Source organism: Isoptericola sp. NPDC056618 (assembly GCF_042792715.1).
In the GTDB taxonomy this organism is placed as follows: domain Bacteria; phylum Actinomycetota; class Actinomycetes; order Actinomycetales; family Cellulomonadaceae; genus Isoptericola; species Isoptericola nanjingensis.
Genome location: NZ_JBHTVZ010000009.1, coordinates 1 through 164,954, shown reverse-complemented (window position 1 = coordinate 164,954; position 164,954 = coordinate 1). Strand labels below are relative to the sequence as shown.

The following is a 164,954-nucleotide window of genomic DNA, read 5'->3' as shown; positions in this document are numbered from 1 at the left end:
CTCCCTCGCTGTGGTTTGTGGGTTTTTGTGGGTGGTGTTTTTTTTTTTTTTTGCGGCGGGGGGGGGGGGGGGGGGGGGGGGGGGGGGGGGGGGGGGGGGCCGCGCCTCGGGGGGCCCCCCCCCCCGCCGCTCGTGCGCCCTGACCAGGGCGTCCGGCCCGTCAGGCCTCGACGACCACCGGCACGATCATCGGCCGGCGGCGGAGGCGCCGGTTGACCCACTGCCCGATGACGCGGCGCATCACCTGCTGCAGCTGGTAGGTGTCGGCGGCGCCGCCCGCGATCGCGTTCTCGAGCGCCGCCACGACGTCGGGCTGGATCTCCTCGAAGACCGCGTTGTCCTCCGCCATGCCGCGGGCGAGGATCTGCGGGCCGGCGATCACCTTGCCGGTCGCGGTGTCGACGACGGCGAAGACGGAGACGAAGCCCTCCTCGGACAGCGTCCGGCGGTCCTTGAGCTCGTTCTCCGTGACCGCGCCCACGGTCGAGCCGTCGACGAAGACGTAGCCGCAGGGCACCGCGCCCACGACGGACGCCTTGCCGTCCACGAGGTCGACGACGACGCCGTCCTCGGCGAGGATCACGCGGTCGGCGGGCACGCCCGTGCGGACGGCGAGCGCGCCGTTCGCCACCAGGTGGCGGACCTCGCCGTGCACCGGCATGACGTTCTTCGGCTTGAGCACGTTGTAGCAGTACAGGAGCTCGCCGGCGCTCGCGTGACCGGACACGTGCACCTTCGCGTTGCCCGAGTGCACGACGCGGGCGCCGAGGCGGGTGAGCCCGTTGATGACCCGGAACACGGAGTTCTCGTTGCCGGGGATGAGCGACGACGCGAGGATCACGGTGTCGCCGTGGCCGACCTGCACCTTGTGGTCGCCGTTGGCCATGCGGCTCAGGGCGGCCATCGGCTCGCCCTGCGACCCGGTCGACATGTAGACGATGCGGTCGTCGGGCAGGCTCGCGGCCTGCTTGAGCTCGACGAGGACGCCCGGGGGGACGTCGAGGTAGCCGAGCTCCGCGGCGATGCCCATGTTGCGCACCATCGAGCGGCCGACGAGCGCGACTTTGCGGCCGTGCGCGTGCGCGGCGTTGAGGACCTGCTGCACGCGGTGCACGTGGGAGGAGAAGGACGCGACGACGATCCGCTTCTCCGCCTGCGCGAAGGCGGCGTCCAGCGCCGGGCCGATCTCGACCTCGTTGGTGACGAAGCCGGGCACCTCGGCGTTGGTGGAGTCGACCATGAACAGGTCGACGCCCTTCTCGCCCAGCCGGGCGAACGCGCGCAGGTCGGTGATGCGGCCGTCGAGCGGCAGCTGGTCCATCTTGAAGTCGCCCGTGTGCAGCACCGTTCCGGCGCCGGTCGTGACGGCGACGGCGAGCGCGTCCGGGATCGAGTGGTTGACGGCGACGAACTCGCAGTCGAAGGGGCCGAACCGCTCGGTCTGGTCCTCCGCGACGACGCGCAGCACCGGCTTGATGCGGTGCTCCTTGAGCTTCGCCTCGACGAACGCGAGGGTGAGCCGCGAGCCGACGAGCGGGATGTCCCGGCGCAGCCGCAGCAGGTAGGGCACGGCGCCGATGTGGTCCTCGTGCCCGTGCGTCAGGACGATCGCCTCGATGTCGTCGAGACGGTCCTTGATGTAGTCGAAGTCCGGCAGGATCAGGTCCACGCCGGGCTGGTGGTCCTCGGGGAAGAGGACGCCGCAGTCGATGATCAGCAGGCGGCCCTCGTACTCGAGGACGGCCATGTTGCGGCCCACCTCGCCCAGGCCGCCGAGGGCCACGATGCGCAGCCCCTTCGACGGCAGGGCGGGGGGCAGGGGAAGTTCGGGGTGAGGGTGGCTCACGGGGCCTCCAGGCCGGTAGGTCTTACGGAAGTGTGGTGGCGCCCGCACGGACGCCGTCGTTCAGGTAGCCCGCCGTCGCGAGGGCGTCGCGCAGGCGCGCGACGTCGTCCTCGGAGGCGGCCACGTTGGGCAGGCGCAGCTCGCGGTTGTCCACGAGGCCGAGCGCCTCGATCGCGGCCTTGGCCATCACGGCCTGCGCTCCGGCGCCGTTGAGCGCCTCGATGACAGGCACGGTGGGCAGGTAGGCCCGCAGGGCGCCGGCGGTGTCCCCGGCGTCCCAGCAACGCACGACCTCGGCGAACGCCCCGCCCACCACGTGCGCGGAGACGGACACGACGCCGGCGCCGCCCATGGACAGGAACGGCAGCAGCAGGCTGTCGTCGCCCGAGTACCAGGCGAGGCCCGTCGCGGCCGCCAGCGGCGCGACGGACGACACGTCACCGGTGGCGTCCTTCGTGGCGACGACCTGCGGGTGCCGCGCGATGCGCTCGTAGGTCGACGCCGCGATCCGCACGCAGGTGCGCCCCGGGACGTCGTACAGCATCACGGGCAGCTCGGTGGCGTCGGCGACGGTCGCGAAGTGCCGGTACAGGCCCTCCTGCGACGGGCGCGAGTAGTAGGGCGAGACGACGAGCAGCCCGTGGGCGCCCGCCTCCGCCGCCTGCTCGGCCATGCGCACGGCGTGCACGGTGTCGTTGGAGCCGGCACCCGCCAGGACGTACGCCCGGTCGCCGACGGCGTCCACGACGGCGCGCACGAGGTCCGCCTTCTCAGGGGCGTGCGTCGTCGGCGACTCGCCGGTGGTCCCCGACAGCACGAGCCCGTCGTTGCCGTCGTCCACCAGGCGCTTCGCCACCTTGACCGCCGCATCCAGGTCCAGGTCGCCCGAGGGCGTCATGGGGGTCACCATCGCGGTGAGGACGGCGCCGAACGGGCGCGCGGCGGCAGGGGCGAGCGTCATGAGGTCAACCGTACCGGGCGCGACCGTCCACGACGGACGGGACTCACTCGTCGAGCAGGCGCCCCAGCCGCGCCGCCAGGCCGGGGACGTCCGCCGCGTCGGCGTCGACCTCGACCGCGGCCGCCGTGCGGACCACCTCGCGCAGGCCCGCCGCGTACGCGCCCCGGGCGGCGTCGTCGAGGTCGGCGCGGTGCGCCGCACGGCCCGCAGCACGGTCGGCCGCCACCCGGCGCGCGAGCGTCGCCGGCGCGACCCGCAGGATCACGTGGACGAACCGCGCGCCGCCGTCCGCGGCGGCGCGCGCGAACCGTGCGACCTGGTCGGGCCGCGCCACGAGCTGCGGGACGACGACGTGGGCGCCGGCCCGGAGGTGCGAGCGCGCCATGTCGAGGGCGAGGCGCCGGGCGGGCTCCGCCGCCAGGGCGGGGTCGCCGGAGATCAGCGCGCGCACCACGTCCACGTCGAGGGCGAGCGTGCCGGGCCGCCCGGCCGCGAGCGCCCCGGCGACGGTCGACTTGCCGGCGCCCGGCAGCCCGTTGAGCAGCAGCAGCGTCACCGCGCCCTCGCCCCGCCCGTCGCCCATCCCCCGATCGTAGGGAACCTCGCGGGGAACCGGCCGCGGGCGAGGTCCGCCGTTCCCCGTGTCGAGCGGACCGCGCGCTGTGCATACTCGGGGCATGAGCTCGCTGTCCCCCGCGCTCGTCGCCCACCTGCCGACCGGCATGCTCGCCGACGGTCACTGGACCGCGGCCTCGGGCGGGAGGACGTTCGAGGTCACCGACCCCGCCACGGGAGAGGTGCTGTTCGACGTCGCCGACGCCTCCCCGGAGGACGGCCGGCGCGCGCTCGCCTCGGCCGCCGACGCCGCGCCCGCGTGGCGCGCCGTCGCACCGCGCGAGCGGTCCGAGCTGCTGCGGGCCGTGTACGAGCGGCTCGTCGCGCGCAGCGACGCCGTCGCGTCCCTCATCACCGCCGAGTGCGGCAAGCCCCTGGCCGAGGCCCGGGCCGAGGTCGCGTACGGCGCCGACTTCCTGCGCTGGTACGCCGAGCAGGCGGTCCGGGCCGAGGGCCTGGTGCGCACCGCCCCCGCCGGCGCGAACCGGCAGCTCGTGCACCGGCGGCCGGTCGGCCCGGCGCTGCTGGTCACGCCGTGGAACTTCCCCATCGCGATGGCGACGCGCAAGATCGGCCCCGCGCTCGCGGCGGGCTGCACGATCGTGATCAAGCCGGCCCACCAGACCCCGCTCACCACGATGCTCGTCGCCGAGGTGATCCGGTCGGAGGCGGCCGAGCGCGGGCTGCCGCGGGGCATCGTGAACGTCGTGCCCACGGCGAGCTCGGGGGACCTCGTGGCGCCGCTGCTGGCCGACGACCGGCTGCGCAAGCTGTCCTTCACCGGATCCACCGCCGTCGGGCGCACCCTGCTGCAACAGTCCGCCGACCAGGTGCTGCGCACGTCGATGGAGCTCGGCGGCAACGCGCCGTTCGTGGTCTTCGCCGACGCCGACCTCGACGCCGCCGTCGACGGCGCGACGGTCGCGAAGCTCCGCAACGCCGGCCAGTCCTGCGTCGCGGCCAACCGGTTCCTCGTGCACGACTCCGTCGCCCGCGAGTTCGCGCGGCGGCTCGCCGACCGGTTCGCCGCCCTGCGCGTCGGGCGCGGCGACGTCGACGGCGTCGACGTCGGCCCGCTCATCGACGCCCCGGCCGTCGAGAAGGTGGCCGCGCTCGTCGACGACGCCGTGGACCGCGGCGCGCAGGTGCTCACGGGCGGCGGTCGCCCCGACGGCCCCGGCACGTTCTTCGAGCCCACCGTGCTCGCCGGCGTCGACCGGGACGCGCGGGCCGTGCGCGAGGAGATCTTCGGCCCGGTGGCGCCCGTCGTCGGGTTCGCCGACGACGACGAGGCCTTCGCCCTCGCGAACGACACGGAGTACGGGCTCGCCGCGTACGCCTACACGACGTCCCTGGAGCGGGCCCTGCGCGTCGGGGCGGAGATCGACGCCGGGATGATCGGGATCAACCGCGGCATGGTCTCCGACGCGAGCGCCCCGTTCGGCGGCATGAAGCAGTCCGGCCTGGGCCGGGAGGGCGGCGAGGCGGGACTCGAGGAGTTCCTCGAGACGGTGTACGTGGCGCTCTGAGCACGGTGTCCGTGGCGCCCTGAGCGCCGCGCCGGGTCAGCCGAGGCGCTCGACGAGGACCTGCCGTCCCGGGCCCGCCAGGTCGTGCGCCGCACCGCGGCGACCGGCGAGCGTCATGAGCACGGCCTCCGCCGGACCCCGCGCCTCCGGCCCCCGGCCGCGCCGCCAGTCCACGTCGGTCGACACGAGACGCACCCCGCGGGCGTGCCAGAACCCCCGCAGGGGCGGCGCGAGGACGGCGAAGTCGAGGGCGACGCGCAGCCTGTCGGCGGGCACCGTCCGGCGCCGGCCCAGCGGGCGGCGGATGTCCTGGTGGTGCACCAGCGCGTCGACCATGCCGACCCGGTAGCCCATCGACGCCGTCGAGCCGCGCGGCTCGAGGTGCGACCTGAGGAACGCGACGAGCTCCGCCGGCGTCAGGTGCCGGTACTCCGCGAGCGCCACGTCGTTGAGGTGGCCGGGGCGCCACCGGGCCCGGGCGAGGCGGCGCAGCAGGTCGCGCCGCGAGTGCTCCTCGAAGCTCACGACGTGCGCGACGACGTCGTGCACGCTCCAGCCCTCGCAGAGCGAGGGGGTCTCCCACAGGTCGTCGTCCAGCGAGTCGAGGAAGTCCGCGAGCTCCGACCGCTCGGCGACGGCCATCGCGCGCACGTCCGCTGTCCCTCCACGCATTTCTCCACGCTACGAGAGTCGTGGTTTCCTGGCGCGCGTGAGTTCTCGACAGCAGTCCCCGGCGGTGCGGTCTGCCGTCCGCCAGGGGGCGAGCGTGGCGGTCGCCACCGGCCTGTACGGCGTCTCGTTCGGGGCGCTGTCGGTCGTGGCCGGCGTGAGCGTGCCCCAGACGATGGCGCTGAGCCTGCTGCTCTTCTCCGGCGGGTCGCAGTTCGCCCTCATCGGGGTCGTCGCCGCGGGCGGCTCCCCCGTCGCCGCGATCGCCACGTCGACGCTGCTGGGCGTGCGCAACACGCTGTACGGCGCCGTCGTCGCGCCGCTGCTCGAGGTGCGCGGCTGGCGACGCCTCGCCGCGGCGCAGCTCACGATCGACGAGTCGACCGCGGTGGCCGTCGGCCAGCGGGAGCGCGCCGCCACCCGGGCCGGGTTCTGGGTCACCGGGATCGGCGTGTTCGTGCTGTGGAACGCGTTCACGCTGCTGGGCGCGCTCGCCGGCGACGCGCTGGGCGACCCGCGCGCCTGGGGGCTCGACGCCGCCGCGGGTGCCGCGTTCCTCGCCCTCGTGTGGCCGCGCCTGGCCGCCCGGCGCGCGCAGGTCGTCGCGGCGCTCGCCGTCGTCGTCACCGCCGCGCTGATCCCCGTCGTCCCCGCGGGCGTGCCCGTCCTCGCCGCCGCGGCGGTCGCGATCGTCGTGGGCGTGGTCGCGACGCCGAGCACGCCGGACGACCGGAAGGAGGACGCGTGACCACCACCGCGCTGTGGGTGGCCGTCCTCGCCGCCTCGCTGCTCAGCTTCGGGCTCAAGCTCGCCGGCCATCTCATCCCGGAGCACTGGCTCGCGACGGAGCGCGTGCAGCGCACGTCGACCCTCGTGACCGTGGCGCTGCTCGTCTCCCTCGTGGTCGTGCAGACCTTCGCGGACGGGCAGGCGCTCGTCGTCGACGCGCGCGTGCCCGCGCTCGCCGTCGCGGCGATCGCCCTCGCCCTGCGCGCCCCGTTCATCCTCGTGGTCGTGCTCGCGGCCGCCACCGCGGCGGGGCTGCGGGCCCTCGGCTGGGGCTGAGCGCGCGGCGAACTCACCAGGCGTACTCACTAGGGTGGCCCGATGGCACTCTTCCGCGAGACGGCCGACGTCTCGGTCCGCCCGGCGGTCCCCGGCGACGAGGACGCGGTCACCCGCGTCCAGGTGTCGGCGTGGCGCGCGACGCACGAGGTGGCGCTGGGCGACGGCGTCGTCGACGCGCTCGACACCGACACCATGCGCGAGCGATGGGCGCGGGCGATCACCGCTCCCCCGGGCCCCGGCTTCGCGGTGCTCGTCGCCCTGGACGGGCCGGAGATCGTCGGCTTCGCGGCCGTGGGCCCCGGCCAGCTCGTGGCGCTCGAGGTGGAGCCGCGGCACCAGCGCGGCGGCCACGGCTCGCGGCTGCTGTCCGCCGCGGTCGACCGGCTCCGCACCGACGGCGCCGAGCAGGTCGTCACCTGGGTGCTCGACGACGACTCGGCGCGCGAGCGCTTCCTCTCCTCGGCCGGCCTGGGGCCGGACGGCACGTCCCGCACCCTCGCGACCGGCGTGCGCGACGTCGTCGAGCGGCGCTGGTCCGCCGCCATCTGAGGCCACCTCCATCTTCCCTACCGCACGGTAGGTTTCTTGCTACGCTGCAGGGGTTGCCCGTCGCCGACCCCAGGAGCGCCCCCGTGACCCTCGACCAGACCGTGCCCGCCCACACACCGTCCACCGCGGCGGACGGCGCGACCGAGCACCCCGCCCACCCGTTCGACGTCGAGCGCGTGCTCGCCGGGCTGACGCTCGAGGAGAAGGCCTCGCTGCTCTCCGGCGTCGACTTCTGGCACACGCAGCCGGTCGAGCGCGACGGCCGCACGCTGGTCCCGTCCGTGATGGTCACCGACGGCCCGCACGGCCTGCGCAAGCAGGACGAGAACGCGGACCACCTCGGCCTCGGCAACAGCGTGCCCGCCACCTGCTTCCCGACGGCCGCCGCGCTCGGGTCGAGCTGGGACGCCGACCTGCTGCACCGGGTCGGCGAGGCCCTCGGCCGGGAGACCCGCGCGAACGACGTCGCGGTCCTCCTCGGCCCGGGCGTGAACATCAAGCGGTCGCCGCTGTGCGGGCGCAACTTCGAGTACTTCTCCGAGGACCCGGTGGTGGCCGGCGAGCTCGCCACGGCCCTCGTCGAGGGCGTCCAGTCGCTCGGCGTCGGCACGTCCCTCAAGCACTTCGCCGCCAACAACCAGGAGGCGGACCGGATGCGGGTGTCCGCCGACGTCGACGAGCGCACGCTGCGGGAGATCTACCTGCCCGCCTTCGAGCGCGTCGTCACCAGGGCGCAGCCCTGGACCGTCATGTGCGCCTACAACAAGGTGAACGACGTCTACGCCTCGCAGCACGACTGGCTGCTCACCACGGTGCTGCGCGACGAGTGGGGCTTCGAGGGCCTCGTCGTGTCCGACTGGGGCGCGGTGCGCGACCGCGTCGCCGGGGTCGCCGCCGGCCTCGACCTGGAGATGCCGTCCTCCGGCGGGCGCACCGACGCCGAGGTCGTCGCCGCGGTGCGCGGCGGCGAGCTCGACGAGGCCCTGGTCGACGCGGCCGCCCGCCGCGTCCTGCACCTCGTCGCCCGGTCGCTGCCGGCGGCCGAGGCGCCCGGGTCGTTCGACGTCGACACCCACCACGCGCTCGCCCGCGAGGCCGCGGCCGCGGGCACCGTGCTGCTCAAGAACGCCCCGGTCGACGGCGCGCCCCTCCTCCCCCTGGCGCCCGACGACCTCGCCGGCGTCGCCGTCGTCGGCGAGCTCGCCCGGACCCCGCGCTACCAGGGCGCCGGGTCCTCGCAGGTCAACCCGACCCGCCTCGACGACGCGCTCACCGCGCTGAGGGCGGCCGCCGGCGCCGACCTCCCGTTCGCCGCGGGGTACACGCTGGCCGAGGGGCCGGCCGACGACCGCTCGCCCGACACCCTGGTCGCCGAGGCCGTCGAGGCGGCGCGCGGCGCACGCACCGTGCTCGTGTTCCTCGGCCTCCCCGCCGCGTACGAGTCGGAGGGCTACGACCGCGACCACCTAGACCTGCCCGCCGACCAGGTCGCGCTGCTGCGCGCCGTCGCGGCGGCGAACCCGCGGGTCGTCGTCGCGCTCGCCGGCGGCTCCGCGATCTCGGTGGCCCCGTGGCAGGACGTCGCCCCCGCGCTGCTCACCGGCTGGCTGGGCGGCCAGGCCGGCGGCTCCGCCGTCGCCGACGTGCTCACGGGCGCCGTCGCGCCCTCGGGCCGGCTCACCGAGACCCTGCCCCTGCGCCTCGAGGACACCCCGGCCTTCGGGAACTTCCCCGGCGAGCTCGGCCACGTCCGCTACGGCGAGGGCGTGCTGGTGGGCTACCGCTGGTACGACGCCCGCCAGGTCGACGTCGCGTACCCGTTCGGGCACGGCCTGTCGTACACGACGTTCGCGTACGACGACGCGGCGGCGGAGGTCACCGGGTCCGGCACCGACACCCAGGTGCGCGTCACCGTGCGCGTGACCAACACCGGCCCAGTCGCCGGCTCCGAGGTCGTCCAGGTGTACGTGGGCGACCCGCAGGCCCAGGTGCAGCGGCCCGAGCGCGAGCTCAAGGCGTTCGCCAAGGTGCGCCTCGAGCCGGGCGCGTCGCAGGTCGTGACGTTCGGCCTCGACGCCCGCGACCTGTCGTACTGGCACCCCGTGCTGCGCCGCTGGGTGCTGGAGGGCGGCGAGTTCCGCGTCGCCGTGGGCGCGTCGTCCCGCGACCTGCGCGCCGAGCTCGTGGTCGACGTCGTCGGCGAGGACGTCACCCTCCCGCTCCACGAGCTGTCGACGCTCGGCGAGGCGCTCGAGCACCCGGTGGCCGGGCCCGTGGTGCGCGGCGCCCTCGACGGCGCACCGGTCGACCCGGGCCTCCTGGCCATGGCGACCGACATGCCGCTCGCGGTCATCGCCGACTTCGGCCTGGCCGGCTTCGACCGGCGCACCCTCGTGCAGCTCGTCGAGGCCGCGAACGCCTGACCACGCCACACCGTTCGACGGTTGGACCTGTCGAGACCCCGTGCGGAGGTTCCGACAGGTCCGACCGTCGAACGGGGCGGAGCCAGGCTCAGCCGGCGGCGGGCTCGACGACGAGGTCGAGGTACGCCCGCAGGCCCGCCGCCATGTCGACGCGCTCCGCGCGCGGCCGCTCGAGCGAGTACAGCCACTGGACCTGCAGCCCGTCCATGAGGGCCACGACCGTGCGCGCGGCGACGGCGGGATCCACGCCGGCGCGGAGCCGCCCGGCGTCGGCGAGACGCTCCAGCTCGCCGCGCATGCGGGACACGGTGTCGCGGTAGCGCGCCGCGAAGAACTCGTGCGCCGGATGGTCGACCGACGTCGCCTCGGCCGCGAGACCGGCGAACACCTCGACCACTGGACGCCGCAGCGCGTTGCGCTCCACGAGCCGCACGATCGCCTCGAACAGCGACCGCCCCTGCGTGAGGTCGGTGTCGACGTCGGCGAAGTCGACGGCGTCCCGGTGCTCGAGCACCGCCTCGAGCAGCGCGGCCTTGGTCGGGAAGTGGTGCAGCAGCCCCGGGTGCGAGATGCCGACGCGCGCGGCGATCTCCCGGAGCGAGGCGCCGTGATACCCGACCTCGGCGAACGCCACGATCGCCGCCTGCAGGATCTCCTCGCGCTTGGCCCGGCCCTTGGCGTAGCCCCGGCGGGGCGCGGCCTGGTCCTCGATCGTCGTGTCGCTCACGGCGCCATTCTCCCCTCTTCCCCGCGGCGTCCGCCGTGGCGGTCACCCGCATGCCCCTGGGCAGGACCCTTGGCATCAATACCTACCATGCGGTAACCTCCATTTCCGACCAGCCGGTAGGCATTGGTCGAGGCGCGGGTCCGACGGTGGGCCCGGCAGAGAATCAGGAGTCGTCCATGGCAGACGTTCAGGCCCCCGCACCGGCCGGCCAGTCCCCCGCGTCCCCGACCCACGTCCCGGAGGCCGGCCGCGCCGCTGCCGGTACCGGGACGGTCGTCGCCTACGTCCTCGCGTTCTTCGCGCTGTACATCGCGGTGCTCACCCCCGTGGTCAGCACGCTGGCGCTCAAGGTCGACGCCCTGTCCACGCCCGAGACCCGCGCCGCCGACCTCGCGCTCGTCACCGGCGTCGGGGCCTTCTTCGCCTTCGTCGCCAACCCGGTCGCCGGCGCCCTGTCCGACCGCACGACGTCGCGGCTCGGCATGCGGCGGCCCTGGCTGCTGTGGGGCGTGCTGCTCGGCGCCGTCGGCCTCCTGCTCATCGCGTTCGCGCCGGCGATCTGGATGGTCGTGATCGGGTGGGCCGTCACGCAGGCCGCGATGAACGGCACCCAGGCCGCGCTCCAGGCGCTGCTGCCCGACCAGGTCGCCGAGACCCAGCGCGCCCGCGTCTCCAGCCTGCTCGGCATGGCCCAGCAGCTCGCCCCGCTGGTCGGCATCGCGCTCGCCTTCGGGTTCACCGCCGCCGGGGCGAACGAGATCTGGATCTTCCTCGTCCCCACGTTCCTGGCCGTCGTCGGCGTGCTCGCGCTCGTGGCCGTCCTCAAGGACCGCCGCCTCGACCGGGCCGACGTCGCCCCGTTCCGCCTCGGCGTGTTCCTCAAGGGCTTCTGGGTCTCCCCGCGACAGCACCCCGACTTCGCGTGGACCTTCCTCGGCCGCTTCCTCATGCTGTTCGGCTTCGCGCTCTACAACACCTACCAGCTGTACTTCCTCATCGACCGGTTCGGCTTCGACAACGCCACGGCGCTGAGCTGGCAGCTGCGGCTCATGGTCGTGCAGGCCGTCGTCATGGTGGTGGCGTCCCTCCTGGGCGGCGTGCTGTCCGACCGCACCGGCCGCCGCAAGGTCTTCGTCGTCGTCGCCACCCTGCTGGCCGGCGCCGGCCTCCTCACGTTCGCGCTCGTGCAGGGTCCGGGCACGCTCTACCTGGGCGCGTCCCTGTTCGGCGCCGGCCTCGGCGCCTACTTCGCCGTCGACCTCGCGCTCGTCACCGACGTGCTGCCGAACGCCGAGACCGAGGCCGCGAAGAACATGGGCGTCTTCAACATCGCCAACGCGCTGCCGCAGTCCGTGGCCCCGGCTCTCGCCCCGGCGTTCCTCGCCATCGGTTCCGGCACCGGCGCCGGCGGCGGCAACTACACCGCCCTGTTCGCCATCTCCGCGGTCATCGTCGCCCTCGGCGCCGTGGCCACCCTGTTCATCCGAGGAGCCCGCTGATGACCGCACCGACCGGCGCCGCCGACGCGCCCGTCCCCGCCGACGCCCCGTACCGCGACGCGTCACGCCCCGTCGCCGAGCGCGTGGCCGACCTGCTCGCCCGCATGACCCTCGAGGAGAAGGCCGGCCAGCTCTTCCAGACCATGATCGAGGTGGGCAAGGGCGGCGCGCTGTCCGAGGGCCCGTCCGCGATGGGCGTGCCCGCCACCACCGACATGGTGGTGAAGCGCCAGATGACGCACTTCAACGTGCTCATGGCGCCGCCCACGGCCCGCGAGTTCGCGCTCTGGCACAACCGGCTCCAGGAGCTCGCGGCGTCCACCCGCCTCGGCATCCCCGTGACGGTGTCCACCGACCCGCGGCACGCGTTCACCGACAACCCCGGCACCGCGCTGCTGTCCGGGCCGTTCTCGCAGTGGCCGGAGACGCTCGGCCTCGCCGCCACCCGAGACGAGCGCCTGGTCGAGGAGCACGCCGACGCAGCGCGCCGCGAGTACCTCGCGGTCGGCATCCGCACGGCCCTGCACCCGCAGGTCGACCTCGCCACCGAGCCCCGCTGGTCCCGCGCGAACGGCACCTTCGGCGAGGACGCCGCGCTCACCGGCCGGATGGGCGCCGCGTACGTGCGCGGGTTCCAGGCCACCGGCGACGTCGCCCGCGCGGCCGGCCTGCCCGGCACGTTCGGCGAGCGCTCCGTCTCGACCATGACCAAGCACTTCCCCGGCGGCGGGCCGCAGCAGGACGGCGAGGACCCGCACTTCGCCTACGGGCGCGAGCAGGTGTACCCCGGCGGGCGCTTCGCCGAGCACCTGGAGCCGTTCAAGGCGCTGCTGGCCGCGGGGACGCGCCAGATGATGCCGTACTACGGCATGCCGGTGGGCCTCGAGGCGGACCTCGGCGACGGGCCCGAGGCCGTCGAGCAGGTCGGGTTCGGCTTCAACCGGCAGATCCTCACGCGCCTGCTGCGCGACGAGCTCGGCTTCGACGGCGTCGTGTGCACCGACTGGGGCCTGGTGTCCGACGCCGAGATCCTCGGCCAGCCGTTCCCGGCCCGCGCCTGGGGCGTCGAGCACCTCGCTCCGGTCGACCGGCTGGAGAGGATCCTCGCGGCCGGCGCCGACCAGCTCGGCGGCGAGGCGTGCCCCGAGCTCGTCGTGGAGCTGGTCCGCGCGGGTCGGGTCACCGAGGCGCGGGTCGACGAGTCCGTCGCCCGCCTGCTGCGGGAGAAGTTCGAGCTGGGCCTGTTCGACGGCGCCCGCGACGTCGACGCCGACGCCGCGGCGTCCGTCGTCGGGCACCCGGACCTCGTGGCCGCGGGGCGGCGCGCCCAGTCGCGGTCCGTGACCCCGCTGGCGTCCGCGGCCGACGGCGCGGCCCGCCTCCCGCTGGCCCGCGGCCTGCGCGTCTTCGTGGAGGGCGCCGCCGACGTCGTCGACGGGCTCGAGGGCGCCACCCTGGTCGCCTCCCCCGCCGAGGCCGACGTCGCGCTGCTGCGCCTCAAGGCGCCGTACGACGACCGCGGGCCCGGCTTCGAGGGCTTCTTCCACGCCGGCTCGCTCGACTTCCCCGCGGAGGTCGTCGCGCACGTGGCCGAGACCGCCGCGCAGGTGCCGACCGTCGTCGACGTCTACCTCGACCGGCCCGCGATCCTCGCCCCCGTGCTCGAGGCGCTGGGCGGCCGCGGGTCGCTGGTCGCGAACTTCGGGGCGTCCACCCCGGCGCTGCTCGACGCCCTCACCGGCATCGTCCCCGCCGAGGGCCGCCTCCCGTTCGACCTGCCCCGGTCGACGGCCGCCGTGGAGGCGTCCCGCGAGGACGTGCCGTTCGACACCGCGGACCCGCTGTTCCGGTTCGGCCACGGCCTGGCGCTCTGACCGGTGGTGGGTGCCCGGCGCGACCGGCGACCACCGATGGGAGGATGAGGCGGTGACGTCCTCCTCCCCGGCCCCCGCCCGTACCGTCCGGGACGCCGCGGCGGGGATCGCCGTCCTCGGCGTCGCCAACTTCGTCGCCATCACCACCGAGGTGCTGCCGGTGGGCCTGCTGCCGCAGGTCGCGCGCGGCGTCGGCGTGAGCGAGTCGACGGCAGGCCTGCTGGTCACGGTCTACGCGTTCGTGGTCGCCGCCTGCGCGGTACCGCTGACGATCGCCACCCGGTCGCTCGCCCGCAAGCCCCTGCTGCTCGCGACGCTCGCCACGTACGCGGCGAGCAACCTGCTGGTGGCCGTCGCGCCGTCGTACGCCGTGGTCGCGGGCGCGCGCGTGCTCGGCGGGCTGGGGCACGCGGTGTTCTTCTCCGTGTCGATCGCGTACGCCGCGCGCCTCGTCAGCCCCCTGTACACCGGCCGCGCCCTCACCCTCGTGACCGCCGGCGGCACCCTCGGCTTCGTGCTCGGCGTGCCGCTGTCGACGTCGCTCGGGGCCGCGGTGGGCTGGCGCTGGTCGTTCGGCGTGCTCGCCGCGGTCTGCACGGTGACCGCCCTGCTCGTGGCGCGCCTGCTGCCGTCCGTCGCCGTCGAGCCCGCCGCCCCGCGCGACGCCGCGGCCGCCCGCCGCGGGCGCGCCCGCCTCGGGCTCGTGGTCGGCACCAACACCGTGCTGTTCGGCGGCCAGTACACCGTGTACACGTACATCTCCGTGCTGCTGCTGGCCGCCGGGCTGTCGGAGGCCGCCGTCGGGCCGGTGCTGCTGGTGTTCGGCGCGCTCGGGCTGGTCGGGCTCTGGGCCGCGGCCCGCTACCTCGACCACAGCCCGCGCGCCCTGACGATCGCGTCCATGGCCTCGATCGCCGTGGCCCTCGTCGCCGTCGCGCTCGCGCTGCCGGGCGCCGTCGGCGTGCTGGTCGCGGCGGGCGTGTGGCTCGCCGCGTTCGGCGCCATCCCTGCCACGTTCCAGGCCGCGGCGCTGCGTACCCAGGGCGCCACGCCCGACATCGCCGGGGCGTTCGTCAACGCGACCTCGAACTTCGGCATCGGGCTCGGCGCGGCCGTGGGCGCGGCGGTGGTCGCCGGTCCCGGGCCGCGCGCCCTGGCGCTGACCGGGGCCGCGATCGTCGCCGTCGCGCTCGTGGCGGTGCTCGTCGCCCGCCAGGCGTTCCCGCGTCACGCGACGTCGTAGGCGCCGGCAGGCCGGGCGAACCGTTCCGACGATCCGTTCCCGGGTCGTCACGACGCCGTGACGCGCCCGTAGCACCCGGGTGCGAGCGTGTCCCCATGAACCTGTCGGGGTCCCTGCCGGGAGCGCGGCGCGGCGGCCGCGCCGCGCCCCTCGTGACCGACTACTTCGCGGCGCCCACCGACGCCGTCGCGGCGACGGTGGTGCACCAGGAGGCGGGGCCGTCGGTCCTGGCGCGAGGCTCGGGCCGACCGCTCTTCGACACCGTGCGGCTGCCGGCGGTGGAGCCGTTCGTGATGCTGGGACGCGTCGCGGAGGCGCTGTGCGCGCGGCCGTACGCGGAGGTCACGGCCCATCCGCGGCACGGCGCCCTCGTGGACGGCGCGGACGAGGGCCCCTGGGTGGTGGCCGTCTCGGACGAGCTCGCGGAGGCGCTGGCCGCCGCGGCCCCGGACCGGCTGCTCGACGTCGCACGCTCGTGGGCGACGGCGGGCGGCGGGAGCCTGCCCGCCGCCGACCGGCTCGCGCCCGCCCTGGTCGCGCTGGGCGGGCTCGCCGACCGCGCACGCCAGGTGCGCCACGGGTTGTACTGCTGGGCGCGGCTCACGCCGCTGGACCCGCCGGCCGTCGGGACCCCGGCCGGCGGCCGGGTCAGGACGTCGCGCCCGGCCTGAACATCGACGACGCCTTGCGGAGCGTCTCGCGGGCCCGGCGGCGGTCGCCGGCCGCGTCGTAGGCGAACGCCAGGTGGTACCAGGCCTTCCAGTCGTCCGGGTCCTGCTCCACCGCGGCCCGGCGCTCCTCGAACGCGGCGTCCGCGGCCGCGCGGTCCACCCGTCCGCCCGGCGAGCGCGGCAGGTCGTCCACCGGCAGCTCGTCCGCGGCCGCGAGCACGTCGGCCATGTGCTGCACCCGTGTCGCGAGGCGGTACTCGCGCGCGATGAGCACGATGACGAGCAGCGGGATGACCAGCACGGCCAGGCCGATGGCGATCAGCACCGGCTCGCCGGTGCCGATCATCGACACGCCGCGCCCGGCGATCTGCCAGACGTACAGCGCGAGCAGCGCGGTGACGGAGACCGCCCCCGCGAGCCCCCGCGGCAGCCGCCGGCGCGGCGCGTCGCTCACGACAGGTCCAGCACGTTCTCGAGTCCCACGGTCAGCCCGGGCCGGGAGACGACCTCGCGCACCGCCAGCAGCACGCCGGGCATGAACGACGCCCGGTCGAACGAGTCCTGCCGGATCACGAGCTGCTCGCCGACGTTCCCGAACAGGATCTCCTCGTGCGCCACGAGGCCCCGCAGCCGGACGGCGTGCACGCGCACCCCGTCGACGTCGGCGCCCCGCGCCTCGACGCCCGTCTCGGTGGCGTCGGGCATCGCGGCCAGGCCGGCCTCGGACCGCGCGCGGGCGATCGCCGCGGCGGTGTGCCGCGCCGTGCCCGACGGGGCGTCGACCTTGTCGGGGTGGTGCAGCTCGACCACCTCGGCCGACTCGAAGTACCGCGCCGCCTTGGCCGCGAACGTCATCGCGAGCACGGCCGACAGGCCGAAGTTCGGCGCGATGAGCACGCCCAGCCCGTCCTGTCCGGCCCGTGCGGCGTTGACGCGCTCCAGGTGCTCCGTGACCCGGCCGCGCGAGGCGTCGTCCCACCCGGTCGTCCCGACGACGGCGTGCGCGCCGGCGTCGAGCACCGCGTGCACGTTCGCCTCGGTGGCGGCCGGCACCGTGAAGTCGATCGCCACGTCGGCGCCGGCCAGGGCGTCGGCGTCGACCGTGTCGCCCGCGTCGAGGCGCGCGACCAGCTCGAGGTCCGCCGCCTCCTCGACCGCCCGGCACACGGTGGCGCCCATCCGCCCGGCTGCGCCGAGCACGGCCACCTTGATGCTCTTGCTCATGGGTGAGTCTCCGATCTCGTTCCTCATGTCGTCGGGACCGGTCTCAGTCGCCGAACGGACCGACGCGCACGACGGACCGCGGCCGCGCGGCCAGGTCGGCGGCGAGCTCGCGGACGTCGTCGACGGTCACGGCGCGGACCCGCTCGAGGGACTCCTCCAGGGTCAGCAGCTCGCCGTACACCAGCTCGGCCTTGCCCAGCCGGCTCATGCGCGACCCGGAGTCCTCCAGGCCGAGCACGAGGCCGCCCGAGAGCTGCCCGATGCTGCGCTCCAGCTCGGCGTCCGTGATGGGCTCGGTCGCCATCCGCTCCAGCTCGGCGACCAGCAGCTCGGTGACCTGGTCGACCTTCGCGGGCGAGCAGCCGGCGTACAACCCGAACGTGCCGATCCCGCCGTGGCCGGAGGCGAACGAGTACGTGGTGTATGCCAGGCCGCGGCGCTCGCGCACCTCCTGGAAGAGGCGCGACGACATGCCGCCGCCCAGGACGGCGTTGAGCACGGACAGCGTGAAGCGGCGGTCGTCGGTGGCCGCGAGACCCGTGGACCCCACGATGACGTTCGCCTGCTCCACCTGGCGCCGCACGGTGAGCTCGACGCCCTCCGTCGGGACGCCGACGGGGTCGGCGGCGGTCGGGCGCCGGTCGCGCGGGGCCGCGCCGGCGGCCAGGTCCCAACCGCCGGTGGCGAGGGCGTCCGTCACCTGCCCGACGAGGGCGTCGTGGTCGACGCCGCCCGCGGCCGAGACCACCAGGGTCTCGGGCCGGTAGTGCCAGCGGTAGTGCTCCCAGACGGCGTCGCGCGGCACGGCCCGGATCGTGTCCGGGGTGCCGCCGATCGGCCGGCCGAGCGGGTGCGTGCCGAGCACAGCGGCGGAGAACTCCTCGTGCACGACGTCGCCCGGGTCGTCGTCGTTCATCGCGAGCTCTTCGAGGATCACGCCGCGCTCGGTCTCGAGCTCGCCCTCGTCGAGGCGCGCGGAGGTGACCATGTCGGCGATGACGTCGACCGCCATCGGCAGGTCGGCGTCGAGCACGCGGGCGTAGTAGCACGTGTGCTCCTTGCCCGTGGCCGCGTTGGCCTCGCCGCCCACGGCGTCGAAGGCCTCGGCGATGTCCATCGCCGAGCGGCGGGGCGTGCCCTTGAACAGCAGGTGCTCGAGGAAGTGCGTGGAGCCGAAGTGGCCGTCGGTCTCGTCGCGGGAGCCGACGCCGACCCAGGCGCCCACCGTGGCCGAGCGCAGGCCCGGCATCGACTCGGTGAGCACACGAACACCGCCGGGCAGGACGGTGCGACGGATCGTCGCACCGTCCTGCCCGGCGGTCAGGTCGGCACCGGGCTCGCCCGCGGGGACGAGCGGAAGGTGCCAGGACATCAGAGCGTCAGGCCTCCACCTGGTCCGTGGTGGCGGCGTCGGCGGCGGGCTCCTCGGCCTTCTCGTCCTCGGTCACCGCGACGAGCGAGAGCTTGCCGCGCGGGTCGATCTCACCGATCTCGACCTGGACCTTCTGGCCCACGGACAGCACGTCGTCGACGTTCTCGACACGCTTGCCGCCCACGAGCTTGCGGATCTGGCTGATGTGCAGCAGACCGTCCTTGCCCGGCGAGAGGGAGATGAACGCGCCGAACGACGTCGTCTTGACGACGGTGCCGACGAAGCGCTCGCCCACCTCGGGGACGTGCGGGTTGGCGATCGCGTTGATCGCCGCGCGGGCGGCCTCGGCCGAGGGGCCGTCGGTGGCGCCGATGTAGACGGTGCCGTCGTCCTCGATGGAGATGTCCGCGCCCGTCTCCTCCTGGATCTGGTTGATCATCTTGCCCTTGGGCCCGATGACCTCGCCGATCTTGTCGACCGGCACCTTCACGGAGATGACGCGCGGGGCGTTCGGGGACATCTCGTCAGGCACGTCGATCGCCTCGGCGAGCACCTCGAGGATGGTCAGGCGCGCGTCGCGGGCCTGGGTCAGCGCGCCGGCCAGGACCGACGCCGGGATGCCGTCGAGCTTGGTGTCGAGCTGGATGGCCGTGACGAACTCGCTGGTGCCGGCGACCTTGAAGTCCATGTCGCCGAACGCGTCCTCCGCGCCCAGGATGTCGGTCAGGGCCGCGTAGCGGGTCTCGCCGTCGACCGTGTCGGAGATGAGGCCCATGGCGATGCCCGCGACCGGCGCCTTCAGCGGCACGCCCGCGTTGAGCAGCGACAGCGTCGAGGCGCAGACGGAGCCCATCGAGGTGGAGCCGTTCGACCCCAGCGCCTCGGACACCTGGCGGATCGCGTAGGGGAACTCCTCGCGCGACGGCAGCACGGGCACGAGGGCCCGCTCGGCCAGCGCGCCGTGGCCGATCTCGCGGCGCTTCGGGCTGCCGACGCGGCCCGTCTCACCCGTGGAGAACGGCGGGAAGTTGTAGTTGTGCATGTAGCGCTTGCGCGTGACCGGCCCGAGCGAGTCGATCTGCTGCTCCATGCGCAGCATGTTCAGCGTGGTGACGCCCAGGATCTGGGTCTCGCCGCGCTCGAACAGGGCGGAGCCGTGCACGCGCGGGATGACCTCGACCTCGGCGGACAGGGTGCGGATGTCCGCGAGCCCACGACCGTCGATGCGCACGCCGTCGGTGAGGACGCGCTGGCGGATGAGCTTCTTCTGCAGGGCGCGGTACGCGGCCGACAGCTCCTTCTCGCGGCCCTCGAAGCGCTCGCCGAGCGCGCCGAGCAGGCCCTCCTTGAGCTCGTCGAGGCGGTTCTCGCGGTCCTGCTTGTCCGCGATCGCGAGCGCGTCGCGCAGCGTCGTGGAGACCTCGTCCTCGACGGCGGCGAACGCGTCGTCCTGGTAGTCGAGGAAGACCGGGTAGTCCTTGACCTCCTTGGCCGCCTGGGCGGCGAGCGAGGCCTGCGCCTCGCAGAGGGCCTTGAGGAACGGCTTCGACGCCTCGATGCCCTGGGCGACGACCTCCTCGGTCGGCGCGGCGACGCCCTCGGTCTTGATGAGCTTCCAGGCGTCGTCGGTCGCCTCGGCCTCGATCATCGCGATGGCGACGTCGTCGCCCACGATGCGGCCGGCCACGACCATGTTGAAGACGGCGCGCTCGAGGTCCGAGTACTTCGGGAACGCGACCCACTGGCCGTCGATCAGCGCGACGCGCACGCCCGCGACCGGGCCGGAGAACGGCAGGCCGGAGATCTGCGTTGACGCCGACGCGGCGTTGATCGCCAGGACGTCGTAGGCGTCGTCGGGGTGGATGGCCAGGACGTCGATGACGACCTGGACCTCGTTGCGCAGGCCCTTGACGAACAGCGGGCGCAGCGGGCGGTCGATGAGGCGGCAGGCCAGGATCGCCTCCGTCGAGGGGCGGCCCTCGCGGCGGAAGAACGAGCCGGGGATCTTGCCGGCGGCGTACTGCCGCTCCTCGACGTCCACCGTCAGCGGGAAGAAGTCGAACTGGTCCTTGGGGTGCTTGCCGGCCGTCGTGGCCGACAGCAGCATCGTCTCGCCGTCCAGGTACGCGGCGACGGAGCCGGCGGCCTGGCGGGCGAGGCGGCCCGTCTCGAAGCGGACGGTGCGGGTGCCGAAGCGGCCGTTGTCGATGACGGCCTCGGCGAACTGGATCTCGGGACCCTCCACGGGTGCCCTCCTTGATCTCGAGGGCGCCGCCGCGGCTCGGCGGTCTTCGATCGAGGCCCACGGAGCCGGGCCCGGCCGCGGGGCCGGACGGTTCGGGGGGCCACTACCGAGGACCGGACGAGGATCCGGCGGCGCGATGGTGGTTATGACAGGGACATCACACCAGACCAGCCCGGCCCCCGCGAGGGTGACCGGGCTGGCGGGCGGAGTCAGCGGCGCAGGCCGAGGCGCTGGATCAGCGCGCGGTAACGCTCGATGTCGATCTTCTGCAGGTAGGCCTGCAGGCGGCGGCGCTGGCCGACGAGGAGCAGCAGGCCACGACGCGAGTGGTGGTCGTGCTTGTGCTCCTTGAGGTGCTCGTTCAGGTCGTTGATGCGCTGCGTGAGGAGCGCGATCTGCACCTCGGGCGAGCCGGTGTCGCCCTCGTGAGTGGCGTACTCGGTGATGATGGACTGCTTGGTGGCAGCGTCGAGCGGCATGGCTCTCCTTCGGTGTCGTTGCGCGGTGCTCCGGGACTCGTTCACCGGGGCGCTCTGGATCCGCGGCCGTTCGTACGGCCCCACCATGCTACCAGCGCGGCGCCCCCCCGGTAACCCCGGGGGGGGGGGCGCGTGGCCCCCCCCCCCCCCCCCGCCCATCCCCGCACTACCTCGGCGCGATCCGCACCCACCTCGGCAGGACCGGTACCACCTCGCGGTCAGCCGCGGCGGCGGAAGGCCACCGGCTCCTCGAGGTAGGCCTCCCAGGCCGCGCGCTCGTCGTCGGCGATGCGCCGCGGGGCGCCGGACGCGGCGTCGACGACGACGATCGTCGTCGCGGCCTTGACGTACGCCTTGCCGCCGGACGCCGGACCGGTGCGGTCGAACCCGCCGGGGACGCCGTCGTGCACCTCGTAGCAGACCTCGAGGCTCGCGCCCCCGATCGCGCCGATCCACATCTCGACCCGGACCGGGGTGCGGGAGAAGGCGAGCGGCCGCAGGTACTCGATCTGCTGCCCGGCCACCAGCGTGTGCGACGTGGCGTGCGGGCCGGTGTCGAGGACCGCGGTGGGCCACTCCTCGCCGTCCGCGGCCTCCGGGTGCCGCCAGAACGCCGTGATGCGCGCGTCCTCCAGGAGGCGCAGCATCGCGACGTTGTTGACGTGCTGGTAGGCGTCGAGGTCCGACCAGCGCAGGGGGACGGGCACGTGCAGACGGGTCATGGTCCGCATCGTCGCACGGCGTCGCCTCCCGGACGGCATCGCCCGGGACCGGCGTCAGCCGGCCGCGATCGCCGCCGCGGCGCGGCAGCGGGCGAGGGCGGCGAGCTCGTCCCCCACCGGCACGCGCACCAGCCGGTCCGCGACGCCCGAGACGGACTCGCGCAGCCGGCGGCGCACGCGCGACGCACGGCGACGCGCGCCCCACGCCGTGAAGGCCCGCGAGACGAGCGCGAGCAGCAGCCCCGCGACGAGCCCCCCGATCGCCAGCAGAGTGGGCCACGGCACCTCGAGCACCCCGCCACCCGAGGCGGTGAGGTCCACGGTGAGCACCGGCAGGATCAGCGACGGCAGCCGGAAGTACTCGACCGCCGCGGCGGCGCCGAGCCACAGCAGGCCCACGACCGCGGCCGCGAGGAGCACCCACTGCACGGCGCCCACCGCCGCCCACCAGCGCGGCGGGCGCGCCGCCTCCAGCCGGGTGCCGACGACCGCCTGGTCGAGGTCCCCGGGCATCCGGTCGATCGCGTCCTGCGCCCGGGCGCGCGCCACCAGCACCCACGGGTCGGGCGCACCCTCGGTCACCTCGTCGACGTACCGGCGCACCGCCGACGCCGACGCCGCGCGCACGGCGGGACGCGTCGTCGGGAGGGAGCTGCGCACCAGGTCGGGTCGCTCGGGTCCCGTCACGGTTCCCGACCTGTCCGTCGACGTACCGTCGGGGCCGCGCCGGAGCCCGAGCCGCCGCAGCGGGTCGCGCTTGAGCCGCGACACCCACCGGGTGACCGGCCAGCCCGTGGCGAGGTGGGCGTCCCGGCGGTGCGCGGCCGCCACCGCGTCGGCGACCGTCGGCACCCCGGCGGCGGCCTCGAGCGCGTCCACCAGCGCGTCGGCCGCCCGCTCCCCCGCGCGCGACGCCGGGCTGGACCCGCACGCGTCCGCGATGCGCTGGGCCGCGGCACGGGCGTCCGCGGCGAGCCGGGCGGTCGCCGCCTCGCGGCGCGCCGCGGCCTCCGCGAGCAGCCCCTTGAGCTGGTCGATCCCCCGCCCCGTCGCGGCCGACACGGCCAGCACCCGCGCACCGTCGAGACCGTCGGCGGCGACCAGCCGGCGCAGGTCGGCGAGCATCGCGTCGGTCTCGGCGTCGGACAGCCGGTCCGCCTGGTTGAGCACCACGACGACGACCTCCGACCGGCCCGCCAGCCGTCGCAGGTACCGCTCGTGCAGCGCCGCGTCGGCGTACTTCTGCGGGTCCACGACCCACACCAGCAGGTCGGCCCGCTCCACCAGCCGCTCGGCCCGCACCCGGTGCTCCACGACGACCGAGTCGTGGTCGGGCAGGTCGAGCAGCACCAGGCCGGTCGAGATCCCCGCCGGGCCGCGCCTCCCCCGCAGCCGGGCCAGCCCTCGCCGCGGGCGCGCCGCACCGGGGTCGTCGCCCGGGTCGTCGTCCGCCGGCGTCGGCATCTCCTGACGCCGACGGACCTCCAGCCAGTCGAGCAGCGGCCCGGCGCCGTCGCCCCAGACCGCCGCGACGGCGTGGGACGTCGTGGGACGGCGCACCCCGACGGTCGCGATCTCCGCGCCCGCGACGGCGTTGAGCACGCTCGACTTGCCGGAGCCGGTGGCGCCCGCGAGCGCCACGACCGTGTGCTCCGCGGAGAGCCCGCCGCGCTCACGGGCCCGCTTCACGACGGCGCGCGCGTCGTCGAGCAGCTCGCGGTCGAGGCGGCCGCTCGACGCGACGACGGCAGTCTCCAGCGCCGCGGTCCGGTCCGCGAGGTCGATCCGGCTCACCGGTCGCCCTCCTCGCGCCGGGACCGGCGGCGCGACCACCAGCCGCCCCGCCGGGCGGGGGGCGTCTCCTCGGCGGCGGGCGGTTCGCCGGGGACCGCCGGGGCCTCCGGCGGTCGGAACGTGCCGGCGCCGCGCAGCAGCCCGCCGCTCCACGGTCGGGTGACGCCCTCGGTCGGGACGGACCGGGCCGCCCGCTCGGCGCGGGCGGCCGCGGCGACCCGGTGGGCGGCGTCCCGGACGCCGCCGGCCCCGGTCGCCTGCGTGCCGAGCGCGTCGAGCTGCGCCGTGTACCGGGCCGCCTGCCCGCGCAGCACCGCGTCGACGCGGCCGTTCAGCCGCTCCTTGGCCTGGGCCGCGAGCCGGCGCACGGCCTCGTCGCCGAACACGGCCTCGAGCAGCTTCTGCGCGACGATCGCCGTGCCGCCGGCGATGCCGATCTCGGCGCCCGTCAGACCGGCGGTCGACGCGAAGACGATGACCATGAGGCTCACGCCGAGCGCGTTCACCCCGAAGGAGACCGCCCGGGCGGTACCGCGCCGCGACTCGCCCTGCTCGCGCACGAGCGCCAGCACGTCCTCCTGCCAGCCGCGGATCTGCTCCGCCACCTCGGTGCGCAGTGCCGCCGGGACGCGCGCCAGGTCGAGGCCCTCCAGGAGCGCCGCGCCCGCGCCGTCGCTGCGCCAGGCCGCGAACGTGCGCTCGGCAGCCTGCTCCGCCGCGTCGAGGATCACCGACTCCAGCCCGTGCGCGATGGCCTGCTCCACCTGCGGCGCCTCCTTCGGCCGGCCGCGGAAGAAGCGCGCGACCGCGTCCCGCACGCGCCCCACGCCCGCCTCGACGGACCGGAAGAACTCACCCGTCCCGACGAAGTCCTGCCAGCGGGCGAGCACCTCGCCGCGCAGGAGCGCGCCGTCGGACGTCGCCGCCTCGACCTGCTCCAACGCCTCCGCGTGGTACCGCCGGGCGGCGTCGCGCAGCCGGGCGTCGGCCACCTCCTGCCCGTCCGCGGTCTCCGCGAGGGCGACCGCGCGGCGCACGAGGTCGTCCACCACGCCGTCGCGGGTGGCGGCGATGACCCGTGCCCGCGCCTCGGGGTCGCCGCCCAGCCCGGACAGCCACGTGGCGACCTCCGCGACGGCGGCCTCCGGCAGCAGCCCGTCCACGAGCGCCCCGGGTCCCTGCTCGGCGGCCTCGCCGAGCACGAAGACGTGGGCGTCGCCCAGCCCGTGCTCCACCGTCATGCGACGCAGGTCGTCGGCCACGACCTCCGCCCCCGGGTCCACGCGGTCGAGGACGATCGCGACCTGCGCCCGCCGGCGGGCGGCCTGGCTCAGCAGGTCCCACGGCACGGCGTCCGCGTACCGTGCCGCGGTCGTGACGAAGAGCCACAGGTCGGCGGCCCCCAGCAGCTGCGCGGACAGCTCGCGGTTGGCCGCCTCCACGGAGTCGATGTCGGGGGCGTCGAGCAGGGCGAGCCCCTGCGGCAGCGCCTCGCTCGCGACCAGCCGCAGCGCAGCGGCCCCCTCCGCCCCGGACCCGTCAGACGCACCCGCCGCCCCGGTGGGCCGGGTCTCTGACAGGCGGCCCGACGACGTCACGCGCGCCAGCCCGGGCAGCACCCGGTCGGTGGTGAACCAGCGCGCGTCGAGGGGGTGGTGCACGAGGACGGGCGCGCGGGTGGTGGGACGCAGCACCCCCGGCGCGGACACCGGCTCCCCGAGCAGCGAGTTGACCAGGGTGGACTTCCCCGCGCCGGTCGATCCGCCGACGACGACGAGCAGCGGCGCGCGTTCCGCCCGCAGCCTCGGCAGCAGGTAGTCGTCGAGCTGGTCGACGGCCTGGTGCAGGTCGGCCCGCGCCGCACCCACCCCGGGCGTCTCCAGCGGCAGGCGCAGGGCACCGAGCCGGGCACGCAACGTCTCGAGCGCGTCGACCAGCCCCCGGGCCGCCGCCTCGTCCCGCGGGTCGGGGGCGGCGGTCGTGTCCGGGTCGGTCATGTGCCCAGTCTGCCCATCAGGGACGATCCGTGCAGAGCCGACTTGTGAGATGGCGCGCCCGGGTCGGGTGCAGCCGCTCGCGCCGTCCTGACACCTTCCGCCCGGAGCGTCAGGCCAGACGACGGCGCAGCCACGCGACGCACGCCTCGCCCTGGGCACGCTGGAACGCCCGCAGGTGCGGGATGCCGGGGACCGGCGGCTGCAGCGACGAGTGCACGAAGTACCCGGTGAGCGCGACGAGGTAGGCCGTCACCGCGTCCTCGTCGGCCCCCGCCGGCAGCGGGCGGAGCCGTAGCGCCTCCTCCGGCGCCGGCCCGCCCTCCACCTGCACGGCCGGCAGCATGCCCACCAGGTCGCAGAACGCCGCACCCCGGCCCGGGTACGCCCAGTCGACGGCGACCGCCCGGACCCGGGCCGCTCCGCGGCCCGATCCTCCGCCGACCAGCAGCGCGTTGTCGCCGCGCAGGTCGCCATGGACGAGCCGGTTCCCGGCGACGGCCGCCGGCGCCTCGAGCTCGAGCGTCGCGAGCCGGTCCAGATGCTGCCCGAGCCACGGGTCGTACGACGCGAGGCCATCCGGCCGCTCCGCCGCGAGCCGCCCGGTGAGACGCGCGGGCAGCTCGGCGGCGAACTCGGGGAGCACCCCCGCGCCGACCTCGTGCGTCCCCACCTCGACCGCGAGGTCGAGCACGGCACGCAGCTCCTCCTCGCGCCAGGGCTGCACCGGCGCGCGCCCGTCGACGGCGTCGAAGGCGAGCACGACCCACTCGGGCCTCTCGGCGACGCCGACCTCGGCGAGCCACCGCAGGCGCGGCGCGGGCACGCCGTCGCCCAGCCGGGCAGCGCGCTCCGCCTCCTGGCGGTACAGGCCCACCGTGAAGGAGTGCTCCGGACCGACCGCCTTGACGAACACGTCGTCGCGGTCGGTGCGCAGCGTGGACGCCAGCCCTTGGGAGTACCCGCCGTCGTGGCTGGTCCACCCCGTCACCGGTGCCCCGAGCCGCGCCTCGATCCCCGCGCGCACGGCGGCGGGCAGGTCGGGCCAGACGGGGCGGGTGCGGGTGGTCGTCGCGGTCATCGCAGGAGTATCGCCGACGAGCGGTCCCGTGCCCACGCATTTCCCCGGACGCAGGACACCCCCGGCACCGCGGGGGGCCGGGGGCGTCGTGCTGCCGTGCTGGCTGTGCGGGCTCGGGGCCCGCGCGCTCAGTCGCGCGTGAGCTTGCGGTACGTCACGCGGTGCGGGCGCGCGGCGTCGGCGCCCAGGCGCTCGACCTTGTTCTCCTCGTACGAGGCGAAGTTGCCCTCGAACCAGTACCAGTTGGCCGGGTCCTCCTCCGTGCCCTCGTACGCGAGGATGTGCGTCGCGACCCGGTCGAGGAACCACCGGTCGTGGGAGACCACGACGGCGCAGCCGGGGAACTCGAGCAGCGCGTTCTCCAGCGAGCCGAGGGTCTCGACGTCGAGGTCGTTGGTGGGCTCGTCGAGGAGCAGCAGGTTGCCGCCCTGCTTGAGGGTCAGCGCCAGGTTGAGGCGGTTGCGCTCACCACCGGACAGCACGCCCGCGGGCTTCTGCTGGTCCGGGCCCTTGAAGCCGAACGACGCCACGTACGCGCGCGAGGGGATCTCGACGTTGCCGACCTTGATGAAGTCGAGCCCGTCGGAGACGACCTCCCACAGCGTCTTCTTCGGGTCGATGCCGCCGCGCGACTGGTCGACGTAGGAGATCTTGACGGTCTCACCGACCTTGAGGTCGCCGCCGTCGAGCGGCTCCAGGCCGACGATCGTCTTGAACAGCGTGGTCTTGCCGACGCCGTTCGGGCCGATGACGCCGACGATGCCGTTGCGCGGCAGCGTGAAGCTCAGGCCGTCGATGAGCTGGCGGCCGTCGAAGCCCTTCTGCAGGTTGCTGGCCTCGAGGACCACGCTGCCCAGGCGCGGGCCCGCGGGGATCTGGATCTCCTCGAAGTCGAGCTTCCGCGTCCGCTCCGCCTCCGCAGCCATCTCCTCGTAGCGGGCCAGGCGCGCCTTCGACTTCGTCTGGCGCCCCTTCGCGTTGGAGCGCACCCACTCGAGCTCGTCCTTGAGGCGCTTGGCGAGCTTGGCGTCCTTCTTGCCCTGCACCTCGAGGCGGGCCTGCTTCTTCTCCAGGTAGGTGGAGTAGTTGCCCTCGTACGGGTAGAGGCGGCCGCGGTCGACCTCGCAGATCCACTCCGCGACGTGGTCGAGGAAGTACCGGTCGTGGGTGACGGCGAGGACGGCGCCCGGGTAGGTGGCCAGGTGCTGCTCGAGCCACAGCACCGACTCGGCGTCGAGGTGGTTGGTGGGCTCGTCGAGCAGCAGCAGGTCGGGCTTCTCCAGCAGCAGCTTGCACAGCGCCACGCGGCGGCGCTCACCACCGGAGAGCACCTTCACGTCGGCGTCCGGCGGCGGGCAGCGCAGGGCGTCCATCGCCTGCTCGAGCTGGGAGTCGAGGTCCCACGCGTCGGCGGCGTCGATGTCCTCCTGCAGCGTGCCCATCTCGGCCAGCAGGCTGTCGAAGTCGGCGTCGGGCTCCGCCATGAGGGCGGAGATCTCGTTGAAGCGGTCGATCTTCGCCTTGAGCGGGCCGACCGCCTCCTCGACGTTGCCGAGCACGGTCTTGTCCTCGTTGAGCGGCGGCTCCTGCAGGAGGATGCCGACCGTGTACCCCGGGGAGAGCCGCGCCTCGCCGTTGGACGGCTGCTCGAGGCCCGCCATGATCTTGAGGATCGTCGACTTCCCGGCACCGTTGGGGCCGACGACGCCGATCTTGGCGCCGGGCAGGAAGTTCAGCGAGACGTCGTCGAGGATGACCTTGTCGCCGTGCGCCTTGCGCGCCTTGTACATGGAGTAGATGAACTCAGCCACTGGCTCTGCTTCCACCGTTCGATCGCGCGGCGAACCCGAGGGATCGGGTCCGAGAGGTTCGAGGCTCCAGCGGGCAGGCTGGAGGACCGGCATGGCGGCCGGTCCACCAGCCTACGCGACCTCGGGCCTCACACGCCGACCGGCACCGGCTCGGGCTCCCGATCGGGCTCCGGCAGGTCCTCGGCGTCCGCCCGGTCGACCACGCGCGTGAACCGCGCCAGCCCGCGGGTGACGTCCGGGCCCACGCCGTGCGCGTCGATCACGAGCTGCCAGCGGTCCTTGCCCTCCTTGTCGGTCCACTCCTCCGTGGACAGCCTGCCGGTGACGACCACGGGGTCGCCCTGCGCCAGCGACTCCGCCACGTGGCGGGCGCCGGTACGGAAGGACTTCACCGTGAACCACAGCGTCTGGCCGTCGGACCACTCGCCGCTGCGGGGGTCGCGCAGCCGCCGCGTGCTCGCCACGCGGAACGTGGTCCACTCGACGCCGCCGTCGGACCGGTGCAGCGTCGGCTTCGTCCCGACGAACCCGTTCACCGTGATGCTGACCTCGTTCATGCGCTCCTCCTGGGTCCGCCGCCGGCAGGCGCCGGCGGGCCCCCAGGATCAGTCGCCCGAGGCCCGGTGCGCCCCCGCCTTCGGCGTGGCTGTGGACGACGGCGTCAGCTCGGAGCCTGTGGGCAGCCTCAGGGACCCGGTGAGCGGCAGCGACGTCGGGAGCTCGGTCGCCGCCTGCGCCAGCTCGCGCACGCGCCGGTGCTCGTGGAGCAACTTCTGCGTCGGCTCGCCGAGCCCCTCGGACAGCACCCGCTCGAGCGCCGCCCGGCCCGCGGACGCCACGGCCTGCTCGCGCCTGCGTGCCAGCGCCCTCCGCGAGGCCGTGCCCGCGAGTGCCACCACCACGGCGGCCACGGCCGCGACGCCGGCCAGCGCCAGCACGACGGCCGGCCAGGGCGAGGCGACGTCGAGCACGCCCGTGAGGGCGAGGACCCCCACGACCGCCGCCACCACCGCGACGGCGCCGAGCACCCATGCCGTGCGGCGCAGCGTCCGGGCCGCCGACGGCCCCCGCGTGTCGAGCGCGATGCCGCGCAGCGCGCCCGCCACCGACGTGCGCAGCTGGTCCGCTCCCGCCACCGACGACGCGAGCGAGCGCTGCCACCCCGGCCGCAACGAGGCGCCCGCGCGGGTCAGCCAGCGGGCCCGCGAGAGCGCGACGGCGTCGCGGTCCGGAGGCGGCACCTCGGGCCGCCCGTAGCCGTTGCGCACCGCGTTGCCCACCTGGCTCGCGACCGCGTCGAGCCCGGTCGCGGTCACCAGGGCGTCCAGCTCACGCTCGACCGCGGGCCCCATCTGCCACGGCACCTCCGCCGGCGTCTGGGCCAGCAGCAGCCGCGCCGCGACGTCCAGCTCGGCGGCCGCGCGGCCCGCCGCGACCGACCGTCGCGCGCACGCCTCCTCCAGCAGCCCGCGGACCCGGTCGATCCCCTCGCCCGTCTTCGCGGACACCCCCTGCACGTACACGCCGGTCAGGCCGTCGTCCTCGAGCAGTCGCGCCAGGTCGGCCAGCAGGTTCTCCCGCTGCGCGTCCGGCACGGTGTCCACCTGGTTGAGCAGCACCACCATCGACGACTCGGAGCCCACGGACTCGCGCAGGTACCCCGAGTGCAGGGCGTCGTCCGCGTACTTCTGCGGGTCCACGACCCAGACCAGCAGGTCCACGAGCGGCAGCACGCGGTCCACGACCTCGCGGTGCGCCGGCTCGACGGAGTCGTGGTCCGGCAGGTCGAGCAGCACCAGCCCGGCGAGCTTCTCCTCGTCCTCGCCGTCGAGCTCGCCGCCCTGGGTGATGCGGCGCTCGCGGTCCACGCCCACCCAGTCGAGCAGCGACTCCGCGTCGTCCGACCACGAGCAGGCCGTCACGCGCGCCGTCGTCGGCCGCTTCACGCCGACGTCGGCGAAGCTCAGCCGCGACACCTTGTTGAACAGGCTGGACTTGCCCGAACCCGTGCCCCCGGCGAACGCCACCACCGTGTGGTCGACGCCGAGCGCGAGCCGCTCCCGCACCCCCTCGACCGCGGCCGACACGCGCTGCGACGTGGCGTCGTCGAGCCGGGGCCCGGCGATCTCGAGCGCCTGCGCGAGGTCCTCGGTGCGGGCGCGCAGCGTCGCGTCGTGGGACGGGCTCTCGGTCATGTCAGCCTCCTGAGCTCGGCGAGCCGGACGCGCAGCCCCGCGGCCGCGTCGTCGGCGGGTTCGGACGGACCGAGGTCGTCCAGCACGGCCTGCACCTCGGCGTCGACGACGGCGGCCGCGCGGTCACCGAGGTCGTCGCGCAGGGTGGCGACGGGCGCCGCGGCCAGGTCCCCCAGGACGCGCTCCAGCAGGCGGTCGGCGTCGCCGCTGCCCGCGGCGGAGGCGAGGAACAGCGTGGCGAGCCCGCGCGCCCCGAAAGCCTTGACGGCGGCCTCGACGCGGGCGCCCGACGCGGCGTCTCCGGTGAGCTCCCCGACGAGGGCGTCGGCCCGGTCGGCCCACTGCGCCACCCGCCCCGGCACGTCGGCCTCGCGCGCCGCGGTGCGGGCCGCGCCGTCGGGCGCGACGGCCTCGCCGCCGGCGGGCGCGCCCGGCCCGGCGAGGACGGCGCGCAGCCGCTCCTCGACCCGGGCCCCCGACGCCGCCAGGGTGCGCGACGCGGCGTCGACGACGTCGGACCGGAGCCCCTCCAGCGCGGCCTCGCGCGCGCGGCCGGCGCGGCGCGTGCTGCGCGCGCGGTCGCCGCGGACCTTGACGCGGTCGACTCCGACGGCGCCGGACAGCTCCCGCCACCGCGCCTCGACCGACGCCCCGGCGACGACCCCGGCCGCGACCGCGTCGCGGGCGAGCTGCTCCGCCGCAGGGATCTCCTCCGTGACCCGGCGGCGCAGCACGTGCACGGCCTCCTGCTGCGCGTCGATCGCGTCCGCGAGCGACGTGACCCAGCCGGGCAGCGCGCCCAGCGCACCCTTGAGGGTGCGCACGACGACGGCCCGCGAGCGGTCCGGCCCGGCCAGCATCGTCAGCCAGCGCCGCACCGGCTGCACGACCGACGGGTCGAGCAGGCCCTCGTGCGGGCCGACGTCGGGGACCACGAACAGCGGGACGTCGGTCATGCCGTGCTCGCGCAGGCGCTGCAGCAGGTCGCCGCGGACCGTCGTCAGCGTCTCCTTCGGCACCCGGTTGAGCACCATCGCCACCGACGCCCCGCGCTCCGTGGCGCGGGCCAGCGCCTGCCACGGCAGCGCGTCGCCGTAGCGTGCGGCCGTGGTGACGAAGAGCCACAGGTCGGCGGCCTCGAGCAGCTGCTGCGCGGTCGAACGGTTCTGCTGCACGAACGAGTCGAGGTCCGGCGCGTCCAGCAGGGCCGTCCCGCGCGGCACGCCCTCGTGCTGCACCACGCGCGACAGCTCCGTGACGGGCCCGGCCGCCATGACGTCGGCGTCGGCCGGGTGGTGGGCGAGGACCGGCTCGCGCGTGGTGGGGCGCAGGACGCCCGCCTCGGAGACGGCCTCCCCCAGCAGCGAGTTGTACAGCGTGGACTTGCCCGCGCCGGTCGAGCCCGCGACGACGACGACGGCCGGCGACGACAGCTCCTTGAGGCGCGGCAGCAGGTGCTCGTCGAGCTGGGCGAGCAACCGGTCGCGGGACGCCGCGGCGTCCTCGGCCCCGTCGATCGGGAGGGGGAGCTCGACCGCCGCGACGTCGCGACGCAGGTCGCGGGCGACGTCGTGGACGGTGACGCCGATCTCCTCGCCCGCCCCGGCGTCCTTCCTGCTCGCGGCGCGGCGCGAGGCACGGGTCTCCAGGGAAGGTGTCACGGGCACATCCTTCCCGTTGGCGCGTTCCGTGCCAAACGCGCGCGCCGGGCGCCCGCGGGTTCAGCGGCGGCGCAGGCTCTCGTAGATGCGCGCGAAGCCGTCCGCCCCGTGCCCGGCGTCCACCTGGCGCCGACGCAGCGCCTCCACCATGGCGATCGGCGCCGGGTCCACGCCCTGCTCCTCGCTCGCGCGCACCAGGTGCCCGAGGTCGGACCAGTCCAGGCTCTGCACCGGGTCGGAGTAGTCGCCGCGGTCGACCGCCTCGGCGTCGAGCACGAAGTACTCGGTCATCGCCGCGAGGAACGGCGCCGGCCGCCGCGCGTAGCTCCCGGCGTCGACACCGTCGGCTCCCACCATCGCGGCGCCGTGCAGGAACGCCGTGAACATCACGTACATCCCCGAGAGCATCGCGAGGTCCAGCAGCGACGCCCGGCCCGGGTCCGCGTCCTCGAACGTGCTGCCGGCCCACCGGTCCAGCACGGCCCGGGTCTCGTCGAACACGCCCTCGTCGCCGCTGTAGAGGATCGTGGCTCCCGGCGCGCCGATCATCGGCGGGGTCGCCATGATCGCGCCGTCGAGGTACCGCACCCCGCGCTCCTCCGCCCAGGCGGCGAGCTCGCGGGCCTCGGACGGCGTGGTGGTGGTGAGGTTGACGACGGCGCGGCCCCGCAGGTCCGCGGCGAGCGGGTCGAGCGCCTCGTGGACCGACGCGTGGTCGTCCAGGCACACGACGACGGTCGGCGCCGCGAGCACGGCGCCCCGGGCGCTCGCGGCCCGTCGGGCGCCGCGCGCCACCAGGTCGACGTCGCGGCCGGGGGTGCGGTTCCAGACCGCGACGTCGTGGCCGACGTCCAGCAGCGCGCCGGCCAGCGCGCGCCCCATCTCGCCCAGCCCGAGCAGGGCGACCTCGGCGCCCCCGGGCGTCCCGGCGCTCATCGCGGGTCCCGGATGCCGTCGACGATGCGCGTCCAGCCGTCGCCGCCGTGGCCGGCGTCGATCGCCCGGCGGTAGTGCTCCCGCACCGCGCGCGGCAGGCCGACGTCGATCCCGGCCGCCGCGCTGGCGGCGACCAGGTGGTCGGCGGTGGCGCCCATCATGGTCGCCGTGCTCAGGTCGCCGGGGTGCCGCCCGGCGTCGATCTGCTCGCCGACGCCCTCCGGCGTGCCGTCCCCGGCCGCGAGCATCGCGGGGATGTCCGCGAGCGTGGTCAGCGCCTCGGGAAGGAAGTCGCGCGCCGGGATACCGGCGCTCCCCACGAGGGCGGTCGCGTGCATCAGGGCGGACAGCCCGGTGAGGAAGACGTCGAGCTGCGCCTGGTACATGAGCTGCGCCAGGCCGGGGTCCGCGCCGACGTAGCGGGGCTCCCCGATCAGCGCGAGGACGTCGCGGTGCCGCTCGAGCAGCTCCTGCGGACCGCTGTAGTAGACGTAGGCGTCCGGCGTGCCGACCGTCGGCGCCGGGCTCATCACCCCGCCGGTGAGGAAGCCGGCGCCGAGCGCGGACGCCCACGCCGCGGCCTCGCGGGTGCGGTCCGGGGTGTCCGAGCTGAGATTGACCAGCGTGCGTCCGTCGAGCGCGTCGGTCGCGCCGTCGAGGATCGCGTCCATGGCGGCGTAGTCGGTGAGGCTGAGGACGACCAGGTCCGCCGCCTCGAGCGCCGCGCGCGGGTTCGCGGCGAGGACGGCGCCGTCCGCCACCACGCCGTCGGCACGCGACGGCGTGCGGTTCCAGACGGTGACGGGGCGGCCTCCGGCCAGCAGGCTGCGGACCATCGCCTGCCCCATCGGGCCGAGGTCGATCACGGTGACCGGTGCGTGCTGTGCAGTCATGCGCGGTGCTCCTCTGGTGCGTCGTGCCTTGTGGTGAAGCCGCTGTGCCTCCATGCTCTGGGGGTACGGAGACGCTGAGAAGTACGCACTCATGACTGCGGTACTTACCTCGAGGGAAGTACCCCGACCGAGGAGCACCATGACCGTCAGCACCCGGCGCGGCCCCTACGTCTGCGGCATCGACGCCGCGCTCGACGTCGTCAGCGGCAAGTGGAAGGGCCTCATCCTCTGGGAGCTCGAGGAGCACGGCGTGCGCCGGTTCGCCGAGCTGCGCCGCGGCCTGCCGGGCGTGAGCGAGAAGATGCTCACCCAGCACCTGCGGGAGATGGAGGCCGACGACCTCGTGGTGCGCACCGTCTACGCCGAGGTGCCGCCCCGCGTCGAGTACGCCCTCACCGAGCACGGCCGCGCGCTCAACGACGCCCTCGCCCCTCTCGGCGTGTGGGGCTCCGAGCGGATCCGTCGCGAGGGCCGCGAGCTGGTCGACCACGCCGACGCGGCGGCGATGCCCCGGCCCTGAAGACGATCGAAGGTGCCCCCAGCAGGACTCGAACCTGCAACCTACGGATTAGAAGGCCGTTGCTCTATCCATTGAGCTATGGAGGCGCGGGGCTCATCGTATCCGCCCGGCCGCACGCACCTCAGATGCCAGCGGCCGCTGCCCAGCACGCTCTCGACCTCGCCACCTGGGAAAAAACCGTGCGCCGGCCGACACCGTCCCGGCAGACTCGTCCATGCACCGCGGTGACGCGCGGCCGGTCCTACACCGGTCGCACGGGTGGTCCCTGGCCCGGACCGACGACCCCACGTCACGAAGGACACCATCACCATGTTTCCCCCGGAGAACCTGCTTCTCGTGCAGGTCATCCAGCGCGAGCGCCTCGAGGAGGCCGAGCGCGAACGTACCGTCCACCGACTGCAGCAGCAGCGCAAGCTGCGCCGGCAGCCGCACGCCCGCCGACAGCGCACCAGCGTCGCCCGCTGGCTGTTCGACTGGCTGACCGCATGACACCCGCCGGGCGAGCGCCCGCCGGGTACCGACCCGGCGACGACACCGCCACGAGGGCCCCGCGGCCCGGACCGTTCCCCGAACGTTCCGGAGCAGCGGGGCCCTCGTCATGTCCCCGCCCGTTCCCCGGGCCGCTCCTGGTCACGCGGACCGTAGGCTGACCCCGTGAGCCCCGCGAACCCGAACGAACGCATCGTGTGGATCGACTGCGAGATGACCGGCCTGGACCTGCGCGCGGACGCGCTGGTCGAGGTCGCCGCCGTGGTCACGGACTCCGAGCTGAACGTGCTCGGTGAGGGGGTGGACGTGGTCATCGCGCCTCCCGCGGAAGCGGTCGAGCAGATGAACGACTTCGTCCGCGACATGCACACCACGTCCGGCCTCATCGAGGAGCTCTCCGGCGGCATGACCCTCGCCGACGCCGAGCACGCCGTGCTCGACTACGTGCGCGAGTGGGTGCCCGACCCGGGCAAGGCACCGCTGGCCGGCAACTCCGTCGGCACGGACAAGATGTTCCTCGACCGCGACATGCCCGAGCTGGTGGGGCACCTGCACTACCGGATCGTCGACGTGTCGTCGATCAAGGAGCTCGCCCGGCGCTGGTACCCGCGCGTGTACTTCGCCTCGCCCAAGAAGGACGGCGGCCACCGCGCGCTCGCGGACATCCTGGAGAGCATCGACGAGCTCCGCTACTACCGCGAGGCGCTGTTCGTGCCCCAGCCGGGGCCCGACACAAAGACGGCGCGCGCGGTCGCCGAGCGCGTCAGCGAGACGTCGGTCACCCGGCACCGCACGGAGGCCTGAACCGCCCCGCGGAGCATGTACACTTTTCGACGGCCCGGTGCTTCGGCATCTGTCGCAGTCACAGGGCCGTGGTGGCTATAGCTCAGTCGGTAGAGCGCCTGGTTGTGGTCCAGGAGGTCGCCGGTTCAAGCCCGGTTAGCCACCCCACCACGAGAGGCCCCGCAGCGTCCGGTCGGACGCGGCGGGGCCTCTCGTCGTCCCGGGCGAGGATCCGGCGTGCGCGGAGCCCGGACGCTAGCGTCGGCGTCATGGGCGAGGACGGGCGGGACGACCAGGGCGACGTCGCCGCCGTGCTCGACGGCCTCGCTCCCCCGGTGCGCGCCGTCACGGAGCGGCTCCGCGCCCTCGTGGCGGAGGTGCTGCCCGACGCCGTCGAGGAGCCGGACCCGTCCGCCCGCCTTCTCGGGTACACCTACCGGCCCGGCACGTACGTGGGGCTGGTCGCGGCGGTGGCGCCCTACCGGCGGCACGTGAACCTCGTGCTCGCCCGCGGCGCCGCGCTCGTCGACGACGACCCGCACGGGCTGCTGGAGGGCGCGGGCCGACGGGCGCGGCACGTCGCGTTCCGCACGGAGGAGGACGTCGACCGGCCCGGCGTCCGCGAGCTCCTGCTCGCCGCGGCGCGGCGCACCCCGCGCCCCTGACCGCGGCGGCGCCATCCCGGTATACCATCGTCGCGGCCGCGGAAGCGGTCCCCCCGCGACCCGAAGGAGACACCGCCGCCGTGGCACGACAGGCCGCCCTCGCCCGACCGGGCGGACCCTCCGGCGCGTTCTCCTCCCTGCGGGGCAACCGCCCCTTCCAGCTCCTGTGGGCGTCGAACCTGTTCTTCTTCGGCGGCGTCTGGACGCAGACCCTGGTGCTCGGCTGGCTCGCCTTCGAGCTCACCGGGTCCGAGCTCCTCGTCGCGGTCTACACGGCGGCACGCCTGGCGCCCATGCTGCTCGGCCCCGTCGCGGGGGCGCTCGCCGACCGCTACGACCGCATCCGGCTCCTGCTCGTCGCCTGCGCCTGGGCCACCGGCGCCGTGGCCGTGGTCGCCGCCCTCGCGACCGCCGACCTGCTGCCGTACTGGGCGCTCGTCGCGGGAGGCTTCGCCATCGGCATCGCGCAGTCCCCCTCCCAGCCGGCCAGGATGTCGCTGGTCCTCGACCTCGTGGGCCGCGAGAACCTCTCGAACGCGAACGCGCTGAACTCGATGGCGATGAACATGACGCAGGTGATCGGGCCGGCGCTGGGGGGCGGCATGATCGCCGCGATCGGCGCGCCCGCGGCCCTGTGGGTCTCGACCGCCTGGTACGTGGCGTCCCTGCTGCTCCTGCTGCCGCTGCGGCGCCTGCGCACGCGCACCGGCCCGGGCGGCCACGCCTCGATCTCGGTGCTCGCCATGGTGGCGGGCGGCTTCCGCGCCCTCGCCGGGAACCGGCTCGCCGTCGCCGTCCTGCTGGTCACCCTGGCCGCGAACATCTTCCTGTGGCCGGTGTTCCAGTCGTTCATGCCGGTCTTCGCCGCCGAGTCGTTCGGGCTGGACGCCGCAGGCCTGGGTGCGCTGCTGACGTGCGCCGGCGTGGGCGGCCTCGTGGGCTCGCTCGTCATCGCCGCGCTGGGCGACTTCCGGTTCAAGGGCGCGCTGTTCGTCCTCGGCACGACCGTGTGGGGGCTGGCCTGGGCGGCGTTCTCGCTGACCGCCTCGCCCGGCCCCGCGTTCGTGCTCATGGGCGTCATCGGGCTGGCCAGCGCGGCGTTCGGCGTGCTGCAGACCACCCTGCTGCTCATGGTCACCGAGCCCGCGGTGCACGGTCGCGCGCTCGGCCTGCAGGAGCTCGTCATCGGCGTCATGCCCGCCGCGACGCTCGTGATCGGCGCCGTCGCCGAGCGCGTCGGCGTGCCGCACACCGCGCTCGGCGCCAGCCTGGCGTTGGTCGCCTGTCTGGTCGTCCTCATGGTCGCCGTCCCCGCCCTGCTGCGTCTCGGCCGGGCGGGGGACGTCGTCGAGACCGCGCCCGAGACGACCGAAAGGCCCCGATCCGCGACATGACCGGCCCGCTCCCTCGCGTCGAGGGCGGGGATGTGGTCGGCTAGGGCGTCGGAGCACGTCGGCCCGCGTCCGTGCTCCTCCGAACCAGGACGGAGGCGCCGCCCATGATCGAGTTCCGGTCGGTCACCAAGACGTACCCCGACGGCACGGTGGCGGTCGCGGACTTCGACCTCGTGGTGCCGCCGCACCGCACGACGGTGCTCGTCGGCTCGTCCGGCAGCGGCAAGACGACTCTGCTGCGTATGATCAACCGGATGGTGGACCCCACCGCGGGGACGGTCGCGATCGACGGCACCTCGGTACTCGACCGCGACCCGGTGAAGCTGCGGCGCAGCATCGGGTACGTGCTGCAGAACGGCGGTCTGCTCCCCCACCACCGGGTGCTCGACAACGTCATGACGGTGCTGCGCCTGGAGGGCACGCCGAAGGCCCGGGCCCGGGACCGGGCCCTGGAGGTGCTCGACGTGGTCGGCCTCGACCGCTCGCTCGCCGAGCGGTACCCGAGCCAGCTCTCGGGCGGTCAGCAGCAGCGCGTGGGCGTGGCGCGCGCCCTCGCGGCCGACCCCAACATCCTGCTCATGGACGAGCCGTTCGGCGCCGTCGACCCCATCGTGCGCGCGGAGCTGCAGACCGAGACCCTGCGCCTGCAGCAGGAGCTGAACAAGACGATCGTCTTCGTCACCCACGACATCGACGAGGCGTTCCTGCTGGGCGACCAGGTCGTCATCCTCGAGACCGGGGCCCAGGTCGCCCAGGCGGGCAGCCCGAGCGAGATCATCGAGGCGCCCGCAAGCGACTTCGTCGCCAGCTTCATCGGCGTCGAGCGCGGGACGCGGGCGCTGCACACGAAGGAGACCGACCGCGGCACGGTGCTCGTCGACACCACCGGCCGCACCCAGGGCGTGCTGGTGGAGGACGCCCCGTGACCTGGGTCGCCGACAACCTCGACCTCATCGGTCGGCTCACCGTCGAGCACCTGCGCCAGAGCGCCCTGCCGATCCTGCTGGGGCTCCTGGTCTCGATCCCGGCGGGCTGGCTCGCGTTCCGCTTCCGCCTCACCCGCGGGCTGGTGCTCACGCTGGTCGGGCTGCTGTACACGATCCCGTCGCTCGCCCTGTTCGCGCTGCTGCCGCCTCTGCTCGGCATCAGCTTCCTGTCCGAGGTCAACCTGATCATCGCCCTGACGATCTACGCGATCGCGATCATGACCCGCTTCGTCGCCGACGCCCTCGCCTCCGTCGAGCCCACCGTGCGACAGGCGGCCGTCGCCGTCGGCTACGGCCCCTGGCGCCGCTTCTGGCAGGTCGACCTGCCGCTGGCCGGGCCCGTCGTGCTCGCCGGGCTGCGGGTCACGGCGGTGTCGACGATCTCCCTGGCCACCGTCGGCATCCTCATCGGCATCGACAACCTCGGCTACCTGTTCACGAACGGGTACCAGCGCCAGATCGTCGCCGAGATCCTCGCGGGCGTCGTCGCGGTGGTGGTCGTGGCCCTGCTCGTCGACTGGCTCCTGGTGCTGCTCGGGCGGGTCCTGCTGCCCTGGACGCGACGGAGGGCGGCCGCATGAACCTGTTCGGGGACGCCATCGCGTGGATCTTCTCCCCCGACCGCGCGTCCGGGGCGCTGCCGCTCTCCGAGGCGATCGGCACGCACCTGGCCTTCACGTTCGTCTCCGTGCTCCTGGCCGCGCTGCTCGCCGTGCCCGCCGGCTGGCTCATCGGCCACACGGGTCGCGGCCGCGAGGTCGCGGTCGCCCTGTCCGGCGCCGCCCGCGCCGTGCCGTCGTTCGGGTTGGTGCTGCTGCTCGTGCTGGTCCTCGGGGTCACGCACAAGGTCGCGGCGTCGACGACGGCGTTCGTGCTGCTGGCGATCCCACCGATCTTGGCCGGCGCCTACGCCGGCATCGAGGCCGTCGACCGGCGCGTCGTCGACGGCGCGCGCGCGGTCGGCATGACCTCCGGGCAGGTGCTCCGCACCGTCGAGGTGCCCCTCGGCCTCCCCCTGCTCATCGGCGGGCTGCGGTCCGCGACGCTGCAGGTGGTCGCCACCGTCACCCTGGCCGGCTACGTCGGGAACTGGGGCCTCGGCTTCTACATCGTCCAGGGCATCCAGCTGCGGGACTTCTCCCAGATCCTCGGTGCCGCCCTCGTGATCGTCGTGCTGGCCGTCGTCCTCGACCTGGCCTTCGCGCTCCTGGAACGCGCCGTCGTCCCCCGCGGCGTCGCGGCCGGCCGGGCGACGCCGGACGCGCCCACCCGTTCCCGCCGGGGCCCCCACCCCGCCCCTGCGCCCGACCCGACCTGACGGACTGACCTGAGAGGCAGCATCATGCGCATCACACGACGCACGACCGCGACCGTCGCCGCCACCGCAACGGCACTCCTCGCGCTCACCGCGTGCGGCGGCGGGTCCGACCCGCTCGAGCCCGACTCCGAGGGGGGCGGCTCGCCGGCGTCCGGGACCATCGTCGTCGGGTCCCAGGCGTACTACTCCAACGAGATCGTCGCCGAGATCTACGCCCAGGCGCTGGAGGCCGGGGGCTTCACCGTCGAGCGGAACTTCAGCATCGGCCAGCGCGACGCCTACATGCCCGCGCTCGAGAGCGGCGAGGTCCAGGTGTTCCCCGAGTACACGGGCAACCTGCTGCAGTTCTTCGACCCGGAGACGACCGCGACGTCGACCGACGACGTCTACGCCGCCCTGCAGGAGGCCCTGCCGGACGGGCTGACCGTGCTCGAGCAGTCCCCCGCGACGGACCAGGACTCCTACACCGTCACGTCCGACTTCGCCGAGCAGCACGGCCTGACCACCATCGCGGACCTGGCGGACGCGGGCGACCTCACGCTCGGCGGCCCGGCCGAGCTGGAGCAGCGCCCCTACGGCCCGAAGGGCCTCAAGGACGTCTACGGCGTGGACGTGAAGTTCGAGGCCACCGGCGACACCACCGTCCAGGACCTCGTGGCCGGCACGGTGGACGTCGCGAACGTCTTCACCGCCGACCCGCGCATCCAGACCGAGGACCTCGTCGTCCTCGAGGACCCCGAGGCACTGTTCCTCGCCTCGCACGTCGTCCCGCTGGTCTCCGAGGACGTCGCCGACCAGGTCGCCGACGTCCTCGACCCGGTGAGCGCCGCCCTCACCCCCGAGGGGCTCGTGGAGCTCAACGTCCAGTCCACCGAGGAGCAGGGCTCCACCGAGGACATCGCCGCCGGCTGGCTCGAGGAGAACGGCCTGAGCTGACCGGGGGCAGCCAGGCCGCCCACGCGGTCGCGGCGCGCCGGCTCAGGCCACGCGCGCCGCGATCGCGTCGGCGAACGCTCCCAGCGATGCCCCGTCCCCGTCGTGCTGCAACCACAGCGACGGCTCGGTGAGCTCCAGCTCGATGACCATCGGCGTGCCGTCGTCCCCGGTCACGAGGTCGACGCGCGCGTACAGCAGCGGCCGGTCGAGGTCGAGCTCCTTCGCCGCCACCGCGAGCGCCCGGCGGGCCACCGCCACCTGCTCCTCCGTCGCCTGCGCGGGCATCATCTGCTCGCGGAGGTACGGCTCGTCCGACTCGCTGCTCGGGCCGGTGAGCAGGGCGTCCTTGCGCACGGCGTGACTCAGCTCGCCGTCGATGAAGACGAGGCCGGTCTCCCCCGCCGTGTCGACCGACGTCACGTAGGGCTGGATCATCACAGCGCGCCCGGCGTCGAGCAGCCCGACCGCGTGGCTGATGGCCAGGGCCCGGGACTGCGCGCTGACCGGCTGGTAGCGGCCGGCGTCCTTGGCCCCCGCGCCCACCACCGGCTTGACGACGAAGTCGCCGAAGGCCGGCATGCGCGTGTGCACCGCGCGCTTCGACAGGTGCCGCGACGGGTCCAGCCAGATCGTCGGAATGACCGGGATCCCGGCCTCCTCGAGGACGCGCAGGTACCCCTTGTCCGTGTTCCAGGCGAGGACGTCCGCGGGGTTGACGAGCCGCGGCACCTGCCGCGTCCAGGCGACGAACTCGTCCCGCCGCGGCGAGTAGTCCCAGGTCGAGCGGACGACGACGAGGTCGAACGCCGACCAGTCGATGTCCGGGTCGTCCCACACGAGGGGCTCCGCGCGGAACCCGCGGTCCGAGAGCTCCTCGAGCAGGGGACGGTCGTCGGCGTCGAGGCCGGGCAGAGCCCGGCAGGTGGCGAGTCCGATGCGCTTCGTCGTGGTCACGCGCCGAGCCTAGTGGGCGGCGCGCCGACGGGCCCCGCCGAGACCGTGGTCTCGGCGGGGCCCGTCGGGCACCAGGTCGGCGTCGTCAGTGCTTGGCGACGGCCTTCTCGGCGCCGGCGCCGGTGAGCGAGCGGACCTCCATCTCGGCGAACTTCTCCGGGTGCGGCTTCTCCTTCGACAGGAAGGTGCCGACGATCCCGAGCAGGAAGCCCAGCGGGATGGACACGAGGCCCGGGTTCGTCAGCGGGAAGACGTCGAAGTCCGCCGACGGGAACATCGCCTTCTCGTTCCCGGACACCGTGGGCGACAGGACGATCAGCACGATGCAGGAGATCAGGCCGCCGTAGATGCTCCACAGCGCGCCCGAGGTGTTGAACCGCTTCCAGAACAGCGAGAACACGATCGTGGGCAGGTTGGCCGACGCCGCCACCGCGAACGCGAGCGCCACGAGGAACGCGACGTTCTGGTTCTGGGCGAAGATGCCGCCCACGATGGCGATGATGCCGATCACGACCACGGTCCACCGGGCGATCCGCACCTCGGAGTCGGGCTTGACCTCCCCCTTCTTGATGACATTCGCGTAGATGTCGTGGGAGAAGCTCGCCGCCGCGGTGATCGTCAGCCCGGCCACCACGGCCAGGATCGTCGCGAAGGCGACCGCGGAGATGAGCCCGAGCAGGATCTCGCCGCCCAGGGCGAAGGCCAGCAGCGGTGCCGCCGAGTTCACTCCCCCGGGGGCGTTGTTGATCGCCTCCGGCCCCACCAGCGCGCCCGCGCCGTAGCCGAGCACCAGCGTGAACAGGTAGAAGATGCCGATCAGCCAGATCGCCCAGACCACCGAGCGCCGCGCCTCCTTGGCCGTCGGCACCGTGTAGAAGCGCATGAGCACGTGGGGCAGGCCCGCGGTGCCGAGCACCAGGGCGAGCGCGAGCGACAGGAAGCTCAGCTTGGACGTGCCGTCCGCGCCGTACTGCTTGCCCGGCTCGAGGAGCGCCTGGCCGCCCGGACCGGCCGCCTCCACGGCGCCCCCGAGCAGGTCGGACAGGTTGAAGCCGAACTTGGCCAGCACCCAGACGGTCATGATGGCGGCGCCCGCGATGAGCAGCACGGCCTTGATGATCTGCACCCAGGTGGTGCCCTTCATCCCGCCGACCAGCACGTAGAGGATCATCAGCGCGCCGACCACGGCGATGACGAGGCTCTGCCCGGCGCGGCTGTCGACGCCCAGCAGCAGCGCGACGAGGCCGCCGGCGCCGGCCATCTGGGCGAGCAGGTAGAAGAAGACCACGAGCAGGGTCGCGAGGGCGGCCGCCATCCGCACCGGACGCTGGCGCAGCCGGAAGGACAGCACGTCGGCCATCGTGAACTTGCCGGTGTTGCGCAGCAGCTCCGCCACCAGCAGGAGGGCCACGAGCCACGCGACGAGGAAGCCGATCGAGTAGAGGAAGCCGTCGTAGCCGTTGAGCGCGATGGCGCCGCAGATGCCGAGGAACGACGCGGCCGACAGGTAGTCGCCCGCGATGGCGGTGCCGTTCTGGGGGCCGGTGAAGTTGCGGCCGCCGGCGTAGAAGTCGGCGGCGGACTTGTTCTGCCGGGAGGCACGGAACACGATCACCAGGGTGACCAGGACGAACGCCCCGAAGATGCCGATGTTCACCCAGGGGTTGCCGATGTCCGTGGCCTCGGCGGCGGAGACGACGGGGGTCCCCGCGAGGGGCTGGGTCACGATGCCGCTCACAGCTCGCCCTCCTCGATCTCACGGCGCAGCGCGTCGGCCCGCGCGTCGAACTTCTTGTTCGCCCAGCGGGCGTAGAGCATGGTGATGACGAAGGTGGAGACGAACTGCCCGAGCCCGAACAGCAGCCCCACCGTGATGTTGCTGTCGCCCAGCCTGATGCTCATGAAGTCGTGGGCGTAGTTGGCGAGCAGGACGTAGACGAAGTACCAGACGAGGAACAGCGCCGTCATCGGGAACACGAAGTTCCGGAAGGCGCGCCGCAGCCCCTGGAACTCGTCCGACCGCTGCACCCGTTGGTACTCGGTCTCTCCCGGTGGCGGCCCCGCGGTGGACAGGTCGCTCATGATGCCTCCGATGGCTCAGGCGTCCGACGGGGCCACGCTGCCCCGTTCGAGAACGTTTCGCGTGGCACACCTTGCTAGAGCCGAGCCGTGTGGCGCAAGTCACTTCCCGGGCGCGTCCCAGGTCGGGCGACGAGGTCGGCGGCGCGTCGGTACGGGAGCCGGGCTCAGCGGCGCACGTACTCCAGGTCGGTCGCGCCCCGGCCCGCGGCGGAGCCCTTCTTCTCGAAGCTCGTGAGCACGCGCCCCTCGAACCGCGGCGCCCGCTCCCCCGGCCCGTGGGCGTTCCGGAAGGCGTCGGAGGCCTCGAGCACCTCGAGCATCTGGTCGGCGTAGTGCGACCAGTCGGTGGCGAGCCGCCACACCCCGCCGGGCCGCAGCACGCGGGCGACGACCTCGGCGAACGCCGGCGTGACGAGCCGCCGCTTCTGGTGCCGGGACTTGTGCCACGGGTCGGGGAAGAAGACCCACAGCTCCTCGACCGACGCCTCCGGCAGCGCCGTGGCCAGCAGCTCCGCGGCGTCCGCCTGGACCAGCCGGAGGTTGTCGAGCTCGTTGCCGGGCGCGCCGCCGTCCCGTCCGGGGTCGGCACCCGCGTGCCCGGCGCGCACGATCGTCTGCGCCAGGCCCGGCGTGTACACCTCGACGGCGAGGTGGTCGCGCTCGGGGTGCGCGGCGGCCGCCGCGACGATCGCCTCGCCCTGCCCGGACCCGATCTCCACGACCAGCGGGGCGGTGCGGCCGAAGACCCGCGCCGGGTCGAACGTCCAGGACGGGTCGACGGACGTCACGGCGGCGCCGCGCGGCACGTCGACGAGGTACCGGTCGCGGCGGGTGTCCCACGCCTTGCCCTGCGCGGTCGTGAGGCGCGCGCTGCGCCGCACGAAGCTCACGGGCTGGCGGCGGTAGCGCGGGTCGACGGGCTCGGACGTCACGGGATCAGGCACGCCCCCAGGGTAAGCGGGGCACGGGGCACCGAGGATCAGGCGCCGGCGCTCAGGCGCTGAGCTCCACGAGCGCGAGCAGCGCGGCGCCGTAGGCCTCGGCGGGGTCGGCCCCCGTGAAGGTCCGCACCTCGCCGAGCAGCTCGACCTCGACGTCGTAGCGCTCGGCCCCGCCCCGCTCCCCCGCGCCCGGGGTGGTGCGGGTCAGCCCCCGGAAGGTGGAGCGCAGCAGCTCGCGCAGCTGGTCCTCGCGCGGCAGCCACAGCGCGTCCTCGATGGCCACCGAGTCGAGCGCCCACTCGGTGGTGCCGTTGAACCCGAGGATGGTGCCGGTCGGGTAGTCGTGCGCCTCGATCGTCATGGTGCTGACGGTGAACACCTCGGCGGACAGGTCGGCGGCGTCGATGCGGAACCGGTCGCCGTCGGCGGGGCGCCACACCAGCCCCGCGTCGCGCAGCCGGGCCGCGAGCTCGGTGGAGATCATCGCCCCATCCTGGCCCCTCACCCGAGACCGAGCACGCGCTGCACGAGCCAGAAGAGCCCCACGACCGCGACGGCGGCGGCGACCACCGCCGTGACCCACCGGCCCGCCCGCGGTGCCCGCCGGCGCAGCAGCACGAGCAGCGGGTAGAGCACGGCGATGATGCCGAGCTGCACCGCCTCGATGCCCACGTTGAAGACGAGCAGCGACCCGAGCAGCCCCCACGACCAGGGCTCGTCCAGGCCCAGCGCGCCCGCGAAGCCCAGCCCGTGCACGAGGCCGAAGGCGAACACGACGGCGATCCGGACGACGTCGGACCTCGACAGGTCGTGCCAGCGCCGCCAGACCTGCTGACGTGGCTCGGTCGCGACGACGCCCGGCGCGTCGAGCCGCGGCGGTGCGCCCGGCCGCACGGCCCAGAGGTGCCCGGCGGCCACGGCGGCGATCGAGAGCGCGATGACCGGCTCGACCACCGCCCCGGGCGCGCTCACGGCGCCGGTCGCCGCGAGGAGGAACGTCACGGAGTGCGCCACGGTGAACGCCGTCGCCACCAGGACGACGTCGCGCAGGCGGCGGGAACCGACGATCAGGGCCAGCAGGAAGAGCAGGTGGTCGGGGCCGAGCAACAGGTGCTCCGCGCCGAACACGAAGAACTCCCCCAGCCGCTGCCACGTGCCCTGCCCGCCCGTCGTGACGGTGGGGTGGGCCGGCGTGAGCACCGCCGAGCCCTCCTCGCCGTCGAGGCCGTAGGTCACCATCGTCTCGGTGGTGTGCACGAACGACTCGGCGTCCGGGAAGAGGGCGCTGAACAGCGTGTGCGTCCCGGGGCGTCCGGCGTCCCCGGCGGGACACGCGTAGTCGAGCACGACCGTGGCGTAGGCCTTCCCGCCCCGGTCGCCGACCGTGGGGTCCGCCGCGAGCGCCGGGGTGCAGAGGTCGTCGCCCGCCCCCACCTGGAACCGCTCGGTGACGTAGGCGGCGACCTCGTCGGCGTGCTCGGCGAGCTGGGCCTCCTGCGCGGCCTGGCCGCGTGCGTCGTAGGCCTCGGCCGTGAGCCACGCGGACTTCATGAGCAGGTCGTACTCCAGGTCGAGCTCGACGCGGACGTCCGCGCCGTCACCTGCCGTGACCTGCGCGTACGCGTCGGTCGTGGCGTCGTGGGCGGCGGCCGGGCCGGCCGCGCCGACCGTGCCGGCAACGGCGATCCCGGCGGCGACGAGCGCGGTCACGACGAGCCGGGGTGCCGCCAGGACGGCGCCGCGACGCGACGCCGTCCTGGCCGGGGTGGGGAAGGTCACCGCGTGCCGCCCCGCGTGGTGAAGAGGGCCGGCTCGGCGGCGGTGACGCCGCCGCCGCGCGTGGTGGCCGTGACGACCCACGCGTACTGCGTGTCCCGCTTGAGGCCGTCCCACCGCACGGACGCGACCGCGCCGGAGGCCACGGCCTTCGTGCCGATCACCCGCGTGGGCGCGTAGACCGCCAGCGAGTCGGTGACCAGCGACGTGGTGCGGGTGGTGAGGTCCACCGGGAGCACCATGTTGTCGGCGGTCGAGTCGTACCGGGCGTCCGGGTCCCACTCGTCGGCCCCGAAGTCGTCGAGGAACGGCGAATAGGTGTCGACGCTCATCTCGGCCCGGTCGACGTCGAACTGCAGGAGCCGGAAGTACGAGGCACCGAAACGCAGCCGCTCGGACGGGTCGTAGCCCCCGATCGTGCCGAGGCCCACCCGCTGCGCGGGCACCGTGAACGCCTGGTAGTCCGCGAGGAGCTCCACGACGCCGTCCGCGATCTCCCCGACTGGCCTCACGTTGGTCGTGACGCCGTGCACGTGCCCGGCGAGCACGAGGAACACGTTGTCGTTGGGCTCGACCACGTACTTGTACAGCGGCGAGCCGTCGGGGGTGGCGAAGCCTGCGTTGCGCCCGTCCTTCTGCGTGCTGGCCGCGAGATACGCGTGGGTCATGAGGATGCCGTTGCGGTCGGGGTAGCGCTCGAAGATCCCGTCGGCCCACTCGGCCTCCTCGCGGGTGACGCCGTACCCCATGCCGACGGCGACGAAGTCCAGCCCGCCCGCGGAGAACAGGACGTAGTGGTTGGAGTTGTCGCCCTCGCGCCACGAGCCGTACTCGGCGTCCTCCCAGGACTCGGCCGCGGCCTCGTACCGGTCGGGGCCGAAGTACCGGTTGTAGGTGTCGGCACCGCCGTCCGCCCCCGACCAGTTGTCGTGGTTGCCCGCGACGGCGGAGTTGGGGATGCCGTCGATCTTCGCCTGCTGGCGGGAGGAGACCTCGAACTCGCCCGTCACCTGGTCCCGCATGGCGTCGTCCTGCGGTTCCCGGATGTTGTTCTCGATGAGGTCACCGGTGTGCGAGACGAACGCGATCTTGCGCTCCTCGGCGTTCGCGGCGATCCACTCGGTCACGCCCGCGTACGCGGACTCCCAGATCGCCCGCTCCTCGGCGGTCTCCTGCTCGACCGCGCCCTCGGAAAGGTACTGGGTGTCCGTCATGTGCGCGACGGAGAAGTCGTAGTCCGCCGGGTCGGCGAAGCCCTCGGGGCCGGCGTCGAGGTCGTCGGCGAACGGGTCGGTGGCCGTCACCATGAGGTGGACGACGCCGCGGTCGCGGTGCTCCGGACCCGCCGGCGCCACGAGGACGGTGTCGCCGTCGGCGGTACCGCGCGACGCCGCGAGGGTGTCCCACGCCTTCGCCGTCGTGTCCCACACCAGCAGCGACACCTCGCGCGCCGGGTCGGCCGTGCCGCTCCAGCGCACCACCGGGTGCTCCTCGCGGGACTTCACCCGGACGTCGAAACGCTGGTAGGCGACGGCGTCGGCCTTCGGGGAGGCGAGGGTCTTCCCGTCGCCCGCGGCCAGGCCCTTCGCGGGGGCCTTCTTCGCCCCGCGTGGGTTCAGCTCCGTCGGGACGACGTCGGCCGTCCCCTGCCGGACCTCGCCCGGCAGCAGCACGTCCGCCTGCGCGAACGTCGCGGTGACGGTGCCGTCGTCCGGGCCTGCGACACGGGCCGACAGCGTCACCGGCGAGTCGACGTCGGTCGTGCCACGGGCGGGGGCGAGGTCGGTCGGGACGTCGGGCACGCCGGCGCTCGTGAAGGTGATCTCGCGCGTCGCCGTGTTGCCGAGCGAGTCCGCGGTCGCCACCTCGAGGGTGTGCTCGCCCGCGGACAGGCCCGGGCCGACCGGGTCGCCGAGCGCGACGGCCTCGCCGTCGAGCGTCACCTGCGCGTCGCCGACGACGCCGTGCGCGTCGTTCAGCTCCACCGCGAGGGGCACGGACGACGTGACCCGCGCGCCCTCGGCCGGGGCCGCGGACGCGACGCGGGGCGCGGAGTTGTCCGTCTCCAGGACCCGGGTGGCGGTCTCGCCCGTCGTGGAGACCGCGGCGAGCTCGTGCTCGCCGTCCTTCAGGTCCGAGGTGTCCACGTCCGCGCGCAGGCCGCGCGCCGGGGCGTCGACGAGGAAGTGCAGGTCGACCTGGCGGAAGGAGTTGAGGTTCGAGCCGCACGTGCCGTCGCCGAGAGCGTACGACGGCGCCGCGTCCTGCTGCTGCGCCGCGCCGCCCGCCGGGGTCAGGACGACGTCGGAGACGGTGAAGTCGTCGAGGTTGCAGTCGTTCGCGAACGCGCCCGTGACCACGTCGATCTCGTTCCAGCCGGGCAGGAGCCACTCGTTCGGGAACGTGATCTCCCCGCGGCCACCGACGATGGTCTGGTCGATGCGGCGCTCGATGCCGTTGATCCGCAGCGCGTTGGTCGCGGAGCCGTCGAGCGAGTTGGACCCGACGACGAACGAGACCGTGGCCTCGCCGTGCCCCAGGGCGGGGAACGCGGTCACGCCGGGCGCGTCGATCGTCCACACCAGCTCGACCTTGGGCAGCGCGGTGCTGGACGAGCCGCAGCTCCCGTCGCCCATGGCGTAGGAGGCCTGCAGGTCGGCCGGCGGGGTGACCGTGCCGTCCGCGAGGCCCAGCGCCAGGCCCGACGCCGTGAAGTCGTCGAGGTTCGCCCCGCACGACGCGGAGACGTCGCCCGCCACCAGCGCGATCGTGTTCTCGCCCGGGTGCAGCAGGCGGTTCGGCACGCCCACCTGGACCCGCTCGGAGACGAGGTCGCGGCCGCCGTCGCCGCGCAGGTCGAGCCGGGTGCCGTTGACGAGCAGGTGGTTCTGGTAGCGCGTCTCGATCGAGTTCGTGCCGACGTCGAACGAGAACACCGACACCCCCTCGCCGAGGGTCGTCGGGCCGGCGGCGGGCTCGCCGTCGACCGTCAGCGCGGCGGTGCCGCCGTCGCCGTCGGCGGGTGCGGACGCCGTGACGGTCTGCACCCCGCGGGTGAGCGTGCCGTCCTCCGGGAAGAGGGCGGGGGCCCCGACCGGGGAGTTGTTCACGCGCAGGGTGTGCGTGGCGGTGGCCCCCGAGCGGGTGGTCGCGACCACCTCGTGCGCGCCGTCGGCGAGCGCCGTCGTGTCGACGTCCGCGGCGAGCCCCGTGGTCGCGCCGGGCACGGACCCGACCTCGAACGAGACCGTCGCCTCCTTGACGTAGGAGGTGTTGCTGCCGCAGGAGCCGTCGCCCATCGAGTACCCGAAGGAGTTCCCGGCGTCGCCGGCGGTCTCGCCGAGCAGCTCGAGCTGGAGCTCCGAGACCACGAAGTCGTCGAAGTTCACGCCGCACGAGGAGTCCTTGCCGCCGGCGTGGATCTCGACCGTGTTGGTGCCCTGGACGAGCCACTCGTTCGGCACGGGCACGGAGACGCGCTCCGACACCCAGGTGCGGTCCTGGTCGACGCGGTGGCCGTTGACGACGAGGTAGTTGGCGAACGCGACGTCGGCGGAGTTGCTCCCGACGTCGAACGTCAGGGCGGACGTGCCCGCCGTCGCCGCGAGGCCGGGCAGGTCCGCGCCGTCCACCGTGATCCGGCCGACCGGGTCGCCCGCGGTGGTCGGGTCGGCCGCGAACCGCACCGTGCCCTCGAGGTGGGCGCCGTCCTCCGGTGCCAGCGTGGGCGCGGTGCCGGGCTTCCCGGGCCTGCCTGGCTTCTTCCCCCGCTCGGCGGGCGCGTCGTCCGGCCAGCCGGGGAACCCGGGGAACCGGTCGCCCACCGCCGTCGCGGCCGGGTCGGGGATCTCGGGAGCCGCAGTGGCGGGCGCGGCGCCGGCGCCGGGGAGCGCCAGCGCCGCGGCCACCAGACCGGCGGCGAGGGTGGACGCCCGCAGGCGTCCTGGGGGGTTCGGCCGCATCAGCGTGCCGTCCTTCCTGTCGTCGATGAGGGAAGGGCGCTCCCGCCAGGCAGCCCGGGCTCACCCGGGACGACAGCGTGGTGGCGGCCGGTGAACTCCCCGGTGCGTGCCGGGGGCGACCGGGAGAACTCTGGACGACCACTGGACGCCACCTGCTCCGGGGACGACGAAGCCCCGCCCGGCACTGCCGGACGGGGCTTGCTGGTGCGCCATCAGGGACTCGAACCCCGAACCCGCTGATTAAGAGTCAGCTGCTCTGCCAATTGAGCTAATGGCGCGTGGCCAGAGGACGCCCGCAGGCTCGCACCAGGAGGTCCTCACGCGACGAGGTCCCCGCGGTACGGGGACCTCGTGCTGGTGCGCCATCAGGGACTCGAACCCCGAACCCGCTGATTAAGAGTCAGCTGCTCTGCCAATTGAGCTAATGGCGCTGGCGGGGTGAAACATTACCAGCCGTGCGGGGCTGCCGGGAAACCGTCGCGGCCGGACAGCGCTGTGACCTGCACGACAGGTCAACGGAACGCCTGGTGGCCGGTCAGGTGCCGGCCCAGGATCAGGGTGTGCACCTCGTCGGTGCCCTCGTACGTGCGCACCGACTCGAGGTTCGCGGCGTGCCGCATCGGCGAGTGCTCCAGCGTGATGCCGTCGCCCCCGAGCACGGTGCGGGCGGTCCGGGCGACCTCGATCGCGGACCGCACGTTCGCCAGCTTTCCGGCCGAGACCTGGTGCGGCTCCAGCCGCCCGTCGTCCTTGAGCCGCCCGAGCCGCAGCGCCAGGAGCTGCGCCCGGGACACCTCCAGGGCCATGTCGACCAGCTTCGCCTGCGTGAGCTGGAACGCCGCCAGCGGCCGGCCGAACTGAACCCGCTCCCCCGCGTGCCGCAGGGCGGCGTCGAGGCTGTCGCGCGCGGCCCCGGCCGCGCCCCACGCGATGCCGTAGCGCGCCTCCGCCAGGCAGGCGAACGGCCCGGCCAGGCCGGGGTGCTCCGGCAGGATGGCGTCGGCGGGCAGCCGGACGTCGTCGAGCACGACGTCGCACTGGACCGACGCGCGCAGCGACAGCTTCGGCTCGATGGGCGTCGCGACGAACCCGGGGGTCGCCGTCGGGACGAGGAAGCCGCGCACCCGCGGCCGCGCCTCCTCGACGCCCTCGGTCGGGTCGGAGGCGCGCGCCCACACCACGGCGACGTCGGCGACCGACGCGAGCCCGATCCAGCGCTTGCGCCCCGACAGCACCCACTCGTCGCCGACGCGCGTCGCCGTCGTCGTCATCGAGGCGGGGTCGGAGCCGGCGCCGGGCTCGGTGAGCGCGAAGCACCCGATCGTCTCGCCCGCCGCCATCCCCGGCAGCCAGCGCTCCCGCTGCGCGGGCGACCCGTGCTTCGCGATCGCGGTCATCGCGAGCGAGCCCTGCACCGAGACGAAGGTGCGGATCCCGGAGTCCCCCGCCTCCAGCTCCGCCATCGCCAGGCCGTACTCGACCGCCGACCGGCCCGCGCAGCCGTGCCCGTGCAGGTGCATGCCGAGCAGCCCCGCCTCGGCGAGGCGGGGCACCAGCTCGAGCGGGAACACGCCGTCCGCGAACCAGCGCGCGACGTGCGGGCGGACGTGCTCGTCGACCAGCGCCCGCACCCGGTCGCGGCTCTCGCGCTCGGTCGGGCTGAGCTCGTCGTCGAGCGCCAGCAGGTCCAGGGGGTCACCCGTCATGACGTCACTGTGGCAGACGCCACCGTGCCGGCGGCGAACGTCAGAGGTACAGGCCGGTCGCGCCGCCCTCGTCCTCGGTCTCCGTGACGCCGTGCACGTCGCGCTCGCGCAGCAGCACGTAGTCCGTGCCGCCGAGGTCCACCTCCGCCCGGTCCTCCGGGTCGTAGAGCACGCGGTCGCCCACGGCGACCTGGCGCACGTGCTCGCCCTTGGCCACCACCTGCGCCCACGCGAGGCGCTTGGCGCCGGCGGCGGTCGCGGGGATCACGAGGCCCGCCGTCGACTGCCGCTCCGCCGAGTCCACCTCCGGCTGCACCAGCAGGCGGTCGTGCAGCATGCGGATGGGCAGCGGCTTGCTGTCGGGCGTGGTGCGGGGCGCGCGGTCGGTCACGGCACGACGCTAGACGACCCGGGCGTCTAGGCTCGACGCCGAGCGCGCGCCCGCGAGCTCCCGCGAACTCGGTCACGGACCCCGTCGCGGACGCTGTCGCCGCGCACCGCACGACCTCGACACCAAGGAGCACCTGTGACCCGTCTCGCCGTCGGCGACACCGCCCCCGCCCTCGAGCTGCCCGCCGTCCTGCCCGACCCCGCCGGCACCGGCCACACCACCGGCACGTTCTCGCTGGCCGACGCTCTGGCGGAGCCGGGCCGCCAGGGCGTCGTCGTGTACTTCTACCCCGCCGCGATGACGCCGGGCTGCACCACCGAGGCCTGCGACTTCCGCGACTCCCTCGCCTCGCTGCAGGGCGCGGGCTACGCCGTCGTCGGCGTCTCCCCCGACGGCGTCGACAAGCTCGCGACGTTCGCCGAGCGCGACGCCCTGACCTTCCCCCTTCTCGCCGACACCGAGCACGAGGCGCTCGAGGCCTGGGGCGCGTGGGGGGAGAAGAAGAACTACGGCAAGACGTACGTGGGCGTCCTCCGCTCCACCGTCGTCGTCGACCCGGAGGGCAAGGTCGCGGTCGCGCAGTACAACGTCAAGGCCACCGGCCACGTCGCCCGGGTGCGCAAGACCCTGGGGCTCGACTGACGGTGACTGCCTAGACTGACCCGGCGCGCGAGTGGTGGAACAGGCAGACACGCTGGTTTTAGGTACCAGTGTCTTCGGACGTGCGGGTTCGAGTCCCGCCTCGCGCACGGCGAACGACGACGGCCGCCCCGGGAGCTCCCGGGGCGGCCGTCGTGCGCGTGCTGGCGGTGCGGCGATCAGGCCTGCGGCGAACCGTTGTTCGCGGCGGCGATCTGGGCGCGGACCTCGTCCATGTCGAGGCCCTTGACGGCGTCCACGACCTGCTTGAGCGCGGGCGCGGGCAGCGCGCCGGCCTGGTTGAAGACGAGCACGCCCTCGCGGAACGCCATGAGCGTCGGGATGGCGCTCACGCCCGCGGCGGCGGCGATGCGCTGGTGCGCCTCGGTGTCGAGCTTCGCGTGCACCACGTCAGTGTTCTCCTCGGACGAGGCCTCGAAGACGGGACCGAACTGCTTGCACGGGCCGCACCACTCGGCCCAGAAGTCGACCAGCACGATGTCGTTGTCGGTGACGGTCTTCTCGAACGTGTCGTCGGTGAGCTCGACGGTGGCCATGGGTGTCCTTCCGATGGGGGTCTCCTCGGCACAGCACCGGCGCCGCCCCCAGTATTCCCGTCGCGGCCTGCCCGCGCGCTGGCGCGCCGTCCGGGCTGGTAGAAACGACGTGTGACGGACACGGCCGAGTTTCCCCCCGACGACGAGTTCTATCCCGACGAGTCGCAGCCCGCGGGCTGGCTCACGCCGGAGGACCTCGCCGCCGTGCGGGCGCAGCTCCCGCTGGTCTACGTCGACGCCGTGCCCGTGCGCGTGGACGACTCGGGCGACGTGGTCGCCGTCGGCCTGCTGCTGCGCGTCACCCCGCTCGGCACCATGACGCGCGCGCTCGTCTCCGGACGCGTGCTGTACCACGAGCGGGTGCGCGACGCCCTGCTGCGGCACATCGAGAAGGACCTCGGACCCGTCGCGCTGCCGCAGGTCCCGGCGTCGCCGCAGCCGTTCACGGTGGCGGAGTACTTCCCCACGCCCGGCATCACGCCGTACCACGACCCCCGCCAGCACGCCGTCTCCCTGGCGTACGTCGTGCCGGTGACCGGCGACTGCCGCCCGCAGCAGGACGCGCTCGACCTCGCGTGGCTCACCCCCGAGGAGGCGTGCAGCGACACCGTGCAGGCGGAGATGATCCACGGGCAGGGCACGATCGTGAAGCAGGCGATGGCCTGGGTGGGTCGCCTGTCGTGAGCCGGCGGGCGGCGGGCCCCACGCACCTGCTCGTCGCCGTCCCCCCGCTCGATGAAGTGCTCATGGAGCTCGTCATCGCGCTGGTCGCGTCGCGCACCTCGACGCCCTGCCGTGCAGCACATCGCGCAGTCGGCCCGCGGGCGGCAGGCGACCGACATGGTCGTGTTCTCGTGCGCTACCGGACGCGACGAGCCGGGCCGGCGACCACCCGACGCTCCGCGGAGCGACGGGTCCGCGCCCGCTCGCGCGCCTGGCAGCGCGACGAGCAGTACGCGCGGTCCTGACGCGGGGAGGTGTCGGCGAACACGTCGGCGCAGTCGCCGGCGCCGCAGACGCCCAGCCGCGGCGCGCGGACCGGGTGCGGGCCTGCGGGTGCGGGCAGCAGCGCGACGGCCAGCGCCGCCGTCAGGCGGTCGTCCCGCCGAGGCACCGACCACCCCAGCGCGAGGTCCTCCGCCCCGTCGCCCGCCCCGATCCGCGGCACGACGCCGAGCGCCCCCACCAGGGCGTCCAGCAGCCGCGCGCGCTCGGCGGCACGGGTCGCGGCGAACACGGGGTGGACGGCGTCCGCGGCCGCGACGACCGCCGCGTCGTCCGGCGCCGGGCCGGCGACCCACGCCTCCGCGAGCGACCGCCGCTCCACCGAGGCGGCGCCGGGATACCCGGCCCACGGCCGGGAGGAGACGCGTCGCGGCTCGGTGCCCCACTCGTTCACCAGCCCGGCCACGCAGGCGAGCGAGAGGGCGGGGACACCGTGCCCGCGGCTCACGACGACGCCCGCCGTGCGGCGTGCTCGCGCGGGAGCTGGGAGGCGTAGATCGCGCGGTGCACGGGGACGTCGACGCCGGCCGCGTCGGCGTGCGCGACGACGGCCCCGCTCTGGTCGGCCAGCTCGGACGGGACCCCGGCCGCGAGGTCGCGCTGCAGCGACGTGGTGGTGCCGGGTGCGAAGCCGGACTCGTAGGTGCGCAGGATGTCGGCGAGGTCCGCGTCGTCGAGGCGGGCGCCCTCGGCGTTGCCCACGGCGAGCGCCTCCCGCATCGCGCTCTCGACCAGGTCCCGGGTCTCGGGGGTGGTGCGCGTCTCGCCGACCGTCGCACCCGCCAGCGCGCCCACGCCCCCGTAGGACGCGACGAGCGCGAGCTTTTTCCACAGCGCGCTGGCGACGTCGTCGGTCCAACGCGCACCGATCCCCGCCCCTTCGAGGGCGGCCAGGACCCGCCGGTCGGCGTCGTCGGGCGCGACACTGCCGGGGCGCCCGACCGTGAGCGTCGCCTCGCCGCCCACGACCTCGACCTGCCCGGGGCTCACGCGCCGGGCGATGACGACGACGGTCCCGGCCAGCACGGCCTCGGGCGGCACGTGCGCGGCCAGGCGGTCGGGGGCGTCGACGCCGTTCTGCGTCGTGAGCACCCGGGTGCCGGGGCCGACCACCGGCGCGATCTCGCGCGCGGCGTCGGCCACCTGCCACGACTTGGTCGCGACGACGACGAGGTCGAACTCCTCGCCCGCGGGGACGCGGTCGGTCGCGCGGACGCCGGGCACGGCGGTGGCGACGCCGTCGCGCAGCACGCTCAGGTCGGCGTCCCGGAGCGCCGCGACGGTGGTGGCGCGGCCCTTGACCGTCACGTCGTGCCCGGCCGCGGCGAGGCGGGCGGCCGCGTAGAGCCCGATCCCGCCCGCGCCGTGCACGAGGACGCGAAGCCGGTCGTCGGTCAGGTCGTCGGTGTACGGCACGTCGTCGTCCCCTCGTCGCTGTCACGGATACGAGGCAGTGTATGCGTGACAACGCGAGGCCGGGTCAGGCCCCCAGGTCCAGCACGGGCCAGTCCGCCAGGTCCGCGCGCATGCGCCGGTCGTGGGTGGCGACGACGACGGCGGCGGGGGTGGCGACCAGGGCCCGGGTCAGCTCGTCCACGAGGTCCACGGACAGGTGGTTGGTCGGCTCGTCGAGCAGCAGCAGGTGCGGCGCGTGCAGCAGCGCCCGCGCGAGCTCGAACCGGCGCCGCTGCCCGGCCGACAGCTCCGCCAGCGGCCGCTCGAGGTCCTCCTCGCTCAGCAGCCCCAGCGCCGCCACCGGCACGACGTGCTCCGGGTCCAGCTCGCCGCGCTCCAGCAGCCCCAGCGCCTCGGCGGCGTAGGCGTCGAAGCCGGTCTGCGGAGCGTCCCCGCCCGGCGTGGCGCCGGAGGGACGCGCGGGCGCCGCCTCCTGGACCACGACGCCCAGCCGGGCGCCGGGCGTGACCGAGCGGGTGCCGCGGGCCAGCGCCACCCGGCCCGCGAGCGCCGTCAGCAGCGTCGACTTGCCCGTGCCGTTGGGCCCGACGACCAGCAGCCGGCCCGACGGCGGCACGGCGACACGGGTGCCGGGCAGGTCCAGGCGTACGCCGCCGTCGTCGGCCAGCACCCGGGGCGAGCGGAGCTCGACCAGGGGATCGCCCGGGTCCCACCCCGGCGACATCGACGGCAGGTCCGGGAACGTGAGGCGCGCGGGCGGCACGGGGACCTCGACGGCCTCGGCCTCGAGCTTCTCGATCAGCCGGTCGGCGGCCTTGACGTGGGTGCGGGCCCGCGTGGCGCGGCGGTGCTTCTGCGACCCCTTGGGCGGCCGCCACTCGTCGGACAGCCCCTCGTACGACGCGTCCAGCCGCTCGGCGAGCACACGGGCGCGCTCCTGCTCCGCGCGGTAGCGCTGCCGCCACCGGTGCAGGGCCTGGTTCTTCGCGAACCGGTACGCGAGGTAGCCCGGCTGCCCGTACAGGACGGGCTTGCCGTCCATCGACGGGTCGAGGTCGAGGATGGCGGTCGCGACGTCGTCGAGCAGCTCGCGGTCGTGCGTCACGACCACCACCCCGCCCTGCCAGGCGACCAGCTCGCCGGTGAGGAACTCGATCGCGGAGTCGTCGAGGTGGTTGGTGGGCTCGTCGAGGAGCAGCAGGTCGGCGCGCTCCGCGAGCCGGCACGCGAGGCGCACCCGGTACCGCTGCCCCACGGACAGGGTGTCGAGGCGCCGGTCGGGGTCGCGTACCGCGCCGAGGCGGGTGAGCGCGACGTCGACCCGCCGGTCCGCGTCCCACGCGGCCAGGTGCTCGGCACGGGCCAGCAGCCCGGACAGCCGGCGGAGGTCCCCGGTCTCGTGGTCGAACGACACGGCCTCCTTCTCGATCTCGGCCGCGAGCGCACGCAGGTCGGCGAGCGTGCGCCGCACGAGGTCGCCCACCGTCTCCCCCGACGTCGTCGCGAGCTCCTGCTCCACCAGCGCGACGCTCCCCTTGCGCCGGAGCTCTCCGCGGCCCGGCGTGAGGTCGCCGACCAGGAGGTGCAGCAGGGTCGACTTGCCGGACCCGTTCTCCCCCACCACGCCGAGGCGGGTGCCGTCGGAGACGCGCAGGCTGACGCCGTCGAGCACCGGGCGGCCGGGGTAGGCGAACGCGAGGTCCGTGGCGGTGAGCTGCACCGGACAACCCTACGTGCGGCTCGCATAGGGTGGCCGCATGACTTCCCCCGCTTCCCAGGCCGCCACGCCCGACGGTGCACCCCGCGCCGACGGCCGCACGCCCTCTCAGCTCCGCCCGGTGACGATCACGCGCGGCTGGACCCAGAACGCCGAGGGCTCCGTGCTGGTGGAGTTCGGCAGCACCCGCGTGCTGTGCACGGCCTCGTTCACCGAGGGCGTGCCGCGCTGGAAGAAGGGGTCCGGCGAGGGCTGGGTCACCGCGGAGTACGCGATGCTCCCCCGCGCGACGAACGAGCGCAGCCAGCGCGAGTCGGTCAAGGGCAGGATCGGCGGCCGCACGCACGAGATCTCCCGCCTCATCGGCCGTGCGCTGCGCGCCGTCGTCGACGTCGCCGCCCTCGGCGAGAACACGATCGTCCTCGACTGCGACGTCCTCCAGGCCGACGGCGGCACCCGCACCGCGGCCATCACGGGCGCGTACGTCGCGCTCGCCGACGCCGTCGCGTGGGGCACCCGCCACGGCCACGTGACCGGCGGCAAGAAGGTCCTCACGGACTCCGTCGCGGCCGTCAGCGTCGGCATCATCGACGGCACCCCGATGCTCGACCTGCCCTACGTCGAGGACGTGCGGGCCGAGACGGACATGAACGTCGTGACGACGGGCTCGGGCACGTTCGTCGAGGTGCAGGGCACCGCGGAGCACGCGCCGTTCGACCGCGCCGAGCTCGACGCCCTCCTCGACCTCGCCGTCGCCGGCACCGCCGAGCTCACCGAGCTCCAGCGCGCCGCGCTGGCGCAGGAGCTGTGACCGTGCCCGACGCGACGCCCGCGACCGTGACCGTCCCCGCCGGCGCCCGCCTCGTGCTGGCCACGCACAACCGCGGCAAGCTCACCGAGCTGCGCGCGATCCTGCGCGACCAGCCCGGCCTGGACGCCCTGCCGGACGAGGCCGTGGTGTCGGCGGCCGACGTCGGCGCCCCCGAGCCGGTCGAGGACGGCGTGTCGTTCGTCGAGAACGCGCTGATCAAGGCCCGCGCGCTGGCCGCGGCGACCGGCCTGCCCGCCGTCGCGGACGACTCCGGCCTCAGCGTCGACGTCATGGGCGGTGCGCCCGGCATCTTCTCCGCCCGCTGGTCGGGCAGGCACGGCGACGACGAGGCGAACCTCCGCCTCCTCCTCGCCCAGCTGGACGACGTGCACGACGAGCACCGCGCGGCGGCGTTCGTGTGCGCGGCCGCGCTCGTGACCCCGGACGGCCGCGAGGAGGTGTGCCTCGGCGAGATGCCCGGCACCCTCGTGCGCGCCCCGCGCGGGAGCAACGGCTTCGGCTACGACCCGATCCACGTGCCGGTCGAGCAGGCCCCGGCCGCCGACGGCACGCCCGGCGCGCGCACGTCGTCCGAGCTCACCCCGGCGGAGAAGAACGCCATCAGCCACCGTGGCAAGGCGTTCCGCGCCCTCGCCCCGGCGGTCGCCGCCGCCCTCTGACGGCTGCGGGTGCGATCGTCAGGAGGTGCGGCGGCGGGCGGCGAGGGACGCGAGCGCCCGCCAGCCCAGCATCGTCACGCCCAGGAAGACGGCGGTGACGATCGCGAAGGACACCTCGACGCCGCCGATGCCGAGCACGGGCCGCAGCACGAGGCCCAGCACCACGGTGGCGAACCACACGGCCACGCCGGTGGGCCACACCTGCGCGGGGGCGCGCCAGGCGCGCGTCGCGAGCCAGCCGACGGCGAGGCCGACGACGAACGGCAGCCCGACCAGCGCGACGTGCCCGACGCCCGCGGTGTCGTGGCTGAGCGTGCCCACCACGGTGAACACGAGCACGCACACGAGGTCGCAGACGGCGGCGGGCCAGGCGGGCCGTGCCGTCGGGGTCGTCGGGGAGGCGGGGGCCGGGGCAGCGTTCACGGGGCCGAGGCTACCGCTCACAGCTCGTGCACCCCGCCGGCCGTCGCCACGGCGACCGGTCCGTCGTAGGCCGACCGGGCCTCCGCGATCGCGACGTCCGGCGCGTTCCACACCGGCAGGTGGGTGAGCAGCAGGCTCCGCACCCCGGCGGCCGCGGCGGCCTCGCCCGCCCGCAGGCCGGTGAGATGGATACCGCGCTCGACGTCGTCGTCGCGCCCCTCGTGGAAGGCCGCCTCGCACAGGAACAGGTCGGCCCCGCGGGCGCCCTCGACGAGGCCCTCGCACGCGTCCGTATCGCCGGAGTAGACGAGCGTCGCCCGCTCCCCCGGGCGCACCGACGACGGCCCCGTCACGCGGATGCCGTACGCCTCGACCGGGTGGTACACCGCGAACGGCTCCAGCTCGAACGGGCCGACCTGCACCGGCGTCCCCGGCTGCCAGGCGCGGACGTCGTACTCGCCGTCCATCGACTCCCCCGCGGTCAGTCCGTACATCGCCGCCGCGCGGTCCGCCGTCGTGCTCGGCCCGAGCACCGACAGCCGGCGCCCGACGCCCGTGCGGGTGCCGCCCCGCTCCGGGTGGTACCGCAGGTACACGTACAGCCCGGACAGGTCCGCGCAGTGGTCGGGGTGCAGGTGGGACAGCGCGACGGCGTCCAGGTCGAGCGGGTCGACGTGCCGCTGCAGGGCGCCGAGCGCCCCGTTGCCGAGGTCGAGCACGACGTTCCAGTCGCGCTCGCCGTCGTGCGCCTGCAGCAGGTACGCGGACGCGGGCGACGCCGGCCCGGGGAAGGACCCCGAGACCCCCACGGTGACGAGCCTCATGCGGCCTCCACCAGGGTCACCTCCGGGCCCAGGAACCGGCGCGCGAGCCGCTCGAACGGCTCGGGCTCCCCGGTGGCCAGGAACCGGTGCACCGGCGGGGGTGCGTCCGTCGAGCGCTCCAGGCCGTGCTGCACGAGGTTGCGGTACACGTCCTTCGCCGTCTCCTCGGCGCTGGACACGAGCGTGACGTCCTCGCCCATCACGTAGGAGACGGCGCCCGCCAGCAGCGGGTAGTGCGTGCACCCCAGGACGAGCGTGTCGACGCCCGCGGCCTTCACCGGGTCGAGGTAGCGGTGGGCGACCTCCATGACCTCGGGGCCGGACGTCAGCCCGCGCTCGACGAGCGGCACGAAGTCCGGGCACGCCTGCGTGGTGATCTCCAGCCCCGGCGTCACGTGGAAGGCGTCGTCGTACGCGCGGGAGTCGACGGTGGTCTTCGTGCCGATGACGCCGATGCGCCCGGTCTTGGACGTGAGCACCGCCCGCCGGGCCGCGGGCCGGATCACCTCGACGACGGGGATGCCGCGCCGCACGGTGTACCGCTCGCGGGCGTCGGGCAGCGCCACCGCGGTCGCGGAGTTGCAGGCGATGACCAGCATCTTCACGCCCTCGTCGACCAGGCGGTCCATCACGTCGAGCGCCATCGCGCGCACGGCGGCGAGCGGCTTCGGCCCGTACGGGCTGTTCGCCGTGTCCCCCAGATAGAGCACCTGCTCGTGGGGAAGCTGGTCGAGGATGGAGCGCGCGACGGTCAGCCCGCCGACGCCGCTGTCGAAGATCCCGATGGGGGCGTCGTTCACGCGAGGAAGCCTAGTCGCGACAGACCGTCACGACCCCGGGGAGTGAGCGGCGACACGGCGTGGCGCCCGCCACAGCGACGCTCCCGCCTGCGCCGATACGTCCGCCACCCACGCTGTCAGGCGTCCGCGCGCCCTGCCCTCAGCTCCGCGAGCATCTCGTCGACCAGCGACTCCTGCGCGAACCCTGCAGCCACGAACACCCCGCCCCAGTAGCGCCGCTCGCGGCCCGACAGCCCGACCCGCTCCCAGCCGGCGTACTCGTCCGGGGCGTCGTCCTCCTCGTCGTCCTCCTCGTCGGCCTCCTCGTCGGCCTCCTCGTCGGCCTCCTCGTCGGCCTCCTCGTCGGCATCGTCGTCGTCGATGCCGGCCAGGACGTCGTCGTGCAGCGTCTCGACGTCCGCGTCGTCGACCAGCCCCAGCCGCTCCGCCAGCACGAGTCGCACGTCGGTGAGCGCGCCCGCGAACTCCTGCGCGGACTCGCGCGGCACGACGAGCTCGGCCCCGTCGCGCGGGTCGTCCGGCAGCTCGTCCGGGGAGTCGAGCGCGTCGGCGAACGCGACGAGCCGGGCCACCTTCCCGGCCGCGAGGTCCGTCTGCGTCAGGTGCCGGAACTCGGAAGCGACGTCGGCGTCCTCGTCGTGCGCGTCGGGCAGCAGGCGCTGCACCGCCGGGTCCTGCGGCACCCGCGCGACGCCCGTGAACGCGACGCCGTCGCCGACCTCGATCCCGGGCTCCAGGCCCGACTCCGCGCGCACCAGCTCCGCGACGTCCCGCGCGACGCGCCCGAGCACCTCGCGCTCGACGTCGTCCCATCGGGCGACGTAGCCCGCCGGCGCGGACCGGAACGGCGTCATGCCGCACCCCCGTCGTGGCCGGAGGCGCCGCCGGGGCCGCCGTCCGAGGCGCCGGACTGCCGCAGCGTGGCCCACAGCCCGAACCCGTGCATCGCCTGCACGTCCACCTCCATGCGCTCGCGCGGCCCGGACGACACCACGGCGCGCCCGTCGTGGTGCACCTGCAGCATCAGCTTCTGCGCCTTCGCCGGCGGGTAGCCGAAATAGCTCTCGAAGACGTAGCTCACGTACGACATGAGGTTCACCGGGTCGTTCCACACGATCGTCACCCAGGGGTCCGCGACGGCGGCCGCCGCGTCCTCCCGGGTGTCGACCTGGGTGTCCCCCGCCGCCTCGGTCGCCGCGGCCGCTGTCGCGAGCCTCGCGCCCGTCGTCGTCTGCCCGTTCACCCGCCCAGCGTAGGCACAGCCGTCCACCGGTCGTCGACCGTCCGCCTGGCGGGCTTCGCCCTGCCGGACCAGCGCAGGAGCCCTACCGTGTCCCCATGATCGACGAGCCCCGGGGCGGCGCCGCCCCGTCGCTGCAGGCCGTCCCGGCCGCCCCGCTCCCGTCCGTCCGTCCGTCGGTCGCCCTCCTCACCGACCGGTACGAGCTGACGATGCTGCAGGCGGCCCTCGCGGACGGCACCGCCCACCGCCACTGCGTGTTCGAGGTGTTCACGCGTCGGCTACCGGCCGGGCGACGGTACGGCGTCCTCGCGGGCACCGGGCGCATCCTCGAGGCGCTCGCGCACTTCCGCTTCGGTGACGCCGAGCTCGCCTACCTCGAACGCGCCGGCGTCGTCGACGACCGGACCCTCGACTTCCTGCGCGGCTACCGCTTCACGGGCAGCGTCCAGGGCTACGCGGAGGGCGAGATCTTCTTCCCCGGCTCGCCGGTGCTGCAGGTCGAGGGCACGTTCGCCGAGGCCGTGCTGCTCGAGACGCTGATCCTGTCGATCCTCAACTACGACTCCGCCATCGCGTCGGCCGCGTCGCGGATGACCAGCGCCGCCGTGGACCGCCCCGTGCTGGAGATGGGCTCGCGCCGCGCGCACGAGCAGGCGGCCGTGGCGGCCGCCCGCGCCGCCGTCGTCGGCGGCTTCACGGGCACGTCGAACCTCGAGGCGGGCATGCGGTACGGCCTCGACACCATCGGCACCGCTGCGCACGCGTTCACGCTCCTGCACGACGACGAGCGCTCGGCGTTCGACTCCCAGATCGCGTCGCTCGGGTCGGGCACCACCCTGCTGGTCGACACCTACGACGTCCGGCGCGGCGTCGAGAACGCGATCGCCGCGGGCGGGACGTCGCTCGGCGCGGTCCGCCTCGACTCGGGCGACCTCGGCGTCCTCGCCGTCGAGGTGCGCCGCCAGCTCGACGAGCTGGGCGCCACCGGCACGAAGATCGTCGTGACGTCCGACCTCGACGAGCACGCGATCGCCGGGCTCGCGGCGATGCCCGTGGACGTGTACGGCGTCGGGACGTCGCTCGTCACGGGCTCCGGCGCGCCCACCTGCGGCATGGTCTACAAGCTCGTCGCGCGCGCCGACCCGTCCGGCGTGCTGCAGCCGGTGGCGAAGGCGTCCACGCACAAGACGAGCCAGGGCGGTCGCAAGGGGGCGGCGCGGCGCTACGGGCCGGACGGGCGCGCGGTCGAGGAGGTCCTCGTCACCGGCCCGGACGACCTCGTCGTGGCCTGGTCCCCCGAGGACGGCGGACAGGTCGGCGAGACCGCCGACGGCGAGCGTCCCGACCTGCGCAGCCTGCTCGTGCCGCTCGTCGTGGACGGCGCCGTCGACTCCCGCTGGGTGGGTGCCTACGGCGTGCAGAACGCGGCCCGCCACCACCTCCAGGCGCGCGCGGAGCTGCCCCGCGGCGGCCGCCGGCTGTCCGCCGGCGACCCGGCCATCCCCACCGTGGACCTCGTCCTCCGCTGAGCCGCGCCGGCGCCCGGGCCTACTTCTTCCCGACGAACCAGCCGCGCACCATCTCGACGCGCGCGGCGAGCTGGTCGGCCGTGGCCAACGGGACCTCGGGCCCGCCGCACCGGCGGCGCAGCTCGTTGTGCACGGAGCCGTGCGGGGTGCTGCTCTTGCGCGCCCACGCGGACACCAGCTTGGACAGCTCCTTGCGCAGGTCGGCTGCCCGCCGGTGCTCGGCCTCCGACTGCTCGAGCGCGGCCTCCGACGCCGTCGCGCCGCCGCGCCCGCGCACCTGCTGCGCCTGCCGCTGCCGCAGCAGCGTGGTGACCTGGTCGGCCTCGAGCAGGCCCGGCAGGCCGAGGAAGTCGAGCTCCTCCGCGGAGCCGACGTCCGCGCCCGTGCCGAACTCGCCGCCGTCGAACAGGACCCGGTCGAACGACGCCTGCGCCTCGAGCGCCTCGAAGGAGCCGAGGAGCTCCCCCGACGCCTTCTCCTCCTTGTTCGCGGCCGCGAGGAGCGCCGCCTCGGGGTCGTACTCGATCCCCTGCTCCTCGGCGGTCTTGGGGCGGTCGAGCGCGTGGTCGCGCTCGAGCTCCATGCCGTTGGCCAGCTCCAGGAGCAGCGGCACGCTCGGCAGGAACACGGACGCCGTCTCGCCGCGCTTGCGGGCGCGCACGAAGCGGCCGACCGCCTGCGCGAAGAACAGGGGCGTCGAGGTGCTGGTCGCGTACACGCCGACAGCGAGGCGCGGCACGTCCACGCCCTCGGACACCATGCGCACGGCGACCATCCATCGCGAGTCGCCCTGCGCGAACTCGTCGATGCGGGCGCTGGCGCCGTCGTCGTCGGACAGGACGACGGTCGGGCTCTGACCGGTCAGCCGGGCCAGGTGGCCCGCGTAGGCGCGCGCGTCCGTCTGGTCGGTCGCGATGACGAGGCCGCCGGCGTCGGGGACGGCGCGGCGCATCTCCGTGAGCCGCTTGTCGGCCCCGGCGAGCACGGACGGGATCCACTCGCCGTTCGGGTCCAGCGCGGTGCGCCACGCCTGGGCGTGCATGTCCTTCGTCATCGCCTCGCCGAGGCGGGCGCTGACCTCGTCGCCGGCCTTGGTGCGCCAGCGCATGTTGCCCGAGTACGTCATGAACAGCACGGGCCGCACGACGTGGTCGCGCAGCGCGTCGCCGTAGCCGTACGTGTAGTCGGCCTTGGACCGGCGGATCCCCTCGCGGTCCTCCTCGTACGTGACGAACGGGATCGGCGCGGTGTCCGAGCGGAACGGCGTGCCGGTCAGCGCCAGACGGCGCGTGGCGTCCTCGAACGCCTCGCGGACGGCCTCGCCCCAGCTCAGGGCGTCGCCGCCGTGGTGCACCTCGTCGAGGATGACGAGCGTGCGCGCCGCCTCGGTCCGGGCGCGGTGCAGCGCGGGCTTGGCCGCGACCTGCGCGTACGTCAGGGCGACGCCGTCGTAGTGCGAGCCGTGCCGGCCCTGGCTGTTCTTGAACGACGGGTCGATCCTGATGCCGACGCGCGCGGCGGCGTCCGCCCACTGGTGCTTGAGGTGCTCGGTCGGCGCGACGACGGTCACGCGGCGCACGATGCCCGCCTCGAGCAGCTCCGTGGCCACGCGGAGGGCGAACGTCGTCTTGCCGGCGCCGGGCGTCGCGACCGCGAGGAAGTCCCGCGGGTCGCGGCGCCGGTACAGGTCGAGCGCCTCGGCCTGCCAGGCACGCAGGTTGGACGCCGTGCCCCAGGGCGCGCGGCGCGGGAACGCCGGGCTGAGGTGCGACGCCGCGGACGACGACGGCGACTGCGGCAGCGGCTTGACCGGTTCCGCAGCGGCGGCGAACAGATCAGGGGTGGACTCGGGCTCGGGAAGCGGCTGTGCGCTCACTTGCCGGAGTCGCCCTCGCCGCCCTCGCCGTCCTGCGGGTCGCGGAGGCCGTCGTAGATCTCCTTGCAGACGGGGCAGACCGGGAACTTCGACGGGTCGCGGCCCGGCACCCACACCTTGCCGCAGAGCGCGATCACGGGCTTGCCCGACAGGGCCGACTCCATGATCTTCTCCTTGCGCACGTAGTGCGCGAAACGCTCGTGGTCGCCCGGCTCCGCGGCCTGCTCGCGGGTGTCGGGGCGCTCCAGCACGCTGGTGCCGGCCCCGGTGTCCTGCGAGGGGTCGGCGGGCGGGGTGGAGAGGGGATCGCTCATGCCGGGCAGTCTACGACGGACCCCCCGACGCTCCCCCGCCTCGCCGGCCCCCGTGCCGCGGATCCGGGCACGGATCACAGGCCCTGCCAGCCGGGCTTGGAGGCGAACGTCTGGCGGTAGTAGTCGCCGAGCTGGAGCCGTGAGGCGGCCGCGTCGTCGACCAGCACCGTGGCGTGCGGGTGCAGCTGCATCACGGTGCCGGGCCACATCGCGGAGATCGGGCCCTCCACCAGCTGGTGCACCGCCTCGGCCTTCTGCCGCCCGGTGGCCAGCAGCACCAGGTGCCGCGCCTGCATGATCGTGCCCAGCCCCTGGGTGAGGCAGTGGGTGGGCACCTGCTCCACGTCGTCGTCGAAGAAGCGCGCGTTGTCCACGCGCGTCTGCGCCGTGAGCGTCTTGATGCGCGTGCGCGACGCCAGCGAGGACCCCGGCTCGTTGAACGCGATGTGGCCGTCCGTGCCGATCCCCAGGATCTGCAGGTCCACCCCGCCGGCGTCCTCGATCGCCCGCTCGTACGCCGCGCAGGCCGCCGGGATGTCCTCCGCGAGGCCGTCCGGCCCCGACACCTGCTCCGCGGGCCACTCGACCCGCGAGGCGATCTCCGTCTCGATCACGTTGCGGTACCGCTGCGGGTGACCCGCGTCCAGGCCCACGTACTCGTCCAGCATGAAGCCCCGGGCCTCGGCGAACGACAGCCCGTCCTCGCGGTGACGACGCGCGAGCTCGTCGTACACCCGCAACGGGCTCGACCCCGTCGCCAGCCCCAGCACCGTGGCCGGGTTGCGGCGCAGCAGCGCCTCGATCGCGTCGGCCGCCAGCACGGCGAGCTCCTGGGCGGGGGCGATCACGACTTCCATGGGGGCTCCAGTCTCTCGGGGGGCGGGATCGGGTCCATCATCCCGTCGTCGTGCCGTCATCGTGCATGGTCCGTGCGTGGTCCGTGCGTGGTCCGTGCGTGGTCCGTGCGTGGTCCGCGCCGGTGCCCGCGACGGGTCAGTCCTCGGCCACCGCCGGCGCGTTGAGCATCGGCGTGAGGCGCGCGTCGAACTCCTGCGCGAGGGTCGCGACGTCACCGCCGTCGGCGATGCGGCCGAACAGGTCCTCGTACACCCCGGCGTCCTCGATCGAGGCCCACCCGGGTGCAGGCGGGGTGAGCTTCGACGCGGCGGCCGTGCGGACCATGAGCCGGCCGTACCTGTCGCCCTTCATGAGCTCCTGGGCGTCCTCTTTCGCGGGCCCGAGCCCGGCGGCGGCGAGCTTCTCCTGGTACTCGTCGGAGAAGACGACGCGCAGCACGTCCTCGGCCAGCCCGGGGCTCGGCGACGTGGCCGAGACCGCGATGTTCGAACCGCCGGCGAAGACGGGGGCCAGGCCGCCGTCCAGACCGGGCAGGGCGAAGATGCCGAACGTGTCGGTGTCCTTCATCCCGTCGCGCACCAGCTCGCCCTCGTCGTTGCGCACGAGGTGGCCGATCGACCACCGCGCCCACGCGGGAGCCATGATCGTGGCGGCGGCGGGCGGCGCCTCCTCGACGCCGTCGTTGAGGAAGTCCCAGTACTCGACGTCCTTCTCCGTGGACGGCAGGTACGACGCGTTCTCGTACACGTCCTGCCACATCTCGAGGCCCTCGACGGTCTTCGGGTCGGACAGGGTCGAGACCCAGCCGTCGCCCTCCTTCACCGCGAGGTCCCCGCCGGCGGCGAACACCCAGGAGATGCCGTTGCGCCAGTCCTGGCCGCCCATCGCGAACCCGGCGTGGTCGTCGTCCGTGAGCGCCTTGACGGACTCGCCGAACTCGGCCAGCGTCGTCGGCTTGTCGAGCCCCGCCGCGCCCCACACGTCCTTGCGGTAGAAGACGTACCGCGAGCCGAAGTAATACGGCAGCGCGTAGTGGCGGCCGTCCACCGACCCCGCGTCGACGAACGACTGCAGCAGCTTGTCGCCGCCCAGCTCGTCGTACAGCTCCGGCGAGATCTCGCGGAACGCGCCCGTGGTGGTGAACGTCGGGGACTGCGTGTTGCCGATCTCGACGACGTCCGGCGTGGTGGCAGGGTCCTCCAGCGCCTCGGTGAGGTCGGCGACGAGGTCGCCCCACTCCTGCTGCTCGATCGTCAGGGTGGCGCCCGGGTGCTCGTCCTCGAACTTCTGCACGAGGAACTCGCGGAGCTCCGGCGTCGTGTCCTCACCGACCAGCCACATCGTGAGGTCCGTGTCCGGCGCCGCGGGCTCCGCCCCCGTGCCGAGCACGGAGCACCCGGTCAGCGCGACCGTGAGCAGGCCCGCGGTCACGCCCGCGGTGATGGCCCCCGCCCGGCGCGCGGTCACGACGCCACCCCGTTCAGCGGGGCGCGACCGGCGACCGACCGCCCCACGACGGCGGCGCCGACGGCGCCCACGGGCACGCGGCCCGGGGCCAGCCGGACGCGGTCGGCCAGGTGCAGCGAGCCGAGGAACCCGGAGTCCCGCGACTCGCGGACCAGCGCGGTGCGCACGGCGTCCAGGAGCGGCTCGCCGAGCTGCGCGACGCCGCCGCCCAGCACGACGTGCTTGACGTCGACCGTGAGGACCAGCATGCGCACGGCCGCGGCCACGGCCGAGGCGTAGGCGTCGCGCGCCTCGAGCGCCGCGGGGACGCCGCGCTCCGCCGCCTCGAACAGCTCCACCGGCGCGGGGCGGCCGGTGCGGACCGGCCAGAGCCGGGCGACGGCCGTCCCGGACGCGTACAGCTCGAGGCAGCCGCGCTGCCCGCACGGGCACACGGGGCCGGACGGGTCCACCGGGACGTGCCCGATCTCGCCGGCCGCGCCGCCGAAGCCGCGCCGCAGCTCGCCGTCGAGCACGAGGCCCGCGGCCAGGCCGGTGCCGAGCGCGAGGAACGCGAGGTCCACCCGCGCCCGCGGCGTGCCCGCCGCGGCGGCCTCCAGGTGCGCGGCGCCGAGCGCCGCCACGTTGAGGTCGTTCTCCAGCCCGACGGGGATCCCGCCGAGCTCGTCGCCCAGCAGCCGGGCGAGAGCCAGCGGCGAGGCGTCCACGCCCACGTTCACGGCGTGCCGCACCGTCCCGGCGGCGGGGTCGACGAGACCGGGCATGCCCACGCCCACGCCGACGACGTCCGCGAGCTCGACGCCGGCCTGCCGTGCGACGCCGCGCACGGCACGGGCCGCGCCCGCGACGACGCCGGCGGGGCCGCGCTCGGTGGCCAGCCGGGCCTGCGCCACGGTGGCGCCGGCCGCGTCCAGCAGGACGGCGAGGGTCTTGGTCCCGCCGATGTCGAGACCGACGGTGGGGCCCGCGGGGCCCGGCGGGTTCAGGGGTGTGGCGTCGTCCACGTCAGCCCTTCACCGCCCCGGCGACCAGGCCGGACGTCATCCGACCCTGCACGAAGAGGAAGAAGACGATCACCGGCACCGCGATGAGCGTCGAGGCCGCCATGACCTCGCCCCAGTCGATGCCGCGGTTCGCCGACGCCGACAGGAAGCTGCGCAGCCAGATCGGCAGCGTCTGCCGGCTCTCGGCCGGGAGGATCACGAGCGCCGTCGTGAACTCGTTCCACGCCTGCAGGAACGCGTACACGCCCGAGGCGACGAGGCCCGGCGCGAGCAGCGGGAACGTGATCCGCAGGAACGCCTTGGTCCGCGAGAGGCCGTCGACCATGGCCGCCTCCTCGAGCTCGGCCGGGATGCCGGCGACGAAGCCCCGCAGCATCCAGATCGTGAACGGCACCAGCATCGCCGTGTACAGGATCGAGATGCCGAGCACCGAGTTGAGGCCGAGCACGGGCGTGCTCTCCCCCACCGTCGAGAGCATCTTGTACTGCGCGATGAACAGGCCCTCGGCGGGCAGCATCTGGATGAACAGCACGGCCAGGACGAAGCTCGTGCGGCCGCGGAAGCGCCAGCGGCTGATGGCCAGCGCGGCGAGGAACGCGAACGCGAGGACGAGCACGATCGTCACACCCGTGATCATCAGGCTCATGCGCAGGGCCCCGCCGAAGCCGGAGCCCGTCAGGACGCTGGTGAAGTTCGCGAGCGTGAAGTGGGTGGGCAGGAAGCTCGGCGTGCTCGCCTTGAGGCGCGCGGCCGGGGTGACGGCCGACAGCAGCATCCAGTAGACGGGGAACGCCCACACGAGGGACAGGACGATGCCCAGGACGCCCAGCAGGATCTTGCCGACCCGCGGTCGGGGGCGGCGCGCCGCCGCGGCGGCGTCGCGCACGACGGGCGTGGCGGCGGGCCGCGCAGTCTCGGTCCCGGTCTCGGTCGCGGCGCTCACGCGGCGTCCTCCTTCATGAGGCTGCGCACGTACGGCGCGGCGAGCAGCACCGTGAGCAGCAGGACGAAGATCGAGACGGCGGCGGCGCCGGAGAAGTCCTGGCTGCCGATGCCGAGCTCGTAGATGAAGTTGCCCAGCAGGTTCGTCTCGGAGATCGGGGCGCCGGCGTCCTGCAGCAGGCGGATCTGCGCGAACACCCGCAGGTCCCAGATGATCTGCAGCAGCAGCACGATGGCGAGCACCGGGCGCACCAGCGGCAGCAGGATGTGGCGCAGGATCTGCGCGGGCCGCGCGCCGTCGAGCCGCGCGGCCTCGAGGACCTCCTCGGAGACCTGCGTGAGGCCGGCGTACAGCGACATCGCCACGAACGGCACCGACATCCACACGATGACCAGGGTCGCGACGACGAAGAACGTCAGCGGCTGCGCGAGCCAGGCGTAGCCCTGGTACTGGTCGAGGCCGATCTGCACGAGCAGCCAGTTGACGACGCCGGAGCGGTAGTCGAAGAGCCACCGGAAGACGGTCACCGCGGCCACGAGCGGGGTCGCCCAGGCCAGCAGGAGCACGATCTGCAGCGTGATGCGCACGGCGGCGTGCACGGCCTTCATCAGCAGCGCCAGCCCGAGGCCGATCGCCACCGTGAGGAACGCGTTCACGAGGCAGAAGAGGATCGAGCGTCCCACGACGGTCCAGAGCCGGTCGTCGGAGAAGATCCGCGCGTAGTTGTCCAGCCCGGCGAAGGTGGGGGGCGCGCCGAACTGCTGCATCATCCCGTATTCCTGCAGCGAGGTCACGACCTGCCAGTACACGGGGTACCCGAGACCGACGAGCAGGATCAGCACCGCGGGGAGCAGCAGGAGGTAGGGGGTGGCCGGCTGGCGCCGACGGCGGATCGCGATGGTGGACGCGGGTGTCGCGGTGGTCATGCGGTCCTCCTTCCCGGTGGTCGTGGATGACGGGCGGAGCGGTGGAGCTGGTGGGGGGACCAGCGACGTGGCACCGCTCCGCCCGTCAGGGGTGGGGGCTGAAGGGGGGTCAGCCCGCCTGGCCGTTGAGCATCGGCGTGAGCTTCTCGTCGTACTGCTTGGCGAGTGCCGTCACGTCACCGCCCTCGGCGATCTTCTGGAAGAGCTCCTCGTAGACCGAGGCGCCCTCCACGGCGGCCCAGCCGGGTGCGGCGGGGGTGAGCTTCGACGCCTCGGCGGTCTCCACGGTGACCTCGCCGAACTTGTCCGGGTTGCCGTCGGCGTCCACGGTCATGAGCTTGTTGAAGTCCGTGTTGGCCGGCCCCAGGCCCGCCTTGGCGAGCATCGTCTGGTACTCGTCCGAGTAGATGATCCGCAGCAGGTTCTCCGCGAGCTCCGGGTGCTGCGACTTCGCGGACACCGCGACGTTCGAGCCGCCGGCGAACACGGGGGCCACGCCGCCGTCGACGCCCGGCAGCGCGAAGATGTCGAACTTCTTGTCGTCCGCCATGCCGTCGCGCACCTCCTTGCCGTCGTCACCCTTCGTGAGGTCGCCGATGGACCAGCGGGCCCAGCCCGGCGCCATGATGGTCGCGCCCTCGGGCGCCTCGCCGTCGGTGCCGTCGTTGATGAAGTCCCAGTACGCCTCGTCCTTGGCCGTCGCCGGCAGGTTCGACGCGTTCTCGAAGACGTCCTGCCACTGCTCGAGGCCCTTGACCGTGTTCGGGTCGGACAGCGTGGAGGCCCACTGGTCGCCGTCCTTGACGGCGAGCTCGCCGCCGTTCGCGAAGACCCAGGAGATGCCGTTGCGCCAGTCCTGCCCGCCCATCGCGAACCCGGACTGCTTCTTGGAGGTGAGCTCCTTGACGGAGTCGCCGAACTCCTCGAGCGTCTTGGGCACCTCGAGGCCGGCCTTCTGCCAGATGTCCTTGCGGTAGAACATGTAGCGCGAGCCGTAGTAGTAGGGCAGCGCGTACTTGGCCTCGTCGATCGAACCGGCATCGACGAACGACTGCAGCAGCTTGTCGCCGCCCAGCTCGTCGTACAGCTCCGGCGAGATCTCGCGGAACGCGCCCGCGTAGGTGAACGTCGGCGCCTGCGTGTTGCCGATCTCGACGACGTCCGGGGTGTTGGCGGCGTCGGGCAGCGCGGTCGTGAGCTTGGTGACCAGGTCGGTCCAGTCCTGCTCCTCGATCGTCAGCGTCGAGCCGGGGTTCTCCTCGGCGAACGTGTCGACCAGGTACTTGCGCAGGTCGTCGTTGGTGTCGGCACCGGCGAGCCACAGGGTGATGTCGCCGGCCTCGGGGGTGCCGCCGGACTCGCCGGTCCCCTCGTCGTCGGCGGGCGCGCACGCGGCGAGCGCGAGCGCCAGGGTCAGGCTCGTCGCCACGCCGGTGGCGACCACACGGGTCCTCTTCACTGGGGATTCCTCTCGATCTTTCTGGGGTCGATCCGAGCACCGCGGCGCCGGGGGCGGCGCGCGCGGTACGGGCAGTTCGTCGGGGTCAGGAGACGCCGAGCTGGGCGGCCAGCACCAGGACGGCCGCACCGGCGAGGACGACGTCCTCGTCGAGCGTGGCCATCCGCAACCGCAGCCCGGCGGCCGTGGCCGGCATCGTGCGGTCCGTCAGGGTCTGCAGGGCGGCGGTGCGCAGCGCGCCGTCGAGCAGGTCGGCGGGGCCGCTGAGCAGCACCTCGCCGAGGTTCAGGGCGCCCACGACGGGCGCGAGCGCGACGCCGAGGGTGCGGCCGACGCCGGCGAGCGCCTCGTCGGCTGCGGCCGGGTCCAGCCCGGCGACGGCGCGCCGCAGCGCGGGGGCGGCGAGCACGGTCTCGAGGCAGCCGCGGCGCCCGCAGGCGCACAGCTCCCCGTCGTCCACGACCGTGACGTGGCCGAGCTCGCCCGCGGCGTCGGCCGAGCCGTGCACCCGGGAGCCGTCCACCATCACGCCGGCGCCCACGCCCTGCCCGACCGTGAGGACGAGCATGGAGTCGGCGGCGCCGCCGTAGGTGTACTCGCCGAGGGCGGCGGAGTTCGCGTCGTTGGCCACGTGGACAGGCAGGGCCAGCCGGTCGGTGAGGATCGCGGCCAGCGGCAGGTCGGTCCACTGCCGGTTGGGCGCCTCGACGACGCGGCCGGAGTCGTCCACGACGCCCGGCGAGCCGACGCCCACCCCGATGACGGGGCGCGTCGCGGCGGAGATCAGCGTGCGCGCGAAGCGGGTGAGCAGGTCCACGAGCTCGTCGCCGACCTGCCCGGCGACCGGCAGCGAGCGGCGTACGACGGCCTCGCCCGTGAGCGTCATGACCGCGCCGCGCATGACGGCGTCGTCCGACAGGTCGACGGCCACGATCTGGTAGGCGTCGGTGCGCATCCCCACGAGGATCGCGGGCTTGCCGACGCGGCGGCCGGGCTGCACGCCCAGCTCCTCGACGAGCCCCTCGGCGAGGAGGACGTTCACCAGGTCGGAGATGGTCACGCGGGTCAGGGAGGTGGCTCGCGCCAGGTCGGCCCGGGAGGTCGGCCCCTCGTGGAACAGGTGCTGGAGCACCAGGGAGCGGTTGTGCGCCCGGGCGTGCTCGGGGAGCACCTTGGAGGTGGCTCGCAGGCCGGCACCCAGACCCCGTCGTGCTGTGCGCGTCGTCGGCGTGGACATGTTTGTTAGTACAGCGTCTTAACTAGCCCTCTGTCAATCCGCGATCCCCCGCGCTCCGACAGGTGTGACCGGATCGTGACGGACGGCCGGTGCCGAGGCCTCGGACGACCACGACAGCCCGACGAGAGGACGACGGCGGGACGACCGGCAGGACGACATCGGCCAAGGTCACGGTCTCGCCACGGTCGGGTCACGATCGCGCGGCCCGCCGCGGACGCGACGCCGCCGCGCCCTACGCTCTGAGCCATGCCCGCCACCCCGCGCCAGGCCCGGACCCGCCGCGCACCGCTCCGCACGGTGCTGGCAGCGACGCTGCTGCTGGTCATGACGGCCTGCTCGTCGGGCGGTGCCGACTCGGGCGGGGCGTCCTCCGGCGTGGAGGCCGGCGGCGCCGTCGCGGACGCCGTCGCCCCCGAAGAGGCGGCGGGGGCGTCCGTCGCGGAGAGCGCCGCGGAGCCCGGCGCCGCCGCGGCCCGCGAGATCGTCACCACCGGCCGCGCGACCGTCGTCGCGGACGACCCGGCGGCGGCGGCGACGCGGCTCGCGCGACTGGTCGAGGAGGCCGGCGGCCGCGTCGAGCGGCGCTCGGAGACGGCCGCCACCGACGACTCCCCGGGATCGGCGTCGCTGACCGTGCGGGTTCCCTCCGACCGGATGACGGGCGCGGTCGAAGCCCTCGACAAGCTCGGCACCGTCGAGAGCGTCGACGTGGACAGCATGGACGTCACCGGCGAGGGGCAGGACCTCGACGCCCGCATCGCCGCGCTGACGACCTCCACGGACCGGCTGCGCGAGCTCATGAAGTCCGCCGGGAGCACGGAGGACCTGCTCCAGGTGGAGCAGGAGCTGTCCGAGCGCCAGGCGGACCTCGACGCGCTCACCGCGCAGCGCCAGCGCCTGTCCGACCAGGTGGCGATGTCGACGCTCGACGTCGAGATCGTGCCCGAGCCGGTCGCCGCGGCCCAGTCGCGCGGCGGGTTCCTCGGCGGCCTCGCCTCGGGCTGGGGCGCCCTCGTCACGACGGTCCAGACGGTCGTGCTGGTGCTGGGCGTGCTGCTCCCGTGGCTCGCCCTCGGCGGGATCGGCTACCTCGGCTACCGCTGGCTGCGCAGGCGCACGCGGCCCGAGGCCGGGGCCGACGGCGGCCCGACGGAGCGCCCGGGCAACGACGGCCCCGGCGACCCGGACGCACCGCACCCGACCTCGCCCGACGAGGCCCCCGAGCCGGTGCCCGCCGGCCGCTGACCGGTCGGCCGCTGCTGCGGCTTGCTGCGGCTCACCCCCGGCCCGGCTGCTCCCCCGGCTCCGCGCCGTCGCGCCCCTCGACCCAGCCGCCCATCCCGGCCCAGCCGGCGGCCGCACGCTCGGCGTCGAGGTCACGCGGCCACCCCGCGACCCCCGGGCGCTGCTGCCAGGGCCGCGGCCCGTCGAGGGGACGGTACTCGACGCCCGCGGCATCGAGCCGGGCGAGGTGACCGTCGCGCAGCCGCTCGTCGAAGCCCGGCGCCGCGGGGTTCCAGACCGCCTCCGCGAACGCGACGAGGCGCGGGAAGGCCGCGTAGTCGACCCGCCGCGCCGAGTCGAGGTGCTCGCTCCAGAGCTGCGCCTGGGCGCCCAGCACCGTGCCCGGCAGGTCGCCGGCCAGCTCGGGGCGCGCCTCCAGCAGCCCGGCCGGCAGCGGCTCGAACGCCCGCACGTCGGCGACCGTACGCACGAAGCCGACGGGGACGGGCTCGTCGTCGCCGTCGGCAGCGCGGTGGTCGAGGTACACCTCCTGCTCGGGGGCCATCACGACGTCGTGCCCGGCGGCGAGGGCGTCGGCGGCCACGGCGTGGCCGCGCCAGCAGGTGACCACGACGTCGCGCGGCAGGTCGGGCCCGAACGCCTCGTCCCACACGACGGCGCGGCGCCCCTTCGCCCGCAGGTGCTCGGCGAGCCGCGCGAGGAACCACCCGTGGAGGCGGGCCACGTCGCCCTCGCCGTCGGGGCCGACGAGGCCGAGCTCGGCGGCGCGCGCCACGATTTCGGGACGCTCGCGCCACGCCGTCGTGGGCACCTCGTCCCCGCCGAGCGCGACGAACGGCGAGTCGAAGACCTCGCACACCTCGTCGAGCACGCCCGCGAAGAAGTCGACCGCGGCGTCGGACGGGTCGATCACGTCCTGACTGATGCCCCAGGTGGTGCGCACCTCGTGCGTGCCGGGGCGCGCGGCCAGCTCGGGGTAGGCCGTGAGCAGCGCCTGCACGTGGCCGGGCGAGCCGATCTCGGGGACCACGGTGACGCCGCGCTCGCGCGCGTAGGCCACGATCTCCCGCAGGTCGTCGCGCGTGTAGTGGCCCCCGTGCGGCCGGCCGTCGTAGCGCTCGGCGCGCCAGGTGCCGACGCCCGACTCACGCCGCCACGACCCGACCTCCGTGAGCCGTGGGTACCGCTCCACCTCGATCCGCCATCCCTGGTCGTCGGTGAGGTGGAGCTGCAGCACGTTGAGGTGGTGGGCGGCGGCGAGGTCGACGAAGCGCAGCACGTCCGCCTTCGGCAGGAAGTGCCGCGCGACGTCGAGCAGCACGCCGCGCCAGCCGAACCGGGGCGCGTCGTCGACGGTCGCGACGGGCAGCGCGAGGGCCGCGCGGCCGGCGCGGCGGAACGCCTGGGGGCCGGCCAGCTGCCGCAGCGTCTGCGCGGCCGCGTGCGCCCCCGCGGCGTCGCCCGCCGCGACCCGCACGACGGCGTGACCGCCACCGTCGGCGACGGTCACGCGGTAGCCGCCGGCCGGGACGGAGGTGTCGACCCCGAAGGTCACGTCCGCGTCCGGTCCGCCGGGGCCCGTCGGCACCAGGTCCAGGCCGAACGCGTCCTCGCTCGCGCGGCGCCACCACCGGGCGGCGGCGCGCAGGTCCGGGTCGGCGGCGACCCGCGCGCCGTCGCGCAGGGACAGCACCTCTCCGTCGGCGCGCACGGACACGGGGGCGGGGACGACGTCGGCGGCGTACGGCATCCGGCCACCCTAGGAAATGTTCGGGCTCCGAAGCAATGGGTCGCTCCGCTCCCGCCCGGATGCACGACAGGCGGGCCACCGAGGGGTGGCCCGCCTGTTCGCAGGGGTGGAGCTGCCGGGAATCGAACCCGGGTCCGGTGGCGCTATTCGAGGACTTCTCCGGGCGCAGTCTGCTGTGATTTTCTCGGCCCCCGCACTCACGCAGACAAGGTGCGGACGGGCCCAGTCACCTTGGAGTCCCCGCCGCCCCGGTGACGAGGGCGACGAGCAGTGGCTCTCTAGATGACGTGAGCTACCGGGTCGAGAGCAATCCCGGGCTCACGGACTTCGGAGCTCGCTCAGGCGGCGAGGGCGAAGTCGGTGCGCTTGTTATCGGCACCTATAGGTTTGCAGGCAAGCGTTCACGAGATGAGCCTGCATCCTCGGCCCGCTTCTCCTCGAAGCACGACCACCGTCGAAACCGATCAGCCCCTATGCATTTTTCAAACCGGGTCTGCCGACCCCCGGCGGCCACGGCGAACCGTGCCGACGTCGTCCAGTCTAGTGGATCAACCACCGCGGGTGCGCCCTTATTTCCGCCGGCCGTGCCGCGAGGAGGACCCGCTCAGCCGAGCAGCTCCTGGTGCCGGATGGCGCGCTGCGCCTCGCGCATGTCCTGCTGCTCGCGCAGCGTCTGCCGCTTGTCGTACTCCTTCTTGCCGCGTGCCAGCGCGATCTCCACCTTGGCGCGGCCGTCCAGGAAGTACAGGCTCAGCGGGACGAGCGTGTGCCCCTTCTCCCGGGACTTCACGCCCAGCCGGTCGATCTCGTCGCGGTGCAGCAGCAGCTTGCGCTTGCGGCGCGGAGCGTGGTTGTTCCAGGTCCCCTGGAAGTACTCGGGGATGTGGACGTTCTCGAGCCACGCCTCGCCGTTGTCGATCGCCGCGTACCCGTCGAGCAGCGACGCACGGCCCATGCGCAGCGCCTTCACCTCGGTGCCGGACAGCACGATCCCGGCCTCGACCACGTCCTCGATCACGTAGTCGTGGCGGGCCTTCTTGTTGTTCGCCACGATCGTGCGCGGGTCGCCCTGCTTCTTCTTGGCGCCCTTGGCCTTGTTGGACACGGTCTCCTCCTCCCGGGTTCGCGGTCTCGCGACGACCCAGGATACGGGAGCCTGGCGTCGCGGCCAGGGCATTTCCTCGCCCCGCGAACGCCCGGCGGGACGTCAGTTCAGCCAGCCGCCCATCGGGTCCGTGGTGCTGCCGTTGACGTAGACCTCGAAGTGCAGGTGGCACGCCGCCGACGTCCCCGTGGACCCGGAGTAGCCGATGATCTCGCCCTTGCCGACCTTCTCGCCCACGCTCACGGTGTCGTAGGTCAGGTGCAGGTACCGGGACATCACGTTGTCACCCTGGTACGAGCCGTGGTTGATGAGCACGTTGTTGCCGCCGCCGGACGTGTAGTGCGCCTGCTCGACGTAGCCGCTCTGGGCCGCGTAGATGGGCGTGCCGCAGTACGTGCGGATGTCGGTCCCGGCGTGCAGCCGCCAGTAGTGCAGCGTCGGGTGGAACCGCATCCCGTACGAGCTGGTCACCACGTGGTAGTTCGTCGGCCAGCCGAGGAACGGTCCGGACGAGGACGACCCCCCGCCACCGCCACCGCCGCCCCCGCCGGAGCCGCCACCGCTGCTGGAGCCGCCGCCCCCACCGCCGCCCCCGTTGCTCCGGCGCTCGGCGGCCGCCTTCTTGCGGGCCGCCTCCTCCGCCTTGCGGCGCTCCTCGGCGAGCCGGGCGTCGCGGGCCTTCTGCTTGGCGATGATGTCCTTGAGCTGCGCCTCGAGGCTCTGCTGCGCCTGCTCGTTCGCCTTGAGCTCCTCGAGAGCGTTCGCCTTCTGCGCCTCGATCGACGCCTTGAGCTTGCGCTGCTTGGAGATGAGGCGCTCGACCTCGGCCTTGCGGTCCGCGGCCTCCCGCTGCGCCTTCTCCGCGGCGACGACGTTGGCGTCGGCCTCCCGCTTGAGGTCCTCGATCGCCGACCGGATGGCGTCGAGGCGCGCCTGCTGGTTGCGGGCCACCGCCTCGGCGTCCTGCAGGTCGGTCAGGGTGCGCGCCTGGCTGCGCGCCGCCGACGACGAGACGGCGAACTCCTCGAGGAAGTCCTCGGTGGACTGGGCCCCGGTGACGATGCCCAGGGTGCTCGTGTCGTCGCCGTTGCGGTACGCCTGGCGCGCCATCTGCACGACGTCGGCGCGCGCCGCGTCGACCTTGCCCTTGCCCGCCTCGATCTGGTCGGAGACGGCGGCCTCCTCGGCCTCCGCGTCGGACAGTCGCTGCGCCAGGATCGCGGCCTTGCGCCGCGCCTCCTCGAGCCGCGCCTCCGCGGCCGCCAGCTCGGCCTGCGCCACCGGGAGGCGGCCCTCGACCTCATTGAGGTCCAGCACCGCCTGGCGGTACTTGGCGTTGGTGTCCTCGAGCTCCTCCTGCAGGCCGTCGCGCTCGCGCTCCTTCGCGCGCTGCTTCGCCTCGGCGGCGGCCCGCTGGTCGTCGATGTCGTCCGCGGCCGCCGAGCGTGCGGACACGCCGGCGGACACCGTCGCCGACGTCGTCGCACCGCCCAGCACCAGGACGGCGGCCACGAGCCCGCCGACCGCGCGCCGGCCGACGCCGGGGGACATCCTCAGGGTCGTCATCTGCGATCTCACACCCTCGTGTACCGGTTGAGCGTCACCACGGACGACACCACCGCAAGGAGCACGGCGATGCCGATGAGCAGCGGCGCGACGAACAGGACGTCTCCCACGTCCACGTACGCGACCCAGTCGACGGAGTCCTGCAGCCAGTCCGTCACCAGGTACTGCACCGCGAGCCAGAGCCCGCCCACGGCGAGCAGCGCGCCCACCAGCGCGGCGATCGCGCCCTCCAGCATGAAGGGCAGCTGCACGAAGAGGTTCGACGCGCCGACCAGGCGCATGATGCCGGTCTCGCGTCGGCGCGAGACGGCGGAGAGCCGGATCGTCGTCGTGATGAGCAGCACCGCCGCGAGCAGCATCACGCCCGCGAGCCCCGCGGCCAGCAGCGACGCCCGCCCGAGCGCGAGGAACAACGGCTCGAACACCTCGCGCTGGTCCTCCACGACCTCGACGCCGGCGCGCCCCTCGAGGACGTCGTCGACCACCTGGTACTGCTCCGGATCGACCAGCTTGAGCCGGAACGACGCCTGCATGTCGTCCTCGGTGAGCTGGGTGCCCTGGTAGCCGTCCGGGTAGAGCTCCGTGAACGCGTCGAACGCGTCCGCCTTGCTCTCGAAGTAGGTGGCGGCGACGACGTCGGACAGCTCGGTGTCGATGACCTTCTCGAGCCCGGCGATCTGGTCCTCGGTGGCCTCGCCGTCCGCGCACGTCGGCGCGGTCGATCCGTCCGGGCAGAGGAAGACGGAGACCTCGACGAGGTCGTACCAGTCGCCCTTGAGCTTGGTGACCTGCGTCTGCAGCAGCGCCGCCGCGCCCACGAAGGTCAGGGACACGAACGTCACGAGGACGACCGAGACCACCATCGACAGGTTGCGCCGCAGGCCCTGGAGGACCTCGGTGAGGACGAACTGGAGCCGCACCCTCAGGCCTCCCGTCCCGCGCGCACGCGCTCGTGCTCGCGCAGCACCTGCTGCACCACCTCGTCCGCGGACGCGCCCGCCGGCTCGGGAACCGAGCGCCTCGGGGCCGGGGTCGGCGCGGCCGGCGCCGCGGGGGCGACGGGACCCTGACCCTGCACGGTCTCCTGCACGGTCTCCTGCTCGGTCTCGTGCGCAGCCTCCTGCGCCGCCGCCCTCGCGGCCGCCGCCTCGGCGGCCCGCTCTGCCTCGAGGTCCGCCGGCTCGGGCGAGACCTGGACGCGCTGCACCGCCCGCGCGCCGCGGCCCGGGGCGTCGAGCACCGGCGTCTGCCCCACCTGCGGCAGGATCGACTCCCGCTCGCCGTAGACCGCGTCGACCTCGTCGCGCACCACCGACCCGGTCGACAGCTCGACGACACGCTTGCGCATCTCGTTGACGATCTCGTCGTCGTGCGTGGCCATGACCACGGTGGTGCCGGTGCGGTTGATCCGGTCGAGCAGCCGCATGATGCCGAGCGACGTGGTGGGGTCGAGGTTGCCCGTCGGCTCGTCGGCCAGCAGGATCTGGGGCCGGTTGACGAACGCCCGCGCGATCGCGACACGCTGCTGCTCGCCGCCGGACAGCTCGTGCGGGAGCCGCTTCTCCTTGCCGTCCAGGCCCACCATCTCCAGCACCTCGGGCACCGTGGTGCGGATCGTGTGCCGCGGCTTGCCGATCACCTGCAGGGCGAAGGCCACGTTCTCGTAGACCGTCTTGCCGGGCAGCAGGCGGAAGTCCTGGAAGACGACGCCGATGCTGCGTCGCAGGGAGGGCACCTTCCAGCTCGACAGCCGGGACAGGTCGCGACCCGCGACGTACACGGTGCCGCCCGTGGGCCGCTCCTCGCGCAGCACGAGCCGCAGGAACGTGCTCTTGCCCGAGCCGGAGGCCCCCACGAGGAAGACGAACTCCCCGCGCGCGACGTCGACGGAGACGTCGTCGAGCGCGGGCCGCGCCCCTCGGGCGTAGACCTTCGAGACGTTCTCGAACCGGATCACGACGTGCCTCTCCCCTGCCAGTCGACCGTGCGGCACCGGGACGGGCACGACGTCACGTCGCGCCTGGGCCGGGGCCGCCCGATTCCCGAGAGTCGCACCCGGCGGGGAGGGTGGCGCGAAGGACACGCCGGTGTGTCGCGGGTCAGGAATGACGCCCGAGGCACCCGTTCAGGGTCTCCCGGCGGCGTCGTCGGCCGGGCGGGGCCCGTCAGGCGGCGTCGGCGCCGCCCGAGCGGCGCCAGCGGATCCCGGCCTCGATGAAGTCGTCGATGGCGCCGTCGAACACGGCCTGCGTGTTCCCGGACTCGTGCTCGGTGCGCAGGTCCTTGACCATCTGGTACGGCTGCAGCACGTAGGAGCGCATCTGGTCGCCCCAGCTCGCCTTGATGTCGCCGGCGAGCTCCTTCTTCTTCGCCGCCTCCTCCTGCTGCCGGATGAGCAGCAGGCGGGACTGCATGACGCGCAGCGCCGCGGCGCGGTTCTGGATCTGCGACTTCTCGTTCTGCATCGACACGACCGTGCCCGTGGGGAGGTGGGTCATGCGCACCGCGGAGTCCGTGGTGTTCACGGACTGCCCGCCGGGGCCCGACGAGCGGAACACGTCGATCTTGAGCTCGGACTCGGGGATCTCGATGGAGTCGGTCTGCTCGATGAGCGGCACCACCTCGACCGCGGCGAACGACGTCTGGCGGCGGCCCTGGTTGTCGAACGGCGAGATGCGCACCAGGCGGTGCGTGCCCGCCTCGACGGACAGGTTGCCGAACGCGTACGGGGCGTTCACCTCGAACGTGGCCGACTTGAGCCCGGCCTCCTCCGCGTAGGAGGTGTCCATCACCTTGGTCGGGTAGCCGTGCCGCTCGGCCCAGCGCAGGTACATCCGCATGAGCATCTCGGCGAAGTCCGCGGCGTCGACGCCGCCGGCGCCCGCGCGGATCGTCACGACGGCCTCGCGGGCGTCGTACTCGCCGGACAGCAGGGTCCGCACCTCGAGCGCGTCGAGGTCCTTGCGGATGACGGCGACCTCGGTCTCGGCCTCCGTCAGCGAGTCCTCGTCCTCCATCTCGAGCCCCAGCTCGACCAGCGTCTCGACGTCGTCGATCCGGCTGCCGAGCTTCTCGACCCGCTGCAGCTCGCCCTGCGCGGTGGACAGCGCGGACGTGACCTGCTGCGCCTTCTCCGGGTCGTCCCACAGGTCGGGGGCGGAGGCCTGCTGCGTGAGGTCGTCGATCTTCGCCTGCAGCGCGGTGGGGTCGCTCACGGCCTCGATGGACTCGAGGGTGGCGCGCAGCGCCTTGATCTCTGCGGGGAAGTCGATGGTGGCCACGATCCTCAAGGTTACCCGCCACGCGAGACTCCCCCGCCCGACGGTGCCCGTCGGCCGCCCGTCGGCTGCCAGCCGGCGGTCCGCGGCCGGCGTCACCCCCGCTCGGGCAGGGTGCGCCCGAACATCTGCGCGGTGTCGCGGGCGCTGGGCGTGCCGGCGTCGGGGTCGGCGCCCGCGGCGACGAGCGCCGCGACCACGTCGTCCGAGCCCTTGAAGACGGCGCCCGCCAGCGGGGACTGGCCGCGCGCGTTGACCCGGTCCACGTCGGCGCCCCGCTCGGCGAGACCGCGCACCAGGGCGGCGTGCCCGTGGTACGCCGCCAGCATGAGCAGGGTGTTCCCCGCCGCGTCGGCGTGGTCGGCCGGGACGCCGGCGTCGACGAACTCCAGGAGCAGGTCGGCGCCCGCGCGGGCGAGGTCGAACATCTGGTCCAGGTCCACCGGCAGCTTGTCGGCGGGCGGCGTCTCGTCGGTCATGCGCGCGAATCTACCGGGCGGAGGTCCCGGTCCGGGTCGATGCTGGGGACGGGAGCCGTGGAGGAGGTCGACCATGACGACGTACCGGTGGCGCGGGCTCGGGACCGGCAGCGTCGAGCACCTCGACCTGCTCGCGCGCGACGACAGGGTCCGCGCCCGCTCCGTCGTCGACCTCGGGCCCGTGCGGCTCGAGTACGCGATGGAGCTCGGCACGGAGCAGGGCGACGCGTGGACGTTCCGGGTGCTGAGGCTGCGGTCGTCGGACGGCCGCCAGCTCGACCTGAGCCGGGAGGACGACGACGACGACTGGCGGGTGGACGGCGCCGCCCGGCCCGACCTCGCCGATGCCGTGGACGTGGACCTGTCGTTCAGCCCGTTCACGAACACGTTGCCGATCCGCCGCCTCGACCTCGCGGTCGGGGCGGCGGCCGACATCGTCACGGCGTACGTCGACGGGGAGTCCTTCGAGGTCTCGCCCGACCCGCAGCGGTACACCCGGGTGGACACCGACCGATACGTCTACGAGTCCCGCGACGGCGACTTCCACCGCGAGATCTCGGTCGACGCGGACGGCCTCGTCGTCGACTATCCCGGGCTGTTCTCCCGCGTCGCCGACGGCGGCTGAGCCGTCAGGCGGCGGCGATCTCCCGGCCCGGCCCGAACACCTCGTGGTGGATGCGGTCGGCGGTGACGCCGCGCCCGAGGAGCGCGGACTGGACGACGGTCATGAAGGGCGCCGGACCGCAGAGGTAGGCGTCGGCGTCGTGGGGGACGTCGACCCCGTCCAGGTCGATGTATCCCGAGCGCAGCCGCTCCTGCACCGGCCGGGTGCCGAGGTCCTCGTACCAGCGGTGCAGCTCGGCCGTCGGGAGGTCGTCGACGAGCGCGCGGAGCTCAGCGCGGTGCGCGTGCCGCGCGGGCGAGCGGTCGGCGTGCAGCACCACGACGCGGCGCGTGGCGCCGACGTCGCGCAGGTGGTGCAGGAAGCCGATCATCGGCGTGATGCCGATGCCGGCCGAGACCAGCACCAGCGGGTTCTCCCCCTCGACCAGGGTGAGCTCGCCGAACGGGGTCGAGACCTCGAGGGCGTCGCCCTCGAAGACGTTGTCGTGCAGGTGGTTGGAGACCTCGCCGGCGGGCGTGACCCCCGCCGGGTCGAGCCCGGGGAGGATCGCCTTCACCGAGACGGCCCAGGCGCCGGGCGACCCGGCGCCCGTGAGGCTGTACTGGCGGATCTGCCGCGCGCCGTCGGGCAGGGTGACGGCCACCGAGACGTACTGCCCGGGGCGTGCGACGGGGAGCGGGGCGCCGTCCGAGGAGACGAGCTCGAGCGAGATCGTGTCGGGCGACTGCTGCACCCGACGGCGGACGTAGACGGTGCGCCAGACGTCGCCGGGCGCCACCCCCGCCTCGGCGTACAGCCCGAGCTCGATCTCGACGAGCGCGTCGGCCATGTCCCAGTAGACCTCGTCCCACGCCGCCGCGACCTCGGGCGTGACGGCGTCGCCGAGCACCTCGACGATGGCGGCGAACAGGTGCTCGTGCACGATCGGGTACTGCTCCGGGAGGATCCCGAGCGAGGCGTGCTTGTGCGCGATCCGGGCCAGGACGGCGCGCGGGTCCGGGCCGTCGTCGACGAGGAGGGTCGCGTAGGCGGCGATGGCCCCGGCGAGGGCCCGCTGCTGGTCGCCGCGGGCCTGGTTGCCCCGGTTGAACAGGTCGCGCTCCAGCTCGGGGTGCGCGGCGAACATGCGCCGGTAGAAGATCGGCGTGATGTCGCCGATCGCTCCGCCGATCGCGGGCAGCGTGGCGCGGACGACGGCGGCGGACTCGGGGGTGAGCATGCGTGACTCTCCTGTCTCTTCCTTCGGGGGTCTCCACGTGCGGGCGGGTGCGCCCGGCGCGGACGTCAGCCGGGCGGGCGCGCACCGATGGTGAGCAGCAGGTCCCGGGTGGGTGCGGCGGAGACGTCGGCGATCGTCACCGGGTCGAGGGCCGCGAAGAAGGCCTCGCGGGCGCGGGCGAGGGCCCCGCGCAGCCGGCAGCCGCCGCGCAGCGGGCACGGGTTCGCGCCCTCGCACTCGACGACCTCGCCGTCGCCCTCGAGGGCGCGCGCGACGAACCCGACGGACAGGTCGCGAGCGCCGTCCGCGAGGCGCAGCCCCCCGGCCCGGCCGCGGCGGGCCTCGACGACGCCGAGGTGGCCCAGCCGCGTGACGACCTTCGCGGCGTGCGTCGCCGGCACGTTCAGCTGCTCGGCGAGCGCGCGCGTCGTCGCCGTCCGCTCGGCGTCGAGCACGGCGAGGCGCATGACGATCCGCAGGCCGAGGTCGGTGAAGGCGGTGAGCTGCACACCCGCAGGCTAGCGAAATCGGAATCTTGGATGCGTCTTTTGTGGTGTGGGAAGTTCCACACTCCGCCGGTGGCCTCTCGCGGAGCCACCGCGAGCCGCCCGTGGGGCTCAGCCCGCGCGGGCGGACGACGTCGCGGCGACGGTGAACCCGCCGCCGAACGCGTCCGTGAACCACCGCAGCAGCGGCGGGCGCGACGTGGCCGCCAGCCCGACCTGCGCCGTCCGCCCGTCCGCCGACGTCGCCTCCACGAGGCGCAGGCCGTCGAGCCCCTGCGCCTCCCCCGGGTGCGCGGCGAGGTAGTCGCGCACCGACTCCTCGACGTCGGCGTCGGTGAGCGTGAGCACGGCCTCCCCCTGCGAGGACGCCGTGCCGTCGTAGAACCGCTCCGGGGGCACGGCGTCGGCCGCGTCGGCCGCGACGGCGTCCGCGAGGTCGTAGAGGTGCTTGCGGTCGAGGTGCACGGCGGTCGCCGACGCCACCGTGCCGACCAGCATCAGCGCCAACGCCACCACGCCGGCCGTGAGCAGCATGATCCGGCCGTCCTCCGGTCCGGGCCCGGCCTGCGTGCCGCCCTGCGGGCGTCGCCGGGTCACGACCGCGCCGTCGCGTACTCGTCGACCGTCGCGACGTGCGTCGCGGTGACAGGGATCTCCAGCGGCAGCCAGCCGCGCAGCGACTCGGGCACGAACGGCAGCGGCACCGCCAGCCGTGCCCGCACCCCCACCGTCGCTCCCGGCGTGAGGCACGGGTCGGCCGAGCACTCCAGGGACACGGAACCGTCGGCGACGGCGAAGCCCTGGTCGCCGAACGCGATCCCGGCCGCCGCCCGGGCCCGCTCCGCGCCCGACGCGGAGGAGTCGGCCGTCACCATCGCCCGGCCCGCCTCCCGCGCCGCGCCCTCGACGGCGAACGCCCCGGCCTGCACCTGCGCGACCGTGAGCACCAGGTACACCAGCGGCACCAGGAGCAGCACCGCCGTGCCGAGGAACTCCACCAGCGCGGCGCCCGCCTCGGGGTCGGGCCCCTCGGGCTCCTGTCCCGGTTGCGCCCGCTGCCCGCGCGACGGCCGCTGCCCCGGCGCGCTCACGCCTCCTCCAGCGCGTGGCCCTGGAGCGTGAGCACCCCGGACGGTCCGATCAGGCCGACCACCGGGAGCGGCACCTGCACCGTCACCTCCACGACGTCGAGGCCGTCCTGCACGGCGCGGCGCACCGAGACGTCGTCGGCGTACCGGGACCCGAGCGCGGCGGTCAGCAGCTCCTGCGTCCGGGCGGCACCGTTCGCCAGGTCGCGGTCGGCGCGCGCGGCCACGCGCGCACCCTCCGCGGCGGCGTCGATCGCGAGCGCGCGCACGTGCATCGCCAGCGCGACCTGCACCACGGCGAGGAACAGCGCGAGCACCAGTGCGGACACCATGACGAACTCCGCGACGGCGGATCCCCGCTCGCCGTCCCGCCCCGTGGCAGGCGCAGACGTGGCAGGCGCCGAGGTGACAGGCGCGGGCACGGCCGGTGCCGTCACGTGCTGCCCTCCTCGACCGGCGGCGCCCAACCGGGACGCGGGATGAGGCAGAACGGGTGACCGGCGGGGTCGGCGTACACGTCGCCCTCCCCCGCGCCCGGCGCGGCGGCGGTGAGCCGGCGGGCACCGAGCGCGAGCACGCGCGCGTGCGCGTCCGCCACGTCGTCGACCATGACGTCCAGGTGCATCTGCTGCGGCCGTGCCGGGTCGCCCCAGTCCGGTGCCTGGTGGTGCGGGGCGCGCTGGAACGCGAGGCCGGAGTGCCGGTCGCTGCGCGCCACCACGACGAAGTCGTCGTCCGCGTACGTCACGTCCTGGCCGAGCACGGCCGACCAGAACTCCGCGAGGCCCCGCGGGTCCGGGCAGTCGATGATCAGGTGGTGCAGCCGGCCGATCGCCACGTCACGGACCCGTGACGCTCGTGATCGCCCGCGTGAACGTGTCCTCGAGCAGCGGGCCCGCGATCGCCCACAGCGCCACGACCAGCCCTGCCGTCATCAGCGTCACGAGCACCCAGCCCGGCACGTCGCCGCGCTCCGGGTCATCGGCATCAGGGCGCCCGGGCGGCAGGGTGTCGTTCTCGTCGTGCGTCTTGTCGTGCATGGTCGGTCCTTTCGGTGGCACCGCGCGGAGGCGGCGAGGTCGGATGTCGGCGCGCACGTTCACAACCCGATCTGCAGGGTGGCGAGGGACGGGAAGACGGCGAAGACGACGGTGATCGGCAGGATGAGGAAGACCACGGGCACGAGCATCGCGACCTCCTTCTTGCCACCTGCTTCCATGAGGGCCCGGCGCCCGGACTCACGCACGTCCTGCGCCTGTGCGCGCAGCACCTCGGCGAGCGGGGTGCCGCGCTCCAGCGCGACGGCGACGCCCTCGGCGAAGCGGGTGAGCGACGGCAGCCCGGTCCGGTCCGCCATGGCCGTGAGGGCGCCCGCGATGGGCGCCCCGGCGCGGACGTCGGCGAGCATCGTGGAGATCTCGCCGGACAGCTCGCCTCGAGCGGTGGCGGCGACCCGTTCGAGAGCGGGCACCGGCCCCTCGCCCGCCGTGACGGCCAGGGCGAGCAGCTCGGCGACGGTCGGGAACTCGGCGAGCATCCGCTCCTCGCGCCGGTGGACGGCGCGGCTCAGCCACTGGTCGCACAGGACGAACCCGCCGGCGCCGCACAGCAGCACGAGCGCCGCCAGCGGGACCGGTGCGGACCCGCGCGTCGCGGCGAGGAGCAGCGCGAGCACGAGCCCGCCCGCGAGCCCCAGCGCCGTCGAGACGACCTGCCGCGCCCGGAACCCCTCGACGCTCTCGCGCCAGCCCGCGCGGTCGAGCCGCCGACGCACGTCCGCGCGGGACGACCCGAGCCGTTCGAACCAGTGCGCGGCGTCCGCGACCCAGGGAGCGAGCAGCCGCTCGACCACTGGGAACGGGGTGTGGACGGGCTGCTCGCGGAGCAGGCCGGACGTGGCGTCACGAGGGCGCAGCGCCGGGGCCAGGCGCTCGTCGAGGGTCGCCCGGCGGGCACGGATCCGCGAGATCACGAGCAGGAGGCCGAGGCCACCGAGCAGCCCCACCACGGCGCCGACGCCGGAGACGCCGAGGACCGTCATCGCAGCACCCTGCCTTCCTCGGGCAGCCGCCCGATCCGACGCATCAGCCAGTACGCGAGCACCGACGTGGCCGCCCCCGCCGCGAGGACCGCGACCCCCGCCGCCGAGTTGTACGCCTGCGCCGTCTCCGGCCGCGTCGCGAGGAACGCCAGGACCACCCAGGGGCCGGCGGCCGCGAGCCGGGCGCCGTTGACCGTCCACGACTGCCGCGCCTCGAGCTCGCCCCGCGTCCGCGCGTCCTCGCGCAGGAACGACGACAGGGTGCGCAGCAGGCGGCCCAGGTCCGTGCCGCCTACCTCGCGCGTCAGCCGGAGCGCCTCCACGATCCGGTCCGCCACCGGGTCGGCGAGCCGCGCCTTGAGCAGGTCGAGGCACTCCCCGAACCGCCCGGTCGCGCGGTAGTCCGCCGCGAACCGCGCGAACGGCTCGCGGAGCTCCACCGGCCCGCGCTCGCTCAGCTGTGCCACCGCCTCCGGCAGCGAGAGCCCGGCCCGCACGCCCGACGCGAGGTGGTCGACCACCTCGGGCCAGACCTCGCGCAGGTCCCGTCGCCGCTTCCTGGCCCGCACCCGCACCAGCAGCTCGGGCGCGGCGGCCGCCATCAGCGCGAAGCAGGCCGCGATGGCGGGCGAGCGGGTCAGCGCCAGCCCGGCGAGCAGCACGACGACGCCCGCCGCCGCGCTGAGCCACCACAGCGCGGCCGGGGTCACCGACGGAGCCCCCGCCTGGACGAGCAGGTCCTGGACGGCCGCGGACCGCCCGGCACGACGCCGCGGGCGTGCGGGCGCCTCCCAGCACGACAGCCACATGCACGCCAGGCCGGCACCGAGCAGCAGCCCCACGACGACGCCCATCAGCGGCCCCCGGCCAGCAGCGCCCGGACGTCGACGCCGGCGCGCGCGAAGCGCTCCTCGCCGGGCGGGAAGCCATCGCCCCGCACCAGGTCGCCGCCCTGCTCGGCGGGCAGGCGGTGGAAGATCCCGGCGGTCTCGACCCGGTCCCCCTCGACGCGTCCCGTGACGGCCACGACCTCCCGGACCTGTCGCGCGCCGTCCGCGGCGACGTCCAGGTGCACCACCAGGTCGATCGCCGACGCCACCGTCGGGACGACGAAGCGGTCGGATACGTTCTCGCCCGCGAGCAGCGGCAGCGTGCACATCTTCGTGACCGCCTCGCGCGCCGAGTTCGCGTGCACCGTGCACATCCCGGGGATGCCGGCGTTGAGGGCCACGAGCATGTCGAAGCTCTCTGCCTCACGCACCTCGCCGATGACGATGCGGTCCGGCCGCATCCGCAGCGCCTCCTTGACCAGCCGGCGCAGCGGGATCTCGCCGGTGCCCTCCAGGCTGGGCTGCCTGCACTGCATGGCCACGTGGTCGCGGGCGGCGAAGCGCACCTCGAAGACCTCCTCGCAGGAGATCACGCGCTGCCCCGCGGGGATCGAGCCGGCGAGGGCGTTGAGCATCGTCGTCTTTCCCGCCTGGGTCGCGCCCGAGACGAGCACGTTCAGCCCGGCGCGCACCGCGGCGTCGAGGAAGGCGGCCGCGTGCGTGGTGAGTGAACCCAGCCGCACCAGGTGGTCGAGGTGGTCCGCGCGCACCAGGTGCTTGCGGATGTTGACGGCCATGTGCTCGCGCGTGACGTCGGGGATGACCACGTGCAGGCGCTCACCGCCCGGGAGCGAGGCGTCGACGAACGGGCTGCTCAGGTCGAGGCGGCGGCCGGACGCCTTGAGCATCCGCTCCACGAGGTCGCGCACCTGGACGGCGGTGAGGATCGTCGTCGTGAGCTCGGGGACGCCGCGCCGGGCGACGAACACCTTGGCGGGAGAGTTGATCCAGGACTCACCATCGAGGCCCATCTACCAACGGTACGCGCAAACAGCGTTGGAATTTCGCCATTCCTACGTTGGTGAGCACCAACAGAACCCGGGCGCGCTCGAACCTCTTGCGGACTGACTGCGGACTGGCTGCGGACTGGCTGCCGGACTGTCCACCTTCATCCTTCCCGTCGGGCAAGCCCCGCGGGCACAGTGGCCCGATGGCACTCATCGAGACCCTCGACAGCATCCGTGACGCGATCCTCGACTCGGGCGGCGAGGAGATTCCGTACCTCGAGGACGGCAGGATGCCGCCCTGGTTCGGCCATGCCGTCTCGGATGTGGCCCTAGCCCTGGACGACGCCGGCATCCGGTTCACGAACGTGGCCATCACCTACTCCGACGGAGGCAACGGATATGCCGTCGTTATCCACCTGTTCACTGACGACCTCCTCGTGACGGTCTCAGCCGGCAGCGATGCGGGCCGCGCTCGGACTACGACCGTCCGGCCGCGGTGCGGCCTCGTGTCAATGGAGGTCCAGGCCGGAGCGAGTGCGCTCGGCCCCGCGGCCGAGCATGGCCAGTGGCCCGGCGCGGTCGCGCTTCTGCTCAGGTACGACGACGGCGCTGAGGTGAAGCTGCCGGGAACGGTCCGTAGTCAGCCGCCAAGCAGGTACCAGGAGATCTACAAGCTCGTCGAGTCTCTTCGGCGGGACCTAGCTCAGTAGCGCACGACCCGGCGGCGGGCGCGGGAGTCAACTGGCCCTTGCAGTGTGCGGCTGCGCTGCGGGAGGCTCCGCACCATGATCGTCGACGAGTTGCCCCGCGCTCTCATGGCCGAGTCGTACTCCTATCAGACGGCCGCGCTCGCCACTGGCGTCTCACGGGACGTCATCATCCGCGCCGTCCGCGCGGGCGACCTCGTCGTCAGCCGACCCGAGGTCGACGGCCGCCCCATCGCGAAGCCGCTGATCCCCCGTGCCGAGCTGCACGCGTGGATCGAGCGAGGACGACGGAACGCATGACCTTCCCGTTCATCTCGGCGGACCTGCAGACGTCCGCCGAGGCCGTCGGTGCCTCGCCCCGGGAGTTGCAGCGCGCGATCTCGCGCGGCGACCACCGTCGCGCACTACGTCGGCTCGCGGGCGTCGAAGCCCGTCATCCTCGCGGCCGACCTGGCCGAGTGGGTCGCGTCGCTTCCCACGGTCTCCGGTCGCGAGAGCCGCCAACGGAAATGACGTCCCTCATGACGACACCGGAGTCAGCGGCCTACCTCGGCGTCAAGGAGTCCTGGCTCCGCGACCACCCCGAGGTGCCGCGCGTGAAGCTCGGCCGGCTCGTCCGGTACCGCGTCTCCGACCTCGAGGCGTGGCTCGACACCAAACGCGCCGGTCCCCCTAGGTCGGGCGTCTCCTCGCGCTCGCGAAGGTCTTCAAGGTCTTCCAGGTAGGTGCGGCGGCGGCTAGCGTGAGGGCATGCCAACGACGACATGGACGAGCCAGGCTTGGTGCAGCGCCTGTCAGAAAAACGTCACGGTGCACTGGACCCGGATCCACCAGGAGAACGCCAACGGCCAGGCGGTGGTCGACCTGACGGAAGGGCGGGACGAGGCGAACCACGAGTTCCGCTAGGGAACGGCGGGAGCGCTGCGACCCCGCTCGAGGCTTCGTCGCGGCCAGCGTTGGCGGCATCCGCGCGCCGTCGCTTCAGACGGAGGCGCGCGAACTCCACGGCAGCCTCGATGACGACGGCCCCCATCGCGCAGGCGAGAATGACCCGCATCGCGGTCCAGCCTGCCGCTGCGCCGGCAACGCCTCCGAGGCGCCAAATTCAGACCAGCGACGTCTGACCTACTCCGCTACGACCGCTTCGTCGTCGGTATTCAGGCTCAGCCGGAAGCTTCCAGCGCGCAGCAGTCCCAGCACAGGTGCGTCTACCCCGAGGCGTGTTGCAGTCGTCTGGATCGCCTCCCGCAGGTATGGGAAGACCGCCATCACACCAGCTCGTTCGACGAACTCTTGGACCACGTCCTCCTCGAGGTGCAGCGGCTCCGAAAACGAGTACGTTGCTCCGATGTCAGCCAAAAGGTCTGCCTCAGTCGTAAGCACCTGAACCCGAGCCCGCGTCTCCAGCTCGCCCAGTTCCTTCCGAACCAGCACGTTGAAGTTACTGGCGCAGTCTTCCTCTGGGCGCGCCTCATCGCTAGGCAGACGACGGCCGTGCACCTCGTAGGTCGTTGTTGATGTCAACTCTGCAAATGGGAGCAAATCAGCCGCGGTGCGGACCTGGCGCAACTGGTCGTTCATGCGCCGAGGGCAAAGTCAGTTCGCATGTTCGTCGGCGCCTCCAGGAGCATCTGATGGACCTGGCTGTCCCACCCGCCAACCACGAAATGGGCGGGGGTTGAAACCGTCTCCCAGCCGTCCGTCTCAACGGTGAGGCCCGGCGTGCACACGCGGTGGTCCACCTGAGCACCCACAGCGAGGGCGTACCGGCGGATGGTCGAGAGCCGCGGATCGTTGTCGTGGCGCTCGAACGAGGCTACCGACGACTGCTTGATGCCGAGCAGCTCGGCTACCTGTCGTTGGCTCAGACCTGCCGAGACTCGCGCGTTGATCAGAGCGCGCCGCATCGTTTCATCGGCAGCAGCCAGGGCGGTGGCGAGTTCGATCAGCTCCTCGCGGGTGCGGGCATGGCCGGCGTTGGCGGGGGCGTCCATAGACTTGACTCTATCAGTCGCCCAGACAGTCCCCGCAACCGCGGGTGTGCCCCCAGCGGTGATCTTCACCCGCTTCGTACCGGGCCGCCGCGAGTTCCATCTCCACGTTCTGCCGCTGGTTGATCTCGGTGGACGACGCGAACCGGTCAGTGTCCTTGCGGTGGAATCTCAGTGCAACGAGGTCAGGACTTCGGCCGGGCTCGGCGTGGTACAGCCGGTACTCCCCCATGCGCTTGAACTTCCACTTCATCTCCCAGAGCTCCGGCTGGCTCCGCACCGGGCAGAACTCATCCGGGTCGTCGGCCAGGTGGCCCAGGCCTGCTGCCCGCATTCGGCCGAAGACGTCGCCTACGAGTCCCGCTGCCTGCATGGGTGTTCGAGCAGCGTCGTACAGCGCGTCCACGATCTCGTTCCGGACCGACGTCGACTCGAACGGCGAGCTGTGGAAATGGAACTCGCGAGCATGTTCGGTTGGCTGGGTGCAGAGGCTGTCACTCGCAGACCGCCCATCCGTGCTCGGCATGACGGGAATCTAGCAACGCCGACCGACACGCGTCCTCGATCTGTCCGAGGTTGGGGATAGTTCACCCGGGCTGCGGTCCACACCTCGTCTCAGTCCTCGTCGCCGGATCCGACCAACCCGTGCCTGATTGCCTCCTGCGTCGCCTCGTACTGCCGCTCGATGTACTCCTCGAGCTTGGCCCGCTCGATCCGCCAGACCTTCTTGGGGCCGACCTGGATCGCCGGGAGCTCCCCGGACCGCACGAGGGTGTAGACCTGCGCCTCGCTGATGGCCAGCTCGTCGGCGACGTTCTTCACGGACAGGAAGCGAGGCTCGGCGGTCACGTAGGCGATCCTCCCAGACGCCTGGCCAGGCGTCGCCGTACCTGGGCCTGCTGCCGGGATTCCCTTCGGACTTGACGCTCGCGGTCCTTCGCTCGCTCAACGGGCTCGTAGCCTCGACGCCTCCACCATCGCCCAGCGGAGTCCCTGAACGTGACCTCGAGTTGGACACTTGGCTCGCCGGACGGAAAGTGCGGGTTGGAACAGAGGAGCTCGACCAACCTGTCGGAATGGGGATCAACTGGGCCTCCCAGCGTCTCGAAGCCCCACGGGACGTCGACGCCCGTGCGGCCGAAGGCGCGGACGTGCGCTGGGCCGATCAACTCATCACTTCCGTTGTGCACGGCCGCAGTCACGACGCCGGCAGCCTCCAGGAGGATTTGTCGTGCTTCGGATGGTTCGCCAGCACGAACCGGTACAGACGGCACATCCCCAAAGCCGCTCACGGCACCGTGAGCGAGCATCGGTATCGTCTCCGCAGGCTCGTGCCATGACAATGCGCTCACCCGCACGTAGACCAGGCGCGCCTGCGCCCAACGTCGGCTGCGCACGTCACGGCCGTACGCAACCGCGGCAACAATGAAGGCCGCGCTCGTCCCGACGGCCGCAACCCAATCCGGCCAACTGCCGACTGTGATCATCACACCGAGACGGTACTGGCACCTAAACCCCCAGCAAGTTCGCTCGTGCGCGGGACCGGCGCTTCCGCATCTCGAGCGCCTGCAGAACCACGTAGGGGTCGTTGGCGTTGATCTCGATGTGGTCGCCGCCGGCAGACCCGGACGCGAGCTCCTTGAGCAGGTCCGTCTCATCCGGCGTCAGCACGGCCTCGGGTCGGTCCAGGAAGTTGAGCCCGACGTCGCCCGGGTTGAGCATCCCGCCGCCGTCGTACAGCTTCGGGACGATGCCGCCGGTCTTCATCGCCCAGTGGACGTGATCCCAGTGGTCGTTCCGCGGCGCACCCTTCTTGCCGAAGCGGGAGAACGCACGACCGGAGAAGAAGAGCTCAGGCGACGCCTTCCCATAGGTCGCGTAGAGCTTGTCCCACAGGGCGCCCATGTTGCTCGCGACCATGTCGATCGCGCGCCCGGCGCCATGCATCGACGGCACCCCCGTGACGGTCATCGCACCCGGACGGTAGCCGGACGTCACGCGGACGGACGGGTCGAACGCCTTGGCCGCCGCCGCCATCGCGGACAGGTTGCCCCGCAGCCCCTTGCCGCCCGAGCCGCCACCGTCCGTGGGCGACCCTGCCGTGAAGTGCTTCTTGACCGTATCGGCGAGGCCGCCGACGATCTTCGCCGGCATGGTCCCGAACGCCGCGGCGATCTCTCCACCCGGCAGCCCGGCGAGCCAGTCCTTGACCTTCGAGCCCAGCCCGCGGGTGATCGAGCCGACCGGGTCCTTGACGAACGCCCAGATGTCACCGCCGAGCTTCTTCGCCTTCTCCCACATGTCCCCCGCGAGGTTCACTCCGCCGCGCCACGCCTTCGACCACTTGTCGCCGACCCAGTTCCACACCCCTCCGTCAGCGAACGCCTGGCCGTGGCGAGCCGCGGCGTTCAGGCGCGCCACGCCGGCAGCGCCACCGACTGCGCGCGTGAACTCGGGCCGCATGATCGCCTCGCCGCCGGAGAGCGACAGGCGGCCGCCGGTCGGCGAGTAGAACTCGTGCACGTCGCGACCGGGCGTGTAGCCCGGCAGGACGCCGCCCTGGGCGAACTTGAGCAGCTTCGCCGCGGGGAGCTTGAGGCCCTGCGGCAGCTTGAGCCCGTTGACGATCGTGTTCCACCAGTGCGCGATCCCGTCGTTGTAGACGGTCCCGAGGATGAAGTTGACCGGCTTCGCGGCGATGGCCTTGAGCTTGTCCCAGATGACCTTGATGCCGTCCTTCACTTTGGTGAAGGCGGTCTTGATCGAGGTGAGCCCGTCCTTGAACTTGCCGAAGACGTTGTCCTTGATCCAGGTCCACCCGGCGCGGAGGATCGTGCCGAGGTTGCCCCAGACGGTCTTGATGACCGTCTTGATCGAGGTGAACTTGTCCTTCACCGCGCCGAGGCCGGCCTTGAGCTTCGCGAACACGTTGTCGCGGATCCAGGTCCACCCGGCGCTGATGCCCGCCTTGATCAGGTTCCACGCGCTGGTGATCTTCGTCTTCGCCGCAGTGAACGCGGTGTGCAGCGCGGTGATGACCTTTTTGATCGCCGGCCACGCGGTCTTCGTCCACCAGTCGGAGACGGCCTTGATCGCCGTCTTGATGCCGGCCCACGCTGCGGCGACGATCGCCTTCCCGGTCTTCGTCTTCGTGAAGAACCAGACCAGCACACCGACCAGAGCCGTCACGGCGGTGATGATGAGGCCGATGGGGTTCGCCTTCATCGCCACGTTGAGCACGCGCTGTGCGACCGCAGCCACCTTGGTCGCCGTTGCCCAGGCCTTCGTGACGGCCGCGTGCACCTTGAGGGCCGTCGAGTGGACGACGACGCCCGTCTTCCAGGCGGCCCACGCGCCGACGAGGGTGAGCACGAGGGTCTTGTGCTCGCCGACCCACGTCGTCACGTTCTTGATGACGCCGCCGACGTTCGACATGACGCCGGCGAACCCCTCGCCGGAGCCCTTGCCGTCCTGGAAGCCCTGGATCAGCGCGAGCAGCCCGTCGGACGCGAACGTCTGGATCGACCGCTTCCAGCCCTCGATCTTCGACCCGAGGTTGTCGTTGAGGGTGTCGCCCATCTCCTTCGCGGCACCCTTGGTGTCCTTGAGCGCCGTCTTGCTGGACGTCAGCGAGTCGAGGAACTTCGGGATGTCCTTCGTGCCCAGGTCCTCGAGCGGCGTGCCGAACAGGGCGAGGGCGGCCTGCGACCGCTCGGTCGGGTCCTTGATCCCCTTGACGCCCTCGACGATCTTCGTGAACGCGCCGTTCGCGCGGTCCCCGCCGGCGAGAAGGTCGTCCGTGGTCTTGCCCGCGTTGAGCCCGATCGCGTCGTACGCAGCGACCGTCGCCTTCGACATGTCGGTGCCACGGATCGTGAACTCCTTGATGGCGTCACCCATCTTGTCGATGCCGTACTGGCCGTTCTCAGACGCCGACACGAGCAGGCCCATGGTCTGCTCACCGGTCAGCCCCAGCGCGGAGAACGAGTCCGAGTACTCCTGCGTGGCATCCATGACCTCGCCGCGCAGCGACTTCGGCACCTGCTGCAGCGATGCCGTGATGAGGTCCATCGCCGCCGTCGCGTTCGGCGCGAGGCCGGTCTTCATGAGGATGCCCGCGTTGGTGGCCGCCTGCTCCACGTCCACGTCGAACGCGGTCGCGATGTTCAGTGCCGCCTCGGTGACCGCCTTGAGCTTCTTCGGGGACGCCGAGCTCATGCCCTCGATCGAGCTCATGACGTTCTCGACGGCGTCCGTGGTGTCGCCCATGGACTCGCCGTACGCGTTCGCGTACAGCTGCCCCGCGACCTTGCCCGCAGTACGCGACTGCTTCTGCGTCAGGCCGAGGGAGGCGGCGGTCTTGTCGCCGAGCTTCTCCTTCTCGAGCGCGTCGCCGAACGCGACCGCCACGCCGGCGCCGATACCCGCGATGCCGAGCGCGGCGACCCCCGCCTTGAGCGCCTTGCCGATGCCGGCCGACATCTTGCCGCCGGCCTTCTCGCCTGCGCCCGCGGCCTGCTTCTGCACTGTCGGCGAGCCCAGCTGCTGCCCGATGAGCTTCTCGTTGCCCCGCAGGCTGGGCAGGAGGGCGATGTACGCGCTCGCGATTTCGGCCATCAGGCCAGCCCCTCGCGGCGGAGGATCTCGTCGAGCATGACGTCGACGCCCACCATCGGGGCATCGGCGTGCTCGATCTCGTCGGCCGCGGCCCGCAGCACACGAGCTGTCTCTGCAGCGTCCCCGGTCGCCTCCACGATCGAACCGTGGAGAAGGCTCACCAGGACCGTGGACAGCCACTGCGCCTGAGCGAGCTCCGTGTCATTGATGAGGCGGAGCGCCGTGGGCTCGTCGCCGTCGGCCAGCGCCCGCAGGATCTGCGCCGCTCGCACCGCCGCCTGCTGCGCGATGTCGCTCATGTCGCCGTCGTTCGTCATCGCCACTTCACCCTCCCGCCCCCTGACCAAGGGCCTCTAGCGCCGAATACGCTCAAGCAACCGAACAGAGGAGCCCAACCATGGGATGGGAACGAGTGAGAGGCGAGTGCCCTGCCTGTGGAGCAGGGATAGAGGAGCACCGAGCTCTCGTGCGGACGCAGGCGAACCTCGTCGGTTCGTGGCATGTCACGACGCGTTGCGTGGCCAACTGCGGCTGGGAGCAGTCGCAGCCCTGACCCTGGGGCGGGTACCCCCTCCTCTGTCTCCTCCTCGCCCCCACTGGCATAGCGATATCCCCCCGCGAGGGGGGAGGGGGGTCGCTCGTGGAAAAAACGCCAGGGAGAGATCCCGCTATGCCAGAGGGGGCGAACAGGCCCAGGGGGGTGGGGGCACCTCCCCTGGGCCCGCATCCCGGTCCTCGTCTTCATCAGAGCCTCGGCGGCTTGAGGGCACTCAGCTGCAGCGTCCAGTCGAAGCTGTTGAAGTCAGCCTTCTGCGCCTTCCAGATCCGCTCGACGACGGGATCGAGCGCTGGCCTGGTGTCGAGGAAGGCGCGCAGGACGTCGCTGTACTCCAGCTCCATCGCCCGCCCAGCTGCCGCTCTGGCCAGCACCTCGTCACCGTTGCGCGTCGACCGTCGGACGAGGTCGAGAAGCTCGTCGCGCTTGTTGATCTGGCCGACCCGATCACGCGCGTCGCGCATCGAGATCGCCAGCGAAGCTGCATCCCCGGGAAGCCCAGCCGTCCCGAAGGCCCTCGCCACGTCGTCGCGGTCGGAGTAGCCGGCCTGGCCCGCCATCGTTCCGAGCTTCTCGTCGACCCCCTTCCGACGCGTGTCGTACGCCCTCGCTGCCATCTCTCGACGCGCTTCCTCGGTGTACTCCGTCTGGCTACGGATGTGGTCGTAGTCGCCCTTGGCAGCCCGCGCAGCCGAGTCGAGGACCTCCCGGACCTCGCTCCCCCTGCCCGCCTGAACGAGCGACTTGATCGCCTCCAACGTGGTCGCCATCGGATCCTCCTGTCACGCCGCCCGCGCGGCTCGGTAGTGCTCGACGTTCGCGCGGCTGATCCGGTACCGACCGGCGACCTGCTCGGCCACCAACCGGCCCTCGCGGATCGCGAGTCGAACGGCCCGGTCCGTGATGCCCAGCAGGTTCGCCGCCTGCCCCGTGCTCAACCACTGACTCGACTCTCGCGGCACTTCCGGTTCGGGGTCGACGGCACTTCCGGTGGCGGAAGTACGCCACGCCAGCGCCGCGACTCGCAGGCCGAGGAGGACGTCGTCGACCTCGGGATCCGCCCCACGGGACTTCATGCGCAAGGCGCTGAGGTTCGCTCGCGCATCCAGCCAGGCAGCTACCCGCGCAGGGACAACGACCGCTGGACCCTCGATGCCGATGACGTACCGCGAGGCGCCCGTCACGCGGCGAGCCCTCGTCGCGCAAGGTTGTCGCACGCACGGCAGCTCGGACGCCGGCCGTCAGACTTGCGTGCGTCCCGACGGAACTCCCCGGGCGCCTTCATCTCGCCGCATCGAGTGCAGGCCTTCGGACCCTCGGGGACGCGCATGAGCGGCGTGGTCCTCCTTCGACGGCGACGCGCCGAGCTCGCAGGCGTTCGGCGCTGCCCTCCACGCCTCCCTGTCTCGGTCAGCCCTCCGTAGACGCCGAGTTCTGCGGGCCACGCGAGCCCATAGGTCCGGCATGCTGCCAGCAGCGGGCATGGACCGCAGCGTTCGGCCGCATTCTGCTGATCGATCGCCTCATCCGACGTCCAGATAGCCCGCGAGACCACCGAGCCTGTGCGGCATGGCACGCGCCCTGTTGCCTCGAGCTCAGCCTCGAGCACGAGCCGCTGACGTTCACGCTCTGGCGAGATCGTGGGGGCATCCATTCAGCGCTCCTCGGCCGGCGGTCGGTAGTCGGGGCAGCCGTCGCAGCCTCGCCACACACCACGGCCGACGACAGCCTTCGTGCCGTGCGTGCGCCGGGCGTGGCCGCAGCGGCAGAGACTGCTCGGTCGCGTGCCGGCGAGGCGATCCATCGCGGTGGGCTGCTCAGTGGTCATGGGGCCTCCTCGATCGGACGTCTTGGGGTTCACACGGGCCCCCGATCCCAGGGAGATGCGGGCTGCTGCTGACGCTTCTTCGCCTCGACGAGTTCGTCGACTTCCTCGTCCAGCCGCCAGTCGTCCAGACGAGCCTCGAGGTGCCCGCGGTTGTGAAGGCTGAACACGACCTTCCGCGCCGAGCCGAGCTTGGGATCGGCCTTGAGGTGAGCCAGGAATCTCTTGCGCTCGTCCGCTTCGAGCCCGTAGGTCTCGAGCAACTCGTGGAGTTCAGATCGGCCGGCGGCGCCGTCAGCGGCCGGCGGCGGGGTTCCTTCCTGGTTCTCTCTCGGTTCGGGTACGTCTGGCGGAACGCTGGCGTCGGGAGACGGAACGCTGGCGTCGGGAGACAGAACGCTGGATTCCTCGGCGTTCCGCGAGGCGGAACGCTGGGCGTCACGCTGGGCGTCACCCGTTTGTCCCTCGGGGACCCGATCGGCACCCGATCCAGCGTTCCGCGAGGCGGAAGGCTGGCCGCCCGGCTGCAGCAGGTACCGCGTCGCCAGGTGCTGCCGTGAAGGCTCGAGGACGAAGAGCCATCCCTTGTCCTCGAGCCCTCGCAGCGCACGGTTCGCCGCGTCCCGCGACAGGCCCGTGATCTCCCGCAGCGTGTCCCCGTTCACCCACACGCCGGCGAGGCTGTCGCCGACGTACTTCCCGTAGGCGAGGGCCACCAGCCGTTCGAGCGGCTTGAGGCTGCTCAACCAGACGGCGTCCACCCACGCGTAGCGAGGAGGCTGGGGATCGTTCAACGGCCCTCCCTGGTATTCGGCCGCAGGACGCCGTCGGCGTCCCGCACGACCTCGTGACGGCCGGGCACGTGGCCCGTGGGCACCGGCAGGAGTCGCACGAGCTCGACGGACGCGGCGACCCCGCGGCGGCGAGCGCGCTCGAGTGCGCGCTCCGCCGCCGCGACGGACAGGACCAGGCGCCGGCGGCCATCGACACGCAGGAGCAGCGCGTGCCCCTCCGTCACCACGTCGGCGCCTGCGTTCACCGGTCGCTCCCCTCCCCGCGGAAGAAGTCGCCCGCGCCGATGCCGAGGACGTCCGCCATCAGCGCAACGTCCTCAGCGGTCCAGCCGTTAGGGCCGTCCAGGCGCCCGAAGAAGTCGTCGGGCTCGAGGCCGATCGCGACTCCGAGCACCCGGCCCATTGCGATGGGGTCGTCGAGGTACCGGTAGACGTTCCGCGAGATGACACCGGCGACGTCGGCGACCGCGCTCACGGCTGCCTGAGCCGCTTTCATCACTCCGACGACCTCGCGCAGCATCTCGATCAGCTGCTCGGCGCCCTCGACCGTGACCTTGTGCTCCGTGTCCAGCTCGAGCATCAGCGGTCCGACCGAGCCGTCGCGCTCCTGCCGCGCGCTCAGGACCGCGGACGCCAGCCCGATGTTCCACTCCCGCTCGATGGAGCGCCCTTCGGGGACGTCCCAGCCGCGGGCCTTGGACTCCGCGCGCTCCCTGGGGCTGGAAAAGTCGTAGACCTTCGTCGCCCAGGCGGGCGGGGCCGGCGGGGTGAAGTTCTCGGTAGCGGTACTCTGGACGGACATGACGCACTCTCCCTTGGGTGCAGGAACTGAGTAGCCGTGGCTGCGGCTCTGGTTCATCGAGGGCCGTCCGGTTGCCGCCGGGCGGCCCTCGCTCGTTGTGGCGACCATCAGGCCGTCACCTTTCGCTCCGCGTCGAACTGGGCCTCGACCCAGGCCTCGACGTCGCTGCGCCGGTAGACCACCCGGCGGCCGAGCTTCGCGCTGCGCGGCCCGGCGCCGATGTGGCGCCAGTACCGCAGGGTCGCGGCCGGGATCCCGGTCTCCTCCGAGACCTCGTCCGTCCGCATCAGCTCCCTCATGGTTGCTCCTCCCGCAACTCCGACTTGCTGTTGTAGTAATCAGGTCTACAGCACCGCCAGCACTGTTCGCAACCCATCACGGCAAGTACGGTGTCCTCATGGAGCAAATAGGCGAGGAGTTCCGGGCCCGCTATGGGCGCCGGGTCAAGGAGATCCGCGAAGCAGCGGGCATGACCCAGGCGCAACTGGCAGCCCGCTTGACCGAGCAGGGCCTGCGGGCGGGTCACACGACGATCGCCAAGATCGAGGCCGGGACACGCACGACGACTTTCGAAGAGGCCCTTGCGATCGCAGACGCCCTCGGGCAACCGGGTGTCGAGCGCTTCCTCCAAGCTGATCCCGTCGAGGATGCGCTCAAGCACCTAACTTCGCAGTTCACCTCGCTTGCGACTGCGGCACGCGAGTTCCTCGACGCGCGCAGGGCTCTTGTGGCGGCACTCGACGAGGCCGTGGCGACACCGGGATGGGTGCCGTCGGACCCGAAGCGAATCACCTGGGCACTGGGGCTCGACATGAGGCACGTGGGCTACGCGGCCGGTCGCCGCCTGGCCTCGAAGCAGGTGACAGAGATCGTCGATGCTGCCCAGTACGGCCCGCGCGACATCGATGACGAGGTCGCCAGCTCGGAGCCCTTCGAGCCCGGCACATGGCTGAGCGTCCGCCAGGAGGAGAGGATCGATGGCGAGCATCAAGAAGCGCCCTGACGGTCGCTGGCGCGCCCGGTACCGGGACGACGCCGGCAAGGAGCACGCAAAGCACTTTGATCGGAAGGTCGACGCGCAGCGCTGGCTCGACGAAGTGACCGCAGCGCTCGTCACGGGAGCCTACGCCGACCCTCGTGCCGGCCGGGTCACCTTCGATGCCTGGTGGCACCAGTGGGCATCTCGCCAGGTTTGGGAGGACACGACGTCACGATCGATGGATCTCACGCGCCGGTCGGTCACGTTCGGCGACGTACCGCTCAGGAGCTTGCGCCCGTCGCACCTCGAGGGCTGGGTGAAGGCGATGACGTCAAAGGGTCTCGCGCCTACGACGATTGCCTCGAGGATGAACGGCGTCAGGTCGGCGTTCAAGGCTGCGATCCGTGACCGACTCATCGTCGTCGATCCGTCGGTTGGTATCACGCTCCCCCGCCAGCGCCGCCGTGAGGCTGCCATGACGATCCCGACGCCTGAGCAGGTCGGCGCGATCCTCGAGGCCTCAGACCCTTACCGGCGCCCTCTGGTGTACCTCTCGGCATTCGCTGGCCTGCGACTTGGCGAAGTAGCCGCGGTCAAGGCGACCGACGTCGACTTCCTGCGCCGTCGCCTCCATGTGGCACGGCAGGTGCAGCGGCAGAAGGGCGGAGGGCTGGTCCAGCGGGCACCCAAGTACGGCTCGGAGCGCGACGTGTATCTGCCGGACTCCATCGTGCAGATGCTCGCCCAGCACCTCGAAGAGTTCGGCATCCCTCTGGGCGGCTGGCTGGTGATGGCCGGCAACTCGAGCGGGCCTCTGCCGCCGACGACGGCGCATGCCTGGTGGACTTCGATCACAAGCACGGCGGGCGTCCAGGGCATCCGGCATCACGATCTGCGGCACTTCTTTGCCTCGGGCCTCATCGCTGCGGGCTGCGACGTCGTGACGGTACAGCGCGCCCTCGGGCACTCGAGCGCGACCGTCACGTTGAACACGTACTCACATCTCTGGCCCACAGCCGAGGATCGAACCCGGGTAGCGACGGCCCACCTGGTCGAGAGCGCGGTCCCGTCGCGGCCTAGTGATGAAGGGCGAGTTCTCTAGCCTCTTCTGAGGTCTGCTCGACGGCTTCACGCACCTCCGACTGCTCCCGGTCGTCCCGTCCCTCAACAGCGAGGCTTGGGACCAGGATCGCGTAGGCAGCCAGTCCATCCCAGGTCTCCTTGACACGACGTGGCGGAGCCTTGACGAACTCCTTCGATTCTCGGAACGCGTCTAGGACATGGTCGAGCGCCTCCATCACCGAAGCGTCGGAACCTACGTCCGCGTGGCACTGGATGATTCCGTCCCAGCTCAGCGCAACTCGCGTTGCGTGCCGAAGCACCTTGGCCTCGGCCCATTCGCGTAGGTCACGAACCTTCCTGAACGGTTCGCCTTCCAGAAAGTCTCCGTCGCTTGTCGAGAACGGCGCGTAGGCCCACACTTCCAGCCGCCCGAGGTCGCCCAGGAGGCAGGTAAACAGGTATCGACGCGGACCGACGTCGAAGACGCCAACCAGAGGGTGGTCGACGTCGAGAAGCACGTCCAGCCCGGTCGCCCGGTCACTCGGGAGCCAGGGGCGCTCGCCCTTACACGGCATTACGGCCATGCGTTGAGACTCCCTCCTCGTCGAAACTCTCGTCAAAGTCATTAGAGACCGTCGGGGGCCAGTTGGCATCCTGGTGCGTGAGCGGCTCAGTGTCCGGGTACACAACCGACAGGTGAAGCGACTCCCGGAAATTTCCGGGGGTGTGAACTACCGCAAGGGCGGCGCAACGGACTTTTGCGGCGGAAGTCTGCCGCGCGCGCAACTTCTCACGCAGGCTCTCGCGCGGGGCCTTGCCTACCGACTCCTCGAAGGCCTCGATTGCGTCATGCGACCCGCGGACCAATGAGACCGCGCAGTCAGTATCGCGCTCCCTCGGTCGACAAGTGTACGTGTCGTCGATTCTCCACTGGGTCACGGTCTCGTCGTCCTTGACGCAGGTGACCGGATCTTCGCCCGGGCACGCGCACGCCCCGCTCGCTACCGTCTTCATCGCCACCCCCACGCGGTCACCGTAGCCTCCTGCCTCGATGCTCCGGAGGCCTGAGACCGGGTGAATTGCACGCGTGCGGACTCCTTGCGGACTGAGTCGTTTCGAAGACCCGCCTACCTGCACCGATACCCGACGAGGTTGAGTTGATCCAGATCTCCTCGACCTCGGGGTCGTCGAGGTAGCGCTGCAGCGGGCCGAGTCCGCCGAGCGCGTCGACGACGGCGCGCGCGGTGCCCTGCGGGTCCGCGAGCGCCGGGACGACGCCGCGCGTGGCGCGCTCGGTGTAGTCGGCGGAGGCCTCCGCGACGAGGCGCTCCAGCCCGGCCCGGTCGCGGACGGGGTCGAGGGCTCGACGGCGCACGAGCTCGCGCACCTCGTGCTCGAGGAGCGCGGCAGCGTCGGCGGGCGCCAGCGTGTCGATCGACACTGATCTGTCCTCTCGTCGGTGCCCTCATCGGCGGCGAAAGCGGCACCAGAGTAGGGGACCCGGGCAATCGCCCGGGTCCGCCCTGTGGACAACCCGGGCGAAGGTCTCGTACCGCTACCCGGGACCGCCTCCGCGGGACGCTGCCAGAAACCCTCTGACCAGCGACGACGTCACGTCGGGCTGGTCGTAGGTGACGATGTGGCCGGCGTCTCGGATGGTGGTCAGGCGGGCGCCCGGGGCCGCCGCGGCGGCCGCGGTCAGCTCCTCGTGCCCGACGAGCGGGTCGCGGTCGCCTCGGACCCACAGCGACGGCACCCGGAGCCCCGGCAGGCGGGGCAGGTGGTCGAGCGCCATGCCGAACGGCCCGTAGGCACGGACCATCCAGTCGTCCAGGGCGGGCTCCCCGTGGGCCGCCTTCGCCCGAGCCTCCTGGACGACGAGCGCGACTATCTCCTCGAAGCCCTCCGTGGACTCGCCTGCCACGAGGTTGTCCGCCATCGACCGGCGCACCACGGCGGGCCGCCGCGCCAGCCAGCGACCGGTGAGGCGCAGCAGGCCGGGCGTGCGCAGCGCGAGCCAGGTGACCAGCTGGGCGCGGCGGCGCCGGCCGATGCCTCCCGGCCCGATCGCCACGAGCGCGTCCACGCGCTCCGGGTGGTCCAGGGCGAACCCCACCGCGATGCCGGCCCCCAGGGACAGCCCCACCAGCGCGACGCGCTCCAGCCCGAGGGCGTCCAGCAGGTCGCCGAGGAAGGCGCGGTAGAACGCGTCGTCGAGCAGCCCCTCCCACGGGCGACTGCCACCGTGCCGCGGCAGGTCGACGAGGTGCACCCGGTGGTCCGCCGCGAGGTCGCCCGCGACATGGCGCCACACCCCTGCCGCCGTGTCGAGCATGCCGCCGTGCAGCAGCAGCACCGGCGGCCCGGTGTCGCCGGCGCGGTAGTGGCGCACGGGCCCGCCGGCGACGGTCAGGTCGGTCCAGGTGGCGAAGACGCCCGCCACGGCACGGTCGGTCACGGTTCCTCCAGGAGGTCGAGCTGGCGGTCGAGGCGGGCGAGGAGGCCGAGCTGCGCGGCGCGGGCGGCCTCCGGGTCGACGGGTCGGTCGGCGGCGAGACCGCGGCCGACGAGGTCGGCGAAGAGCGCGACCGCGGCGCGCAGCGCGTCGTCCGACGTCGCGCCGAGCGTGCCCGGCGCGTGCACCAGTCCGACGCCGAAGATCCCGAGCACGCGCACGACCCCCTCGGTGGGGACGGCGGGGTCCACGACGCCCGCGTCCTGCAGCCGCGCGACGTACTCGGCCAGCCACCCGAACCGCTCCGCGTACCGGTCGCCCCCGGCACCGCCGGCCACGTCGCGCACATGGTCGCCGAGCAGCGACGCGTCGCCGACGTACAGCGCCCGCATGAGGGGGTCGGCCAGCAGCGCCTCCATGCCGAACCGGTACACGGCGGGCAGGTCGACCGGCCCGTCGGCCTCGACGACGCGACGCCGCACCTCGGCGGTGAGGTCCCGGGTGCTGCGCCGCAGGACGGCGTCGAGGATCGCGGCCTTGTCGGGGAGCTCCAGGTAGACGGCGCCCTTGCCGATGCCGGCTCGTGCAGCGACGTCGGCGACGGTCGTACGGGGCCAGCCGTTCTCGAGGATCAGGTCGCGGGCGGCGTCGAGGATGCGCGCGCGACGGTCGGGGACGAGCGGACGGGGCACGAGCACCTCCGTAGTGACCAAGCAGTCGATTCTGGTCACTACCATAGCCGGACACGGGCCGCACCCACGACCGGCCGGGGCTAGGGTCGAGGACCATGCCGACCTCTCCCCCGCCCGGCCGCTGGAACGACGTCGCCCGCGCGGCCGGACTGCTCGAGGCGGACGGCGCCGTCGCGCAGACGATCTTCGCGGAGATGACGGCGCTCGCCGCGCGCACCGGCGCGATCAACCTGGGGCAGGGCTTCCCCGACGTCGACGGCCCCGCGTTCATCCGCGACGCCGCCAAGGACGCGATCGACGCCGGCCGCAACCAGTACCCGCCCGGCGACGGCGTGCCGGAGCTGCGGCACGCGATCGCCGACCACCAGCGGCGCCGCTACGGGCTCGACGTCGACCCGGACGGCGAGGTGCTGGTCACCACCGGCGCCACGGAGGCGCTGGCCGCGTCGATCCTCGCGCTCGCGGGGCCGGGCGACGAGGTGATCACGCTCGAGCCGTTCTACGACTCGCACGCCGCGAGCATCGCCCTCGCCGGCGCGACGCACGTGCCCGTGGCGCTCACCGCCGAGGGCTTCCGGCTCGACGCCGCGGCCCTGCGCGCCGCGGTCACCCCGCGCACCCGGATCATCGTGCTGAACACCCCGCACAACCCCACCGGCACGGTGCTCACGCGGGCCGAGCTCGAGCAGGTCGCGGCCGTCGCGCGCGAGGCCGACGCCGTCGTCCTCACCGACGAGGTCTACGAGCACCTCACCTTCGACGACGCCGTGCACGTGCCGGTCGCGACCCTGCCGGGCATGACGGAGCGCACCCTCACGGTCTCCTCCAGCGGCAAGACGTTCAGCCTCACGGGCTGGAAGGTCGGCTGGGTGCACGGCCCCGCGGAGCTCGTCACGGCCGTGCGCACGGTGAAGCAGTTCCTCACCTACACGTCCGGCGCGCCCTTCCAGCCCGCCATCGCCCGGGCGCTCGCCGACGACGACGCGCCGCGCGCGCTGGCGGCCTCGCTCGCCTCCCGCCGCGACCTGCTGTGCGAGGGGCTCACCGCCGCCGGGTTCGACGTCGTCGTCCCGCAGGGCACCTACTTCGTCGTCGCGGACGGCGCGCACCTGCTGGAGCGGCTCGGCGCCGCCGACGGGCACGGGCTGTGCCGCCGCCTGCCCGAGCTCGCGGGCGTCGTCGGCGTGCCTGTCTCCGCGTTCTGCCGCGCCGGCTCGACGACGGCCGACGCGCTCGCCTCGCGCGTGCGGTTCACGTTCGTCAAGCGGGAGGACGTGCTGCGCGACGCCGTCGACCGCCTGGGCCGCCTCGCCCGCTGATCCCGCCACGCCGGCCCCGATCTGTTCGGCACCGCGTCCATCTGTTCGGCACGAGGCCATGCCGAACAGACGGAGGAGATGCCGAAGTGACCGGCCTCTACGCCGTGAGCGCCGGCAGCACCAGGCTCACGGCGACGACCAGCATGATCGCGGCGACGACGCCGTCGACGACGCGCCACGCGCCGGGGCGGGCGAGCACGGGCGCGAGCAGCCGCGCGCCGTAGCCGAGGCCGACGAACCACAGGACGCTGGAGACGATCGCGCCGGCCGTGAACAGCCAGCGCCCGTCGCCGTGCGACGCGGCGAGCGAGCCCTGCAGCACGATCGTGTCGAGGTACACGTGCGGGTTCAGCCAGGTGAGCGCGAGCGCCGTGAGCAGCACGGGTCGCGCGCGCCGTCCGGCGTCGGCGACCGCGCCGTCCGACGCGGCCGCCAGCCCGGCCTCGTCCCCGCGCCACGCCCGGCGCGCCGCGAGCGCGCCGTACCCGAGCACGACGGCGGCGCCGGCCCACCGCGCCACCTCCACGACGGCGGGGTGGCTCACGACGAGCGCCCCGAGCCCCGCGGTCCCGGCGAGGTACAGCACGACGTCTGACGCGGCGCACACCGCGACGACGAGGCCCACGTGCTCGCGGCGCACGCCCTGGCGCAGCACGAAGGCGTTCTGCGCGCCGATGGCGACGATGAGGGACAGGCCGAAGCCGAGGCCGGCGAGGAGCGTGAGCACCCCTCGACGCTAGGTCGGCCACGACATGAAGTCCATCTACGGTTTCTTCATCCGATCAAGCTTCGCTTCATCTACGGTGGCACCATGCGATGGGACTCCCGCCAGCTCGAGGCGCTCGCCGCCGTCGTCACCGAGGGCTCGTTCGAGGCCGCGGCCCACGCGCTGCACGTCACGCCGTCGGCGGTGAGCCAGCGCGTCCGCGCGCTGGAGAACGCCGCGGGCTCCGTGCTGGTCCGCCGCACCCGCCCCGTCGCGCCCACCGAGCCGGGGCGCACGCTGCTGCGCCTGGCGCGCCAGGTCGAGCTGCTCGGCGCGGAGGCGGTCCGCGAGCTCGGGCCCCGGGACGCCGACGACGACGGCACCGGCGCCCCGCCCCGCCCGGTCACGGTGCCGATCGCCGTCAACGCCGACTCCCTCGCGACCTGGGTGATGCCGGCGCTGGCACGGGTCGAGGGCGTCTGCTTCGACCTCCACCGCGACGACCAGGACCGCACCGTGGACCTGCTACCGGCCGGGGTCGTGATGGCCGCGATCACGTCGCAGCGCGACGCGGTGCAGGGCTGCACCTCGACGTTCCTCGGCGTCACCCGCTACCGCCCGGCCGCCACCCGGGAGGTGATCGACCGCTGGTTCCCGGACGGCCCCACGATCGAGGCGCTGGGCGGCGCCCCGATGCTCGTGTTCAACCGGGCCGACGACCTCCAGGACGCCTGGCTTCGCGAGCGCGCCGCCGCGGCGGGCGCCGCCGTCCCGGACCCGCCGCGGCACCACGTGCCGAGCACCACGGAGTACGTCGACGGCATCCGCCGCGGCCTGGGGTGGGGCATGTGGGGCCCGCTCCCCGGCCCGGGAGCCCGGTTCGGCATGCTCGACGGCGGGCCGGGCCAGGCCGGCGGACAGGTCGCGCTGCTCGAGGACGACGCCGTCGTCGACGTCCCCATCTACCTGCAGCAGTGGAAGCTGCGCTCGACGGTGCTCGACCGGGTCGCCGGGGCCCTGCAGCAGGAGGCCCGCCGCGCCCTGCCCCAGCGCTGACCTTCCGTCACCGCACGGCGGCGGTCAGGCGCAGACGCCCGGCAGCACGGACGGGCTGGGCGACGAGTCGGGCGAGGCGCCCTCGCCGTCCTTGCCGCCACGGGCGCCGCCGTCCTCGCCGTCGACGGCGTCCGGCGACGCGACCTCGTCGTCGACGGCCGTCGCGCCGTCCGGCGAGGCCGACGCCGTGCCGCTCGGCTCCTCCTCCTTGGCCTCCTTGGCCGGGGCGGTGCCGGGCGGCGCCTCGTCGGCGCGGATCCGCTCCCAGATCGCGTCGGCCTCGGACGTCCACACGACACGGTTGGGGTCGCTCGGCGCGGTGGCCACCGGCACCGACGTGAACACGATCTGCGACGGGTCGAGGTCGCGGATGCTCCACGCGAGGCCCGCGAGCGCCGTCGGGCTCGCGAGCTCGGGGTCCGTGGAGATGGAGCCGAGGATCTCGCGCACCATCCGGTACAGGCGCGGCGAGTCGGTGATGATGTTCTGCGACAGGATCTCGCGCATCGCGGCGTCGAAGAACGCCTGCTGCCGTTCGATGCGCTTGAGGTCGCTGCCGATCTCCAGGCCCATGCCCTCGCCCTTGCGGGCGCGCAGGAAGTTGATCGCGGTGTACCCGTCGAGCTTCTGCTTCCCCTCCGGCAGGTCGAGGTCCACGCGCTGGCCCTTCACGGGCTCGGGCAGGCACATCGTGACCCCGCCGATGGCGTCGACGACGCCGATCACGCCGGTCATCTGCACCACCATGTGGTCGGCGATCCGCACCCCGGTGAGCTTCTCGACGGTGCGGATGGTGCACGCGGCCGCGCCGGTGACGTCCTTGTCCGGCCCGCCGCCGAGCGAGAAGGAGGAGTTGAACATGGCGTTCGTCTGCGGCGCGGTCTCGCCGCCGCCGGGGAGCTTGCAGGCCGGGATGTCGACGAGCGAGTCGCGCGGGATCGAGACGGCCTCGATCCGGCTCCGGTCGCCGGAGATGTGGACCAGGAGGGTGGTGTCCGAGTGGAACTCGTCGCCCTCCCCGGCGATCTCGGCGTTGGCCTCGTCGCGGAAGTCCGTACCCATCACCAGGATGTTGAGGTCCTTGCCCGCGAACGGGTCGGTCGGGTCCTGCTCCGCCGGGACCTCGGGCGGGCGGTCGTCGCCGGCGAGGAGGTCGTCGACGTCGGAGACGCCGATCTGGGAGCGCAGGTCGACGAACGACGCCACCGCGGTCGCCGCCACGAACGCCACCACCGCGGTGACGACGAGGGCGATCGTACGGACGACCCGGTGCGAGGCGAGGCTTGACGCGTGCCGTGGCAGGGTCCGCACAAGCGCGATCCTAGGGCCTGAGCAGCACGTTCGCGCGAGGGGTGCCCCGGGCGACCACGGGATCACCCCCCGCGCGACCGGTCATCGCCGGGCGGCGACGGCCTCGACCGCGAGGCCGGGCTGGTCCGAGAAGACGCCGTCGAGACCGGTGTCGAGGAACGTGTCGAGCTCGGCCGCCAGGTCGCCGTGCGCGGCGGGGTCCGCCGACGAGCGGTGCTCGACCGGGAGGAACTGGTTCTCGGCGCGGAACGTCCAGGCGTAGGCCTCCAGCCCCGCGCGGTGCGCGTCGCGGACCACGGAGGTCGGCCGGCCGAGCGTGCCGTCGGCCGCGCGCGGGACGACGACGTTCTTCTCCAGGCTCGCGATGTCGGCGTACCGGGCCAGGTCGCGCAGGCCGCGCGGGGTGACGAGGTCGGCGTAGGTGCGCGGGTCGCCGGCGGCCACCAGGTCGTACGGCGCTCCGGTCGCGGAGACGTTGAGCGCGAGGCGCACGTCGGTGCGCCGGTCGAGCTCGCGCAGGTTGGTGGTCTCGAAGGACTGCACGACGACGGGCGCGCGCCGCGAGTCGAGGCCGTTCGCGGCGAGCTCGGCCACGAGCGGGTCGGTCAGCGGCAGCCCGATGGACGCGAAGTACGTGGGGTGCTTCGTCTCGGGCGCTACGCCGACCGGCCGGCCGTCGCAGGTCTCGGAGTGGCGGGCGAGGTCGAGCACCTCGTCGAGGGTGGGCACCTGGTACAGGCCGTCGTAGGCGGTGTTGTCCGGGCGGAGCTCGGGCAGCCGCTCCGTGGCGCGCAGCGTCCTCAGCTCGGCGAGCGTGAAGTCCTCGGTGAACCAGCCCGTGACCGGCTTGCCGTCGATCGTCCTCGTGGTGCGGCGGTCGGCGAACTCCGGGTGCTCGGCGACGTCTGTCGTGCCGCCGATCTCGTTCTCGTGCCGGGCCACGAGCACGCCGTCCTTGGTCGGCACGACGTCGGGCTCGATGACGTCCGCGCACTGCAGGATCGCCTGCTCGTAGGCGGCGAGCGTGTGCTCGGGCCGGTACCCGGACGCGCCGCGGTGCCCGACGACGGTGACGCCGTCGTCCCGCGTGCGCTGCTTCTCCAGGTCGACGACGACCATCTCGGTGTCGTCGGGAGTGCCCGGGTTCCGCGCCGCGTTGCCCGGGTAGTTGTTGTCGTTCCCGATGAGGATGCGGCCGTCGCGCAGCCGGAGCACCGTCTCGAACGACTGCACGGGCAGCGCGTACGTCTCGCCCAGGCCGTACCCCTCCCCCGCGTCGATGCCGTCAGGGTTCTCCACCCGCAGCGCATCGAGGACGAGCTCCTTGTGCAGGTACCCTCTACCGCCGCCTTCCCGGTCCGTCTCGCTCAGGTCGATCTCGTAGACCCGCTTGGTCACGGAGGCGGGGCCCTCGAAGTCGTCCCGCTCCACGATCCAGAAAGAGTCCTTGCCGACGGCGAACGCGTCGCCGAGAACGTTGGCCTCCTGGTCGGTCTGGTAGTCCCACGTGCGGCCGGTGTACTCGCCGCGGCGGGTGTCGAACTCGTGGATGACGCGGCGACGCTGGTCGGCGTCGGCGACCAGGGCCCCCTCGAGCACCGGGTACAGGTAGCGCCCGCCCTTGACCCCGGCCATCGCCTCGAAGCCGCGGCTGGCGCGCACGGTGGGCTCCTCGCCGTCGGCGAGGTACGGGTTCTGCGGCGACCTCAGGCGGCCAGGCAGCTCGTACGGCTTCTCCAGCAGCGTGCCGTCCGCGTCGAAGTGCAGCAGGAACGGGCCGAACTCCTCGCCCACCCACAGCGTGCCGTCGTCCGCCCGCACCACGGACTCGACGTCGAAGTCCGCGCCGGTGAGCAGGCGCTCGTCCGTGTCCTCGTTGACGATGTCGAAGTCCAGCACGTGGTTCTCGTCGTCGTAGGAGATGTGGTCCAGCACCTCGATCTCGCCCGAGCCGCTGCCCCGACCGCCGCCGGTGTCCCAGTCCGGCTTCACGAGGTAGCTGCGGAGCAGGAAGTCCGCCGAGTTGCCCTGGCTGCCGAAGCCGTTGTCCGGCTGCGCCCAGAACGTGCCGTCGCCGTTGTCGACCATCGCCGAGAAGCCCGGGATCACCTGACCGTCCCACGGCCCCTGCCGGCCGTTGGCGGCGGAGGCCTGGGAGCCGGACGGCGGCCCCTCGGCGAGGAAGTCCGCGGACAGCGTCGCGCGCCCCTCGAGCGTCGGGACGAGGTGGGTCGTGACGGCGCCCGGTCGCCCGTGGCCGGGCGTCGCGCGATTCGTGCCGTGGTCGCCGGGGCGCCCGTCCGCGAGGGCGGCGGTGCCGGCCGCGGTGGTGAGCGCGACCGCCGCGGCGGCGCCGGCCGCGACGAGGCGCAGGGCGCGAGCCTGGTTCGGTGAGCGAGTCATGGCCCGATCCCACCGGCGCTCCGCGACGGCTCGACGAACCCTGGATGAACGCCGGGCGACGATCCGGTGGCGCCTGAGGAGCCCGGAGCCGAACCACCCGGTCACCCCCTCCCGGGCGATGCCTAGATCTGCTAGGTTCAACACCCCTAGCAGATCTAGACATAGGAGCCCGAGTGCGCTTCGACAAGGACCTGGTGGCGGCGTCCGCCACCCCGCTGGTGCTCGGCATCCTCGCGGAGGGCGAGTCCTACGGGTACGCCATCCTCAAGCGGGTCACGGAGCTCTCCGGCGGCCGCATGCAGTGGACCGACGGGATGCTCTACCCCCTGCTGCACCGCCTCGAGCGCCTGGGCCTCGTCGTCGCGACCTGGGGCACCTCCGAGGCCGGCCGGCGCCGCAAGCACTACGCCCTCACCCCGGCCGGGCACGACGCGCTCGCCGAGCGCCAGGAGCAGTGGTCCGTCGTCGCGGACGTGCTGCACCAGGTCTGGCGGTCCGCCCAGCAGGCGGCCCAGGCCCCGGCCCGCCCCGCCGTCGCGGAGGGCTGGGCCTGATGGCCTCCCGCGAGCGCCTCGAGGCGCAGATCGACCAGTGGCGCTCGTACGTGCAGCGCCACCGCGCCATCGCGCCCGCCGACGTGGACGAGATGGAGGACCACCTGCGCGGCCGGGTCGACGACCTCACCGCGACGGGCCTCGACGACGACGAGGCGTTCCTCGTCGCGGTGCGCCGCATGGGCAACCTCGACGCCGTCTCGCACGAGTTCGCGCGCGAGCACTCGGAGCGGCTGTGGAAGCAGCTCGTCCTCGTCCCGGGCGACGACCCCGCGCAGGCGTCCGGCCCGGCGTGGCGCGAGCTCGCCGTCGTCCTCGCGCTCGCCGTCGGCGCGGGGATCGCGGTGAAGGTGGCGCTCGCGGCCTTCGACACGGACTCGGCGCTGCTGCGCAACGTCCCCCTCATGACGGCGCCCTTCCTGGCCGCCTACTTCGTCTGGAAGCGCCGCGTCGCGTGGCGCGTGGTCGCCGCCCTGCTGGTCCCGTACGCGCTGCTCGCCGTCGTGCTCAACGTCTACCCGTACGTCGACACCGGGTCGACCGTCGTCCTCGCGGCGATCCACGCCCCCGTCGTGCTGTGGGCGCTGGTCGGCGTGGTCTACGTGGGCGGCCGCTGGCGGGACCAGGACCCGCGGATGGACTTCGCGCGCTTCACCGGCGAGCTCGTCGTCTACGTGACGCTGCTGGCCATCGGCGGCGGGGTGCTGCTGGGCCTCACGGCCGCGACCCTGAGCCTCGTCGGCGTGGACATCGAGCCCGCGATGGAGAGCTGGATCATGCCGTTCGCGGTGCCGGGCGCCGTCGTCGTCGGGGCGTGGCTCGTCGAGGCGAAGCAGGACGTCGTGGAGAACATCGCCCCCGTCCTCACGCGCGTCTTCACGCCGCTGACCACGGTGATGCTGCTGGTGACGCTCGTCGTCCTGCTCGGCGCCGGCGGGCTCGCCGACGTCGAGCGCGAGCTGCTCATCCTCATGGACGCGATCCTCGTGCTGGTGCTCTGCCTGCTGCTGTACTCCGTCTCGGCCCGCGACTCGCTCGCCCGCCCGGGCTGGTTCGACGGCCTGCAGCTGGTGCTCGTCGCGGCCGCGCTCGCCGTGGACGCCGTCGCCCTCACGGCGATGCTCACCCGTATCGCCGAGTTCGGCTTCAGCCCCAACAAGGTGGCCGCCCTCGGCCTCAACCTGCTGCTCCTGGTGCACCTGGCCCGGTCCGGGCTGCTCCTGCTCGGCTTCTTGCGCGAGCGGCAGCCGTTCGGCGCACTGGTCCGGTGGCAGACGCGCTTCCTGCCCGTCTACGCGGTGTGGGCGGCGCTCGTGGTGGTGGCGTTCGGGCCGGTCTTCGGCTTCGCCTAGGACGCCGTCGGCCGCGGCGAGCGTCAGGGTCCGTCAGGCCAGCTTGACCCAGCCGTCCTTGCGGTAGGCGGGCGTGGCGAACGCGAGCACGGCGATCGCGCAGGCCAGCGCGACGAGCATCACCCAGGACATCGCGACGGCGTCGCCGCCGAGCACGCCCACCAGCGGCGACACGAGGCCGGCGACGCCGGACTGCACGGCGCCGATGACCGCGGCCGCGGTGCCCGCGCGCTCGCCGTGCCGGGACAGCGCGATGGCCGACGCGTTGGCGGGGATCAGCCCCTGGAAGGCGAGCACCACCCACAGCATCGCGAGGAGGCCGATCAGCCCGCCGGCCCCGGTGAGGGCCACCGCCAGCAGCCCCACCGCGACGACGCCCTGGATCGCGAGCGCGGCGCGCAGCAGCCGGATGGGCGCCACCCGCCGCACCAGCGCGGCGTTCACCTGCGCGGACAGCACCAGGCCCAGGCCGTTGACGGCGAACAGCACGGAGAACTGCCCGTGGCTCAGCCCGTAGCCCTCCTGGAAGATGAACGGCGAACCGACCACGTAGCTCATCAGCACGGCCTGCCCGAGCCCCGGGATGACGGCGAGCGCCATGAACTGCTTGTCCTTGACCAGCGTGCGGTAGCCGGCGAACACGCTGCGCGCACCGCCGGTCTGCCGTCGTCCGGCCGGGAGCGTCTCCGGCATGAACCGCCACACGACCAGGCCCATCGCCACGCCCGCGAGCGCCAGGAAGCCGAAGACCCAGCGCCAGCCCGCCGCCGCGGCGACGGCGGAGCCGAAGGTCGGCGCCAGCATGGGCGCGACGCCGATGACGAGCATCAGCCGGGACAGGATGCGCGCGGCCTCGGCGCCGACGAACCGGTCGCGCACGACCGCCATCGCCGCGACGCCGCACGCGGCGTTGAAGAAGCCCTGCAGGAGGCGCAGCCCCACGAGGACGGTCATGTTCGGCGCGAACGCGCACAGGATCGACGTCACGACGTGCAGCGCGAGGCCCCACATGAGGGGCGCCCGGCGCCCGAAGCGGTCGGACAGCGGGCCGATCGTGAGCTGGCCCAGGGCGCCGCCGATGAGCATCACGGAGACGGACAGCTGCGCGAACGAGGCGGAGGAGCCCAGGTCCGCCGCCACCTCGGGCAGCGACGGCAGGTACATGTCGACGGTGAACGCCGGCAGCGCCGCGAGCGACCCGAGCATGATGACCCAACGGTACGGAGAGCGGGCGCGCGGAAGTCTCGCGGAGTCGTCGGGCATGGCCACCATCGTATCGAATCGTTACGACCAGGCCCAGGGAGAATCCCCCGGCCGGCCGCCCGGGTGTCGGTGGGATGCGTCACGATGGACCCATGTGCGGCCGCTACGCGTCCTTCCGTGACGCCCAGGACATCGCCGACGACCTCGCCGTCGCCGAGATCGCGGAGGACGCGCGCCTCCTGCCCCCGTCGTGGAACGTCGCCCCCACCGACCCCGTGCGCATCGTCGTCGAGCGCCCGCGGCGGCTCGAGGGCGGGCAGACCGGGGAGATCACCCGCTCCCTCCGGCTGGCGCGCTGGGGGCTCGTGCCGTCGTGGGCCAAGGACCCGTCGATCGGCGCGCGCATGATCAACGCGCGCACCGAGACCCTGATCGACAAGTCCGCGTTCGCGAAACCCCTCGGCGTCCGGCGCTGCCTGCTGCCGGCCGACGGCTACTACGAGTGGCGCAAGCTCGAGCTGCCGCCCGGCGCCCCCGCGCGGGGCGGGTCGAAGGGCGGGTCGAAGGGCAAGGTGCCGAAGCAGCCGTACTGGATCCACCCGGACGACGGCGGCGTCGCGGCGCTCGCCGGCCTGTACGAGTTCTGGCGGGACCGGACCAAGGCCGACGACGACCCCGACCGCTGGCTCGTCTCCGCGACGGTGATCACCACGGCGGCGTCGCAGGACCTGGAGCGCATCCACGACCGGATGCCCGTGGTGCTGCCGCGGGCGTCGTGGGACGCCTGGCTCGACCCTGCGGTCGGGGCCGAGCAGGCGATGGGCATCGTGACGGGTCCGCAGGTCGGGATGGCGACGCGTCCGGTGGGCGACGCCGTCGGGTCGGTGCAGAACAACCGGCCCTCCCTGCTCGACGTCGACCCCGACCCGCGGGACCCGGACGTGGTCGCCGTCGGCCGCGACTGAGGATCTCGGTCAGGCGCCGGTGTAGGCGCGCTGCAGCCGCACCGGCGTGATCTCGCCGATGCCCTGCACCTCCTGGGGCGGCTGCGCCGTCAGGGCGTAGCGGGACGACGACGCGAGCAGGGACGCCGTGTGCGGGTCCACCAGCACGGTGGCCGGCTCGGCGAGCTCGGTGATGCGGGAGGCGAGGTTGACGTCGGAGCCGAACACGTCGCCGAACCGCGACAGCACCCGCCCCCACACGAACGCGACGCGCACGGGGATCTCGGGGTCGGTGGCGTGCGGCGCGGCCAGGCCGAGCGCCACCTCGGCGCCCGTCGTCACGTCGTCGGCCACGAACAGCACCGCGTCGCCGATGGTCTTGACGACACGACCGCCGGCCTCGGTGATGACGTCGCGGGCGCGGGACTCGAAGAGCTGCACGAACTCCGACAGCTCCTGCGACCCGAGGCCCGCGGTGCGCTTGGTGAACGAGACGATGTCGGCGAACCCGACGGCGCGCGGCAGCGGTAGCTCGTCGTCGTGCGCCTCCTGGGTGCCGCGACGCGCGCCGCCGAACTCGGTGGCCAGTCGCCCCGTGAGCGCGGCGAGCTGGCGCCGCCAGGCGTGCTCGAGCTGGCGCGACAGCTGCGAGGTGAGGTCCGGCATGCGGTCGATGGCGGCGAGCCGCGCGCTCACGTCGTCCAGGCCGTCGCGGCGGCTGAGGTGCTCGACGAACGCCTCCACCTGCCACAGGGCGAGCCGGTCCGTGGTGTGCCCGAGGGAGCGGATGAGCGTCATCTGGGCCTGCTCGTCGAGCCGCTCGGCGTCCACGAGCTCGCCGATCTCGCGCAGCGCCTGCATGTCCGCGTCGGTGAACCCCACCTCGGCGGGGTGGGTGACGGGCAGCCCCAGCCAGCGCCAGTAGTTCTCGATGAACTCCTGCGACAGCCCGGTGCCCTCCACGAGGTCGGACAGCGTGTACCGGCGCGGGCCGCCGAGGATCGCCTCGTCCAGGCGGGCCGCGGTGTCCCCCGCCCGCCGGGCGTCGTCGTCCGTCGGCAGACCGGGTCCCGTCGTGGTGTCGCTCGTCACGCCCCCACTGTAGTCAGCGCGGGCTGTGCCCCGGCTGGGAGCCCCGGGCCGGCGCCCGATGAGTTCGCGTCCCGCCGGCGGTCGATGAGCACGTCCCGACCACGACGCCCGCGCGAGAGGAGCGCGACGATGCCCCACGACCACACGACGAGGCCGGCACGGAGCTTTCGCTTCGGGGTCGTCGCCCCCGTCGGCACCGACCTCCCCGCGTGGCGGGACCAGGCTCGCCGGATCGCCGACCACGGGTACTCGACCCTCCTGATGCCCGACGTCCAGCAGTGGCAGCCGGCACCCGGCCCTACCCTGGCTGTCGCGGCGACGCTCGCCGACGTCCGCGTCGGCACCTGGGTGTACGCCTCGCCGCTGCGCCCGGCCCGCACCGTGGCCTGGGAGGCGCACTCGCTGTCGGTGCTCACCGAAGGCCGGTTCGAGATGGGCCTCGGCGCCGGGCGGCCCGGCATCGAGGACGAGCTGCGGGAGCTGGGCATGCCGGTCCTCTCCGCCGAGCGACGACTGGCGCGCATGGCCGAGGCGGTCACGCTGCTCCGTCGGCTCGACGGCGCGGCGCGGCGCACGCCGGTCGTGATGGCGGTGCGGGGCCCGAAGGCCCGCGCCCTCGCCGCCGGCCTCGCGGACACGGCCGCGGTCGCGATCATGCCGGACGACCCGCGGGCCGTGACGATGGGGATCGCGGCGGACCTCCGGTCACGCGCGGACCTCGAGCTGGCGTTCCACGCGGCCGTGGTCGGCGATGCCGTCTCCCCGTTCATGGCACCGCCCGACACCGACACCGGCGCGCTGCGCGCGGCGGACTCGCTGCTGCAGCTGCCCGCCGACCCCGGGGCGGCCACCGAGGAGATCCTGCGGCGACGCGAGGAGGGCGGCTTCTCGTACGTCGTCGTCGGTGCGAACGCCGCCGACCGGCTCGCTCCCGTGGTCGCCGAGCTCGCCGGCCGCTGACACGACCACGGTCATGCCGTGCGCAGGTGGTGCACGTCCCCGGCCGTGACGGTCCGCTCCCCGCCCGCCGTCGCCAGCACGAGCGCGCCGTCGGCGGCGACACGCACCGCCTCGCCCTCCACCACGTCGCGGCCGCCGGCGAGCTCGGCGCGCACCGCCGTGCCGAGCGTGGCCGACGCCGCCGCATACCGCGCCGCGAGCCCGGCCGCGCCGGCGTCCCCGCCGGCGGCCTCCAGGTCCGCCACGACGCCGACCAGCTCGCGCACGAGCGTGCCGAGCAGCGCGCCGCGGTCGGCCCGCGCCCCCTCGAGCGCCAGCGACGTCGCGGTCGGCACGGGCAGCTCGGCCGCGGACTGGTCCACGTTCAGCCCGACGCCGACGACGACGCCGGCGGGCCCCTGACGGTCGAGGGCCGGCACCACCTCGGCCAGCACGCCCGCCACCTTGCGGAACGACCCCAGCCCGGCCGCGTCGTCGGCGGCCGGCAGCAGCACGTCGTTGGGCCACTTCACCGCGGCCCCGGGCACCCCGGCGGCGTCCACCGCGCGCGCGACGGCGAGGCCGGCGAGCAGCGGCAGCCAGCCCAGCCGGGCGGGCTCGAGCCGCGGGCGCAGCAGCAGCGAGACGGTGAGCGCGGCGCGCGGCGGCGTCTGCCACCCGCGCCCCGCACGCCCCCGCCCCGCCGTCTGGTGCTCGGCGACGAGCGCCGCGGGCGCGGGCCACTCCCCCGGCTCCCGGCGGACGGCGTCGGCGAGGTCGGCGTTCGTGGAACCGGACGCCTCGACGACGTCGAGGCGGGCGAGGGGGCCGGAGGGCGCGAGCAGGTCGCGGCGCAGGGCGGGGAGATCGAGGGGGTCTCGGCGGGGGTCGTGGCTCACGTCCCCGATCGTCCCGCATCTCACCGCCACCGACCCTTTGTGGGGTCCCTCCAAAGAATCCGGGCGGGCCGCAGCCTGTCGCGCATCGATGCGTGGCAACCCACCAACTAGGGTCGGTCGGGTGAACGACGCCACCTCCTCGACCGACATCGAGTCGCCCGCCCTCTCCGGCACCGCCGCCAAGCTCGCCGACCTGGAGCGCCGGCGGGCCGAGGCCGTGACCGACGCCGAGGAGAAGGCGAAGGCGCGGCAGCACCCGCGCGGCAAGAAGACGGCCCGCGAGCGCATCGAGGCGCTGCTGGACGAGGGCAGCTTCGTCGAGCTCGACGCGCTGGCCATGCACCGCAGCCGCAACTTCGGCCTCGACAAGCGGCGCGTCGCGGGCGACGGCGTCGTGACCGGCCACGGCACGGTCGACGGGCGCCAGGTGTGCGTGTTCAGCCAGGACTTCACGGTCTTCGGCGGCTCGCTCGGCGAGGTGCACGGCGAGAAGATCGCCAAGGTGCAGGACCTCGCGCTGCGCACCGGCGTGCCGATCATCGGCATCTCGGACGGCGGCGGGGCGCGCATCCAGGAGGGCGTCGCGGCGCTGACGCAGTTCGCCGAGATGTTCCGGCGCAACGTCGCGGCCTCCGGCGTGATCCCGCAGATCTCGCTCATCCTCGGTCCCAGCGCGGGCGGCGCCGTCTACTCCCCCGCCCTGACCGACTTCATCGTCATGGCGGACGGCACGTCCAACATGTTCATCACCGGCCCGGACGTGATCCGCACGGTGACGGGCGAGGACGTCGACTTCGAGACCCTCGGCGGCGGCCGCACGCACAACGCGACGTCGGGCGTGGCGCACTACCTGGGTGCGGACGAGGACGACGCGATCGACTACGTGCGCCACCTCGTGGGTTACCTGCCGCAGAACAACCTCGGCGACGCGCCGTCGTTCCCGCCCGAGGACGAGACGCCGCTGGAGGTCACCGAGGACGACGAGGCGCTCGACGTCATCGTCCCCGACAGCGACAACCAGCCCTACGACATGCGCGCCGTCGTCGAGACGGTCCTCGACCCCGAGTCGTTCCTCGAGGTGCAGCCGCTCTTCGCGCAGAACGTGCTGATCGGGTTCGGCCACGTCGAGGGCCAGTCGGTGGGCATCATCGCCAACCAGCCGCTGTCCATGGCGGGCACCCTCGACATCGACGCCGCCGAGAAGGCGGCCCGGTTCGTGCGCACCTGCGACGCGTTCAACCTGCCCGTGCTGACCTTCGTCGACGTCCCCGGCTTCCTGCCCGGCGTCGGCCAGGAGCACCAGGGCATCATCCGGCGCGGCGCCAAGCTCATCTACGCGTACGCCGAGGCGACCGTCCCGCTGGTCACCGTCATCACGCGCAAGGCCTACGGCGGGGCGTACATCGTCATGGGTTCCAAGCAGCTCGGGGCGGACGTCAACCTCGCCTGGCCGACGGCGCAGGTCGCGGTGATGGGCGCGTCGGGGGCGGTGAACATCCTGCAGCGCTCGGCGCTCAAGGAGGTCGCGGAGTCCGGCGGTGACGTCGAGGCGGAGCGGCAGCGCCTCACGGACGAGTACACCGAGGCGATCGTCAACCCGTGGGACGCCGCCGAGCGCGGCTACGTGGACGCCGTCATCCGCCCGTCCGAGACGCGCGTGCAGGTGGTGCGCGCGCTGCGGGCGCTGCGCACCAAGCGCGCGAGCCTGCCGCCCAAGAAGCACGGCAACATCCCCCTGTGACACCGTCGGTGGTTGAGCGCCGTCGAAACCGGGAAGAATGAGCAGATGAGCCACGAGGACGCCACGCACGGACCCGCCCCGCTGGGGTCGGTCGACCCCGAGCCGATGCACCGCGCCGTCGACGCGCTGGCGGCCGCCCTGCACGAGTACGTGCAGACCGCGGTCGGCGTGCGCGCCGAGTTCGGCGCCTCCGAGGCGGACGAGGACCCGCGCGTGCTCGCGCTGGAGAACCGGGTGGGCCAGCTCAACGCCTCCGTCTTCGACGCGCTGCACGACGGGCTGGGCATGCACCCCGACCTGACGAGCTCCGTGTGGGAGGGCGACGAGGAGGAGGACGAGCACACCCACGACGCCCCGGAGGGCGCCGTGCCGGCCGAGGTGTTCTACCTCGGCTTCGTCGTGGCCGACCCGACGCCCGGCTCGCCCGGCACCCTGGACGGCGTCGTCGAGCTGCTCGACGAGGCCGGCGGTGACGTCGCGCAGCGCCTGTTCGACGGCGGCTACGAGGTCGCGGAGTGGGCGACGTCGCGTGGGGCGGCGGTGGAGTTCGGCGACGACGACCTCGACGACGAGCTGGACGACCGGCTGGACGACCGGTTGGACGACCGGTTGGACGACGAGGACGGCGACGACCCGCTCGGGGGTGCGCGATGAGCAACGAGGTGCGCGTGGTGCGCGGTCGGCCCGACGACGTCGAGGTCGCCGCGCTGGTGGCCGGGCTCGCGGCGGTCGCGTCGGCGAGCGGGCTGCCCGACGACGAGGCCCCCGTCGAGGAGTGGACCAACCGCGCCCGCACGGTGCGCGGCAACGGCGCGGGCGTGACCGCGAAGAGCTTCGGCGGTCGCTGGGGCCGCCACAACGCCGACGCGTGGCGCTGGAGCCTGCACTCGTGAGCGTCGTCTGGCAGCAGGTCGAGAGCCCCGACGAGGTCGACGCGCCGCTGGAGGAGCTGCCCGCTCCCCCGCGCCCGGGCTGGCTGCGACGGTGGCTGTGGGCGCCCGCCCTCGTGGTCACCGCCGGCCTCTACGTGCTGCGGCGCACGATCGAGGACCCGTCCGGCGAGCTCGAGCTGTGGCTGTTCATGGGCATGCTCGCCGGCCTCATGGTCACCGCCGTCGCCGCCCTGGTCCGCTACCGGGACGACCAGCACCAGGCCACCGAGGGGCGCGACGCCGCGGCGTTCGGCGCGGACAGGCGGTCGGTCACCGGATCGGTCTCCGTGAACGAGCGCCGCACGAGCTCCGGCCTCCTGCTCAGCGGCGTGGTGTCCTACCCGACGGACGACGGCACGGCCGACCGCCCCTACTCGTCCCTGGTGCGGCCGGACGACGAGGAGCGGCTGCCTCCGCCGCGTGACGGCGACCCGGTCGCCGTCTGGTGGGCGCCGGGCACCGAGACCGTCGTGGTGCGATACCACCGCGACTGGGCCGACGCCGTCCGCCGCCGCACCCGCAAGCGCTGACGCGTCAGCGCGACGCGCGCCCGGCCGCGAACAGCCGGCACGCGTGCGCGGCCGTGCGCTCCAGCTCGACCTCGGCGTCGCGGGAGAGCTCGGCGAGCGTGCGTGGCCCCGGCGCGAGGGAGAACGCCCCCGCGATCCCGGCCTCCGCGACCCGGGCGGGCGTGAGCTCCACGCCGCCCGCCACGACGACGACCGCCGCGCGGCCGGCCACGAGCCGCACCACGGTGTCGACGACCTTGCCGTGCAGGGACTGCTCGTCGAGGCGGCCCTCCCCGGTGAGCACGAGGTCGGCGCCCTCGAGCGCGTCCACGAGCCCCACCGCCTCGGCGACGAGCTCGCCGCCGGGCACCAGCTCCGCGCCGAGCGCGGCCGACAGGCCCACCGGCAGCCCGCCCGACGCGCCGGCACCCGGCAGGTCGCGCGCGTCGTGACCGGTCGCGGCGGCGAGGGCGTCGGCGAGGTGCGCGAGCCCGTCGTCGAGCAGCGCGACGTCCTCCGGCGTCGCGCCCTTCTGCGGCCCGAAGACGGCGGCCGCCCCGCGCGACCCGAGCAGCGGGTTGTCGACGTCGCACGCGATGCGCCACCGCAGCGTGCGGGCGCGGGCGTCGAGGCCGGACAGGTCGACGGAGGCCAGGGTGCGCAGGCCGCCACCACCCGGAGGGACGGGGGCGCCGGCCGCGTCGAGGAACCGGGCGCCGAGGTCGGTCAGGAGCCCCGCCCCGCCGTCGGTCGAGGCCGACCCGCCGACGAACAGGACGGCCTCCTCGGCGTCCGGGGCGGCGTCGAGCGCGGCGAGCACCACCGTGCCGACGCCGTGGCTGGTCGCGTCCAGCGGCCGCAGCGCGACGTCCGAGACCTTCGGCAGCCCGTAGGCCTCCGCCGCCTCGACCGCGAGGGTGCGGCCGTCGGGCGAGACGCCGTAGCGCGCGGTGGTCGGGCGCCCGAGGGCGTCAGTCGTGGCGCAGGTCCGGGGCTCCTCGCCCCACGCCCCGAGGATCGCGTCCAGGGTGCCCTCGCCGCCGTCGGCGAACGGCACGGCGCGCACGTCGGCGTCGCCGCCCAGGGCGGCGCGGGCCCCGGCCGCGAGGGCCGCGGCCACCTGCGTCGCCGTGGCGCTGCCCTTGAACGAGTCGGGGGCGACCACGACGCTCAGGGGTCGGGTGCGGGGGGCGGGGGTGTCCTTCACGTCCTCGTGCACGAGGCCCGAGGCTAGCCGAGCCGCCGGGCCGGGGCGTCCTCGTCTCGCGGGAACGTCTCGCGGGCAGGTCCCGCAGGCACCGCGCGCGAGCACAGAGGGACCCCGCGAGGATCGAGGCACGGGCGTCCGAGCCCGGACTCAGCAGAACGGAGGCAGCTCATGGGTATCGGAACGGGCATCTTCCTCATCGTCGTCGGCGCCGTCCTCGCATTCGCCATCGCGCCGGACACCTGGGAGGTCGTCAACCTGAACATCGTGGGCTACATCTGCATCGGCGCCGGGGTGCTCGCGCTGATCCTGGGACTCGTGCAGAACCGGCAGCGGGCACACACCAGCCACACCGTCGAGCGGTACGACGACCGCCGCCAGCCCCCGCCGGCCTGAGCGGACCGGAGCCGGGCGCGCGGCCGAGCGGGGCTAGGCTTCGCGTGTGACTCAGCACACCGTCCCGGCCGCCCCTCGAACCCCCTCGGCGGTCGACGCCGTCGCCGACGCCTACGTCGCCCGGTCCGCCGAGCTCGACCCGCTGCTCGCCACCGCGATCGGGCTGCCGGGTCACGACCACCGCATGACCAACCTGTCCCCCGCCGGGCACGAGGAGCGGGCCGAGGCGGACCGCGCCGTGCTGCGCGAGCTGGACGTGGCCGAGCGCGACGGCGGCCCGCTGGACGCCGTCGACCGGGTCACCCTGGCCGCGATGCGCGAGCGGGTGGGCCTGGCGCTCGAGCTGCACGACGCCGGCGAGCCGCTGGCGAGCCTCAACAACATCGAGTCGCCGGTGCAGCAGCTGCGCGACGTCTTCGACCTCATGCCCACCGGCTCGGTCGAGGCCTGGGAGAACATCGCCGCGCGCCTGGGCGCCGTGCCCGACGCGATCGACGGCTACGTCGCGTCGCTCACCGAGGCCGCGCGGCGCGGCCAGGTCGCCGCGATCCGCCAGGTGCGCGAGGGCGTGTCCCAGTCGCGCGAGCTCGCCGGCCTCGACGGGCACGAGTCGTTCTTCGACGGCCTCGTGCGCAGCGACGACGCCGCCGCCGTCCTGGACGAGTCGAGCGCGTGCAGCCTCGTGCGCGCCGAGCTGGAGCGCGGCGCGACCGCCGCCCGCGGTGCCTATGCCCGCCTCGCCGAGTTCCTCGAGCGCGACCTCGCGCCGCAGGCGCCGGAGCGCGACGCCGTGGGCCGCGAGCGCTACGCGCGCTTCTCCCGCGAGTTCCTCGGCGCCGAGGTGGACCTCGACGAGACGTACGAGTGGGGCCTCGACGAGCTCGCCCGCATCGTGGCCGAGCAGGAGGCCGTGGCCCGCCAGATCGCCGGTGCCGGCGCGAGCGTCGAGGACGCCGTCGCCGCGCTGGACGCCGACCCGGCCCGCACGCTGCACGGCACCGACGCGCTGCGCCGCTGGATGCAGGAGACCGCGGACGCCGCCATCGAGGACCTCGCGGGCACGCACTTCGACATCGAGGGCCCGGTGCGCACCATCGAGTGCCGCATCGCCCCCACCCAGACCGGCGGCATCTACTACACGCCCCCGAGCGACGACTTCTCCCGGCCCGGGCGCATGTGGTGGTCGGTGCCCGCCGACGTCACCGAGTTCAACACCTGGCGCGAGAAGACGACCGTCTACCACGAGGGCGTGCCCGGCCACCACCTGCAGTGCGCGGCCGCCGTCGTCGCGCGCGACACGCTGAACTCGTGGCGCCGCCTCATGTGCTGGGTCTCAGGGCACGGCGAGGGCTGGGCCCTGTACGCCGAGCGGCTCATGGCCGACCTCGGCCACCTCGACGACCCGGGCGACCGCTTCGGCATGCTCGACGCGCAGCGGATGCGCGCGGCCCGGGTGGTGCTCGACATCGGCGTGCACCTCGGCAAGCCCGCCCCCGAGCAGTGGGGCGGCGGGGTGTGGGACGCCGAGAAGGCGTGGCCGTTCCTTAAGGCGAACGTCAACATGCCCGAGTCGTTCGTGCGTTTCGAGCTCAACCGGTACCTCGGCTGGCCCGGCCAGGCGCCGTCGTACAAGGTGGGCCAGCGGCTGTGGGAGCAGGCGCGCGACGACGCCCGGGCGGCGGCGCAGGCGCGCGGCGAGGAGTTCGACCTGCGGGCGTTCCACGCCCGGGCGCTCAGCCTCGGCTCGGTCGGCCTGGACGTGCTGACCGGCGCCCTGCGCGACGCCCGCTGACGCGGCGCGCTCCCCCCGCCCCGCATGGAAGGCATCCTCACCGGCTTCGCGATCATCGGCGTGGTCATCGCCGTCGGGTACGTCGCGGCGCGCCTGCGCCTCGGCGGGCCCGACGCCCGGACCGCGCTGAACCGCATCGGGTTCTTCGTCGCCAGCCCCGCGCTGCTGTTCACGGTCATCGCGGACGCCGACGTCGGCGAGCTCTTCCAGGCGCCGCTGCTGGTGCAGGCGATCGCCGCGGTGGCGGTCGCGGCGGTGTTCGTCGTCGTCAACCTGCTCTGGCTGCGCCGCCCCGCCACGGAGGCGACGATCGGCGCGGTCTCGGCCGGCTACGTGAACGCCAACAACATCGGCCTGCCCGTGGCCGTGTACGTGCTGGGCGACCCCGCCGCCGTCGTGCCGGTGATCCTGCTGCAGCTGCTGATCCTCGCCCCGGTGACGCTGCTGGTGCTGGACGCCCAGACGTCGGGGCGGGTGTCGGTGGGGTTCGTGCTGGCCCAGCCGGTGCGCAACCCGATCATCCTCGGCTCGCTCGCGGGCGCGGTCGTCTCGCTGACGGGCTGGAGCGTCCCGGCGCCGGTGCTCGCGCCGCTGGAGATCCTCGGCGGCGCGGCCGTGCCGATGATCCTCCTCGCCTTCGGGATGTCGCTCCACGGGTCGCGCCCCTTCCAGCAGCCGGGCGGGCGCACGGCCGTCGTGGTCGCGTCGGTGCTCAAGGCGGTCGTCATGCCGGCGCTCGCCTTCGTCCTCGCGCGGTACGCGTTCGGGCTGGACCCCGCGCAGGTGGCGACGGCGGTGACGCTCGCCGCGCTCCCCGTGGCCCAGAACGTGTACAACTACGCGGCGCGCTTCCGTACCGGCGAGCTGCTCGCGCGCGACACCATCCTGGTCACGACCGTCGCGTCGCCCGTCGTCCTGCTGGTGTCGTCGCTGCTGCTGCACACCGGCTGACTGGTTAGGGTGCGCACGTGCCTGCCTCCACCGCGCCCGTGCGCCTCGTCCTCGCCTCGCAGTCCCCCGCCCGCCTGGCCACCCTGGCGGCAGCCGGCGTCACACCGCGGGTCGTCGTCTCGTCCGTCGACGAGCCGGCCGTGCTCGACGCCGCGCGCGCCGGGTTCGGCGGCGACCTCGACCCCGCCGACGCCGTCCTCGTCCTGGCCCAGGCCAAGGCGGAGGAGGTCAGCGCCCGCCTCGAGGACGGCGGCGAGGACGAGGCGTCCGCCCTCGTGCTCGGCTGCGACTCGATGCTCGAGCTGGACGGGGAGATCCTCGGCAAGCCCGCGGACGCCGAGGACGCCCGCCGCCGCTGGCGCGCGATGCGCGGCCGCGCGGCCGTCCTGCACACGGGCCACTGGCTCGTGGACGCCCGCGACCCCGAGGACGGCGGCACGGGCGGCACGCTCGGCGCGTCGTCGTCCACGACCGTGCACTTCGCCGACGTCGACGACGAGGAGATCGACGCCTACGTCGCGACGGGCGAGCCCCTGCACGTGGCCGGCGCGTTCACGATCGACGGCCTCGGCGGCCCGTACGTGGACCGGATCGAGGGCGACCACCACGGCGTCGTCGGGCTGAGCCTGCCGCTGCTGCGAGAGCTGCTGGGCGAGCTGGAGATCCCCTGGCGGTCGCTCCGCGACCCCCGCTGAGCGGCTCGGACCCACTGCCGAAACCACCAACTCCGGGCGCCTCCGGCACTACCTACCGCCCGGGTCCATGTGGGATCCCTCCAAACGGCCCGGATCGTCGTTGGTACCCGGCACAGACTTCTCCGCAGGCGTCGCGCGGGTGCCGGCGGACGACGGCGCACGCGTTACCGTGAGCCGTGCCCACCATCAGCAAGGTCCTCGTCGCGAACCGCGGCGAGATCGCCGTCCGCATCGCCCGTGCCTGCACCGACGCCGGGATCGCCTCCGTCGCCGTCTACGCCGACTCCGACCGAGACGCGCTGCACGTCCGGCTCGCCGACGAGGCGTTCGCGCTGCAGGGCCAGCGCGCCGCCGACACCTACCTCGACGTCGAGAAGCTGCTGGACGTCGCGCGCCGCTCCGGCGCGGACGCGGTGCACCCCGGCTACGGGTTCCTGTCGGAGAACGCCCAGTTCGCCCAGGCCGTGCTCGACGCCGGGCTGGTGTGGATCGGGCCGCCGCCCGCCGCCATCGAGTCCCTCGGCGACAAGGTGAGCGCGCGGCACATCGCGCAGGCCGCGGGCGCGCCCCTGGTGCCCGGCACATCCGACCCGGTCCAGGGCGCGGACGAGGTGCACGCCTTCGCGGCCGAGCACGGGCTGCCGATCGCCATCAAGGCGGCGTTCGGCGGCGGCGGCCGCGGCCTGAAGGTCGCCCGCACCGACGACGAGATCGACGAGCTGTACGAGTCCGCGGTGCGCGAGGCGGTCGCCGCGTTCGGCCGCGGCGAGTGCTTCGTGGAGCGGTACCTCGACCGGCCGCGCCACGTCGAGACGCAGTGCCTCGCCGACGCGCACGGGAACGTCGTGGTGGTCTCCACCCGCGACTGCTCGCTGCAGCGCCGGCACCAGAAGCTCGTCGAGGAGGCGCCCGCGCCGTACCTCACCCCGGAGCAGGAGGCCGAGCTCGACCGGGCGTCGCGGGCCATCCTCGCCGAGGCCGGGTACGTGGGCGCCGGCACGTGCGAGTTCCTCGTCGGGACCGACGGCACCCTGTCGTTCCTCGAGGTCAACACCCGCCTGCAGGTCGAGCACCCGGTCACCGAGGAGGTCACCGGCATCGACCTGGTGCGCGAGCAGCTGCGCATCGCGGCGGGCGAGCCGCTGGGGTACGACTCCACCACCGTGCGGGGCCACTCGTTCGAGTTCCGCATCAACGGCGAGGACCCGGCCGCGGGCTTCCTGCCCTCCCCCGGCACCGTCTCCACGCTGCGCTGGCCGTCCGGCCCGGGCGTGCGCGTCGACACCGGTGTCGTCGAGGGCGACACGATCTCGGGCGCCTTCGACTCGATGATCGCCAAGCTGATCGTCACGGGCGCCACCCGCGAGCAGGCGGCCCAGCGAGCCCGCCGTGCGCTGCGCGAGCTCGAGGTCGCGGGCATCCCCACCGTCGTGCCGTTCCACCGCGCGGTGATGGAGGCCCCGGACTTCGTCCCCACCGACGGTTCCCCCTTCCGCGTGCACACCCGCTGGATCGAGACGGACTTCGCGGACGAGCTGGGCAAGCTCGCGCCGGCTGCCCCGGCACCGGTGCCCGACGCCGAGGAGCCGGCCGAGGAGCTCGCCGAGCGCGTCGTCGTCGAGGTCGGCGGCCGCCGCCTCGAGGTCGTGCTGCCCGCCGGGCTCGGCGTGGCCGCCGGTCGCGCGCGCCGTGCGAACGCCGCCCGCCGCCCCGCCCGCCGCGGCAACGGCCGCGCGTCGTCCGCCGCGAGCGGCGCGACCCTCGCGTCGCCCATGCAGGGCACCATCGTGAAGGTCGCGGTCGCGGACGGCGCCCAGGTGGCCGAGGGCGACCTCGTCGTCGTGCTCGAGGCCATGAAGATGGAGCAGCCGCTGCTCGCGCACAAGGCGGGCACCGTGCGGTCGCTGTCCGCGGCCCCGGGCGACGGGGTCACCGCCGGCGCCGCGATCTGCGAGATCGTCGACTGACCCCGAGGCGGTCTCCTTCCCCTACCTCGGCAGGGCCCCTGCTCCCTCGCGGGCTCTCGTACTACCTCGCGGGGTCGGGAACCCTTTCGGCGGGCTCGGCCGGGCGGGCGATGGCGGCCAGCGACCGCCGCGCGGAGGGCACGGACAGCACGGCGACGACGAAGGCGACGAGCAGCGCGCCGGCGACGACGAGCAGCACCTGCACGGAGTAGCGGTCGGCGAGCGGGCCGAAGACCACCATGCTCAGCGGCATGGCGACGGTCATGACGATGCCGACGAAGCCGAAGACGCGGCCCTGCATCTCGGGCTCCACGGTCTCCTGCAGGATGGCCATGCTGGGGGCGGACATCAGCGTGAACGTGACGCCGATCAGCAGCCCGAGGACGAAGAAGACCCACATGTTCGTGGCCAGCCCGAGCCCCGCGGTGAACACCCCCGCCGCGAGGGTGCTCCCGACGATCAGCACCACCCGGTTCGTGACCCGGGTGCCCACGAACGCCATCGCGAGCCCACCCGCGAGCATCCCCGCCGCCCAGAACACCTCGTTGGTGGTGAGCTTCCAGACCTCGTCGCCGAAGGTGCGGGTCACCATCAGCGGCGTGAGGTAGGAGGGCGCGCCGATGAGCACCATCGTGGTGGCGAAGATCGTCATGAGCCACTTCACGGCGCCGTGGCCACGGATGTAGCGGACGCCCGCGGCCAGGTCGCCGAAGTAGCTCGGCTTCTCCGTGCCGGCGCCCTCGGGCGCGGCGTCGTCGTGCCGGACCAGTCGCGGCACGGTGACCAGCAGCAGCATGCCGATGCCGAGCACCGCGGTGACGACGTCCACGAAGAACACCGCGACGATGTCGAAGCTCGCGTAGATCGCGGCGGCGACCACGGGGGCGAGCAGCATCATGCCGGACTGGATGGACTGGTTGATCCCGTTGATGCGGATGAGCTGGGGCGCCGGCACGATCTGCGGCACCATCGCGTTCACCGCGGGGGTCTGGATACCCGCGAACGTGGAGCGGACGGCGAGCGCCACGTAGATCAGCCACAGGTCGTCGACGCCGGAGAGCATGAGCAGCGCGAGCGCCAGCGTGATCGTCGCGATGGCGCTGTCCGCGCCGATGATCAGCAGCTTGCGGGAGTGCCGGTCCGCCCACACCCCGCCGAAGATCGACATGAAGGCCTGCGGCAGCATGCCGAACACGATGCTGAGCATGAGCACGGACCCCGACTGCGTGACGATCGTCAAGTGCCACATCACGGCGAACTGGACGAGCATCGACCCGAGCAGCGAGATCGTCTGGCCGGTGAGGAAGATCGCCACGTTCCGCTTCCAGCCGGGCATCTCGTCGCGCGGGTCCGCCGCCTCGTCGTCCATGGTGGTGGATGACGGTGCGGGGTCGGGGAACTCATCGGTGCCGTGGGCGCTCACCGTGCCATCGTCGCCTGTAGCCTGACCGCGTGCCCAGCCGATTTCCCCCGCGCGAGACCCTCCACCGGCACCCCGGGGACGGCTGGGTGGCCTGCGGCGACCACCGGCACTGGGGCCTCTACGGCGCGGCGGGGCTGCTGCTCGCGCGCCGCGGGCCGGGCGCCCCGGGCGCGCTCGGCCCGGTGACCGACGTCGTGCTGCAGCACCGCGCGGTCTGGTCGGACCAGGGCGGCACGTGGGGCGTGCCGGGCGGCGCGCTGGCCCCGGACGAGACGCCCGTCGACGGGGCGCTGCGGGAGAGCCTCGAGGAGGCGGCCGTCGAGCCGCGCGCGGTGCACGTGCTGGGCACGCACGTGCTCGACCACGGCCCCTGGGCCTACACCACCGTGCTCGCGGACGTCGCGCCGGGCGCCCGCGTGACGCCCGGCGCGGCCGACCCGGAGAGCCTGGAGGTGCGGTGGGTCGCCGTCGACGAGGTGACGACGCTCCCCCTGCTGCCCGCGTTCGCGACGGCGTGGCCCGCGCTGCGGGCGCGGCTCGACGGCCGGTCCTGACCCGGCCGGTCCCGGCGCGCCCGGCACGGGGCCGTCAGACGGCGGCGTCCTCCCCCGACTGCCCGTGCAGCACGCGGGCGGCCTCGGCGATCGACCCGGAGAGCGACGGGTAGACCGTGAACGAGTCGGCGACGTCGTCCACGGTGAGGCGGTGCGCGACGGCGAGGGTGATCGGGAAGATCAGCTCGCTGGCGCGCGGGGCCACGACGACGCCGCCGAGCACGACGCCGGCGTCCGGGTGGGCGAAGAGCTTCACGAAGCCGTCGCGCATGCCGAGCATCTTGGCGCGCGGGTTGCGCGCCAGCGGCAGCGTCGTCGTGACGTACCGGTAGCCCCGCTCGCGGAGCGTCGACTCGCTGAGGCCGACCGTGGCGATCTCCGGCGCGGTGAAGATGTTGGCGGCGACGCGACCCGGCTTGAGCGGCGCGACGGCGTCGCCCAGGGCGTGCGACATCGCGATGCGGCCCTGCATGGCCGCGACGGACGCGAGCGGCAGCACGCCGGTGCAGTCGCCCGCGGCGTAGACGCCGGGCACGGAGGTGCGCGACACGCGGTCCACCTCGACGTGGCCGCTCGCCGACAGGCGCACGCCCGCCTCCTCGAGGCCGATGCCGGCGGTGGACGGCACCCCGCCGACGGCGATGAGCACGTGCGAGCCCTCGACGACACGGCCGTCGGTCAGCGTGACGGCGACGCCGTCCTCGGTGCGCACGGCGGACGCCGCACGCGACCGCGACATGACGGTCATGCCGCGGGCGCGGAAGACGCCCTCCAGCAGCTCGGCGGCGTCCATGTCCTCCCCGGGCAGCACCCGGTCGCGGGAGGAGACGAGCACGACCTGCGAGCCCAGTGCCTGGTAGGCGCCCGCGAACTCCGCGCCGGTGACGCCGGACCCCACGACGATCAGCTTCTCGGGCAGCTCGGCGAGGCCGTAGAGCTGCGTCCAGGTGAGGATGCGCTCCCCGTCGGGGACGGCGGTGGGCAGCGTGCGCGGCGTGGCGCCGACGGCGAGCAGCACGGTGTCGGCGTCGAGCGTCGTCACGCCCGTCCCCGTGTCGACGACGACCCGCGACGGGCCGTCGAGCCGGCCTGCGCCGGCGACGATCTCGACGCCCTCGCGCTCGAGCCGGGAGTGGATGTCGCGCGACTGCGCGTCGGCGAGCGCGAGCACGCGGGCGTTCACGGCCTCGAGGTCGACCAGGTCGCGACGCTCGCCCGCGGGGGCTTCGCCACGGACGCCGAGCTCGGGGCCCTGCTCGGCCGTGGTGAACCACTCGGCGGTGGCGATGAGGGTCTTGGAGGGCACCACGTCGGTGAGCACGGCGGCGCCGCCGAGCCCGTGGCGCTCGACGACGGTGACGCGGGCGCCGAGCCGGCGGGCCACGAGGGCGGCCTCGTAGCCGCCCGGGCCGCCTCCGACGACGACGACGTGCGGCAGGCGCGGGTCGGTCTCGGGGACGCCGGGGGTGGCGGCGACGGTGGAGGCCGGGCTGTCGGGGGTGGTGGCCGGCGAGGTGTCCGGGGAAGGGGTGTTCACGGAGGGCACGGGGGCCATTGTGTCAGGCCGCCGGGGCCCCGGTGTCGGCGCGGCGACGGGTCGCGGCCCGGACTACCCTCGGGACCATGAGCACCACGAGCCGCAGCGTCGGGGACCTCGACGACCCGACCACCGACCCGTTCGACGTCGCCCGCGCCGCGGCCGACCACATCGCCGAGGCGACCGGGGTGCCCGGTCACGACGTCGCCCTCGTGCTGGGCTCCGGCTGGGGCGGCGCCGCCGAGCTGGTCGGCGACGTCGTCGCGGAGATCCCGACGCACGAGATCCCCGGCTTCGCCCGCCCCGCCGTGGCGGGGCACGCGGCGACCACGCGCTCGATCCGCGTGGAGCGACCCGACGGCGCGGTGCGGCACGCGCTCGTCATCGGCGGACGCACGCACCTGTACGAGGGCAAGGGCGTGCGGCGCGTCGCGCACGGGGTGCGCACCGCGGCGGCCACGGGCTGCGAGACCGTCGTGCTCACCAACGGCTGCGGCGGCCTGCACATCGCGTGGCGGCCCGGCCAGCCGGTGCTCATCCGCGACCACCTCAACCTCACGGCCACGTCGCCGCTCGAGGGCGCCACGTTCGTCGACCTCAGCGACCTGTACTCGCCGCGGCTGCGCGAGATCGCCCGCGGCGTCGACCCGGAGCTGCCCGAGGGCGTGTACGCGCAGTTCCACGGGCCGCACTACGAGACGCCCGCCGAGGTGAAGATGGCCGGCCTCATGGGCGCGGACCTCGTCGGCATGTCGACCACGCTCGAGGCCATCGCCGCCCGGCACGCCGGCATGGAGGTGCTCGGCGTGTCCCTCGTGACCAACCTCGCCGCGGGCATCAGCCCGCAGCCGCTGTCGCACGAGGAGGTGCTGGAGGCCGGCCAGGCCGCCGGCCCGCGCATCAGCGAGCTCCTCGCCCGCATCGTCACCGCCCTGTAAGCGCGCACCGAGCCGAGCACCCGACCGAGGGGACCCCGCCATGAGCCTGGACACCGACGACCCGGCCTACGAGCCGGCCGCGACGGCGACCGAACTGCCCATCCTGCTCGACGCGGTGGAGCGCTGGATCCGCTACGACGTCGACGACGACGACAAGGCCGAGCTGTCCCGGCTGGCCCAGCAGACGTCGTCCGAGCGACCGAGCACCCGCGAGCACGCCGTCGCGCTGCTGCGCGACCGGTTCGCCGGTCCGCTCCAGTTCGGCACCGCAGGGCTGCGCGGCGCGATGGCACCCGGTCCGAACCGGATGAACCGCGCGGTCGTGACGACCGCGGCGTCAGGCCTCGGTACGTACCTCACGTCGGTGCTGGGCCGGGGGGCGGCGGCGCGCGTGGTGGTCGGCTACGACGCCCGCGACCGGTCGTCGACGTTCGCCACGGACACCGCCGCGGTGCTCACCGCCGCCGGCCACGAGGTGCTGCTGCTGCCCTCCGCCCTGCCCACCCCGGTGCTCTCGTTCGCGGTGCGCCACCTCGACGCCGACGCGGGTGTCATGGTCACCGCGAGCCACAACCCGGCCCAGGACAACGGCTACAAGGTGTACCTCGGCGGGCGGGTCGTCACCGACGCCGGCCAGGGGGCACAGATCGTGCCGCCCCACGACGCCCGCATCGCCGAGGCCATCGCCGCGGCGGGGCCGCCGTCGGGCGTCCCGCGCGTCGAGTCTGGCTGGCGGGTCCTGGGCCGCGAGGTGGTCGACGCGTACGTCGCGTCGGTGCACGACCTGGCCGAGCGCGCCGGCACGTCCACCGGCCCGACGGAGCGGGCGGCGCTGCGCGTCGTCACGACGTCGCTGCACGGCGTCGGCGGTCGCGTGCTCGCCCGGGTGCTGGCCGACGCGGGGTTCACGCGGGTGCTGCCGGTCGAGGAGCAGCTCGACCCCGACCCGGCGTTCCCCACGGTCCGCTTCCCCAACCCGGAGGAGCCCGGCGCCATCGACATGGCGGTCGCCCTCGCGGAGGCGCACGCCGACGTCGTCATCGCCAACGACCCCGACGCCGACCGGTGCGCGGTCGCCGTGTACGACCCGAGCCACGGCACCCACCAGGGGGCGGAGACGGCCCGCTCGCACGGCTGGCGGATGCTGCACGGCGACGAGGTGGGCGCCCTGCTCGGGCGCGAGGCGGTGCGCCGCATCGCCCGCGGCGAGGTGCCCGCGCCGGACGGCTCGGGCACGGGCCCGGTCGTGGCGTCCTCGGTCGTGTCGTCGCGGGTCCTGTCGTCGATCGCGGTCCGCTACGGGGTCGGGCACGCGACGACGCTCACGGGTTTCAAGTGGATCGCCCGCACCCCCGGGCTGGTGTTCGGGTACGAGGAGGCGCTGGGCTACTGCGTGGACCCGGCCCACGTGCGCGACAAGGACGGGCTCAGCACCGCCGTGCTCGTGGCGCTGCTCGCCGCCCGGGAGAAGGCCGCCGGCCGCACGCTCGTGGACGCGCTCGACGACGTCGCCCGCGAGAACGGGCTCTTCGTCACCGACCAGCTCTCCGTGCGGTTCGACGACCTGTCCCGCATCCCCGACACGATGGCGCGGTTGCGCACGGCGCCGCCGCGCACGCTCGCGGGGGCCGGCGTCGCCGAGGTGCTCGACCTCTCCGACGGCATCGACGGACTGCCGCCCACGGACGGCATCGTGCTGCTCGGCGCTGACGACACGCGCGTCGTGGTGCGGCCCAGCGGCACCGAGCCGAAGGTCAAGTGCTACCTGGAGGTCGTGGAGCCCGTGGCCCCGGACGCGTCGGCGATCGACGTCGGTCGGCTGCGCGTCGCGGCGCACAAGAAGCTCGACCGGATCAAGGCCGACCTCCGGGCGGCGCTCGGCCTCTGACCCCGCCTCAGCCGACCAGGGCGGCGTCGTCCTGGTCGACGGCGGCCTTCCACTCGCCCTTGCGGGCGCGCCAGTCCTCGTCGTCGCTGCCGCGGCGCCAGTAGCCCGACGCCGACAGCAGCTCGCGCGGGACGTCCAGCTCCGCGCGGACCCACCGGCGCAGGTCGCGCACCATGCCGGCCTCGCCGTGCAGGAAGACGTGCGGCGCGCCCGCGGGGAGGTCTCCGGCCGCGTGCGCGGCGCGCACGGTGCCGGCGAGGTCGCCGGTGCCGCGGTGCACCCAGGTGAGCGTGAGGTCGGCGGCGCTGACCAGCTCCTGCTCGTCCTCGGGCCCGGGGACCTCGACGACGGCGTGCGCGACGGCGCCGGCGGGGAGCGCCTCGAGCGCGGCGGCGATGGCGGGCAGCGCGGCGTCGTCCCCGACGAGCAGGTGCCACGGCGCCTCCGGGTCGGGCGCGTAGCCGGCGCCCGGGCCGAGGAACGTCACCGGCTCCCCCGGCCGGACCCCCGTCGCCCACGGCCCGCCCACGCCCTCGTCCCCGTGCACCACGAGGTCGAGGTCCCACTCGGCCTCGCCCGACGCGGCGGCGTCCGCGTCGCGCCGGGACCGCACCGTGTACGCGCGCAGCAGGGGGCGGCCGTCCGCCAGCTCGCCGAGCACGAGCTTGACGTAGGTGTCGGTGTGCCCGGTGGGCTCGACCGCCGCGAGCTCGGGGCCGGCGATCGTGACCCGCACCAGGTGCGGGGTGACCCGGTGGACGGCCGTGACCGTCGCGTGCCGAGGGGTGCGCTTGCGGGCGGGCGGGCCGGCGGGGGTCTGGGGCTGCGAGTCAGACATGGTGAGGCGAGCCTAACTTCTCCGGGCCGGCACCCCGCGTGTGACGTCGCTCACCCCGTCGGCCCACGTCGGCTCACTACGGTTCACGCCCGCGCGAACCGGTGCACCCCGGCCGCCGCGAGACCGGCCGCGAGGGCCAGGACGAGCACCGCCGTCGTCGCGCCGGGGCCGGCCCGCTGGAGCAGCCAGGCGGCGGCTGCCACCACGAGCCACCCGCGCAGGTACCACGCGCCCAGGACCAGCATGGACATGTCGCCGTTCGGCGTCATCATCGGCGTGAAGAGACCGGGCGGCGCCGCGGTCGCGCCCGCCACCCAGACGCGCGCGCCGAGCACCAGGGCGACCACGAGGAGCGCCGCCACGACGCCGCCCGCCCCCGCTCCCGCCGTGCCCGCCGCGGCCGCGATCACGGCCAGGACCGCGGGCACCACCGCGTGGCCGGCGACGGCGCGCCCGGCGGAGCCGGGCAGGAGGGCGCCCGGCTGCGGCGGGGCGGCGAACGCGTGCAGGCCGTCCGACCAGGTCCGCGCGGCCGCGTACAGGGCCAGGGCTCCGGCGACGGTCACGACGGCGGGGCCGCCGTCGGTCCCCCACCGCACGAGGAGCGCGCCGACGACTCCCGTCGCGAGCGCGGCGCCGGCCGCGGCGGGCCGGCGTCGCAGGCCGAGGAGGTCCCGCGCCACCAGGGGCGCCGCGCGCAGCAGCGGCCGCGGCAGACGCGCCCGGCGTCCGCGGTACGTGCGGGGCCCGAGCACGTCGGCCGCCGCCCCGGAGTCGCCGCCCACCAGACCGCGGCCGGCCGTCACCGTGCGCGACTGGACCGCGGCGGCCGCGTCGACGTCGAGCTCGTCCGGCAGCATCTTCACCACCAGCCACGCCGACGCCAGCCCGGCGGCGACGACCAGCGCGCCGCCCACGAGGACGCCGGCCCGGGTCGCGGGCGACGGTGCCGGGGCGAGGGCGGGCACCGCCAGGGGCGTCGCCGCCCCCAGGGCCGCGACCAGCCCGAGCGCCAGCAGGAGGACGGTGACCCCGGCTGCGGCGCCCCGTCGTCCCGGCGCCTGCGCCGCCGCGCCCACGGCCAGCGGGACCTGCGCCAGCAGCGCGGCCCCCACCCCCGCGCCGAGGAGCGTCGCGGGGTCGGCGGCCCCCGGCCCGCCCGCGAGGCCCGCGGCGCCCGCGGTCGCGGCGAAGGCGCCGACGGCCGCGGCGCCGAGGGTGAGCAGCAGCGCACGGCGGCGGAGGACGTCGCGAGGGCGGAACTGGCCGGACAGCGCGAAGGTCGTCTCCGCGCGGCTCGTCCACAGCGGTCCGCCCGCCCGGGACGCGGCCAGCCCGGCGAGGCCGGCGACCCCGAGCGCCAGCGCCGACCCGGCGACGAGCAGCGCCGCCCGCCCCTCCGCCGCGTCGGGCACCGGTACCGCCGCGGCCGCCTGGGCGAGGGCGCTCCACAGGATCGGGCCGTACACGAGCGCGAGCAGCACCACCCCGTACCCGAGGTAGACGCGGTCGTGCGGGTCCCCGCCGGACTCCGCCGCCCGGACGACCAGCGTCCGGCGACGCAGCGACGCGACCCAGCGCCGCCAGCGCGGGTACGGCACGCGGGCGCCGTCGTCGACGTGCGCGGGCACGCTCACGACGCGCTCACCGTGCCCTCATCGACGCCCCGGGGCCGCGAGCTCGACCTCCCGGCCGCGGCGGGCGAGGTCGGCGCGCAGGTCGGGGTCGTGCGTCGCGACGAGCAGCGCGCGGCCGGCGTCCAGCGCGCCGGAGACGAGGCGCCGCGCCACCGCCCGCCATCGGGCGTCGAGCCGCTGCTCCGGCTCGTCGAGCAGCACGAGGCGAGCGGGCCGGTAGAGCGTCGTCGCGAGGGCGAACATCTGCCCCTCCCCGGACGACAGCTCGCCGGGGAGCTGGTCGCGCACCCGGTCCAGCTCGGCCGCCGCGAGCGCCGTCTCGACGTCGGGGCCCGCATGCCGGCCCGCCCACGCCGACGCGACGAGGCGCAGGTGCTCGGCGACCGTGAGGTCGGGGTACGCGGCCAGGCCGCCCAGCAGCAGCGCGACGTCCTCCCGCCGCCGCAGGCGCGCCTGCCCGGCGGGCAGGCCGAGCACCCGCACGTCGCCCGAGGTCGGCTCGTCCTTGCCCGCGACGAGGCGCAGCAGCGTCGACTTGCCGCTGCCGTTCGGCCCGACGACGGCGGCCGCCTCGCCCGGCCCCAGCGTCAGCGACGTGGGCGCCAGGACCTGGACCGTGCCGCGCGTGCGCGCGGCCGCGCGGACGTCGACGAGCGGCTCGGCGGCCACCCGGCGGCCCTCAGTAGCCGCTGTCGCCGGCGGGCGCGGGCTGGCCGGAGAACCCCGCGAGCACCCCCGCGGTCCCGGACAGGCCCAGCCGCGTAGCGCCGGCGCGGATCATGGCGAGCGCGTCGTCCAGCGTCCGGACCCCGCCCGAGGCCTTGACCCCCAGCGCGCCCCCGACCGTCTGCGCCATGAGCTCCACCGCGTGCACGGACGCGCCGCCCGCAGGGTGGAAGCCCGTCGAGGTCTTCACGAAGTCGGCGCCGGCGTCCTGCGCGGCCCGGCAGACGGCGACGATCTCGGCGTCCGTGAGCGCGGCCGCCTCGATGATGACCTTGAGCAGGTGCTCGGCGGGCACGGCCGCGCGGACCGCGGCGATGTCCGCCCGGACCGCGTCGAACGCGCCCTCCTTGGCCGCGCCGACGTCGATCACCATGTCGACCTCGTCGGCGCCGTCGGCGACGGCGCGGGCCGCCTCGGCCGCCTTCACCGCGCTGACGTGCTTGCCCGACGGGAAGCCGCTCACGGTCGCCACCGCGATCCGGCCGGCCGCGACGCGCGCGGCGTGCGCGACGAACGTCGGCGAGATGCAGACGGAGAACACGCCCAGGCCGACGCCCTCCTCCACCAGGGCCGTGACGTCGGCGGTCGTGGCCTCCGGCTTGAGCAGCGTGTGGTCGACGAACCGCGCGAGCGCGAGGGCGTCGGCGGGCACGTCGGCCTGGCCGGACCGGGCGGCGTCGTTCATCGCTGCGCTCCCTCGACCTGCTGGTACCCCGGCAGGATGACGTCGTCGACCAGCGCGCGGCGCTCGTCGTGGTGCATGAACGCGCTCCACGCGGCGGTCAGGGTGACGTCCGCCAGGTCGTCGATGGTCCAGCCGGCCTCGGTGACGAGCCGCGTCATCTCGTTCGTCATGGACGTGCGGGACATGAGGCGGTTGTCCGTGTTGAGCGTGACCGCGAAGTCCAGCTCCTTGAGGCGCGTGATCGGGTGGTCGGCCACCGACGTCGCCGACGTGGCGCCCGTCTGCAGGTTCGACACGGGCGCCACCTCGAGCGCGATCTGGTGGTCGCGCACCCAGTGCGCGAGGCGCCCCAGCTCGGCGCGCCGCTCGCCGTCGTCGTCGAAGCCCTCGTGGAACGTGATGTCCTCGACGATCCGCACGCCGTGGCCGATCCGGTCGGCCTGGCCGAGGTGCACGGCCTCGGCGATCGACGCGGGCCCGGCCGCCTCCCCCGCGTGGATCGTCGTCGGGAAGTCCTGCTCGGCCAGGTAGCGCCAGATCTCCACGTGCCGCGAGGGCGGGAACCCGTCCTCCGGGCCGGCGATGTCGAAGCCGACCACGCCGCGGTCGCGGTGGGCGACGGCGAGCTCGGCGATCTCCTGCCAGCGGTCGGTGTGCCGCATCGCGGTGACCAGCTGCCCGACGCGGATGATCTGCCCGCGCGACGCCGCCTCGCGGATGCCCTCGTCGATGCCCGCCTGCACGGCCTCGACCGTCTCCGGCAGCGTCAGCCCGCGGGCCAGGTGCTGCTCCGGCGCCCAGCGCTGCTCGGCGTACACGACGCCGTCCGCGGCCAGGTCCAGCACGGCCTCGCGCGCCACGCGGGCCAGGGCGTCGGCCGTCTGCATGACGGCGATGGTGTGGTCGAACGTCTCCAGGTACCGCACCAGCGACCCCGAGTCGGCGGCCTCGACGAACCAGGTGCCGAGCGACCCGGCGTCCGACGCCGGGAGCTCGTGACCCACCTCGGCGGCGAGCTCGAGGACGGTCTGCGGTCGCAGTCCCCCGTCGAGATGGTCGTGCAGGAGCACCTTGGGCAGGTCAGGGATCAGGTCGACGAGGGCTTGCGTCATGGGGCCAACCTACCGGCGATCAGGCGTCGCCGGAGGCCTCGGGATCGTCGAGCCCGGGGACCTCCTGGCTCTGCTCGACGACGTCGGCCTCCGCGGCCTCGCCGTCCAGGTCGGGCCGGGCGTGGCGCGGCTTGTACTCCTCGACGCGGCCACCGGCCTCCGCGGCGTCGCCCGCCTCCGCGTCGTCCGTCAGGGCGTCCTCGACCAGGCTCGTGGTGTCGTCGGGATTCCCGAGCCCGGCGTCCCGCCAGGCGTCGTCCGGGGCGGTGCTCATGGGGCTTGTCCCTTCGCTCGACGGCGGTGCGCTCCCATCGTGGACCCCGGCCCCGTGGCGCGCCAGAGGAGCCGGGACCCCTGTCAGGACGTACGGGAGCAGGCCGTGCGTCTGACACCTCGGTGGCGGTCGGCCCTCAGCCTCGCGCGTCCCGCGGCAGCAGCGCCCACACCACGTGCGGCCAGCCGCCCAGCGCGGCGGTAGCCGGCGGGTCGTTCCCGCGCTCCCGGGCGCCGGCGGCGACGAGCCGCGCGACCGGCACCGCGTGCAGCCGGCCGGCCGACGGCTCGTAGACGGTCGCGACGCCGCCCCGCACGGTCGTGAGGAGGACGACGTGCCGGGGCACCGCCGTCGACACGCCGCCGGCGAGGTCGCCGCCCGAGTACAGCGGGACGGGCACGCCCGCGGCCGCAGCGTCCACCGCGGCGGCCAGCACGCGCGCGCCCGAGCGCCCGCCGACCACGCGATGGGTGTAGCGGACCGGTCCGTACCGGGCCACGCGGGCCGCTCCCCACGGCGGCGTGCCGAGCGCGACGGGCCACGCCGGCAGGCCGCCCGGCCCTCGCGTGGCACGGGCGTGCAGCGTTCGCTGGGACCCGGCGAAGATCTCGGCGGCACCCGGCGGCCGGCGGCTCAGCTCGAGCGCCCGGCGCGGGTCGCTCGCGAGCGCGAGCAGGGCCAGCACCGCCGCGCCGCACGTACGCTCGTCGACCTGCCGGGCCGGGGCGACCACACCGTCCGCGGCGGGGAGCGTCAGCGTGCGCGGGCGCCCCGGGGCGGGCTGCGGACCGCGTCGGCCGAGCGGGTCGAGCACCCGTGCCCGCACCGCCGGGGCGAGCGCGGCGAGCGCCGGGACGAGGTCCTCGGGCACCTCCGGGCGGGCGAACCGTCCGGCGGGCGGCAGCTCCGGCGTCGGCCCCGCGAACGCGCCCAGGAGCGCGAGGACGTCCGTCGCGCGCAGCGCCCGCGCCGCCATCGTCCGGACCCCTCCCGATCGCCCGGCCCGGTCAGCCGATCCGGTCGAGCAGGAGCGGTCGGGCCGCGTCGCCGCCCACCGCGTCGTCGACCGCCCACTGCCCCTCGAGCGCCGCCCGGGCGCGGTCGAACCGCTCCGGGGTGTCGGTGTGCAGCGTGAGAAGCGGCTGGCCTGCGGCGACCTCGTCCCCCGGCTTCGCGTGCAGCTCGACGCCCGCCCCGGCCTGCACCGGGTCCTCCCGGCGCGAGCGCCCCGCGCCGAGGCGCCAGGCCGCGATGCCCACGGCGTACGCGTCGAGCCGGGTGAGGACGCCGGACCGGTCCGCGAGCACGTCCTGCCGCTCGCGGGCGCGCGGCAGCGGCGCGTCGGGGTCGCCGCCCTGCGCCGCGATCATCCGGCGCCAGACCTCCTTGGCGCGGCCGTCGGCCAGCGCCGCGCGCACCTCGGTCTCGGGCACGGGCCGTCCCGCCCCGGCCAGCATCTCGACGGCCAGCGCCACGGTGAGGTCGACGACGTCGGCCGGGCCGCCGCCGTCGAGCACCTCCACCGACTCGCGCACCTCGAGCGCGTTGCCCGCGGTGCGGCCGAGCGGCACGGCCATGTCGGTGAGCAGCGCGACCGTGCGCACGCCCGCGTCGGTGCCGAGGTCGACCATGGTGCGGGCGAGCTCCCGCGCGGAGTCGAGGTCCTTCATGAACGCGCCCGAGCCCACCTTGACGTCGAGGACGAGCGCCCCGGTGCCCTCCGCGATCTTCTTGCTCATGATCGAGCTCGCGATGAGCGGCACCGACTCGACCGTCCCGGTCACGTCGCGCAACGCGTAGAGCTTCTTGTCCGCGGGCGCCAGCCCCGCCCCGGCGGCGCAGATCACCGCGCCCACGTCCTCGAGCTGGTCCATGAGCTCGGCGTTGCTCAGCGCGGCCCGCCAGCCCGGGATCGCCTCGAGCTTGTCGAGCGTGCCGCCCGTGTGCCCGAGGCCGCGGCCCGAGAGCTGCGGCACGGCCACCCCGAACGACGCGACGAGCGGCGCGAGCGGCAGCGTGATCTTGTCCCCCACGCCGCCGGTCGAGTGCTTGTCCGCGGTCGGGCGCGACAAGCCCGAGAAGTCCATCCGCTCGCCGGACGCGATCATCGCGCCCGTCCAGCGCGCGACCTCCGGGCGCGTCATCCCCCGCAGCAGGATCGCCATCGCGAGGGCCGACATCTGCTCCTCGGCGACGGCGCCCCGCGTGTAGGCGTCCACCACCCAGTCGATCTGCGCCGCCTCGAGCGGGTGCCCGTCGCGCTTGGTCCGGATGACGTCGACGGCGTCGAACGGCTCGCTGCCCGACATGCTGCCCGGCACGGTCATGCCTCGCTCCCCTCGCGGTAACGGTCCAGGTCCGGTGCGCCGAACGCGTCGGGCAGCACCGCCGTCATAGGCACGACGCCCCGGACGGACTCCACCAGCAGGTCGGGGCCGCCGTGCTCCCACAGGAGCTGCCGGCACCGCCCGCACGGCATGAGGGTCCGCCCCGCGCCGTCCACGCACGTGAACGCGACGAGGCGGCCGCCACCGCCCGTGACCAGGGCGGACACGAGCGAGCACTCCGCGCAGAGCGTCACCCCGTAGGCGGCGTTCTCCACGTTGCAGCCCACCACCACGCGGCCGTCGTCCACGAGCGCCGCCGCCCCGACCGGGAAGCCGGAGTACGGCACGTACGCCCGCTCGACGACGTCCCGCGCCGCGGCGCGCAGCGCCTCCCAGTCGACGGTCGGACCAGTGCTCGTCATCGCTACTCCTTGGTGTAGGGCGTCCCGGACGCGGCGGGCGCGCGGGACCGGCCGACGAGCCCGGCCACCGCCAGCAGCGTCACCACGTACGGGAGCATCAGCATGAACTGGCTCGGGACGGGCGACCCCACGACCGACAGCACGTTCTGCAGGTTCGTCGCGAAGCCGAACAGCAGGCCGGCCAGGGCGGCCCGGAGCGGGTCCCACTTGCCGAAGATGACCGCGGCGAGGGCGATGAAGCCCGCGCCGGCCGTCATCTCGCGGCCGAACTGGTTGATCGACACGACCGTGTAGAACGCGCCGCCGAGCCCGACCACCGCGCCGCCGATCAGCACGGCCCGGTAGCGCGTGCGCAGCACGTCGATGCCCACCGTGTCGGCCGCCTTGGGGTGCTCGCCCACCGCGCGCACCCGCAGGCCCCACTTCGTGCGGAACAGGGCGTACGACACCGCCGGGACCGCGAGGTACATGAGGTAGACGACGATGGTCTGGTTGAACAGCACGGGCCCGATCACGGGGATGCTCTCGAGCCCCGGGACGGGCAGGCGCGGGAACCGGACGGTCGAGTTGAGCGTGTCGGCGTTCGGGACGAGCACCTCGGAGTAGAAGAAGCTCGTCAGGCCGATCACCAGCACGTTGAGCACCACGCCGACGATCACCTGGTTCACCCGGTAGGTGATGGTGAACAGCGCCAGCACCAGGGCCACGAGGGCGCTCGCCAGCACGGCCGCCACCAACCCGGCCCACGGGTTCTTCGTGAGCGACGCGACGATGGCGGCGACGAACGCGCCCGCCAGCAGCTGCCCCTCGATGGCGATGTTGACGACGCCCGCGCGCTCCCCGATGACGCCGCCGAGGGCGCCGTAGACGAGCGGCACCGACAGGCCGATGGCGCCGCCGAGCAGGCCCACCACCGAGATGTCGCGCGGGCTGCCCGCGCCCGCCCAGGCGAGGAACCCGACGAGCAGCGCGGCCGCGAAGACGGCGACCGCCCACACGGGCACCCGCCGCCCCGACCGCGTGCGCACGGCGGCGAACGCCAGCACGGCGAGGCCGACGGCGGCGCAGACCCAGGCCGTCGCCATCGCGGGCACGACGAGGGTCGACAGCACGACGAAGTCGGTGCTGGTCGACAGCGCGAACCGCGCGGAGCCCTCGTGCGGCGCCAGGAGCAGCAGCAGCGCGTACAGGACCAGGACGACCCCGAGGCCGACGACGGCCTTCCAGGTCACCGGTACGGCGGCGCGCGACGCGCTGGCCGGGGCCGCGGCCCCGGGCTGGTCGACGGTCGTGGCGGTCATGCCTGTCCCTCCCCGGCGCCCGGCGCGCCCGCACCGCGGCGGTCACGTCGGCGTTCTCCTCGGCCCTCACGACGACGCGGCGTGCGCTCCGGCTGCGGCAGGCGGAACACCGCCCGCACCAGCGGCGGCGCCGCGATGAACAGCACGATCAGCGACTGCACCACGAGCACGATCTCGATCGGGATGCCCTCGGCCGCCTGCATCGCGGAGCCGCCGGCCTTGAAGCCGCCGAACAGGATGCCCGCGCCGAGCACGCCCCACGGCGAGGACCCGCCCAGCAGCGCCACCGTGATGGCGTCGAAGCCGATGCCCGAGTCGATGTCGGTGCTGAAGCCGGAGGTCACCGTGCCCAGCACCTGCTGCGCCCCGGCGAGGCCGACGAGGCCACCGGCCACCAGCATGACGAGCACCGTGGTGCGCGACACGTCGATGCCGGCCACCCGCGCGGCCTTGGGGTTCTCGCCCACGGCGCGGAAGGCGAAGCCCGTGCTCGACCGGTTGAGCAGCCACCACACCCCGACGACCGCGAGCAGCGCGAGCACGAAGCCCCAGTCGAGGTTGTACTCGCTGCCGAGCAGCGGCGGCAGGACGGCCGAGTCCTGCATCGGCGGCGTCTTCGGGTACGCGGACCCGGGCGCCTGCATGAGCCCCGGCGTCGAGAGCAGGTACGACAGCAGGTAGAGCGCCACGTAGTTGAGCATGATCGTGACGATCACCTCGTGCGCGCCGGTGCGCGCCTTGAGCAGGCCGGCGATGCCCGCCCACAGCGCGCCGGCGGCGACGCCGGCCACGAGGCACACCAGCAGGTGCAGCGGGAACGGGAGCCCGGTCACGGCGAAGCCGATCCAGCCGGCCGCGGTGGCCGCCATGAGCATCTGCCCCTGGCCGCCGATGTTGAACAGCCCGGCGCGGAACGCCAGGGCGACGCCCAGCCCGGCCGCGATGAGCGGCGTGGCGTTGGCGAGCGTCTGCGTCAGCGGCTTGATCCCCTGCGCGAACGTGTCGGCGCTGAAGTTGTACACCGCGCCCTGGAACAGGGCGGAGTACGCGCCGCCCACGGCCTGGCCGACCGCGGCGAGCGTGTCGCCCGGACGTGCGAAGAAGTACGGCGCGGCGGCCTGCACCTTCTCGTCGGTGACGACGATGAGGACCGACCCGGCCAGCACCGCCAGCACGATCGCGCCCAGGGCGACGGCCCAGCCGCCCGACGTCGCGCGGCGCACCGCGTCGCGCCACCGCTGGCCCGACTCCTCGACGGCCGCCGCCTGCTCGCGCGCCGCCTCCTGCTCCAGCTCCTCCGCGAGCCCGGGCTCGGCCGCCGCGTCGACCTGCTCGAGCGCCTCGCCGAGCCGCGACCCGGGGTCGACGTCGGGCCCCTGCCCCTGGTTCTGTGCCGGGTCCTGCGCCCGGTCCTGGGGCGTCTCGCCGCTCACGCCGCGTCTCCTTCTCGATCGGGGCCGCCCTCGGGGGCGACACCGGCCATCATCAGGCCGAGCACGTCGCGCGAGGTGTCCGCCGGCACGATGCCGACGACGCGGCCGCGGTACATCACCATGATCCGGTCGGCGAGGGCCACGGCCTCGTCGAGCTCGGTCGACACGACGACCACCGGGATGCCCGAGTCGCGCGTCTCGACGACGCGCTTGTGGATGAACTCGATCGACCCGACGTCGACGCCGCGGGTCGGCTGCGCGGCCACCAGCAGCCGCAGCTCGCGCGACAGCTCGCGCGCGAGGACGACCTTCTGCTGGTTCCCGCCGGACAGGCGGCCCACGCGCGTCTCGATGCCCTGCGTGCGGACGTCGTACTCCGCGACCTTCTCGCGCGCGAACTCGTCGCGGGCGGCGAGCTGCAGGGCGCCGCGCCGGACGAACGGCGGGCCGTCCGTCCGGTCGAGCACCAGGTTCTCCGCGATCGTGAACTCGCCGACCAGGCCGTCCTCGTTGCGGTCCTCGGGCACGAACCCGACCCCTGCCTGGAGGATCCGGCGCACCGAGCGGCCGACCAGCTCCTTGCCGTCCAGCCGCACGCTGCCGGTGACCTGCTCCTGGAGGCCCACCAGCGCCTCGGTGAGCTCCGTCTGCCCGTTGCCCTGGACGCCTGCCACGACGAGCACCTCGCCGCCGCGCACCGTGAAGCTCACGTCGTCCACCAGCACCTGCCCGTCCGCGCCCGTGACCCGCAGGTCCGTGACGGCGAGCTCGTTGTCGGTGGTGCGGGGCGCGTCCTTGCGCACGGTCAGCTCGACGGCGCGGCCCACCATCAGCGACGCCAGCTCGGCGTCGGTCGCGCCGGGGCTCGCCTCGCCGACCACCTTGCCGTGCCGCACCACCGTGATCCGGTCGGCGACGGCGCGGACCTCGCGCAGCTTGTGCGTGATGAAGACGATCGCGGCGCCCTCGTCGCGCAGCTGCCGCATGATCCCCATGAGCTCGTCGGTCTCCTGGGGGGTGAGCACGGCCGTGGGCTCGTCGAAGACCAGCACGTCGGCGTCGCGCGAGAGCGCCTTGATGATCTCGACCCGCTGCTGCACGCCCACGGGGAGGTCCTCGACCAGGGCGTCGGGGTCCACCTGGAACCCGAACCGGTCCGCGATCTCGGTGACCTTGGAGCGCGCGCTCTCCAGGTCGAGCACGCCGCCGGCCCGCGTCGACTCGTGCCCGAGCATGACGTTCTCGGCCACGGTGAACACCGGGACGAGCATGAAGTGCTGGTGCACCATGCCGATCCCGGCGGCCATCGCGTCGCCGGGACCCTCGAAGGCCTGCGCCTCGTCGTCGAGCAGGATCTCGCCCTCGTCCGCCTGGTACAGGCCGTACAGCACGTTCATCAGGGTGGACTTGCCGGCGCCGTTCTCGCCCAGCAGGCAGTGGATCTCGCCCGGCTCCACCACCAGGTCGATGTGGTCGTTCGCCACGAGGGCGCCGAAGCGTTTCGTGATGCCGCGCAGCTCGAGCCTCATGCTCTGCCTTCCGTCGTCGCGGGTCGTCGGGGGGTCGGGGAGCCCGCCGCGGCCAGCCTCTCACCGGGGCGGCCTCGTCGCCGTCCGCAGGAGATGCCGACCCAGGTCACCCCACAGAGTGCAGACGGTGGCGCGGCCCTGGGGCCGCGCCACCGTCCGTGTGCCGGGACGGCGGTCCGTCACCGGACCGCCGTCGCTGCTACTTGTCCAGGTACGAGGTGACCTCGACCTCGCCCGAGATGATCTGCTCCTGGAGCGCGGTGACCTCGTCCATGAGGGCGGGGTCGACCTTGTCCTCGAAGTTGTGCAGCGGGGCGATGCCCACGCCCTCGTTCTCGAGCGTGCCGATGTACGGCGTCGCGTCGAACTCGCCCTTGGCGGCGGCGCTGACGGCCTCGTAGGTGGAGATGTCCATCCCCTTGAGGATCGACGTCAGCACGTAGTCCTGCGTGGACGGGTCGGACTCGAACAGGTCGGCGTCGACGCCGATGAGCGCGACGTCCTTGCCCGAGTCCTGGATCGCCGCGATCGCGGACTGGTAGATCGGGCCGCCGACCGGCAGGATCACGTCGACGCCCTGGTCGAGGATGTTCTGCGCGGTGGTCTTCGCCGTCTCGTTCGCCTCGAACTTGCCGGTGAAGGAGCCCTTCTCCCCGCCCTCGAAGCCCACGAGCTCGACGTTCTCGCCCTTGGTCTCGTTGTAGTACTCGACGCCCTGCTTGAAACCGTCCATGAAGATGGTCACGGTCGCGATCGGCGCGCCGCCGAAGGTCCCGACCTTGCCGGTCTCGGAGTACCCGGCCGACAGGTAGCCCGCGAGGAACGCGGCCTGCGCCGTGTCGTACAGCAGCGGCTTGACGTTGTCCGCGTCGATCGTCTCGTCGACGAGGATGAACTCGGTGTCCGGGTTCGCCTCGGCGGCCTCCGTGGTCGCGGCGGCCAGGTTGAAGCCGACGGACACGATCGGGGAGCAGCTCTGCCCGACCAGCGACTCCATGTTCGGCTGGTAGTCCGTCTCGGTCTGCGACTGGACGGCGGTGAGCTCGACGCCGAACTCGTCCGCGGCCTTGGTCGCCCCCTCGAAGCTCAGCTGGTTGAAGCTCTTGTCGTCGAACCCACCCTGGTCCGAGACGATGCACGGCTTGAAGCCCTCCACCGCGGCCGCGGCGCTGCTGTCGCCACCGGACTCCTCGGGGGCCTCCGCACAGGCCGCCAGCGCGAGCGCCGCGACGCCGGCGAGGGCCGTGAGCTTGATCGCTCTCTTCACCTGTCGCTCCTGTCGATCGTTCGTCGGGCCAGGATCGTCCGGCCCGTCACCGACGTGAAGCCTAGCCACCGCCACCCCCACCGAGAACCGCAGGCGACGAACCCGCAGGAGTCGTTACCGAAGCGGTATCGACTCCCGAGCGCCGCAACACGCCGGACACTTTCCGGCGTCTCACGGCTGGAGCGCGAAACGTCCCAGCAACCGGGCACCGACGGCGATCGACCGCTCGTCCACGACGAGGTCGCCCTGGTGGATGTCGTAGCGCCGCTCCCCCGGGGTCCCGGTGCCGAGGCGGGCCATCGCGCCCGGCACCTTGGTGAGGTACCAGGCGAAGTCCTCCCCGCCGAGCGACTGCTCGGTGAGCACGACGCCCTCGGGCCCGAGCACCGCCGTCCCCGCCGCCTCGAGCGCGCCCGTCACGGCCGCGTCGTTGTCCACCGGCGGGACGCCGCGCGCGTGCCGCACGGTCACGTCCACCTCGTACGGCGCCACGACCTGCTCCACCGCGTCGTGCAGCACCTGCCCGGCCCGCTCCCACGCGCGCACGTCGAGGCAGCGCAGCGTGCCGGCGACGGTGCCGGTCGCCGGGATCGCGTTGTGCACGTTGCCCGCGTGCACGGCGCCCCACGTGAGGTTCACGCCCGAGCGCGGGTCCAGCCGGCGGCCCAGCACGGCGGGCACCTGCGTGATGACCTGACCCAGGGCGTACACGACGTCGCCCGTCAGGTGCGGGCGGGACGTGTGCCCGCCCGAGGACGACAGGGTGACCGTGACGCTGTCGGAGGCCGAGGTGATCGGCCCGATGCGGGTGCCGACCTGCCCGACGTCCAGCTTGGGCTCGCAGTGCACCGCCGCGATGCGGTCGACGCCGTCGAGCGCGCCCTGGGCGACGACGTCGTGCGCGCCGCCGGGCATGATCTCCTCGGCCGGCTGGAACACGAGCCGGACGCCGCGCTCGAGCAGGCCCTCGTCGTGCAGCGCGGCGAGCGCCAGTCCGGCGCCGAGCACCACGGTGGTGTGCACGTCGTGCCCGCAGGCGTGCGCCACGCCCGGCACCACCGAGCGGAACGGCAGGCCGCACGAGTCGTCGAGGGGCAGCGCGTCGATGTCCGCTCGCAGCGCCACGCGGCCCAGGCCGTCGGGCGACCGGTCGGGGCCGACGTCGCAGACCAGGCCGGTGCCCTCGAGCAGCCTGGGCTCGAGGCCGGCGGCGCGCAGCCGGTCGGCCACGAGCGCCGTGGTGCGGACCTCCTGGCGGCCGAGCTCGGGGTGCGCGTGCACGTCGCGCCGGATCGCGACCAGCTCGTCCTCGAGCGCCGCGACGATCTCGTCCAGCCGCGCCCCGGCCTCGCGGGCGCTCACAGGACGTCCTCCCGTCCGTGGGCGCGCATCGCGTCGACCATGTCCTTCACCTGCTGCGCGCGGGCACGGGTGGTCACGAGGAGCGCGTCGGGGGTGTCGACCACGACGACGTCGTCGATGCCGAGCAGCGCGACCACCCGGTCGCCGCCGGGCACGACGACCGAGCCGGCCGACTGCACCCGCACGACGTCGGCCGGGTCGCCCAGCACCTTGGAGCCGCCCTCGTCGTCCGACGGCAGGAGCGCGGCGAGCGAGTTGAAGTCGCCGACGTCGTCCCAGCCGAACGTGCCGGGGACGACGGCGACGCCGCCCTCGGCCGCGACGGGCTCCGCGACGGCATGGTCGATCGCGATCTTCTCGAGGCCGGGCCACACCCGGGCGACCACGGCCGCACGGTCGGGCGTGTCCCAGGCGGCGGCGATCTCCCGCAGCCCGTCGTGCAGGGCGGGGCGGTGCGTCGCGAGGTGGCCCAGGAGCACGGAGCTGCGGGCCACGAAGATGCCGGCGTTCCAGCGGTACTCGCCGGACGCCACGTACTCGCGGGCCGTCGCGGCGTCGGGCTTCTCCGTGAAGCCGCGCACGTGCAGGGCGCTCGGCGCGCCCTCGACGCCGAGCGGCTCGCCGCTGCGCACGTAGCCGAACGCCACGGACGGGCGCGAGGCGGCGATGCCGATGGTCGCGACGTAGCCGGCGCGCGCGGCCGCGACCGCCTCCCGCACCGCGGCGTCGAACGACGCCGCGCCGGACACCACCTGGTCCGCGGCGAACGAGCCCACGACGACGTCCCCGTGCCGCCGCTCCAGCACGGCCGCGGCCAGCCCGATGGCCGCCATCGAGTCGCGCGGCGAGGGCTCGGCGAGCACGGCGTCCTCGGCCAGCTCGGGCAGCTGCTCTCGTGCGGCCGCGACGTGCGGCTCACCGGTGACGAGCACGACCCCGCCGCCCGCGAGCGGGCGCAGCCGGTCGACCGTGCCCTGCAGCAGCGTGCGGCCCGCGCCGGTGAGGTCGTGCAGGAACTTCGGCGCGCCCGCGCGGGAGAGCGGCCACAGCCGGGTGCCGGCACCCCCGGCGGGGATCACGGCGTAGAACCCGGGGACCGGTGAACGGGAGGGGGGCGCCGCAGTGCTCATCCCCGCAGCATAAGCGTGCTGACGACGCGGCCGTCGGCGACGTCAACCCTGTGGAATAGGTCACGAAAGACACCGGACCGTCCCGGTTTGCCGGACCTCGTGTGCCGCGAGACGACCGGATGTCACTACAGTGACCGTGAACGGAATCCACACAGAATCCGCCAACGGAGGCTCCCCCCGTGCCTACAGCACCTGCTGGCACGCTCTACCGCGGCCGTGAAGGCATGTGGTCCTGGGTCGCGCATCGCGTGACCGGCGTGCTCATCTTCTTCTTCCTCCTCGTGCACATCCTGGACACGGCTCTCGTCCGGGTGTCGCCCGAGGCCTACAACGCCGTCATCGGGACGTACCAGACGCCGATCATGGGACTCGGGGAGGCCGGCCTCGTCGCCGCGATCGTCTTCCACGCGTTCAACGGCATCCGCGTGATCCTCGTCGACTTCTGGGCCAAGGGCCCGAAGTACCAGAGGACGATGCTCTGGGTCGTCGTCGGCCTGTTCGTCGTGACCATGGCCGGCTTCCTGCCGCGGCACCTGATGAACGTCTTCGGAGGTGGGCACTGATGGCCTCGACCCAGACCCCGTCCGCCATCGCGGCCCCGCGGTCCCCCTACGCCCGCCGCAAGACGACCCGCGGCAACTACGAGCTGTACAGCTGGGTCTTCATGCGGGCGTCCGGCGTCGTGCTGGTCGTGCTGATCTTCGGCCACCTCTTCGTCAACCTCATGGTGGGCGAGGGCGTGCACGCGATCGACTTCGCCTTCGTCGGCGGCAAGTGGTCCAGCCCCTTCTGGCAGGTCTGGGACCTGCTGATGCTGTGGCTCGCGATGATCCACGGGACCAACGGCGTGCGGACGATCATCAACGACTACGCCCAGAAGGACTCCACCCGCGGCGTGCTCAAGGTGCTGCTGTACCTGGCGTTCACGATCGTGGTCGTGCTCGGCACCCTCGTGATCTTCACGTTCAACCCCTGCCCGCCGGGCGCCCCGGCCGAGCTCCTGCCGTCGATCTGCTTCTCGAACTAAGGACAGGCACCCCCCGATGCAGACACATCAGTACGACGTCGTCATCGTCGGCGCAGGCGGCGCCGGCATGCGCGCGGCGCTCGAGGCCTCCGGCGAGGCCCGCACCGCGGTGATCTCGAAGCTCTACCCCACCCGCTCCCACACCGGTGCCGCCCAGGGCGGCATGGCGGCAGCCCTCGCCAACGTCGAGGAGGACAACTGGGAGTGGCACACGTTCGACACCGTCAAGGGCGGTGACTACCTGGTCGACCAGGACGCGGCGGAGATCCTCGCGAAGGAGGCCATCGACTCGGTCCTCGACCTGGAGAAGATGGGCCTGCCGTTCAACCGCACGCCCGAGGGCCGCATCGACCAGCGCCGGTTCGGCGGGCACACCCGCGAGCACGGCCAGGCCGCCGTGCGCCGCGCCTGCTACGCCGCGGACCGCACCGGCCACATGATCCTGCAGACGCTGTACCAGAACTGCGTGAAGCAGAACGTCGAGTTCTACAACGAGTTCTACGTGCTGGACCTGCTCACGGACCACGACCTCACCACCGAGCAGATCGAGGACGGGGCCGAGGTCAACGCGACCGGCGTCGTCGCCTACGACCTGGCCAGCGGCGAGATCCACGTGTTCCAGGCGAAGGCGATCATCTTCGCCACCGGCGGCGCGGGCAAGATCTTCAAGACGACGTCGAACGCGCACACCCTCACGGGCGACGGCATGGCGCTGGCGTACCGCCGCGGCCTGCCGCTGGAGGACATGGAGTTCTTCCAGTTCCACCCGACGGGCCTCGCGGGCCTCGGCATCCTCCTGTCGGAGGCGGCGCGCGGCGAGGGCGGCATCCTGCGCAACTCCGACGGCGAGCGCTTCATGGAGCGCTACGCCCCCACCATCAAGGACCTCGCGCCGCGCGACATCGTCGCCCGCTCGATGGCCAACGAGGTGCGCGAGGGCCGCGGCGCCGGCCCGAACAAGGACTACGTGCTGCTCGACCTGACGCACCTGGAGCCCGCGCACATCGACGCGAAGCTCCCGGACATCACCGAGTTCGCCCGCACGTACCTCGGCATCGAGCCGTACACCGAGCCCGTGCCCGTCTACCCGACGGCGCACTACGCGATGGGCGGCGTGCCGACCAACATCCTGGGCGAGGTGCTGCGCGACAGCCACAACGTCGTCAAGGGCCTCTACGCGGCCGGCGAGGTCGCGTGCGTGTCCGTGCACGGCTCGAACCGCCTCGGCACCAACTCGCTGCTCGACATCAACGTCTTCGGCAAGCGCGCCGGCCGCTCCGCCGCCGCGTACGCGAAGTCGGCGGGCCCGCACCGGGAGCTCCCGGAGAACCCGACCGCCCGCGTCGAGGCACAGCTCGCCGAGATGCGCGACCGCCCCGACGGCGAGCGCGTCGCGGACGTCCGCAAGGCGCTGCAGGAGACCATGGACGCGAACGCCCAGGTGTTCCGCACCGGCGACTCCCTCAACGAGGCGCTGGCGGAGATCCGGGACCTGCAGAAGCGGTACCGGAACGTCTCCGTCCAGGACAAGGGCAAGCTGTTCAACACGGACCTGCTCGAGGCGATCGAGCTCGGCTTCCTGCTGGACATCGCCGAGGTGACCGTCGTCGCCGCCCTCAACCGCAAGGAGTCGCGCGGCGGGCACTACCGGGAGGACTACCCGGACCGCGACGACGCGAACTACATGCTGCACACGATGGCGTACCGCCGTCCGACGTCGGCCCCCGACGCCGGCGACGGCCACGTCCCGGGCTACTTCGACCACGTCGAGGACTTCGGGGACTACAAGGTCGTCCTGGGGTCCAAGCCCGTCATCCAGACCCGGTACGAGCCCATGGAGCGGAAGTACTGATGACTGCTGTACTCGAGAACCCCGCCACCGAGCCGAAGGCCGGTGCCGTCCCCAGCTTCGAGGTCACGCTCCGCATCCGGCGGTACAACCCCGAGTCGGAGCACGGCGAGGAGTCGACCTGGGACGACTTCACGGTCCAGGTGCACGGTACGGACCGCGTCCTCGACGCGCTGCACATGATCAAGTGGGAGCAGGACGGGTCGCTGACCTTCCGCCGCTCCTGCGCGCACGGGGTCTGCGGCTCCGACGCCATGCGGATCAACGGCCGCAACCGGCTCGCCTGCAAGACGCTCCTCAAGGACGTCAACCCGGACAAGCCGATCACCGTCGAGCCCATCAAGGGCCTGCCCGTGGTCAAGGATCTCGTCGTGGACATGGAGCCGTTCTTCGCCTCCTACCGCGAGATCATGCCGTTCCTCATCACCTCGGGGAACGAGCCGACGCGTGAGCGCCTGCAGTCCGCCGAGGACCGCGAGCGCTTCGACGACACCACCAAGTGCATCCTGTGCGCCGCGTGCACGTCGTCCTGCCCCGTGTTCTGGACCGACGGCCAGTACTTCGGCCCGGCCGCGATCGTCAACGCGCACCGGTTCATCTTCGACAGCCGCGACGAGGGCGCCACGCAGCGCCTGGAGATCCTCAACGACAAGGAGGGCGTGTGGCGCTGCCGCACGACCTTCAACTGCACCGAGGCCTGCCCGCGCGGCATCGAGGTCACCAAGGCGATCCAGGAGGTCAAGCGCGCGATGATCACGCGCGCGTTCTGACCCCCGGCCCGTTCCTCCGGCCGACCCCGCGGACGCTCGACTCCCGCAGCGCCCAGGAGCCCCGTCGTACCCCGCGGACGACGGGGCTCCACGGCTTTCCGGAGCCCTGCCCGCGGCGCACCACGCGCTCGATCTCCGCGGCGTCCCGCATCGCGGCGACCTCCGCCTCCGCGTGCGCGATCTCGTCCAGCCGGGGCGGGTCGTACACCCACGCGCAGACCAGCAGCAGCACCCGGGCCACGAAGTTCACCAGCACCAGGACCGTCACGAGGCCCGCGAACGCCGCGAGCAGCGCGTTGCGGTCGGCGCCCGCCGCCACCACGGACGTGCCCAGCCAGCGCAGCGCGCCGGCGACGACCCCCGCCGCCAGGCAGCCGACGAAGAAGTCCCGTCGGCGGCGCGGCCTGACCCGGGCCACGACTCGCACGATGAGATAGACGAGCAGCGCGTCGAGCAGCACGCCCACCACGGCCGTGCCGAGCGCGGTGAGCTGGGCGAGCACGTACGAGCTGCCGAACCACGCCTGCATCTGTCGGCTGAACGTCTGCGAGAGGACGCTCGCCCCCGCGGAGGCCACGATCATCGCGCCGAGGATGACGAACCCGAGCAGCTCCCAGATCTTCGACAGCACGGGGCTGACGCCCACCACCGGCTGGTCGAACATCGACCGCACCGAGATGCGCAGGGCGCGCATGAACCCGATCGCGGTCCAGAGGAAGACGACCGAGGCGATCACGCTCGTCCAGGTCAGCGCGGAGTCGAGCACGAGCTCGCTCGGGACGAGGACGCCGTTCGGGTTGTCGGCGGTCTTGATGAGGCCCGGTAGCCAGTCGTTGATCTGCTCGAAGACCTCGTCCTGCAGCTCCTGCCGCCCCGCCAGCACCCGCGAGAACACGGTGAATCCGATCGTCAGTGCCGCGAAGAGCGAGAAGATCGCGGTGTAGGCGATGCCGCCGCACAGGAGGGCGCCGCGGCGGTCGACGTACCAGTACCACGACCGCACGGGCCGCAGGCTCTTGAACCACTGGTACGCGACGAGGGACCGGCTCTTCGCCCGTTCGAGTCGGTCGTTCACACCGCGACCCTAGGGAGCGGGGTGCTCCCCCGCGAGCCGGAACGAGCGTTGCGGTCGCCACACGCCGTCGTCGCCGTGCTCGTACTGCCAGAGCCGGTCCACCTCGAAGACGCCGTCGAAGTCGGCCATCTCGACGAAGGCGCGGTCCAGGTCGGCCTCGGAGACCTCGTGCGCGACGGTGACGTGCGGGTGGTAGTTGAACCGCAGGTCCTGGGCCAGCACGCCCGAGCGGGCGGCGGTCTCGAGCTGCTCGCACTCCGCGATGCCCTCGGCGAGGGCCACGAACACCACGGGCGAGATCGGGCGGAACGTGCCCGCCCCGCGCAGGTGGACCCGGAACGGCTCCGTCTCGGCCGCGACCTTCTCGAGGTGCTCGACCACCGCGTCCAGCACGGACTCGTCGACCACCGTGGGGCCGATCACCGTGATGTGCGGCGGGATCGCGTGGGCCAGCGGGTCGCCCAGCTCGGCGCGGGCCTCCTGGAGCCGCGAGCCGAACGGCTCGGGCACCGCGATGGCGACGCCGATCCGTACCTGGGCCGGGCCGCGGTCGGGGAGGTTCACCGGGCGCCCCGGGGCAGCAGACCGAACCGGTCGTAGACGCGGTCGAGCACCGGGCGCGCGATGTCCCGCGCGCGCTCGGCGCCGTCGGCGAGCACCTTGTCGAGCTGCGCCGGGTCGGACAGGTAGGTCTGCGCCCGCGCCTGGAACGGCTCGAGGAAGGCGACGACGGCGTCGGCCAGGTCGACCTTGAGGTAGCCGTAGCCGCGTCCGTCGTACTCGGCGGCGATCTCGTCGACGCCGCGGCCGGTGACGGCCGAGAAGATCGTGAGCAGGTTCGAGATCCCCGGCTTGGCCGCAGGGTCGTAGCGCACCCCGTACGTCTCGTCGGCGTCCGTGACGGCCGACTTGATCGCCTTGACGGCCTTCTTCGGGTCCTCGAGCAGCCAGACGACGCCCTTGCCGCCCGCGTTCGACTTGCTCATCTTCGCCGTCGGCTCCTGGAGGTCCTGGATCTTCGCCACGGCCTTGACGATGTGCGCCTCGGGGACGACGGCGGTGCCCTCGCCGAAGCGCGCGTTCAGCCGCTCGGCCAGGTCGCGGGTGAGCTCGAGGTGCTGGCGCTGGTCCTCGCCGACCGGCACGAGCGCCGTGTCGTACAGGAGGATGTCCGCGGCCATGAGCACGGGGTAGGTGAACAGGCCCACCGTGGTGCCCTCGGAGCCCTGCTTGGCGGACTTGTCCTTGAACTGGGTCATGCGCCCGGCCTCGCCGAAACCGGTCTGGCAGGACAGGAGCCACGCCAGCTCCGCGTGCTCGGCCACGTGCGACTGCACGAACAGGATCGACCGCTCGGGGTCGATGCCGCCGGCCAGGTACTGGGCGGCGGTGCGGCGGGTGCGCTCGCGCAGCGCCGCCGGGTCCGGGTTCACCGTCAGGGCGTGGAGGTCGACGACGCAGTACAGCGCCTCGTGGCCGTCCTGGAGCGCCACCCACTGGGCGAGGGCGCCCAGGTAGTTCCCGAGGTGCAGCGACCCGTCGGTCGGCTGCATGCCGGAGAAGATGCGGGGCAGTCCCGGCGCGGACGCTCCGCGCTGGAGGGACGGTGAGGTGGCGACGTCGGACATGGCGTCCATTGTGGCAGGTCGGCGGGACCGCTCGGAAACCCGTCCGCACCCGGCCCGACGCGCTGCCCCGGGGGCCGCGCGACCGGTCAGGTGGCCTCGTCGTCGAACGGGGCCGGCACCGCGGCGCGCCGCTCGTCGGAGGCGCTGGTGGCGGCGGCGGCCGCGGTGCCGCCCGCCGCCGCGGCGGCGCGGGGCGCGGGGGCCGGATCGTCGTCGTCGTCCATGAGCGCATCGCGCACGATGCGGCGGGGGTCGTACTGGCGCGGGTCGAGCTTGGACCAGTCGACGTCCTTGAACTCCGGCCCCAGCTCGGTGTCCACGCGCGCCTTGGTGTCCTGCAGCAGGCGCTTGCCGCGCTTCACGAGCGACGCCAGCTGGGCGGCATACCCGGGGAGGCGCTCGGGCCCGATGAGCAGGACGGCGAGCACCACGATGATGAGGAGCTCACCGCCGTTGATGTCGAACACGCGGACAGCCTATTCGCTCTCGCGCTCCTGCAGCACCACCCTGACGTCGCGCTCCTCGCCGTCGGTGCGCACACGCAGCGTCACCGCGTCCCCGGGCTGGCGGGCGCGGATCGCCACGATGAGGGCGTCGCTCACGGTCACGGGCCGGCCGTCGATCTCCAGGATGACGTCGCCGGGGCGGATGCCGGCCCGGTCGGCCGGGCCGTCAGGGGTGACGGCCGGTTGGCCCTGCTGGGGCCCGGACGACACCTGCACCCCCTCCCCGGTGTACGTCGTGTCGAGCAGCGCCCCGATCACCGGGTACGTCGCGTGCCCCGACTCGATGAGCTGCTCGGCGGTGTGCCGCGCCTGCGACGCGGGGATCGCGAAGCCCAGGCCGATGCTGCCGGTGGCGGACATCGCGCCCGGCGGCTGCGCGATCGCCGAGTTGATCCCCACCACCTCGCCGCTCGAGTCGATCAGCGGGCCGCCCGAGTTGCCCGGGTTGATCGCCGCGTCGGTCTGGATCGCGTCGATGAACGCCGTCGCCGCACCTCCCCCGGTCTCGTCCCCCGCCTGCACCGGCCGGTGCAGGGCGCTGACGATGCCGGTCGTCACCGTGGAGTCCAGGCCCAGCGGGGCGCCGACGGCGAGCACGGGGTCGCCGACCACCACGGCGTCGGAGTCCCCGAGGACCAGCGGCTCCAGGCCGTCGGCGTCCACCTTCACCACGGCCAGGTCGTAGTCCGCGGTGCGGCCGACCACCTCGGCGTCGCGCTTGCGGCCGTCGGCGAAGACCACGACCGCCGAGCCCCCCGACGCCGCCGCAGGGGCGACCACGTGGTTGTTCGTGAGGATGTACCCGTCCTCGCGCAGCACGAAGCCCGACCCGCTGGACGCCCCGCTCGCGCCCTGCACCTGGATCGAGACGACGCTCGGCAGCACGTCGGCGGCGAGCGCCGCGACGGAACCGTCCGGGCGGTCCGCGCCGGCGGACGCCCCGGCGGCCGTGCCCTCGTCCGCGTCCCGTCCGCCCGACGTCGGCAGCGCCGCGTCCGCGGGCCTCCCGTCGTCCAGGGCGTCCGACACGCGGTCCCCCGCGAAGCCGCCGACGGCACCCGCGACGAGGGCCAGCACCACGACCGTCGCCGCCCCCGGGCGCCGACGGCGCGCCGGCCGCGCGGGAGCCGCCGTCTCCGGCACTGCGGTCGGCGGCTCGGTCGGCGGCTCGGTCGGCGGCTCGGTCGGCGGCGCGGTCGGCGGCGCGGTGTCGGCCGGCACCGGCCTCGCTGACACCGTGGCAGGGAACAGGCTCGCCGCCGGCGGCGGCACGTACGGGTCGGGCTCCGGCGCCCGGGCCGGTGGCTCGGGCGGCGCGAACAGGTCGTCGGCGGGGCGGGACGATTCGGTCATCGGCGCCAGACGGCTCCTGTCATCGCTCCGGACATGGCGCCGGACATCGCGCCGGTCATGATGGTCCAGCCGCGGGAGATCTCGCGCAGCACGCCCGTGTCGTCCCCCGCGGCGGAGCCCGGGAAGGCCGCCACGAGCTCGGCGAGCGCGTCGGCGTCGACGTCGGTCGCCACGTCGACGACGGTGTCTCCCGACTGCCAGGCGACGTGCCACGGATCGGCGGAGAGCACCCGCACGTCGTGACCACGGACGGCGAGCCCGCCCGTCGACCCGTCGGTGGCTCCGCCGGTGGTCCCGGCGACGGCCGTGCCCAGGTCCGCGAGCCGGCCCTGGCGCAGGCAGGCGACGGCGCTCCCGTCCGGCCCGGACAGGTCCAGCTCGACGGCCGCCGCGTCCGGGCCGCCGTCGCCGGCGCAGCCGTCCGTGCGCAGCGCGGTCACGGCGTACCCGTCGGGCAGCGCGGCGGGCGCGGACCAGCCGTGGTCGGCCAGCCAGGCGAGTGCGTCGGCGGTGGCCGCGCGGCCGGCCGCCACGTCGTGCCCGCCCGGCTCGGCGTCCGCCAGCAGCGTCAGTGCCGCGACCCGCGACGGGTCCGGGCTCACGACGGGGGCCTGCCCCAGCACGAACAGCGCGACGCCGAGCACGCCGACGCCGCCCGCCCCCGCGGCGACCAGCCGCCGGGTCCGGTGCCGCCGTCGGGAGCCCAGGTCGCCGGAGAGGGTCGGCTCCCACGCCCGGGGCCGCTCCCAGTCCGCGGACCGGCCGCGGTCGCGCAGCGGGTCGCCGGTCGCCGACGGGATGGACGCCGACAGCGCGAGCAGGCGGTTCGTGAGCTCCGGGTCGGGCGCGACGTCGCAGGCTGCCGCGAGCGCGCGGTGCGCGGCCCGGGCCGCGTCGAGCTCGGTCGCGCACCGGGGGCAGCCCGCGACGTGCGCGAGCGCCCGCTCGGTCGCCGCGGCGTCGAGCTGGCCGTCGGCCAGGTCGCTCACCCAGGCCCCGAGGTGCCCGGACCCGGCGTACCCCGTCACGACGCCGCCCCGCCGTTCGCGTCCCGCGCGGTCACCTCCGCGCGCCGGTGCTCCAGCGCGTCGCGGAGCTGCGCACGGGCGCGGTGGATGCGGGAGCGGACCGTGCCGAGCTTGATGCCCAGCGTGACGGCGATCTCCTCGTAGCTGAGGCCCTCGATGTCGCACAGGACGACCGCGGCGCGGTACTCCGGGCGCAGCGCGTCGAGCGCGGCCTGCACGTCGTGGTCCAGGTTGGCGTGCTCGAACCCGCGCTCGGGGCGACCGTGGTCCTCGGGGGCCGCCACGCGGGCGGCGTCGTCGCCCATCGCCTCCATGCGGATGCGCTTCTTGCGCCGCACCTGGTCCAGGAACAGGTTCGTCGTGATGCGGTGCAGCCACCCCTCGAACGTGCCGGGGGTGTAGCTGGAGAGCGACCGGAACACGCGCAGGAACGTCTCCTGGGTGAGGTCCTCGGCGTCCTGCCGGTTGCCGCTCAGCCGGTACGCGAGCCGGTACACGCGCGCCGAGTGCTCGCGCACGATCTCGTCCCACGTCGGGGGCGTCCATCCCGTCGCGGACGCGGCGTCCTCGGGCGCGCCGGAGGTCGCCTCGGCGGGGGCCTCGGGCACGTCCTGCACGGGAGCGGGGTCGGTCGTCATCATCACCATCGTCCCACGGCAACGTCCGGGCGCGCCGCGGCGTTCCCGCGTACGATCACCGCAGCACCACCCGCGCCGGCCGTCCGCCGGCGACCCCGCCGTGGAGGACCGCCATCACCACCGACGTCGACGCCCGCAGCGGTCGCACCGCAGCCTGGGCCTACAGCGAGTCCTTCGTCCCCGAGGACGAGGCGCTGCTCCGTGCCCGCGAGCGCGCGGCGGAGCTCGGCTGCGGGGCCGTCTCCCCCGGCACGGGGGCGCTGCTGCAGGTCGTGGCCGCGGCGCTCGGCGCCCGGGCCGTCGTCGAGGTCGGCACGGGCACCGGCGTCGCCGCCCTCTGGCTCCTGCGCGGCATGCCCGCCGACGGCGTGCTCACGACCATCGACGCCGAGCTCGAGCACCAGCGCGCCGCGAAGCGGGCCTTCGCCGAGGCCGGGATCGCGCCGGGCCGCACCCGCGCCATCCCCGGCCGGCCGGCCGACGTCCTGCCCCGGCTGACCGACGGCGCGTACGACCTCGTGCTCGTCGGGGCGGAGCCGCACTCCTATCCCGAGTACGTCGAGGCCAGCCTGCGGCTGCTGCGCCCCGGCGGCGTCCTCGCCGTCGACGGCGCGCTCCACGGCGGGCGCGTGCCCGATCCCGCGCGGCGCGACGAGGTGACCACCGTGGTGCGCGACGTCGGGCGCGCGCTGCGCTCCGACGACCGGGTGCTGTCCGCCCTGGCCCCGTCGGGGGACGGCCTGCTGCTCGCCGTACGGCGCTGAGACACGGCGGGCGCCGGGCGACCTCGTCGCCCGG

The 164,954-nt window shown here is 74.0% G+C and carries 166 protein-coding genes, 5 tRNA genes, 1 other RNA gene and 1 pseudogene; 56 read left to right on the top strand and 117 right to left on the bottom strand.

Annotated features, from left to right (window positions below; genetic code table 11):
- Nucleotides 1–160: 160 nt before the first annotated feature.
- The 3 genes from ACFQ8T_RS13080 to ACFQ8T_RS13070 are packed head-to-tail and all read right to left on the bottom strand — an operon-like array spanning nucleotide 161 to nucleotide 3,390.
- Complete coding sequence (locus ACFQ8T_RS13080) at nucleotides 161–1,846, bottom strand: ribonuclease J (RefSeq protein WP_430546951.1); 1,686 nt, start codon at nucleotides 1,844–1,846, stop codon at nucleotides 161–163.
- 22 nt (nucleotides 1,847–1,868) lie between these two features.
- Nucleotides 1,869–2,807 carry a 4-hydroxy-tetrahydrodipicolinate synthase gene (gene dapA / locus ACFQ8T_RS13075; protein ID WP_430546950.1) on the bottom strand — a complete coding sequence of 313 codons (939 nt, stop codon included), beginning with the start codon at nucleotides 2,805–2,807 and terminating at the stop codon, nucleotides 1,869–1,871.
- A 43-nt stretch (nucleotides 2,808–2,850) separates the two neighbouring features.
- Nucleotides 2,851–3,390: an AAA family ATPase gene (locus ACFQ8T_RS13070; protein WP_430546949.1), complete on the bottom strand. Its 540-nt coding sequence runs from the start codon at nucleotides 3,388–3,390 to the stop codon at nucleotides 2,851–2,853.
- 94 nt (nucleotides 3,391–3,484) lie between these two features.
- On the opposite strand from ACFQ8T_RS13070, the gene ACFQ8T_RS13065 reads away from it, so the two are divergent.
- Nucleotides 3,485–4,951: an NAD-dependent succinate-semialdehyde dehydrogenase gene (locus tag ACFQ8T_RS13065; RefSeq protein WP_430546948.1), complete on the top strand. Its 1,467-nt coding sequence runs from the start codon at nucleotides 3,485–3,487 to the stop codon at nucleotides 4,949–4,951.
- Nucleotides 4,952–4,987: 36 nt separating this feature from the next.
- Here the strand turns inward: ACFQ8T_RS13065 and ACFQ8T_RS13060 are convergent, their stop codons facing one another.
- On the bottom strand, nucleotides 4,988–5,623 hold the full coding sequence (locus tag ACFQ8T_RS13060) for a maleylpyruvate isomerase family mycothiol-dependent enzyme (protein WP_430546947.1): 636 nt from the start codon (nucleotides 5,621–5,623) through the stop codon (nucleotides 4,988–4,990).
- Between the two features lie 94 nt (nucleotides 5,624–5,717).
- Between ACFQ8T_RS13060 and ACFQ8T_RS13055 the strand changes: the two genes are divergently transcribed.
- From ACFQ8T_RS13055 to ACFQ8T_RS13040, 4 genes are all read left to right on the top strand, one after another.
- Nucleotides 5,718–6,368: an AzlC family ABC transporter permease gene (locus tag ACFQ8T_RS13055; RefSeq protein WP_430546946.1), complete on the top strand. Its 651-nt coding sequence runs from the start codon at nucleotides 5,718–5,720 to the stop codon at nucleotides 6,366–6,368.
- Nucleotides 6,365–6,685, top strand: a complete 321-nt coding sequence (locus tag ACFQ8T_RS13050; RefSeq protein ID WP_429762243.1) for an AzlD domain-containing protein — start codon at nucleotides 6,365–6,367, stop codon at nucleotides 6,683–6,685. The genes ACFQ8T_RS13055 and ACFQ8T_RS13050 overlap by 4 nt, the downstream gene beginning before the upstream one ends.
- A 42-nt stretch (nucleotides 6,686–6,727) precedes the next feature.
- Nucleotides 6,728–7,237, top strand: a complete 510-nt coding sequence (locus ACFQ8T_RS13045; protein WP_429762244.1) for an N-acetyltransferase family protein — start codon at nucleotides 6,728–6,730, stop codon at nucleotides 7,235–7,237.
- 176 nt (nucleotides 7,238–7,413) lie between these two features.
- Nucleotides 7,414–9,660, top strand: a complete 2,247-nt coding sequence (locus ACFQ8T_RS13040) for a glycoside hydrolase family 3 C-terminal domain-containing protein (protein ID WP_430546957.1) — start codon at nucleotides 7,414–7,416, stop codon at nucleotides 9,658–9,660.
- Between the two features lie 88 nt (nucleotides 9,661–9,748).
- Here ACFQ8T_RS13040 and ACFQ8T_RS13035 read toward each other — a convergent pair whose 3' ends face one another.
- Nucleotides 9,749–10,387, bottom strand: a complete 639-nt coding sequence (locus ACFQ8T_RS13035) for a TetR/AcrR family transcriptional regulator (RefSeq protein ID WP_430546945.1) — start codon at nucleotides 10,385–10,387, stop codon at nucleotides 9,749–9,751.
- Nucleotides 10,388–10,563: 176 nt separating this feature from the next.
- Between ACFQ8T_RS13035 and ACFQ8T_RS13030 the strand changes: the two genes are divergently transcribed.
- The 4 genes from ACFQ8T_RS13030 (at nucleotide 10,564) to ACFQ8T_RS13015 (ending at nucleotide 15,674) form a co-directional block, all read left to right on the top strand.
- Entirely contained in the window at nucleotides 10,564–11,886 is a 1,323-nt protein-coding gene (locus tag ACFQ8T_RS13030) for an MFS transporter (protein WP_430546944.1), read from the top strand.
- The gene (locus ACFQ8T_RS13025) at nucleotides 11,886–13,760 is read left to right on the top strand and encodes a glycoside hydrolase family 3 protein (RefSeq protein ID WP_430546943.1); all 1,875 of its coding nucleotides are present in this window, start codon (nucleotides 11,886–11,888) and stop codon (nucleotides 13,758–13,760) included. The genes ACFQ8T_RS13030 and ACFQ8T_RS13025 overlap by 1 nt, the downstream gene beginning before the upstream one ends.
- A gap of 52 nt (nucleotides 13,761–13,812) precedes the next feature.
- Complete coding sequence (locus tag ACFQ8T_RS13020) at nucleotides 13,813–15,003, top strand: MFS transporter (RefSeq protein WP_430546942.1); 1,191 nt, start codon at nucleotides 13,813–13,815, stop codon at nucleotides 15,001–15,003.
- A gap of 95 nt (nucleotides 15,004–15,098) precedes the next feature.
- On the top strand, nucleotides 15,099–15,674 hold the full coding sequence (locus tag ACFQ8T_RS13015) for a hypothetical protein (RefSeq protein WP_430546941.1): 576 nt from the start codon (nucleotides 15,099–15,101) through the stop codon (nucleotides 15,672–15,674).
- Here ACFQ8T_RS13015 and ACFQ8T_RS13010 read toward each other — a convergent pair.
- From ACFQ8T_RS13010 to ACFQ8T_RS12940, 15 genes are all read right to left on the bottom strand, one after another.
- The gene (locus ACFQ8T_RS13010) at nucleotides 15,652–16,128 is read right to left on the bottom strand and encodes a tetratricopeptide repeat protein (RefSeq protein WP_430546940.1); all 477 of its coding nucleotides are present in this window, start codon (nucleotides 16,126–16,128) and stop codon (nucleotides 15,652–15,654) included. The genes ACFQ8T_RS13015 and ACFQ8T_RS13010 overlap by 23 nt on opposite strands.
- Nucleotides 16,125–16,898, bottom strand: a complete 774-nt coding sequence (gene dapB / locus ACFQ8T_RS13005; protein ID WP_430546939.1) for a 4-hydroxy-tetrahydrodipicolinate reductase — start codon at nucleotides 16,896–16,898, stop codon at nucleotides 16,125–16,127. The genes ACFQ8T_RS13010 and dapB overlap by 4 nt, the downstream gene beginning before the upstream one ends.
- Before the next feature lie 43 nt (nucleotides 16,899–16,941).
- On the bottom strand, nucleotides 16,942–18,270 hold the full coding sequence (locus tag ACFQ8T_RS13000) for a M16 family metallopeptidase (protein WP_430546938.1): 1,329 nt from the start codon (nucleotides 18,268–18,270) through the stop codon (nucleotides 16,942–16,944).
- Between the two features lie 7 nt (nucleotides 18,271–18,277).
- Entirely contained in the window at nucleotides 18,278–20,515 is a 2,238-nt protein-coding gene (locus tag ACFQ8T_RS12995) for a polyribonucleotide nucleotidyltransferase (RefSeq protein ID WP_430546937.1), read from the bottom strand.
- A 209-nt stretch (nucleotides 20,516–20,724) separates the two neighbouring features.
- A complete protein-coding gene (gene rpsO, locus ACFQ8T_RS12990; protein WP_429762254.1) occupies nucleotides 20,725–20,994 on the bottom strand; it encodes a 30S ribosomal protein S15 in 270 nt (89 codons plus the stop codon).
- Between the two features lie 218 nt (nucleotides 20,995–21,212).
- On the bottom strand, nucleotides 21,213–21,716 hold the full coding sequence (locus tag ACFQ8T_RS12985) for an acyl-CoA thioesterase (RefSeq protein ID WP_430546936.1): 504 nt from the start codon (nucleotides 21,714–21,716) through the stop codon (nucleotides 21,213–21,215).
- Nucleotides 21,717–21,770: 54 nt separating this feature from the next.
- The gene (locus tag ACFQ8T_RS12980; RefSeq protein ID WP_430546935.1) at nucleotides 21,771–23,510 is read right to left on the bottom strand and encodes a GTPase; all 1,740 of its coding nucleotides are present in this window, start codon (nucleotides 23,508–23,510) and stop codon (nucleotides 21,771–21,773) included.
- Nucleotides 23,507–25,507, bottom strand: a complete 2,001-nt coding sequence (locus ACFQ8T_RS12975; protein WP_430546934.1) for a dynamin family protein — start codon at nucleotides 25,505–25,507, stop codon at nucleotides 23,507–23,509. The genes ACFQ8T_RS12980 and ACFQ8T_RS12975 overlap by 4 nt, the downstream gene beginning before the upstream one ends.
- A 109-nt stretch (nucleotides 25,508–25,616) precedes the next feature.
- Nucleotides 25,617–26,585, bottom strand: coding sequence for a phosphotransferase (locus ACFQ8T_RS12970; protein ID WP_430546933.1), 969 nt, complete (start codon nucleotides 26,583–26,585; stop codon nucleotides 25,617–25,619).
- A gap of 128 nt (nucleotides 26,586–26,713) precedes the next feature.
- A complete protein-coding gene (ettA, locus tag ACFQ8T_RS12965) occupies nucleotides 26,714–28,396 on the bottom strand; it encodes an energy-dependent translational throttle protein EttA (protein WP_429762396.1) in 1,683 nt (560 codons plus the stop codon).
- Nucleotides 28,397–28,524: 128 nt separating this feature from the next.
- Complete coding sequence (locus ACFQ8T_RS12960; RefSeq protein ID WP_430546932.1) at nucleotides 28,525–28,953, bottom strand: single-stranded DNA-binding protein; 429 nt, start codon at nucleotides 28,951–28,953, stop codon at nucleotides 28,525–28,527.
- Between the two features lie 48 nt (nucleotides 28,954–29,001).
- Complete coding sequence (locus ACFQ8T_RS12955) at nucleotides 29,002–30,591, bottom strand: GTPase (protein WP_430546931.1); 1,590 nt, start codon at nucleotides 30,589–30,591, stop codon at nucleotides 29,002–29,004.
- Nucleotides 30,588–32,252: a GTPase gene (locus ACFQ8T_RS12950; protein WP_430546930.1), complete on the bottom strand. Its 1,665-nt coding sequence runs from the start codon at nucleotides 32,250–32,252 to the stop codon at nucleotides 30,588–30,590. The genes ACFQ8T_RS12955 and ACFQ8T_RS12950 overlap by 4 nt, the downstream gene beginning before the upstream one ends.
- A gap of 60 nt (nucleotides 32,253–32,312) precedes the next feature.
- A complete protein-coding gene (locus ACFQ8T_RS12945; RefSeq protein ID WP_430546929.1) occupies nucleotides 32,313–33,188 on the bottom strand; it encodes an NAD(P)-dependent oxidoreductase in 876 nt (291 codons plus the stop codon).
- Nucleotides 33,185–34,081 (bottom strand): NAD(P)-dependent oxidoreductase, encoded by an 897-nt coding sequence (locus ACFQ8T_RS12940; RefSeq protein ID WP_430546928.1) that lies wholly within the window; start codon nucleotides 34,079–34,081, stop codon nucleotides 33,185–33,187. The genes ACFQ8T_RS12945 and ACFQ8T_RS12940 overlap by 4 nt, the downstream gene beginning before the upstream one ends.
- 139 nt (nucleotides 34,082–34,220) lie before the next feature.
- Here ACFQ8T_RS12940 and ACFQ8T_RS12935 point away from each other — a divergent pair, with 139 nt between their 5' ends.
- A complete protein-coding gene (locus ACFQ8T_RS12935; protein ID WP_430546927.1) occupies nucleotides 34,221–34,601 on the top strand; it encodes a winged helix-turn-helix transcriptional regulator in 381 nt (126 codons plus the stop codon).
- 13 nt (nucleotides 34,602–34,614) lie between these two features.
- On the opposite strand, the gene ACFQ8T_RS12930 is transcribed toward ACFQ8T_RS12935, so the two are convergent.
- Nucleotides 34,615–34,687 (bottom strand) — tRNA-Arg (locus ACFQ8T_RS12930).
- Nucleotides 34,688–34,910: 223 nt separating this feature from the next.
- Here ACFQ8T_RS12930 and ACFQ8T_RS12925 point away from each other — a divergent pair.
- From ACFQ8T_RS12925 to ACFQ8T_RS12885, 9 genes are all read left to right on the top strand, one after another.
- Nucleotides 34,911–35,090: a hypothetical protein gene (locus tag ACFQ8T_RS12925; protein WP_430546926.1), complete on the top strand. Its 180-nt coding sequence runs from the start codon at nucleotides 34,911–34,913 to the stop codon at nucleotides 35,088–35,090.
- 165 nt (nucleotides 35,091–35,255) lie between these two features.
- Complete coding sequence (gene orn, locus ACFQ8T_RS12920) at nucleotides 35,256–35,894, top strand: oligoribonuclease (RefSeq protein WP_430546925.1); 639 nt, start codon at nucleotides 35,256–35,258, stop codon at nucleotides 35,892–35,894.
- Between the two features lie 71 nt (nucleotides 35,895–35,965).
- Nucleotides 35,966–36,041, top strand: a tRNA-His gene (locus ACFQ8T_RS12915).
- Between the two features lie 101 nt (nucleotides 36,042–36,142).
- Entirely contained in the window at nucleotides 36,143–36,538 is a 396-nt protein-coding gene (locus ACFQ8T_RS12910) for a DUF1801 domain-containing protein (RefSeq protein WP_430546924.1), read from the top strand.
- 80 nt (nucleotides 36,539–36,618) lie between these two features.
- Nucleotides 36,619–37,932: an MFS transporter gene (locus ACFQ8T_RS12905; RefSeq protein ID WP_430546923.1), complete on the top strand. Its 1,314-nt coding sequence runs from the start codon at nucleotides 36,619–36,621 to the stop codon at nucleotides 37,930–37,932.
- A gap of 104 nt (nucleotides 37,933–38,036) precedes the next feature.
- Entirely contained in the window at nucleotides 38,037–38,858 is an 822-nt protein-coding gene (locus ACFQ8T_RS12900) for an ABC transporter ATP-binding protein (protein ID WP_430546922.1), read from the top strand.
- Nucleotides 38,855–39,499 carry an ABC transporter permease gene (locus tag ACFQ8T_RS12895; protein WP_430546921.1) on the top strand — a complete coding sequence of 215 codons (645 nt, stop codon included), beginning with the start codon at nucleotides 38,855–38,857 and terminating at the stop codon, nucleotides 39,497–39,499. Before ACFQ8T_RS12900 ends, ACFQ8T_RS12895 begins: the two co-directional genes overlap by 4 nt.
- Entirely contained in the window at nucleotides 39,496–40,236 is a 741-nt protein-coding gene (locus ACFQ8T_RS12890) for an ABC transporter permease (protein WP_430546920.1), read from the top strand. Before ACFQ8T_RS12895 ends, ACFQ8T_RS12890 begins: the two co-directional genes overlap by 4 nt.
- A gap of 24 nt (nucleotides 40,237–40,260) precedes the next feature.
- Nucleotides 40,261–41,172, top strand: coding sequence for an ABC transporter substrate-binding protein (locus ACFQ8T_RS12885; protein WP_430546919.1), 912 nt, complete (start codon nucleotides 40,261–40,263; stop codon nucleotides 41,170–41,172).
- 42 nt (nucleotides 41,173–41,214) lie between these two features.
- On the opposite strand, the gene ACFQ8T_RS12880 is transcribed toward ACFQ8T_RS12885, so the two are convergent.
- The 11 genes from ACFQ8T_RS12880 to ACFQ8T_RS12830 all read right to left on the bottom strand — a co-directional run bounded on the left by ACFQ8T_RS12880 (nucleotide 41,215) and on the right by ACFQ8T_RS12830 (nucleotide 52,930).
- The gene (locus tag ACFQ8T_RS12880) at nucleotides 41,215–42,126 is read right to left on the bottom strand and encodes a RimK family alpha-L-glutamate ligase (protein ID WP_430546918.1); all 912 of its coding nucleotides are present in this window, start codon (nucleotides 42,124–42,126) and stop codon (nucleotides 41,215–41,217) included.
- An 85-nt stretch (nucleotides 42,127–42,211) separates the two neighbouring features.
- Nucleotides 42,212–43,855 carry a cation acetate symporter gene (locus ACFQ8T_RS12875; RefSeq protein WP_430546956.1) on the bottom strand — a complete coding sequence of 548 codons (1,644 nt, stop codon included), beginning with the start codon at nucleotides 43,853–43,855 and terminating at the stop codon, nucleotides 42,212–42,214.
- 5 nt (nucleotides 43,856–43,860) lie between these two features.
- Entirely contained in the window at nucleotides 43,861–44,208 is a 348-nt protein-coding gene (locus ACFQ8T_RS12870) for a DUF485 domain-containing protein (RefSeq protein ID WP_429762414.1), read from the bottom strand.
- A gap of 164 nt (nucleotides 44,209–44,372) precedes the next feature.
- Nucleotides 44,373–45,152 (bottom strand): tRNA (guanosine(46)-N7)-methyltransferase TrmB, encoded by a 780-nt coding sequence (trmB, locus tag ACFQ8T_RS12865; RefSeq protein ID WP_430546917.1) that lies wholly within the window; start codon nucleotides 45,150–45,152, stop codon nucleotides 44,373–44,375.
- Nucleotides 45,153–45,201: 49 nt separating this feature from the next.
- Nucleotides 45,202–45,633 carry a pilus assembly protein CpaE gene (locus ACFQ8T_RS12860; RefSeq protein ID WP_430546916.1) on the bottom strand — a complete coding sequence of 144 codons (432 nt, stop codon included), beginning with the start codon at nucleotides 45,631–45,633 and terminating at the stop codon, nucleotides 45,202–45,204.
- A 17-nt stretch (nucleotides 45,634–45,650) separates the two neighbouring features.
- Entirely contained in the window at nucleotides 45,651–46,928 is a 1,278-nt protein-coding gene (locus ACFQ8T_RS12855; RefSeq protein WP_430546915.1) for a HupE/UreJ family protein, read from the bottom strand.
- Nucleotides 46,925–50,887, bottom strand: coding sequence for a metallophosphoesterase (locus tag ACFQ8T_RS12850; RefSeq protein ID WP_430546914.1), 3,963 nt, complete (start codon nucleotides 50,885–50,887; stop codon nucleotides 46,925–46,927). Before ACFQ8T_RS12850 ends, ACFQ8T_RS12855 begins: the two co-directional genes overlap by 4 nt.
- Before the next feature lie 202 nt (nucleotides 50,888–51,089).
- A tRNA-Lys gene (locus ACFQ8T_RS12845) sits at nucleotides 51,090–51,165 on the bottom strand.
- Nucleotides 51,166–51,242: 77 nt separating this feature from the next.
- Nucleotides 51,243–51,318, bottom strand: a tRNA-Lys gene (locus ACFQ8T_RS12840).
- A gap of 81 nt (nucleotides 51,319–51,399) precedes the next feature.
- On the bottom strand, nucleotides 51,400–52,593 hold the full coding sequence (locus ACFQ8T_RS12835) for an acyl-CoA dehydrogenase family protein (RefSeq protein WP_430546913.1): 1,194 nt from the start codon (nucleotides 52,591–52,593) through the stop codon (nucleotides 51,400–51,402).
- Nucleotides 52,594–52,633: 40 nt separating this feature from the next.
- Nucleotides 52,634–52,930, bottom strand: a complete 297-nt coding sequence (locus ACFQ8T_RS12830; RefSeq protein ID WP_429762689.1) for a GroES family chaperonin — start codon at nucleotides 52,928–52,930, stop codon at nucleotides 52,634–52,636.
- 189 nt (nucleotides 52,931–53,119) lie between these two features.
- Between ACFQ8T_RS12830 and ACFQ8T_RS12825 the strand changes: the two genes are divergently transcribed.
- Together ACFQ8T_RS12825 and ACFQ8T_RS12820 are read left to right on the top strand one after the other, a co-directional pair.
- The gene (locus tag ACFQ8T_RS12825; RefSeq protein ID WP_430546912.1) at nucleotides 53,120–53,626 is read left to right on the top strand and encodes a peroxiredoxin; all 507 of its coding nucleotides are present in this window, start codon (nucleotides 53,120–53,122) and stop codon (nucleotides 53,624–53,626) included.
- Between the two features lie 25 nt (nucleotides 53,627–53,651).
- Nucleotides 53,652–53,733 (top strand) — tRNA-Leu (locus ACFQ8T_RS12820).
- A gap of 69 nt (nucleotides 53,734–53,802) precedes the next feature.
- On the opposite strand, the gene trxA is transcribed toward ACFQ8T_RS12820, so the two are convergent.
- Nucleotides 53,803–54,180, bottom strand: a complete 378-nt coding sequence (gene trxA, locus ACFQ8T_RS12815) for a thioredoxin (RefSeq protein WP_430546911.1) — start codon at nucleotides 54,178–54,180, stop codon at nucleotides 53,803–53,805.
- Nucleotides 54,181–54,291: 111 nt separating this feature from the next.
- Between trxA and ACFQ8T_RS12810 the strand changes: the two genes are divergently transcribed.
- A complete protein-coding gene (locus tag ACFQ8T_RS12810; protein ID WP_429762424.1) occupies nucleotides 54,292–54,864 on the top strand; it encodes an NUDIX hydrolase family protein in 573 nt (190 codons plus the stop codon).
- Nucleotides 54,865–55,039: 175 nt separating this feature from the next.
- Here ACFQ8T_RS12810 and ACFQ8T_RS12805 read toward each other — a convergent pair whose 3' ends face one another.
- From ACFQ8T_RS12805 to ACFQ8T_RS12795, 3 genes are all read right to left on the bottom strand, one after another.
- On the bottom strand, nucleotides 55,040–55,633 hold the full coding sequence (locus tag ACFQ8T_RS12805; protein WP_430546910.1) for a CGNR zinc finger domain-containing protein: 594 nt from the start codon (nucleotides 55,631–55,633) through the stop codon (nucleotides 55,040–55,042).
- Nucleotides 55,630–56,601 (bottom strand): ketopantoate reductase family protein, encoded by a 972-nt coding sequence (locus ACFQ8T_RS12800; protein WP_430546909.1) that lies wholly within the window; start codon nucleotides 56,599–56,601, stop codon nucleotides 55,630–55,632. The genes ACFQ8T_RS12805 and ACFQ8T_RS12800 overlap by 4 nt, the downstream gene beginning before the upstream one ends.
- 64 nt (nucleotides 56,602–56,665) lie before the next feature.
- Entirely contained in the window at nucleotides 56,666–58,321 is a 1,656-nt protein-coding gene (locus ACFQ8T_RS12795) for an ATP-binding cassette domain-containing protein (protein ID WP_430546908.1), read from the bottom strand.
- Nucleotides 58,322–58,358: 37 nt separating this feature from the next.
- Between ACFQ8T_RS12795 and rph the strand changes: the two genes are divergently transcribed.
- Together rph and rdgB are read left to right on the top strand one after the other, a co-directional pair.
- The gene (gene rph, locus ACFQ8T_RS12790; protein WP_430546907.1) at nucleotides 58,359–59,129 is read left to right on the top strand and encodes a ribonuclease PH; all 771 of its coding nucleotides are present in this window, start codon (nucleotides 58,359–58,361) and stop codon (nucleotides 59,127–59,129) included.
- A 2-nt stretch (nucleotides 59,130–59,131) separates the two neighbouring features.
- Nucleotides 59,132–59,809: an RdgB/HAM1 family non-canonical purine NTP pyrophosphatase gene (gene rdgB / locus ACFQ8T_RS12785; protein WP_430546906.1), complete on the top strand. Its 678-nt coding sequence runs from the start codon at nucleotides 59,132–59,134 to the stop codon at nucleotides 59,807–59,809.
- An 18-nt stretch (nucleotides 59,810–59,827) separates the two neighbouring features.
- Here rdgB and ACFQ8T_RS12780 read toward each other — a convergent pair whose 3' ends face one another.
- The 5 genes from ACFQ8T_RS12780 to clpS form a co-directional block, all read right to left on the bottom strand.
- The gene (locus tag ACFQ8T_RS12780; RefSeq protein ID WP_430546905.1) at nucleotides 59,828–60,232 is read right to left on the bottom strand and encodes a DUF3054 domain-containing protein; all 405 of its coding nucleotides are present in this window, start codon (nucleotides 60,230–60,232) and stop codon (nucleotides 59,828–59,830) included.
- Between the two features lie 17 nt (nucleotides 60,233–60,249).
- Nucleotides 60,250–61,056, bottom strand: coding sequence for an MBL fold metallo-hydrolase (locus ACFQ8T_RS12775; protein WP_430546904.1), 807 nt, complete (start codon nucleotides 61,054–61,056; stop codon nucleotides 60,250–60,252).
- Nucleotides 61,053–61,856 (bottom strand): glutamate racemase, encoded by an 804-nt coding sequence (murI, locus tag ACFQ8T_RS12770; RefSeq protein ID WP_430546903.1) that lies wholly within the window; start codon nucleotides 61,854–61,856, stop codon nucleotides 61,053–61,055. The genes ACFQ8T_RS12775 and murI overlap by 4 nt, the downstream gene beginning before the upstream one ends.
- A 116-nt stretch (nucleotides 61,857–61,972) precedes the next feature.
- The gene (locus ACFQ8T_RS12765) at nucleotides 61,973–62,710 is read right to left on the bottom strand and encodes a DUF2017 family protein (RefSeq protein ID WP_430546902.1); all 738 of its coding nucleotides are present in this window, start codon (nucleotides 62,708–62,710) and stop codon (nucleotides 61,973–61,975) included.
- Nucleotides 62,707–63,099, bottom strand: coding sequence for an ATP-dependent Clp protease adapter ClpS (gene clpS / locus ACFQ8T_RS12760; protein ID WP_430546901.1), 393 nt, complete (start codon nucleotides 63,097–63,099; stop codon nucleotides 62,707–62,709). Before clpS ends, ACFQ8T_RS12765 begins: the two co-directional genes overlap by 4 nt.
- Before the next feature lie 95 nt (nucleotides 63,100–63,194).
- Here clpS and ACFQ8T_RS12755 point away from each other — a divergent pair, with 95 nt between their 5' ends.
- Nucleotides 63,195–64,628, top strand: a complete 1,434-nt coding sequence (locus ACFQ8T_RS12755) for a nicotinate phosphoribosyltransferase (RefSeq protein ID WP_430546900.1) — start codon at nucleotides 63,195–63,197, stop codon at nucleotides 64,626–64,628.
- A 19-nt stretch (nucleotides 64,629–64,647) separates the two neighbouring features.
- Here the strand turns inward: ACFQ8T_RS12755 and ACFQ8T_RS12750 are convergent, their stop codons facing one another.
- The 9 genes from ACFQ8T_RS12750 to ACFQ8T_RS12710 form a co-directional block, all read right to left on the bottom strand.
- A complete protein-coding gene (locus tag ACFQ8T_RS12750; RefSeq protein ID WP_430546955.1) occupies nucleotides 64,648–66,462 on the bottom strand; it encodes a DEAD/DEAH box helicase in 1,815 nt (604 codons plus the stop codon).
- 38 nt (nucleotides 66,463–66,500) lie between these two features.
- Entirely contained in the window at nucleotides 66,501–66,818 is a 318-nt protein-coding gene (locus tag ACFQ8T_RS12745; RefSeq protein ID WP_380244530.1) for a DUF3039 domain-containing protein, read from the bottom strand.
- A 74-nt stretch (nucleotides 66,819–66,892) separates the two neighbouring features.
- On the bottom strand, nucleotides 66,893–67,675 hold the full coding sequence (gene nagB, locus ACFQ8T_RS12740) for a glucosamine-6-phosphate deaminase (protein WP_430546899.1): 783 nt from the start codon (nucleotides 67,673–67,675) through the stop codon (nucleotides 66,893–66,895).
- 136 nt (nucleotides 67,676–67,811) lie between these two features.
- Entirely contained in the window at nucleotides 67,812–69,143 is a 1,332-nt protein-coding gene (locus tag ACFQ8T_RS12735) for an extracellular solute-binding protein (protein WP_430546898.1), read from the bottom strand.
- On the bottom strand, nucleotides 69,140–70,147 hold the full coding sequence (locus tag ACFQ8T_RS12730; RefSeq protein ID WP_430546897.1) for an ROK family protein: 1,008 nt from the start codon (nucleotides 70,145–70,147) through the stop codon (nucleotides 69,140–69,142). The genes ACFQ8T_RS12735 and ACFQ8T_RS12730 overlap by 4 nt, the downstream gene beginning before the upstream one ends.
- 1 nt (nucleotide 70,148) lies before the next feature.
- Nucleotides 70,149–71,090 carry a carbohydrate ABC transporter permease gene (locus tag ACFQ8T_RS12725; protein ID WP_430546896.1) on the bottom strand — a complete coding sequence of 314 codons (942 nt, stop codon included), beginning with the start codon at nucleotides 71,088–71,090 and terminating at the stop codon, nucleotides 70,149–70,151.
- Nucleotides 71,087–72,016, bottom strand: coding sequence for a carbohydrate ABC transporter permease (locus ACFQ8T_RS12720; protein WP_430546895.1), 930 nt, complete (start codon nucleotides 72,014–72,016; stop codon nucleotides 71,087–71,089). The genes ACFQ8T_RS12725 and ACFQ8T_RS12720 overlap by 4 nt, the downstream gene beginning before the upstream one ends.
- Nucleotides 72,017–72,125: 109 nt before the next feature.
- Nucleotides 72,126–73,475, bottom strand: coding sequence for an extracellular solute-binding protein (locus ACFQ8T_RS12715; RefSeq protein WP_430546894.1), 1,350 nt, complete (start codon nucleotides 73,473–73,475; stop codon nucleotides 72,126–72,128).
- 85 nt (nucleotides 73,476–73,560) lie between these two features.
- Entirely contained in the window at nucleotides 73,561–74,712 is a 1,152-nt protein-coding gene (locus ACFQ8T_RS12710; protein ID WP_430546893.1) for an ROK family protein, read from the bottom strand.
- 246 nt (nucleotides 74,713–74,958) lie between these two features.
- Between ACFQ8T_RS12710 and ACFQ8T_RS12705 the strand changes: the two genes are divergently transcribed.
- Entirely contained in the window at nucleotides 74,959–75,957 is a 999-nt protein-coding gene (locus tag ACFQ8T_RS12705; protein WP_430546892.1) for a DUF4349 domain-containing protein, read from the top strand.
- A 31-nt stretch (nucleotides 75,958–75,988) separates the two neighbouring features.
- Here the strand turns inward: ACFQ8T_RS12705 and ACFQ8T_RS12700 are convergent, their stop codons facing one another.
- From ACFQ8T_RS12700 to ACFQ8T_RS12665, 8 genes and pseudogenes are all read right to left on the bottom strand, one after another.
- Nucleotides 75,989–77,707: a beta-N-acetylhexosaminidase gene (locus ACFQ8T_RS12700; RefSeq protein WP_430546891.1), complete on the bottom strand. Its 1,719-nt coding sequence runs from the start codon at nucleotides 77,705–77,707 to the stop codon at nucleotides 75,989–75,991.
- Between the two features lie 104 nt (nucleotides 77,708–77,811).
- Nucleotides 77,812–78,179: a transfer-messenger RNA gene (gene ssrA / locus ACFQ8T_RS12695) on the bottom strand.
- A 132-nt stretch (nucleotides 78,180–78,311) separates the two neighbouring features.
- Nucleotides 78,312–78,812 (bottom strand): SsrA-binding protein SmpB, encoded by a 501-nt coding sequence (gene smpB, locus ACFQ8T_RS12690; RefSeq protein ID WP_430546890.1) that lies wholly within the window; start codon nucleotides 78,810–78,812, stop codon nucleotides 78,312–78,314.
- A 102-nt stretch (nucleotides 78,813–78,914) separates the two neighbouring features.
- Nucleotides 78,915–80,378: a peptidoglycan DD-metalloendopeptidase family protein gene (locus tag ACFQ8T_RS12685; protein ID WP_430546889.1), complete on the bottom strand. Its 1,464-nt coding sequence runs from the start codon at nucleotides 80,376–80,378 to the stop codon at nucleotides 78,915–78,917.
- Between the two features lie 8 nt (nucleotides 80,379–80,386).
- Nucleotides 80,387–81,298 (bottom strand): permease-like cell division protein FtsX, encoded by a 912-nt coding sequence (gene ftsX / locus ACFQ8T_RS12680; RefSeq protein WP_430546888.1) that lies wholly within the window; start codon nucleotides 81,296–81,298, stop codon nucleotides 80,387–80,389.
- Nucleotides 81,299–81,657: 359 nt separating this feature from the next.
- A pseudogene (ftsE, locus tag ACFQ8T_RS12675) lies at nucleotides 81,658–82,335 on the bottom strand (cell division ATP-binding protein FtsE); the annotation flags it as partial.
- A gap of 208 nt (nucleotides 82,336–82,543) precedes the next feature.
- Nucleotides 82,544–83,659 carry a peptide chain release factor 2 gene (gene prfB / locus ACFQ8T_RS12670; RefSeq protein WP_429762447.1) on the bottom strand — a complete coding sequence of 372 codons (1,116 nt, stop codon included), beginning with the start codon at nucleotides 83,657–83,659 and terminating at the stop codon, nucleotides 82,544–82,546.
- A 92-nt stretch (nucleotides 83,660–83,751) separates the two neighbouring features.
- Nucleotides 83,752–84,135, bottom strand: coding sequence for an ankyrin repeat domain-containing protein (locus ACFQ8T_RS12665; protein ID WP_430546887.1), 384 nt, complete (start codon nucleotides 84,133–84,135; stop codon nucleotides 83,752–83,754).
- Between the two features lie 73 nt (nucleotides 84,136–84,208).
- Here ACFQ8T_RS12665 and ACFQ8T_RS12660 point away from each other — a divergent pair, with 73 nt between their 5' ends.
- Complete coding sequence (locus tag ACFQ8T_RS12660) at nucleotides 84,209–84,760, top strand: putative glycolipid-binding domain-containing protein (RefSeq protein ID WP_430546886.1); 552 nt, start codon at nucleotides 84,209–84,211, stop codon at nucleotides 84,758–84,760.
- Between the two features lie 4 nt (nucleotides 84,761–84,764).
- On the opposite strand, the gene ACFQ8T_RS12655 is transcribed toward ACFQ8T_RS12660, so the two are convergent.
- The 10 genes from ACFQ8T_RS12655 to ACFQ8T_RS12610 all read right to left on the bottom strand — a co-directional run bounded on the left by ACFQ8T_RS12655 (nucleotide 84,765) and on the right by ACFQ8T_RS12610 (nucleotide 91,475).
- Entirely contained in the window at nucleotides 84,765–85,979 is a 1,215-nt protein-coding gene (locus tag ACFQ8T_RS12655) for a globin domain-containing protein (protein ID WP_430546885.1), read from the bottom strand.
- A gap of 65 nt (nucleotides 85,980–86,044) precedes the next feature.
- Complete coding sequence (locus ACFQ8T_RS12650) at nucleotides 86,045–86,488, bottom strand: RrF2 family transcriptional regulator (protein ID WP_430546884.1); 444 nt, start codon at nucleotides 86,486–86,488, stop codon at nucleotides 86,045–86,047.
- 108 nt (nucleotides 86,489–86,596) lie between these two features.
- Nucleotides 86,597–87,082, bottom strand: coding sequence for a hypothetical protein (locus ACFQ8T_RS12645; protein ID WP_430546883.1), 486 nt, complete (start codon nucleotides 87,080–87,082; stop codon nucleotides 86,597–86,599).
- Nucleotides 87,079–87,576, bottom strand: coding sequence for a pilus assembly protein (locus ACFQ8T_RS12640; RefSeq protein ID WP_430546882.1), 498 nt, complete (start codon nucleotides 87,574–87,576; stop codon nucleotides 87,079–87,081). Before ACFQ8T_RS12640 ends, ACFQ8T_RS12645 begins: the two co-directional genes overlap by 4 nt.
- Nucleotides 87,573–87,995 carry a TadE/TadG family type IV pilus assembly protein gene (locus ACFQ8T_RS12635; protein ID WP_430546954.1) on the bottom strand — a complete coding sequence of 141 codons (423 nt, stop codon included), beginning with the start codon at nucleotides 87,993–87,995 and terminating at the stop codon, nucleotides 87,573–87,575. The genes ACFQ8T_RS12640 and ACFQ8T_RS12635 overlap by 4 nt, the downstream gene beginning before the upstream one ends.
- Nucleotides 87,996–88,006: 11 nt before the next feature.
- Nucleotides 88,007–88,411, bottom strand: a complete 405-nt coding sequence (locus ACFQ8T_RS12630; protein ID WP_430546881.1) for a VOC family protein — start codon at nucleotides 88,409–88,411, stop codon at nucleotides 88,007–88,009.
- A gap of 1 nt (nucleotide 88,412) precedes the next feature.
- The gene (locus ACFQ8T_RS12625) at nucleotides 88,413–88,613 is read right to left on the bottom strand and encodes a hypothetical protein (protein ID WP_430546880.1); all 201 of its coding nucleotides are present in this window, start codon (nucleotides 88,611–88,613) and stop codon (nucleotides 88,413–88,415) included.
- Between the two features lie 59 nt (nucleotides 88,614–88,672).
- Nucleotides 88,673–89,614, bottom strand: coding sequence for a type II secretion system F family protein (locus ACFQ8T_RS12620; RefSeq protein WP_430546879.1), 942 nt, complete (start codon nucleotides 89,612–89,614; stop codon nucleotides 88,673–88,675).
- Nucleotides 89,611–90,468, bottom strand: a complete 858-nt coding sequence (locus ACFQ8T_RS12615; protein WP_430546878.1) for a type II secretion system F family protein — start codon at nucleotides 90,466–90,468, stop codon at nucleotides 89,611–89,613. The genes ACFQ8T_RS12620 and ACFQ8T_RS12615 overlap by 4 nt, the downstream gene beginning before the upstream one ends.
- Nucleotides 90,468–91,475, bottom strand: a complete 1,008-nt coding sequence (locus tag ACFQ8T_RS12610; protein WP_430546877.1) for a CpaF family protein — start codon at nucleotides 91,473–91,475, stop codon at nucleotides 90,468–90,470. Before ACFQ8T_RS12610 ends, ACFQ8T_RS12615 begins: the two co-directional genes overlap by 1 nt.
- A 179-nt stretch (nucleotides 91,476–91,654) precedes the next feature.
- Here ACFQ8T_RS12610 and ACFQ8T_RS12605 point away from each other — a divergent pair, with 179 nt between their 5' ends.
- From ACFQ8T_RS12605 to ACFQ8T_RS12590, 4 genes are all read left to right on the top strand, one after another.
- Nucleotides 91,655–92,161 carry a hypothetical protein gene (locus tag ACFQ8T_RS12605; protein ID WP_430546876.1) on the top strand — a complete coding sequence of 169 codons (507 nt, stop codon included), beginning with the start codon at nucleotides 91,655–91,657 and terminating at the stop codon, nucleotides 92,159–92,161.
- A 75-nt stretch (nucleotides 92,162–92,236) separates the two neighbouring features.
- Entirely contained in the window at nucleotides 92,237–92,458 is a 222-nt protein-coding gene (locus ACFQ8T_RS12600; protein ID WP_430546875.1) for a hypothetical protein, read from the top strand.
- Nucleotides 92,455–92,883: a helix-turn-helix domain-containing protein gene (locus ACFQ8T_RS12595; protein ID WP_430546874.1), complete on the top strand. Its 429-nt coding sequence runs from the start codon at nucleotides 92,455–92,457 to the stop codon at nucleotides 92,881–92,883. Before ACFQ8T_RS12600 ends, ACFQ8T_RS12595 begins: the two co-directional genes overlap by 4 nt.
- 25 nt (nucleotides 92,884–92,908) lie before the next feature.
- Nucleotides 92,909–93,064, top strand: coding sequence for a hypothetical protein (locus ACFQ8T_RS12590; RefSeq protein ID WP_430546873.1), 156 nt, complete (start codon nucleotides 92,909–92,911; stop codon nucleotides 93,062–93,064).
- A 219-nt stretch (nucleotides 93,065–93,283) separates the two neighbouring features.
- Here the strand turns inward: ACFQ8T_RS12590 and ACFQ8T_RS12585 are convergent, their stop codons facing one another.
- The 14 genes from ACFQ8T_RS12585 to ACFQ8T_RS12520 all read right to left on the bottom strand — a co-directional run bounded on the left by ACFQ8T_RS12585 (nucleotide 93,284) and on the right by ACFQ8T_RS12520 (nucleotide 103,042).
- Nucleotides 93,284–93,739: a hypothetical protein gene (locus tag ACFQ8T_RS12585; protein WP_430546872.1), complete on the bottom strand. Its 456-nt coding sequence runs from the start codon at nucleotides 93,737–93,739 to the stop codon at nucleotides 93,284–93,286.
- Nucleotides 93,736–94,152 (bottom strand): helix-turn-helix domain-containing protein, encoded by a 417-nt coding sequence (locus ACFQ8T_RS12580; protein WP_430546871.1) that lies wholly within the window; start codon nucleotides 94,150–94,152, stop codon nucleotides 93,736–93,738. The genes ACFQ8T_RS12585 and ACFQ8T_RS12580 overlap by 4 nt, the downstream gene beginning before the upstream one ends.
- A 13-nt stretch (nucleotides 94,153–94,165) precedes the next feature.
- Nucleotides 94,166–94,675: a hypothetical protein gene (locus ACFQ8T_RS12575; RefSeq protein WP_430546870.1), complete on the bottom strand. Its 510-nt coding sequence runs from the start codon at nucleotides 94,673–94,675 to the stop codon at nucleotides 94,166–94,168.
- A gap of 89 nt (nucleotides 94,676–94,764) precedes the next feature.
- Nucleotides 94,765–94,998 carry a helix-turn-helix domain-containing protein gene (locus tag ACFQ8T_RS12570; RefSeq protein WP_430546869.1) on the bottom strand — a complete coding sequence of 78 codons (234 nt, stop codon included), beginning with the start codon at nucleotides 94,996–94,998 and terminating at the stop codon, nucleotides 94,765–94,767.
- 660 nt (nucleotides 94,999–95,658) lie between these two features.
- Entirely contained in the window at nucleotides 95,659–98,766 is a 3,108-nt protein-coding gene (locus ACFQ8T_RS12565) for a phage tail tape measure protein (RefSeq protein WP_430546868.1), read from the bottom strand.
- Nucleotides 98,766–99,065 carry a hypothetical protein gene (locus ACFQ8T_RS12560; RefSeq protein ID WP_430546867.1) on the bottom strand — a complete coding sequence of 100 codons (300 nt, stop codon included), beginning with the start codon at nucleotides 99,063–99,065 and terminating at the stop codon, nucleotides 98,766–98,768. The genes ACFQ8T_RS12565 and ACFQ8T_RS12560 overlap by 1 nt, the downstream gene beginning before the upstream one ends.
- A 445-nt stretch (nucleotides 99,066–99,510) precedes the next feature.
- Complete coding sequence (locus tag ACFQ8T_RS12555) at nucleotides 99,511–100,092, bottom strand: hypothetical protein (RefSeq protein WP_430546866.1); 582 nt, start codon at nucleotides 100,090–100,092, stop codon at nucleotides 99,511–99,513.
- Nucleotides 100,093–100,104: 12 nt separating this feature from the next.
- Nucleotides 100,105–100,506, bottom strand: a complete 402-nt coding sequence (locus tag ACFQ8T_RS12550) for a helix-turn-helix domain-containing protein (protein WP_430546865.1) — start codon at nucleotides 100,504–100,506, stop codon at nucleotides 100,105–100,107.
- On the bottom strand, nucleotides 100,503–100,976 hold the full coding sequence (locus ACFQ8T_RS12545; RefSeq protein ID WP_430546864.1) for a WhiB family transcriptional regulator: 474 nt from the start codon (nucleotides 100,974–100,976) through the stop codon (nucleotides 100,503–100,505). The genes ACFQ8T_RS12550 and ACFQ8T_RS12545 overlap by 4 nt, the downstream gene beginning before the upstream one ends.
- Nucleotides 100,977–101,150, bottom strand: coding sequence for a hypothetical protein (locus ACFQ8T_RS12540; RefSeq protein WP_430546863.1), 174 nt, complete (start codon nucleotides 101,148–101,150; stop codon nucleotides 100,977–100,979).
- A gap of 29 nt (nucleotides 101,151–101,179) precedes the next feature.
- Nucleotides 101,180–101,941, bottom strand: a complete 762-nt coding sequence (locus tag ACFQ8T_RS12535) for a hypothetical protein (RefSeq protein WP_430546862.1) — start codon at nucleotides 101,939–101,941, stop codon at nucleotides 101,180–101,182.
- Complete coding sequence (locus tag ACFQ8T_RS12530) at nucleotides 101,938–102,186, bottom strand: hypothetical protein (protein WP_430546861.1); 249 nt, start codon at nucleotides 102,184–102,186, stop codon at nucleotides 101,938–101,940. The genes ACFQ8T_RS12535 and ACFQ8T_RS12530 overlap by 4 nt, the downstream gene beginning before the upstream one ends.
- A complete protein-coding gene (locus tag ACFQ8T_RS12525) occupies nucleotides 102,183–102,743 on the bottom strand; it encodes a hypothetical protein (RefSeq protein WP_430546860.1) in 561 nt (186 codons plus the stop codon). Before ACFQ8T_RS12525 ends, ACFQ8T_RS12530 begins: the two co-directional genes overlap by 4 nt.
- Before the next feature lie 107 nt (nucleotides 102,744–102,850).
- Complete coding sequence (locus ACFQ8T_RS12520; RefSeq protein ID WP_430546859.1) at nucleotides 102,851–103,042, bottom strand: helix-turn-helix transcriptional regulator; 192 nt, start codon at nucleotides 103,040–103,042, stop codon at nucleotides 102,851–102,853.
- Nucleotides 103,043–103,140: 98 nt separating this feature from the next.
- On the opposite strand from ACFQ8T_RS12520, the gene ACFQ8T_RS12515 reads away from it, so the two are divergent.
- Both ACFQ8T_RS12515 and ACFQ8T_RS12510 read left to right on the top strand, forming a co-directional pair.
- Nucleotides 103,141–103,746 (top strand): helix-turn-helix transcriptional regulator, encoded by a 606-nt coding sequence (locus ACFQ8T_RS12515; RefSeq protein WP_430546858.1) that lies wholly within the window; start codon nucleotides 103,141–103,143, stop codon nucleotides 103,744–103,746.
- Nucleotides 103,721–104,824 (top strand): tyrosine-type recombinase/integrase, encoded by a 1,104-nt coding sequence (locus tag ACFQ8T_RS12510; protein WP_430546857.1) that lies wholly within the window; start codon nucleotides 103,721–103,723, stop codon nucleotides 104,822–104,824. Before ACFQ8T_RS12515 ends, ACFQ8T_RS12510 begins: the two co-directional genes overlap by 26 nt.
- Here ACFQ8T_RS12510 and ACFQ8T_RS12505 read toward each other — a convergent pair.
- The 4 genes from ACFQ8T_RS12505 to ACFQ8T_RS12490 form a co-directional block, all read right to left on the bottom strand.
- Nucleotides 104,799–105,368, bottom strand: a complete 570-nt coding sequence (locus tag ACFQ8T_RS12505) for a hypothetical protein (protein WP_430546856.1) — start codon at nucleotides 105,366–105,368, stop codon at nucleotides 104,799–104,801. The genes ACFQ8T_RS12510 and ACFQ8T_RS12505 overlap by 26 nt on opposite strands.
- A 446-nt stretch (nucleotides 105,369–105,814) precedes the next feature.
- Complete coding sequence (locus ACFQ8T_RS12500) at nucleotides 105,815–106,225, bottom strand: hypothetical protein (protein WP_430546855.1); 411 nt, start codon at nucleotides 106,223–106,225, stop codon at nucleotides 105,815–105,817.
- 114 nt (nucleotides 106,226–106,339) lie between these two features.
- On the bottom strand, nucleotides 106,340–107,242 hold the full coding sequence (locus ACFQ8T_RS12495; protein WP_430546854.1) for an alpha/beta fold hydrolase: 903 nt from the start codon (nucleotides 107,240–107,242) through the stop codon (nucleotides 106,340–106,342).
- Nucleotides 107,239–107,952 (bottom strand): TetR/AcrR family transcriptional regulator, encoded by a 714-nt coding sequence (locus ACFQ8T_RS12490; protein ID WP_430546853.1) that lies wholly within the window; start codon nucleotides 107,950–107,952, stop codon nucleotides 107,239–107,241. Before ACFQ8T_RS12490 ends, ACFQ8T_RS12495 begins: the two co-directional genes overlap by 4 nt.
- A gap of 74 nt (nucleotides 107,953–108,026) precedes the next feature.
- Between ACFQ8T_RS12490 and ACFQ8T_RS12485 the strand changes: the two genes are divergently transcribed.
- Nucleotides 108,027–109,250 carry a pyridoxal phosphate-dependent aminotransferase gene (locus ACFQ8T_RS12485; protein WP_430546852.1) on the top strand — a complete coding sequence of 408 codons (1,224 nt, stop codon included), beginning with the start codon at nucleotides 108,027–108,029 and terminating at the stop codon, nucleotides 109,248–109,250.
- 97 nt (nucleotides 109,251–109,347) lie between these two features.
- Here the strand turns inward: ACFQ8T_RS12485 and ACFQ8T_RS12480 are convergent, their stop codons facing one another.
- Nucleotides 109,348–109,977 (bottom strand): LysE/ArgO family amino acid transporter, encoded by a 630-nt coding sequence (locus ACFQ8T_RS12480; RefSeq protein ID WP_430546851.1) that lies wholly within the window; start codon nucleotides 109,975–109,977, stop codon nucleotides 109,348–109,350.
- An 84-nt stretch (nucleotides 109,978–110,061) separates the two neighbouring features.
- Between ACFQ8T_RS12480 and ACFQ8T_RS12475 the strand changes: the two genes are divergently transcribed.
- Nucleotides 110,062–111,012, top strand: a complete 951-nt coding sequence (locus ACFQ8T_RS12475) for a LysR family transcriptional regulator ArgP (protein ID WP_430546850.1) — start codon at nucleotides 110,062–110,064, stop codon at nucleotides 111,010–111,012.
- A gap of 24 nt (nucleotides 111,013–111,036) precedes the next feature.
- Here ACFQ8T_RS12475 and ACFQ8T_RS12470 read toward each other — a convergent pair whose 3' ends face one another.
- Both ACFQ8T_RS12470 and ACFQ8T_RS12465 read right to left on the bottom strand, forming a co-directional pair.
- Entirely contained in the window at nucleotides 111,037–112,323 is a 1,287-nt protein-coding gene (locus tag ACFQ8T_RS12470; protein ID WP_430546849.1) for an LCP family protein, read from the bottom strand.
- Nucleotides 112,324–112,404: 81 nt separating this feature from the next.
- A complete protein-coding gene (locus tag ACFQ8T_RS12465; RefSeq protein WP_430546848.1) occupies nucleotides 112,405–114,726 on the bottom strand; it encodes an esterase-like activity of phytase family protein in 2,322 nt (773 codons plus the stop codon).
- A 173-nt stretch (nucleotides 114,727–114,899) separates the two neighbouring features.
- Here ACFQ8T_RS12465 and ACFQ8T_RS12460 point away from each other — a divergent pair, with 173 nt between their 5' ends.
- Both ACFQ8T_RS12460 and ACFQ8T_RS12455 read left to right on the top strand, forming a co-directional pair.
- Complete coding sequence (locus ACFQ8T_RS12460; RefSeq protein WP_430546847.1) at nucleotides 114,900–115,280, top strand: PadR family transcriptional regulator; 381 nt, start codon at nucleotides 114,900–114,902, stop codon at nucleotides 115,278–115,280.
- A complete protein-coding gene (locus tag ACFQ8T_RS12455; RefSeq protein WP_430546846.1) occupies nucleotides 115,280–116,632 on the top strand; it encodes a permease prefix domain 1-containing protein in 1,353 nt (450 codons plus the stop codon). The genes ACFQ8T_RS12460 and ACFQ8T_RS12455 overlap by 1 nt, the downstream gene beginning before the upstream one ends.
- A gap of 33 nt (nucleotides 116,633–116,665) precedes the next feature.
- On the opposite strand, the gene ACFQ8T_RS12450 is transcribed toward ACFQ8T_RS12455, so the two are convergent.
- The gene (locus tag ACFQ8T_RS12450) at nucleotides 116,666–117,895 is read right to left on the bottom strand and encodes a multidrug effflux MFS transporter (RefSeq protein ID WP_430546845.1); all 1,230 of its coding nucleotides are present in this window, start codon (nucleotides 117,893–117,895) and stop codon (nucleotides 116,666–116,668) included.
- A gap of 92 nt (nucleotides 117,896–117,987) precedes the next feature.
- On the opposite strand from ACFQ8T_RS12450, the gene ACFQ8T_RS12445 reads away from it, so the two are divergent.
- Nucleotides 117,988–118,800, top strand: coding sequence for an SOS response-associated peptidase (locus ACFQ8T_RS12445; protein WP_430546844.1), 813 nt, complete (start codon nucleotides 117,988–117,990; stop codon nucleotides 118,798–118,800).
- A gap of 9 nt (nucleotides 118,801–118,809) precedes the next feature.
- Here the strand turns inward: ACFQ8T_RS12445 and ACFQ8T_RS12440 are convergent, their stop codons facing one another.
- Complete coding sequence (locus ACFQ8T_RS12440) at nucleotides 118,810–119,871, bottom strand: adenylate/guanylate cyclase domain-containing protein (protein ID WP_430546843.1); 1,062 nt, start codon at nucleotides 119,869–119,871, stop codon at nucleotides 118,810–118,812.
- A 129-nt stretch (nucleotides 119,872–120,000) separates the two neighbouring features.
- Here ACFQ8T_RS12440 and ACFQ8T_RS12435 point away from each other — a divergent pair, with 129 nt between their 5' ends.
- On the top strand, nucleotides 120,001–120,831 hold the full coding sequence (locus ACFQ8T_RS12435) for an LLM class flavin-dependent oxidoreductase (RefSeq protein WP_430546842.1): 831 nt from the start codon (nucleotides 120,001–120,003) through the stop codon (nucleotides 120,829–120,831).
- An 11-nt stretch (nucleotides 120,832–120,842) separates the two neighbouring features.
- On the opposite strand, the gene ACFQ8T_RS12430 is transcribed toward ACFQ8T_RS12435, so the two are convergent.
- Nucleotides 120,843–121,709, bottom strand: a complete 867-nt coding sequence (locus tag ACFQ8T_RS12430) for a biotin--[acetyl-CoA-carboxylase] ligase (protein ID WP_430546841.1) — start codon at nucleotides 121,707–121,709, stop codon at nucleotides 120,843–120,845.
- Between the two features lie 88 nt (nucleotides 121,710–121,797).
- Here ACFQ8T_RS12430 and ACFQ8T_RS12425 point away from each other — a divergent pair, with 88 nt between their 5' ends.
- From ACFQ8T_RS12425 to ACFQ8T_RS12410, 4 genes are read left to right on the top strand one after another with little or no spacing between them, the layout of a single operon-like run.
- Nucleotides 121,798–123,450: an acyl-CoA carboxylase subunit beta gene (locus ACFQ8T_RS12425; RefSeq protein ID WP_430546840.1), complete on the top strand. Its 1,653-nt coding sequence runs from the start codon at nucleotides 121,798–121,800 to the stop codon at nucleotides 123,448–123,450.
- 45 nt (nucleotides 123,451–123,495) lie between these two features.
- Nucleotides 123,496–124,104 carry a hypothetical protein gene (locus ACFQ8T_RS12420; protein WP_430546839.1) on the top strand — a complete coding sequence of 203 codons (609 nt, stop codon included), beginning with the start codon at nucleotides 123,496–123,498 and terminating at the stop codon, nucleotides 124,102–124,104.
- On the top strand, nucleotides 124,101–124,343 hold the full coding sequence (locus ACFQ8T_RS12415) for an acyl-CoA carboxylase epsilon subunit (RefSeq protein ID WP_429762479.1): 243 nt from the start codon (nucleotides 124,101–124,103) through the stop codon (nucleotides 124,341–124,343). The genes ACFQ8T_RS12420 and ACFQ8T_RS12415 overlap by 4 nt, the downstream gene beginning before the upstream one ends.
- On the top strand, nucleotides 124,340–124,912 hold the full coding sequence (locus ACFQ8T_RS12410; RefSeq protein WP_430546838.1) for a hypothetical protein: 573 nt from the start codon (nucleotides 124,340–124,342) through the stop codon (nucleotides 124,910–124,912). Before ACFQ8T_RS12415 ends, ACFQ8T_RS12410 begins: the two co-directional genes overlap by 4 nt.
- Nucleotides 124,913–124,916: 4 nt before the next feature.
- Here the strand turns inward: ACFQ8T_RS12410 and ACFQ8T_RS12405 are convergent, their stop codons facing one another.
- A complete protein-coding gene (locus ACFQ8T_RS12405) occupies nucleotides 124,917–126,110 on the bottom strand; it encodes a glycerate kinase (protein WP_430546837.1) in 1,194 nt (397 codons plus the stop codon).
- A gap of 159 nt (nucleotides 126,111–126,269) precedes the next feature.
- Here ACFQ8T_RS12405 and ACFQ8T_RS12400 point away from each other — a divergent pair, with 159 nt between their 5' ends.
- The 5 genes from ACFQ8T_RS12400 to ACFQ8T_RS12380 all read left to right on the top strand — a co-directional run bounded on the left by ACFQ8T_RS12400 (nucleotide 126,270) and on the right by ACFQ8T_RS12380 (nucleotide 131,899).
- The gene (locus ACFQ8T_RS12400) at nucleotides 126,270–126,494 is read left to right on the top strand and encodes a DUF6458 family protein (protein WP_430546836.1); all 225 of its coding nucleotides are present in this window, start codon (nucleotides 126,270–126,272) and stop codon (nucleotides 126,492–126,494) included.
- A 46-nt stretch (nucleotides 126,495–126,540) separates the two neighbouring features.
- Nucleotides 126,541–128,286: a DUF885 domain-containing protein gene (locus tag ACFQ8T_RS12395; RefSeq protein ID WP_430546835.1), complete on the top strand. Its 1,746-nt coding sequence runs from the start codon at nucleotides 126,541–126,543 to the stop codon at nucleotides 128,284–128,286.
- Nucleotides 128,287–128,310: 24 nt separating this feature from the next.
- Nucleotides 128,311–129,237 carry an AEC family transporter gene (locus ACFQ8T_RS12390; RefSeq protein WP_430546834.1) on the top strand — a complete coding sequence of 309 codons (927 nt, stop codon included), beginning with the start codon at nucleotides 128,311–128,313 and terminating at the stop codon, nucleotides 129,235–129,237.
- Nucleotides 129,238–129,254: 17 nt separating this feature from the next.
- Nucleotides 129,255–129,932: a Maf family protein gene (locus ACFQ8T_RS12385; RefSeq protein ID WP_430546833.1), complete on the top strand. Its 678-nt coding sequence runs from the start codon at nucleotides 129,255–129,257 to the stop codon at nucleotides 129,930–129,932.
- Between the two features lie 176 nt (nucleotides 129,933–130,108).
- Entirely contained in the window at nucleotides 130,109–131,899 is a 1,791-nt protein-coding gene (locus tag ACFQ8T_RS12380; RefSeq protein WP_430546832.1) for an acetyl/propionyl/methylcrotonyl-CoA carboxylase subunit alpha, read from the top strand.
- A 61-nt stretch (nucleotides 131,900–131,960) separates the two neighbouring features.
- Here the strand turns inward: ACFQ8T_RS12380 and ACFQ8T_RS12375 are convergent, their stop codons facing one another.
- Complete coding sequence (locus tag ACFQ8T_RS12375; RefSeq protein ID WP_430546831.1) at nucleotides 131,961–133,322, bottom strand: MFS transporter; 1,362 nt, start codon at nucleotides 133,320–133,322, stop codon at nucleotides 131,961–131,963.
- 29 nt (nucleotides 133,323–133,351) lie between these two features.
- Between ACFQ8T_RS12375 and ACFQ8T_RS12370 the strand changes: the two genes are divergently transcribed.
- Nucleotides 133,352–133,876 carry an NUDIX domain-containing protein gene (locus ACFQ8T_RS12370; protein ID WP_430546830.1) on the top strand — a complete coding sequence of 175 codons (525 nt, stop codon included), beginning with the start codon at nucleotides 133,352–133,354 and terminating at the stop codon, nucleotides 133,874–133,876.
- Nucleotides 133,877–133,910: 34 nt separating this feature from the next.
- Here the strand turns inward: ACFQ8T_RS12370 and ACFQ8T_RS12365 are convergent, their stop codons facing one another.
- On the bottom strand, nucleotides 133,911–135,314 hold the full coding sequence (locus ACFQ8T_RS12365) for an NAD(P)H-quinone dehydrogenase (protein ID WP_430546953.1): 1,404 nt from the start codon (nucleotides 135,312–135,314) through the stop codon (nucleotides 133,911–133,913).
- 185 nt (nucleotides 135,315–135,499) lie between these two features.
- Here ACFQ8T_RS12365 and ACFQ8T_RS12360 point away from each other — a divergent pair, with 185 nt between their 5' ends.
- Both ACFQ8T_RS12360 and ACFQ8T_RS12355 read left to right on the top strand, forming a co-directional pair.
- Nucleotides 135,500–136,351, top strand: coding sequence for a purine-nucleoside phosphorylase (locus tag ACFQ8T_RS12360; protein ID WP_430546829.1), 852 nt, complete (start codon nucleotides 135,500–135,502; stop codon nucleotides 136,349–136,351).
- Between the two features lie 40 nt (nucleotides 136,352–136,391).
- A complete protein-coding gene (locus ACFQ8T_RS12355; protein WP_430546828.1) occupies nucleotides 136,392–138,239 on the top strand; it encodes a phospho-sugar mutase in 1,848 nt (615 codons plus the stop codon).
- A 7-nt stretch (nucleotides 138,240–138,246) separates the two neighbouring features.
- Here the strand turns inward: ACFQ8T_RS12355 and ACFQ8T_RS12350 are convergent, their stop codons facing one another.
- The 15 genes from ACFQ8T_RS12350 to ACFQ8T_RS12280 all read right to left on the bottom strand — a co-directional run bounded on the left by ACFQ8T_RS12350 (nucleotide 138,247) and on the right by ACFQ8T_RS12280 (nucleotide 154,282).
- The gene (locus ACFQ8T_RS12350; protein WP_430546827.1) at nucleotides 138,247–139,077 is read right to left on the bottom strand and encodes a siderophore-interacting protein; all 831 of its coding nucleotides are present in this window, start codon (nucleotides 139,075–139,077) and stop codon (nucleotides 138,247–138,249) included.
- Nucleotides 139,078–139,160: 83 nt separating this feature from the next.
- Nucleotides 139,161–140,714, bottom strand: coding sequence for a hypothetical protein (locus ACFQ8T_RS12345; protein ID WP_430546826.1), 1,554 nt, complete (start codon nucleotides 140,712–140,714; stop codon nucleotides 139,161–139,163).
- 18 nt (nucleotides 140,715–140,732) lie between these two features.
- Entirely contained in the window at nucleotides 140,733–141,383 is a 651-nt protein-coding gene (locus ACFQ8T_RS12340) for an ATP-binding cassette domain-containing protein (protein WP_430546825.1), read from the bottom strand.
- A gap of 10 nt (nucleotides 141,384–141,393) precedes the next feature.
- Complete coding sequence (gene deoC / locus ACFQ8T_RS12335; RefSeq protein ID WP_430546824.1) at nucleotides 141,394–142,125, bottom strand: deoxyribose-phosphate aldolase; 732 nt, start codon at nucleotides 142,123–142,125, stop codon at nucleotides 141,394–141,396.
- Nucleotides 142,122–143,237, bottom strand: a complete 1,116-nt coding sequence (locus ACFQ8T_RS12330; RefSeq protein WP_430546823.1) for an adenosine deaminase — start codon at nucleotides 143,235–143,237, stop codon at nucleotides 142,122–142,124. Before ACFQ8T_RS12330 ends, deoC begins: the two co-directional genes overlap by 4 nt.
- A gap of 19 nt (nucleotides 143,238–143,256) precedes the next feature.
- A complete protein-coding gene (locus tag ACFQ8T_RS12325; RefSeq protein WP_430546822.1) occupies nucleotides 143,257–143,511 on the bottom strand; it encodes a hypothetical protein in 255 nt (84 codons plus the stop codon).
- A 136-nt stretch (nucleotides 143,512–143,647) separates the two neighbouring features.
- A complete protein-coding gene (locus ACFQ8T_RS12320) occupies nucleotides 143,648–144,487 on the bottom strand; it encodes a hypothetical protein (RefSeq protein ID WP_430546821.1) in 840 nt (279 codons plus the stop codon).
- A 31-nt stretch (nucleotides 144,488–144,518) separates the two neighbouring features.
- Complete coding sequence (locus ACFQ8T_RS12315) at nucleotides 144,519–145,838, bottom strand: thymidine phosphorylase (RefSeq protein WP_430546820.1); 1,320 nt, start codon at nucleotides 145,836–145,838, stop codon at nucleotides 144,519–144,521.
- The gene (locus ACFQ8T_RS12310; protein ID WP_430546819.1) at nucleotides 145,835–146,260 is read right to left on the bottom strand and encodes a cytidine deaminase; all 426 of its coding nucleotides are present in this window, start codon (nucleotides 146,258–146,260) and stop codon (nucleotides 145,835–145,837) included. The genes ACFQ8T_RS12315 and ACFQ8T_RS12310 overlap by 4 nt, the downstream gene beginning before the upstream one ends.
- Before the next feature lie 2 nt (nucleotides 146,261–146,262).
- Nucleotides 146,263–147,561 (bottom strand): ABC transporter permease, encoded by a 1,299-nt coding sequence (locus ACFQ8T_RS12305; RefSeq protein WP_430546818.1) that lies wholly within the window; start codon nucleotides 147,559–147,561, stop codon nucleotides 146,263–146,265.
- Nucleotides 147,558–148,994 carry an ABC transporter permease gene (locus ACFQ8T_RS12300; protein ID WP_430546817.1) on the bottom strand — a complete coding sequence of 479 codons (1,437 nt, stop codon included), beginning with the start codon at nucleotides 148,992–148,994 and terminating at the stop codon, nucleotides 147,558–147,560. Before ACFQ8T_RS12300 ends, ACFQ8T_RS12305 begins: the two co-directional genes overlap by 4 nt.
- On the bottom strand, nucleotides 148,991–150,523 hold the full coding sequence (locus tag ACFQ8T_RS12295; RefSeq protein ID WP_430546816.1) for an ABC transporter ATP-binding protein: 1,533 nt from the start codon (nucleotides 150,521–150,523) through the stop codon (nucleotides 148,991–148,993). The genes ACFQ8T_RS12300 and ACFQ8T_RS12295 overlap by 4 nt, the downstream gene beginning before the upstream one ends.
- A 199-nt stretch (nucleotides 150,524–150,722) precedes the next feature.
- The gene (locus tag ACFQ8T_RS12290) at nucleotides 150,723–151,790 is read right to left on the bottom strand and encodes a BMP family protein (protein WP_430546815.1); all 1,068 of its coding nucleotides are present in this window, start codon (nucleotides 151,788–151,790) and stop codon (nucleotides 150,723–150,725) included.
- A 171-nt stretch (nucleotides 151,791–151,961) separates the two neighbouring features.
- On the bottom strand, nucleotides 151,962–153,152 hold the full coding sequence (locus ACFQ8T_RS12285; protein ID WP_430546814.1) for an amidohydrolase: 1,191 nt from the start codon (nucleotides 153,150–153,152) through the stop codon (nucleotides 151,962–151,964).
- Nucleotides 153,149–154,282, bottom strand: coding sequence for a mannose-1-phosphate guanylyltransferase (locus ACFQ8T_RS12280; RefSeq protein WP_430546813.1), 1,134 nt, complete (start codon nucleotides 154,280–154,282; stop codon nucleotides 153,149–153,151). The genes ACFQ8T_RS12285 and ACFQ8T_RS12280 overlap by 4 nt, the downstream gene beginning before the upstream one ends.
- A 179-nt stretch (nucleotides 154,283–154,461) precedes the next feature.
- Between ACFQ8T_RS12280 and sdhC the strand changes: the two genes are divergently transcribed.
- From sdhC to ACFQ8T_RS12260, 4 genes are read left to right on the top strand one after another with little or no spacing between them, the layout of a single operon-like run.
- The gene (gene sdhC, locus ACFQ8T_RS12275; RefSeq protein WP_429762505.1) at nucleotides 154,462–154,845 is read left to right on the top strand and encodes a succinate dehydrogenase, cytochrome b556 subunit; all 384 of its coding nucleotides are present in this window, start codon (nucleotides 154,462–154,464) and stop codon (nucleotides 154,843–154,845) included.
- On the top strand, nucleotides 154,845–155,309 hold the full coding sequence (locus tag ACFQ8T_RS12270; RefSeq protein WP_430546812.1) for a succinate dehydrogenase hydrophobic membrane anchor subunit: 465 nt from the start codon (nucleotides 154,845–154,847) through the stop codon (nucleotides 155,307–155,309). The genes sdhC and ACFQ8T_RS12270 overlap by 1 nt, the downstream gene beginning before the upstream one ends.
- A 16-nt stretch (nucleotides 155,310–155,325) precedes the next feature.
- The gene (sdhA, locus tag ACFQ8T_RS12265; RefSeq protein ID WP_430546811.1) at nucleotides 155,326–157,161 is read left to right on the top strand and encodes a succinate dehydrogenase flavoprotein subunit; all 1,836 of its coding nucleotides are present in this window, start codon (nucleotides 155,326–155,328) and stop codon (nucleotides 157,159–157,161) included.
- On the top strand, nucleotides 157,161–157,928 hold the full coding sequence (locus ACFQ8T_RS12260; protein ID WP_429762508.1) for a succinate dehydrogenase iron-sulfur subunit: 768 nt from the start codon (nucleotides 157,161–157,163) through the stop codon (nucleotides 157,926–157,928). The genes sdhA and ACFQ8T_RS12260 overlap by 1 nt, the downstream gene beginning before the upstream one ends.
- On the opposite strand, the gene ACFQ8T_RS12255 is transcribed toward ACFQ8T_RS12260, so the two are convergent.
- The 7 genes from ACFQ8T_RS12255 to sigE all read right to left on the bottom strand — a co-directional run bounded on the left by ACFQ8T_RS12255 (nucleotide 157,912) and on the right by sigE (nucleotide 164,165).
- Nucleotides 157,912–159,003: a YihY/virulence factor BrkB family protein gene (locus tag ACFQ8T_RS12255; RefSeq protein WP_430546810.1), complete on the bottom strand. Its 1,092-nt coding sequence runs from the start codon at nucleotides 159,001–159,003 to the stop codon at nucleotides 157,912–157,914. The two genes, ACFQ8T_RS12260 and ACFQ8T_RS12255, sit on opposite strands and share 17 nt — an antisense overlap.
- A 9-nt stretch (nucleotides 159,004–159,012) precedes the next feature.
- The gene (locus ACFQ8T_RS12250) at nucleotides 159,013–159,567 is read right to left on the bottom strand and encodes a 2'-5' RNA ligase family protein (protein ID WP_430546809.1); all 555 of its coding nucleotides are present in this window, start codon (nucleotides 159,565–159,567) and stop codon (nucleotides 159,013–159,015) included.
- The gene (gene trpS / locus ACFQ8T_RS12245; RefSeq protein WP_429762511.1) at nucleotides 159,564–160,631 is read right to left on the bottom strand and encodes a tryptophan--tRNA ligase; all 1,068 of its coding nucleotides are present in this window, start codon (nucleotides 160,629–160,631) and stop codon (nucleotides 159,564–159,566) included. Before trpS ends, ACFQ8T_RS12250 begins: the two co-directional genes overlap by 4 nt.
- Nucleotides 160,632–160,717: 86 nt before the next feature.
- Nucleotides 160,718–161,098, bottom strand: a complete 381-nt coding sequence (locus tag ACFQ8T_RS12240; RefSeq protein WP_430546808.1) for a Sec-independent protein translocase TatB — start codon at nucleotides 161,096–161,098, stop codon at nucleotides 160,718–160,720.
- 9 nt (nucleotides 161,099–161,107) lie between these two features.
- Nucleotides 161,108–162,490 carry a S1C family serine protease gene (locus ACFQ8T_RS12235; RefSeq protein WP_430546807.1) on the bottom strand — a complete coding sequence of 461 codons (1,383 nt, stop codon included), beginning with the start codon at nucleotides 162,488–162,490 and terminating at the stop codon, nucleotides 161,108–161,110.
- Nucleotides 162,487–163,518 (bottom strand): zf-HC2 domain-containing protein, encoded by a 1,032-nt coding sequence (locus tag ACFQ8T_RS12230; RefSeq protein WP_430546806.1) that lies wholly within the window; start codon nucleotides 163,516–163,518, stop codon nucleotides 162,487–162,489. The genes ACFQ8T_RS12235 and ACFQ8T_RS12230 overlap by 4 nt, the downstream gene beginning before the upstream one ends.
- The gene (sigE, locus tag ACFQ8T_RS12225; protein WP_430546805.1) at nucleotides 163,515–164,165 is read right to left on the bottom strand and encodes an RNA polymerase sigma factor SigE; all 651 of its coding nucleotides are present in this window, start codon (nucleotides 164,163–164,165) and stop codon (nucleotides 163,515–163,517) included. The genes ACFQ8T_RS12230 and sigE overlap by 4 nt, the downstream gene beginning before the upstream one ends.
- Between sigE and ACFQ8T_RS12220 the strand changes: the two genes are divergently transcribed.
- Entirely contained in the window at nucleotides 164,063–164,920 is an 858-nt protein-coding gene (locus tag ACFQ8T_RS12220; RefSeq protein WP_430546952.1) for an O-methyltransferase, read from the top strand. The genes sigE and ACFQ8T_RS12220 overlap by 103 nt on opposite strands.
- The last annotated feature ends 34 nt before the right edge of the window (nucleotides 164,921–164,954 follow it).

Bases quoted from the DNA above. Each gene is read 5' to 3' on its own strand.
- ACFQ8T_RS12355 (WP_430546828.1), top strand. From the start codon at position 136,392: ATGAGCCTGGACACCGACGACCCGGCCTACGAGCCGGCCGCGACGGCG.
- ACFQ8T_RS13000 (WP_430546938.1), bottom strand. From the start codon at position 18,270: ATGTCCTGGCACCTTCCGCTCGTCCCCGCGGGCGAGCCCGGTGCCGAC.
- ACFQ8T_RS12390 (WP_430546834.1), top strand. From the start codon at position 128,311: ATGGAAGGCATCCTCACCGGCTTCGCGATCATCGGCGTGGTCATCGCC.
- ACFQ8T_RS12765 (WP_430546902.1), bottom strand. From the start codon at position 62,710: ATGACGCCGTTCCGGTCCGCGCCGGCGGGCTACGTCGCCCGATGGGAC.
- ACFQ8T_RS12910 (WP_430546924.1), top strand. From the start codon at position 36,143: ATGGGCGAGGACGGGCGGGACGACCAGGGCGACGTCGCCGCCGTGCTC.
- dapA (WP_430546950.1), bottom strand. From the start codon at position 2,807: ATGACGCTCGCCCCTGCCGCCGCGCGCCCGTTCGGCGCCGTCCTCACC.
- ACFQ8T_RS12505 (WP_430546856.1), bottom strand. From the start codon at position 105,368: ATGGCCGTAATGCCGTGTAAGGGCGAGCGCCCCTGGCTCCCGAGTGAC.
- ACFQ8T_RS12720 (WP_430546895.1), bottom strand. From the start codon at position 72,016: ATGACCACCGCGACACCCGCGTCCACCATCGCGATCCGCCGTCGGCGC.
- ACFQ8T_RS12755 (WP_430546900.1), top strand. From the start codon at position 63,195: ATGATCGACGAGCCCCGGGGCGGCGCCGCCCCGTCGCTGCAGGCCGTC.
- ACFQ8T_RS12590 (WP_430546873.1), top strand. From the start codon at position 92,909: ATGCCAACGACGACATGGACGAGCCAGGCTTGGTGCAGCGCCTGTCAG.
- ACFQ8T_RS12580 (WP_430546871.1), bottom strand. From the start codon at position 94,152: ATGGACGCCCCCGCCAACGCCGGCCATGCCCGCACCCGCGAGGAGCTG.
- ACFQ8T_RS12685 (WP_430546889.1), bottom strand. From the start codon at position 80,378: ATGACGACCCTGAGGATGTCCCCCGGCGTCGGCCGGCGCGCGGTCGGC.
- ACFQ8T_RS12555 (WP_430546866.1), bottom strand. From the start codon at position 100,092: ATGGCGACCACGTTGGAGGCGATCAAGTCGCTCGTTCAGGCGGGCAGG.
- ACFQ8T_RS12940 (WP_430546928.1), bottom strand. From the start codon at position 34,081: ATGACTGCACAGCACGCACCGGTCACCGTGATCGACCTCGGCCCGATG.
- ACFQ8T_RS12870 (WP_429762414.1), bottom strand. From the start codon at position 44,208: ATGAGCGACCTGTCCACCGCGGGGCCGCCACCGGGAGAGACCGAGTAC.
- ACFQ8T_RS13025 (WP_430546943.1), top strand. From the start codon at position 11,886: ATGACCGCACCGACCGGCGCCGCCGACGCGCCCGTCCCCGCCGACGCC.
- ACFQ8T_RS12960 (WP_430546932.1), bottom strand. From the start codon at position 28,953: ATGAACGAGGTCAGCATCACGGTGAACGGGTTCGTCGGGACGAAGCCG.
- ACFQ8T_RS12510 (WP_430546857.1), top strand. From the start codon at position 103,721: ATGGCGAGCATCAAGAAGCGCCCTGACGGTCGCTGGCGCGCCCGGTAC.
- ACFQ8T_RS12665 (WP_430546887.1), bottom strand. From the start codon at position 84,135: ATGACCGACGAGACGCCGCCCGCCGACAAGCTGCCGGTGGACCTGGAC.
- dapB (WP_430546939.1), bottom strand. From the start codon at position 16,898: ATGAGCAAGAGCATCAAGGTGGCCGTGCTCGGCGCAGCCGGGCGGATG.
- ACFQ8T_RS12400 (WP_430546836.1), top strand. From the start codon at position 126,270: ATGGGTATCGGAACGGGCATCTTCCTCATCGTCGTCGGCGCCGTCCTC.
- ACFQ8T_RS12415 (WP_429762479.1), top strand. From the start codon at position 124,101: ATGAGCAACGAGGTGCGCGTGGTGCGCGGTCGGCCCGACGACGTCGAG.
- ACFQ8T_RS12305 (WP_430546818.1), bottom strand. From the start codon at position 147,561: ATGACCGCCACGACCGTCGACCAGCCCGGGGCCGCGGCCCCGGCCAGC.
- ACFQ8T_RS12655 (WP_430546885.1), bottom strand. From the start codon at position 85,979: ATGCTCACCCCCGAGTCCGCCGCCGTCGTCCGCGCCACGCTGCCCGCG.
- ACFQ8T_RS12315 (WP_430546820.1), bottom strand. From the start codon at position 145,838: ATGACCGTGCCGGGCAGCATGTCGGGCAGCGAGCCGTTCGACGCCGTC.
- ACFQ8T_RS12545 (WP_430546864.1), bottom strand. From the start codon at position 100,976: ATGGATGCCCCCACGATCTCGCCAGAGCGTGAACGTCAGCGGCTCGTG.
- ACFQ8T_RS12975 (WP_430546934.1), bottom strand. From the start codon at position 25,507: ATGACCGACCCGGACACGACCGCCGCCCCCGACCCGCGGGACGAGGCG.
- ACFQ8T_RS12605 (WP_430546876.1), top strand. From the start codon at position 91,655: ATGGCACTCATCGAGACCCTCGACAGCATCCGTGACGCGATCCTCGAC.
- ACFQ8T_RS12860 (WP_430546916.1), bottom strand. From the start codon at position 45,633: ATGATCTCCACCGAGCTCGCGGCCCGGCTGCGCGACGCGGGGCTGGTG.
- ACFQ8T_RS12515 (WP_430546858.1), top strand. From the start codon at position 103,141: ATGGAGCAAATAGGCGAGGAGTTCCGGGCCCGCTATGGGCGCCGGGTC.
- deoC (WP_430546824.1), bottom strand. From the start codon at position 142,125: ATGAACGACGCCGCCCGGTCCGGCCAGGCCGACGTGCCCGCCGACGCC.
- ACFQ8T_RS12850 (WP_430546914.1), bottom strand. From the start codon at position 50,887: ATGCGGCCGAACCCCCCAGGACGCCTGCGGGCGTCCACCCTCGCCGCC.
- ACFQ8T_RS12925 (WP_430546926.1), top strand. From the start codon at position 34,911: ATGTTTCCCCCGGAGAACCTGCTTCTCGTGCAGGTCATCCAGCGCGAG.
- ACFQ8T_RS12235 (WP_430546807.1), bottom strand. From the start codon at position 162,490: ATGACCGAATCGTCCCGCCCCGCCGACGACCTGTTCGCGCCGCCCGAG.
- ACFQ8T_RS12330 (WP_430546823.1), bottom strand. From the start codon at position 143,237: ATGACGCAAGCCCTCGTCGACCTGATCCCTGACCTGCCCAAGGTGCTC.
- ACFQ8T_RS12560 (WP_430546867.1), bottom strand. From the start codon at position 99,065: ATGAGCGACATCGCGCAGCAGGCGGCGGTGCGAGCGGCGCAGATCCTG.
- sigE (WP_430546805.1), bottom strand. From the start codon at position 164,165: ATGGTGATGATGACGACCGACCCCGCTCCCGTGCAGGACGTGCCCGAG.
- ACFQ8T_RS12610 (WP_430546877.1), bottom strand. From the start codon at position 91,475: ATGGGCCTCGATGGTGAGTCCTGGATCAACTCTCCCGCCAAGGTGTTC.
- ACFQ8T_RS12295 (WP_430546816.1), bottom strand. From the start codon at position 150,523: ATGAGGCTCGAGCTGCGCGGCATCACGAAACGCTTCGGCGCCCTCGTG.
- ACFQ8T_RS12775 (WP_430546904.1), bottom strand. From the start codon at position 61,056: ATGAGGCTCGTCACCGTGGGGGTCTCGGGGTCCTTCCCCGGGCCGGCG.
- ACFQ8T_RS12705 (WP_430546892.1), top strand. From the start codon at position 74,959: ATGCCCGCCACCCCGCGCCAGGCCCGGACCCGCCGCGCACCGCTCCGC.
- ACFQ8T_RS12585 (WP_430546872.1), bottom strand. From the start codon at position 93,739: ATGAACGACCAGTTGCGCCAGGTCCGCACCGCGGCTGATTTGCTCCCA.
- ACFQ8T_RS12985 (WP_430546936.1), bottom strand. From the start codon at position 21,716: ATGACCCGTCTGCACGTGCCCGTCCCCCTGCGCTGGTCGGACCTCGAC.
- ACFQ8T_RS12970 (WP_430546933.1), bottom strand. From the start codon at position 26,585: ATGACCGCGACGACCACCCGCACCCGCCCCGTCTGGCCCGACCTGCCC.
- ACFQ8T_RS12900 (WP_430546922.1), top strand. From the start codon at position 38,037: ATGATCGAGTTCCGGTCGGTCACCAAGACGTACCCCGACGGCACGGTG.
- ACFQ8T_RS12435 (WP_430546842.1), top strand. From the start codon at position 120,001: ATGCCCCACGACCACACGACGAGGCCGGCACGGAGCTTTCGCTTCGGG.
- ACFQ8T_RS12360 (WP_430546829.1), top strand. From the start codon at position 135,500: ATGAGCACCACGAGCCGCAGCGTCGGGGACCTCGACGACCCGACCACC.
- ACFQ8T_RS12890 (WP_430546920.1), top strand. From the start codon at position 39,496: ATGAACCTGTTCGGGGACGCCATCGCGTGGATCTTCTCCCCCGACCGC.
- ACFQ8T_RS12325 (WP_430546822.1), bottom strand. From the start codon at position 143,511: ATGAGCACCGCCCCGGACGACGCCTGGCGGGACGCCGGGCTCGGGAAT.
- ACFQ8T_RS12565 (WP_430546868.1), bottom strand. From the start codon at position 98,766: ATGGCCGAAATCGCGAGCGCGTACATCGCCCTCCTGCCCAGCCTGCGG.
- ACFQ8T_RS12615 (WP_430546878.1), bottom strand. From the start codon at position 90,468: ATGGGCGTCGTCGTGGGGCTGCTGCTCGGTGCCGGCCTGGCGTGCATG.
- ACFQ8T_RS12485 (WP_430546852.1), top strand. From the start codon at position 108,027: ATGCCGACCTCTCCCCCGCCCGGCCGCTGGAACGACGTCGCCCGCGCG.
- ACFQ8T_RS12450 (WP_430546845.1), bottom strand. From the start codon at position 117,895: ATGCCCGACGACTCCGCGAGACTTCCGCGCGCCCGCTCTCCGTACCGT.
- ACFQ8T_RS12525 (WP_430546860.1), bottom strand. From the start codon at position 102,743: ATGTCCGTCCAGAGTACCGCTACCGAGAACTTCACCCCGCCGGCCCCG.
- ACFQ8T_RS12945 (WP_430546929.1), bottom strand. From the start codon at position 33,188: ATGAGCGCCGGGACGCCCGGGGGCGCCGAGGTCGCCCTGCTCGGGCTG.
- ACFQ8T_RS12455 (WP_430546846.1), top strand. From the start codon at position 115,280: ATGGCCTCCCGCGAGCGCCTCGAGGCGCAGATCGACCAGTGGCGCTCG.
- ACFQ8T_RS12935 (WP_430546927.1), top strand. From the start codon at position 34,221: ATGACCGTCAGCACCCGGCGCGGCCCCTACGTCTGCGGCATCGACGCC.
- trxA (WP_430546911.1), bottom strand. From the start codon at position 54,180: ATGGCCACCGTCGAGCTCACCGACGACACGTTCGAGAAGACCGTCACC.
- ACFQ8T_RS12425 (WP_430546840.1), top strand. From the start codon at position 121,798: ATGCGTGGCAACCCACCAACTAGGGTCGGTCGGGTGAACGACGCCACC.
- ACFQ8T_RS12700 (WP_430546891.1), bottom strand. From the start codon at position 77,707: ATGCCGTACGCCGCCGACGTCGTCCCCGCCCCCGTGTCCGTGCGCGCC.
- trpS (WP_429762511.1), bottom strand. From the start codon at position 160,631: ATGTCCGACGTCGCCACCTCACCGTCCCTCCAGCGCGGAGCGTCCGCG.
- ACFQ8T_RS12475 (WP_430546850.1), top strand. From the start codon at position 110,062: ATGCGATGGGACTCCCGCCAGCTCGAGGCGCTCGCCGCCGTCGTCACC.
- sdhA (WP_430546811.1), top strand. From the start codon at position 155,326: ATGCAGACACATCAGTACGACGTCGTCATCGTCGGCGCAGGCGGCGCC.
- rpsO (WP_429762254.1), bottom strand. From the start codon at position 20,994: ATGCCGCTCGACGCTGCCACCAAGCAGTCCATCATCACCGAGTACGCC.
- ACFQ8T_RS12600 (WP_430546875.1), top strand. From the start codon at position 92,237: ATGATCGTCGACGAGTTGCCCCGCGCTCTCATGGCCGAGTCGTACTCC.
- ACFQ8T_RS12955 (WP_430546931.1), bottom strand. From the start codon at position 30,591: ATGACCGAGAGCCCGTCCCACGACGCGACGCTGCGCGCCCGCACCGAG.
- ACFQ8T_RS12320 (WP_430546821.1), bottom strand. From the start codon at position 144,487: ATGGCGGCGCGGGCGCTGCGCGCGACGGACGTCCTCGCGCTCCTGGGC.
- ACFQ8T_RS12620 (WP_430546879.1), bottom strand. From the start codon at position 89,614: ATGACGGTCCTCGGCGTCTCCGGCGTCGGCGCCGTGGTGGGGCTGCTC.
- ACFQ8T_RS12885 (WP_430546919.1), top strand. From the start codon at position 40,261: ATGCGCATCACACGACGCACGACCGCGACCGTCGCCGCCACCGCAACG.
- ACFQ8T_RS12710 (WP_430546893.1), bottom strand. From the start codon at position 74,712: ATGTCCACGCCGACGACGCGCACAGCACGACGGGGTCTGGGTGCCGGC.
- ACFQ8T_RS12830 (WP_429762689.1), bottom strand. From the start codon at position 52,930: ATGCTGCACGACCGCCTGCTGGTGCAGCCGGAGGTGGACTCGGCGGAG.
- ACFQ8T_RS12540 (WP_430546863.1), bottom strand. From the start codon at position 101,150: ATGACCACTGAGCAGCCCACCGCGATGGATCGCCTCGCCGGCACGCGA.
- ACFQ8T_RS12625 (WP_430546880.1), bottom strand. From the start codon at position 88,613: ATGCACGACAAGACGCACGACGAGAACGACACCCTGCCGCCCGGGCGC.
- nagB (WP_430546899.1), bottom strand. From the start codon at position 67,675: ATGGAAGTCGTGATCGCCCCCGCCCAGGAGCTCGCCGTGCTGGCGGCC.
- ACFQ8T_RS13070 (WP_430546949.1), bottom strand. From the start codon at position 3,390: ATGGGCGACGGGCGGGGCGAGGGCGCGGTGACGCTGCTGCTGCTCAAC.
- ACFQ8T_RS12350 (WP_430546827.1), bottom strand. From the start codon at position 139,077: ATGTCTGACTCGCAGCCCCAGACCCCCGCCGGCCCGCCCGCCCGCAAG.
- ACFQ8T_RS12310 (WP_430546819.1), bottom strand. From the start codon at position 146,260: ATGACGAGCACTGGTCCGACCGTCGACTGGGAGGCGCTGCGCGCCGCG.
- ACFQ8T_RS12445 (WP_430546844.1), top strand. From the start codon at position 117,988: ATGTGCGGCCGCTACGCGTCCTTCCGTGACGCCCAGGACATCGCCGAC.
- ACFQ8T_RS13045 (WP_429762244.1), top strand. From the start codon at position 6,728: ATGGCACTCTTCCGCGAGACGGCCGACGTCTCGGTCCGCCCGGCGGTC.
- ACFQ8T_RS12420 (WP_430546839.1), top strand. From the start codon at position 123,496: ATGAGCCACGAGGACGCCACGCACGGACCCGCCCCGCTGGGGTCGGTC.
- ACFQ8T_RS12595 (WP_430546874.1), top strand. From the start codon at position 92,455: ATGACCTTCCCGTTCATCTCGGCGGACCTGCAGACGTCCGCCGAGGCC.
- ACFQ8T_RS13065 (WP_430546948.1), top strand. From the start codon at position 3,485: ATGAGCTCGCTGTCCCCCGCGCTCGTCGCCCACCTGCCGACCGGCATG.
- ACFQ8T_RS12660 (WP_430546886.1), top strand. From the start codon at position 84,209: ATGACGACGTACCGGTGGCGCGGGCTCGGGACCGGCAGCGTCGAGCAC.
- ACFQ8T_RS12575 (WP_430546870.1), bottom strand. From the start codon at position 94,675: ATGCCGAGCACGGATGGGCGGTCTGCGAGTGACAGCCTCTGCACCCAG.
- ACFQ8T_RS12280 (WP_430546813.1), bottom strand. From the start codon at position 154,282: ATGAGCACTGCGGCGCCCCCCTCCCGTTCACCGGTCCCCGGGTTCTAC.
- ACFQ8T_RS13030 (WP_430546944.1), top strand. From the start codon at position 10,564: ATGGCAGACGTTCAGGCCCCCGCACCGGCCGGCCAGTCCCCCGCGTCC.
- rph (WP_430546907.1), top strand. From the start codon at position 58,359: ATGACTTCCCCCGCTTCCCAGGCCGCCACGCCCGACGGTGCACCCCGC.
- ACFQ8T_RS13060 (WP_430546947.1), bottom strand. From the start codon at position 5,623: ATGCGTGGAGGGACAGCGGACGTGCGCGCGATGGCCGTCGCCGAGCGG.
- ACFQ8T_RS12260 (WP_429762508.1), top strand. From the start codon at position 157,161: ATGACTGCTGTACTCGAGAACCCCGCCACCGAGCCGAAGGCCGGTGCC.
- ACFQ8T_RS12835 (WP_430546913.1), bottom strand. From the start codon at position 52,593: ATGACGGGTGACCCCCTGGACCTGCTGGCGCTCGACGACGAGCTCAGC.
- ACFQ8T_RS12520 (WP_430546859.1), bottom strand. From the start codon at position 103,042: ATGAGGGAGCTGATGCGGACGGACGAGGTCTCGGAGGAGACCGGGATC.
- ACFQ8T_RS12270 (WP_430546812.1), top strand. From the start codon at position 154,845: ATGGCCTCGACCCAGACCCCGTCCGCCATCGCGGCCCCGCGGTCCCCC.
- ACFQ8T_RS13015 (WP_430546941.1), top strand. From the start codon at position 15,099: ATGAACCTGTCGGGGTCCCTGCCGGGAGCGCGGCGCGGCGGCCGCGCC.
- ACFQ8T_RS12465 (WP_430546848.1), bottom strand. From the start codon at position 114,726: ATGACTCGCTCACCGAACCAGGCTCGCGCCCTGCGCCTCGTCGCGGCC.
- ACFQ8T_RS12745 (WP_380244530.1), bottom strand. From the start codon at position 66,818: ATGAGCGATCCCCTCTCCACCCCGCCCGCCGACCCCTCGCAGGACACC.